Here is a 227,932-nt window from a genome sequence, read left to right as displayed (position 1 = left end):
AGAAAATCAAAGGTGTGACTGCGGTTTCTGCTGACGGCCTGCTGGCTGGCGGTGCTACCAAAGCTGACGGCATCGACAAAACCAAAGGCGCTGCCCACGACGCTAAAGAGACCACCAGCGATACCTGGATCACTACCAAAGTGAAGGCTGACCTGGTCACTGAAAAAGGCATTCCTGGCACCGACATCAAGGTTGAAACCAACAAAGGTGTTGTATCCCTGTCGTCGCCTACCGCTGTGACCGCTTCGCAGAAAGAAACGGCTGTAGCGATCACCAAGAAGATCAAAGGCGTTAAAGCTGTATCGGCCGATGGCCTGAAAGCAGAGTAACGTTGACGTTTCGTCTGGACTGAATAGCGGCGGCTTAGGGTGAGTTAGATATCCACCTGACGCACCTCTGGAGTTCATGCGACCGACCACACGGATGTGGTCATTACAGGCCCCGGCACTTGTGTCGGGGCCTGTTCTATTTCAGGCTGAAACAGAATGATCAGGTCAAAAAAATGTGGGAGCTGGCTTGCCTGCGATGCTGGCACCTCGGTCATTCAGTTGCACCGAGGTGATGCTATCGCAGGCAAGCCAGCTCCCACATTAGGATGGGTAGTGCTTAGAAGTTACTCAGCATCCAGATGCATTGGAGTGATCACCCGGCCATCCTTCTCGGCCTGCCCCAGCTGCGCATCGATGAAGTACACGCGGTCATCTTCCAACTGGCCCTTGTCTACCAGGTAATCCTTGATCGTGCTGGCTCGGTCCTGCCCCAACTGGCGCAGTAGCACGTCACTGCCACTCCAGAACTTGATCACACCGTCCTTGAGCTTCGCCGAGCGCTCATCGCTGCCCAGGTCTTTCCATTCGGCCGGGGGTTGCTGTTTGAGGCGGGTGCGGTAGATGCCTTCCAGCAATGGTGCTTTTTCCTTCTCTGGCACTTCAAGCAGGGAGGCTTGGGCCGGGACCTTGTCGCCACGGCGCTGGAGGATCTTGTAGTAGTTATATTGGTATTCACGCTCCAGTCGCTGTGCGGCCAGGAACGGCCCGTCGCTGCTGGCAGCGGCGGTGCCTTCAATTTCCAGGCGCAGGGCAGGGCGTTCTTTCAGCGCCTTGGCCAGGGTGTTCAGAGCGCCTTCGGCGTCTTTGTTCAGCTCACTGGAGCCTGCGGCGAACGACACATTGCCCAGGTCTTCAGAGCCACCACCGGTGACCAGCCCGCCAATGAACTTGAAGGGCGCGGTTGCCGCGCGTACCACGAGGTTGCGCAGGGTCTGCCACACAATCGGCATCACGCTGAATTGCGGGTTGTTCAGGTCGCCGCTTACTGGCAGTTCGATGGAGATCTTGCCGTCGGAGTCCTTGAGCAGGGCGACAGCCAGGCGAATCGGTAAGTCCACGGCATCGGAGCTGTCGACTTTTTCACCCAACTGCAGTTGCTCGACCACCACTTTGTTTTCAGCCTTCAACTGGCCTTTGGTGATCACGTAGTGCAGATCGAGATTCAGGCGACCCTTGCGGATGCGGAAGCCTGCGAATTTACCTGAGTAAGGTGTCAGGTTGGTCAGCTCGACACGCTTGAAGCTGGTGGCGATGTCCAGCGCGGCCATCGGGTCAAACGGGTTCACGCTGCCTTTGATCGTCACTGGTGCGTATCGGTCCACCTTGCCCTTGATGTCGACGCTGGCCGGTTTGGCCTGGCGACTGTCGATGGTGCCAATCTGGCCGTTGAGCTGTTGAATCGCGGTGGCAAAGTTGGGCGTGAGGCTAAAGTCAGCAAAGTTGGCCGAACCGTCGTTGATCGCGATCTGCCCGATATGAATGCCCAGGGGTTTGTCGTTACTGGCGGCAGGTTTGGCGGCCGACTTGCTGCCACTGTCGGCCGGCTGCGGAATCAGCAGGTCGTCGATGTTGGTGGTGCGATCTTCGTTGATCATGAAGCGCGCATACGGCTGCAACAGGTTGACCTTGTCGATCGACAGGCTTTGGCCGTGCTGGTAGTTCACGCCCTCTAGCACCAGGCGCTGCCACTTGAGGAAGTCGCGGGTCTTCAGGGTGTCCAGGGTATGCAACTGGTCAACCTGGGCGCGGCCGGTGACCTGGAGGGCCAGTGGCTCGGTGCTTTTGAGGTTTACGTCCAGGTTGCTGCCGAGCATGCCGCTGCGCAATTCCAGGCGAATAAACGGGCTGATATAGGCCTGGGCGACCCGCAGGTCGATGTCCTGGGTGTTCACTTTCAGCTTGGCACTGACCGGGTTGAGGTTAACCTCGCCGGTTGCCTGGATCTTGCCTTGCTTACCCAGGCCGGTGTCGACCTTCAAGGCGAAGGGGCTCTGGTTGAGGCTGTCGAAGTTCTGTACGTCGACATTCAACGGGCCCAGTTCCAGCGCGACCGCAGGTTTAGCCTGGCGGTCGGCCAGGTGCACCTGATAGTTACGCAGTTGCACATCCTTGAGCAGCACTTGCCACGGTTTGCTCGGGGCCGCCGGTTGCGCCGACGGCGCGTCGGCAGCGGTTGGTTCCGGTGCCTTGGCCGGTTTGCTCGGTTGGCTGGCGAACAGCTTCTGCCAGTCCAATTGACCATCGGCCTCACGGGCGGCCCAGGTTTCCAGCTTGTTGCTGCGGATCTTGCCGATAATGACCTGCTGCTTGGCCAGGTCTACCGTGGTTTCGCTGACGTCCAGGCGTTCCAGGCGTGCCAGTGGCCGGCCATCGGGGGCCTTTATAGCAAAGGGGGCGATGCTGGCGGCGGTGTTGGTCAGGTTCAGCTCGGTTTCTTTGGCCAGGCTGAATTTGTAGTCAGTGCTGAAGTTGAGCACCCCGTCTTCCAGCACCAGTGGCAGGGCGTCACGTACATACGGCCACCAGGCTTTCATTTTGCCGTCGGTCACCTTCAAGGTGCCTTCGGAGGTGATCGGTACCAGACTGAAGTTGCCTTTCCAGTCGATTTGCCCACCTTCGGGGCCGGCGGCGACCAGGGTCATGTCGGCATTGTCGTCGGGCAAAGTGCTAAGGTTTTTCAGCTCGAAGTCGAGTTCGTCGTAGAGGAATTCGATGGGCTCGCTGGGGCGCAGGTCCTGGAAATGCAGGTTACCACCGGCCAGCTTGATGCTGTCGATACGCAGTGGGAACGGCTTGGCATCAGGATCGGCCGGGGTTGGCTCGCTCGGCGGCAGTTTGAACAACTGCGCCAGGTTCAGTTGGCCGGACTTGTCGAACAGCAGTTCGGTCTTGGGCTTGTCCAGTTGCACATCAGCCAGGTGCAGGGCGCGGGTCCAGAGGCTGTCGATCTGCAGGTTGGCGTAGAGGCGTTCGAAACCTACTTGCTCTTTGCCTGGCTCACCGATCTTCAGGCCCCACAGCGTCAGTTCCAGGCTGAAGGGGTTGAGCTCGATGCGCTCGATTCGCGACGGCACCGTGGCGTAATTGGCCAACTGTTGGTTGGCAATGCGAAGGGCGATGCCGGGTAATATCAGAAAGCCCAGCAAGCTGTACAAAGCAAGGGCGGTCAACAAGGCGCCTACGGCGCGGATCAATCCTTTGGGCATGGGTGAACGCCATCTATGTCGAACGAGAGTGCCTTGGAGTATGGCACGGGAATTCGGTTCCGAAGAACCGTGGGCGCTGGGAAACTTCCTACAAATGCAGGATCAGGGTCTTCAACGGGGGCTGTTGATCCCTGGAAGGAAAGTCGGCCCCAGGTGTCATCACGTGCCACTCGCGTACCGGGCGCCCGGCTTTTTCCGCGCAGCGCAGCACCTGCTCACGCCAGTCCTCCATGCTGACTTTTGCCAGGTTGTTGCAGCAAATCAGTACGCCATTATCGGCGGTGGCCAGCAGTGCGGGTTTGAGCAGGCTTTGATAGTCGCGCAACAAATCGACGGTGCCGAAAGCGCTCTTGGCCCAGGCGGGAGGATCGAGCAGTACCAGGTCGTACTGGCGCTGTTCCAGGCGCGGATAGCTCGGCAGCTTCTGCCCGCGACGCTGGGTGATCGGCAGGCCCGCCAGTTGGCGAATCGCCGGGAAGTAATCGGACTGTACAAACTCCATGCTAGGCAACTGCGGGTTGAGCTGGCCGTTTTCACGCCCCACCGCCAGGTTGCCCTCGGCAAAATCCAGGTTGCACACTTCCCGTGCGCCCCCCGCCGCTGCGCTCAAACCTACCCCACAGGTGTAGGCGAACAGGTTCAGCACGCTTTTGCCGGCGCTGTGGTCCTTGACCCAGCCCCGGGTGTTGCGCAGGTCGAGGAACAGCAGTGGGTCTTGCCCGGCGTGGCGCCCACGCACACGGTAATTGAGGCCCCACTCGTGGCCGACCAGGTCTTCCAATGCGCCAGGCTCGGCGCGGTACACCGTGTCTTCGCGGTCGATGCGCGAGTTGCCGCGGGCACGGTCGTTGTACACCAGCAACAATTCCAGTCCCATGTATTGGTTGATCAGTTGGTGCAGGTCCAGCAGGTCTGCGGTTTCCAGGGACTGGTGGAAGCTTTGTACCAGCAATTGCGGGCCGTAGCGGTCGATGGTCAAGCCCCCGGCGCCTTCCTGGCTGCCGTGAAACAGCCGATAGCAGTCCGTACCCTGGGCGTGCAGCGTGTTGATCAGGTCTTGGCGGTGATCGAGGGCGGCGCGCAGCGCCTGATTCAAGGGAGTCATGGAGCGCGCCTTGCTTGCAGATGAATAAGAAAAAGGGGGCGCGAAGTTTAACAGCTAACCCCGGCCTGCACAGGCCGGGGATTATCCTGGCCCTACCGGTTGAGGCGTTTGTCGATCAAACCGTCCACCACACTGGGGTCGGCCAGGGTCGAGGTGTCGCCCAGGCTGTCCAGTTCGTTACAGGCGATCTTGCGCAAGATGCGTCGCATGATCTTGCCGGAGCGGGTTTTCGGCAGGGCAGGGGCCCATTGGATCAACTCCGGTTTGGCGAAGCTGCCAATCTCCTTGCTGACCAACTCCAGCAGGTGCTTTTTCAACGCGTCGCTGGGTTCGACGCCATTCATGGGGGTGACAAAGGCGTAGATGCCCTGGCCTTTGACGTCGTGGGGGTAGCCCACCACCGCGGCTTCGGCGACCTGATCATGCAGCACCAGCGCATTTTCCACCTCGGCGGTGCCGATGCGATGGCCGGACACGTTGATCACATCGTCGATCCGCCCGGTGATCCAGTAGTCGCCGTCTTCATCGCGCCGTGCGCCATCCCCGGTGAAGTAGTAGCCGGGGTAGGGCTTGAAGTAGGTGTCGATCATGCGCTGCGGGTCGCCGTAGACGCTGCGAATCTGCCCCGGCCAGCTTGATTTGATGGCGAGTACACCGCTGCCGGCGCCGCTGATTTCCTTGCCTTGTTCATCAAGCAACACCGGTTGTACGCCGAACATGGGCTGTGTCGCGCAGCCCGGTTTGATGCGCTGGGCGCTGACCAGCGGGCTGAGCATGATGCCGCCGGTTTCGGTCTGCCACCAGGTATCAACAATCGGGCAGCGCTGTTCGCCGACGGCGTTGAAATACCAGTCCCAGGCTTCCGGGTTGATCGGCTCACCTACGCTGCCCAGCAGGCGCAGGCTGGCGCGCGATGTACTCTGCAGCGGGCCGTGGCCTTCGCGCATCAGGGCGCGCAGGGCGGTGGGCGCTGTGTAGAAGATATTCACCTGGTGTTTATCGATGACCTGCCAGAAGCGCGAACTGTCCGGATAACTCGGCACGCCTTCGAACATCAGCGAGGTGGCGCCATTGGCCAGCGGGCCATAAACGATATAGCTGTGGCCGGTGACCCAGCCCACGTCGGCGGTGCACCAGAACACTTCGCCTTCTTGGTAATCGAGCACGTACTTGAAGGTCATCGCCGCTTGCAGCAGGTAGCCAGCGGTGGTGTGCAACACGCCTTTGGGTTTGCCGGTGCTGCCGGAGGTATACAGGATATACAGCGGGTCTTCGGCGTCCATCGGCTCGGGTGGGCAGTTGTCGCTGGCGGCGTCCAGGGCGGCTTGGTATTTGAGGTCGCGGCCCTCGTGCCAATTCACGCCCGCCCCGGTGCGCTCCACCACCAGTACCGTGCTGACATTCGGGCAACTGGCCAGGGCCTTGTCGACGTTCTGTTTCAGCGCCACGGGCTTGCCACCGCGTATGCCTTCGTCGGCGGTGATCACGGTGCGGCAATCGGCGTCGAGGATGCGGTCGCGCAGGGCGTCAGGAGAGAAACCACCAAACACCACCGAGTGCACTGCGCCAATTCGCGTGCAGGCCAGCATGGCGTACGCCGCCTCGGGGATCATCGGCATATAGATGCACACGCGATCACCTTTGTTCACGCCACGGCTTTTCAACACATTGGCCAGGCGGCTGACGTTTTGGTGCAGTTGACGGTAAGTAATCGTGCAGGATGTTGACGGGTCATCGCCTTCCCAGATGAAAGCCGGCTGATCGGCGCGTTGCGCCAGATGGCGGTCGATGCAGTTGTAGCTGACGTTCAACTGGCCACCGGCAAACCATTGGGCGGCACCGGTGTGGATGTCTGACTGCTGGACGCTGTGCCAGGGTTTTATCCAGTCGAGAAAGCCCTTGGCCTGTTCGGCCCAGAAGGTGTCTGGCTGGTCGATGGATTGGCGATAGAGGCGCTGGTAGTCCTCTTGACTGAGCTGCGCAGCCCGGCGGACGGCATCGGCGGTGGGAAAGGTGCTGATATCGAACATGAGCGCTCCTTATTCTTGTTTTTGCGACAAGCCATAAAGATGCACCCTGGGGCGGGAGGGTTCAAGGCCAACGTCCAAACGGACGTTGGCCTTGAATGAACGGCTTCAGCCGCGGTGGCGACCACGGAAGTAGTTGATCAGGCCCTGGGTCGAAGCATCTTCGGCCAAGGTTTCTTCGGCGCCGGTCAGGCGGTTGTACACGCCTTTGCCCAGCTCCTTGCCCAGTTCAACGCCCCATTGGTCGAAGGCATTGATGCCCCACACCACGCTCTGCACGAACACCTTGTGCTCATACATCGCCACCAGCGCACCCAGGCGGCGTGGGCTGATGCGCTCGACCACCAGGGTGTTGCTCGGACGGTTGCCCGGGATCACCTTGTGCGGTGCCAGCTTCTGTACTTCGGCTTCCGGCAAGCCCTTCTCACGCAGCTCGGCTTCGGCCTCGCTGCGGGTCTTGCCGAGCATCAGCGCCTGGCTCTGGGACAGGCAGTTGGCGTACAGCCACTGGTGATGATCAGAGACCGGGTTGAAGCTGACGATCGGCACGATGAAGTCGGCCGGGATCAGTTGAGTCCCTTGGTGCAGCAACTGGTGGTAAGCGTGCTGGCCGTTGCAGCCTACGCCGCCCCAGATCACCGGGCCGGTATCGGTGGACACTGGCGTGCCATCCTGGCGCACGCTCTTGCCGTTGGATTCCATGTCCAGCTGCTGCAAATGTTTGGTGATATTGCGCAGGTAATGGTCGTACGGCAGGATCGCATGGCTCTGCGCACCCCAGAAGTTGCCGTACCACACCCCCAGCAAGCCCAGCAGCACGGGCATGTTGGCTTCGAACGGCGCGTTCAGGAAGTGCTGGTCCATGGTGTAGGCACCCGACAGCAGTTCCTTGAAGTTGGACATGCCGATAGCCAGGGCAATTGGCAAGCCGATGGCAGACCACAGCGAGTAGCGCCCACCGACCCAGTCCCACATGGGGAAGATGTTTTCTTCGCGGATACCGAAGGCCACGGCTGCGGCATTGTTGCTCGAGACGGCGATGAAGTGGCGATACAGTTCGGCTTCCGAGCCTCCCTGGGCCAGGTACCAGGCGCGGGCGGCCTGGGCGTTTTTCAGGGTTTCCAGGGTGTTGAAGGATTTGGACGAGACGATAAACAGCGTGGTCTCGGCGCGCAGCTTCATGGTCAGTTCGTGGAACTCGCTGCCGTCGATGTTCGCCAGGTAGTGGCAACGCACACCTTTATGGGCGTAGGACAGCAAGGCCTCCGAGACCAATTCCGGGCCGAGGAACGAGCCACCGATGCCGATGTTCACCACGTCGGTGATCGGCTTCTCGGTGTAGCCACGCCACAGGCCGTCGTGGATACGGCCGACCAGGTCAGTGATCTGATTCAGCACCTTGTGCACGTCCGGCATGATGTTCACGCCGTTGACCGACAGCTTATCGCCCACCGGGCGGCGCAGGGCGGTGTGCAGGGCAGGGCGGCCCTCAGAGGAGTTGACCGGTTCGCCAGCGTACTGCGCGTCGATCGCCGCCTTGAGATTGACTTCCTTGGCCAGGCCCACCAACAGGTCGCGGGTTTCGCTGGTGATCAGGTTTTTCGAGTAATCGAGGAAAAGTCCGCAGCTGCTCAAGGTGAACTGGGAAAAACGCTGAGGATCGGCATTGAACGCCTCGCGCATGCTGAAATCCTGCATGGCTTGGCGATGTTGAACAAGCGCTTGCCAGGCGGGCAGCGCGGTAACGTCATGAGGGGTGCGGTAGTACGCCATCGCTGCGGGTTTCCTTTTATTACGGGGACTGCCTTTAGGACACTTCAAAGCCCGGAACATCCAGTCTTATCGCAAGGATTGGGTTCCAGACAGCGCTAACCATAGCGCAGGGCAGTTACATTAAACCTAGCGTGTGGATATGTCTTGGCTTTGTCTGCGCTGTGGCCGGTACTTTTTTATACCGGCACAGCCGTCGGGGCAACAGGTTGAGGGTAAAGCGGGGGTCAGGCGAGGTTCAGGTGCAGGTTATCGATGAGGCGTGTTGCCCCCAGATAGGCGGCGACCAGGATCACCACATCACGATCTTCAGCCGTGGCCGGGCGCAGATGTACGCCTTGGCGCACTTCCAGGTAGTCCATGCGCAGCCCTGCGGCTTCAATCTGCTGAATGTGCTCGGCGCGAAGCCTGGCAAAATCATGATCGCCGCCTTGGATGGCCGTGGCGATCTGGCTGAGCGCGCGGTACAGCACTGGTGCGACCGCACGTTGCTCCTCGGTGAGGTAACCGTTGCGTGATGACAGCGCGAGGCCGTCCTCGGCGCGCACGGTAGGCTCGCCGATGATCTGGATCGGCATGTTCAGGTCGCGGACCATGGCGCGGATCACCGCCAACTGCTGGTAGTCCTTCTGGCCGAATACGGCCATGTCCGGCTGGACCATGTTGAACAGCTTGCTGACCACCGTGGCCACGCCTTCGAAGTGCCCTGGGCGGCTGGCGCCGCACAAGCCTTCGGACAGCTGTGGCACGCTGACTCGGGTCTGGCCGTTCATGCCATCGGGGTACATTTCCTCGACCGTCGGCGCAAACAGCAGGTTGCAGCCCGCCTGCAGAAGTTTTTCCTGGTCGGCGGCCAACGTGCGCGGGTATTTGTCCAGGTCTTCGCCCGCGCCGAATTGCAGCGGGTTGACGAAAATGCTCGCCACTACGAAATCCGCTTGCTGCGTGGCCTTGGTCACCAGGGTGGCGTGGCCGCTGTGCAGGTTACCCATGGTGGGCACAAAGCCGATGCGTTTGCCGGCGCTGCGGGCGTGGGTTACGGCAGCCCGCAGTTCGCGGACGGTTTTAACGGTGTTCATGCCGAGAACCCGTGTTCAATACCTGGGAAAGTTACATTCTTGACTTCGCTGACGTAGGCGCTCAGGGCCGCGTGGATGCTGTCCTGGCCGGCCATGAAGTTCTTCACGAACTTCGGTACGTGGCCAGTGATCGACAGGCCGAGCATGTCGTGCAATACCAGCACTTGGCCGTCGGTGGCGGAACCTGCGCCAATCCCGATCACGGGCACTTTGACGGCCTGGGTGATTTCGGCGGCCAGTTCGCTCGGCACGCACTCCAGCAGAATCATCGCAGCACCGGCTTGTTCCAGTGCAATAGCATCGGCGCGCATCTGGCGGGCCTGGGCTTCATTGCGGCCCTGGACCTTGTAACCACCGAGGATATTGACCGACTGCGGTGTCAGGCCCATGTGCGCGCACACTGGCACGCCGCGCTCGGCCAGCAACCGGATCGACTCGGCCAGCCACACGGCACCTTCGACTTTGATCATATGCGCGCCCGCCTGCATCAGCTTGCCGGCGTTCAGGAAGGTTTGCTCAAGGGTGGCGTAACCCATGAACGGCAGGTCCGCGATGATCAAGGCGCCATCATTGCCACGCTTGACGCTGGCGGTGTGGTAGGCGAGTTCATCGGTGGTCACGGGCAGCGTGCTGTCATTCCCTTGAAGAACCATGCCCAGGGAGTCGCCCACCAGCAGCACTTCGACGCCAGCCTGGCAGCTGGCGTGGGCGAAGGTGGCGTCATAGCAGGTCAGCATGGTGATTTTTTCACCTTTGAGCTTGAGGCTCTGCAAGGTGGTCAGGGTAATGTCTGGCATGAAAGGGTCCTCGTTCAGGCGCTTGGAAACAGCGAGTAACGCGCGTGAGTCTTCGTTTATACAGGCGCACTGTCTTGAAAGCAGTGCTTATAAGGCCTGGATTGCGCCCTGTCGCGCCGGGTTGGCGGCAGCGGGACGCCTATAGTCGTGAGGAGGACACGGGAAGTCAATTGGATGTGTTACCGCATTGTTACGATGGCGGTGTTACCGCTGTTACTGACGCGATTCAGCAAGATGGGCACAGGCTTGGGGCGCACTGAATATCCAATGTGGGAGCTGGCTTGCCTGCGATGGCATCACCTCGGTGTGGCTGATACACCGTGTCGCTTGCATCGCAGGCAAGCCAGCTCCCACATTGACCGGGTCATTCTTGAGGGAGGCGTTCCAGGCCGACGAACGGGCAGGCGGTGAGCAGGTCGCTTAAACGCTGGCCGTCAGGCAGCTGCAGGTCGGCTGGCGCCAACTCAGCCAACGGATACAGTACAAACGCGCGCAGATGCATCTGGTAGTGCGGCACCTTGAGGCGCGGCTCATCGATCAGGCGATCACCGAACAGCAGGATATCCAGGTCCAAGGTGCGCGGGCCCCAGCGTTCCAGGCGTTCGCGGCCCTGATCGTTTTCGATGGCTTGCAGCGCATCGAGCAGGTCCAATGGCGCCAGGTGACTGTCCAGCGCCGCAACGGCGTTGGTGTAGGGCGGCTGGCCGGGCAGCAGTGAATCGCTTTGATAGAAGGCGGACACACCGGCGAGCTGAGTGCCAGGCAATTGCGCCAGCGCCTGGATCGCGCTGCGCAATTGTTCCTCCGGGGTAGCCAGGTTGCTGCCCATGCCGATGTAGATACGTTCCACGTTTATTCGCCCGCAGCGCCCGAGGCATCGGCACTGCTGCGTTTACGCTTGGTGCCGCTGCGGCGACGCTTTTTCGGGCCTTCGCCGGCGCTATCACCTTTGCTGCCCAGTTCACGAATCATTTCGCGGCGCTGGCTGTCATTGGCGTCCTGATAATCGGTCCACCATTCACCCAGGCCATCGGTCTGCTCGCCCGCGCTTTCGCGTAGCAGCAGGAAGTCGTAGCCGGCACGGAAGCGCGGGTTGTCCAGCAACAGATCGGCGCGCTTGCCGCTGCGGCGTGGCAGGCGCTCCTGCATGTCCCAGATTTCGCGGATCGGCATGGTGAAACGTTTGGGGATGGCGATGCGTTGGCACTGTTCGGCGATCAGCTCGTGAGCCGCTTCCTGCATGGCCGGGATCGGCGGCATGCCACGGTCCTGCAGGCGCAGTACGCGTTTGGGCAGGGCCGGCCACAACAAGGCGGCAAACAGGAACGCCGGGGTCACCGGTTTGTTTTGCTTGATGCGCAGGTCGGTGTTGATCAAGGCTTCGCTGATCAAGGTGTGGGTGTACGTCGGGTTGTACTCCAAGGCCTCGGCGCTGGCCGGGAACAGGGGGTCGAACAACTGCAGGTCCACCAGCATTTCAAAGGTGTCGGCGGCGTAGCCCGAAAGGAACAGCTTGAGCACTTCCTCAAACAGGCGTGCCGAGGGGATTTCCCGCAGCATCGGCGCCAGTTCGCGAATCGGTGCGGCGGTGTGTTTTTCGATGCCAAAGTTGAGCTTGGCGGCGAATCGCACGGCACGCAGCATGCGCACCGGGTCTTCCTGGTAGCGCTGCGTCGGGTCGCCGATCAGCCGGATCAGGTTGTTGCGAATGTCGTGTACGCCGTTGGCGTAATCGAGGATGCGCTCGCTGACCGGGTCGTAATACAAGGCGTTGATGGTGAAGTCGCGACGTTGCGCGTCCTCTTCCAGGGTGCCATAGACGTTATCGCGCAGGATGCGCCCGCTCTCGTTGCGGGAAGACTGGTTGGTGTCCTCCTCTTCATCGTTTTGCGGGTGACCGGCGCGGAACGTTGCGACCTCGATGATTTCGCGACCAAAGTGGATATGCACCAGCTTGAAGCGCCGGCCGATGATTCGTGCATTACGAAACTCGGCGCGCACTTGTTCAGGCGTGGCACTGGTGGCGACGTCGAAATCCTTGGGCGTGATGTTGAGCAACATGTCGCGTACGCAGCCACCCACCAGGTAGGCCTGGTAGCCGGCGTTCTGCAAACGTTCGACGATGTTCACTGCATAACGGCTGAATTGAGCGCGCTGCAGCGAATGCTGGCTGCTATTGAGCACTTCAGGCGTGCTGCGTTTGTGTTGCGTTCGACGCAAGGGAGAACGGAATGACTGGAACAACTTCTTCAGCATGGGATGCACTGTTTGAAGGAATGTTCGGCCATAACGAAGAATGACCGCATGATGGGCGGGGATTCTAGCATTTAGTCAGGGGATGGTGTAGGAACAAGCTAAAGGCATTGCGCCATAAGCGTTTGCAGGTCAAATCCCGGAAACTACAAGGGGAGCCGAAGCTCCCCCAGAAGTAGTTGCGTGCTCTATTTTTATTATTGATGTCGGGCTTCTTGTTTTTGTTGATCGCCCTCGCCACGAAGTTTCACCTTCATGACACTCCCAATCGGGAGTCAAGAGCAAACGGATTGCTTTGGTCGCTGTGTTGCTGATCTACGATCCAACCAGTTCAGGCTCTGCCTTAGGGCAGTTTTTGTTGTTCTCGGCCTGGTTGCGGGGCAAGCCCCAAATGCAACGCCTCTCCAAAAGAATCAGTTAGCTGCGCCTCCGCCGTGTTGTTTTTGTTATGCGTGAGTCGATTCGTCTTATTTTTATTGTCTTGTACAAAGCTTGTTATTGTTTTTGTACTGAGCATATAGCAGGGTGCGTGCCAACTTTTGCGCCGTCCAGCAAAACCGGGGGTTTGGGCTGGTTTCGCCAGATTGAGGGCCAAAAAAAAGCCGGGGCTTCGTTACCGTAAGCCCCGGCTTTTGTTACGTGAAAAGTCAGCGGTAACAGTTTTTTCACATCAACAGGTGTTACCTGTGGGGCTGCGCTCTCAGCTTTCGCTGGCCACCCCGGTCTTGCGCCGTGGAATGCCCAGGCGCTGACGCCGTTCCCACAAACACTTGCGACTTACACCCAGTTTGCGGGCCAGTTCGGTCTCGGTCATATGGTCCTGATGCTCGAGCACGAAGTGCTGGAAGTAGTCTTCCAGTGACAAATCTTCCGTCGGCTCATGGCTGGTATTGCTACCGCCGCCCTGCTGCGGGGCCAGGCCGATGAAGTCGTCGTCATCCAGGTCGCTGAGCTCAATGTCGATGCCCAGCAACTCGGCGGAGATCTCCGGGCTCTCCGACAGAATCACGGCGCGCTCGACGGCGTTCTCCAGCTCACGCACGTTCCCAGGCCACGAGTAGTGACGGATCGCCTGCTCGGCGTCCGCGGCAAACTTCAGGTCGGTGCGGTCAATGCGTGCGCCTTGACGCAACAGGAACGCGTTGGCGATTTCGTTGACGTCGGCGCCGCGCTCGCGTAGGGCCGGCAATTTGAGCGCGATGACATGCAGGCGGTAATACAAGTCCTCACGGAACTGGCCGATCTTGGCCAGGCTCTTCAGGTCTCGGTGTGTCGCCGCGATCAATCGAACATCGACCTTCTGCGATTGCACCGAACCCACGCGACGAATTTCGCCTTCCTGCAGCACGCGCAGCAAACGCGCTTGGGCTTCCAGGGGCAGCTCGCCAATTTCATCAAGGAACAAGGTGCCGCCGTCCGCGGCCTCCACCAGGCCCGCACGCCCGGCGCTGGCGCCAGTGAACGCACCTTTCTCGTGGCCGAACAGCTCGGACTCGATCAGGGATTCGGGGATCGCCGCGCAGTTCACCGAGATCATCGGCGCCTTGGCGCGCTTGGACAGGTTGTGCAGGGCGCGGGCCACCAGCTCTTTGCCGGTGCCCGACTCGCCCTGGATCAACACATTGGAGTCAGTCGGCGCCACCTTGCGGATCTTGCTGTACAAGTCCTGCATCGGAGGGCAGGAGCCGATGATGCCGATCTCGCCATTGCTGTTGTTGGCACCTGGTTTTTCGGCGCCGCTGGTCTTGCCGGTGGGGCGTGGCTCGGCAGGCGCACTGCTGGCCGACACACGGTCACGCAGGATGCGGGCCACGGCCTGGAGCATCTCGTCGTGGTCGAAAGGCTTGGCGATGTAGTCCACCGCGCCCATCTTCATCGAGTCCACCGCCGAGCGCAGGCTGGCGTAGCTGGTCATGATCAGCACCGGGGTGCCCTGGCCCAGCTTGATCAGCTCGGTGCCCGGGGCGCCTGGCAGGCGCAGGTCACTGACAATCAGGTCGAACGTGGGAATGCTGAATCGCTCTTGGGCTTCCTGCACCGAGCCGGCTTCGCTGACCTGGTACTGATTACGTTCAAGCAGGCGACGCAAGGCAGAGCGGATAATGGTTTCGTCTTCGACGATCAAAATGTGCGGCATTGATTCAATTCTCTCGACGGTCTCAGTTCACAGCGGACGTCGCTTCGACATGACGCGGCAAGGTCACCCGGATACGGGTGCCGCGTTGGCTTTGTGTGTCAGCCGGGCTGTCGATGGTGATTTGTCCATAATGCTCTTCAACGATGGAATAGACCAGTGCAAGGCCCAGACCGGTACCTTCACCGGGGTCCTTGGTGGTGAAGAAGGGTTCGAACAATCGGTCCATGATGTTCTGTGGAATGCCGCTGCCTTCGTCTTCCACGATCAGGTCGACCGTGTGCTCGAAAGCCTCGCTCTTGACGCGTACAGCACTGCCGGCCGGAGACGCGTCGCGGGCGTTGGACAGCAGGTTGATCAGCACCTGGGCCAGGCGTTGTGAGTCGCCATCGACCCAATGGTCCGGATCGCACAGGTTAAAGAACTGTACTTCGAAATTGCGCCGGTTCAAGGCCAACAGCCCAATGGCATCCTGCGCGACTTCGGCCAGGCACACCGCTTCGTCCTGATTCTGATGGGCGCCGGAGTGGGCAAAGCTCATCAGCGACTGGACGATGCGTGAAACCCGCTTGGTCTGTTCAAGGATCTGCCCGCTGATTTCGGTGATTTCCCCGTCTTCTTCGCGCTCTTCCCGCAGGTTTTGCGCCAGGCAGGCGATACCGGTGATCGGGTTACCGATTTCATGAGCCACGCCGGCCGCCAGGCGCCCAATGCTGGCCAGGCGTTCGGAGTGCACCAGCTTGTCTTCGAGCATCTGTGTATCGGTCAAGTCTTCTACCAGCAGCACCAGGCCGCTGTTACCCGGCGCCAGAGGTTCGTCGATGGCCGCTTTGTGCAAGTTGAGCCAGCGGGTCTGGCCGTCGAGGGCCAAGTGCTGTTTGTGCAAGTGCTCGTCCGGCAGGTTGATGAAACCCTGCAGCAGCTCTTTCCAGGGATCGCCCAGTGTATTGAGGCGCGAACCCACCACCCGCTGGGCGGCGATGCCGGTGAGTTCTTCCATGGCTTTGTTCCACATCAGGATTTCCTGGTCCTTGGCCAGGGAACACACGCCCATCGGCAGTTCCTGCAGGGTCTGGCGGTGGTAACGGCGCAGGGCGTCGAGTTCGGCGGCCAGGCCTGTGAGGCGCGAGTGGTAGTCCTCCAGCCGGCTTTCGATGAAGTGGATGTCTTCGGTGACGTAGTTTTCGCCACCGGCCTTGTAGGGCAAGAAGGTTTCCACCATGTCCTGGGACACGCTCGGCCCCATCAAACCGGACAGGTTGGCTTCGATACGGTCACGCAGGCGGCGCAGGGCATAGGGGCGGCGCTCGTCAAATGGCAGGTAGAGGTCGCGCAGCGCCTGTTCGACTTCCTTTTGTGCGGCCTTGGCGCCCAGGGGCTTGGCCAGTTGCGTGGCGAACTCTTGGGGCGATGCCGCATGCAGTTCGCGGCGTTGCGGGCGGCGTACGTTGTCTACCGCACAGGCTTCTGCGGCGCTGGTTTCTTCGGCGCTGGCGTTAGTGAACAGCGAGATCAGGGTGAACATCAGTACGTTGGCGGCCAGCGAGGCGATGGCCGCCATGTGCCAGCTGGTGTCGTCCAGCACGTAAATCATGTTCAGCAACGGGATATAGAAGCCCTGCAGATTGCCGACCAGCGGTAGCAGCATGGTCACGGTCCACACCAGGATCCCGGCCAGCAGCCCTGCAATAAAGCCACGGCGATTGGCAGTCGGCCAGTACAGCACCGACAACACGCCCGGCAGAAATTGCAAGGTGGCGACAAACGCGACGATGCCGAGGTTGGCCAGGTCTTGCCCGGCGCCCAGCAGCAGATAAAACGCGTAACCGGCCATGATGATCGCGACGATCAGCGCGCGTCGGGTCCATTTCAACCAACGGTAGATATTGCCCTCGGCCGGCGGCTGGTACAGCGGCAGTACCAAGTGGTTGAGCGCCATGCCCGAGAGTGCCAGGGTGGTGACGATGATCAACCCGCTGGCGGCCGACAACCCCCCGACATACGCCAGTAGCGCCAGGGCCGGGCTGTTGGCAGCAATACCGATGCCCAGGGTGAAATACTCGGGGTTGGTGGTGGCCCCCAGTTTCAGGCCAGCCCACAGGATCAGCGGCACCGCCAGGCTCATCAGCAACAGGAACAGCGGCAAGCCCCAGCTGGCGCTGACCAGCGAGCGCGGGTTGAGGTTCTCGGTGAAGGTCATGTGGTACATGTGCGGCATCACGATCGCCGAGGCGAAGAACACCAGCAGCAGCGTACGCCATGGTCCCTCCTGCAAGGGGGTATGCAAGGCGGCGAGGGCGGTCTGGTTTTGCAGCAGCCACAGCTCCAGCTGTTGCGGCCCGTCGAACACGCCGTAAAGCGCATAAAGGCCGACGCCGCCGATGGCGATCAGCTTGATGACCGACTCAAAGGCAATCGCAAACACCAGGCCCTGGTGTTTCTCGCGGGTGGCGATATGGCGAGAGCCAAAGAAGATGGTGAACAAGGTGATCAGCGCGCAAAACGCCAGGGCAACCCGATGTTGCACGGGCTCTCGGGTCAGAATGCTGATGGAGTCGGCCACCGCCTGGATCTGCAGGGCCAGCAACGGCAGCACGCCGATCAACATGAAGATGGTGGTCAGCGCGCCGGCCCAGGTGCTGCGAAAGCGAAAGGCAAACAGGTCCGCCAGGGAAGACAGCTGGTACGTCCGGGTGATTTTCAGGATCGGGTACAGCAGCACCGGCGCCAGCAGGAACGCGCCGGACACCCCCAGGTAACTGGAGAGAAAGCCGTAGCCGTACTGATAGGCCAGCCCCACCGTGCCGTAGAACGCCCAGGCACTGGCGTACACGCCCAGGGACAAGGTGTAGGTCAACGGATGGCGAATGATCGCCCGCGGAATCATTCCGCGCTCACTGATCCAGGCCACGCCGAATAACGCAGCCAGGTAGGCGGCGCTGATCAGCAGCATCTGGGTGAGACTAAAGCTCATCGGCATCTTTTTGGCTCTGCAGGATGAAGGTCACGACGATCAGGATCAGCCATAGCAGATAAGGGCGATACCAGGCGCCCGTGGCGTCGATCCACCAATCCATGATGGCGGGGGAGAACAGGTAGATCCCGACGACCAGCAGCAGGACCAAACGATAGATGTACATGTTGGCCTCTGATTAAAAATCTGCCGCGATGTTAACGGATGGCTGGCAACCTGCAAGCGCCTTCAACTCAATTGCGCTTCGGCCAGGGTCAGCGTGCGCGGGATGCGGGTGGCGTCCCAGTGTGCAATGCCCCAATCCAGCAGTTCTCGTGGGCTGGCGTACAGCAGTTGCGCGTCGGGCTGTTGGCCAAGGGCGCGCAGTGCTCTGAGCAGCAAAGGCGTGGCCTGGTCGGCTGTCAACGGTGGAGAGCGGTAGGACTTGCCCAGCTTGTTGCCGTCTGGCTGCACGATCAGCGGTACATGCAAGTAACGTGGCTGGCGCAGGCCAAGCAGCTCTTGCAGGTACAGCTGGCGCGGTGTGGAGTCGAGCAGGTCGGCGCCGCGCACGATATCGGTTATCCCTTGCCAGGCGTCGTCGAGCACCACCGCCAGTTGGTAGGCGTAGAGGCCGTCGCGGCGACGGATGATGAAGTCGCCGGCATCGCGGCCCAGATGCTGCCGGAACTCGCCCTGCACACGGTCGGTAAAGTGGTATTCCAGCTCGGGCACGCGCAGGCGGATGGCGGCGTCTTGCTGGTCGTGGCCGGCATTGCGGCACAAGCCTGGGTAAACCCCGTTGTAGGGCTCCAACTGCTTGCGCGAGCAGGTGCAGGCGTAGGCCAGGCCGTGGTTGAACATATCGTTCAGTACTTTGGCGTAGGCATCATGCCGCTCGCTCTGGCGAACCAGTGCGCCATCCCATTCAAAGCCGTAGCTTTCCAGCGCATGCAGAATCGCCGCCTGGGCGCCGGGCTCTTCACGCGGAGGGTCAAGGTCTTCCATGCGCATCAACCAACGGCCCTGGTGGGCGCGCGCATCGAGGTAGGAGGCAAGGGCGGCAACCAGGGAGCCGAAGTGCAAATGGCCGCTGGGTGTGGGGGCGAAACGCCCAATATAGGTAGAGGCTGTCATGGCCCGGATACTACTGCATAACCGATAAACGCCAGAAACAAAAATGGAGCGTTCGCACGCTCCATTCGTTCAACTCGGCAACGTTACTTGCCGACCTGTTTTTCCTTGATTTCAGCCAAGGTCTTGCAGTCTACGCACAGGTCTGCGGTTGGGCGGGCTTCCAGTCGGCGAATACCGATTTCGACGCCGCAGGATTCGCACCAGCCGTATTCTTCGTCTTTGATCAGTTGCAGGGTCTTGTCGATCTTCTTGATCAACTTGCGCTCGCGATCGCGGGCGCGCAGTTCGAGGGCGAACTCTTCTTCCTGGCTGGCACGATCGGCCGGGTCAGGGAAGTTGGCCGCTTCATCCTTCATATGGTCAACCGTACGGTCGACTTCCTGCATCAAGTCCTGTTTCCACTTGTTGAGGATCTTGGTGAAGTGCTCGCGCATGGGCTCGCCCATGTACTCCTCGCCCTTTTTTTCGACATAGGGTTCGAAGCCGCCGAGGCCTTGAGTCTGCTGTTGCTTTGCTTGGGTGGACATGAATAGACCGCCTCTCACTCTTCTAATCCATTGCGCAGGATTGCAACGTCACCGACACCTGCCGGCCCTGCGGCTGCAAGCGGGCGAACTTACCAGATAGATTCAGGGTGCGCTACTCCCGGTTGTCGAGGCCCAGGGCAAAGGGGTTGCAAACCGCAGCAGCCCGCCATGACTGGGTATGTATCGCCTCGAATATTGATTTTAGCTGTTTTACGAGCGTGCGCAGGGTGCACTTGCAGCCCCAATCAGGCAATAGAGCATGTTTTACCGTGAGGGTTCGGTAGAATCCAGATTTTGTCCTCACCGTCTAAGGAAGGCTAATGGCTCAGCCCTACAGTGCGCGTAGTCGCGCCATCGAACCCTTTCATGTCATGGCGTTACTGGCGCGTGCCAATGAGCTGCAGGCCGCCGGTCACGACGTGATCCACCTGGAAATCGGCGAGCCGGATTTCACCACCGCCGAGCCGATCATCCAGGCCGGCCAAGCCGCGTTGGCAAACGGTAAGACGCGCTACACCGCCGCCCGCGGCTTGCCCGAATTGCGCGAAGCCATCAGTGGTTTCTACCAGCAACGCTACGGTTTGAGCATCGACCCGCAACGCATTCTGATCACCCCCGGTGGCTCCGGCGCATTGTTGCTGGCCAGCAGTTTGCTGGTGGATCCGGGTAAACATTGGCTGCTGGCGGACCCAGGCTACCCCTGCAACCGACACTTCCTGCGCCTTGTGGAAGGCGCGGCGCAGTTGGTGCCGGTCGGCCCAGACGTACGCTACCAGTTGACCGCCGATCTGGTGGCCAGGCATTGGGACCAGGACAGTGTCGGCGCACTGGTGGCATCGCCCGCCAACCCCACCGGCACGATCCTCACCCGGGACGAGCTGGCTGGGCTGTCGGGCGCCATCAAGGCGCGCAACGGTCATTTGGTGGTCGACGAGATTTATCACGGCCTCACCTACGGCACCGACGCGGCCAGCGTGCTGGAAGTCGATGATGACGCCTTTGTTCTGAATAGTTTTTCGAAGTATTTCGGCATGACCGGCTGGCGCCTCGGTTGGCTGGTGGCGCCCCCTGAAGCGGTGGGTGAACTGGAGAAATTGGCGCAGAACCTCTACATCAGTGCGCCAAGCATGGCTCAGCATGCCGCGTTAGCCTGTTTCACCCCGCAAACCCTGGAGATTCTGGAGCAGCGCCGTGCCGAATTTGGCCGCCGCCGTGACTTCCTGCTGCCGGCCCTGCGTGAGCTGGGGTTCGGTATCGCCGTGGAGCCCGAAGGTGCTTTTTATCTGTATGCCGATATCAGCGCGTTCGGCGGCGATGCCTTCGCGTTTTGCCGGCATTTCCTCGAAACCGAACATGTGGCCTTTACGCCCGGGTTGGATTTCGGTCGCTACCAGGCGGGGCACCATGTGCGTTTTGCCTACACGCAAAACCTTGATCGGCTGCAAGAAGCGGTGGAGCGGATTGCCCGTGGTTTGCGGAGTTGGCAAGGCTGATGCGTTTTAATCCTCCTCTTGAAGAAGGGCGGCTGATCCGCCGCTACAAGCGCTTTCTCACCGATATCGAAACCGTTACCGGCGAGTTGCTCACCATTCACTGCCCTAACACCGGTTCGATGCTCAACTGCATGGTCGAAGGTGGCCAGGTCTGGTTCAGCCGTTCTACGGATCCCAAGCGCAAGCTGCCGGGCACGTGGGAAATTGCCGAAACGCCCCAGGGCCGGCTGGCGTGCGTCAACACCGCGCGTGCCAATCAATTGGTGGAAGAAGCCCTGCTGGCCGGTGTAATCACTGAACTCAACGGCTTTACCGCGTTGAAGCGTGAGGTGCCTTATGGCCAGGAGAAAAGCCGCATCGACTTTCGCCTGGATTACCCCCAGGGCGCTGCGTTTGTCGAGGTCAAAAGCGTCACCCTGGGCTTTGATGGCAGCTCAGTGGCGGCTTTCCCCGATGCGGTGACGCAGCGCGGTGCCAAGCACTTGCGTGAGCTGGCCCACCTGGCGCGCGACGGTATACGGGCGGTGCAGTTGTATTGCGTGAACCTGTCGGGGATCGACGCGGTGCGCCCGGCTGTGGAAATCGACGCCGGTTATGCGGCGGCGCTACGTGAGGCCAAGGCTGCAGGTGTGGAGGTGCTCGCCTACGGCGTACGGGTCACGCCGCAGGAGATTTACGTCGAGCGTCGGTTGAAGGTGCTGCTGGGCGACTAGAGATCGACCCACAATCCCTGTTCGTCTTCGCGACCGGGCAGGGCAGTGAGGTGTTGGCCTGCGCAGGGCCCGGCGATGCACTCGCCGCTTTCAATCAGGAACAACGCGCCATGGGTGGCGCATTGGATCAGGCTGGCGCTGTCGTCGAGGAAGCGATCAGGTTGCCATTCCAGTGGGATCCCACGATGGGGGCAGCGGTTGAGATAGAAGTACGCAGTGCCGTCCCGACGCACCGCCAACAGCCTGTGGCCATCGATATCAAAACCGCGGCTGCTGTTGGGGGTGAGGTCGCCTGAGGCGCAGAGAAACTTCATTTCAATCCTTAAGTGCCTTGACGTTCAAATGCAAACAATTATCAAATGCCTGCTTCGCCCGTCAGCTGACTGGGTGCTCAATACGATGCCTGGCAGGGGTTATCTGTCACATCAATGAGTGCTTGAGTGGCCCTGCCCTAGGAAGGAAACCCTGTTATGCGCCTGAGTACCAGCGCTATTGCGCTTGTTGCTTCACTGCTGGTCAACCCTGGGGTGCACGCCTCTGAACTGCCGCAACGCTGGGTCAGTGCTGGCGGGGCGCTGTCGGAGTGGGTGACGGCTCTGGGCGGTGAATCGAAGTTGGTGGGAGTGGATACCACCAGTCAGCATCCCGCCTCGCTCAAGGCCTTGCCAAGCATTGGTTATCAGCGACAGTTGTCAGCCGAAGGCATTCTCAGCCTGCGCCCGCAAATCCTTGTGGGCACGGAGGAAATGGGACCACCGCCGGTGCTGGCACAGATTCGCAGTGCCGGGGTGCAGGTGGATATGTTCTCGGCCCAGCCGGATTTGCCCACGCTCAAAGGCAACCTCGAACACTTGGGGAAACTGCTCGGCAGTAAGGCCCAGGCTGATGCCCTGTTTGCCGGGTATGAGCAGGCGCTGGCACAGCAAAAAAATTGGGTGGTCAAGGCCCAGGCCACGCAAAAAGCTCCAGGCGTGCTGTTGCTGCTCGGCCATGCCGGTGGCAAGCCGCTGATCGCGGGCAAGGACACGGCCGCTGATTGGATGTTGCAGCAGGCTGGAGGGCGTAATCTGGCCACGCACACCGGCTATAAACCGTTTTCCGTCGAGTCGCTGGCGGGGTTGAGCCCTGAGGTGCTGGTGTTTGCCGATCGCGCCCTGACCGGTGACGCGGCACGTGCTGCCTTGTTCAAGGAAAATCCGATCCTTGCCTCTACGCCGGCAGCCAAGAACGGCCGCGTCTTTGAGCTGGATCCGACCTTGCTGGTAGGTGGCCTTGGGCCCCGATTGCCGCAAAGCCTGGAGAAACTGTCTGCCGGTTTTTATCCGTCCCAGCCTAAGCCTGCTCCATGACCACTCTGGTTAAGCCAAAAACGCTGTTTATTGGGCTGTCGCTGCTGTGTGTATTGGCGATCTGGCTTTCATTGGCACTGGGGCCGGTCAGCCTGCCGTTAGTGGACACGCTCAGGGCTGCGCTAAAACTGATGGGCGTACCGATAGAGGCCCAGGGGTTGGAGCAGGCCGAGTTGATCCTGGGGCAGATTCGCCTGCCGCGGACCCTGTTGGGGCTGGCGGTCGGCGGTGTGCTGGCATTGTCGGGCGTGGCGATGCAGGGGTTGTTCCGCAACCCGCTGGCCGATCCTGGCTTGGTCGGCGTGTCCAGCGGGGCAGCGCTGGGAGCGGCGGTGGCGATTGTCGGTGGCTCGCTATTTGGCGGGCTGCCGGATGCTTTCGGGCCGTACCTGTTGTCGCTGTGCGCCTTCCTCGGTGGCCTGGGCGTCACGGCACTGGTCTATCGCCTGGGGCGTCGCAATGGCCAGACCAATGTCGCGACGATGTTGCTTGCCGGTATTGCGCTGACGGCCCTGGCCAGTTCGACCGTGGGCCTGTTTACCTATCTGGCAGACGATGCCACCTTGCGCACCCTGACGTTCTGGAACCTGGGCAGCCTCAATGGTGCAAGTTATTCGCGGTTGTGGCCCTTGTTGCTGGTGAGTGCGGGCGTGGCGCTATGGTTGCCGCGCCGGGCCAAGGCGCTGAACGCGCTGTTGCTGGGTGAGTCCGAGGCCAAGCATCTGGGTGTTGATGTCGAGGGGCTCAAGCGCGAGTTGGTGTTCTGCACGGCCTTGGGCGTTGGCGCCGCAGTGGCAGCGGCGGGCATGATTGGTTTTGTCGGGTTGGTGGTACCGCATCTGGTGCGGCTGCTGGCTGGGCCGGATCATCGGGTGTTGTTACCGGCCTCGGTGTTGGCGGGTGCGAGCCTGCTGCTGTTTGCGGACCTGGTGGCGCGCCTGGCGTTAGCGCCGGCGGAACTGCCGATCGGTATTGTCACCGCGTTTATCGGTGCGCCGTTTTTCCTCTATTTATTGTTACGAGGGCGCGCCTGATGTTGCGGGTAGAAGCGTTGCAGATCCGGCGCGGTGGTAAGACCGTGCTCGCCGATATCACCTTGGACCTATTGCCGGGCGAAGTGCTGGGCGTTCTGGGCCCCAATGGCGCCGGCAAAAGTACCTTGCTTGGAGCGCTGTGCGGGGAGTTGCAGCCGGATCAGGGCAAGGTGTGGCTGGATCAGCAGGCGCTCAAGCACATGACAGGTGTGCAGCGTGCCCAGCGCCTGGCGGTGCTGCCACAATCCTCCACCCTGGACTTTGCCTTTCGTGTCGAAGAGGTGGTGGGCATGGGCCGCTTGCCTCATCAGACCGGGCGAGTGCGCGACGACGAAATCATCAACGCCGCGCTGCAGGCTGCTGATGTAGGCCACCTGAGTGGCCGCAGTTACCTAGCCTTGTCGGGCGGCGAGCGGCAGCGTGTGCACCTGGCACGGGTATTGGCGCAGTTATGGCCGGGTGAGGCAGGGCAGACGTTGTTGCTGGATGAGCCCACATCGATGCTCGACCCTCTGCACCAACACACCACCTTGCAAGCTATCCGGCATTTTGCCGACAGAGGCGCTGCGGTGCTGGTCATCCTGCATGACTTGAACCTGGCGGCGCGTTACTGCGACCGGATCCTGTTGCTGGAAAACGGCCGCCCCCACGCGCTGGATACGCCCTCTAACGTCCTGCAACCAGAGCCGCTCAAGGCTGTATTCGGTCTGGATGTATTGGTACAGCCGCATCCGGAGCGTGGGCATCCGTTGATCATTGCGCGCTGAGGCCGGTTAATTCGCGGGATCGAGTAGGAGGCGGATTCACATCCGCCGTCCTCTCACACCACCGTACGTACGGTTCCGTATACGGCGGTTCAGGTTATACGGTTAAGTCGGTTTATCGTATCCAGTATCGAGACCAGCCCGAGGCGGTCCCACAGCTTCTTCGGCAACGCCTGATTCATATGGGGCGCTCCCGAGTTCCACCATGGGCCTCGGCCATTGACTGCCGATTTCCACGCCCGCGCCGCATTAAGTCCCAAGCGTATCAAGTTGCGCGCCCTCGTAGAGGGCCGCTTCCATTGACGCCAGACGATACAGCGAAGCTTGTGACGCACCCAGCCGTCCAATTCCTCAAGTGGCCGTCTGCTCTGGCTCAGCTTGAAGTAGCCCGCCCATCCGCGCAGCACGGGGTTTATCCGCTCGATGACAGTCGCCACCTTGTGGCCCCGCGCTTTACGTAGCAGCTCTCTGAGCCGGTCGCGCAAGCGACCCAGGCTCATCGTCGCCACTCTCAGTCTCGGTTGCTGATGCCAGCTCATCCCGTAACCCAAGTAATCACACATCCAAGACCCGGCTACTCGGCTCTTATCCCGATTCAGCGTTAGTTTCAGGCGCTGATTCAGGAAGCGCTCAACACTGGCCATCACTCGTTCGCCAGCACGAGGGCTGCGCACATAGATGTTCGCATCGTCGGCATAACGCACGAAGCGATGACCCCGCCGTTCCAGCTCGCGGTCGAGTTCGTTGAGCAGGATGTTCGACAGCAACGGCGAGAGCGGGCCGCCTTGCGGCGTCCCTTCCTGCCGTCGGCTGGCGATCCCACCCGACATCTCACCGGCTTGGAGGTACCGCCGGATCAGTCTGAGCACGCGTTTATCTACGATTTGGCGCGCCACGTACGCCATCAGGAGATCGTGGTTGACCCGGTCAAAGAATTTCTCAAGATCGAGTTCCACGCACCAGCGATGCCCTGCCGCCACATGGGCGCGGGCTGTCTCGATGGCTTGGTGGGCGCTTCTGCCCGGACGGAAGCCGTAGCTGTAATCCGAAAACAGCGGGTCGAAGATCGGCGTGAGCTGTTGCAGCAGTGCCTGTTGGATCAGGCGATCCACGACGCAGGGAATGCCCAGTTGTCGGGTGCCGCCTTTGGGTTTGGGGATGTCGACGGCGCGTACACCTTGCGGGTGGTATTCGCCGGCCAGCAACCTCCTCTGGAGGATCGGCCAATACTGATTCACGTAGTCCGCCAAGTCGTCGACCGTCATGCCATCGGCACCCGGCGCGCCCTTGTTGCTGACCACGCGCTGATACGCACGTCTGAGGTTGGCCGGTGCAAGCACCCGCGCCATCAGCGTGTCCGGCTCCGCGTTCGTCCACGTCACAGATGCCGTCGATACCTTTGCGCTGTCAGCCGTCATCCTCGGATTCTGTCCGGGACTCGGAGTCACAGTCTTCTCTTGGAGAAATTTCTGCATTTCGGTATTCAACGAGACTCTGACGCCTACTGGCGGCATAACCTGTTCGGCCCTTGGTGGCGCGGTTATTCGCCACTTACTACGGCTTCGGCTGACTTCTGCACGCTCATCCCATCGCCTCTCGACGCTCGGTAGCACACTGGCAAACGTGCAGATCTCCCAGGGTAATTCGCGCGACCTTCCTGCTTATGCCTGTCGGATCTACGTCACAGCGTTCCGTGCAAGTATTGGGCTTTGAAGATTTTGGCCTTCTTACCCCGCTGCGCCGCCTCTATCCGCTTCCTGTTCGTCAGGCCAGCATTTTGCCTCGGGCTTCCTTCAGATTCGCAGTCACCCGCGACACCCTTGCCTCTGGCTAACACTTCCCCTTGCCGGGTGTGTAGAGGACTTTCACCTCCCAGTCACCAGCGTGGCCACCACAGCCAAGCTGGTTGCGCTTGCGCGCAACGCGCCATGCCTGGCGCACCAAAAAAAGACCCGGCAAGAGCCGGGTCAAATAACCGTGATTAGCCTGATGAGGAGATAATCTGAGAGTCCGAACCAATGGTCTTTCAGTTATCGGCTGATCTCGCGACCAGTTGTGATAATCATAACGATTCTCATTTGAGAGTCAACATCTGTTTTTCTGCTTCATCCATTTTTCTCAAACGCTCGTTTGTAATGCCCGTAAACACTGGGTTTGAGTGCCACTCTAGTTCTTCTGATGCACTGAGATCGCTTCAAGCTGACGGTTCAAGGCCTCCTTGCGCTCGGTGGGTATGTCGTTCCAGTGCACATCCATCAATGCCCCTTCAATGGCATACAGCAGAACCTTCGACGCTCGAAACCCGCGCGTGCGCACGGCTCGGTAAGCGTCGACCGCCCCCAGGCGACGCAAGTCGGACGCGCTGTGGATGCCCACCGCATGCAGCCACTGCGCTGACGTCTTGCCAAGGTTTTTCAGGTGTTGCAGCTCATCGTTCATCAAGCCTCCTTGCGTTGGCCGAATGGTGCGGTGGGTGTCGTGACCAGGCAGCCTGAAAATGAGTGTAGCGTTGAGTAGGAAAAGCGTGGTTCTTTGGTCAGAAAGGGCTGAAAAGATTATAAGGATGGCGCGACGGCGCTTACTCGCAGGCAGGCGCAAAGTGCCCGGCAGGCAGGGGATGTGGCAGGAACTCGGTGTGTGGCGTTACTTGGTGCGGTAGCGCAGGCGAGTACCGAAATTGACCGACATGAGTATTTCGTCAGCCGTGAGTTCGGGCGGGAAATAAGCCCCCGATATCTGCGCATGGGCCAGGCTGGCGCCTTCCAGTGAGCAGCCACGCAAGTCCAGGCCGCGCAGGTCGGCAGAGCGAAAATAGGCGTCGGTGAAGTCAATACCGGTGGCGTTCAGGTCGCGCAGGTCCAGCCCTCGAAAGTCGCCACCGCGCATGTCGATGGGGCCATTTTCAGGGCGCTCCTGGTTGAAGCCGCGGATGTCGTCCTTGTGCAGGAGGGCGTAGAGCGGGGTATCAAGAAGCTTTGGCTGACTCATGATCGCGACTCTGGCTGGCGTTATGGAGCCAGTATAGTGCCACTATCGCTGGGTCGCGCGCCGAAGACGACGACGCGACCAAGAAATATTTCTTACAGGCCCGGCAGGTGTTGACGGATATGCCCGACCAACGCGTCGAGCGTCCCGCTTTCATTGGTCTCCACACGCTTGCTGAGCAGCAGTTCCTCGGCAGTCAGCGGGTCACGACTGGCTTGTTGCTCTTCGATAACGGCCAGTGTGGCGTCAGACGGATCGTTTTTATCCGCCTGGCGTTGTGCCAGCCAACTGGTGATAACGGCTTGCGGGGCGTTGCAGTCGAGGATCAGGAACGGCGCGCCAGTGGCTTCGGCAACCTGGGCGGCGGCGTCACGCTGCGCGCGTTTCAAGAACGTGGCGTCCAGCACCACCGGGTAGCCGGCGCGCAGCACGGTGTCGGCAATCTCGTTCAGGCGTGCGTAGGTGGCAGCGCTGGCGTCCTGATTGTAGATACCGGCCTGCAGGGTGTTCTCTACCTGTTGTTCGCCAAACAGGCGCTTGCGCTCTACGTCCGAACGCAGGCGTACCGCGCCCAGGGCTTCGACCAGGCGCATGGCCACGTGGCTCTTGCCCACGGCTGAAACGCCATGGGTGATTGCCAGGAAGCGCGAAGGGATAGTGCTGTAGCTTTCCGCCAGGTTGGCGTAGTTGCGGTACTGGCGCAGGGTGGTAGCGCGTTGCACCGGGTTGGCTTCGCTGGGCATGCTGAACAGCGCAACCTTGGCGCGTACCAATGCACGGTAGGCTTTATAGAAGTTCAGAAGCTCCAGGCCCTGGTAGTCGCCGGTCAGCTCCAGGTACTGGCTTATGAAGCGCCGTGCCAGGCATTTCAGGCCGCGATCTTCCAGGTCCATCGCCAAAAAAGCGGTGTCGGCGTACACGTCGGTAAAGCGGAAAGGCTCGTTGAACTCGATGCAGTCGAAGATCACCACGCGGCCATCGATCAGCGTGGCGTTGCCCAGGTGGATATCGCCGTGGCATTCACGGGTATAACCCTCGAGCTTGCGCTGCGCAAGCAGAGGCTTGAGGCGTTCGAAGCTGCTTTCAGCCCAGGCTTGCAGAGCCTCCAGCTGAGTCAGGTCGGCCTTGTCGCTGAGGAATGGGCGGATTTGGTCGAAGTTCTGGCGTACCGGAGCCATCACCTCTTCCGGCGTGCCGGCGGGGTGATCTTGCGGGACTTTGGGGGCGCTGAGGTGGAATTGCGCAATCTGCTTGGCCATCTCATCGATGTGCGCGCTGGTCAGTTCGCCGTTGGCTTGCAGGGTGCTGAGCATCTGGCTTTGCGGGAACTGGCGCATTTTCAGCGCGTACTCGATGGCTGGGCCGTCGCCACCCAGTTGCGGCGCCTCGGCAGTGCCGGTAATCGGCAACACTTCAAGATACAAATCTTCGGTCAGGCGCTGGTTGAGGCGCAGTTCCTCGCGGCAGAAATGCCCGCGGTCGTCCAGATTGGTGAAGTCCAGGAAGCCGAAGTTCATCGGTTTCTTCAGCTTATATGCATAGGGGCCCGTCAGTATCACCCAGGAAATATGGGTCTCGATGACTTGAAACGCGTCAACCGGATGAGGGTACAAGGCCGGGTTTTGCAGGGCAGCGATCAGGGTCTGGCTCACGGGCGATCCTTCAAAGTCGGGGGAAAATCATGGGGGGCATTATGGCTGCTGATGCCAGTCGTGCAAACCGCTGTCCGGCTCATGTTGATCATCAATAAAGTGCGTATAATCCGCCGCCATGACTCGAACCCGATCTCCCCGTTCCCGTAAAAAACCTCCTTCCCGCGGCCCGCGCCCTTGGCTGGGCTGGGTGATCAAGCTTGGCCTGGTGGGCCTTGTGGCGGTCGCCGGCCTTGCGGTGTACCTCGATGCCGTGGTGCAGGAAAAATTCTCCGGCAAGCGCTGGACGATTCCGGCCAAGGTGTATGCACGCCCGCTGGAGCTGTTCTCTGGCCAGAAGCTGAGCAAGGAAGACTTCCTTACCGAGCTCGATGCGCTGGGCTACCGCCGCGAACCCGTGAGCAATGGCCCTGGCGCTGCGGCGGTCAGCGGTAATACCGTCGACCTGAACACCCGTGGCTTCCAGTTCTACGAAGGCCTGGAAAAAGCCCAGCCGGTGCGCGTGCGTTTCTCTGGCGATTATGTGGCTGAGCTGTCCTCGCTCAATGGCTCCAAGCTGCCGGTGGTGCGTCTCGAACCGTTGCTGATCGGCGGTATTTACCCGAAGAACCTTGAAGATCGCATCCTGATCAAGCTCGATCAGGTACCACCGTATCTGCTGGAAACCCTGGTCGCTGTCGAAGACCGCGATTTCTATAGCCACTGGGGTGTTTCTCCGAAGTCGATTGCCCGCGCTATCTGGGTCAACACTTCCGGCGGCAAGATGACTCAGGGCGGCAGTACGCTGACGCAGCAACTGGTCAAGAACTTCTACCTGACCAACGAGCGCAGCCTGACCCGTAAACTCACCGAAGCCATGATGGCGATGTTGCTGGAGCTGCATTACAGCAAGCAGGAAATCCTTGAGGCTTACCTCAACGAGGTATTCGTCGGGCAGGATGGCCAGCGCGCCGTGCACGGTTTTGGCCTGGCCAGCCAGTTCTTCTTCGGGCAGCCGTTGTCCGAATTGAAATTGCATCAGGTCGCGTTGCTGGTGGGGATGGTCAAGGGGCCGTCCTATTACAACCCGCGCCGCAACCCGGAGCGTGCGCTTGAACGTCGCAACCTGGTGCTCGATGTACTGGAGCAGCAGGGTGTGGCCACCGCTGAACAAGTGGCCGCTGCGAAAAAAATGCCACTGGGTGTGACAACCCGCGGCAAGCTGGCGGATAGCTCATTCCCTGGCTTTATCGACCTGGTCAAGCGCCAACTGCGCGAAGACTACCGCGACGAAGACTTGACCGAAGAGGGGCTGCGGATCTTCACCAGCTTCGACCCCATCCTGCAGATGAAGGCCGAAGCATCGGTCAACGACACCTTCAAGCGCCTGACTGGCCGTAAAGGCTCGGATGAAGTCGAAGCCGCCATGGTCGTGACCAACCCGGAAACCGGCGAGGTTCAGGCCATGATCGGCAGCCGCCAGGCCAGTTTTGCAGGCTTCAACCGCGCACTGGATGCCGTGCGGCCGATTGGCTCGCTGGTCAAGCCCGCGGTCTATCTCACGGCACTGGAAAAACCCAGCAAGTACACGCTGACCAGTTGGCTGTCCGATGACCCGCTGTCGATCAAAGGTGCGGATGGCCAGGTATGGACGCCCAAGAACTTCGACCGCCGCTCTCATGGCACGGTGTTCCTGTATCAAGGATTGGCGCATTCCTACAACATCTCGACCTCGCGCCTGGGGCTTGAAGTCGGTGTGCCGAATGTGCTGAAGACCCTGGCGCGACTGGGGATCGAACGTGAGTTCCCGGCGTTCCCGTCCATGCTTCTGGGCGCTGCGGCCATGACGCCGATGGAAGTGACCACCATGTACCAGACCCTGGCCAATGGTGGCTTCAATACGCCGATGCGCGGTATTCGCAGTGTGCTGACCGCCGATGGCGAACCGCTCAAGCGCTACCCGTTCCAGATTCAGCAGCGCTTCGACGCCGGCTCCATCTACCTGATCCAGAACGCCATGCAGCGTGTGATGCGCGAGGGTACAGGGCGTTCGGTCTATAGCGTGCTGCCGTCGAACCTGACCCTGGCGGGCAAGACCGGTACCAGTAACGACTCTCGCGACAGCTGGTTCGCGGGTTTCGGCCAGGATGTACTGGCCGTTGTATGGCTGGGGCGCGACGACAATGGCAAGACGCCGTTCACCGGTGCGACAGGCGCGTTGCAGGTATGGACCAGTTTCATGCGCAAGGCCGACCCGTTGCCGCTCAACATGCCGCAGCCGGACAATATCGTGCAGGCCTGGATTGATCCGCACACCGGCCAAGGCTCCGATGCCAACTGTCCGGGCGCGGTGCAGATGCCGTATATTCGCGGCAGCGAACCACCACCCGGCGCCGCGTGCAGTGGCAGTGCCCCTGCTGACGCGGATTCGGTGATGGATTGGGTCAAGGGCTGGATGAATTAAGCAAAGAGGGTTTCAAGTGAACAAGTTGTGGATTCCAGCCATTACGGCTCTGGCTTTGCTCGGCGGTTGCTCCAGCGTGCAGCGCGGCTCTATCCCTGTGGTGGACTCAAGCACGTCCGTCTCCAATAACGACCGCATTTCGGCCAATGGTGGCTTCCGTCAGACCGTGGTCAAACGGCCTGCCCAAGCTGCAACCCAGGCAATTCCACAGGATTCCGGCGTCGTAGTGATGGTGCCCGGCAGTGGGGCTGCAACCTCGGCGCCTATCAGTGCCGAACCATGGACCCCAGGCCCGAGCACTTCCGGGCCGGTGAACTCCACGCCGATTCAAACCGCGCCGGTCAACCAGGGCACCTACAACATGCCTTCTACGCCGAGCGGTATTCCGTCATCGTCCAATGCGGGCGGGTTGTCGGCTGACGAACAACTCGATGGCCCGGTGCTGGCGTTGCTCACAACCGCACAGCAGCAGCAGGCGGGTGGCGATTTGAATGGCGCCTCGTCGAGCCTTGAACGTGCCCAGCGCGTGGCGCCGCGTGAGCCACAAGTGCTCTATCGCCTGGCCCAGGTGCGCATGGCCCAGGGCGATGCGCCCCAGGCGGAGCAGTTCGCTCGCCGTGGCCTGAGCCTGGCCAATGGGCGCCCAGACCTGCAAGCCAGCCTGTGGGCCTTGATCGGGGATGCGCGTGCAGCCCAAGGCGATGCAGCGGGTGCTGCGCAGGCACGGCAAAAAGCCAAGGTCAGCCTCTGATGGATGCGCGTTTTCCCGCGATTGCCGAGCAGTTATTGCTGATCGAGCGCGAACTGCGCGTTCAGGGCTGGTGGGATGAAGTCTCCCCCAGTGCTGAAGCGCTCAGCAGTGTCGAGCCCTTTTCCGTCGATACCCTGGACTTCCACCAGTGGCTGCAGTGGATCTTCCTTGCGCGTATGAAGCAGATCCTGGAACAGGACCTGCCCTTGCCGAATGCGTCGGGGATCCTGGAAATGGCCGAGATGGTCTACGCCGACCGGCCGCGGGAGAGCCTCGGCTTGCGTAACGCGCTGAAAAAGTTCGATCAATTGATCGTCGACGCTCGTTAATTGCCTGACTGCCGGTTTTTCCGGCAGTCTTGCGCACATTTCTACCGCTTGACGACATTCAGGCGAGTTTTATCCCTCCTCAAAGCCCTTTCTTCTGCGTTCTCATGCGCTTAGTTGGAAAAAAGCGCAATTATTGCTTGACTTGAAGGGCGTGAAACAGAAGAATCCAAAGTCCGCTGTATCGGGACTGCCAGAAGCAGGCCCGCTCAGCAGATCATGAGGCGCACATCCGCGCCGACCTGTAACACCCGCAACGCGTTACCTCGCGCTGGGTGGGAAAAGCCCGCAACACTTGGGACGATCCCAATACTTGCTCAGTCAGTGCTGACGTAGTCGGCGACCACCGTCGCTCATGCTCTGTTGAGAAGTAAACCTATTAAGACCCGTCGGTTTTTTAACGGACGGTATTCTGGCGTTTTAGAGGTGAACAACGTGGAGCTTTTATCTGGCGGTGAGATGCTCGTCCGCTTTTTGCGTGACGAAGGCGTCGACTATATCTACGGGTACCCAGGTGGTGCTCTGCTGCATGTCTACGACGCACTGTTCAAGGAACCGGCTGTTACCCACATCCTGGTTCGCCACGAACAGGCCGCGACCCATATGGCTGACGGTTACGCCCGTGCCACCGGTAAAGCCGGCGTGGTACTGGTAACATCCGGCCCAGGCGCAACCAATGCCATTACCGGCATCGCGACTGCCTATATGGACTCCATCCCGATGGTGATCATCTCTGGCCAGGTGCCTAGCACCATGGTCGGCACCGATGCATTCCAGGAAACCGACATGATCGGTATTTCCCGCCCGATCGTGAAACACAGCTTCATGATCAAGCACGCGTCGGAAATCCCGGAAGTCATGAAAAAGGCGTTCTACCTCGCCCAGTCCGGTCGCCCGGGCCCTGTAGTGGTCGATATCCCGAAAGACATGACCAACCCGGCCGAAAAATTCGAATACGTTTTTCCCAAGAAAGCCAAGCTGCGTTCCTACAGCCCGGCCGTCCGCGGGCACTCGGGGCAAATCCGCAAGGCGGCAGAAATGCTCCTGGCGGCAAAGCGCCCCGTGTTGTACTCCGGCGGTGGCGTGATTCTGGGCGGCGGTTCCGCTCCGTTGACCGAACTGGCCAAGTTGCTCAACCTGCCGGTGACCAACACCCTGATGGGCCTCGGCGCATTCCCGGGTTCGGACCGTCAGTTCGTCGGCATGCTCGGTATGCACGGCAGCTACACCGCCAACCTCACCATGCACCACGCCGATGTGATCCTGGCCGTGGGCGCGCGGTTCGATGACCGAGTGATCAACGGCGCGAGCAAATTCTGCCCGAATGCCAAGATCATTCACATCGACATCGACCCTGCGTCCATCTCCAAGACCATCAAGGCCGATGTGCCAATCGTGGGTCCTGTAGAGAGCGTATTGACCGAAATGGTCGCTGCGCTCAAGGACATCGGCGAAACGCCGAACAAGGAATCCGTTGCCAGCTGGTGGAAGCAGATCGACGAATGGCGCGGTGATCGCGGTCTGTTCCCTTATGACAAGGGTGACGGCAGCATCATCAAGCCACAAACCGTGATCGAAACCCTGTGCGAAGTGACCAAGGGCGACGCCTTTGTGACCTCCGACGTGGGCCAGCACCAGATGTTCGCGGCGCAGTACTACAAGTTCGACAAGCCTAACCGCTGGATCAACTCCGGTGGCCTGGGCACGATGGGCTTTGGTTTCCCTGCGGCCATGGGTGTGAAACTGAGCTTCCCGGATGCCGACGTTGCCTGCGTCACCGGCGAAGGCAGCATCCAGATGAACATCCAGGAACTGTCGACGTGCCTGCAATACGGTCTTCCGGTGAAGATCGTCTGCTTGAACAACGGCGTGCTCGGCATGGTTCGTCAATGGCAGGACATGAGCTACGGTAGCCGTCACTCCCATTCCTACATGGAATCGTTGCCGGACTTCATCAAGTTGGTTGAAGCCTATGGCCACGTCGGCATTCGCATCACTGATTTGAAAGATCTGAAGCCGAAGATGGAAGAAGCGTTTGCCATGAAGGACCGTCTGGTGTTCATCGATATTCAGGTCGATACCAGCGAGCACGTCTATCCGATGCAAATCAAAGACGGCTCTATGCGCGACATGTGGCTGAACAAGACGGAGCGTACTTAATCATGCGGCATATTATCTCCCTGCTTCTGGAGAACGAACCCGGCGCCTTGTCCCGTGTTGTCGGCCTGTTTTCGCAACGCAACTACAACATTGAAAGCCTGACCGTGGCCCCGACCGAAGACCCGACCCTGTCGCGCCTGACGTTGACTACTGTGGGCCACGATGAGGTGATCGAGCAGATCACCAAGAACCTCAACAAGCTGATCGAAGTGGTCAAGCTGGTCGACCTGTCGGAAAGCGCCCACATCGAGCGCGAACTGATGCTGGTCAAGGTCAAGGCCACGGGTGCCCAACGTGCCGAGATCAAGCGCACTACCGATATTTATCGCGGGCAGATCGTCGATGTGAGCGCCAGCGTTTATACCGTTCAACTGACCGGTACAAGCGACAAGCTGGACAGCTTCATCCAGTCGATCGGGACGGCCTCGATTCTGGAAACCGTACGCAGTGGTGTCACCGGGATTGCCCGTGGCGACAAAGTACTCAGCATCTAACCCAAATTAGCGAATGGCCTCACGGCCTGGATATATAGAGGAACCTCATGAAAGTTTATTACGATAAAGATTGTGACCTGTCGATCATCCAGGGCAAGAAAGTCGCCATCATCGGCTACGGTTCCCAGGGCCACGCCCAAGCGTGCAACCTGAAAGACTCCGGCGTTGACGTCACCGTTGGCCTGCGCAAAGGTTCGGCCACCGTAGCCAAGGCTGAAGCCCATGGCCTGAAAGTGACCGACGTTGCTTCTGCTGTCGCGGCTGCCGACCTGGTCATGATTCTGACCCCGGACGAGTTCCAGTCCTCGCTGTACAAGAACGAAATCGAGCCGAACATCAAGAAGGGCGCTACCCTGGCCTTCTCCCACGGCTTCGCGATTCACTACAACCAGGTTGTGCCGCGTGCTGACCTCGACGTGATCATGATCGCGCCGAAAGCACCGGGCCACACCGTGCGTTCCGAGTTCGTCAAAGGCGGCGGTATCCCCGACCTGATCGCGATCTACCAGGATGCGTCGGGCAACGCCAAGAACGTTGCACTGTCCTACGCTGCTGGCGTGGGTGGCGGTCGTACCGGCATCATCGAAACCACGTTCAAGGACGAGACCGAAACCGACCTGTTCGGCGAACAAGCCGTTCTGTGCGGCGGTACCGTTGAGCTGGTAAAAGCCGGTTTCGAAACCCTGGTTGAAGCTGGCTACGCGCCGGAAATGGCCTACTTCGAATGCCTGCACGAACTCAAGCTGATCGTTGACCTCATGTACGAAGGCGGCATCGCCAACATGAACTACTCGATCTCCAACAACGCCGAATACGGCGAGTACGTGACGGGCCCTGAAGTGATCAACGCCGAGTCCCGCCAGGCCATGCGCAACGCCCTGAAACGTATTCAGGACGGCGAATACGCCAAAATGTTCATCAGCGAAGGCGCTACCGGCTACCCTTCGATGACCGCCAAGCGTCGTAACAACGCCGCTCACGGTATCGAAGTCATCGGCGAGCAACTGCGCTCCATGATGCCGTGGATCGGTGCCAACAAGATCGTCGACAAAGCCAAGAACTAAGTCGTACGCATCAAGGGAAAACGCGGCTTAGGCCGCGTTTTTTCGTTTGAGGGGTTGGTTCTGGTATAAAGCTGCATCGTTTGCAGGCGAACACTCGCTGCAAGTATCTGTCGAATTTTTTCACACCGTTGCAAGGTAAAGTCCATGAGCGAACGTCCCGAAGAGCCAAACCAGGCTTCCGACGCCGAAAGCATGCTGCCGATCGATGAACATGTCGAAGAAGGGCATGACGCCGAAGGCCGCAAGGTCCGGCATCGTGGCATCTATCTGCTGCCCAACCTATTCACCACGGCGAACCTGTTCGCCGGCTTCTACTCCATCATCAACTCCATGAGTGCCCAGAGCGCGCTGGCGGCGGGTGATGCGGCGAGTGCCAGCAAATACTTTGGCTTTGCTGCTATCGCAATTTTCGTGGCCATGGTGCTCGACGGCCTGGATGGTCGCGTGGCGCGCATGACCAATACTCAAAGCGCTTTTGGCGCCGAGTACGACTCGCTGTCGGACATGGTCGCCTTCGGTGTTGCCCCCGCATTGCTGGCATTTGCCTGGGCATTGGGTGACATGGGCAAGGTTGGCTGGATGGTTGCCTTCATCTATGTCGCGGGTGCCGCTTTGCGCCTGGCGCGCTTCAACACCCAGGTGGGGACTGCCGACAAGCGCTACTTCATCGGCCTTGCCAGCCCGGCAGCGGCGGGTGTTGTCGCGGGGATTGTCTGGGCGTTCAGTGATTACGGGATTCAGGGATCGAAGATGTCGTTCCTGGTTGCCCTGATGGTGGCAGCGGCCGGCATGCTGATGGTCAGCAACATCAAGTACAACAGCTTCAAGGAATTTGACCTCAAAGGGCGCGTGCCTTTCGTGGCCATCCTTGTGGTGGTGCTGGTGTTCGCGGTCGTGTTCAGTGATCCACCGCGTATCCTGCTGCTGGCGTTCCTGGCCTACGCCGCTTCGGGTCCGATTCAGTACTTGTTGCGTCTGCGTCGGGACAAAACATTGTCTTAATGTAATTTCCCCCATACTCCGCAGTCTATTGGTGCATCAGTTCTCCAACGCTGCGGAGTTACCATGTTAATCAAATTACCCAAAGCGTCCGATTGTCACGAATCGGACGTCACGCCTGAATCCTTCTATCTCTCTCGCCGCAGCCTGCTCGGTGGTGCGCTTGCTGGTATTGCCGCCAGCAGCTTGCCGCGTTGGGCCAGTGCGAGCGATGCTTCGCGGTATGCCGACGTCGAGCCGGGCAGCGCGCCCAACTGGTTTACGGAAAAACTTCCGAACACGAAGTGGCAATCGGTGACGGTCAAAGATGAGGCCATCACGCCATTCAAGGATGCAACTCACTACAACAACTTCTATGAGTTCGGGACAGGCAAGGGCGACCCGGCAACGAATGCGGGCTCGCTCAAGACGCAGCCCTGGAGTGTGGTGATTGATGGTGAAGTCGCAAAACCTGGGCGCTATGCCCTGGAGGACTTCATGAAACCCTATGCGCTGGAAGAGCGCATCTACCGTCTGCGTTGCGTCGAGGCATGGTCCATGGTGATTCCGTGGATAGGCTTTCCCATCTCGGCGTTGCTCAAGCAGGTCGAGCCAACCTCCAAAGCCAAGTACATCCGTTTTGAAACCCTCCAGGATCCCAAGAGCATGCCTGGGCAACGCTCAAGTTTCGGCTTGATCGACTGGCCTTATGTGGAAGGGCTGCGCCTGGATGAGGCGATGAATCCTTTGGCGATCCTCGCTGTGGGCATGTATGGGCGGGAGTTGCCTAACCAGAACGGCGCGCCGTTGCGCTTGGTGGTGCCGTGGAAGTATGGCTTCAAGAGTGTGAAGTCCATCGTACGTATCAGTCTGGTCAGTGAGCAGCCGAAAACGACCTGGCAAAGTATTGCTGCCGATGAGTATGGGTTTTATGCGAATGTGAATCCTACGGTCGATCATCCGCGCTGGACCCAGGCGCGGGAGCGCCGCCTGCCGAGCGGCCTGTTCAGTCCGAATGTGCGCCAGACGCAGATGTTCAATGGCTATTCGGATGAGGTCGCTTCTTTATATGCAGGCCTCGATCTGCGGAAGAACTACTGATGCGCTATCCCATCTGGCGCATCGGCGTGTTTGTAGCCGCAGCAGTGTGGCCATTGCTCTGGCTGTATGAAGCGTGGAGCTCTGCGCTGGGGCCTGATCCAGGCAAGGTGCTCGTTGATCGCCTGGGTTTGGGGACGCTCATTTTATTGCTGATCACGCTTGCTATGACGCCGCTGCAGAAATTGAGCGGTTGGGCGGGGTGGATAGCGGTGCGGCGACAGTTGGGGCTGTGGTGCTTTGCTTATGTTGTGCTGCACCTGGCGGCCTATTGTGTGTTTGTCCTGGGGCTGGATTGGTCGCAGCTCGGCGTAGAGTTGAGCAAGCGGCCCTACATCATTGTGGGGGCGCTGGGGTTTGTTGCTCTCCTTATCTTGGCCGTCACGTCGAACCGCTATAGCCAGCGTCGGTTGGGGAGTCGATGGAAGAAACTGCATCGTCTGGTCTATGTGATTCTTGGGCTCGGTTTGCTGCACATGCTATGGATAGTGCGGGCGGACCTGAAGGAGTGGGCCATCTACGCGTCTATAGGTGCGCTACTTCTGTTGATGCGGGTGCCGCCGGTAATGCGTCGAATCCCTCGCCTTATTGCTAAAAAAGCGCCTTCTGCCACAAAAGCGTAATTAAGCCTTGACGGCAGATTCTGGAAGCCTATAATTCGCCCCACTTCCGGCGCAGTCGAAACGGAAAACTCCTTGGTAAACAATGAGTTACGCAGTTCTCGACAGCAAGTTGCTTCAGTTCATCGAAGCCAAAAGGAAGTTGAAAAAGAGGTGTTGACAGCAGCGTGTAACGCTGTAGAATTCGCCTCCCGCTTACGAGAGATCGCAAGCGCAAGTGGTTGAAGTTGTTGAAGAAATCTTCGAAAACTTCTGAAAATAACCACTTGACAGCAAATGAGGCTGCTGTAGAATGCGCGCCTCGGTTGAGACGAAAGATCTTAACCAACCGCTCTTTAACAACTGAATCAAGCAATTCGTGTGGGTGCTTGTGGAGTCAGACTGATAGTCAACAAGATTATCAGCATCACAAGTTACTCCGCGAGAAATCAAAGATGTAACCAACGATTGCTGAGCCAAGTTTAGGGTTTCTTAAAAACCCAAAGATGTTTGAACTGAAGAGTTTGATCATGGCTCAGATTGAACGCTGGCGGCAGGCCTAACACATGCAAGTCGAGCGGTAGAGAGAAGCTTGCTTCTCTTGAGAGCGGCGGACGGGTGAGTAATGCCTAGGAATCTGCCTGGTAGTGGGGGATAACGTTCGGAAACGGACGCTAATACCGCATACGTCCTACGGGAGAAAGCAGGGGACCTTCGGGCCTTGCGCTATCAGATGAGCCTAGGTCGGATTAGCTAGTTGGTGAGGTAATGGCTCACCAAGGCGACGATCCGTAACTGGTCTGAGAGGATGATCAGTCACACTGGAACTGAGACACGGTCCAGACTCCTACGGGAGGCAGCAGTGGGGAATATTGGACAATGGGCGAAAGCCTGATCCAGCCATGCCGCGTGTGTGAAGAAGGTCTTCGGATTGTAAAGCACTTTAAGTTGGGAGGAAGGGTTGTAGATTAATACTCTGCAATTTTGACGTTACCGACAGAATAAGCACCGGCTAACTCTGTGCCAGCAGCCGCGGTAATACAGAGGGTGCAAGCGTTAATCGGAATTACTGGGCGTAAAGCGCGCGTAGGTGGTTTGTTAAGTTGGATGTGAAATCCCCGGGCTCAACCTGGGAACTGCATTCAAAACTGACTGACTAGAGTATGGTAGAGGGTGGTGGAATTTCCTGTGTAGCGGTGAAATGCGTAGATATAGGAAGGAACACCAGTGGCGAAGGCGACCACCTGGACTAATACTGACACTGAGGTGCGAAAGCGTGGGGAGCAAACAGGATTAGATACCCTGGTAGTCCACGCCGTAAACGATGTCAACTAGCCGTTGGAAGCCTTGAGCTTTTAGTGGCGCAGCTAACGCATTAAGTTGACCGCCTGGGGAGTACGGCCGCAAGGTTAAAACTCAAATGAATTGACGGGGGCCCGCACAAGCGGTGGAGCATGTGGTTTAATTCGAAGCAACGCGAAGAACCTTACCAGGCCTTGACATCCAATGAACTTTCTAGAGATAGATTGGTGCCTTCGGGAACATTGAGACAGGTGCTGCATGGCTGTCGTCAGCTCGTGTCGTGAGATGTTGGGTTAAGTCCCGTAACGAGCGCAACCCTTGTCCTTAGTTACCAGCACGTTATGGTGGGCACTCTAAGGAGACTGCCGGTGACAAACCGGAGGAAGGTGGGGATGACGTCAAGTCATCATGGCCCTTACGGCCTGGGCTACACACGTGCTACAATGGTCGGTACAGAGGGTTGCCAAGCCGCGAGGTGGAGCTAATCCCATAAAACCGATCGTAGTCCGGATCGCAGTCTGCAACTCGACTGCGTGAAGTCGGAATCGCTAGTAATCGCGAATCAGAATGTCGCGGTGAATACGTTCCCGGGCCTTGTACACACCGCCCGTCACACCATGGGAGTGGGTTGCACCAGAAGTAGCTAGTCTAACCTTCGGGAGGACGGTTACCACGGTGTGATTCATGACTGGGGTGAAGTCGTAACAAGGTAGCCGTAGGGGAACCTGCGGCTGGATCACCTCCTTAATCGACGACATCAGCTGCTCCATAAGTTCCCACACGAATTGCTTGATTCATTGAAGAAGACGAAAGAAGCAGCCCGAAATTGGGTCTGTAGCTCAGTTGGTTAGAGCGCACCCCTGATAAGGGTGAGGTCGGCAGTTCGAATCTGCCCAGACCCACCAATTTTGTGTGGGAAACGCCTGTAGAAATACGGGGCCATAGCTCAGCTGGGAGAGCGCCTGCCTTGCACGCAGGAGGTCAACGGTTCGATCCCGTTTGGCTCCACCACTACTGCTTCTGTTTGTATAAAGCTTAGAAATGAGCATTCCATCGTTGTGATGGTGAATGTTGATTTCTAGTCTTTGACTAGTTCGTTCTTTAAAAATTTGGGTATGTGATAGAAAGATAGACTGAACGTTACTTTCACTGGTAACGGATCAGGCTAAGGTAAAATTTGTGAGTTCTCTTAACTGAGAAATTCGAATTTTCGGCGAATGTCGTCTTCACAGTATAACCAGATTGCTTGGGGTTATATGGTCAAGTGAAGAAGCGCATACGGTGGATGCCTTGGCAGTCAGAGGCGATGAAAGACGTGGTAGCCTGCGAAAAGCTTCGGGGAGTCGGCAAACAGACTTTGATCCGGAGATGTCTGAATGGGGGAACCCAGCCATCATAAGATGGTTATCTTGTACTGAATACATAGGTGCAAGAGGCGAACCAGGGGAACTGAAACATCTAAGTACCCTGAGGAAAAGAAATCAACCGAGATTCCCTTAGTAGTGGCGAGCGAACGGGGACTAGCCCTTAAGTGGCTTTGAGATTAGCGGAACGCTCTGGAAAGTGCGGCCATAGTGGGTGATAGCCCTGTACGCGAAAATCTCTTAGCCATGAAATCGAGTAGGACGGAGCACGAGAAACTTTGTCTGAATATGGGGGGACCATCCTCCAAGGCTAAATACTACTGACTGACCGATAGTGAACTAGTACCGTGAGGGAAAGGCGAAAAGAACCCCGGAGAGGGGAGTGAAATAGATCCTGAAACCGTATGCGTACAAGCAGTGGGAGCCCACTTTGTTGGGTGACTGCGTACCTTTTGTATAATGGGTCAGCGACTTATTTTCAGTGGCGAGCTTAACCGAATAGGGGAGGCGTAGCGAAAGCGAGTCTTAATAGGGCGTCTAGTCGCTGGGAATAGACCCGAAACCGGGCGATCTATCCATGGGCAGGTTGAAGGTTGGGTAACACTAACTGGAGGACCGAACCGACTACCGTTGAAAAGTTAGCGGATGACCTGTGGATCGGAGTGAAAGGCTAATCAAGCTCGGAGATAGCTGGTTCTCCTCGAAAGCTATTTAGGTAGCGCCTCATGTATCACTGTAGGGGGTAGAGCACTGTTTCGGCTAGGGGGTCATCCCGACTTACCAAACCGATGCAAACTCCGAATACCTACAAGTGCCGAGCATGGGAGACACACGGCGGGTGCTAACGTCCGTCGTGAAAAGGGAAACAACCCAGACCGTCAGCTAAGGTCCCAAAGTTATGGTTAAGTGGGAAACGATGTGGGAAGGCTTAGACAGCTAGGAGGTTGGCTTAGAAGCAGCCACCCTTTAAAGAAAGCGTAATAGCTCACTAGTCGAGTCGGCCTGCGCGGAAGATGTAACGGGGCTCAAACCATACACCGAAGCTACGGGTATCACGTAAGTGATGCGGTAGAGGAGCGTTCTGTAAGCCTGTGAAGGTGAGTTGAGAAGCTTGCTGGAGGTATCAGAAGTGCGAATGCTGACATGAGTAACGATAATGGGTGTGAAAAACACCCACGCCGAAAGACCAAGGTTTCCTGCGCAACGTTAATCGACGCAGGGTTAGTCGGTCCCTAAGGCGAGGCTGAAAAGCGTAGTCGATGGAAAACAGGTTAATATTCCTGTACTTCTGGTTATTGCGATGGAGGGACGGAGAAGGCTAGGCCAGCTTGGCGTTGGTTGTCCAAGTTTAAGGTGGTAGGCTGGAATCTTAGGTAAATCCGGGATTCTAAGGCCGAGAGCTGATGACGAGTTACCTTTCAGGTAACGAAGTGGTTGATGCCATGCTTCCAAGAAAAGCTTCTAAGCTTCAGGTAACCAGGAACCGTACCCCAAACCGACACAGGTGGTTGGGTAGAGAATACCAAGGCGCTTGAGAGAACTCGGGTGAAGGAACTAGGCAAAATGGCACCGTAACTTCGGGAGAAGGTGCGCCGGTGAGGGTGAAGGACTTGCTCCGTAAGCTCATGCCGGTCGAAGATACCAGGCCGCTGCGACTGTTTATTAAAAACACAGCACTCTGCAAACACGAAAGTGGACGTATAGGGTGTGACGCCTGCCCGGTGCCGGAAGGTTAATTGATGGGGTTAGCTAACGCGAAGCTCTTGATCGAAGCCCCGGTAAACGGCGGCCGTAACTATAACGGTCCTAAGGTAGCGAAATTCCTTGTCGGGTAAGTTCCGACCTGCACGAATGGCGTAACGATGGCGGCGCTGTCTCCACCCGAGACTCAGTGAAATTGAAATCGCTGTGAAGATGCAGTGTATCCGCGGCTAGACGGAAAGACCCCGTGAACCTTTACTATAGCTTTGCACTGGACTTTGAATTTGCTTGTGTAGGATAGGTGGGAGGCTTTGAAGCGTGGACGCCAGTCTGCGTGGAGCCATCCTTGAAATACCACCCTGGCAACTTTGAGGTTCTAACTCAGGTCCGTTATCCGGATCGAGGACAGTGTATGGTGGGTAGTTTGACTGGGGCGGTCTCCTCCTAAAGAGTAACGGAGGAGTACGAAGGTGCGCTCAGACCGGTCGGAAATCGGTCGTAGAGTATAAAGGCAAAAGCGCGCTTGACTGCGAGACAGACACGTCGAGCAGGTACGAAAGTAGGTCTTAGTGATCCGGTGGTTCTGTATGGAAGGGCCATCGCTCAACGGATAAAAGGTACTCCGGGGATAACAGGCTGATACCGCCCAAGAGTTCATATCGACGGCGGTGTTTGGCACCTCGATGTCGGCTCATCACATCCTGGGGCTGAAGCCGGTCCCAAGGGTATGGCTGTTCGCCATTTAAAGTGGTACGCGAGCTGGGTTTAGAACGTCGTGAGACAGTTCGGTCCCTATCTGCCGTGGACGTTTGAGATTTGAGAGGGGCTGCTCCTAGTACGAGAGGACCGGAGTGGACGAACCTCTGGTGTTCCGGTTGTCACGCCAGTGGCATTGCCGGGTAGCTATGTTCGGAATAGATAACCGCTGAAAGCATCTAAGCGGGAAACTAGCCTCAAGATGAGATCTCACTGGAACCTTGAGTTCCCTGAAGGGCCGTCGAAGACTACGACGTTGATAGGTTGGGTGTGTAAGCGCTGTGAGGCGTTGAGCTAACCAATACTAATTGCCCGTGAGGCTTGACCATATAACACCCAAGCAATTTGAGTCGAAAGGCCAGATTGCGGTGTGTGAAGACGAAGATGAACCGAAAGTTCGACGCTCACAAAACACCGAAACTATCACATACCCAATTTGCTGAAGCGAGGCCAGCTGGCCACGACTCAGTACCCGAATTTCTTGACGACCATAGAGCATTGGAACCACCTGATCCCATCCCGAACTCAGCAGTGAAACGATGCATCGCCGATGGTAGTGTGGGGTTTCCCCATGTGAGAGTAGGTCATCGTCAAGATTAAATTCCGAAACCCCAATTGCGAAAGCAGTTGGGGTTTTGTTTTGGGCGCTCGAAAAGTGTCCGCCTTGTCCCCGCACGCCTGTCAGGCTGTGCCCGCCCCGTGCGCCACAGTGCTAAAGTCCACCCCTCGATTTTGCTTTTCCCAAGGAAGCCGTTATGCCGGACGCGACGTCCCTCAGCCCTGGATTCATGGTGGTTCACGGCAACCGCCTGGACGAACTGCGCAGCCTGGTGGTCAGTTGGATGCGCCGTTACCCACTGGCGCCTTTGGAAAACGAAATCGCCCTGGTACAAAGTAACGGCATCGCCCAGTGGCTGAAGCTGGCCTTGGCTGAAGATCCGCAAGAAGATGATATGGGCGGCTGTGGCATTGCCGCAGCCATCGACGTACAACTGCCTGGCAGCTTTATGTGGCAGCTCTATCGCATGGTCCTGGGCCGCGACGAAATCCCGCCCAAGTCCCTGCTTGATAAAGCCCCGCTGACCTGGCGCCTCATGCGTCTGTTACCCGAGCTGATCGACCAACCGCACTTCGAACCTCTGCAACGCTTCCTGACGCAAGACACCGACCTGCGCAAACGCTACCAACTCGCCGAGCGCCTGGCTGACCTCTTCGACCAATACCAAGTCTACCGTGCCGACTGGTTGGAAGATTGGGCCGCAGGTCGGCACCAACTGCGCAATGGTCGAGGTGAGTCCAAACCGCTCAACCCAGCCAACTGCTGGCAAGCCGAGCTGTGGCGCGCGCTGCTGCTGGATGTGGGTGAAGCAGGCATGGCCGAAAGTCGGGCCGGTGTACATCAGCGTTTCATCGAGCGCATCAACAGCCTTGAACAAGCACCGCCCGGCTTGCCTCCCCGGGTGATCGTCTTCGGCATCTCATCGCTGCCGGCCCAGGCGCTGGAAGCCTTGGCGGGTCTGGCCCGTTTCAGCCAGGTCCTGCTCTGCGTGCATAACCCCTGCCGCCATCATTGGTCGGACATCGTCGCTGACAAGGACTTGCTGCGTAACGAATACAAACGCCAGGCGCGCAAAGCGGGCATGCCCGTCACTATCGACCCACAAACTTTGCACCAGCACGCCCATCCGCTGCTCGCTGCCTGGGGCAAGCAGGGCCGTGATTACATCAGTCTGCTGGACAGCTACGATGATCCCAACAGCTACCGCGCCGCATTTCGCGACGGTCGTATCGACCTGTTCAGCGACAGCGAACCCACCACGCTGCTCAACCAACTCCAGGACGATATCCTTGAACTGCGCCCGTTGAATGAAACCCGTGAACGGTGGCCCGCTGTCGACTTGCAACGCGATACTTCGATCCGTTTCCATATCGCCCACAGCGCCCAGCGCGAAGTAGAAATCCTCCACGACCAATTACTTCATCGCTTCAGCGCCGACCCCACCTTGCGCCCTCGGGATATCATCGTCATGGTCCCCGACGTCGACAGCTACGCACCGCATATTCGCGCGGTCTTCGGCCAGCTCGAACGCCATGACCCACGCTTTATCCCCTTCACCCTCACAGACCAAGGTCAACGTGGCCGCGACCCGCTGTTGATTGCTGTGGAGCACCTGCTCAAACTCCCCGACAGCCGCTTCCCCGTCAGCGAAATCCTCGACCTGCTCGACGTCCCGGCCCTGCGCGAACGCTTCGCCATCAAAGAGCGTGACCTGCCCACCTTGCATCGCTGGATCGAAGGGGCCGGCATCCGCTGGGGCCTGAATGCCGAGCAACGCGCCGGTTTGGGCCTGCCCGCGGAACTGGAGCAGAACAGCTGGCGATTCGGCCTGCGCCGTATGCTGCTGGGCTATGCCGTCGGCACCGGCACGGCCTGCGACGGTATTGAACCTTATGACGAAATCGGTGGCCTCGATGCGGCCTTGATCGGCCCGCTGGTCGGCTTGCTCGACGCCTTGCACGATGCCCATCAAGCGCTATCAGAACCCGCCGCGCCACAGGCCTGGGGCGAGCGTCTACAACGGTTGATGCAGCTGTTTTTCCTGCCCAGCAGCGAGCACGATGACTACCTGCTGGGCCAGCTCGAACAGCTAAGAGAAACCTGGCTGGAAACCTGCGAATCCGTCGGCTTGCAAGACGAGTTACCTCTTACGGTAGTACGTGAGGCATGGCTTGCCGGATTGGATCAGGGGCGCCTGTCCCAGCGCTTCCTGGCGGGAGCGGTCAATTTCTGTACGCTTATGCCCATGCGTGCGATCCCGTTCAAGCTGGTCTGCCTGCTCGGCATGAACGACGGCGATTACCCGCGGGCCCAGCCACCCCTGGATTTTGACCTGATGGGCAGCGATTACCGCCCCGGCGACCGTTCTCGCCGTGAAGACGACCGCTACTTACTGCTCGAAGCGCTGCTGTCAGCCCGTGACCAGCTGTATATCAGCTGGGTAGGCCGCAGCATCCGTGACAACAGTGATCGCCCGGCCTCGGTACTGATCGGCCAACTGCGCGACCACTTGGCCAGCGGCTGGCAGCACGCCAACAATGATCAGCCGCTGCTCGACGCAATGACCCAAGAGCACCCGCTGCAACCCTTCAGCGCACGCTACTTCCACGAAGGCGATTCGCTGTTCAGCTATGCCCGCGAATGGCAATTGCTGCATCAGGCACCGGCGGTCATCACCCAAGAGCAAGGCTTGACCCCTCACCAACAGGAAGAACCCCTGAGCCTTGGCCAGTTACAGGACTTCCTGCGCAATCCGGTCAAACACTTCTTCAGCCAGCGCCTGAAAGTATTCTTCGAAGCCGCTGAAGTGCCCCTGGCTGATGAAGAACCCTTCGTGCTGGACGCATTGCAACGCTACAGCTTAAGCGACAGCCTGCTGAACGCGGCACTCACCCAACCCGACCAACTCGATCAGGCGCTCAACGCCCAGGCCCTGCGCCTGCAAGGCAGCGGCCTGCTGCCGATGGTCGGTTTCGGTGAATGCCTGCGTAACGAGTTGATCGAGCCGTTGCCGGACCTGGTGCAACGCTATCAACACCTTCTAGCGCTGTGGCCCACCCCGCATACTGGCGCTGAACCGATCAGCTTTGCGTACCAAGGTATCCAGCTGGAAGGTTGGATCAGCGGTCTGCACCGACGCAGTGATGGCGGATTGTTAAGCGTCACCACCATCCCCAACAGTATTGGCTCGATCAAGACACGCAAGTGGCACCGCCTCATCCGCCCTTGGGTCAATCACGTGGTGGCCTGCGCCTGTGGCCTGCCCTTGAGCACCGGCCTGGTAGCCAGTGACGACACCTTGTTGTTGGCCCCACTGGACAAGGCCGGCGCCGAGGACATCCTCGGTAACCTGCTGTTGGCCTGGCACACGGGAATGAGCGCGCCGCTACCGGTCGCAGTGAAAACCGCGTTCGCCTGGCTCGGCCAGACTGACCCCGCCAAGGCCCAAGCGGCAGCGAGCAAAGCCTATGAAGGCGATGGCATCACCACAGACGGCGAACGCCGCGAAACGCCTGCCCTTACGCGGCAATTTCCCGACTACGCGGCCCTGGTCGCCAGTGAAGAGTTCGAAGGCTGGTGCGAAACCCTGTATCGCCCGCTGATCAACGCCCCCTGGCGATCGCTTTCCAGCACGGAGGCTGACGCATGATCGGCAAACCCTTGGCCCTGGCGTTCCCGCTCAAAGGCAGCCAGTTGATTGAAGCCAGTGCCGGCACCGGCAAGACCTTCACCATCTCCGCCTTGTACCTGCGCTTGGTGCTCGGCCACGGCGGTGGTGAGTCCGGTTTCGGCCGCGAACTGCTGCCACCGCAAATCCTCGTGGTGACGTTCACCGACGCCGCCACCAAGGAGCTGCGTGAACGCATCCGCATCCGCCTGGCCGAAGCCGCGCGCTTTTTCCGTGACGAAATCGAGCAGCCTGATGCGCTGATTGCCGACCTGCGTGAGCAATATGAACCGCAGCAATGGCCCGCCTGCGCCAATCGGCTGGACATCGCCGCCCAATGGATGGATGAAGCCGCCGTCTCGACGATCCACAGTTGGTGCCAGCGCATGCTGCGCGAACATGCGTTCGACAGCGGCAGCCTGTTCACCCAGACCCTGGAAACTGACCATAGCGACCTGCTGGGCGAAGTGCTGCGCGACTACTGGCGATTGTTCTGCTACCCAATGCACGACGATGCCCTCAACTGGGTGCGCAACCATTGGGGCGGCCCCGCGGCGCTGATGCCACGGGTGCGTGCGTTGTTCGGCAGCGAGCGGCCCACCGACGAAACCCGCGAGCCAGCCGAACTGATCACCGCCTGCCTGCAAGAACGTCGTGCCGCGCTGGTTGCTCTCAAGGCACCCTGGCAACAATGGGCCGCCGAGCTGCGGGATATCTGCCTGCAAGCCGTGGCCGCCAAGGCGGTCGATGGGCGCAAGATGCAAGCGCGCTACTTCGAGCCCTGGTTCGAAAAGATCAGCGCCTGGGCCGCTGACGAAACCCTGGAACAACTGGACATCGGCACCGGCTTCACCCGCCTGACGCCTGACGGCATGGCCGAAGCGTGGAAAGGCGAGCCGCCGCAGCACCCTGGCATCGAGGCCATGGCCAGCCTCAAAGCCAGCCTCGACGCCTTGCCAACGCCCGACGCGGCGGTGCTGCAACACGCTGCCGGCTGGGTCGGCAAACGCTTCGAGGAAGAGAAACGTCGCCGCGCCGAGATGGGGTTTGACGACATGCTGATCCGCCTCAACGCCGCCCTCCAGGCAGACGGTGGCGAGCGCCTGGCCAGCGTGATCCGCGAGCAATTCCCGGTGGCCCTGATCGATGAATTCCAGGACACCGACCCGGTGCAATACAGCATCTTCGACAGCATCTACCGCATCGAAGAAAACCACCTCGACAGCGGCCTGTTCCTGATCGGCGACCCCAAGCAGGCGATCTACGCCTTTCGCGGCGCCGACATCTACACCTACCTGCGCGCCCGGCAATCTACCACCGGCCGTCATCACACCCTGGGCACCAACTTCCGCTCCAGCCATGCGATGGTCGAGGCGGTGAATCACGTGTTCCAGCGTGCGGAAACCGGTCGTGGTGCGTTCCTGTTCCGTGAGCCCAATGGGGATAACCCGGTGCCGTTTCACCCGGTGCTGTCCCAAGGCCGCAGCGAACACCTGCAGGTCGACGGCCAACCAATGCCGGCCATGAACCTTTGGCACCTGCCCACCGACCAGCCGATTTCCAACGTGGTTTACCGTCAACACCTGGCCGCCGCCTGCGCCACGCAAATCGTTGCGCTGCTCAACGGTGGGCAGCAAGGCACGGCGGGCTTTGTAATAGAGGGTAACCTCAAGGGCGTGTTGCCGTCAGACATCGCCATCCTCGTGCGCGATGGCAAGGAAGCCCAGGCCGTGCGTGCCGAACTGGCCAGCCGTGGCGTGCGCAGTGTGTACCTGTCGGATAAAGACTCGGTGTTTGCCGCCCAGGAAGCCCATGACCTGTTGGCCTGGTTGAAGGCTTGCGCCGAACCCGATGTCGAACGCCCGCTGCGTGCCGCCCTGGCCTGCGTCACCCTGAACCTGTCCCTATCGGAGCTGGAGCGTCTGAATCAGGACGAACTGGCGTGGGAATCACGGGTGATGCAGTTCCGTGGCTACCGTGCCATCTGGCGTACCCAAGGCGTGTTGCCGATGCTGCGTCGCCTGCTCCACGACTTCAAGCTGCCGCAAACCCTCATCGCCCGCAGTGATGGCGAGCGGGTGCTGACCAACCTGTTGCACCTCAGTGAATTGTTGCAACAGGCCGCCTCGGAACTGGATGGCGAGCAGGCGTTGATCCGTCATTTGGCCGAGCATCTGGCGCTGTCGGGACAGGCCGGTGAAGAGCAGATCCTGCGCCTGGAAAGCGACGAGCAACTGGTCAAAGTGGTGACCATCCACAAATCCAAGGGCCTGGAATACGACCTGGTGTTCTTGCCGTTCATCTGTTCGGCCAAGCCTGTGGACGGCAGTCGCTTGCCGCTGCATTACCACGATGGACAGGGCAAGTCCCACGTCAGCCTGCGACCCACGGCCGAGCTGATCGCCCAAGCCGACGATGAGCGCCTGGCCGAAGACCTGCGTTTGTTCTATGTGGCCTTGACCCGCGCCAAACACGCCTGCTGGCTAGGCATCGCCGACCTCAAGCGCGGCAATAACAGCAGCTCGGTCTTGCACCTGTCGGCGTTGGGCTATTTGCTTGGTGCTGGCGCGTCGTTGGGCGAATCAGCGGGTCTGGCGCGCTGGTTGCTGGACTTGCAGCAAGGCTGCGCGGCCATCGGTTATGACCATGTGCCGGACGCCCAAGACATCCTGTTCCACCCGCCGCGCAATCAAGCGACCCTGCTCGCACCATTGCTGCCTGAACGTAAGGCCACGGAAAACTGGTGGATTGCTTCCTACAGTGCCTTGCGCATTGGCGACAGCATGAGCGCCGCCAGTCTTGAAGCACCGGAAAGCCCCCAGGCCCAGAAACTGTTCGATGACGAACGCCTCGACCCCGATGCGCCACGGGAAGTGGTGGCGTCCGGCGGTGATATTCATCGTTTCCCACGCGGTCCTAATCCAGGCACCTTCCTCCACGGCTTGTTGGAGTGGGCCGGTGAAGAGGGTTTCAACGTGACGCCCGAGGCCATCGAAAAAGCCGTGGGCGCACGTTGTAACCGCCGCAACTGGGAAGGCTGGATCGTCACCCTCAGCGGCTGGCTGGGTCATCTGTTGCAAACGCCGTTGCCGCTGTACAACGACCACGTGACCTTAAGCGGCCTTCAGCAGTACCAGATCGAAATGGAGTTCTGGTTCGCCAGTCACACAGTCGATGTGCTGGCCCTCGACAAACTGGTGTGCCTGCACACCCACGGCGGTGTTTCCCGTGTGGCCGCTGAGCCGGTGCTGCTCAACGGCATGTTCAAGGGGTTTATCGACCTGACGTTCGAACACGATGGCCGCTACTACGTGGCGGACTACAAATCCAATTGGCTCGGCCCCGACGATTCGGCCTACACCCAGCAAGCCATGGAGCACTCGATTCTTGAGCATCGGTACGACCTGCAATACGTACTTTACCTGCTGGCCCTGCACCGCCAGCTCAAGGCGCGCCTGCCTGATTATGACTACGACCAGCACGTCGGCGGCGCCCTGTACCTGTTTCTGCGTGGCACCCAGTCGGTGAGCCAGGGGGCGTATTTTACCCGGCCGCCCCGCGAGCTGATCGAAAGTCTGGATCTGCTGTTCCAGGGCAAGCCTATCCCGCCCAAGGTCGAGCCCGTCTGGGAACAAGGAGTGTTGCTATGAGCCTGTCGCCGTTACCGCTAGAGGAGCTGGCACCGCTGAGTCGCGCCACCGACCTGGTGCAGTTGCTTGAGCGTTGGGTCGAGCGTGGCTGGTTGCGGGCCCTGGACAAAGCCTTCGTCGGCTTCCTGCATGAGCTTGACGCCCAGGCCGACCCCTTGGTCTTGTTGGCGGCCGCCTTGACCAGCCATCAACTGGGCCATGGTCACGTCTGCCTTGACCTGTTCGAAACCCTCAAGGCGCCGGACTTCGCCCTGTCATTGCCGCCCGAAGGCGACCTGCACACTGGCGCCATGCTGCTGCCGTCGCAATTGCTGCACGACCTGGACGTTGCCCATTGGTGCCATGCCCTGGCGTGCAGCCCATTGGTAGCGCTGGCGGTCGATGGCAGCGACGCGGCCCAGAGTCGTCCGTTGGTGTTGTCTGGCAAGCGCCTGTACCTGCGCCGCTACTGGACCTACGAGCGACGTATCGACCGCGCCCTGCGCCTGCGCCTTGCGAACGTGGAGCCCGCAGCTGCCGATTTGCCACAACGCCTCAACCGCCTGTTCGACCAACCGGCGCCCGACGGTGTAATTGACTGGCAAAAGCTTGCCTGTGCCCTGGCAACCCGCGGCGCCTTCAGTATCGTCACCGGCGGCCCCGGCACCGGCAAGACCACCACCGTGGTGCGCCTGCTCGCGTTGTTGCAGGCACCCGCTGTGGAGTCCGGCAGCCCGTTGCGTATTCGCCTGGCTGCGCCCACCGGTAAAGCCGCTGCGCGCCTGACCGAATCCATCAGCCAGCAAGTGCTGTCACTGACAGTGCCCGACGACGTGCGGGAAAAAATCCCGACCCAGGTCACCACGGTTCATCGCCTGTTGGGCAGCCGTCCGGGCACCCGCCACTTCCGGCATCACTTGGGTAATCCATTGCCGCTGGACGTGCTGGTGGTGGATGAAGCCTCGATGATTGACCTGGAAATGATGGCCAACCTGCTCGATGCCTTGCCGCCCCATGCGCGTCTGGTATTGCTGGGCGACAAGGACCAGTTGGCGTCGGTGGAGGCCGGTGCGGTACTCGGCGATTTGTGCCGTGACGCCGAAGCCGGCTGGTACAGTCCGCAGACTCTGCAATGGCTGCAAGCGGTCAGCGGCGAAGACCTCAGTGCCAGCGGCCTGCAAGAAGACCTCGATGCCCGTCATCCCCTGGCCCAGCAGGTGGTGATGCTGCGCTATTCGCGTCGTTTCGGCGAAGGCAGCGGCATCGGCCAGCTGGCGCGCTGGGTCAACCAGCAAAATGCCGAAGAGGCACGTCAGTTGCTGGCCGCGCGCCGTCATGACGACCTGTTTTGCCTAAGCCTCAAGGGCGAGCATGACCACGGCTTTGAGCGCTTGGTGCTGGACGGGCAGGGCGACGGCGCCCAGGGTTATCGCTACTACCTGAACCTGCTGCAATCGGCACGTCCACCTCTGGATACGCCGCGCGATGACCCGGCCTGGACCTATTGGGCGCAACAATTGTTGCAAGCCTTTGATGCGTTCCAATTGCTCTGTGCCGTGCGCAAAGGGCCCTGGGGGGTTGAAGGGCTGAACCAGCGCATCACCGCGGCCCTGCGCAAAGTCCGCCTGATCGAAGGCGACGAGCAGTGGTACGAGGGCCGTCCGGTCTTGATGACCCGTAACGACTATGGCTTGGGCCTGATGAACGGGGACATCGGCATCGCGCTGAAACTGCCCGAAAGCGATGGCGGCCCCCACGTGCTACGCGTGGCCTTCCCACGTAACGATGGCCAGGGTGGCGTACGTTTCGTGCTGCCCAGCCGCTTGAATGATGTCGAAACCGTGTATGCGATGACCGTACACAAATCCCAGGGCTCGGAGTTCATCCATACGGCGCTGATCCTGCCGGATGCTTTGAACCCGGTGCTGACCAAAGAATTGATCTATACCGGTATTACCCGCGCCAAGCGCTGGTTCAGCTTGATCGAGCCCCGGGGTGGCGTGTTTGAAGAGGCGGTACGGCGCAAGGTCAAGCGTTTGAGCGGGTTGATGCTGGAGTTGGACGCCGCACCGGAAAAACTGACTGATAGGTCATGAAATATTTCTGATTCAGATGTCTGATTTTTCTGAAAAAATAGTAGGCCCCGTGCCAGCCGTGCTGCGCGGGGGTTCCCGCCGCTGTGCTATCGTTGCGGCATCACCCTGGAAAATACCTGAGAGAAGTGCTGCATGAACGTGGCTGTCTCGCCCACAGAGCGCAGTTTGAGCTGGAGACGCATGTTGCGGGTGGCGGTTCTGTGCCTGCTCGCGCCGCAGGTATGGGCGCAGACGCCCAGCCTCGCCGAGCAGCGCGCCCAGGCGGTCACCCAGGTCGTGCTGGGTATTCTCAGCTACGCGCGGTGGCCGGTGGAGCCTGCGCAATTGCGGCTGTGCATTGTCGGGCCGACTCAGTACACCGATGACCTGGTCAAAGGCACTACCCAGGCCACCGGTCGTCCGGTGCGGGTGCGGCGCCTGCTGGTCGATCATCCGGATATCGTCAATGCCTGCGACGCCATCTACATCGGCAAAATCACGCCTGACGAACGCAACCGCCTGTTTACTTCGTTGATTGGCCACCCTGTGCTCAGCATCAGCGAAGGGGGCGACCAATGCACGGTGGGCAGCCTGTTCTGCCTGCGGGTCAGCGATGAGCAGGTGTCATTCGAGGTCAATCTGGATTCCGTCGCCCGCAGCGGCGTGCGTATCCATCCCAGTGTGTTGCAGTTGTCTCGCCGTCGAGCGCCTGGCTCATGAGCCGCGATAAAGTGCGGCCGACCCTGCGTTCGGTGATTGCCCGCGGGCATATGATCCTGGCGCTGGTAGCGGTGACCCTGGCCAGTGTTTCCCTGACCCTGCTCGGCGTGCTGGCCCTGCGGGTTTACGCCGAGCACAACCTGCACCTGATCGCCCGCTCCATCAACTACACCGTGGAAGCGGCCGTGGTGTTCAACGATAGCGCGGCGGCCACCGAAGCCCTGAGCCTGATTGCCTCCACCGAAGAAGTGGCCCAGGCAGAAGTATTTGATATCAACGGCAAGCTGCTGGCGCGCTGGGTTCGCCCGGAAACCGGCATGTTGTCACGGGTCGAGCTGCAAATAGCGCACGCCCTGCTCGAACAGCCCATCAGCCAGCCGATTCTGCGCCAGGGGCAAACTGTCGGCAGCATCCACCTGGTCGGCCACGGTGGCAGCCTGTTGCGCTTTTTGCTCAGCGGTCTGGTCGGGATTTTGATCTGCACAGCGCTCAGCGCCTGGGTGGCATTGCACCTGTCGCGGCGTCTATTGAATGGCATCACCGTGCCATTGCAACGCTTGGCCGCCGTCGCCCACGCCGCCCGCAGCGAACGAGACTTCGACCGCCGCGTACCCTCGGCGCAGATCGCCGAGCTCGACAGCCTGGGCAGCGACTTCAATGCCCTGCTCGGTGAGATGGAGGCTTGGCAAAGCCACCTGCAAAGCGAAAACGAAACCCTGGCCCACCAGGCCAGCCACGACAGCCTCACCGGCCTGCCCAACCGCGCGTTCTTCGAAGGCCGGCTGATCCGCGCCTTGCGCAGCGCCGCCAAGGTCAACGAGCGGGTGGCGGTGTTGTTCCTCGACAGCGACCGCTTCAAAGACATCAACGACAGCTTCGGTCACGCCGCTGGCGATGCCGTGCTGGTGGCCGTTGCCGACCGCGTGCGGGCGCAACTGCGCGAGGACGACCTGGTGGCGCGCCTGGGCGGTGATGAATTCGCGGTATTACTGGCGCCCCTGCACAAGGCCGAAGACGCCCATCGCATCGCCGACAAAATCATTGCCAGCATGGACATGCCGATTCCACTGCCTGGAGACACCCAGGTGTTGACCTCCCTCAGTATCGGTATTGCCATTTATCCCGAGCATGGCGCCACTCCCGGCACCTTGCTCAACGCCGCCGACGCGGCGATGTACCAGGCCAAACGATTGTCCTCGGGCGGCCAGCAAACGGCGGAGTCGGAGCATCCCGTCGTCAACGTTCAACACAGGAGTTGATTCCCTTGTTCGCTAACACACGCATTTTATTTGTTTCTTTACTCGTCGCTTTCCTGGCCCTCAGCGGCTGCCAGACGCCACCCAAAGGCCTGACCCCGGCGCAAGTCGCCGTGCTCAAACAACAAGGCTTCGAGCTGACCGATGAAGGCTGGGCCTTCGGCCTGTCCGGCAAAGTGCTGTTTGGCAGTGACGTCGAAACCCTCAACAAACCCAGCACCGACATCGTCGAACGCATCGGCCAGGCCCTGGTAGGCGCGGGTATCGAGCGTGTGCGTGTCGACGGCCACACCGACGCCTCCGGCAAAGAACCCTACAACGTGGCACTGTCCCTGCGCCGCGCCAAAAGCGTGGGCAAGGTGCTGACCCGCGTGGGCATGAAAGAAGAAAACATCCAACTGCGCGGCCTGGGCAGCAGCGAGCCGGTGGCGCCGAATACGACCACAGCAGGCCGCACCGAGAATCGCCGGGTGTCAATTGTAGTAATCGCGGACTAAGGCAATTCGCCCGCCTCAACCCGAAACGCAATCTATTGTGGGAGGAGGCCCCCGATAGCCGTGTGTCAGCCAATACAACTGGTGACTGACACACCTATATCGGGAGCAAGCCCCCTCCCACATTTGTTCTGCGGTGTGCTCGCGAGATTGTTCGCTCAACGGCTCGGTGTCATCGCCTGCGGCAAGTCATCCACCACGGCTTTGCCCCTCTCATACAGATAATGCGCGGCCCATGCGTATTGGTCGCCGCGAAAACCTACCAACGACCATTAGGAGTTTTCTCTGTAGGAAAAACCTGTCATGACGAATTTTAATGGCTGGGCTGATGAAGTTTCGCTTTTTCGCAAATGGTGGGCTTAGTTAAATGGACGCTATGAGTAACTACCGTACAGGATTGCGATGAATATGAATGTCAGTCATTTTCGCCAGGGAGGATCTAAAGTCAGGCTTTCAAAAGATGCATTTTCTGAGCTATTGACGGTAAGGGAGTTATTCGAGACTGTAAGTCAAGGTGTTAGATTCGATACCAAGGTCGCTTACATTAATCCTTTACAGTCAAGCGTGCTGAGAGAGGAGCTGAATAGAATACGAAATATGATCGATCATGAAAGTCATGTCTTGATTCTCGATGGCTTTAAGGTGGATAAACTTTCAACGTTCAAATCTCTGGTGTGGACATTCAGTTCCTTACTCGGTGTCCCAATGGTACAGAATCATCTTGGTCATAAAGTGATTGAGGTTTATGACCGAGGTGGCAAAAGCATTGAGGCAGGTGCGAGATACCATCAGACCCGTCAAGGCGCCTATATACATAACGATGGTGTGAGCGACCCGCTGCCTATCGATTACTTGATCCTGGCCTGTGGACAGAAAGCACTTTTAGGAGGTGAGAGCATTCTCATCGATGCAAGCGCGGTATACGCGGAGTTGATGGCGTTCCCAGACGTATTGGAAGAGCTCAAATGCGACTTCTTTTTTGAGAATCGCGGCATGTCAGAGGATGAGCAACTGTTTAAAGCCCCCATCCTCTACTTTTCCAGTGAAGGTATTCCACTGATCAGATACTTTCGAGTCTACATTGAGTCAGCTCACCTTAAGGCAGGAGTGCCTTTAACAGCAGCTCAAACCCAGGCACTGGACTTTCTGGATACTGTTCTCGATCAGTCATCGGTTCAGCATCGAGTACTGCTGGAGCCAGGGCAAGTGCTTATTTCAGCCGATAACAAGTTTCTGCATACGCGTACGAACTTCATTGAAATGAACGCTCCTCGTTCCGAGATCAATGATGCTGAGCCTTTGAGTGATCTGAATCGTTATATGCTACGGCTGTGGTTACGCAAACAATGATGCTTCGGTATTCATAACGTAAGTCCTCCCATATCCGCCATAAGCCGAGCCCCATGGACACCTCCGATATTGCGATCACGTTGGTCTTGGTCTCTGCCTTTATGCACGCCACTTGGAATGCCGTAGTTCGCGCCGGTAGCAGTCGCTTCATGACCTTGGCCATGGTCGACGGCACCGCGCTAGTGATATGCCTGCTGGCGTTGCCGTTTGTCAGTGTGCCTAGCCTGGAGGTATGGGGCTATATACTCGTCTCTGTGGTGCTCAATACGGTCTACCGGCTATTTTTGATTAAAGCGTACGAAACGGGTGACTTCGGTCAGGTTTACCCGGTGATGCGTGGGGTGCCGCCCGTATTGGTCGTGCTGTTTTCTTACTTTCTGCTGCATGAACAGTTGTCCTCCCAGGCGTTGACGGGAGTGTTGCTGATTTGTGTGGGGATTATCAGCTTGACCTTTGTGCGCAGGATGACGGCGCAGATATTCAAGCCGATCCTGATGGCGGTGTGCGCCGGTGCGTTTATTGCGTCTTACACGGTGGTGGATGCTAAAGGTGTAAGAGCCAGTGAGACGGTGCTGCAGTACATTATTTACCTGACAGTATTCCAAAGTATCCCGATCCCGATGCTGGCGTTTTCCAAAGAGCGTTCAACCTTGGCTCGTGCGATACGTGGGCACTGGCGAGTTGGGCTATTAGGCGGTGTTTTTTACCTGGCGTCTTACGGATTGGTGTTGTTTGCCTTGTCGCTGGACGCGGTGGCCAAGGTCTCAGCTCTGCGGGAAACCAGTGTTATTATCGGCGCCATTATTGCCGCGCTGTTCTTTCATGAACGGTTCGGTTGGCGACGGATGCTTTCGGCGTTCGTCATTGTTTGCGGGATCATCTTGATCAAAGTGAGCACCTGATGGCCCAGCGTCCGCCACCCACTCCTATGCTTCAAGCGTTCGTCAGCGCTGCGCAAACCGGTAGCTTTGCGCGTGCAGCGTCTGAGCTTAACCTCACCGCCAGTGCCATTAGCCATCAAATTGCGGGCTTGGAGGAGTGGTGGGGCGTGTCGTTGTTTGAGCGGCACTCGCGTGGCGTCAAACTGACGGTGGCAGGGCAGGCTTTGTTGCCGGTTACCGATGGTTTCTTCAAATCGCTGGATGGGGTGCTGCATTCGCTCAACCCCGGTAAATCCCAACCGCTGTACCTCTCATGCACGTCTTCTCTCTGTTCGACATGGCTGATCCCCAGGATGCACGGTTCTCACACTGAGGCCTCATTCAATCTAGATCTGGTGTTGACCAGCGCCGACATGAACCGCGCCAGCCTGGAGGCTCATCAATATGATGTCGCGGTGGTGATGGGGTACGGCGACTACCCGGATCATCATGTCGAATTACTGATGCGCGATGCGGTGTTCCCCGTTTGTTCGCCGGAGTTTCTGCGGTTGAAGGGTGATATCGCGCTGGAGGATGTCGCCCGCAATCCGCTGATTCATCGGGTGGACGATCAGGTGTGTCCGGGATGGGAAAGTTGGTTTGCGTTTCAGGGGCTGGCGGCGCCGCCTTATCACCATGGGCCGAGATTTCCGGATTCGAGCTTGGCGATCAGCCTGGCGGTGAAGGGCGGAGGGATTGCGCTGGGCAGGACTGCGTTGGTGTATGACCAACTGGAAGACGGTGCGTTAGTTGCGTTGAATAGCCCTGTGATGATGTCCCCTGCGGCCTACTACGTCATTTGTCGAAACGGGCGTCAGTCGGAGCCGGATATTGCTCGGCTGATTGAATGGCTCAAGAACAGCGCGGGTGAGTTTCTGCGCGAAGTTCAGGCTCGGTATCCGCAAATTGCCGGGGCTGGCGCGGTTTAAATGTGGGAAGGAGCAAGGCTCCTCCCGCATTCAAACGGTATTCGCTTAACGGCCCGGCGTCATCGCCTGCGTTAAGTCATCCACCACGGCCTTGCCCATCTCACACAGATAATGCGCAGCCCATGCATATTGCTCACCGCGCACATCCATGGCGGCTTCCATCGCGAGTTTCTTGGAGTAAAAAAGTAGGGTGGAGGCGTGTTCCAATGCTTCCTCAATCGGCATGCCGGAATTAACGCGGAACAGTGGTTTTTGGTTTTCGCCGTAGTCGCCGAAGGTGACTACGCCGAGGGTGATGATGGAGGAAAGCGGTGGATCGGGAACGATCTTGGACATGGTTTTTCCTTAGGTTAATAAGTAGAAACCGCCACGGCATGTCGCTAAACATGGAAAGGTGGCAGCTGTGCGCGGGTTAGCGAACCGGTAACCTAGGAACCCGGTAGACCCGAAGGTCTCCCGCGCACAGCCGCCATAACACGATAAGGCGAGCAAAATGGCTAGCCAGGGTGATTTAGGGCGTTGAACCTACGTTTCTCGGGTCGCTAAACCCAGCCGCTGTTTTGCAGCGACCCGAGGAGGCTAGACACTCAAATCCTATGGCGCAATAGGCCAGGGATTCTCTAGGAAACGTCCTGCAATTTAAAGCGAATCGTCGTTGATGGCGCTTTAATCCGCAAACCTGATCTCCCGCGTCTCCCCCATCAACAACCCCTGATTCTGCTCCGTCACTTCCCGGATGTAATCCCACAACAACGTAATCCGCTTCAACTTCCTCAAATCCTCCCGGCAATACATCCAGAACTGTCGCGTAATCGCGATCTGCTCCCCCAGCACCGGCAACAACCGCGGGTCCTGCGCTGCCAGAAAGCACGGCAATATCGCCATCGACCGGCCTTGCTGCGCCGCCACGTACTGCGCGATCACGCTGGTGCTGCGCAAACTCGCGCTGGCGCCGGGCACGACGTTGGCCAGGTACAGCAGCTCCGAGCTGAACGCCAGGTCATCCACGTAGCTGATAAATGGATGCTCGGCCAAGTCCGCAGGTGTGCGGATCGGCGGGTGTTGGTCGAGGTAGTCCTGGGTGGCGTACAGCTGCAGTTTGTAGTCGCACAGTTTGCAGCACACATACGGTCCGTGTTCCGGGCGTTCCAGGGCGATGACGATGTCGGCTTCGCGCTTGGACAGGCTGATGAAGTGGGGCAGGGGCAGGATGTCCACCGAGATCGCGGGATAAGTGTCGACGAAATGGCTCAGTTGCGGGGTGACGAAAAAGCTGCCGAAGCCTTCGGTGCAACCCATGCGCACATGGCCGGACAGTGCCACACCGGACCCGGACACCTGTTCGCAGGCCATGTGCAGTGTGCTTTCGATGGATTCGGCATAACCCAGCAACCGCTGGCCTTCGCTGGTGAGCACGAAGCCGTTGGTCCGGGATTTTTCGAACAGCAGCGTGCCGAGGGACACTTCCAGTGAACTGATGCGTCGCGACACGGTGGTGTAGTCCACCGCCAGGCGCTTGGCGGCCACGCTGGCCTTGCGGGTGCGCGCCACTTCGAGGAAAAACTTCAGGTCATCCCAGTTCAGGGCGCCCAGGGAGGTGATGTTTTTTTGCATATTGGACCGGCTTTTATGTACGTTCTTATTAGAGATTTGCACATCTATACTCCAAAAACAGTCCGAACGCCTCATTCTTCAAGGCGATTCAACGCCTTGGTTCTCTGCATAACGACAAGATTCTGGAGACCATATGAACGCATCTGCCGATATTTCCGTGCAACAGGTCAAGTTGCTGATCAACGGCGAGTGGGTCGAGTCCAAAACCACCGAGTGGCAAGACATCGTCAACCCGGCCACTCAGCAAGTGCTGGCCAAAGTCCCGTTCGCCACTGCCGATGAAGTCAACGCCGCCATTGACGCTGCCCATCGCGCTTTCCAGACCTGGAAGCTGACACCGATCGGCGCGCGCATGCGCATCATGCTCAAGCTGCAAGCCTTGATCCGCGAACATTCCAAGCGCATTGCTGTAGTCCTCAGCGCCGAGCAGGGCAAGACCATTGCCGATGCCGAGGGCGATATTTTCCGTGGACTGGAAGTGGTCGAACACGCCTGTTCCATCGGCACCCTGCAAATGGGCGAGTTCGCCGAGAACGTGGCCGGCGGCGTGGATACCTACACCCTGCGCCAGCCTATCGGCGTATGCGCCGGCATCACCCCGTTCAACTTCCCGGCGATGATTCCGCTGTGGATGTTCCCGATGGCGATTGCCTGCGGTAACACCTTCGTACTCAAGCCTTCCGAGCAAGACCCGTTGTCGACCATGCTCCTGGTGGAGCTGGCGCTGGAAGCCGGCGTACCGGCGGGCGTGCTCAACGTGGTGCACGGCGGCAAGAGCGTGGTGGATGCACTGTGCACCCACAAAGACATCAAGGCGGTGTCCTTCGTCGGCTCGACGGCCGTCGGCACCCATGTCTATGACCTGGCAGGCAAGCACGGCAAACGCGTCCAATCGATGATGGGCGCCAAGAACCACGCGGTGGTGCTGCCGGATGCCAACCGCGAGCACACCCTCAACGCCCTGGTCGGCGCCGGTTTCGGCGCGGCGGGCCAGCGTTGCATGGCCACCTCGGTGGTGGTGCTGGTGGGTGCGGCCAAGCAGTGGCTGCCAGATCTCAAGGCGTTGGCACAAAAGCTCAAGGTCAATGCAGGCAGCGAAGCCGGCACGGATGTCGGCCCGGTGATTTCCAAGCGCGCCAAGGCACGCATCCTTGAACTGATCGAAAGCGGCGTGAAAGAAGGCGCCAAGCTGGAGCTGGATGGCCGCGATATCAAGGTGCCGGGCTTCGAACAAGGTAACTTTGTCGGCCCGACTCTTTTTTCGGGCGTGACCACCGACATGCGCATCTACACCGAGGAAATCTTCGGCCCGGTGCTGGTGGTGCTGGAAGTCGACACCCTCGATCAAGCCATCGCCCTGGTCAACGCCAACCCGTTCGGCAACGGCACAGGTCTGTTCACCCAGAGCGGTGCGGCGGCGCGTAAATTCCAGAGCGAAATCGATGTGGGCCAGGTCGGCATCAACATCCCCATCCCGGTGCCAGTGCCGTTCTTCAGCTTCACCGGCTCCCGCGGTTCCAAGCTCGGCGACCTGGGCCCTTACGGCAAGCAAGTGGTGCAGTTCTACACTCAGACCAAAACCGTCACCAGCCGCTGGTTCGACGATGACACGGTCAACGATGGCGTCAACACCACCATTAACCTGCGCTGAACCTGGGAGACGATCATGAAGATTGCATTTATCGGCCTGGGCAACATGGGTGCGCCCATGGCCCGCAACCTGATCAAGGCTGGGCACGCGCTTAACCTGTTCGACCTGAACCAGGCGGTACTCAAGGAACTCGCCGAACTGGGCGGCACCATCAGCAGCTCGCCGCGTGATGCGGCCCAGGGCGCCGAACTGGTGATTACCATGCTGCCGGCCGCCGCCCACGTGCGCAGCGTGTGGCTGAATGAAGACGGTGTACTCGCCGGCATCGGCAAAGGCATCCCCGCCGTGGATTGCAGCACCATTGACCCGCAAACCATCCGTGAAGTAGCGGCTGCGGCAGCCAAACAAGGTGTGGCCGTGGCCGATGCGCCGGTCTCCGGTGGCACCGGCGGTGCCCAGGCCGGGACGCTGACCTTCATGGTCGGCGCCAACCCGGAACTGTTCGCCACCCTGCAACCGGTGCTGGCGCAGATGGGCCGCAATATCGTGCACTGCGGCGATGTCGGCACTGGGCAAATCGCCAAGATCTGCAACAACCTGCTGCTGGGTATCAGCATGGTCGGCGTCAGTGAAGCCATGGCCCTGGGCGATGCACTTGGCATTGATACACAAGTGCTGGCCGGCATCATCAACAGCTCCACGGGGCGCTGCTGGAGTTCCGATACCTACAATCCTTGGCCAGGCGTGATCGAGACCGCGCCATCATCGCGTGGCTATACCGGTGGTTTTGGTGCCGACCTGATGCTCAAGGATTTAGGCCTGGCCACCGAAGCTGCACGCCAGGTGCACCAGCCGGTGATCCTCGGCGCAGTGGCCCAGCAGCTGTATCAATCGATGAGCCAGCGTGGGGAAGGGGGCAAGGACTTCTCGGCGATCATCAACAGCTATCGCAAGCCCAAATAAAAACCTGTGGCGAGGGAGCAAGCTCCCTCGCCACAGGTTTTGCTGGGTCAGGCAAACACAAAATACTTACGCACCGTCTCGACCACTTCCCACGTTCCTTTCATCCCCGGTTCCACCACAAAGATATCCCCAGCCCGCAAGTGGATCGGCTCCATGCCTTCAGGCGTGATCACGCAGTAGCCTTCCTGGAAATGGCAGTATTCCCACTTCACGTATTCCACGTACCACTTGCCCGGCGTGCAGATCCAGGTGCCCATGATCTTGCTGCCGTCTTCGCTGGTGTAGGCGTTGAGGTTGACGGTGTGCGGGTCGCCTTCAAGCTTTTCCCATTTGCAGGCATCCAGGACCGGCAGTGGGTGGGTGTCGCGTAGTACGGTGATGGGCTTGGTCATGATGACTCCGAGGCAGGGAAGGGAAAGCTCAACCCTAAGGCCTCGGGCGTTGCGCCAGTGGTCTGAACTCGACATTGGGATGCCCAGAAGCGCAGTCACCTGAACACCGCAGTCCCCTGTGGGAGCCGGGCTTGCCCGCGATGACGCTGGCACAACAAGCATCTCCATTGCCTGACACTCCGCTATCGCGGGCAAGCCCGGCTCCCACAGGAGGTCTTGGTGTATCTGAGCGACAGATCTGTGCATCAAACCGCTGTTTCCTCGCAGTAACTGCGAAATATTTCCCGTGGCGCGCCAGAATTCGCAAGAAAATTCAGAGCTGGCCCTCGTATCATTCACCCCAGTACCCCGTGAGAGCCTTGCAATGAAACCAATAAAAACGTGGTGGGATATCAGCCCGCCCTTGAGCACGGCCACCCCGACCTGGCCGGGCGATACACCGTTCCAGGAAGAGCGCGTGTGGCAGTTCGGCCCGGAGTGTCCGGTAAATGTGGGGCGCGTCACCCTGTCGCCGCACACCGGTGCCCATGTGGATGCGCCGCTGCATTACAGCGCCGATGGGGCGCCGATTGGCGAGGTATCGCTGGATGTGTACATGGGCCCGTGCCGGGTATTGCATTGCCTGGGCAGCGGCGCTCTGGTGCAGCCCCATCAGTTGCAAGGGCGTGTGGATAACCTGCCGGAGCGCGTGCTGCTGCGCACTTATCCACAAGCGCCACTCACCGACTGGGATTCGAACTTCACCGCCATCGCCCCCCAGACCATTGAGTTGCTGGCCAGCCTGGGGGTGCGCCTGATCGGTATCGATACGCCGTCCCTGGACCCGCAGCAATCCAAGACCATGGATTCGCACAACGCCGTGGCGCGCCATGGCATGGCGATCCTCGAAGGCATCGTGCTCGATGACGTACCGGAGGGCGACTATGAACTGATCGCGCTGCCGCTGCGCTTCGCCAACCTGGACGCGAGCCCCGTGCGCGCCATTCTCCGCCCGCTCAAGGAGCCCACGCGATGAGCCAATGTCCTTTCTCAGCTGATTACCAACCGCCGGAAGAATGGCATAACGCCGAACTGAATTTTTCCGAGTCCATGAGCTATGGCGATTACCTGGACCTGGGCAAAGTCCTCAGCGCCCAGCACCCGCTGTCGCCGGATCACAACGAAATGCTCTTCATCATCCAGCACCAGACCTCGGAGCTGTGGATGAAATTGATGCTGCACGAACTCAAGGCCGCCCGCGAACATGTGCGCCTGGGTGAGCTGCCACCGGCGTTCAAGATGCTGGCGCGGGTGTCGCGGATCTTCGATCAACTGGTGCACGCCTGGGCGGTGCTGGCGACCATGACCCCGTCGGAATACAAGGCGATTCGCCCGTTCCTGGGGCAGTCGTCGGGGTTCCAGTCGTTTCAGTACCGCGAGATCGAATTCATCCTCGGCAACAAAAGCCCGGCGCTGCTGCGGCCCCATGCCCATCGCCCGGAGTTGCTGCAGCAATTGCAGGTGGCGATTGCCACGCCGTCGTTGTATGACGAGGCCGTAAACCTGATGGTCAAGGCGGGGTTGGCGATTGATCCCAAACGCGCCGAGCGCGACCCGACCGCCGCCACGGTGCACGATGACTCGGTGGAAGCTGCCTGGCGCGAGGTATATCGCGACCCGAGCCGTTACTGGGATTTGTATCAGTTGGCCGAGAAGTTTATCGACCTGGAAGATTCGTTCCGCCAATGGCGCTTCCGGCATGTCACCACGGTGGAGCGCATCATCGGCTTTCAGCCGGGTACTGGTGGTACTGAAGGCGTGGGGTACCTGCGCAAGATGCTCGACACGGTACTGTTCCCTGAACTCTGGCGAGTACGTTCCACGCTCTAATAAAAAAGCCCCGGATTACCGGGGCTTTTTTCTAGGTGAAATACAGTCAATTGTGGGAGCTGGCTTGTCGGGTCGCCGCATCGCTGCGATGGCGGTGTATCAGTCGGCTCATCCATTGGCTGACACGCCGCAATCGCGGGCAAGCCCGCTCCCACAGGGGTTACTGCGCCACGGCAACCTTCCCGTTTCTGATCCGAAACCGATAGGCGATGTAGATAATCCCTACCCACACCGGCATCGCATACACCGACTCGCGAATCCCCGGAATCGCCAGCATCACGCCAATGATCATCACCATGAACGCCAGGCACAGGTAGTTGCTGAACGGGAACCAGAAGGTCTTGAACGACGGCGTCACGCCTTGCTCGCCCATGGCCTTGCGGAACTTGATATGGGTCAGGCTGATCAATGCCCAGTTGATCATCAACGAAGCAACCACCAGCGCGAACAGCAACTCCAGTGCACTGTGCGGCGCCACGTAGTTGACCACCACGCACAGCATGGTCACCAGCGCCGAAATCGCCAGGGCCCGCAGCGGCACGCCTTGTTTGTTGAGCTTCATCAGCGCCTTGGGCGCGTCACCTTGCTCGGCCAGGCCGAACAGCATGCGGCTGTTGCAGTACACGCCGCTGTTGTACACCGACAACGCCGCGGTCAGCACCACGAAGTTGAGGATGTGGGCGGCGGTGTCGTTGCCGATCAGCGAGAAGATCTGCACAAACGGGCTGCCACTGTAGGCATCGCCCGACGCGCCGAGGGTTTGCAGCAGTTGATCCCACGGGTACAGCGACAACAGCACGGTCAGCGCACCGACGTAGAAAATCAGAATGCGGTACACCACCTGGTTGATCGCTTTGGGGATCACCTTGCGTGGTTCGCTGGCTTCGGCGGCGGTGATGCCGACCAATTCCAGGCCACCGAACGAGAACATGATAAAGGCCATCGACATCAACAGCCCCATGCCGCCATTGGGGAAGAACCCACCGTGGCTCCACAGGTTGCTGACCGAGGCTTGCGGGCCGCCGGTGCCGCTGAACAGCAGGTAGCAGCCGAGCACGATCATGCCGACAATCGCCACCACCTTGATGATCGCAAACCAGAATTCGGCTTCACCGAAGAACTTCACGTTCAGAGTGTTGATCAGGTTCACCGCGACGAAGAACACCAGCGCGCTGACCCAGGTTGGAATCTCCGGCCACCAGAACTGGATGTACTTGCCGACGGCCGTCAGTTCGGCCATGCCCACCAGCACGTAGAGCACCCAATAGTTCCAGCCCGCCAGGAAGCCCGCGTAACCGCCCCAGTATTTATGTGCGAAGTGGCTGAAGGACCCGGCCACCGGCTCTTCGACGATCATCTCGCCGAGCTGGCGCATGATCAGGAACGCGATAAACCCGGCTACCGCATAACCCAGGATCATCGACGGCCCCGCCGACTTGAGCACCCCGGCCGAGCCGAGGAACAAGCCTGTACCAATCGCACCTCCCAAGGCGATCAGCTGAATGTGCCGGTTCTTCAGGCCTCGCTTGAGGCCCACCGGGTTAACCATGTCATCCGCCATTAACATTCCCTTCTACTTGTTTTTCTCAAGGGTGATTGCACGCCGCATCGGCCCCTCAGAACTGCTGAGGGTCAGATATTACTCTGCGTAAACTTTTCGTAATACAACTGAACGCCATCAAGTGTCTGATCCGCCAGCCATTGTTGGATGGATTCGACCATTGGAGGGGGGCCGCACACGTACATATCCGCCGATCTGTCCCGCAATTCGGCCAGGTCGAAATGTTCGGTCAGGTAGCCGCGTTTGCCCGTCCACTCGACTGAGGCGTCGCTCAGCACTTCGGTGTAGCGAAAGTTCGGGATTTTCGTCGCGTAGGCGTGGATACGTGCCGCTTCACATAAGTCTTCGGCGCCGCGCACGCCGTAGTACAGGTGCACAGGTTGTGTGCAGCCGTTGACGACCAGCTCATCGAGCATGCCCAACAACGCCGACAACCCGGTGCCGCCCGCCACCAGTACCAGCGGTTGGGTGACGTGCCGCAGATAAAACGCACCCAAGGGCGCCTCCATCAGCATTTCATTACCTACCTGGCAGCGTTCACGCAGGTAGTTGCTCATGACTCCGTCGGGCAGCAGGCGTACCAGGAACTGCAACTGATTACCCGGCCGGTTGGCGAAGGAGTAGGAGCGCCAGCTATCGGTGCCGGGCACTGACAGACGCGCATATTGGCCCGGCAAAAAATCCAGTGGCTGGTCCAGTTGCACCTGCAAGATGGCGGTGCTGGTCGAGACCTGCTGCACCGCGCTCACCGTGCCGCGTACCTGCACGGGCCCGGGGGCGTTGCACAGGCTCGAATCAAAGTCGAAATAAAAGGTGGCGTCGGACTTCACCCGAGTCTGGCAACTGAGCATCTTGCGCTGTTGCAGGTCGAGGCTGGAGAGCGCTTCCTCGTCGACGTAGTCCTGGGTGTACTCACCGGATTCGCAACGCCCCTGGCAGGTGCCGCACACACCTTCGCGGCAATCGAGCGGGATCTTGATGCCGTTGCGCAGGGCCGCGTCCAACAGGATTTCATGGGCGCCCACCGGGAAGAACAGGGTCTTGCCATCGGCAAAGCTGAAGGCCACTTTGTGATTCATTGATGAACTCCACGCGTGCCCCTGTGGCGAGGGAGCTTGCTCCCGCTGGGCTGCGAAGCTGCCCCAAAAAACTGGGAGCGCTGCGCACTCCAGCGGGAGCAAGCTCCCTCGCCACAGGGGGGGCTGGTTTTAAAGGTGATAGAAATCCAGCACCGAGTTGATGGTGTCGTTGAGCAGCAGGGCGTGCTTGCGCGTGATCAGCCAGCTTTCGCCCTCGGGCTTGAGGCGATAGGTTGCGTGCCCATAGAACTGCTCGGAAGTAGCCAGCCGATAAAACAGCGTGTGCCAGTTCAAGCGCACCTCCAAGGTGCCGTCACTTTGTTCGGCAATGCGTACGTTATTGATCAGGTGCAAGGTGCGCGGCATCGGCGTGGCAGAGGCGGCTTTGCCGGTGCGCAGGCGGAACACACGGTCCTCCAGGCCCGAGCGGTTGGCGTAGTAGATCAACGACATCTCGCGCTTGGGGTCTTGGGTGTAGACGTGTTCGGAATCCCATTGCGGCAGGTGAAACTCACTCTGCGGGTCGAACAACTGCACGTAGGCATCCCAGTCCTGGGCGTCGCACAGTTCGGATTTGCGGTAGAAAAACTGCTCGATCTGGTACTGCAATTGCGCATTCATCACTTCACCTCCCGCAGTGTCAGCGCTTGTCGCTCCAGGCCCTGGAGCAGGAACTGCTGCCAGTTGCGATGCTGGTTGACGTACAAACCTTCGTGGGTGAACTCGGTGCCGGTCATGGCTGGTTGGATGCCAATGGCTTCGCTGTTGGGCGTCGGCCCAGTCTCCCAGCGATGGCTGCCTCGTGAGATATCGCTCCAGCGCTCCAGGCGGCCCTGGAAACCGCGCTGGGCTTCGCGAAACTCCACCAGGTCATCCGGCGTGCCCATGCCCGAGACGTTGAAGAAGTCCTCGAACTGGCGAATCCGGTTTTCGCGGTCGGCGTCGGACTCACCCTTGACCCCCAGGCACTGGCTGATGATCTCGGTCTTGTTCCAGGCCACCGGGCGGATGATGCGCAACTGCGAGCTGATCTGGTCGAGAAAGAACAGGCTGGGGTAGATATTCAGGTTGCGCAGGCGGTGCATCATCCACTCGGCCTTCTGCTGGCCGTGTTCTTCTACCAGGCGCGGCATGATGGTGGCGTACCCGGAGCGTACGCTGGGGTTGGGCATGTCGCTGAACAACACACTGTGGCCATTGTTGAAGGCGAACCAGCCGTCGTCGGTATTTGCGTCGCCGGCGCCGAGCTTGCTGTAGTCCAGCGTCGTGCTGGAACCTGCGCCGTTCTCGGTGTTGACCTGCTGGCGATGCTGCACGGTGGCCACGTAGTTGTAGTGCACGGTGCTGACGTGATAACCGTCCAGGCCGTTTTCGTTTTGCAGCTTCCAGTTGCCGTCATAGGTGTAGGCGGACTTGCCCGGCAGCACCTCCAACTCTCCGGTGGCCGATTGCGCCACCATCATGTCGAAGAACACTTTGGCGTCGCCGAGGAAATCTTCCAGGCTGTCGGTGCCGTTCACGTCCAGGCTGATAAACACAAAGCCCTTGTAGCTGTCGATGCGCGCTTTTTTCAGGCCGCGGGTGGCCTTGTCGAAACCTTCCGGGTATTCCCCCGGCGCCTTGACCTTCACCAGTCGGCCATCGCTCTTGTAGCACCAGGCGTGGAACGGGCAGGTGAAGGTGGACTGGTTGCCCTTGCCCACGCGGGTGAGGGTGGTGCCGCGATGCTGGCAGGCGTTGATCAGCGCGTTGAGCCGGCCTTCGCCGTCGCGGGTGATGATCATCGGCTGGCGCCCGGCGCGCATCGTCACGAAGTCGTGGTTATGGGCCAGTTCGCTTTCGTGGCAGGCGTAGATCCAGTTCTTCTCGAAGATCAGTTCCATCTCCAGGTCGAACAGCTCGGGCTCGGTGAACATGTCGCGGGCGATGCGGAACACTTCATCCGCCGGGCGAAAGTCCAGGCAACTTTCGATAAAGGATTTCCACTGCTCGACGGTTCTTGCACCACTCATGGGAGGCACCTTTTGATCATGGCTAAACGGTGAGCCATTAAGCGGCTGCGATGCGGTGGCGGGCTATCCGCTTAATGGGGGAACGCAGGCCGCAAAGTTGGGCAGCAAATACCCATGGCGGTGCGCGCAGGTGACGGCATGCGCTACTGTGATGGTGGGCGATGGTCGTAAAGCCCTGGGATTTATCCACATAGTCGACCGTTACTATCCACCCAGTGGCCACGCTGCTGGCGTGGCCTGGAACTTGCTGTCGAGGTTCAACGACGCGCCGCCAGAGCGCGCAAATGCCTAACCGCCGTGGGTGCACCCTGATGAGTAGCCAGACACGCGATATTCATATTCAACGCTTCGACCTGGAAGGCGCGCGCAGCTGGATGTCCGGCATCTGCGGGCCCCATCGCCTGGCGACGGCCACCCCCGAGCGCCTGCGCTTTCACCACAGCGCCAACGTGTTCAAGTCCCGCGCCACCACCCTGGGCGTGATCGAATACGGTACCGATGTGACCATCGACATCGAAGACGCCGAGCACTTTCGCAGCTACAGCTTGAGCCTGCCGCTGGTGGGCGAGCAGGAGCTGAGCAAGAACGGTGAGCGCCTCAGTTCCAACCGCGACCAGGGCGTGATCATTTCACCCAATGAGCATCAGGTGCTGGCGATTTCCGGTGACTGCCGCAAGTTGCAGGTGGTGATCACCCGCGCGGCGATGAGCGAGTCACTGGAAGGTTTGCTGCAACGGCCCATCGATGCACCGCTGCGGTTTGAGTCGGTGATGGATGCTGTGGACGGAGCACCGGCCTCGTGGTGGCGCATGGCGCGATACTTCATCGCCGAACTGGAATGCAGCAGTGAGTTGTACGAGCAGGCGGCGTTTACCCGTGACCTGGAAAGCTCGCTGATCAAGGGGCTGATCCTGGCCCAACCGAATAACTACTCTGAAGAGTTGCGCGAGGTGTTGGGGGTAAAACTGCCGCACTACTTGATCCGTGCGCGGCAATTCATCCACGACAACGCCCGTGAAGTGCTGCACCTGGAAGACCTGGAAGCGGCAGCGGGCGTGTCGCGGTTCAAACTGTTCGATGCGTTTCGCAAGTACTTCGCACTGTCGCCCATGGCGTATCTGAAGAAGCATCGGCTGGGGGCGGTGCGCCAGGAAATTCTGGAGCAGGGCTCAATGCGCACTATTTCTGAAATCGCCCTGGGCTGGGGGTTTACGCACCTGGGGCGGTTTTCGGCGGAATACCGCAAGCTGTTCGATGAGTCGCCCAGCCAGACATTGCAACGCAAGCGCCTGCGCATTACTTGAACTCGGGTGAGGATCAACAGGTGGGAGCTGGCTTGCCTGCGATAGCGGCCGGCCGATCAACACGATGCCAACTGATCCGCCGCCATCGCAGGCAAGCCAGCTCCCACATGGAGTATGGGGTGCCTGGAGGATCTCAGATCAACTCCTCAACCAGTTGCAAGCAATGAGTCAGCCCCGGCGACCGGTCATTCACCCGCCGGCTGAGGATGATCGGCGAACTCGCCGTCGCCTCCACCACCGGCGTATAGCCAATATCCGCCCGATGCAGCACCTGCACCGACGCCGGCACCAGCGTCACGCCCATACCGGCGCCCACCAGGCCGATAGCGGTCTGCAATTCGTTGGTCCACTGCGCCACCTTCACGCTCAAGCCATGGGCGTCGAACAGCGCGATCACATGGTCGGCATAGCTGGGGCGCGGGTTGCCGGGGTAGAGCACGAAGGGTTCGGCAGCCAACTGGGCGAGGGTGGCCGGAGCGCCCAGCAACGGGTGACCGCTGGGCAGCACCGCCACCAGGCGGTCTTCCACCAGTACGCGCTGGACAATGGCCGGGTCGTCGATGCGAATACGCCCGAAGCCCACGTCAATGCGGCCAGCCTTGAGAGCTTCGACCTGCTGCAAGGTGGTCATCTCCGACAAACCCAGCTCCAGCTCCAGGGCCTCGTGAGTGCGCAGGCGCCGAATCAGCTCCGGCAGCACGCCATACAAGGTCGACGGCGCAAAGCCGATGCCCAGCCAGGTTTTCTCGCCTTGGCCGATGCGCCGAGTGGTGTCGCAGACCTTGTCCAGTTGTTCGAGCAGTACATTGGCGTGCTCATAGAAAAAACGCCCGGCTTCGGTCAGGCGCAAAGGCCGACTGCGCTCCAGCAGCACCACCCCCAGTTCATCCTCCAACTGCTGGATCTGCCGGCTCAAGGGCGGCTGGGCGATGTGCAGGCGTTCGGCAGCCCGGGTGAAGTTAAAGGTTTCGCCCAGCACCTGGAAATAGCGCAAGTGACGCAGTTCCATATCGACTCCTTTCATACCTTGAGGGTATCGCACCAGACCAATTCTATATTGGAACCCCAAAAAAATGCGGCACAGAATCGACGCAAATCTATAAAGAACCCAACGGGTATTGCCATGCCGATTTGCGCCATCGAATCGATCGACACGCTTATTGTTGATCTGCCCACCATTCGCCCGCACAAGCTGGCGATGCACACCATGCAAAACCAGACCCTGGTGATCATCCGCCTGCGTTGTGCCGACGGCATTGAGGGCATCGGCGAAGCCACCACCATTGGCGGCCTGAGCTACGGCAATGAAAGCCCCGACAGCATCAAAATCAATATCGACCGCCACTTTGCGCCGCTATTGATCGGTCAGGACGCGAGCAACGTCAATGCGGCCATGTTGCGCCTGGAACGCAGTATTCGTGGCAACACCTTTGCCAAGTCCGGTATCGAAAGCGCCTTGCTCGACGCGCTCGGCAAACGCCTCGGGCTGCCGGTCAGCGAGCTGCTGGGCGGGCGTGTGCGTGATGCGTTGCCGGTGGCCTGGACCCTGGCCAGCGGTAATACCGAACAGGACATCAACGAGGCCGAGAAAATGCTCGACCTGCGCCGTCACCGCCTCTTCAAATTGAAGATTGGCGCCGGTGAAGTCAGCCGCGACCTGGCCCATGTGATCGCAATCAAGAAAGCCCTGGGCGAGCGCGCCAGTGTGCGCGTCGACGTCAACCAGGCCTGGGATGAGGCCGTGGCCCTGCGGGCATGCAAGGTGCTCGGCGACCACGGTATCGATCTGATCGAACAACCGATCTCGCGCAACAACCGTGGCGGCATGGCCCGGCTCAACCTGTCGAGCCCGGTGCCGATCATGGCCGATGAATCTATCGAATGTGTGGAAGACGCCTTTAACCTGGCCCGTGAAGGCGCGGCCACGGTGTTCGCCCTCAAGATCGCCAAGAACGGTGGCCCTCGCGCTGTATTGCGCACGGCGGCGATTGCCGAAGCGGCTGGCATCGGCCTGTACGGCGGCACCATGCTCGAAGGCGGCATTGGCACCCTGGCCTCGGCCCATGCCTTTCTCACGCTGAACACCCTGGCGTGGGGCACCGAATTGTTCGGCCCGCTGTTGCTCACCGAAGACATCCTCACCGAGCCACCGGTGTACCGCGATTTCCAGCTGCATGTGTCCACTGCGCCGGGCCTGGGTCTGACGCTCGATGAAGAGCGCCTGGCGTTCTTTCGCCGTGACAAACACTAAGAGGCCTCTGCCATGTTGTTCCACGTAAAAATGACCGTGAACCTGCCCCTCGATATGCACCCCGAGCGTGCCGCCAGCCTCAAGGCCGAGGAGAAAGCCTTGGCGCAGCGCCTGCAACAAGAGGGCAAATGGCGCCACCTGTGGCGCATCGCCGGGCATTACGCCAACTACAGCGTGTTCGATCTCGACAGCGTCCAGGACCTGCACGACCTGCTGATGCAACTGCCATTGTTCCCCTACATGGCCATCGAAGTGAATGCGCTGTGCCGCCATCCGTCGTCGATCCATGCGGACGACCGCTGAGCCGGCTTGCACCTATAACTACAAGATGAGGAATGCACCATGTCCATCCGCCTGTCCCAGACTGCCCACGCCCAACAGTTTCTCGAAGAAGCCAGCGGCAACCTCAATGACGCGGGCAACCCACGTACCAAGGCGCTGATTTACCGGATCCTGCGCGACACCGTGAACATCATCGAAGACCTGGAAGTGACCCCGGAAGAATTCTGGAAGGCGGTCAACTACCTCAATGAACTGGGCAAAAACCAGGAGGCCGGTCTACTCGCTGCCGGCCTGGGCCTGGAGCATTATCTGGACCTGTTGATGGACGCCGCCGATGAGCAGGCAGGCAAGTCCGGCGGTACACCGCGCACCATCGAAGGCCCGTTGTATGTGGCCGGCGCGCCGCTGTCCCAATACGAAGCACGGCTGGATGATGGTCAGGACGACGCGGTGCCGTTGTTCATGCGCGGGCAAGTGCGCGATACCGCAGGCAAGCCATTGGCGGGGGCGATTGTCGATGTGTGGCAGGCCAATACCGGCGGCACTTACTCGTGGTTCGACCCGAATCAATCTGAATTCAACCTGCGTCGCCGTATCGAGACCGACGCCCAGGGCAACTACCGTTTTCGCAGCATCGTACCTTCGGGCTACGGTTGCCCGCCGAGCGGGCCGACGCAACAGTTGCTCGACCAATTGGGGCGCCACGGGCAACGGCCGGCGCATATCCACTTCTTCATCTCGGCGCCTGGGCACCGGCACCTGACCACGCAGATCAACCTGTCGGATGACCCGTACCTGCACGATGACTTCGCCTATGCCACCCGCGATGAACTGATTGCCGAGATCCGCTTCAGCGACGATCCGCAACTGGCGCGGGAATTTGGCGTGCAAGGACGGTTTGCGCAGATTGATTTTGACTTTGAGTTGCAGGTGGCGGATGCGCCAATAGAACAGCAGCGCATGCAACGAGTGCGTGCTCTGGAAGACTGATCAACTCGGTCAACTGTGGGAGCTCGCTTGCCTGCGATAGCGGTGGAACATTCACTACCGCTATCGCAGGCAAGCCAGCTCCCACATTGGTTTTGGGGTGTTTGTGTTATTTGCGCACGACCAGGTCCAACACCTCATCCCGGTCCTTGATCTTCTGCAGCACGATCTCCGAACGGATATCCATCACCCCCGCCGTGCGGTTCAGGTGGTTCACGATAAAGTCCGAAAAGTGCTTGAGGTTACGCGCCTGCACCCGCAGCACATAGTTGCTGGCGCCGGTGATCACATAGGCGCTCGCCACCTCTGGCCAGCCTTGCACCTTCTTGATGAACGTCTCATGCCAGTCCTCCACATCCTGGCGCAACGACAGGTGCACGATGGCTTCCAGCTCGATCCCCAACTGCTCGGCGTTCAATACCGCGCGGTAGCCGCTGATGATTCCCTCGCTCTCCAGCAGGCGCAAACGGCGCAGGCATGCGGACGGCGACAACGCGACTTTTTCCGCCAGTTCCTGGTTGCTGATGCGGCCATCCTGTTGCAGAAAATGCAGGAGGCGCAGGTCGGTGGCGTCGAGAATCATGCTTGGAAGATATCCGCGTATTTTGAGATTAAATTCGAATTTCCTACAGCTTAAATAGCCGTTTACCCACCACTTTGCACGAAAATTCTCTAAAAGTTCGTTCATTATTTGGTCCATCCTCACCTATAAAAACCAGGACGACCCATGACCACTCGAAGCCATTGCCGCGCCCTCGACGCGCAGGACCCGCTAGCACCCCTGCGTGCCCAATTCGCCTTGCCCGAGGGCGTGATCTACCTCGACGGCAACTCCCTCGGCGCCCGCCCGGTGGCGGCGCTGGAACGAGCACAACAGGTGATCGCCGAGGAGTGGGGCAACGGCTTGATTCGTAGCTGGAACAGCGCTGGCTGGGCGCAGTTGTCCCAGCGCCTGGGCAATCGCCTGGCGCCATTGATTGGTGCGCGTGACGGCGAGGTAGTGATCACCGACACCACCTCGATCAACCTGTTCAAAGTGCTCAGCGCCGCCTTGAGTGTGCAGCGCCAACGTACACCTGCGCGCAAGGTCATCGTCAGCGAAGCGAGCAACTTTCCCACCGACTTGTACATCGCCGAAGGCTTGGCCGAATTGCTGCAACAAGGCTATTCCCTGCGCCTGGTGAACAGCCCGGCGGAACTTCCCCAGGCTATCGATGCGGACGTGGCGGTGGTGATGCTCACCCACGTCAACTACAAGACCGGCTATATGTACGACATGGCGGCCCTGACCGCGCTGAGCCACGAGTGCGGCGCGCTGAGCATCTGGGACCTGGCGCATTCGGCGGGCGCGGTGCCTGTCGACCTGCATCAGGCCAATGCGGATTATGCGATTGGCTGCACCTACAAATACCTCAACGGCGGACCGGGCTCCCAGGCGTTTGTGTGGGTCAACCCGGCGTTGGTGGATGTGGTGCGCCAGCCGTTGTCCGGGTGGTTCGGGCATACCCGCCAGTTCGCCATGGATTCCACCTACGCCCCCAGCGCCGGCATTGCCCGCTACCTCTGCGGTACGCAGCCGATTACCTCGTTGGCCATGGTGGAATGCGGCCTGGAGATTTTCGCCCAGACCGACATGGCCAGCCTGCGCCGCAAATCCCTGGCCTTGACCGACCTGTTTATTGCGTTGGTCGAAAGCCGTTGCGCCGCCCACGGCCTGGAGCTGATCACCCCGCGTGAACACGCCCGGCGCGGCAGCCACGTCAGCTTTGAACACCCCGAAGGTTACGCCGTGATCCAGGCCTTGATCGCCCGAGGCGTGATCGGCGATTACCGTGAACCGCGGATCATGCGCTTTGGTTTCACGCCGCTGTACACCAGCTTTACCGAGGTGTGGGACGCCGTGGAAATTCTCGGTGAAATTCTCGACAACGCCACCTGGGACCAGCCGCAATTCAAAGTCCGCAACAGCGTTACTTAAGGGCAACACAGATCAAATGTGGGAGCTGGCTTGCCTGCGATAGCGTCGGTGCATTCACTACCGTTATCGCAGGCAAGCCAGCTCCAACAGGTTCATCGTCAGCCACCATCACAATAATAAAGGGGCACACCCGTGACCACGCCAGACAACGGCTTTGCAGAGATTACCCACCGTGAACTGGGCCTGAGGCGCCAGCTCACTTCCGGCCAGATGAGCATGATCGCCATCGGTGGCGCCATCGGCACCGGGCTGTTCATGGGCAGCGCCTACGCCATCGGTTATGCCGGGCCGAGCGTGCTGGTGAGCTACGCCATCGGCGCGTTGATTACCTTGCTGCTGATGGGCTGCCTGGCGGAGATGACGGTGGCCCATTCCACCTCCGGCTCCTTTGGCGCCTATGCCGAGTTCTACATCAGCCCGTTGGCCGGGTTCCTGGTGCGGTATGCCTACTGGGCGGCGATTGTGCTGGCGGTGGGGGCCGAGGTCACGGCGGTGGCGATGTACATGAAGTACTGGTTTGCCAACGTGCCGGAGTGGGTGTGGATCGTGTCGTTTTCCAGTGTGCTGATCCTGCTCAACGCGATCAGCGTGAAGACCTTCGGCAACTTCGAATACTGGTTCTCGACGATCAAGATCAGCGCTATTGTCGGTTTCATCATACTGGCGGTGTATGTGGTGTTCGGCTCTGGTAACCCCGACTACGGCGTGCAGAACTACACGGCCCACGACGGCTTTTTCCCCCATGGCTTGAGTGGCATGTGGATCGCGGTGATCGTGTCGATCTTCAGCTACCTCAGTGTCGAGATGATCGCCGTGGCCGCCGGTGAAGCCGCCGACCCGGAGCAGGCGGTGAAGAAAGCCTTCCGCGCTACCATCGTGCGGCTGGTGGTGTTCTATCTGCTGACCCTGGCGCTGATGCTCGCCATCGTACCGTGGAACCAGGCCGGCCAGGCCCAGAGCCCGTTTGTCACAGTGATGCAGACCATCGGCATTCCCGGCGCCACTGGAGTGATGAATTTCGTGATCCTGATCGCAGCGCTGTCGGCCATGAACAGCCAGCTCTACATCACCACGCGCATGATGTTCAGCCTGTCCCGCGCCGGCTTTGCGCCCAAGTCCATGGGCGCGTTGAGCAAGAACGGCATTCCGCTCAACGCTTTGCTGCTGTCCAGTTCGGGTATTGCCCTGGCGACGTTGCTCAACGTGGTGTACCCGGAAAGTTCGTTCACCCTGATGATGGCGATCTCGATGTTTGGCGCGATCTTCACCTGGTTCATGATCTTCCTCACTCACCTGTTTTTCCGCCGCTATCGCAAGCGTCATGGCGGGGCGAAGTTGTCGTTCCAGTTGCGCCTGTTTCCCTACAGCACGTTGCTGGGGTTGGTGCTGATGGGGGCGGTGATGATCACCACCTACTTCACCGACGCCTTCAAGATGACACTGGTGTTTGGCGTGCCGTTCCTGCTGATTCTGTCGGCTGTGTATTACGGGTTCTTCCGCAAGGGCAGGGCCAAGGCGTCGAACAAAGCCCTGGCATAACCCGGCAGTTGCTCGAACGAGCGTGCGCATAACAGCAGTTTGCGGCAGGCCCACTCCTCTTGCAGGGGGTGGGCCTTGAAACGACGTTCTGATGGCCAGCGCGCCAAGGCGGCCTGAGGCACGATGCCCAGGCCCGCGCCGCCGGCGACCATGCGAATCACCCCATCAAAACCGTCGGCGCGAATGCGCGTCTGCAAGCGAAAGCCAGCGTGCAGTGCCTGTTCTTCCAGGTAAACCGCCAACGCGCTGTTGGCCCCCAGGCCCACGTAGTCGTATTGCAAGCTCTCGATAAAACTCGCGCTGGTCAACGGGTGGTCCAGGGGCATGATCAGCACCAGCGGGTCGTCGCGAAACGCCAGGGTCTGCAAGCCGTGGGTGTCTACTGCATCGGAAATAATCCCCAGCTCGGCGGTGCCCTGGCGCAAGGCGTGGGTGATGCGCAGGCTGGGCAACTCTTGCAGGTCGATATCGAGGTTGGGGTGCTCGCGCAAAAACTGCGCGAGCAGTTCAGGCAGGTACTCGCTGAGGGCGGTGGTATTGCACAGCAGGCGTACCTGGCCTTTGACGCCATTGGCGTATTCGGCCAGGTCTTGCTGCAGATGGTCGGCCTGCTGCAACAGCAGGCGGGCATGCCGGGCCAGGGCTTTGCCCGCGGGTGTTGGGGTCACGCCACGGCGGCCGCGCTCGAGAAACGCAATGCTCAGTGAAGACTCCATGGCTCGGATGCGTGCGCTGGCGGCAGCCAGGGACAGGTGGCTGCGGGCCGCGCCGGCGGTGATATTGCCGCTGTCCAGGATGTGCAGGTAGAGGCGCAGGTCGATGAGGTCAAAGTGCATGAAGTTTCCCTGTGACTGGAAGGGCCTCATCGCAGGCATGCCAGCTCCCACACTTGAATGTATTCACAATTCCAAATGTGGGAGCTGGCTTGCCTGCGATAGCGTCATCAGCCTCACGCAAAACAAGAGGCTGGCTCAGTATATGGCGAATTTTCAGCCACTCTCCAGCCCTGCACAATCGATGCATGAATACCTTCCTCTCCTTCTACCAAAACCTCGGTCCCGCACTGACAGCGCTGGTCATCACTACCTTCCTGCTGGCCGGTACGGTGAAGGGCGTCATCGGCCTGGGCTTGCCCACTGTAGCCATGGGCATGCTTGGCCTGGCTATGCTGCCGGCGCAGGCTGCGGTATTGCTGATCATTCCTTCGACGGTAACCAACCTCTGGCAACTGTCCTTTGGCGGGCACTTGGGTGCCTTGCTCAAACGCCTGTGGCCGATGCTGTTGCTGATTTTCCTCGGCACCGGGCTGGGCACCTTGTGGCTAGGCATGGGTAGCGGACCTTGGGTGGTGCGTGCCCTGGGCGCGGCTTTACTGGTGTATGCGCTGAGCGGGTTATTCCTGCCGACCTTCAAGGTCGCGCCCCGAACCGAGCGCTGGCTGGGCCCCATGTGCGGGGTGATCACCGGCATCATTACCTCGGCCACCGGTGTCTTCGTGATCCCTGCGGTGCCGTACCTGCAGGCGCTGGGCTTGAGCCGTGACCAGTTGGTGCAGGCGCTGGGGCTGTCGTTCACCGTATCGACGTTGGCACTTGCCGCCGGGCTGGCTTGGCGCGGTGTGCTGGGCGGGGGTGAAATGGGGGCGTCGGTGTTGGCGCTGGTGCCGGCCTTGCTGGGGATGTGGCTGGGCCAGGTGGTGCGTCGGCGTATCAGTGCCGTGTGGTTCAAACGTGGATTTTTTACCGGCATGGCGTTGTTGGGAGGCCATTTGTTGCTGGCTGGTTAATAATGAGCGGGCATTTTTCAGCCGTTAATGAAGGACTGCCCGTGAAAGCCCGTTCCGATGAGCTACAGATCTTCGTCAGCGTGATTGAATGCGGCTCGATTTCTGCCGCCGCCGAAAAGGTCGGGCAAACGCCGTCTGCGGTCAGCCGCACGCTGTCGCGCCTGGAAGCCAAGCTCGATACCACGCTGATCAACCGCACCACGCGACGCATGGACTTGACCGAGGAGGGCAAGTACTTCTTCGAGCAGGCCAAGCTGATCCTGGCGCAGATGGATGAGCTGGAAGAGCGCCTGTCCTCGCGCCAGAAAAAGCCGGCCGGGCGCCTGCGTATCAACGCCGCCGTGCCGTTCATGCTGCATGGGATCGTGCCGTACATCGCTGAATTTCGCAGCCTCTACCCGGATATCCAGTTGGAGCTCAACAGCGATGATTTGATCATCGACCTGCTGGAGCAAAGCACCGACATCGCCATTCGCATCGGCGCCCTTGCCGACTCGACCCTGCATGCGCGGTTCCTGGGCAGCACGCCGCTGCATGTCCTGGGCAGCCCCGACTACCTCAAGCAGTACGGCACGCCGACGACCGTTGCCGAGTTGGCTGATCACACCTTGCTGGGCTTCACCCACACTGAGACCCTCAACCACTGGCCGCTGCGTCACGGCGAAGGTGACCGCTGGCTGATCCAGCCCAGTGTGAGCGCGTCCAGTGGCGAAACCCTGCGCCAGTTGGCGCTGCAGGGGCAGGGTATTTGTTGCCTGTCGAATTTCATGACCGTCGCTGACATCGACGCCGGCCGCCTGGTGCCCATGCTGGAGGCGTCCAACAGCGGTTATCGCCAGCCGATCCACGCGGTGTTCTATCGCAACTCGCAATTGGCACTACGCATCCAGTGCTTCCTGGACTTTATTCAGGCCAAGCTGGCGCGGTATGCGCGCTGATTCGTGACCTGAGCGCAAGAGTGAATTGGGCCGCACGGGCTTATTCGGCAGCAGTGGGAGCTGGATACTGGGCGCATCACTTACCCAGTCAGGAGCAACCTCCATGAATGTATTCGTTACCGGTGCAGCAGGGTTTATTGGCGGTTCCATCGCTACCGGCCTGGTCAACGCTGGCCATGACGTCACCGGCTTGGTGCGCAGCGCCGAACAAGCCGCCGAAATGACCGCCCTGGGCATTACGCCGGTGATCGGCACCCTCGACGACGCAGCCGTATTGACCGAGCAGGCACAGAAGGCCGATGCGGTGATCAACGCCGCCAGCAGCGACCATCGCGCCGCTGTGGAAACCTTGCTGGCCGCCTTGAAAGGCTCGAACAAGCCGTTCCTGCATACCAGCGGGTCGAGCATTGTCGGTGATGCGTCGGGCGGCAAGGCCAGTGAGGTCATCTACTTCGAAAGCAATCTGCCTGAGCCGACCGTCGACAAGGCTGCCCGCGTGGCTATCGACAACCTGATCCTCGCGGCGGCCACTGACGGCATCAATTCGGCGGTGATCTGCAACACCCTGATCTACGGCCACAGCCTGGGCGTGAAGCGTGACAGCGTGCAATTGCCGCGCTTGCTCAAGCAGGCGCGCAAAAGCGGAGTAGTGCGCCATGTGGGCAGCGGGCAGAACATCTGGTCCAACGTGCATATTGAAGACGTGGTCGCCCTGTATCTGCTGGCGCTGACCAAAAACGTCCCGGGTACTTTCTACTTCGTGGAAAGCAGCGAAGCAGCATTCATCGACATGACCACGGCGATTGCCCAAGCGCTGAACCTAGGCAAACCACAGGATTGGCCATTGGCCGAGGCTGAGGCCGAGTGGGGGTATGAAATGGCCAATTACGGGTTGGGCTCCAACAGCCGCGTGCGCGGTAAACACGCTCGTGAACTGTTGGGCTGGGCGCCGAAGCGTACGTCGGTGGTGGAGTGGATTCGCAACGAGATGATTTGATGTTCGCTTAGCACCGCGGCGTGGCCATCGCGGGCAAGCCCGGCTCCCACCTTTTTAAGGTGTGACCCCTATCAAATGTGGGAGCTGGCTTGCCTGCGAAAGAGGCGACTCGGTACCTCGGAGCTGACACTTCACTAGCCCCACCCGACGCAATTCCGTACCATTCCCCGCCTTATCCCCCGCAACTCCCTGGTACTCCATGAACCTCACCCGTCTGCGCGCCGACGCCCTGGCCGGCCTCACCACGTCTTTCGCCTTGCTGCCCGAATGTATCGCCTTTGCCTTGGTGGCTCATCTCAACCCGCTGATGGGCCTCTACGGTGCTTTCATCATTTGCACCCTCACCGCGTTGTTCGGCGGCCGGCCAGGCATGGTCTCGGGCGCCGCCGGTTCGATGGCGGTGGTGATCGTCGCGCTGGTGGTGCAACACGGTGTGGAGTATTTGCTGGCGACGGTATTGTTGGGCGGGTTGATCATGGTCGCTTTCGGCCTGTTGCGCCTGGGCAAGCTGGTGCGCATGGTGCCGCATTCGGTAATGCTCGGCTTCGTCAACGGCCTGGCGATCATCATTGCGCTGGCGCAATTGGAGCATTTCAAGAGCGGCGAAACCTGGCTCAGCGGCACGCCGCTGTACGTGATGGCCGGGCTGGTGGCAGTCACCATGGCCATTGTGTACCTGCTGCCGCGCCTGACCCGTGCCGTGCCGCCCGCGCTGGTGGCGATTCTGGGTGTGGGCCTGGCGGTGTACCTGCTCGGTTTGCCGACCCGTACCTTGGGGGATATGGCGCACATCGCCGGTGGCTTGCCGACCTTCGCGCTGCCGCAGATTCCCTGGACCCTGGAAACCCTCGGCATCATCGCGCCCTACGCGTTTTTGATGGCGATGGTTGGCCTGTTGGAAACCTTGCTGACCCTCAACCTCACCGACGAAATCACTGAGACCCGTGGTTATCCTGACCGCGAAAGCGTGGCCCTGGGCGCGGCGAATATGGTCTCGGGTCTGTTTGGCGGCATGGGTGGTTGCGCGATGATCGGGCAAACCGTGATCAACCTCAGCTCGGGCGGGCGTGGGCGTTTCTCCGGGGCGTTTGCCGGGGTGATGATTCTGTTGTTCATTCTGTTTCTGTCGCCACTGATCGAGCGGATCCCGCTGGCGGCGTTGGTGGGCGTGATGTTCGTGGTGTCGCAACAGACCTTCGCCTGGGCGTCGCTACGGGTGATCAACAAGGTGCCGCTCAATGATGTGCTTGTGATCATGGCGGTGACGATCATTACGGTGTTCACTGACCTGGCCACCGCTGTGCTGTGCGGTATCGTCATCGCCGCGCTGAACTTCGCCTGGCAGCAGGCGCGGGAACTGTACGCCGATGAACACCTGGAGGCCGATGGCAGCAAGCTCTATCGGCTGCACGGCACGTTGTTCTTTGCCTCAACCACGCCGTTTTTGAATCAGTTCGATCCGGCCAACGACCCTGCTCAGGTCACGCTGGATTGCCGTCACCTGAGCTTTGTCGACTATTCGGCGATTGCCGCCCTGATGACCCTGCGCGAGCGCTACACCAAGGCTGGCAAGCACCTGCGGGTACTGCATTTATCCGAGCGCTGCAAAAAACTGCTCAAGCGCGCCAAGGTTCATCACGACTGACGCCTTCTTCTGTAGGAGCGAGGTTGTTATTACGGCCCGACCAGGTCTTCCAGCTCCTGGGCGCGGGTCTGGGTCATGTCCAGCACGCAGCCTGAGCCGTTTACCTGATCAATCGTGCCGCCGGTGGCGCTGCCTGCGTAGGCGCAATTGGCGTCGCGGTATTTGATCCACAGGCGCTGCACGTCTTGCAGTTGCTGTTTGCGCGGGCCTTCCTGGGCGGCGAGGGCGGTTTTGTAGGCACGGTTCAGGCGGTCGTCCTGCACCTTGGTTTGCCTGGCGTTGCAATTGACCATGTCGGCGGTGGTATTGGCGCTGTCCATGCATTTTTTCAAGGCAGGGTTGTCGGCGGCATAAGCGCTGCTGCACAAGAGCAGGACGCTGGCGGCAATTGTGGTGCGAATCATGAGCGGGTTCCTGAGCAATGGATGCGCAGTCTATGACTCAAGGGCGGCGTTTGAGTTTCCGCCTTCTCTGATCTTCATGTAAGAACACCCTCCGGATTTTCATCCACCCACGTCGGGCATATCCCCAAGCGACAACGCTTATCCGTGGGCGAAAATTACTTTCATAAAAATTGAAAATGCTCCTCGGGAATGATTTATGAGTTTCACAACCAATTCGACGTGACCCTTTCCGAGGAGTACCGCATGGCCGCATCACCGGGCTTCGGGCTGTTGGCATACGCTGCCATCGCCATCATTGCATTGATCGTGCTGATCGCACGCTACCGACTTAACCCCTTTATCGTGATTACCCTGGTGTCCATCGGCCTGGCGCTGATGGCCGGAATGCCGGCGGACACCATCATGGGTTCGTACGAGGCGGGTGTCGGCAAGACCCTGGGGCATATCGCCCTGGTGGTGGCGCTGGGCACCATGCTCGGCAAGATGATGGCCGAGTCCGGTGGCGCCGAGCAGGTGGCGCGCACGCTGATCAACCGCTTCGGTGAGCGCAATGCCCACTGGGCGATGGTGTGTATTGCGTTTCTGGTGGGGCTGCCGCTGTTTTTCGAGGTCGGCTTTGTACTGCTGGTGCCGATTGCCTTTACCGTGGCGCGGCGCGTGGGCGTGTCGATCCTGATGGTCGGGCTGCCGATGGTCGCCGGCCTGTCGGTGGTGCATGCGTTGGTGCCGCCGCACCCGGCGGCGATGATGGCGGTGCTGGCCTATAACGCCTCGGTCGGGCAGACGGTGCTGTATGCGATTTTGATTGGCATCCCCACGGCGATCATTGCCGGGCCCGTCTACGCCAAGTTCATCGTGCCGCACATTCAGTTGCCAGCGGAAAACCCGCTGGAGCGCCAGTTCATCGAGCGTGAACCGCGTACACGCCTGCCCAGCTTTGCGCTGACCATGGGCACCATCCTGTTGCCGGTGGTGTTGATGATGATCGGCGGCTGGGCCAACGTGATTTCTACGCCGGGCAGCGGTTTCAACCAGTTCCTGTTGTTTATCGGCAACTCGGTGATCGCCCTGTTGGTGGCGACCCTGGTGAGTTTCTGGACCTTGGGCCTGGCCCAGGGCTTCAACCGCGAGTCGATCCTCAAGTTCACCAACGAATGCCTGGCGCCGACCGCCAGCATTACCTTGCTGGTGGGCGCGGGCGGTGGGTTGAATCGCATCCTGGTGGACGCTGGTGTTACTCATGAAATCCTTGGCCTGGCTCATGCGTTCCAGTTGTCGCCGCTGGTGATGGGCTGGCTGTTCGCCGCGTTGATGCGCGTCGCCACCGGCTCGGCCACGGTGGCCATGACCACCGCGTCCGGGGTGGTCGCGCCGGTCGCCTTGGGCCTGGGTTATCCACACCCTGAATTGCTGGTGCTGGCGACTGGTGCGGGCTCGGTGATCTTTTCCCACGTTAACGACGGCGGCTTCTGGCTGATCAAGGAATACTTCAATATGACGGTCATCCAGACCTTCAAGACCTGGACCGTACTGGAGACCCTGATTTCGCTGGTCGCCTTCGGTCTGACCTACGGCTTGTCCCTGGTGTTATGAGCCTGATTCTATAACCGGAGCCTGCATGGACATCCTCTACCAGATCCGCGCCCGCCAGGACTCGTTCAGCGCCGGCGAAGGGCGTATCGCCAAGTTGATGCTTGAAGATGTGGGCTTTGCCGCCTCGGCCAGCCTGGAGGCGTTGTCCCAGCGGGCCGAGGTCAGCACCGCGACCTTGTCGCGTTTTGCCCGCAGCGTTGGCTGCCGTGACTTGCGCGATTTGCGCCTGCAACTGGCCCAGGCCAGTGGTGTGGGCAGCCGCTTCCTGGACCCGGCGGGGTTGCCGGAACAGTCGGCCTTTCATCGGCAAATTCTGGGCGATATCGAAGCGACGCTGCGCCAGCATTTGTCAGGTTTTAACCAGCACAGCTTTGTCGATGCGGTCAGTTTGCTGGGCAAGGCGCGGATGATTCATGCGTTCGGCATGGGCGGCCCCTCCAGCCTGTGCAGCGATGAATTGCAGGTGCGCCTGGTGCGTCTGGGCTACCCGATTGCGGCCTGCCATGACCCGGTGATGATGCGCGTCACGGCCGCGACCCTGGGCCCGCAACATGCCTTGATTGTCTGTTCCCTCACCGGCCGCACACCTGAATTACTGGATGTGGTGAAACTGGCGCGCAACTACGACGCACGGATCATTGCCATCACCCTCGCGGACTCTCCCCTGGCCGAATTGGCGGATGTCCTGCTGCCGCTGCAACCGGCGGAAACCAGTTTTATCTACAAACCCACCGCCGCCCGCTACGGCATGCTGCTGGCCATCGACCTGCTCGCCACCGAGCTGGCGCTGGCCCTGCCGGACGACAACCAGGAACGCCTGCGCCGGATCAAGCTGGCCCTGGATGATTACCGCGGCGGCCCTGACAGCCTGCCGCTTGGAGACTGATATGACGTACGACACGCTGATTCGCCAGGCGCTGATCATCGATGGCAGTAACACCCCAGGGTATGTCGCCGATGTGGGCGTGCACGCAGGGCGCATCCGCACGATTGGCGACTTGTCCACAGCCCGGGCCGAGCAAGTCATCGACGCCCATGGCCGCGTATTGGCGCCGGGTTTTATCGACGTGCACACCCACGATGACACGGTGGTGATCCGACAGCCGCAGATGCTGCCCAAGCTCAGCCAAGGCGTGACCACGGTGATTGTCGGCAACTGTGGCATCAGCGCCTCGCCGGTGAGTTTGCGCAGCGACCCGCCGGACCCAATGAACTTATTGGGCAAGCGTGAGCAGTTCTGTTATCCGCGGTTCAGCGATTATCGCAACGCAGTGCAAGGCGCCGATCCGGCAGTGAACGTTGCCGCCCTGATCGGCCACACGGCGCTGCGCAGCAACCATATGGATGACCTGCATCGCACCGCCACGCCCTATGAAATCGCGGCCATGCGCGTGCAGTTGCAAGAGAGCCTGGAGGCCGGCGCCCTTGGGTTATCCACAGGCCTGGCCTACGCCAGCGCATTCAACGCCGAGACTGATGAGGTGTTGCAGCTTGTTGAAGAACTGACGGCCTACGGTGCGGTGTACACCACGCATTTGCGCAGCGAGTTCGAGCCGGTACTGGAGGCAATGGATGAGGCGTTTCTGATCGGCCGACATGCCAGGGTGCCGGTGATTATTTCCCACCTTAAATGCGCGGGTGCCGGTAATTGGGGGCGCAGTCCGCAGTTGTTGGCGGCTCTGCAAGCTGCAGCGGAAAATCATCCGGTGGGCTGTGATTGCTATCCCTATGCTGCCAGTTCCTCGACCCTGGACCTCAAACAGGTCACCGACGCGTTTCGCATCACCATCACCTGGTCAACACCGCACCCGCACATGGGCGGGCGCGATTTGCAGGACATCGCTGGCGAGTGGAACGTTTCGCTGTTGGAGGCCGCTCGCCGTTTACAGCCGGCAGGGGCGGTGTATTACGGGATGGATGAAGCCGACGTTCGGCGCATCCTTGCGCATCCGTTGTCGATGGTGGGCTCGGACGGCTTGCCTGAAGACCCGTTTCCTCATCCCCGCTTGTGGGGGGCCTTCCCACGTGTACTCGGGCATTTCAGTCGGGATGTCGGCTTGTTCCCTTTGCACACGGCGGTGCACAAGATGACCGGCTTGTCGGCGGCGCGCTTCGGGCTGGCTGAGCGTGGCGAGATCCGTGAAGGCTACTGGGCTGACCTGGTATTGTTCGACCCCCTGCGGGTGCGGGATGTGGCGGATTTCACCGCACCGCAGCGCGCAGCTGAAGGGATTGATGGCGTGTGGGTCAATGGCGTATTGAGCTATCGCGATGGGCAGGCGAACGGCGCGAGAGCAGGCCGGTTCCTGGCGCGTAGCGGGGATTTGCGTGGTGGGTTTACGGCTCTATAGTGGGGCTTCTTTTATACGGAGCTGTCGCCATGCACTTAGGAAAAGTCGTCCCCATTCTGCGGATTTTTGACGAGGTCAAAGCCTTGGAATTCTACGTCGACTTCCTGGGGTTCAAGGTCGATTGGCAGCATCGTTTCGAGGCGAATTTCCCGTTGTACCTTCAGGTCTCGCTGGGGGAGTGCGTGCTGCATTTGTCCGAGCATCATGGTGATGCTTCGCCGGGGGCGGCGGTGCGAATTCTGGCCCACGGGGTCGATGCGTATCAGCAGCAGTTGCTGGGCAAAGAGTACCGATATGCCAAGCCTGGGGTTGAGGACACGCCCTGGGGTTCGCGGGAGATGAGTATCCGTGACCCGTTTGGGAATCGGCTGGTGTTTGTCGAGGACAGCGAGGTCTGAAGGGTAAATGGCAGGCAAAAAAAAACCGCCTTAGTAGGGCGGTTTTTTATTGCAAACCCAGTGAGTGGCTGGGGTTTGCTATCTCAAAGGACGCATTGACCCGCAGGTGGATACTAACTGCCGGTCACGTCGTCACGCAAGACGGAACGATGGCCGGCATGGATCCTTTAGGCATCTTCTCTTGCCTGATTTTGACTGCAAAAGCTTGCAATGAATCTATCGGCGATACTGGATATTTGACCACTGTTAGACACACCTTAGACGGGAATGTTGGTTAGGATCTTCCCCGTTCTGCGTTTGTCGCTTTTGGGGGGCCGGGTACGCGCGCGAATTCTGGACTGACCGCCACGGGCTAGTAATCCGTGCCGGATTGATACGGAAGGCCCACTAGCCCGGCCACCTCAAAGGACGCATTGACCCGCGTCCAAAGGCTCACGTGTTCCGGTAAGTGCGCTGGAGGTAAGGCCCAACTCTAGGAGGGCCGAGTATGTCTAAGTTTGCACGACGTACGTGGAACCTCGTAGTGAATGCTTTACGTGTTTATCACGTGTGGACATTCCTGCGGGACAGCTTTGATGACCAATAAGGTCTGAGAAGTGGAGCCGCCTCGGCTTAAATTGAGGCGGCTTTTTTTGGTTTTTTAAACCCGGAAATGACTGACCATCTGCTGTAACTGGCTACCCAATCGAGCCAGTTCCACACTCGACTTGGCCGTCTCATCACTGGCAGTCGCGGTCTGCTCGGACACATCCCGCACATTCACGATACTGCGGCTGATCTCTTCCGCCACGGCGCTTTGCTGTTCGGCGGCCGCTGCAATCTGCTGGTTCATCGACTGGATATTCGACACGGTGCGGGTGATGTTTTCCAAGGATACCCCGGCCTTGCGCGTCAGCTCGACACTGCTGTCGGTGAGGCTGCGGCTGTTGTTCATCACGCTGGCGACTTGTTGGGTGCCGTTCTGCAAGCCGGCCACCAGGCCTTCGATTTCCTCGGTGGATTTCTGTGTACGCTGGGCCAGGCCGCGTACTTCGTCGGCGACCACCGCGAAGCCACGCCCGGCCTCACCGGCACGCGCGGCTTCAATCGCGGCGTTCAGGGCCAGCAGGTTGGTCTGTTCGGCCACCGCCTTGATTACGTCCATCACGCTGCCGATCTTGTTGCTCTCTTGTTGCAGGTGCGTCATGGCGTCGGTAGAGCGGGCGACTTCAGCCGCCAGGCGTTCGATCTGGGCGATGGCTTCGGCCACCACCTTGTCGCCTTCGCGGGCCTGGCCGTCGGCGTCGGAGGCGGCTTGGGACGCCTGCTCGGCATTGCGCGCAACTTCCTGCACGGTGGCGGTCATTTCATGCATGGCGGTGGCGACCTGATCGGTCTCGATCTTCTGGCTGTTTACCCCGGCGCTGGTTTGCTCGGTTACGGCCGATAGCTCTTCAGCGGCGCTGGCGATCTGGGTCACGCCATCGCGGATGCCGCTGATCAACTCGCGCAGGGTCGTGCCCATGCGCTGGATGCCTTGTTGCAGCACGCCCAGCTCATCACGGCGGGTTACCTGGATGTTGTGGCTCAAGTCACCCGAAGCGATGCGCTCTACCACCGCCAGGGTGTCCTGGATCGGGCGGGTGATCTGACGGGTGATGACCCAGGCGGCAATTACGCCAACCAGCAAAGCCAGCAAGGTGCTGATCAATTGCAGGCTGCGGGCCTGGGTGCTTTCAGCGTCGCGACGTTCCAGTTGGATGTCGTACAGCTTGTCGCTGATCGTCACGATATCGGCGCCCTGGGTGGTCATTTCGGCGCGGGCGGTGACGATGTTGGCGTTGGCTGCCTTGTAGCTCTGCACGGCGCTGCGGTAGGCACCGAGGGCGGTTTCCAGGGCCGACAATGCGCTTTGCTGACCGGTACCGAACGCCGCGCTGAGGTCCTTCAAACCGGCGACGGCTTTTTCCAGTTGCGCCGCAGCGCGGGCTTCGGTTTCTGCGTTGGGACTATTGGTATAGCCGCGCACTTCGTAGCGAGCTTGCTGGAACTCATTCTTGGCTTGGGTCACGGCCAGAAATTGCGTGAAGCGTTCCGGGCTATCCGGCGCCTGTTGCACACTGGTTTGCAGCGCATTGATTTGCGCGTTGGCGACATCGGCCTTGGCGCCCATGACGTCGCGCGCAGCGTTGCCATTGCGGTAGGCCTCGCGCATTTTGTTCAAGGACTGGCGGTAGGCGGTAATGACGGCTTTCTGGTCATTGAGCAGCTTGAGGTTTTCCGGGCTCTTGAAGCTATCCAGCAGCTTCTGTTGCTGAGCGGCGAAGGCATCGAGGCTGGTCTGTACGTTCTGCGCCACGGCTTCGTCGCCATTGGCCAGCATGTATTGCAAGCGCACGATGCGCAGCTTGGTCAGCGAGGCGTTGAGCTGGGTGATATCGCTCATCCAATTGCTACGGTCGATCAAGCCGCCGAGGCTGGTCCAGCCCGTGAGCGCCAGGACTGAAGTGAGGACCAACACCAGGCCGAAGCCCAGGCCGAGTTTGAGATTGACGCTGATGTTACCGAACCAGCTGTTCATCGAAAGCTCCTTGAAGAGTGATGTCTGTCTGCTGGACGGTGTGTTGTTGTTTGAGCCAGCCAAGATGTGTAGGGCTGTATCGGCGGCAAGGGACAATTCTGAAATACTTTTATTGCCGGGCGACGAAGGGTCATCGGCACGCTAAGGCGATGCCGGGGTGGGGCTGATCATGGGCCGCTCTTGTGTGCTAGTCTGCGGGCCCTTTTAGTTCTGGGCAGCGCGGGAAACCGTGGTGTCCTACAGCGGAGCCTCTTCATGTCCGAAGTTAATCTGTCCACCGACGAAACCCGCGTCAGCTACGGTATCGGCCGTCAGTTGGGCGACCAACTGCGCGACAACCCGCCACCGGGCGTGAGCCTGGACGCAATCCTGGCCGGTCTGACCGACGCGTTTGCAGGCCAGCCAAGCCGTGTTGACCAAGAGCAAATGGCAGCCAGCTTCAAAGTGATCCGCGAAATCATGCAAGCCGAAGCCGCTGCCAAGGCTGAAGCTGCTGCGGGCGCTGGCCTGGCTTTCCTGGCAGAAAACGCCAAGCGTGATGGCATCACCACCCTGGCTTCCGGCCTGCAATTTGAAGTGCTGACCGCCGGTACCGGCGCGAAGCCGACCCGTGAAGACCAAGTGCGCACCCACTACCACGGTACCCTGATCGACGGCACTGTGTTCGACAGCTCCTACGAGCGCGGCCAACCTGCGGAATTCCCGGTGGGTGGCGTGATCGCCGGCTGGACCGAAGCCCTGCAACTGATGAATGCCGGCAGCAAATGGCGCCTGTACGTGCCGAGCGAACTGGCTTACGGCGCTCAAGGCGTTGGCAGCATCCCGCCGCACAGCGTTCTGGTATTCGACGTCGAGCTGCTCGACGTTCTGTAAGACCTGCTGATTACCTGTTGGGACGAACGCGTTCGCCCCAACAGGCATTTGCCAGTTTCTTCATGGATGGAACTTGCCATTCAAGTCGGTCGCCGGGCGCAACGCTCGTGCATAGCAGAACAGAAACAGATTCCTTACCACCTCCTTCAGCACCCCAGGCTCACTGGAACTCAGGCCATTCACGTCCAGATCGCCTTGGTCCTGTAGCTCGTTCAGCGCTTCTTCCTCAAGCACCGCACAGACTTCACCGGTTTCCCGATGCAGGATTCGCAGGTAAGGGTGGGGGCGATCCAGCCAGGCATCTATCAAATAAGTCATGGTCGTTCTCCTTGATGGGTTTCAATGAGAATAATTCTTATTCGTAGAATAGCAAGCGTCTATTGGCAGTTTCTGGGTTTTTCTGTGTGGGTATTGCGTTCGATCAACGCAGAGGGCGAAACGCCATCCCGCGGCGGGCGCGGGATGGAATGCAGCAGGATCAGACTTTGCGTACGAACTCGGACTTGAGTTTCATCGGGCCGATCCCGTCGATCTTGCAGTCGATATCGTGGTCGCCGTCGCACAGGCGGATGTTCTTGACCTTGGTGCCGACCTTGACCACCAGGGAAGTGCCCTTGACCTTGAGGTCCTTGATCACGGTGATGGTGTCGCCGTCCTGCAGGACATTGCCCACAGCGTCTTTCTTCACGGTTTCATCACCAGCCACTTCGGCCTCGCCAGTGGCGGACCATTCATGGGCGCATTCCGGGCAGATCAGCTGGGCGCCGTCTTCGTAGGTGTATTCGGAATTGCATTTCGGGCAGGGAGGCAACGTGCTCACTAAAGCTCCTAGAAAGTCAGGGATGGCTAAAAGTCGCACATTATATAGGGTTTTAAACGCGGATGGGGTTGGACTCGTCCTAATGTGGGAGCTGGCTTGCCTGCGATAGCGGCAGTGAGTTCACTCCAGTCATCGCAGGCAAGCCAGCTCCCACATTAAACAGCGCGGAATCAGTGAGTACGGGCGACCGCAAACTCACTCAGCTCAACCAGGGCATCCCGGTATTCACTGGCCGGCAGCGCTTGCAGGCATGTGATCGCCCGCGCCACGTAGTCACGCGCCAGTTGCGCGGTGTACTCCAGGGAACCCGAAGCTTCTACAGCGGCACGGATGGCTTCCAGGTCTTCGATCCCGCCTTTCTGGATCGCCTTGCGCACCAAGGCGGCCTGTTCCGGCGTGCCTTCGCGCATGGTGTAGATCAGCGGCAAGGTCGGCTTGCCCTCGGCCAGGTCGTCACCGACGTTCTTGCCCAGGGTTTCGGCGTCGCCCTTGTAGTCGAGCAGGTCATCCACCAGTTGGAACGCCACGCCCAGATGATCACCAAAGGTACGCAGGGCTTCGGCCTGTTCGGCGGTGGCGCCACACAGCGCGGCAGCACTGTGGGTAGAGGCTTCGAAGAGCATCGCGGTTTTGCCGCGAATTACTTCCATATAGGTTTCTTCGGTGGTGCTGGCGTCGCGCACCTTGGACAGCTGCAACACTTCGCCTTCGGCGATGATGCGCGTGGCCTGTGAAAGAATCTTCATCACCGGCATCGAGCCCAGCTCGACCATCATTTCGAACGAGCGCGAATACAGGAAGTCGCCCACCAACACGCTGGGCGCATTGCCCCACATCGCGTTTGCAGTCTCGCGACCACGGCGCATGCCGGACATGTCGACCACGTCATCATGCAGCAAGGTGGCGGTGTGCAGGAATTCGATCGTGGCGGCCAGCAGGCGCAGGTCATCGCCTTGGCGGCCCAGGGCCTTGCCGCACAGCAACACTAATAAAGGACGCAGGCGTTTGCCGCCCGCCGACGTAATATAGTCGCCAATTTTGGAGACCAGCGGCACTTTAGACGTCAGCTGCTGTTTGATGATGCCGTCGACGGCGCTAAAATCGTCCGCGACCGCGCGGTAGAAAGCTTGGGGTTGCATCAGCGACAGTCGCTCCAGAAGGGTTGCGCGGCATGCTAGGACCCTGACCCCCGGGTGTCAAGGCGCGATAGACGGCCCCTTGCAAGCCTCCCATAGCTTGCGTACAATCGCGCACCCTGAACTTCCTGGGCAGCACCTGCCTTACGCAATTGCATTCGGGACGTCCATCCCATGCAGCCATGCCAGCCAATACCTCTTCTTATAAAGCGCTGGGTGAGCAGGATTATCGGAGAAATACCATGTCGTACGCAGTAATTGTTACTGGTGGCAAGCAATACAAAGTCGCCCCAGGTGAATACCTGAAGATCGAGAAATTGGAAGTCGCTACTGGCGAATCCGTTACTTTTGATCGCGTTCTGTTGGTCGCCAATGGCGATGACGTGAACATCGGCGCTCCAGTTGTTGCTGGCGCTACCGTTGTGGCTGAAGTGATCTCCCAAGGTCGTCACGATAAAGTCCGCATCATCAAGTTCCGTCGTCGTAAGCACCACATGAAGCGTATGGGCCACCGCCAGTGGTACACCGAGATCAAAATCACCGGTATTCAGGCTTAATTTCAGCCTAATTCCTCACTAGGAGAATTGACTCATGGCACACAAAAAAGCTGGTGGTAGTACCCGTAACGGTCGCGACTCAGAAGCCAAACGCCTTGGCGTGAAGATGTATGGCGGCCAGAAAATCATTCCGGGCAACATCATCGTGCGTCAGCGCGGCACCCAATTCCACGCCGGTTACGGTGTTGGCATGGGTAAAGATCACACCCTCTTCGCTAAAATCGAAGGCGTGATCAAGTTCGAAGTAAAGGGCGCGTTCAACCGCCGTTACGTGAGCGTTGTCGCAGCTTAATTGCGAGATCGCTGGAAAAGCCCTGTCTTGCGACGGGGCTTTTTCGTTTGTGGAGTGAGTCTCTTGCAAAGCTGTCTGTGATGAGCTCAGGCGCTGGTTTGCGGTCGCTGATTGAGGTCGCTGCGCTCATTTTTGCAAGAGTCTTATGTCTTGGTTTCTTAAGCTCGTCCATGCGGCGAGAGGCGTTTTGTTATGAAGTTCGTTGATGAAGTTTCCATCCGAGTAAAAGCAGGCGACGGCGGTAACGGTTGCATGAGTTTCCGTCGCGAAAAATTCATCGAAAACGGTGGCCCGAACGGCGGTGACGGCGGTGACGGCGGTTCCATCTACATGATGGCCGACGAAAACCTCAACACCCTGGTCGACTACCGTTACACCCGGCACTTCGATGCCGAGCGTGGCTCCAACGGCGGCAGCACCGACTGCACCGGTAAAAAAGGTGAAGACCTGGTACTGCGCGTACCGGTCGGCACCACGATCATCGACTCCGCGACCCAGGAAGTGATTGGCGACCTGACCAAGGCCGGCCAGAAACTGATGGTTGTGCAGGGCGGCTGGCACGGTTTGGGTAACACCCGATTCAAGTCCAGTACCAACCGTGCACCACGCCAGACCACGCCGGGCAAGCCGGGCGAGCAGCGCGACCTGAAGCTGGAAATGAAAGTACTGGCGGACGTGGGCCTGCTGGGCCTGCCGAACGCGGGTAAAAGTACCTTCATTCGTTCGGTATCGGCCGCCAAGCCGAAAGTGGCCGACTACCCGTTCACGACCCTGGTGCCAAACCTGGGCGTGGTCAGCGTAGACCGCTGGAAAAGCTTCGTAGTCGCCGACATTCCTGGCTTGATCGAAGGCGCTTCCGACGGCGCGGGTCTGGGTATTCGCTTCCTCAAGCACTTGTCCCGTACCCGTTTGCTGCTGCACCTCGTCGACATGGCACCGCTGGATGACACCAGTGCCGCCGATGCCGCCGAAGTCATCGTCAGCGAACTGACCAAGTTCAGCCCGGCCCTGGCCGAGCGCGATCGCTGGTTGGTACTGAACAAGTGCGACCAGATCCTTGAAGAAGAGCACGAAGAGCGCGTCAAGGAGATCGTTGATCGCCTGGAGTGGGAAGGCCCGGTCTACGTCATCTCGGCCATCGCCAAAGAAGGCACCGAGCGCCTGACCCGCGACATCATGCGTTACCTGGAAGACCGTGCCGACCGCCTGGCGGCCGACCCGGTGTACAAGGCCGAACTCGCCGAACTCGACCAGCAGATCGAAGACGAAGCCCGTGCCCAGTTGCAGGCCCTGGACGACCAGCGCGCCCTGCGCCGCAGCGGCGTGAAGTCAGTCCACGACATCGGCGACGATGATTGGGACGAAGAAGACGTGGATGATGAAGATGGCCCGGAAATCATTTACGTGCGTGACTGATCCGTTGCGATAAACTTGAACGCCGCTCCCTGGAGCGGCGTTTTGGTATCCGGGTATAACGTTATGGGCAGCGCTGGGTCGCGCGGCCCTCACTCTAAGGTTGAAGATGATGCGGAGCAAAGTGACAGGTGCGCAGCGCTGGGTCGTGAAAATCGGCAGTGCGCTGTTGACGGCGGATGGCAAGGGTCTGGACCGCGCAGCCATGAGCGTCTGGGTCGAGCAGATGGTGGCCTTGCATGAGGCAGGCGTTGAGTTGGTATTGGTGTCGTCCGGAGCGGTTGCCGCCGGGATGAGCCGTCTCGGCTGGACCGCGCGACCCAGCGCGATGCACGAACTGCAAGCCGCTGCCGCCATCGGCCAGATGGGCCTGGTGCAAGCCTGGGAGTCCAGCTTTGCCGAGCACGGTCGCCACACGGCGCAGGTGCTGCTGACCCACGACGACCTGTCCGACCGCAAGCGCTACCTCAACGCCCGCAGCACCTTGCGCGCGCTGGTGGAACTCAAGGTCATCCCGGTCATCAACGAGAACGACACCGTGGTCACCGACGAAATCCGCTTCGGTGACAACGACACCCTGGCCGCCCTGGTGGCTAACCTGGTAGAGGCCGACCTGTTGGTGATCCTCACCGACCGCGATGGCATGTTCGACGCCGACCCGCGTAACAACCCCGATGCCCAGCTTATCTACGAAGCCCGCGCCGACGACCCGGCGCTGGATGCGGTCGCCGGCAGTGTCGGCGGTGCCCTGGGCCGCGGTGGCATGCAGACCAAACTGCGCGCCGCTCGCCTGGCCGCGCGTTCCGGTGCCCACACCATCATCGTCGGCGGGCGCCTGGAGCGCGTGCTGGATCGCCTCAAGGCCGGTGAGCGCATTGGTACGCTGCTGTCGCCGGAACGCGGCATGTTGGCCGCGCGCAAGCAGTGGCTGGCCGGTCACCTGCAAACCCGTGGCACCTTGGTGTTGGACGCGGGAGCCGTATCGGCCTTGTCCCAGGGCAACAAGAGCCTGCTGCCGGTGGGTGTGAAGTTGGTACAGGGCAGCTTCCGCCGTGGCGAGATGGTGGTGTGCGTTGCGCCAGACGGTCGCGAGATCGCGCGCGGCCTGGCCAACTACAGCGCTCTGGAAGCACAGAAGATTATTGGACAATCCTCCGACGCCATTGTCGGACTCTTGGGTTATATGGCGGAACCGGAACTGGTTCACCGCGACAACCTGATCCTGGTTTAACCATAGGAAATACACGATGCGCGTGATAAAGGGATTGCTCGGCCTGCTGTTGGCCATGCCGCTGCTGGCTTCGGCCGAAGAAGTCGGCCAGGTGTCGACAGTGTTCAAGTTCGTCGGCCCCAACGACCGGATTGTGGTTGAAGCGTTTGACGACCCCAAGGTCGATGGCGTGACGTGCTACTTGTCCCGCGCCAAGACCGGCGGGGTAAAGGGCGGGCTGGGTCTGGCCGAAGACCGTGCCGAGGCCTCGATCGCTTGCCGCCAGGTGGGCCCGATCCACTTCAAGGGTGAACTCAAAGACGGCGACGAAGTGTTCAAGGAGCGCACCTCGCTGGTGTTCAAGACCATGCAGGTGGTGCGTTTCCTCGACAAGAAGCGCAACACCCTGGTGTATCTGGTCTACAGCGACCGCTTGATCGAAGGCAGCCCGCAGAATGCGGTGACGGCGATCCCGATTTTGCCCTGGCCGACCGCTCAGTAACCTGCAGGCGAGTTTCGTCACCGGCGTCTATGATTGCAGCCTTTCGGGTTGTAAGCTCCGAAGGGCTGCAATGCAAAGAACATGGGATATCTGGAGTTCGTCATGAGTGCTTTCCACGATCTGAAACTCAAAGCCTTGGACGGACAAGCGCTACCGCTGGCGCCTTTCAAGGGCCAAGTCGTGCTGGTGGTGAATGTGGCGTCCAAATGTGGTTTGACCCCGCAATACGCGGCGCTGGAAAACCTCTACCAGCAGTACAGGGGCCAAGGGTTCACAGTGCTCGGCTTGCCATGCAACCAGTTTGCAGGCCAGGAGCCCGGCACCGAGCAGGAGATTCAGCAGTTCTGCAGCCTGAACTACGGCGTGACCTTTCCACTGGGCAGCAAGATCGAGGTCAACGGCCCTGATCGGCACCAGCTGTACCGCTTGCTGGCGGGCGAGGGCGCTGAGTTTCCTGGGGATATCACCTGGAACTTCGAGAAATTCCTGTTGGGTAAGGATGGCCGGGTACTTGCGCGTTTCTCGCCCCGTACGCCCCCAGAAGATCCCTCCATCATCCAGGCCATCGAAAAAGCCCTGAGTTGACGCCTACAGGTATTCGGGCGCTTCTATACCTTAATCATTTAGATCAATAGTGCTTTGAGAGACGCTCTGCTCTCCATATTATCCACGTCATAAATTTCTTAGCCGTGGAGCGCTCCATGCCCGTCCAAGCCTTGTTCAAACCCTTCCAGCTCGGTGCATTGCAATTGTCGACCCGCGTGGTCATGGCGCCCATGACCCGCTCGTTCTCCCCAGGTGGCGTACCCAACTCGAAAGTCATTGAGTACTACCGTCGCCGTGCCGCTGCCGGTGTGGGCTTGATCATCACTGAAGGCACCGTGGTCGGGCACCCAGCCTCCAACGGCTACCCCAACGTGCCGCATTTTTACGGTGAAGCCGCCTTGGCCGGCTGGAAGAAAGTGGTCGATGCAGTCCACGCCGAAGGCGGCAAGATTGTCCCGCAACTGTGGCATGTGGGCAGTGTGCGCCGTATCGGCACTGAACCTGACGCCAGCGTGCCGGCTTATGGCCCGATGGAAAAGCTCAAGGACGGCAATGTCGTTGTGCACGGCATGACCAAACAGGACATCACGCAGGTGATCAACGCCTTCGCCCAAGCGGCCAAGGATGCCCAGGCGATCGGCATGGACGGCGTGGAAATCCACGGTGCCCACGGCTACCTCGTCGACCAGTTTTTCTGGGAAGGCAGCAACCAGCGCACTGACGAATACGGTGGCAGCCTGGCCAACCGCTCGCGCTTTGCCATCGAACTGATCCAGGCGACCCGCGCCGCTGTCGGCCCGGATTTTCCGATCATCTTGCGTTTCTCCCAGTGGAAGCAGCAGGACTACACCGCGCGCCTGGTACAAAGCCCTGAAGCGTTGGGTGAGTTCCTCAAGCCATTGTCTGACGCTGGCGTGGATATTTTCCACTGTTCCACCCGTCGTTTCTGGGAGCCGGAATTTGAAGGCTCGGACCTCAACCTGGCCGGCTGGACGCGTCAGCTCACCGGCAAGCCAACCATCACGGTGGGCAGCGTGGGCCTGGATGGCGAGTTCCTGCAGTTCATGGTCAACACCGACAAAGTCGCCCAGCCTGCCAGCCTGGAGAAACTGCTGGAGCGCCTGAACAACGATGAGTTCGACCTCGTGGCAGTGGGCCGTGCATTGCTGGTGGACCCGGATTGGGCGGTGAAGGTGCGCGAAGGGCGTGAAGGCGACATCCTGCCCTTCAGTCGTGAGGCGTTGACGACCTTAGTGTAAGGACTCGGACTCCCTGTGATGGGGCACAGGGAGTTCTGTTGCTTTAGTGATTAATACTCTGGCCGCTTATTCAGCTCTTTGTGATGATCAGTCTTGAGCCCATCTTTGTGCCCAGGCTGGCCGTAGGTTGGCGGTTCTGCACGGGATTGATCCAGCCATTGTTGCTGGCGTGTCCACTCCGCGGTTGGCATGTTGACGCCATTGCGTACACCCATTCCATAAATTGGCATTGTTCATTATCTCCATATTCAAAGGGCCTGCTTGATCGGCAGGTCTCTATGATTGGCGTTACGCAACCGTTGGTTCCCGGTTTAAATACCAGGCAAAACTTGAGTGGCCGGTAGCAGGCTCGCCATGCGTTTGATCATTGACCGATTGTTCAGCGCACGTAAGGTTGCGTTGGAAGGTCAAAACTCTCCCCGCACACCCCACGTAACTGATGCTCGAATTGCTCGACAATCGCTGGCCAGCCTTGGCGGCTTGCGTGTTGACGGGCATTGAGGCGCATACGGCGTAAACCTTCTGCGTCCTCCAGCAGCCAATTGGCGGCATCGCAAAACGCATTTTCATCCCCCGGCATCGCCAGCACCCCGTTATAGCCATGACGAATATGCTGGGTGGCGGCTGCCTGGTCGTAGGCCACAACTCCCAGTCCTGAAGCCATGGCCTCCAAAACCACATTACCGAATGTTTCGGTCAGGCTGGGGAACAGGAACACATCGCCGGATGCGTAATGACGAGCCAGTTCTTCACCGCGCAAGGCACCGCAGAAAATGGCGTCGGGAAGGTCTTTCTCCAGCATGGCTCGTTGCGGCCCATCACCAACGATGATCAGTTTCATCTGACGCAGTGGGTATCTGTCTTGCAAGGTCTCGAAACAGCGCTTGAGCAGTCCCAGGTTCTTTTCCTGAGCCAGTCGTCCTACATGCAGTACTGCGATTTGCTCATTATTCAATGCCCAGCGTTCGCGCAGAGTGCTGTCGCGTTTGGCGGGGTGGAACAGTTGGCTGTCGACGCCTCTGGCCAACATCCCCAAGCGCTCAAAATGCCGACGCTCCAGTTCCAGACGCTGACTGGCGCTCGGTACCAGGGTCAGGCTCGAGCGGTTGTGAAACCAGCGCAGGTAATGGGTGACCACGCGACTGAGCAGGCTCAAGCCGTACTGGTTCGAATACTGCTGAAAGTTGGTATGAAAGCCGCTGACGACGCTGATTCCCAACCGCCGCGCCGCCCGCAAAGCGGACAATCCCAGCGGCCCTTCGGTGGCGATATACAACACATCCGGGCGCTGCCGGCTCCAGCGTCGGAGCAGTTTTCGCATCGACGATTGGCCCCATTGCAGCCCTGGGTAACCGGGTAATGGCCAGCCGCGGCACAGCAGCAGTTGATCGTCACTTGATCGGCTCTTATCGGTGTTCTGACGTGGGCGCACCAGTTCGACCTGATGGCCGCGTGAGCGCAAACCCTCGCACAGGCGGCCAAGGGTATTGGCCACCCCGTTGATTTCCGGCGGGAAGGTTTCGGTAATGAGGGTGATGTGAAGCGAGGCTGTCGTCATGACCCACAGTGTCGGCGTGGGCCATGTCGCCATTGTGTCAGTGCGATGATGGATTTATGACTTGGCCACCGCTTGCTGCGCCATCGCCTCGGCGCCTTGTTCACGCACCCAGAACAACGTTGCGCCGGCCACCGCCGCTGGCATCATCAACAGGTTGACCACCGGCACCAGCAGTACCAGGTAGACAATGCCGCCAAAACTCATGCTCTGCCAGCGTTTCTGGCGCAGCCATGCGAGCATCTCGTTCCAGCCCAGCTTATGGTTATCGGCCGGGTAGTCGATGTACTGGATCGCCATCATCCAGACGCCAAACAGCAGCCACAACGGCGCCGCGATCAGGTTGACCACCGGGATGAACGACAGGATAAACAGGCCGATGGCACGTGGCAGGAAGTAACCCAGCTTGCGCATCTCCCGCGCCAGGGTGCGTGGGACCATGGCGGCCAGTTCGGTCCAACTGAACGGCGGGAAGTCGTCGGTGCCACGTACCACGACCTCGACCTTCTCGGCGAGAAACCCGTTGAACGGCGCGGCGATGATATTGGCGAGCATGGTGAACGTGAAAAACACCATCAGCACCACCAGCACAACAAACAGCGGCCACAACAGGTAATTCAAAAAGCCTAGCCAGTGGGGCAGCGTCGGCATCAAGCTATCGACCCACAGGCTGAACTGATGGCCGGCGAAATAGATCAACCCGACGAACAGCACCAGGTTGATCGCCAACGGCAGCAACACGAACAGGCGCAGGCCAGGGCTCAACACCAGTTTGAGGCCTTCACGCAGGTATTGCGGGCCGGAAAGAGCAGGGGCGGGCATGGAATACTCCGAGCAAAATGGCGAACGCGCCGACCTTACCGGCTTTGCACCTGTTGTGAAAGCGCGGGCAGGTAGGCGACATCCAGGGTTACAAAGGTGTCGATTAACTTAATTGCGCACATAGAGAACACCTATGAGCTGGATTGTTAATGCGTATTTCCTTAATCTTGCCCCCCTCGATACGCTGCACCCATTATTTTCAGGACCTGGCGAGTCAAAGCCTTCCCCAAGTGCTTCGCGGTCCTTTTTTATTCCCGCCGCCCTGTGGTTTGGGCGGTCGGTAGGAGTGAGTCATGTCTGATACCCGTCATTCCCGAGTGATTATTCTCGGTTCCGGCCCTGCCGGTTACAGCGCCGCTGTCTACGCTGCCCGGGCCAATCTCAAGCCGCTGCTGATCACCGGCATGCAGGCGGGCGGTCAGTTGACCACCACTACTGAAGTCGACAACTGGCCTGGCGATGTCCACGGCTTGACCGGCCCGGTGCTGATGGAGCGGATGAAAGAGCACGCCGAGCGCTTTGAAACCGAGATTGTCTTCGACCATATCAACAAGGTCGACTTCTCGAAAAAGCCTTACAGCCTGACCGGTGACAGCGGTGTGTATACCTGCGACGCGCTGATCATCGCCACCGGCGCCAGTGCGCGTTACCTGGGCCTGCCTTCGGAAGAAGCGTTCATGGGCAAGGGCGTTTCGGCCTGCGCCACTTGCGATGGTTTCTTCTACCGCAACAAGCCGGTTGCCGTGGTCGGCGGTGGCAACACTGCTGTGGAAGAGGCGCTGTACCTGGCCAACATCGCCAGCACCGTGACCCTGGTTCACCGCCGCGAGACCTTCCGCGCCGAGAAGATCCTGATCGACAAGCTGCACGCCCGTGTCGCCGAAGGCAAGATCATCCTCAAGCTCAACGCCACCCTGGATGAAGTCCTGGGCGACAACATGGGTGTGACCGGTGCCCGTCTGAAAAACAACGACGGCAGCTTCGACGAGCTGAAAGTCGACGGTGTGTTCATCGCCATCGGCCACACCCCGAACACCTCGCTGTTCGAAGGCGTGCTGGAAGCCAAAGACGGGTACCTGGTGGTGCAAGGTGGCCGTGAAGGCAATGCGACCGCGACCAACATCGAAGGTATCTTCGCTGCCGGCGACGTGGCAGACCACGTCTACCGCCAGGCCATCACCTCGGCCGGCGCCGGTTGCATGGCGGCCCTGGATGCCGAGCGTTACCTCGACGGTTTGAAGGACGCTTCGTTCTAAACCTGTGAAATTGAAAAAACCGGCGAAAGCCGGTTTTTTTATGCCTGCGATCTAGCCGAGACACCGCAAAACAAATGTGGGAGCTGGCTTGCCTGCGATAGCGGTGTGATAGTCACCACCGCCCTCGCGGGCAAGCCCGGTTCCTACATTGAGCGGGGTTGATTATTAAATCAGCGGCGAGTCAGAGGCTGTTCAGCAAACTTCACTGCGGCCAGCCCATGGGCAATCAACGCTCGGATATTGCCATGGTCACTGCCCTCAGGCGTCGCCACCACCGACCGATAATGCTCACCAAACGCTAGCAGTGCTTCCTTATCACTCAACCCTTCCAGCAGCGCCAAACCCAGGGTCTTGCACGAACCTTCGTTCTGTCCGGCAGCGTTTTCCACACCGCCGTTGGTGAAAGCTTGCGGCTGGTAGTTGTAACCGGCCGCGACGAACGCCAGGGTGTCGGCAAAGAGGTGTTCGCCACTGTTGAGGCTGGCGCGCAGGGTGTTCAAATCAGTCATGAGGCTTTCCTTTGGCAAACGCGGCCTGTTGGTCGGCGTTGGCTTCTTGCTGGTATTGGGCTTTCCACTCGGCGTACGGCATGCCGTACACCACTTCACGGGCCTCATCGAGGCTGACCTCGATCTGGCGTTCGTCGGCCTCGGCCTTGTACCACTTGGACAGGCAGTTGCGGCAGAAGCCGGCGAGGTTCATCAGGTCGATATTCTGCACATCCTTGCGGCTGTCCAGGTGGGCCACCAATCGGCGAAAGGCGGCGGCTTCGAGTTCGAGGCGTTGTTGGTCGTTCATAGGGCTCACTTAGTATCAGCGGCTGGCGGCCAGAGTGATCGAAACCGACTCGGCAAAGCGCAGCGCGTGGGGCTTGTCCACTTCGACTTCGGCGTACAGCACCGATTCGTTGCTCATCACCAGGTCCAGCAGTTCCTGGGTCAGGCGCTCCAGCAGGGCAAAGCGATTGCCTTCGACGTGAGCGATGATGGCCTTGGTGATGGTGCGGTAGTTCAGGGCGTGGTCGATGTCGTTGTCACGCACGGCTTCCTGGGCGGCATACAGGATGGTCAGGTTGATCAGCACATCCTGTTTGTTGAGGATTTCGTCCTCGTTGATGCCGATAAAGGTGCGCAGGCACAGGTCCTTGACCCGGATACGCGCCATGCCTGGTTGAAGTTGTGGCATTGCTACTTGCTCCGTCCAATCAGTTGCAGGAACTCCATGCGGGTGGTGTTCGACTCGCGAAAGGCGCCGAGCATCACCGAGGTGTTCATGGTTGAATTCTGTTTCTCCACGCCGCGCATCATCATGCACATGTGCTTGGCTTCGATCACCACCGCCACGCCGGCGGCCTGGGTCACGTCCTGGATGGCGTCGGCGATTTGCCGCGTGAGGTTTTCCTGGATCTGCAGGCGCCGGGCGAACATGTCGACAATGCGCGCCAGTTTTGACAGGCCCAGCACCTTGCCGGTCGGAATATAGGCCACATGGGCCTTGCCGATGAAGGGCAGCAGGTGATGCTCGCACAACGAATACAACTCGATGTCCTTGAGGATCACCATCTCGTCATTGTCGGACGCGAACAGTGCGCCGTTGACGATTTCTTCCAGGTTCTGCTCATAGCCATGACACAGGTACTGCATGGCCTTGGCGGCACGCTTGGGCGTGTCGAGCAGGCCCTCGCGCTGCGGGTCTTCGCCCAGGCCCTTGAGGATCTCGCGGTAGTGGTGGGGCAGGGATAAGGTCATACAACATCCTCGCAAACGGCTTACTTGATATGCCGCCCGCCGTTGACGGTCAGGGTGGTACCGGTGACATAGGGATTGTCCAGCAGGTAACGCACGCTCTGGTAGATCACCTCGGGTCCGGGCTCGATGCCCAGGGCCGACTTGGCCAGGACTTTGGCGCGATAGGCCGCGTCATCGCCTTCGTTGAACATCACCATCGCCGGTGCGATGCCGTTGACCTTGATCAGCGGCGCGAACTGTGCGGCAAACGATAACGTGAGGCTGTCCAGCCCGGCCTTGGTGGCGCCATAGGCGATGTGCTGCCGGCTGCCCTTGCGCACCACGTCGTCGCTGATATGCACGATATCGGCGGGTGTCGAGCGTTGCAGCAAAGGTGAACAATGCAGGTTGATCAGGTACGGCGCAAGCATGTGCACGCTGAACATGTCGATAAAGGCACGGCTTTCGTCGCCCGGGGTTTCGGCGACCCAGGCTGAAGCGTTGTGGATGATTGCTCGCAGGCTTTGAGTATGGGTTTTCACTGCGCCAATGAAAGCCAGCACTCCGGCTTCGCTGGAGAAATCGGCAAACACGCCGATGGCACCGCGCTCACGCAGCGCCTGCACGCCGGGGCGTTCGCTGCGGTAGCTGAAAATCACGGCTTGGCCTTCATCCAACAGGCGCTCGGCGCAATGCAGGCCGACACGCTGGCCGGCACCGGTGATCAGGATCGGAGCGTTGGTTGCATTCATGGGAGGCTCAAGTCGCTGGCAGGCTCAAACTATACCAGCGCCCCGGCCTCCCTGTACTCAAGCGGCTGCTTCGGTGACCTTGCGAGGGGGCGAAGGGTGCAGCCAGTTCGCCAGCAGATGGGTCGACAGCGGTATAAAGAGGTAAACCATCAACGGGGTCAGGGCAGCGGTGCTGACCAGTACGCGGCTGAACAGGTCTAACTCGCTGAGCAGCGAGCCCAGGCCGAAGTTGAACAGCAGCGATACCGGGAAAAAAGCCAACCAGATGGCCACCGCCTGTTTCCAGCGTGGCGGGCGGGCACCCACTGCGCCAAACCAGCCATCGATACCGCTGACGCGGTGTTCCGACGGGTCGGCAAACAGCTCGCTGCCTCGGCTCAGCCACGCGCTGCGCGACGCGGAGAATTCCCAGGCATGCAGGGTTTTTTCATCGGCAAAGCGGAAGATGATCTGGAACTCATCATCATGGGGTGGCGGGGCCAGCACGCCGGAACCCAGGTAACCGGGGAAGTCAGTCGCCAATTGCTCGCCTTCACGCAGCCAGGCCATCAGTTCTTCGTAGCGACCTTTGGCCACGCGGCGCGCAACCATCAAGGTGACGGGTGAGGTAGACATCGTATATCTCCAAATCAGCAAGTGCGCCGAGCCGGGTAGGCTGTGCACGAACGAGGCTGCGGGGTGGTGCAGCGACGCAAAAGAACAGGCAAGGATTATTCCGGATTTGCCCAAATACGCCAGAAACTTCGGATGGATCGCCGTAGATCTTGAATCATGCAGTTCAATCGGCGTTAAATGGTGTTCAAATTCATACAAGTTTTTTGACCGCTGATGCCCGAAATCACTGCGCCTCTTCGCGAAACGACAGCCGACAGCCACTCTGACTGCGAGGGGCTGTTTCCGATTCGTGAAGTGGCAAGACTCACAGGTGTAAACCCGGTGACGTTGCGTGCGTGGGAGCGTCGCTACGGTTTGATCCAGCCTGTACGCACCGAAAGTGGGCACAGGCTTTACTCACGCACCGATATTGAAACCGTGCACCGCATCCTCGACTGGATCGAGCGGGGCGTGGCGGTGAGCAAAGTCGGCAAGCTTTTGGCGCGCGACCCACAGCCCAACGAGCCGGCTACCGCGTCACGCAGCGATACCGAACTGGAGTGGCGCCAATGGCAGGCGCAACTGCGGCAGGCCATCAGTGCTTTTGATGATCGTGAGCTCGACCGGTTGTACGGCCAGATCTTCAGCGTCTATTCGACAACCGTGGTGTTCCAAGACATTTTGGTCCCGCTGTGGCAGCAGTTGTTACGTCACCAAGGCCGCTTTGGCCAAGCCAGCGAGTGGCTGTTCTTCGATAATTTCCTGCGCTCGCGTGTCGCACGGTGCCTGCAAATGGCCTGTGCCTCGCCAGCGCCCAGGGTATTGCTGTCAGCCATTGCCGGAGAGTGCCGTGAGCTGGAGTTGCTGGTGGCGGGCTTGTTGATGTCGAGCGAGAAACTGGCGGTCAAGGTCCTGGGCGTTGGCCAGCCACTGGATGAGTTGACGCTGATCTGTGAGCGCACTCGGCCGCAAGCCCTGGTGCTGTTTTCCAACCATGCCCCTGGCGCAGAGCTGGCGTCGCGGCTCAATCGCCTGGCCTTCACCCTCGACTGCCCGTTGCTGCTGGCTGGAGAGGCGTCAGAGCTGGCAGAACACAGCCTGGAGGGGGCATCGATTGGTTGTCTGGGCAATGACGGGCGCTTGATGCCGCGCCGCTTGCAGCAACTGCTCAGCGGCCATCTGGAGTCTCAGGCATGAACGTGAGGATGAACCAGGCGATGCTGGTGCAGGATGAACTGGCGTAACCGTTCGATCTCATCGGCATCGCTCTGGCTGAGGCGATAAGCGAACAGGCCGCGGGCGGTTTCCCGCTCCAGCGTACCGCGCAGGGCGATGCGTTCGTAGCCGGAAGGGCTGAACCACAGGGAAAACGTCTTTGGCGGTTTGACCCGGCCACGCACTCCTACCAGCACCCCTTTGAATGACACTTCGTGCACCCACAGCGCGCTGGAGTAGCCCTTGATGTTTTCCAGCGCCACCGGCGTTTCAAGCGCCAGGCGCCACGGGCGGATCATCGGCCCATCTTCAAAAATGCTCGGTACGCCCAGGCGCAAATGCACGGCATGAAACTCATCTTCCACCAGGTGCAACGGGAAGGTGAGTTGCTGGTTGTCGAACTGCGCCTGGATGGTGACCTGGTCGTGAGCCGCTAGCCGCGTGAGCAAATCGCGAATCTGTGCGCCGCCATTAACCGTCAGGCTCGACCATGCATCCCGCAGGTTGAGCTGCGGGTTGTGCTGCATGTCCTGGATAAAATCCAGCTCGTCCTGCGTCAATAGCGTGTCGCGTTGCATTGATCTAGCTCAAGGCTGAGGCATTAAAAAGCCATTATCGCTCTAAAGACCGCGTTTTTTACAGTTTGTTAATTCCACTCGTCGCCTTGAGTGCCGCGAGCTCACTTTTGAGCTCGGCTAACTGGGCTTCCAGCTGGGCGACGCGCTGTTGGGCTTTGACTTGAGTGGTGACGTCTTTTTGCACGCCGACGAAATACGTTTGCTTGTCGACCTCGTTGTACACGGTCGAAAGCGACAGTTCGTTCCAGAAAGGCGTGCCGTCTTTGCGAAAGTTGCGCAGGATCTCCCGGCAGGCGCCGCCGCTGTCGAGCGCGTCACGGATGGCGATCAAGGCCGGTTGGTCGCGGTCGCCCGACTGCAGGAAGCGGCAGTCCTGATACAGGATCTCGTCGAGGGTATAGCCGGTCAGCCGTTCGAAGGCCGGGTTGACGTAGATCAGCGGTTTGTCGTTGCCTTCGCGCTCGGCAACAACGATTCCGTCGTTGGACGCATTGACGACCATTTGCAACAGTTTGGCGTTAATCATAGAGCGGTCCATGGCCTGGTTTTGACCTTGCCAGTTTATGGCAAGTCTGGAATGTTGCACGGTGCGCACTGAAATATTGGCACAGGCTGCTAATATCCCACGCTTTCACTCAACCACAGGATCAGATTGATGAAAGTCGCCATCCTCTCCGGCTCGGTCTACGGTACGGCTGAAGAAGTCGCTCGCCACGCGGAAGAAATCCTCAAGGACGCAGGTTTCAACGCCTGGCACAACGCACGTGCCACGCTGGCAGACGTGCAGGCCTTTGCTCCCGATGCATTCCTGGCAGTGACCTCGACCACCGGCATGGGCGAGTTGCCCGACAATCTGCAGCCTCTGTACTCAACCATCCGCGACCAACTGCCCGCCGCCTGGCGCGGCCTGCCGGGAGCGGTCATCGGCCTGGGCGACGCCAGCTATGGCGATACTTTCTGTGGCGGCGGTGAACAAATGCGCGAATTGTTCGCCGAACTGGGCATCCGCGAAGTGCAGCCGATGCTGCGCCTGGACGCCAGCGAAAGCGTCACCCCGGAAGCTGACGCCGAGCCTTGGCTGGCCGATTTGATCACCGCGCTGCGCGGTTGAGCCCCAGGGAGCGCCGTTATTGACGGCGCTTGTTTGACACGTATTTGTACTATTCTCTTGACTGACTCGCTCAGTCATCAAGCTGGCTGCCAAGGAAACTCCTTGCGCCTCGGCGTCTGACTAGACTGGCTCTCACTTTAGACACCATAAGAAGTGCGCCAAGGAGGTCATTGCCATGAGCCTAGCCCCTGCTCCATCGCCACAAAACGTCAAAGCCCAGGTCAGCGCCGCCGAATGGCAAACCCGCGTGGACCTTGCGGCCTGCTATCGCCTGGTGGCCATGCACGGTTGGGATGACCTGATCTTCACGCATATTTCGGCCAAGGTGCCGGGTACTGAAGATTTCCTGATCAACCCCTATGGGCTGATGTTCCATGAGATCACCGCGTCGAGCCTGGTCAAGGTTGACCAGGCCGGCAATAAGCAAATGGAGAGCCCCTACGAGATCAACCCTGCGGGCTACACCATCCACAGCGCCATCCACGAAGTGCGCCACGACGTGACCTGCGTGCTGCACACTCACACTGCTGCGGGCGTGGCGGTGTGTGCGCAAAAGCAGGGTGTATTGCCCATCAGCCAGCAATCGCTGTTTGTACTGTCCAGCCTGGGCTATCACGCCTATGAGGGCGTGGCGCTCAATCACGAGGAAAAGGCCCGCCTGCAAGCGGATTTGGGCCAGAACAATTTCCTGATGCTGCATAACCACGGCCTGCTGACCTGCGCCGGCACCATCGCCGATACCTTCCTGATGATGTTCACCTTCCAGCGCGCCTGCGAGATCCAGGTGCTGGCCCAGAGCGGCGGCACCGAGTTGATCGCCATCGAGCCGCAGATTCTCGCCGGTGCCAAGGCGATGGTGGCAGCTGTCACAAAAAGCGCCCAAGGTATGGGTGGTGCGCTGGCCTGGCCGGCGCTGCTACGCAAATTGGACCACCAGGACCCCGGGTATAAAAGCTGATGCCACTCGCCGAGATACCGCTCAGAGCCTGGCGCAAGCGCGGCCAGGACTTCGTCTTTCGTGGCCACACCGTGCGGTATTGGGTGGCCGGGCAGGGCGAGCCGTTGCTGCTGATTCATGGTTTCCCCACGGCCAGTTGGGACTGGCACTACCTGTGGCAACCCCTGGCCCAGCGCAATCTGGTGATTGCCTGCGACATGCTCGGCTTTGGCGACTCGGCCAAACCCTTGGACCACGACTATTGCCTGTTGGAACAGGCCGATCTGCAACAGGCGCTGCTTGAGCACCTGCGCGTAGAGCAGCCGGTGCATGTGTTGGCTCATGACTACGGCGACAGTGTCGCCCAGGAATTATTGGCTCGGCATTACGAGGGCCGGTTCCCGATGGCGAGTTGTGTATTTCTCAACGGCGGACTGTTTCCGGAAACCCATCGGCCGGCGCTGGTGCAAAAGCTGCTGCTCAGCCCGTTGGGCTGGATGATCGGTCGGGCCTTTGGGCGCAATGCCTTGGCCAGCAGTTTCAACCAGATCTTCGGCCCCCAGACGCGGCCCAGTGAAAGCGTGCTGGATGATTTCTGGAGTTTGATCAGTTGCAACGACGGCCCGCGTATCCTGCACAAACTCATCGCCTACATCCCCCAGCGCCGTCGTCTGCGCGAGCGCTGGCTCACGGCCATGCAGCGAGGTGAAGTGCCGCTGCGGGTGATCGACGGCGAAGTAGACCCGATTTCCGGGGCTCATATGGTCGAGCGCTATCGCCAACTGGTGCCCGCGCCCGACACGATAAGGCTGGCCAATATCGGCCACTACCCGCAGATCGAGGCGCCGGTCCAGGTGCTCAAGCATTACCAGGCGTTTCGTGAGCGCATCAGCCAGCCTTCACCGCGCGCGGCCTATTCCTGATTCCGCGCATCATCCCGCTGCCTTATCAAGCACCATTCAGCCCCGGCCGTCTTTATTGTGACCAAAGGCTGCGTGCGTGACACTCTGCCTATCCCATTGTCGCCAGCGGAGTTCGGTATGAGTGAGTCAGTGCAGTTCCAGGATAAGGTCGTGATCGTCACCGGCGCCGGTGGTGGCTTGGGCCAGGCCCATGCGCTGCTGTTCGCCAAGCACGGGGCCAAAGTGCTGGTCAACGACCTCGGTGGCTCAACCCAAGGCGAGGGCGCCAACGCCTCGGCGGCCGACCGGGTGGTGGCGCAGATCCGCGCGGCAGGCGGTATTGCCGAGGCCAACCATGACTCCGTCACCGACGGCGACAAGATCGTACAGAACGCCCTGGATGTTTTCGGCCGGGTCGACGTGGTGGTCAACAACGCCGGCATCCTGCGCGACAAGACCTTTCACAAAATGGACGACAACGACTGGGACCTGGTTTACCGGGTGCATGTCGAAGGCGCCTACAAAGTCACCCGCGCCGCCTGGCCGCATTTGCGCGAGCAGGGTTATGGCCGGGTGATCTTCACGGCGTCGACGTCAGGCATTTACGGCAACTTCGGCCAGTCCAACTACGGCATGGCCAAGTTGGGCCTGTATGGCTTGACCCGCACCTTGGCGCTGGAAGGGCGCAAGAACAACATTCTGGTCAACGCGATTGCCCCCACCGGTGGCACACGCATGACCGAAGGGCTGATCCCGCCGCAGGTGTTCGAGCGCCTCAAGCCGGAACTGGTCAGCCCGCTGGTGGTGTACCTGGGCAGTGACGCCTGTGAAGAAACCGCAGGCTTGTTTGAAGTGGGTGGCGGCTGGATCGGCAAGACCCGTTGGGAGCGCAGCCTGGGTGTGGGTTTTGATCCCGAGGCCGGTTTTTCGCCGGAGGACGTGGCCGCGCACTGGCAGCAGATCTGCGATTTCGAAGGGGCTGCGCACCCCAAGGACAATATCGAGGCACTGAAGGAAATGATGGCCAACTTGCAGAAGTTCAGCCTCTGATCATTGCCGGTAAATCAATGAATCCCACGGGGCGTCGATGACGCCCCGTTTTATTGGTGCGCCAGGCATGGCGCGTTGCGCGCAAGCGCAACCAGCTTGGCTGTGGTGGCCACGCTGGTGACTGGGAGGTGAAAGTCCTCTACACACCCGGCAAGGGGAAGTGTTAGCCAGAGGCAAGGGTGTCGCGGGTGACTGCGAATCTGAAGGAAGCCCGAGGCAAAATGCTGGCCTGACGAACAGGAAGCGGATAGAGGCGGCGCAGCGGGGTAAGAAGGCCAAAATCTTCAAAGCCCAATACTTGCACGGAACGCTGTGACGTAGATCCGACAGGCATAAGCAGGAAGGTCGCGCGAATTACCCTGGGAGATCTGCACGTTTGCCAGTGTGCTACCGAGCGTCGAGAGGCGATGGGATGAGCGTGCAGAAGTCAGCCGAAGCCGTAGTAAGTGGCGAATAACCGCGCCACCAAGGGCCGAACAGGTTATGCCGCCAGTAGGCGTCAGAGTCTCGTTGAATACCGAAATGCAGAAATTTCTCCAAGAGAAGACTGTGACTCCGAGTCCCGGACAGAATCCGAGGATGACGGCTGACAGCGCAAAGGTATCGACGGCATCTGTGACGTGGACGAACGCGGAGCCGGACACGCTGATGGCGCGGGTGCTTGCACCGGCCAACCTCAGACGTGCGTATCAGCGCGTGGTCAGCAACAAGGGCGCGCCGGGTGCCGATGGCATGACGGTCGACGACTTGGCGGACTACGTGAATCAGTATTGGCCGATCCTCCAGAGGAGGTTGCTGGCCGGCGAATACCACCCGCAAGGTGTACGCGCCGTCGACATCCCCAAACCCAAAGGCGGCACCCGACAACTGGGCATTCCCTGCGTCGTGGATCGCCTGATCCAACAGGCACTGCTGCAACAGCTCACGCCGATCTTCGACCCGCTGTTTTCGGATTACAGCTACGGCTTCCGTCCGGGCAGAAGCGCCCACCAAGCCATCGAGACAGCCCGCGCCCATGTGGCGGCAGGGCATCGCTGGTGCGTGGAACTCGATCTTGAGAAATTCTTTGACCGGGTCAACCACGATCTCCTGATGGCGTACGTGGCGCGCCAAATCGTAGATAAACGCGTGCTCAGACTGATCCGGCGGTACCTCCAAGCCGGTGAGATGTCGGGTGGGATCGCCAGCCGACGGCAGGAAGGGACGCCGCAAGGCGGCCCGCTCTCGCCGTTGCTGTCGAACATCCTGCTCAACGAACTCGACCGCGAGCTGGAACGGCGGGGTCATCGCTTCGTGCGTTATGCCGACGATGCGAACATCTATGTGCGCAGCCCTCGTGCTGGCGAACGAGTGATGGCCAGTGTTGAGCGCTTCCTGAATCAGCGCCTGAAACTAACGCTGAATCGGGATAAGAGCCGAGTAGCCGGGTCTTGGATGTGTGATTACTTGGGTTACGGGATGAGCTGGCATCAGCAACCGAGACTGAGAGTGGCGACGATGAGCCTGGGTCGCTTGCGCGACCGGCTCAGAGAGCTGCTACGTAAAGCGCGGGGCCACAAGGTGGCGACTGTCATCGAGCGGATAAACCCCGTGCTGCGCGGATGGGCGGGCTACTTCAAGCTGAGCCAGAGCAGACGGCCACTTGAGGAATTGGACGGCTGGGTGCGTCACAAGCTTCGCTGTATCGTCTGGCGTCAATGGAAGCGGCCCTCTACGAGGGCGCGCAACTTGATACGCTTGGGACTTAATGCGGCGCGGGCGTGGAAATCGGCAGTCAATGGCCGAGGCCCATGGTGGAACTCGGGAGCGCCCCATATGAATCAGGCGTTGCCGAAGAAGCTGTGGGACCGCCTCGGGCTGGTCTCGATACTGGATACGATAAACCGACTTAACCGTATAACCTGAACCGCCGTATACGGAACCGTACGTACGGTGGTGTGAGAGGACGGCGGATGTGAATCCGCCTCCTACTCGATCAGGCATAAAAAAGGCCGCTGCATAGGCAGCGGCCGAAGTAAGACGTTGGATCAAGGAGCGACAAATCAACGTCAGTGAACACCGGGAACAGACTGATTACGGGATCAATCCGTTATAAATCAGCTTTTCTCCCCAATGCGGGAGCGGGCTGTTTGCCCTGAAAGCCAGGCAAGAATAGTCGGTTGTAACAAAATGAGTAATAGCGAATCAGGACAAGGACTATTACCAGATCGGCAATAATTACAGGGCGCCATCGATCCTTCTGATAACCCTTCATCCATCGCATGCATGTCACCAAGCCAACGCCCGGCCAGAGAACCCCGTCATCCTTTCGAGCGACAACACGAATACCTCCTTGGTGCGCTTATCGCTCCTCAAGGGCGGCAGTAGGGTGGGGCCTTCTGTCACTCACCGGGGAAGACGCATGACAAAAACAATAATGCGCGCCATCTTCACGCCACAGGCGCTGGCCACTGCGGTTGCGCTGGGCTGCTGTGCCCAGGCGCAGGCTGTTTCGTTCAACATCGGCGAGATCGAAGGGCAATTCGACTCCTCGCTGTCGGTCGGCGCCAGTTGGGGCATGCGCGATGCCGATAAAAGCCTGGTCGGCACGGTCAATGGCGGGACGGGCCAGGCGTCCACCGGGGATGACGGGCGCCTCAACTTCAAGAAGGGCGAGACCTTCTCCAAGATCTTCAAGGGCCTGCACGACCTTGAGTTGAAGTACGGCGACACCGGCGTATTCGTGCGTGGCAAGTATTGGTACGACTTCGAGCTCAAGGACGAAGACCGCGAGTTCAAGCCCATCAGCGATCACAACCGCAAGGAAGGCGCCAAGTCCAGCGGTGCGCAGATCCTCGATGCCTTCGTCTACCACAACTACTCCCTGGGCGACCTGCCCGGCACCGTGCGCGCCGGCAAGCAGGTGGTCAGTTGGGGCGAAAGTACCTTCATCGGTAACTCCATCAACAGCATCAACCCGATCGACGTGTCGGCGTTTCGCAGGCCCGGTGCCGAGATCAAGGAAGGCTTGATCCCGGTGAACATGCTGTTTGCCTCCCAGAGCCTGACCAATCAACTGACAGTGGAAGGTTTCTACCAACTGGAATGGGACCAGACGGTGCTCGACAACTGCGGCACCTTCTTCGGTGGGGACGTGGCGGCGGACGGCTGCACCAATAACTACACCGTGGGCAGCCCGGCGATCCGACCGCTGCAACCGGTGGCCGCTGCCTTTGGTCAAGGGTTTGGCGTGACCAATGAAGGCGTGATCGTGCGGCGTGCCGGTGACCGCGATGCGCGTGACTCCGGCCAGTTCGGCGCGGCCCTGCGCTGGCTGGGCGATGACACTGAATACGGCCTGTATTTCATGAACTACCACAGCCGTACACCGACCGTCGGCACCCTGACCGCCAATACCAACCTGGCCACAATCGGGCGCATCATCAACACCGCCAACGCCCTAGCACCCGGTTCCGGGGGCGGTTTGGCGCAAAGCACCATGCTTGGCCGCGGCCAGTACTACCTGGATTACCCGGAAGACATCCGCCTGTTCGGCGCCAGTTTCTCCACCACCTTGCCCACGGGCACGGCGTGGACCGGCGAAATCAGCTATCGGCCCAATGCGCCGGTGCAGCTCAACACCACTGACCTGACCCTGGCCCTGGTCAATCCCATTGCGGGCCAACTCGCCTCACCCATCCGCAGCAATTTCGGCGATGACAACAAAGGCTATCGCCGCAAGGAAATCACCCAGATCCAGAGCACCATGACCCAGTTCTTCGACCAGGTACTGGGCGCCGAGCGCCTGACCCTGGTGGGCGAAGCGGCGGTGGTGCACGTCGCCGGCCTGGAAGACAAAACCAAACTGCGTTACGGCCGAGACTCGGTGTACGGCGCCTACGGTTTTCAAGGTGACACCGACGGTTTTGTCACCTCCACCTCGTGGGGCTACCGGGCGCGGGCGATCCTTGACTACAACAACGCCATTGCCGGTGTGAACCTCAAGCCCAACCTGTCCTGGTCCCACGACGTGGCGGGCTACGGCCCCAACGGCCTGTTCAACAAAGGCGCCAAGGCCATCAGCGTCGGCGTGGATGCGGACTATCGCAGCACCTACACCGCAAGCCTGAGCTACACCGACTTTTTTGGCGGTGACTACAACACCCTGACCGACCGCGACTTCCTCGCCCTCAGCTTCGGCGTGAACTTCTGATCTGGCTTAAAAGAAGGACAAGACCCTATGCGTAAGATGATTGCAATGTTGGCCCTGAGCGTATTGGCCGCCAACGTAATGGCGGCGGTATCGCCCGAAGAAGCAGCCAAGCTCGGCACTTCCCTGACCCCGGTCGGCGCGGAAAAAGCCGGCAACGCCGATGGCTCGATTCCGGCCTGGACCGGCGGCATCCCCAAGAATGCAGGCGCGGTGGACAGCAAGGGGTTTCTCGCCGACCCCTTCGCCAGTGAAAAACCACTGTTCGTGATCACCGCTGCCACGGTGGACAAGTACAAGGACAAGCTCTCCGACGGCCAGGTAGCGATGTTCAAGCGCTATCCCGAGACCTACAAGATCCCGGTGTACCCCAGCCACCGTACGGTCAACTTGCCGGCGGACATTTACGAGTCGATCAAGCGCAGCGCCTTGAATGTGAAGGCGATCAACGATGGCAACGGCCTGGAGAACTTCACCGGCAACCGTTACTACGCGTTCCCTATCCCTAAAAATGGCGTCGAGGTGCTGTGGAATCACATCACCCGTTACCACGGCGGCAACCTGCGGCGCATCATCACTCAGGCCACGCCCCAGACCAATGGCAGCTACACGCCGATCCGTTTCGAAGAAGAAGTAGCGGTGCCGCAAGCCATTCCGGATATCGACCCGGCCAAGGCCGCCAACGTGCTCAGCTATTTCAAGCAATCGGTCACCGCCCCGGCGCGGCTGGCGGGCAACGTACTGCTGGTGCATGAAACCCTCGACCAGGTGAAGGAACCGCGCCTGGCCTGGATCTACAACGCCGGCCAGCGCCGGGTGCGGCGCGCGCCGCAGGTGTCCTACGACGGCCCAGGCACCGCCTCCGACGGCCTGCGCACCACCGACAACTTCGACATGTTCTCCGGCGCGCCCGACCGTTATGACTGGAAACTGGTGGGCAAGAAGGAGATGTACATTCCCTACAACAGCTACAAGCTCGATTCGCCAAGCCTCAAGTACGACGACATCATCAAGGCCGGGCATATCAACCAGGACCTGACCCGTTACGAGTTGCACCGCGTGTGGGAAGTGGTCGGCACCGTCAAGCCCAGCGAGCGGCACATCTATGCCAAACGCCATATGTTCATCGACGAAGACAGCTGGCAAGTCGCCCTGGTGGACCACTACGACGGCCGCGGCCAACTGTGGCGCGTTGCCGAAGGCCATGCGCAGTTCTACTACGACCACCAGGTGCCGGCCTACACCGTGGAAACCCTGTACGACCTGATTGCCGGACGCTACATCGCGCTGGGCATGAAGAACGAGGAGAAAAGCAGTTTCGTGTTCGGTTTCGCAGCCAAGGCGGCGGACTACACCCCGGCCGCACTGAGGTCGGCGGGCGTTCGCTGATTCCACACTGAAATGAGGTTGAAAATGTGGGAGCTGGCTTGCCTGCGATAGCGGTGGGCCAGGCCGCTCATCGATTGCTGTTGCACCGCCATCGCAGGCAAGCCAGCTCCCACACTGAAGGACGTATACCTTGGTTTTTATGGTCTTCAATCAACCCGCTGAATACTTCTTCAACAACCGCCAACCACAGGTCTAGGGTGACGCAACAATAAAAACAGCAGGATGCAGCAATGACCGCCATGACCCGCTGCCTGGACCGTTCTGGATTTATGCCACGGCTGTCCGCCCACCATGTGTTGCGTGCGCGGCTGACTGTGCCGCTGCTGACGGCGCAGGCGCGGGTAAGGTTGCTGTGCGCGCCGGGTGGCAGTGGCAAGAGCGCGTTGCTCGCCGAGTGTGCGTTGCAGGCGCCGAAGGGGTGTCAGGTGGTGTGGATGCCACTCAACGGTGCCGCGCTCAGCCCCTTGGAATTCTGCGCACGGCTGGCGCAGCAGCTTGGCTTGCCGTTTGTGGATGAAGCCACGTTATTGCTCGACTTGGGCCGTTGGCCACACACCACGTGGTTGTTTCTGGATGATTTCTGTCGCTCACCTGCGCCTGAGCTGGATGCGCTGCTGGACCGTTTGCTCGCCGCTGGCAGCCCGCAGTTGACCTGGTGGCTGGGCGCGCGACGGCGCCCGTTGTGCAATTGGCCACGCCTGTTGCTCGACGATGAGTTGCTGGAGTGCAGCGAGTTGTTTTTCAGCGCCGAGGAAGTCGAGCAACTGCTCGCCCCGGGGCATACCGTCGACAGCCTGATGCAGTTCAGCGCCGGTTGGTGCGCCGGTGTGCGTATCGCCTTGTTGGGCGACGGCCACCCCGACAAAACCCTGTTCGATTACCTGCAGCATGAGCTATTCAACACCTTGTCGGCGCCATTGGCTGAGGCCTGGCGGGTGTTGGCCCATCTGCCGCGTTTCAACCTGAACCTGTGTGAGTACTTGTTCGGTGGTGGTGACGGCGCTGAGCATTTGCGCGAATTGCAGGCACTGGGTGCGTTTATCCAGCCCTGGGAAGACACCAGCGACTGGCTCCACATTTTCCCACCGTTGGCGCGACTGCTGCGCGATGAGCCCTGGCCGGCCAAACGCTCCTGGCACCGACGCGCGTGCCAATGGTTCAGCGCCGAGGGTGACTGGCAGGCCGCGTTCGAGCAGGCGTTGCTGGCGCAGGAATATGAAGTGGCGGTGAGCCTGTTGCAGCACTTCAGTTTCGAGGATTTGTTTCGCCAGCAGAACGCCGTGCTGCTGTTGCGCCTGCATGAACAGCAGGGCGATGAATTGATGTTGGGGTCGGCGCAACTGGTGGGGCTGCTCACGGCCGCGTTGTTGTTTGCCGGGCGCTTCGAACAGGCGGCCTTGTGTATCGACCAACTGGCCCGGTTCGCCCCGCAACCGACGCCCGCCGCGCAGCGCTATCTGCTGGCGCGCTGGCAGGCGCAGTGGGGTTGGTTGCTGCATTTGAGCGGTGATGCCGAGCGTTCCCGCGAACACTTGCTCGAAGCGCTGCAAGCCTTGCCTGACAGCGCCTGGACCTCACGCCTGATGTGCCTGTCGGGCCTGACCCAGCAAGCCCTGCTGCGCGGTGAGTTGGATGTCGCCCAGAGCTTGAGCCGCGAAGCATTGTGCCTGGCACGTGCTCACGGTTCGCTGGTGCTCGAATCCCTGCTGGAATTGGACCACGCCCAGTTACTGGAGCAGCGCGGCGCGCCGTATCGGGCGCAGAGCCTGCTGGAAACGGTGCAGGCGATGCTGGCTCGCCAGCGGCTCAGGGCCGGGCCATTGGTGGGGCGCATCGTCCTGCGCCGTGGGCACCTGGCCTTGCGGCAAGGCCAGGACGCCCTGGCGTGCGAATGCTTTGAGACCGGCTTGACGCTGTGCCTGCAGAGCCAGGACAAGCGCGTGCTATATGGCTATCTCGGCCTGGCGCTGCTGGCGGCCAACCGTGGCGACTACGCCCAGGCGTTCATTCAATTGCGCGACGCCGAGCGCCTGATGCAGCAGCGCCATGTCCCGGAGACGGTGTATCGCGCGGTGTTGTTGTTGGTCAGCGGACACCTGTGGCTACAACAGGGCCGGGCTGAATTGACGGTACAAGCGGTGCGCCGGGTGTTGCGCCATTTCCGTGGGCCCAGTGCCAAGCAGGCACCGCCGGCGACCCTGGAACTGATCCCGCGTCTGGAGTATTTGCTGGTGCTGGCCGAGGTCAGGCTGGGCTGTGCCGAGCAACCTATCGCACGGCTCAATGCCTTGCTCGAAACCTCCCGGCAGCGCGGCATGCTGTGTCTGGAAACCGAACTGCACCTGGTGTTGGGTGAGGTGACCTGGCAACTCGGTGACCCGGCGTTGGCCCGTCGTGCATTGCAGGCCGGGCTGGCGCTGGCGGCTCGTTGCCAGGTACAGCAGGCGATTCGCGAACTGCGCTTGCGTGCACCCGGGCTATTGAGTGAGCTGGGCCTGGAGCCTCAGGTCACGCCTGCCGGTGCGACGCAAAACCCTCTGAGCCAGCGCGAACTCGAAGTGTTGCAGTTGATCGCCCTGGGCAACTCCAATCTGGAAATCGCCGACCGCCTGTATATCTCCTTGCACACCGTCAAGACCCATGCACGGCGCATCCACAGCAAACTCGGGGTGGAGCGCCGCACTCAGGCGGTGGCCAAGGCCAAGACGCTGGGCTTGATGGCCTAGGCGCGCAGTGCCTGGCGATATTCACCCGGGGTGGCGCCCATGGCTTGGCGAAAGCGTTGGTTGAAATGGCTGGCGCTGGAAAAACCGCACCTCAAGGCGACCTCACCCAAGGGCAACGAGCTGTTGCGCAGCAAAGTTTGCGCGCGTGCCAGGCGGCGTGCCAGCAGGTATTGATGGGGCGGCACGCCGAAGCTCTGACGGAACATCCGGGCGAAATGGTATTCCGACAGCGCGCACATCGACGCCAACTGGCCGAGGCTGATGGGATCTTCAACATGGTGGTCGATGTACTCCACCAAACGCCGCCGTTGGTGCGCCGCCAACCCGCCTTTGAGGCGCAGGCCGTCGCGCACGCCGACCTGGTTGAGCAGGGTGTGGCTGAGCAGTTCATGGGCCAGGCTGCTGGTCAGCAGGCGCTCGCCGGGTTCGAGCCAGTTGAGGCTAATCAACTGGTGAAAGCGTCGGGCCTGACGGGCGTCCTCAAGGAAGGTCGTCTCACGCAACTGCAACTCCCGCGGCTCGCGGTCCAGCAAGGTGACGCAGCCGAGGGCAAATTGCTCCGGGCTGAAATACACATGGGCCAGGCGTATCTCGCCATTGATCACCCACGCCGACTGGTGCTCGGCCGGCAGTATGCACAATTTGTCGGGGCCGCCCTTGGTGCCTGGCCGGTCACGGCGAAAGGTGCCCGTGCCGCCGCCGATATAACAGGACAAAGTGTGATGGCTGGGCGCCTGGTAGTCCTGGGCATCGTGGTGGTTGCTCCACACGGCCGCAGACAAACCGTCACCGAGCTCGGCGCAGGCTTCCAAGCGTGCGTGAGGCGAGCGGTTGAGGGATTGAAAGACGTGCAGCGATTCCAGCTCTGGCATGGTGTGTTCTCCGACGTCTTGCATCCTACTCCCGGCGGCGGGCGCTGTGAGCCCATCGCCCGACAAAAGCGCAAGAATGTGCAAGAACCTCAGGGTGGTTGAAGGCAACACTGTGGCTCAAACGACGGAGCCTGCTATGAACCTCTTCCTGTATTTACTCACGGTGCTGATTTGGGGCACCACCTGGATTGCGCTCAAGTGGCAGCTGGGCGTGGTGGCGATTCCCGTGTCGATTGTCTATCGCTTCGGCCTGGCGGCGCTGGTGCTGTTTGCGCTGTTGCTGCTCAGCCGCAAGTTGCAGGTGATGAACCGGCGCGGGCACCTGATCTGCCTGGCCCAAGGGCTGTGCCTGTTCTGCGTCAACTTCATGTGCTTTCTCACTGCCAGCCAGTGGATCCCCAGTGGCCTGGTGGCCGTGGTGTTCTCCACGGCGACCTTGTGGAACGCGCTCAATGCCCGGGTGTTTTTCGGCCAGCGGGTGGCGCGTAACGTGTTGATGGGCGGGGCGCTTGGGTTGCTGGGGCTGGGCTTTTTATTCTGGCCGGAGCTGGTTGGGCATACCGCTAGCCCGCAAACCCTGTTGGGCCTGGGCTTGGCCCTGCTGGGCACCCTGTGCTTCTCGGCGGGCAACCTGTTGTCCAGCCTGCAACAGAAGGCTGGGCTCAAGCCGTTGACCACCAATGCCTGGGGCATGGCCTATGGGGCGGCGATGCTGGCGACCTATTGCGCGGTGCGTGGCATTCCCTTCGAGATGGACTGGAGTGCGCGGTATATCGGTGCGCTGTGGTACCTGGTGATCCCGGGTTCGGTGATTGGTTTTACCGCTTACCTCACCCTGGTGGGCCGCATGGGCCCGGAGAAGGCGGCGTATTGCACGGTGCTGTTTCCGGTGGTGGCGCTGAATGTGTCGGCCGTGGCCGAGGGCTACCAGTGGACGGCGCCGGCGTTGATGGGGCTGGTGCTGGTGATGCTGGGGAATGTGCTGGTGTTTGGTAAACCCCGGTCCATCTTGGCGGGCCTCAAGGCTAGCCAAGCCTGAATGTGGGAGCTGGCTTGCCGATAGAAGCAGCACCTGCCACGAATCCCCTGTGGGAGCGGGCTTGCCCGCGAAGGCGGTGTGCCAGTCAATGTGTCTTTAACTGACCCACCGCTTTCGCAGGCAAGCCAGCTCCCACATTGGACTGAGGTGCCTGCTTTATTTGAGGCCTAGCCGCTTGGCCATGCGCCCCAGGTTGGCGCGGTCCAGGCCCAGTTCGCGGGCGGCGCTGGCCCAGTTGCGCTGATGGCGTTCCAGGCAGGCGCTGATGAGTTGGCGCTGGTAGTGCTCGGTGGCCTGGCGCAGGTCGCCGCTGACCATGGGCAAGGCTTGGGCCGGTGCTTGTTCGGCCACCGCCGTACTCACGTCGGGCAAGTCCAGGTCCAGGGCGCTCAGGCTGAGAATTTTCGGGCGCTCGCGGCAGTTGCCCAGGGCTTTCAACGCGCTGCGGCCGATCAAGTGCTCCAGCTCGCGCACATTGCCGGGCCAGTTGTAGGCCAGCAACGCCGCCTGGGCATCGCCGGTCAGGCGCAGGCTGCCCAGGCCCATGCGCGAACGGTTCTGTTCAAGGAAGAAGCCAGCCAACAGCAGCACATCACGCCCGCGTTCACGCAGTGCCGGCACTTGCAGCGGGTACACGCTCAGGCGGTGGTAAAAATCGGCACGGTAGCGGCCATTGCGCACTTCTTCGGCAAGGTCGCGGTTGGTGGCGGCAATCAGGCGCACGTCCACCTGGTGTTCCTTGTCCGAACCCAGGCGCTGCAACTGGCCGCTTTGCAGCACGCGCAGCAGCTTGGCCTGTACGCTCAACGACAGTTCACCGACTTCGTCCAGGAACAACGTGCCGCCGTTGGCCAGTTCAAACTTGCCTCGGCGCTCAGTCAGCGCTCCGGTGAAAGCGCCGCGTACATGGCCGAACAGCTCGCTTTCTACCAGGGTTTCCGGCAGTGCGGCGCAATTGAGGCTGATCATCGGCTTGTCGGCACGCGATGACGCGGCATGGATCGCCTGGGCCACCAGCTCCTTGCCGACCCCGGTTTCGCCGGTGATTAGCACGGTCAGGTCGCTGCCGCCTACCAGCTTGATTTCCTCGACCAGCCGTTTATGCGCCTTGCTCTGGCCGATCATTTCCTTGTGCTGCTGGCCGCTGGCTTGGCGATAGATTTCGGCGCGCTGGTGCTCGTCTTCGGCCCGCAGCGCCAGGCGCTCGATGCGTTCAGCCACGTTGACGGTGGCCGCGGCGAGGCTGGCGAAGGCTTGCAGGGCGTCCAGTTCGACCCGTTCAAAGCGCTCGTTGTCGAGAGCGTCAAGGGTCAGCAGGCCCCACGGCTGGTCGTCGATAAACAGCGGGCAGCCCATGCAGTCGTGGACTTCGAGGTGGCCGTGTAAACCGGCGACCAGGCCGTCATAGGGGTCGGGCAATTGGCTGTCGCTGTCGAAGCGGGTAGGGCCGGGGCTGCTCAGCAGTATTTCAAAGCGCGGGTGTTCGCTGATCTTGAAACGTCGGCCCAATGTGTCAGGGCTCAAGCCATCCACCGCCAGCGGCACCAGCCACTCGCCATCCAGCCGCAGCAGCGCGGCGGCATCGCAGGGCAACAGGGCGCGCATGGTTTGCAGCAGGCGGCGGTAGCGCTCGCCTTCGGGCAGTTCCCGGGACAGATCGGCGACCAGCGGCAGCAGGGCGGTGAGCAGCGGTTTTGCAGTCATAATGACTCCTTGTAGTCGATATGACTATAAAGCGTAGGAGGTCATACTGACTACATAATGTTTAAGCTATTGAAAAACATGGGTTTATTAGTTGGCACGAATACTGACTACCTAAGGGTAATGAGTAAAAAGACCGAGGAGTCTCCCATGCTGAGTGCCCAAGACCGTGCCATTGTTAAATCCACTGTGCCCCTGCTGGAAAGCGGCGGTGAAGCACTGATCACCCATTTTTACCGCATGATGCTGTCCGAGTATCCCGAAGTCCGTCCGCTGTTCAACCAGGCCCACCAAGCCAGTGGTGACCAGCCTCGCGCCCTGGCCAATGGCGTGCTGATGTACGCGCGGCATATCGACCAGTTGGACCAACTGGGCGATCTGGTGGCCAAGATCATCAACAAGCACGTGGCCTTGCAGATTCTGCCGGAGCATTACCCCATCGTTGGGGCCTGCCTGCTGCGGGCTATTTCCGAAGTGCTGGGCAGCGAGATTGCCACCCCCGAGGTCATGAGTGCCTGGGGCGCGGCCTACGGCCAGTTGGCGGACATTCTGATCGGCGCCGAAGCGGCCATCTACGACGAAAAAGCCCAGGCGCCCGGCGGCTGGCGGGGTGCGCGGGCGTTCCTGCTGGTCAAGCGCGTGGAGGAGAGCGACGAGATCATCTCCTTCTACTTCGCCCCGGTGGACAACGGCCCGATCCTGGCCGCAGCCCCCGGCCAGTACATCGGCCTGAAACTGGTGCTCGATGGCGAAGAAGTGCGCCGCAACTATTCCCTGTCGGCCCTCACCGACACCGGGCTGTACCGCATCAGCGTCAAGCGCGAAGTGGGCGGGCGGGTCTCCAATTACCTGCACGACCAGATGCACGTCGGCGCGACCATTGACCTGTTCCCGCCGTCGGGTGAGTTCACCCTGGCCGCCAGTGATAAACCGCTGGTGTTGATCAGCGGCGGGGTAGGCATTACGCCCACACTGCCGATGCTCGAAGCCGCCCTGGCAACCGAACGCCCGGTGCACTTCATCCATTGCGCCCGTAACGGCGGGGTGCATGCGTTCCGTGATTGGGTGGATACGCTGGCGGCCCAGCATCCGCAGCTCAAGCGTTTCTACTGCTATGCCGAGGATGACGGTATCAGCCCGGCGGCAGACCAGGTCGGGATGCTCAACCAGGAGCAACTGGCAGCCTGGTTGCCTGAGCAGCGTGATATTGATGCCTACTTCTTGGGCCCCAAGGGTTTCATGGCGGCGGTCAAGCGCCATCTCAAGGCGCTGGGTGTGCCGGAGAAGCAGGCGCGCTATGAGTTCTTTGGCCCGGCGGCGGCGTTGGAATAGAATTTGGCCAATTGACCGTATCGGCATCATCGCGGGCAAGCCCGGCTCCCACAGAGGATTGCATTCCAATGTGGGAGCCGGGCTTGCCCGCGATGGCGTCCGCACGATCATTACATTTGCCACGATTAATCCGCTGTTAACCCCCCTCTGTTTTAACCACTGCCTGTGTGTAAACTCGTTGCCATCAGGCACAACCATAATCAGAGAAAGGGAAAGACGGGGATGATTGACGACATGCGTTTAGGCAGGGAGCGGCGCTTTCTGGTGTTGCTGGGCATCATCTGCCTGGCGCTGATTGGCGGGGCGCTGTACATGCAAGTGGTGCTGGGCGAAGCGCCGTGCCCGCTGTGCATTCTGCAGCGCTACGCCTTGCTGCTGATTGCGCTCTTCGCGTTCATCGGCGCCGCCATGCGCACCAAGGGCGCGCTGACGTTCTTTGAAGGGTGGGTGGTGCTCAGCGCCTTGGGTGGCGTGGCTGCGGCCGGCCACCATGTGTACACCCAGTTTTTCCCCCAGGTCAGCTGCGGCATCGATGTGTTGCAGCCGATCGTCGACGACCTGCCCCTGGCCAAGGTGTTTCCCCTGGGCTTCCAGGTCGACGGCTTCTGCAGCACCCCCTACCCACCGATCCTCGGCCTGTCCCTGGCCCAATGGGCACTGGTGGCATTCGTGCTGACGGCGATCCTGGTGCCCCTGTGCATCTATCGCAACCGTCACCCCAAAGCCTGAGTCGCCGCGGCTGCCAAACGCTCCGTTCCTTCTGAATGAAGGCCGGAGCGTTTTTGTTTGTAGGGATTTGTGAAAGCACCGTGACGAGGGGCAACGGAAGGTGCGCGCAGCGTGCGACATGTTGTCACACGGACGCTGTCGCAGGACGTTTCTGACCCGCCAAATCGGCCCTTTAATTTGCACCCGGCGCACAAATTGTGCTGTCAGTTCGTGGTTCGTGCAGTGGCCCGATTTGTGTGCGGCTCCAACCCCTGCTGCCTCTATGAATGCCTTGTTTTATGGGGACTTGGACGGCATCCGCATGCCCTTACAAGCCGTAAGGGAAGTGGCACTGTGCCCAATAACACGGCAATTTTTGTGGTTTTTGTTGAGAATCGAACACGATAAGATCGCGAATCTTTGCAACTTTGGTGAAGGATTGTTGCTGGAATCGATAAAAATTATTTCTTTATAAGACATGGTTTATACATCGCTAGCTAACTACAATCGCCCGCACTGAATGTCCGGTGCTGTTCAATATTTGAGCATTGGAGCGGTCGAGGAGCAGATGGAAGGCTCAATGCGACCCCAGGTTCCGGCAGCCTTTCAACTATCCGCACCAAATGGAATTGGTCTGTAACAAGGCCTTTAGCCACGAAATCGAATAAGAACTCACTGCAGGTCCGTGAAACGTACAGTCATGACGTGTCGGGCAGGCTCTTATTCAATCGAAGAGAAATGCCAACCCTTGGCAGGGTGAAGTGTTGGCGATCAAAACCCAACTGCATTGCGCAAGCTGCTTTAGAGGTCGTGAGATGAGTAAAAACAGGTACCCCCGATTACTAGGCTTTTTGCCGCTGCTTGGCATGATGTTAATGCTGGGAGGCTGCAAGTGGACCTTGCTCGACCCAAAAGGACAGGTCGGTCTGGATGAACGAAACCTGATCATCACCGCTACCCTGCTGATGCTGCTGGTTGTGGTGCCTGTGATCGTGATGACCTTCGCCTTCGCCTGGAAATACCGCGCGTCCAACACCAGCGCTACCTACGCGCCGAAGTGGTCGCACTCCACCAAGATCGAGATCGCGGTGTGGCTGGTTCCGATCCTCATCATCATCGCCCTGGGTTACATCACCTATAAGTCGACCCACGCGCTGGACCCGTACCGTCCGCTGGAGTCCGACGTCAAGCCTGTGAACATCCAAGTGGTCGCGCTGGATTGGAAGTGGCTGTTCATCTACCCGGACCTGGGTATCGCCACTGTCAACGAGATCCGCTTCCCGGAGCACACCCCGCTTAATTTCCGGATCACCTCCGACGCCGTGATGAACTCGTTCTTCATCCCAGCACTGGGTGGCCAGATCTACGCGATGGCAGGCATGCAGACCCGCCTGCACCTGATCGCCAACCAGAAAGCTGAAATGGAAGGCATCTCCGCCAACTACAGCGGCGCTGGCTTCACCGGCATGAAATTCAAAGCGATCTCGACAAGCCAGGAAGATTTCGACGCCTGGGTAGCTGCAGTCAAGGCCGCACCTAAACAGCTTGATCAAGCTGAATACGACGCTCTGACCAAACCGAGCCAGAACAACCCTGTCGCCTTGTACTCCGCGTATGAGCCGGACCTGTTTCAGAAAATCGTCGACAAGTACGAAGGTATGAAGCCAGGCAAGCCGGTCAAGCACGAGAAGAAAGAAGTGGCCGTGGTTGAAGGTTCTGATACGGGCGCGCATTCAACTGCTGGGGCAGAGGAGTAAACGATGTTTGGTAAATTAAGTTGGGACGCGGTCCCATTCCACGAGCCGATCGTAATGGTGACTATCGCCATGATCGCGCTGGGTGGTTTGGCGCTGGTTGCGGGTATCACCTATTTCAAGAAGTGGTCCTACTTGTGGACCGAGTGGTTGACCTCGGTCGACCACAAGAAAATCGGCGTCATGTACGTCATCGTTGCCATGGTCATGCTGCTGCGTGGTTTTGCCGACGCCATCATGATGCGTACCCAGTTGGCCATGGCCACCGAGGGTTCGCCTGGCTACCTGCCACCTGAACACTATGACCAGATCTTCACCGCTCACGGTGTGATCATGATCATCTTCATGGCGATGCCATTCTTCACCGGCTTGATGAACCTTGCCTTGCCGCTGCAGATTGGTGCGCGTGACGTTGCCTACCCGTTCCTGAACTCCCTGAGCTTCTGGCTGCTGGTTTCCGGCGTGGTGCTGATCAACGTTTCCCTGGGCGTCGGCGAATTCGCCAAGACCGGCTGGGTTGCGTATCCGCCATTGTCGGGCTTGCAATACAGTCCGGGCGTGGGTGTGGACTACTACATCTGGGCGCTACAGTTATCAGGGCTCGGGACGACATTGACGGGGGTCAACTTCCTGGCCACCGTCCTGAAAATGCGCGCCCCTGGCATGAAACTGATGGACATGCCGATCTTCACCTGGACCTGCACCTGGGCAAACGTGCTGATCGTGGCTTCGTTCCCGATCCTGGCCGCTACCATGGCGCTGCTGTCGCTTGACCGTTACCTGGATTTCCACATTTTCACCAATGAACTTGGTGGCAATCCAATGATGTACGTGAACCTGTTCTGGGCATGGGGTCACCCTGAGGTGTACATCCTGATCCTGCCGGCGTTCGGTATCTTCTCCGAAGTGATCTCGACCTTTACCGGCAAGCGCCTGTTCGGTCACCACTCGATGGTCTACGCCTCGGGCGCAATCTCCGTACTGGGCTTCATGGTATGGCTGCACCACTTCTTCACCATGGGTTCGGGGGCCAGCGTCAACGCCTTCTTCGGCCTGGCGACGATGCTGATTTCCATCCCGACGGGGGTGAAGCTATTCAACTGGCTGTTCACCATCTACCACGGTCGTCTGCGCATGACCAGCCAGGTTCTGTGGACCCTGGGCTTCATGGTGACCTTCGCTATCGGCGGCATGACCGGCGTACTGCTGGCCATCCCGGGTGCTGACTTCGTGCTGCACAACAGCCTGTTCGTGATCGCTCACTTCCACAACGTGATCATCGGTGGTGCGGTATTCGGCTACATCGCTGGTTTCAGCTTCTACTTCCCGAAAGCGTTCGGCTTCAAGCTGCACGAAGGTTGGGGCAAGGCTGCGTTCTGGTTCTGGATCTCGGGCTTCTTCGTCGCGTTCATGCCGCTCTATGCACTGGGCTTCATGGGCATGACCCGTCGTCTGAACGCCACCACCAACCCTGAGTGGGTACCGTACCTGTACGTTGCCATGTTCGGTGCGGTGATGATCGCTGTGGGCATCGCCTGCCAGCTGATCCAGCTGTATGTCAGCGTGCGTGATCGCAAGAAGAACATGTGCGAGTCCGGCGATCCATGGAACGGCCATACCCTGGAATGGTCGACCTCGTCGCCACCACCGTTCTACAACTTCGCTGTGATCCCGACTGCGAACACCATTGATGCGTTCACCGAAGCCAAGGAAGACGGTACTGCGTACCAGAAGCCCAAGCACTACGAGCCGATCCACATGCCAAACAACACCGCCACCGGCGTGGTGATGGGTGCGCTGTTGACCGTGTTCGGTTTCGCGATGATCTGGCACATCTGGTGGCTGGCAATCGCGAGCCTGGTGGGCACTATCGGTTACTTCATCATTCACGCTGCCCGTGATGATCAAGGCTACATGGTGCCGGTCGAAACGATCGAACGCATCGAAGCCGAGCAGCACGCTCGCCTGGTAGCCGAGAAGAAGATCCCGGCCAACCGTGTAGAAACCTCGTTGGAACAGGCTTAAACCATGTCGAACTTAGTGACCAATGCTGGACACGCCCATGTCGATGACCATGGGCACGATGACCACCACCACGACTCGGGGCCAATAACCGTCTACGGTTTCTGGCTCTACCTGATGACCGACTGCATCTTGTTTGCGTCGATCTTCGCGGTGTACGCGGTACTGGTAAACAACGTAGCGGGTGGCCCGTCGGGCCACGACATCTTCGAACTGCCTTACGTGCTCGGCGAAACCGCCTTGCTGTTGTTCAGTTCGATCACCTACGGCTTCGCCATGTTGGCCTTCTACAAGGGCAACAAGAAGGGCGTACTGAGCTGGCTGGGCCTGACCTTCCTGTTCGGCCTGGGCTTTATCGGCATGGAGATCAACGAGTTCCACCTGCTGATCTCCGAAGGCTACGGCCCGCACCGTTCCGGTTTCCTGTCGGCGTTCTTCACGCTGGTCGGCACCCACGGTCTGCACGTATCCGCTGGCCTGCTGTGGATGGCAGTGATGATGTATCAGGTCAATAAGCACGGCCTGACCAATACCAACAAGACCCGCCTGAGCTGCCTGAGCCTGTTCTGGCACTTCCTGGACGTGGTCTGGATCTGCGTATTCACCGTCGTTTACTTGATGGGGACTCTGTAATGGCTAATGCACACTCCCATGACAGCCACGATTCAAGCCACGGCAGCGTAAAGTCTTACGCCATCGGCTTCATCCTGTCGGTCATCCTGACCCTGATCCCGTTCGGCCTGGTGATGTACCCAACCTTGCCGAAGTCGATCACCTTGATGATCGTCCTGGCGTTCGCGGTGATTCAGGTTCTGGTTCACCTGGTGTACTTCCTGCACCTGGACCGCTCCAAAGAGCAGCGCGAGAACGTGATCGCGTTTGTGTTCGCAGGCCTGGTGATCGTTCTGCTGGTTGGTCTGTCGCTGTGGATCATGTTCAGCATCCACACCTACATGATGGCGAAGTGAGGTAAGACCCGATGTCGCTTAAGCACTTTATCCAAATCACCAAACCGGGGATCATTTTCGGTAACGTGCTTTCTGTGGCGGGCGGTTTCTTCCTGGCCTCCAAGGGACATGTCGATCTGGCCATCTTCCTGGCTGCAATGATCGGTACGTCCCTGGTGGTTGCTTCCGGTTGCGTATTCAACAACTGCATCGACCGTGACATCGACATCAAGATGGAGCGCACCAAGAATCGCGTGCTGGTCCAGGGCCTCATCTCCCTGAAGCTGGCACTGATCTATGCGACCGTCCTGGGTGTTGCCGGTGTGGCCCTGTTGTACAAGGTGGCCAACCCGTTGGCGGCGCTGTTTGCCGTGATCGGTTTTGTCATCTACGTCGGCCTCTACAGCCTGTACCTCAAGCGCAAGTCGGTTCACGGCACGCTGGTGGGCAGTCTGTCGGGGGCGATGCCGCCGGTGATTGGTTATGTGGCTGTGACCAATAGCTTCGACATGGCCGCGCTGGTGCTGCTGGTGATGTTCAGCCTGTGGCAGATGCCGCACTCCTACGCCATCGCGATTTTCCGCTTCAATGACTACCTGGCTGCGTCGATTCCGGTATTGCCGGTCAAGCGTGGCATCCAGGTGGCCAAGAAACATATTCTGCTCTACATCCTGGCCTTCCTCGTGGCGACCTTGATGTTGACCTTCAGTGGCTACGCCGGCATGAGCTACCTCGCCGTCGCCGCCGCCATGGGCATGTACTGGTTGTACATGGCCTGGACCGGCTACAAGGCGGTGGATGACACCGTCTGGGCGCGCAAGCTGTTCGTGTTCTCGATTTTCACCATCACCGCGCTCAGCGTGATGATGTCCCTGGATTTCCAAGTGCCGAAAGAGCTGTTGCTGACCTACGCCCACTGAGTGGTCTTGCAGTAAAAAAGCCCCGCCTTCGAAAGTCGTGCGGGGTTTTTTATTGAGCGCTGCGCTAAACCGGATACGCTGCGTTATCGTTGACGTTTTTCGCGAGCGAGCGCACTCCTACATCCCAATTCTACAAATGCAGGAAGCAATGCAATGAGTAAAAAAGCCGTGATGGTCTTCAGTGGCGGGCAGGATTCGACCACCTGTCTGATCCAGGCCCTGCCGCTGTATGACGAAGTGCACTGCATTACCTTTGATTACGGCCAGCGCCATGTGGCAGAAATCGAAGTGGCCCAGAAGCTGGCCAAGCAGTTGGGGGCCACTGTGCACAAAGTGATGGATGTGTCCCTGCTCAATGAGCTGGCGATCAGCAGCCTGACGCGCGACAACATCCCGGTACCGACCGTGAACAGCTCGGGTGAAAGCCTGCCGAGTACCTTTGTGCCGGGGCGCAACATCCTGTTCCTGACCCTGGCTGCGATCTACGCCTATCAAGTGAAGGCCGAGACCGTCATCACCGGTGTGTGCGAAACCGACTTCTCAGGCTACCCCGATTGCCGGGATGAGTTTGTCAAAGCACTCAACCAGGCCCTCAAGCTGGGCATGGAATACGACGTGCGCCTCGACACCCCGTTGATGTGGCTGAACAAGGCCGAAACCTGGGCCCTGGCCGACTATCACGGGCAACTGGAGCTGGTGCGCGAGCAGACGCTGACTTGCTACAACGGCATCATCGGTACCGGCTGTGGCGAGTGTGACGCGTGCAATCTGCGCGCTCGGGGCTTGAATGACTACCTGCAGAACAAGACAACTGTCATGCAGAGCCTCAAGCACAAGTTGCAGCTGAAATAACCCTTGTAGGAGCGAGCTTGCTCGCGAAGAACGTCAACGATAACGCAGCGCATCGGGTTGAACGCGGCCCGCTCGGGTTCTTCGCGAGCAAGCTCGCTCTTACAGGATTATTGATAGCGCTTGAACAATGAACGTGCCCCGTAGGCAGGCAGGATGTTGAAGAACGCAAAGCCGACTTTGATCGCGATCTGTACATAGATCATGCTGAGTATGTCGCTGGTCTGCATCGCCCCGTAGAAGGCGATAAAGCAGAACAGGAAGCTGTCGATAATCACTGCAAAGAACGTACTGAGGAATATCCGCAGGTATAGGTACCTGGAGTTGGTCAGCTCCTTGATCTTGCACAGCAAATAGGAATTTATATTCTCCGACACCAGGAACGACACCGAAGAGGCCACCAGCACCGACGACACTTGCAGGATCACGTCGGTATAAGGCCCATCCAGCTTCCAGCCCGGTAGCCCCGGCAGGAACGTGGAGCCATACAGCAGGATGATGATCATCGCGTTGCTGGCAAACGCAAACAGAATGGCTCGCCTGGCCAGGCGCAAGCCAAAATTCTCGTTGAGCAAGTCCACGATCAAGAAGGTCAGTGGGTACAGGAACGTGCCCGGCGTGACGATGATGCCCAACGACTCCAGGTAAATCGGTTTGGTCGCGGCAATGCTGGTGAAGATATAGAAGGTGAACAGCAGCAAGTTCAGGATGATGTAAATCATCCAGGAGTTTTCATTGCGGTCGTTTATATCGTAGGCGGTCAGTGTCCCGCCTTGGGAGTAGAATTTTTTGTACAGATTCTTGATTTCCATCTTGTTGAAGTTGTCCATCATTTCACTGCTGAGCACTTCACTCAGCTTGATCTTGAGGACCTTGCCCGTGGCGATCACCATGATCACCGCCAGGCGTTTGTCGTTTTCAAAGCCCAGTAACTTGTATTTGCTGTTTTCCACGGCGCCCTCAGACGTTGTCATTGAAGCGCTCCTCAAGGATGTCGCCGATGACACACAAACGCTCTGAGTTCCCGCAGGGTTCGAGGGTGATGAACAGCTTCTTGGTGGCGCGGTCGTACACCAGCTTTTCTTTATCGTCGCTCGACGAGCCTTTCTGCACGATCAGCAAGTCCCCCGGTTCATTGAGGCCCGGAATCCCGTGCTCCAGGCGCACGCCGATCAAGTTGCAGGCGCTGCCGAAGTAGTACGTCAGCGGATGAAGCGTGGCCAGTTCACCGATGCGCTTGCCCAGGTTCTGCATGAGCAGGCTTTCCTTGAGCACAGGCACTGCCGCCGGGTTCTTGTTACCCAGTGGGGAAACATTGCTCTCGATGACTTCCTTGGCCTCAAAACTGATGGTCTCGATTTCTTCGTAGGAGACGCCGAAGAAGTCCGAGATTTTGCGAATGGTCGACTGCTGTACGTTAACGACCTTGCCTTCCAGGATGTTGTAGATGGTGGTCCTGGTCAGGCCGGCGGCACTGCTTAACGAAAGCTGGGTTTCGCCACGACTCTTGATCAAGTACTTGATGTTGCTCTTCAAGTGCTCGGTTTTTTCCCGTCTGTGTATCAAGTGCTCACCACTTCCATTTAGTCATCAGTCCATGCCGGCAGAACCCGTTCTTGAAGGTTCGCGGCAGTGAAAGTGTTGCATGCGCCCGCTATAACAATAAAGTGCTGAGTGCAGGGATACGCCTTGGTGGTAAATCAGGCAACGGCTTTCTCGTCATAGTCTTCTATACGGCCTGCGCGAATCCCTCGCGCCTCTACAAGGAGTAGTCACCATGGTGCGTGTCAGTCGTCGATCCCTTCTCGCGCTGGGCGCGGCCCTGCCTGTGATGGGGCAGCTCAAATGGGCCCTCGCCAGCCCAGCGCCGACAAAATCTGACCAGGTGCTGCTCAATTACAACGAAAGCCCCTACGGCCCTTCAGACGCGGCTCGCCAGGCAATGCAGCGCGCGATTGCAGCGTCCGGACGTTACCCTTACCCCGATATGTACGCATTGGCCGCGCTGTTCGCCCAACAACAGGGTATAGCCGAAGACAACGTCGGGGTGTTTGCCGGCTCGATGGCTGCCTTGCGTTACGCAGTGCTGGCGTTTGCCAGCCAGACCCGCGGCCTGGTGATGGCCACGCCGTCCTACGAAGTCCCGCGCCAGGCGGCCGAGTCGATCAAGGCGCCGGTGCATGAAGTGAACCTGGATGCCCAGCATGCCCATGATGTGCCCGCCATGCTCGCGGCTGACCCACAGGCCGGCATGTTGTACCTGTGTAACCCCAACAACCCGACCGGCACCCTGACCTCGACCGATGCCATCCGGCGGGCCCTGGCGCACAAACCCAAGGGCAGCGTGCTGGTGGTGGACGAGGCTTATATCGAATTCTGCGATACCCCCAGTTGCGTGAGTTGGGTCAACGACCACGACGACCTGCTGGTGCTGCGCACCTTCTCCAAGATCTACGGTATGGCCGGTGCGCGCCTGGGCCTGGCGATCGGCCACCCGGCGTTGCTGGAGCGGTTGGCGGTGTTTGGCGGCGACAACGTCCCGGCCGGCGCCAGCTTGCTGGCCGCCCGTGCCAGCCTGGAAGACGCGCAACTGGTGGGCCAACGCAAAGCGCTCAATGCCAGGTTGCGCGATGAAACAATCGCGTGGCTCAAGGGCCGGGGCTTTAGCTGCACCGTCTCCCACAGCAACTGCTTCATGATCGACGTGAAGCGGCCGGCAGAGCAGGTGATTGAGCAGTTGGCGGCGCAGAATGTGTTGGTTGGGCGGGTATGGAAGGACTGGCCGCATTGGGTGCGGGTGACGGTGGGCAACTCGCGGGAGATGGAGCGTTTTCGCGAGGCCTTTGCGACGCAGGTGGTCTGATCAGGCGGCGCTATAGCTGCTCACGGTCGGTTCGCCATCGGAAGCACTGGACAAGGCCGTCAGGCGTGTTTCATTCTTTCCCCTGTTTAGAGAAATTTCCTACGGAGTGGGTCGGCTCTGATCAGAAGCTTCCGGATTGAAGCACTTCCGTCAGATCGCTAGCTTCACCCCGTTGTCACTCATCAGGGATGATATTCATGCGAAGCGATGGTCAAGCCAATAACAACACGCTCATTCAGCCCGCTGATGTGCGTCAATTGCTCGATGCCGAGCTGAGTCGACGTGGCCTCGGGCATTTCGAGGTTTATCAATGCGGGCCGACGCTGGACGAAGCGGAAATCATCACCAATTACCCCGATGCGCTGGACCGCGGTGACGCGGCGGATGATTTTTACCAACGCGGTCATTTGTTGTCCTTGTCCAAGCGCCGCATAAAACCGTTTTTCTGGAGCGATGAAAACATCCTGGCCCCTGCGGCAGAAGCGGTGCCGGTGCCGGGGCCGTGTGCGCCTGTGGGCGAGGGCGCCAGTTTTATTGTGCATGGCAACCAGGGTTTTTATTCCATTCTCAACCTGTGCAGTTTCGGAGAGCATCAACAGTTTCGCGAAAGAGTGCTGGCCAACAAAAGCGAACTGCAGATGCTGCTGGTCTCGGTTTACGACGAGGCGCTGGAAAGTGGTGCAACCTCGCTTGCCCCTGTTGTACGGGAAACCGTGCTGACGCCTCGCGAAACAGAGGTATTGTCCTGGACCAGCCTGGGCAAGACCTATAACGAAATAGCGCTCTTGGTCTCCATGAGCCCGCGTACGGTAAAGTTTCATATGAAGAATATCTTCAGCAAGTTGAATGTCACCAACGGCAAGTCCGCAATCCGTAAAGCCTTGCAACTGGGCTACATCCGCGAACAGGCCTGATTGGCAGGCCCCCCTCGTAAAAATACCGCGCTCGCCGATGATTTTTCATCGGCGAGCGCGCGCGTGCGCGCGTGATTTGGCGCTACCTGTCTAAAAGGGCAGCTTGTTCACTGTTAAGCGGTGCTTTAGTTTTTTTGCAGCCGATGAGTCTAGCTCAGGCAAAAAAAACAATAGGCGCAGCACTCAAAAAATCATCTTCGCCCTGCGCGGATCGAGTGCTGCAGCGCGCCGCTTAATTATGGAGTGATTATGCTGGTCGATAAAAACAAAGAACCTGCTAGCGAATACGCTGCCGGTATTTCCCGGGAAACATTCGGGATGCTTAAACACTTGTGTAAAAAAGATAACTATCACTGGGCCATCGCACTGGGTAAGGACTATGCAATTATTGCGTTTGCCATTTACCTGTCGTTGGGCGTCAGCTATTGGTTCTACCCGGTTTCGCTGTTTCTAATCGGCACCACCCAACGTGCTTTGACTAACGTACTACATGAGTCAACCCACAAGGTGTTGGCAAAAAACCGTGCGATCAACTGGTTTGCCGGTACGTTTCTTTCTGGGTATCTGGTCTTCCACTTGTACCAGTCCTACAGCACTTCGCACATCAAAAACCACCACGTGCACTTGGGGCATCCAGAAAAAGACCCTGACTACAATTTCCATCTCAAGTGCGGCCTGTATGACCTTCAACAAAGCGAGCGCGAGTTCTTCTTGAAGAACGTCGTGATGGCGCTATCCGGCTACAGAACCCTTCAGTACATCAAGTATGTGGTCAAGGACCGTGTCCAGGGGCAAGACCCGCGCATCCGCAAGGAACGCATGATGATGTGGGCTTATTGGGCGGTAATTTTTGCTGTGGTCGCCTGGTTTGGGGTGGTCGCTGAATGGGTGTTGTTCTGGCTGGTGCCGCTGTTTACCACCGCCGTGGCCGTAGGCTGGATCATCGAGTTGGCCGAGCATTATCCGATGCCGGCGGTTGAGACCGACAAGTTGTTGCTGACCCGCAACCGTAAAGGCAATGTTTTGGAGAACTTCTTTTTCGGTCGCCACGACGACAATTACCACCTCGTGCACCACCTACATCCGTCCATTCCCCACTGGAATATGCGCAAGGCTCATAAGCTGCTGATGACTCACCCTGAGTACGCGCGCTGGGACAACCTGTGGGCCGGAATCTTTACCCGTGATCGGCAGAGCCGCCACAAGGAAACGTTGCTCAGTTACGCGTCCAAGTTCCGCGCTCACAAGATTGCCAACCACACCGACGATTCGAGTTTCGCACGTCGTATGCTCAACCAGTCCTACGGGGTTTAATGCCATGAACACGACCGACAACAGCCTGCTGGCAACCCTGGCCCTGAAGAAACTGGCGGCGAACAAAACCTATCGCGATTTGTTCCTGCAGAGCGAGACGCTGCGCGATTTCCTGCGGCCCGCCGCTCTTCGTTACATCATCTCCGAAGATCGCCTGGAGATGCTTGATAAGCTTGGGGCCCTGCTGGAGAAAGGCTATCGCACCGGTGTCGAGTTCGTTGGCGAGGAAGCGACGACATTAGCCGAGGTCACCGCGGCTACCGATGAGTACCTGAAACTCATCGACTTGATTGCACAGCATCCCAAGCTTGAAGAACCCCCGCAGTTGGGGTTCGACCTGTCCAACGTCGGCACCATCATTTCCCGCGAACTGGCGATTGAGAACTGCTCGAAGATCCTCACCCATGCAGCCGATAAGGATATCGGTGTGATCATCAGTATGGAGCGTTCTCAATGGACGGATTCGATCCTCGATATCTTCCTGCAACTGAGCGGGCGCTTTCCCAACGTGGGTATCACCTTGCAGGCGCAATTGAATCGAACCCCGGATGACCTCGGGGCGGTCCTGGAAACTGGCTGCAAAGTACGCTTGGTCAAAGGCGTCTATGCTGAGCCTGCCGCGATTGCTTTACCGCGTGGCAATGCGCTCAACGAGCGTTACCTGGGGTTGCTGGACCGAATCAATGGCGGCCGTGGCCCGTTCGCTTTCGCGACCCAGGACCCACAGCTGGTTGAAGAAATCCTCACCAGCCGCATCGCCGACCGAGGCGAGCTGGAGATGCTTCACGGTGTGCGCCCTGAATTGATTCAGAAGGTGAAAAACCAGGGTCAGGTCAAGGCCCGCGTGTCGGCGGTGTATGGCATCAATTGGTACCTGCACCTGTTGCACCGTGTGGCTGAGTTTCCGCAGAACATTTTCCTGGCGCTGGATGACGTGGCTTCGCCACGGGCCTCTGAAACCGCCACTCATTACTGAAAAAGGACATTCTTATGAAGCAGTACGTCGCATTGGTGGATGTCTACTCGAGCGGTAATTTCCTGCCGCAATATTTTCGGGATGCGGGCTTCAGCCTGATCCATGTACAGAGTACCCCAGAGTTGATGCCGAGCATGCTCGGGCCGAATCTGTCGGAGTTCGAACACAATTTGGCGTTCAACGACAACGCTGAAGAGATCGTGCAACGCCTGCGCGAATTCAACGTAGTCGCCGTCATTGCTGGCCAGGAGCCAGGCGTGCCATTTGCCGACTACTTGAGCGAACAACTGCAGTTGTCCACTTCCAACGGCAGCGCGGGGTCACGTGCGCGCCGCGACAAGTTTGAGATGATCAATAAAGTCGCGGCCGCGGGCCTGTTGACCGCCCGCCAGATCAAATCCTCGGACCCCCAGCAACTGCTGGCTTGGGTAGAGGCCGGCCATGTGTTTCCGTGCGTGATCAAACCGCTGAGCTCGGCTTCGACAGACGGCGTCTCGATCTGCCACAACGTCGAGGACGTCAAGCGCGCCTGTGAGGAAGTCATATCCAACCTGGATATCTTCGGCCTGGCCAACACCGAAATTCTTTGCCAGTCCTACCTCAAGGGCCCGGAGTATATCGTCGATACCGTCAGCCGTGATGGGCAGGCCTACGTCTGTGGGATCTGGCGTTATGTGAAGCGTGAAATCAGTGGCGGCAAGAACATCTATGACCGTGACGTTCTGATTGCGCCGGACAGTGCCGAGGCCAACGTACTGGTCGATTACATCGTGCAGGCGCTCAAGGCGTTGGGTATCAATAACGGCCCAGCCCATTCGGAAGTGATCCTCACTGAAGCCGGCCCTGCGCTGGTAGAAGTCGGTGCTCGCTTGAACGGCAACATGGAGCCCCGATTCCACGACATCAGCCTGGGCGGCAACCAGGCGCAGCTCACCTATCTGGCGTACTGCGATGGTGAGGCGTTCAAGGCAAACTATGCCGGCAAGCGCTATCAAAAGCTCAAGGAAGCCTGTGTCATCAACACCGATACCACGCTGCAAGGTGAGGTCACTGGCTTCAACGACTCAGCTATCCAACTGATCGAGGCGCTGCCCTCGGTGCATAAGCTGAGCGTCAAATACAAGGCCGGCAAGTTGATGAAAAAGACCGTGGACCTGCTCAGCAGCCCTCTGCGGGTGTTTCTGGTATCGGAGAGCCAGCGCAGTATCGACGAGGATTACGAGCAGATTCGCCAGAACAAAGACCACGTCTATGTGATCCGCTGATGATGGGCACCTATCGCGCTTTACGTGGGCTCAATGCCCGCTTGCAGTTGCTGTTCCTGATCACCTTGGTGTTCCGCATGGGCACCATGGCGTTCCCTTTCTATGCGGCGTACCTGATTCATCAGCACGCCGTATCGGCGGGCACCGCAGGTTTGCTGGTGGGCGTGTATGGCGCGGGTGCGTTGTTTGTGGACTTGATCATCGGCGGGGTGATCAAGCGTTTTTCTGCCAATCGGGTGATCCTCGGTTCGTTACTGCTCAATGCGGTGCTGCTGCTGATCATTCCGTCGGTGGATAACACCGTGGTGTTGTTTGTGCTGTCGTTTCTATGGGGAGGCTGCTACGAAGCATTCACCCCCGCCACGTTCTCCGAAACAGTGGCTCACAGCAGTAGCGAATCGCGCAAAGTGGCGTTCTCCTGCAACCGCCTGGCGATCAACATCGGCATGGCAATCGGGCCGCTCTTGGGCAGCCTGATTTTCCTGAGTAACGCCGATGCGGTGTTCTACCTCAACGCGGCGTTGTCCCTTGTCGCCTTTATCGCCTGCCTGTGGTTTGGGCGTACGGTGCCGGTGACACAAGGGGCTGGCGTTGCCAGTAAAGGCAATGGGCTGCCGGAAAGCGCAATGCACGAGCGTTCGCGCTTGCTGGTGATTCTGCTGGCAGCGTTGCCGGTGCACATCGCCTATGCGCTGCCGCCAACGTTTCTGTCGGCCTACATCATCAACTACACCGAGTTGCCGGCCTACTACGTCGGCATCATCTTTTTTATCAATGCACTGCTGGTGATTCTATTCGAAGTACCGATTAACCAACGCATGTCGCACCTGTCGAGCAGTCGCTCACTGGTGGCGGGTTTCCTGATGGCCGGCGTAGGGTTTTTCCTGATGGGCTTCAGCCATATCGGTGCATTGTTGCTGGCCGCCACCGTGCTCTGGAGCCTGGGGGAGATGGTTGTGTTCCCCGGTATCACCCACTACGTCAGCAGTATCTCCAGCCGTCACACCGTTGACCGCAACCTCGGCTATTACTCGGCGGGGGTGAATATCGGCGTGATGATCACACCGCCGCTGGCGTTCATGCTGATGTCACAGCCATCCCTGCCTTCGCCGTGGCTGCTGGCGGGTACGGTATTGCTGTTGTTCGCAGTGGCAGTGGGCGTGATGAAAGGATCGGCTGTTTTGTGGAACAAGGAAGCATGAAATGAATAGGGTGCATTTGAACACCGCCGGTGCGGGCCTGATGTCGTCGGCCACGCTCAATGCTATACAGCGTTTTACCTCCATTGAAGCGCAGATAGGCAGCTATGAAGCCGAGCTTGCCTATGAAGAGTTGCTCAACGTCGACTTGTACCGAGTGATGGCCGGTCTGTTGAATGCTCAGCCTTCACAGATTGGTTTTTTCAGCAGTGCCACCGAAGCCTGGACCAGCATCCTCGGCAAACTGCAATTTCCCCGGGGTAAGCGGGTCTGGGTGTCAACTTCTGAGTACGCGGCCAACCTGATCTTTTTCAACTACCTCAAGTTATCGAGTGACATTCGCGTCGAAGTGATCCCCACCACGGCCACCAGCCCGCTGGATCTGGAGTGGGTGCGGCGTCATTTGGACGATGATGTGTTCCTGGTCAGTGTGTCGCACCTGCCTTCGTGCTGTGGGGTGATCAATCCGGTGGAAGCGCTGGGCGCGTTGCTCAAGGACGCGAATGCGTTGTATGTGGTGGATGCCTGCCAGTCGTTGGGGCAGTTACCGCTGGATGTGCGGGATATCCATTGTGATTTGTTGACAGGTGCGGGCCGCAAGTTTCTCTGCGGGCCCCGTGGCAGTGGGGTTGCTTACGTGTCGCCACGCTTGCTTGGCCAATTGCAGCTCAATTTTGCCGACTTGCACGCCGCCAGCACCGATGGCCAGGTCAACCGGCTGGACGTGGCCAGTGCGCGGGTGCTGGAAATTGCTGAAAAAAGCCTCTCGGCTCAGGTGGGCATGCATACGGCGCTGCAGGAGTATGTGCAGGTCGGCGGCGGGCAGGTGATTACAGAGCCCTATGCGCTGCTGGCGAAGGAATTGCGGCGCCTGCCGCAGTTGACGCTAATGTGCGACCAGTTCGAGCAGACTGGAATTGTCTCGTTTGTGCCGCACAACCTGCCGGCCAAGGCATTTGTCGGCCAAGCCCGCGAGCTGGGGCTCAACTTGTGGGCAGGCACCACCGCTCACACTCCGTTGTTGCTTAAGGACCTGGGCGTCACACACTTTGTGCGTGCCTCGGTGGGCCGGCATATCACTCTCGCCCAGGTCGAGCAGGCTCTTTTGACCCTGCGAAGTTTGTAGTGTTGGGCACTTACTGGGCGGCGATGGCGTAGCCGTCAAAGGCGCTTTGCTGTTGCAGCGCGGTCACGATGCTCTTGCGCGTGACCGGCTGCTCGGCGCCGCTGTTGTCGATGAAGGTTTCGCTCGCAAGCTCCGCCTCGCTGCCTTCGCCTACAAAGGTGAAGCCCAGGAACTCCAGTGCTTCGCGGTCCACATTGAGCTTGGAGCGCGGCGTGCGCAGCGGCAGGGTGACGCTGATGCCATCTTTGCTGATCACAAACACTTCGGTGTCTTTCTTGGCGCGTGCAGCTTTGCCCTTGCCGGCGCTCGGGTTGCTGATGGCCTGGTGCGACTGGTTAAGCACCTTCAGGGCCAGGCCATAGACCAGTTCCTGGAACTCGGGATCGTCCTTGAAGCTGGACAGGATGCGGCTGATCGAGAACTGACTGCTCAGGTGTTCCAGGGCGGCGTTGTCTGCGGCTTCGGCGTCTTTCAATTGCTTGAGCTGGCCCATCAGCTCATAGGCTTTGTCATCATCGAAGGCATCGTGGGCCTGGCGGATGGCAACGCGCAGCTCGCGGATCTGGTCGCTTTCCTTGGAGGTGTGAAACGCGTCCAGCACCATCTCGCTGATGATCTTGGCGGCTGGCACATGCTGTGAAAGATTGATGGCGTTTTCGTATTCGGCTTTGGCGTGCAGGGCGACTACGGATTCTTCGGCGGATTTTTCGGTGTAGGAATCAGACATTAAAATTTCACTGCGTAGTATGCGGAGAGACAAAAAACGTCGGGCATTTTCAGCGGGTGGGGGGATCAGGTCAAGGTGGCTGGGGCGTCAGAATAATTTCAGTAGTGGTAGCGGCACATCAATATTTGTACTTCATCATCCTCGATGCCATAAACCAAACGATGCTCCGCGGTGATTCGTCGAGACCAGAAACCACTCAGGTTATGTTTGAGGGGTTCAGGCTTCCCCACGCCGCCGAACGGGTCTCTTTGTATGGCCTTGATCAAGAGATTGATGCGCTTGAGCCCGGCTTTGTCGTTCTGTTGAAACCAGAGGTAGTCGTCCCAGCCTTCAGGGGTAAAGAGTATTTTCATTCTTCAATCAACCGCCTTGGCTTGGCTTTGCCTGCTCGTAAGCTGTTGACTGAGTTAATGAGACGTTCGGCATTTTTAGGCGAGCGCAGCAGGTAAGCCGTCTCTTCCAGAGCATTGAACTCTGATAACGAGATCATCACCACGGGCTCGCCTTTTTGTCGAGTCAGTAGAAGTGGGACGTGATCATCGTTGACGCGGTCCATCGTTTCGGACAGATGGGCTCGGGCGTTGGTGTAGTTGATAGTTTCCATGGGGACTCCTTGTTGGGTGGGTTTAACGTACAGAAATACGTACATATCCACAACGGGAATCTTATCAACGGTCATCCACCTCGCCCGGACTTCACGAACAAGCTCAACGACTGAGTGGAGCAGCGTCAAACCTGTTGATACATGTTACTCGTCCAGTTCTTCGAGGCACGCTTGGAGAATATCCAGACCTTCCTCCAACACCTCAGGCTCAATGGTCAGCGGGGCCAGCAAGCGCACGATGTGCCGCGACTTGCCGCTGGGCATCAGCAACAAGCCAGCCTCTCGCGCCAGCTCCAGCAGTTGCGCCAGTTGCTTGGGGGCGGGTGTGCCGTCGGCATGGGCCAGTTCAATGCCCCGCATCGCGCCGACACCGGTGAGGCGGCCCAGGTAGGGCGACAGTTGCTGTGCGCGCCAGGCTTCATAGCGGCCCACAATCGCGGCCGCCTGCGCGACGCCCCAGGCGTGCAGGTTTGTGTCGCTCATCACCTCAAGGGTCGCCAGCGCCGCCCCACAGGCGATGGGATTACCCGAGTAGGTACCGCCCAGGCCGCCTTTGGGCAGGTTGTCCATCAGCGCCTTGCGCCCGACCACCGCCCCCAGCGGCATGCCGCCGGCGATGCTTTTGCCGAGCAGCAGCAGGTCCGGCTCGATGCCCAGGCGCGAGAAGGCGAAACGCTGGCCGGTGCGACCAAAACCCGACTGGATTTCATCAATGATCAGCAGGATGTTGTGCTGGTCGCAGAAGCGCCGCAGCGCCTGGGCGAACTCAGTGTCCAGGGCGAGAAAACCGCCTTCGCCCTGTACCGGCTCGATGATGAAGCAGGCCACATCGGTTACGTCGATCTCCACGCTGAACAGACGCTCCATGGCCTTCAGCGCTTCGGCGCAGGACACGCCGTTATCGGTACTGGGGTAGGGCAGGTGATACACAGGGCCGGGCAGTACACCGACCTTCTGCTTGTAGGGCGCGACCTTGCCGTTGAGGTTGAGGGTCGCCAGGGTGCGCCCGTGGAAGGCGCCGTCAAAGGCGATCACCGCCGTGCGCCCGGTGGCACCACGGGCGATCTTCAGGGCGTTTTCCGCCGCCTCGGCACCGCTATTGGTGAGCATGCCGCTGACGGGGTAGCTCACCGGGATAAAGGCGCAGAGGCGTTGCATCAAATCGATGTAGGGCGTATGCGGTGCGGCGTTGAACGCGTAATGGGTTAGCCGGGTGGCTTGCTCGCAAATGGCCGCCACCACGGCCGGGTGGCAATGGCCCAGGTTGAGTACGCCGATACCGCCGACAAAGTCGATGTAACGCTTGCCCGCCGTGTCCCAGACTTCGGCGTTTTTACCGTGGCTCAGGCTGATGGGGTGAACGATGGAAATCGACTGGCTGATGCTAGCGTGGCTCATGACTCGGGGACTCGGCAGTGGTGGGCGCAGCGCTATCTAAGCCGCGCGCCTGGCCTTGCCGCAAACGAAATAAAGTTGCCGGGTCATTCCACCTTGGAAGGAGCTGCGGCCTATTCCGACACCCCATCCTTGCCCGCCGCCTTGGATCGGTACAAGGCTTGATCGGCCCGCGCCATCAGCGCCGCCGGCGATTCCCCCATGCGCCGCTCTACTACGCCCAGGCTCAGGGTAACGTTCAACGCGCCCAAGGGGGCCGCCGCCTTGATTTTATGGCGAATCCTTTCGGCCAACTCTTTGGCCGTGTCCAGGCTGCTTTTGGGCAGCACCACCATAAACTCGTCGCCGCCCCAACGCGCCAGCAAGTCGCTTTTACGTACGCAGGCTTCCAGGTGTTCCACTACCCGTATCAGCGTCTGGTCGCCGACGCCGTGGCCGTATTGGTCATTGATCGGCTTGAAGTCATCGACATCCATGGCCACCAGTGCCAAGGGCAGGCGGAAGCGCTCGGCGCGGTCGCATTCCTCCAGCAGCACCTTTTCCAGGCGGTACCGATTGGCGATGCGCGTCAGGGCGTCCCGCTCGGCCAAAGAGCGGTTTTCGTCCAGTTGCAATTGCAGTTGCTGGTTGACGCGCGACAACTCGAGGGTGCGCTCCGCGACCAGCGCTTCCAGAGACTGGTTGCGCTTTTGCAACTGTTCGATGGAGCATTTGCGCGTATGGATATCGCGGTGTGCGCCGACCATGCGCGCCACGGAACCGTCGGGGTTGCGGGCAATGACGTAGCCGCGGTCCTCGATCCAGAGGTACGTACCGTCTTCTTTTCGGCAACGGTATTCGGCCCGGTAATGAGCGGCGCGTTGGCTGATGTAGTCATCGAACACCGCCATCACGCGAGGGTAATCCTCGGGGTGGATCACGTTCTCCCAGGTGAAGACGCTGTTTTCCAGGGAGTGGTGGGAGTAGCCAAGCATTTCGTACCAGCCGGGATTGCGGTAGACGAAGCCGGTATTGGCGTTCCAGTCCCAGATGCCATCACTGACCAGTTCCATGATGGCGTGCAACAGGTCGACGTTAAGGTCGGACACTTCATTGCGTAGCGGTTCTTTGCCGGATGTATCGTCCATCTGCGCGCTTCCTGCGGAGGGCTGGCGCCCAAGGCCAGTCATGGTTGACGCCGATACTCCGTGGCTGGCGCTACTGTACATCGGCGCTTGCGCGCTTTGAATAGGGCAGGTGTGCTGCTTATGACGAGTGGCGAAACGCTATTTTTCTGGCGCCATCATCTTTGTCCGAGGCCTTCCATCCGCGTTGTGCTGGTAAATGGCCTGCGGTTGGCCCTGCTCATTGAAAAACACCTGGCCAATGCCCGCCGAGTTCCACAAACGCTCACCCGCTTCGGCATGCTCTGGGATATAAGGCATCACCTGCATGGTGCGGCGGCGGGTAAACCAGTTGAGGGGCGAGCGCGGGGAGTAGAGCCAGCGGTTGAGGCGATCGAACCATTCCAGCAGGCGCGGCGGGAACTCGTTCTTGATGCCACTGCTGGTGATTTGCCAGATCTTGGGGCCGCCGTTGCGGTGGCGGATCAGCACTTGGTAGACAAACGAGTAATGCACGTCACCGGAAAGGATCACGTAGTTACCTGGCGTGCGTGAGTGGCGGAAGATATTCAAAATCACTTGGGCGGCGCCGCGGTGGGCCATCCAGTTCTCGGCGTCCACCAGCAGGGGAAAACCGCACCAGCTGAAGACCTTTTGCACCGTCTCTATCAGCTTGACGCCAAAGACCGGCGCGGGCGAGACGATGATGGCGGATGGATGGTCCAGCAGCGCTTGTTGCAGTTCGCTCAAGGCTTCCCAGTCCAGCAGGCCGGAAGGTTGCTTGAGGGTGAACTCGCTGCGCCAGCGTCGGGTGCGGGTGTCGAGTACCACCAGCGCCGGGGTGGTGGGCAATACGTAGTGCCACTGCTGGAATTTCAGCAAGGCCTCCAGCAACGCGTCTTGCGCCGTCGCCTCGAGATGATTGGCCTGTACCCGGCCGGTCAGTGCCTGGGTCTGGTCCAGCAGTTCGCCAAACACCTGGGGCTGGTTGCCCCAGCCCTGGCATAACAGATACGCCAGCAAGGCATTGCCGATGATGCGCTTGGAGAAGGGGTGGCCGTAGGCGGTTTCTTCCCACTGGGCGCTGAGGTTCCAATCGTCAGTGATGTCGTGATCGTCGAACATCATCAGCGTCGACAGGTGCGCGAACACCCGCGCTACCCCAGGCAGGCCGTCGCGGAACTGATCGATATGAACCTGTTCGCGGGCATAGCGTTGTTGTTCTTGCGCACTCAGCGGCGGCGGTTCTGGTGCGATCAGCGTCCAGGGTACCGGCGACCAGGCCAGCAGGTACATGGCGATCACTTCGGCAAAGGTCACCAGGTGATTATCGGCGGTGCTGCTGGTGAAGATGGGTTTCTTCACACCGCCGAAAAAGCGTTCGCGCAAGGTCTCGTTACTGTCCAGCGCAGGGAGCAGGTCGGCCCGGTGGTAATAGCTGGCGCGATGCCCATAAAGGCTGGCGCTGTCGCTCACCACCGCACCCTCTAGAAACTCATCGAACAGGCCCAGGCGCGCAATCAGCCCGTGAATGGCTCGCAGCATGGGCCCTGCGACGTCGTCGGCGTAGATCTGGTCGCCATTCATCATCAGCAAGGCTGGGCGTTCGAGCGGTGTGCGGGCGTCCCCCAACAGACGGTCGACACACAGCAAGCCTTCGTCGGCACGATGGTGGGGTTTGCGGCACGAGCCATGCACCAAGTGATGGATGCGGCTATGCAGCACGAAGCTTGGCGTAGTCGCGTCGCCATACAGCAAGTGCGGTGCCCATTGTGCAATGCCGAGGCCGTCGATCAACAGGTCGTAACCGATGATTTCATCCTGTGGCAGGGCGTGGCTCAGGGCTATGTCGATCAGGTGGATAACGGCATGGCGGCCGACGGGCACGACTTGGCAGTGCGTTGCATCGAGCGGGATATCCAGCGCCTCGCCCGAGGGTAATTGCAGCCGCAAGCACAGGGGCAGGGCACGACTGCCCACCAACCAGATAACCAGGCGCTGTGGTTCCAGGCGTCTTAGCAAGGGGCCGGCGATCACGGCAGGCAGGATTTCAGGTTGACCCATGAAGAATGCAGCTCATACCAAGTGGGACTGGAAAGGATAACGCAGAGGATGTCAGTGTTTTGTTAACGCAAGTGCAGCGCGTTGCGTTGCACTCGTTGCCGGTGACTCCTAACGGTTTAAAGCAGTTTGCCTCCTCCGAGAGAGGTCATACCCGAATCTTTGGGTTTTGGTCGCGTGTCCTGCCCCTGTGGGGGGCTGCCAATCGGCGAAGAGGTGGGGGCGGGATTGGCTGAAGGCTGGTTAGCTTTCATGCCTTGCTGGATGTTATAGCTCAAGCTGTCAAACGAATTGCCAATGATCATCGGTAAACCCCTTACTCAATTGGAGGACTGTTGTCGCACCAATACTCCCTTTGAGTGCGCACCGTTTCAGTGGCATTGGCCGGGTTGTTCGTTCCCGGCCAAAGGTATCCGCATGTTGGGTTTAGAAAATGGGCGCGTTTCAGGCAGGCTTTGGCACCGTAAACCTGAACTCACTACCGCACCCCAACTCACTTTCGGCCTCGATGCGCCCACCATGAGCCTGGACAATCCCCTGGGTGATATACAGCCCCAACCCGCTGCCGGTGGGGTTGTTTTCAGTCTGGGTCCAATAGCGATCGAACACATGGGGCAAATCGTCCGGTGCAATGCCTTCACCGGAGTCTCGCACCGAAAATACAATCTCCTCACCGTTGCTCATGGCGCTGATGCCGATGTTGCCTTGGCGTGGGGTGAACTTGATCGCATTGCCGATCAGGTTCGACAGCACCTGGAACAAGCGCTCCGGGTCGGCCTTGATCTGCAGGCCGGGCTCGACATTGAACGACAGGTCGATGCCTTTTTCCGAGGCCAGGGGGGCCAGCAACGAATACGCTTCTTCAAAGATCTGGCTGACGTCCAGCGCCACCGGCTTGACCACATAGCGCCCGGCCTCGATCTTCGAGGTGTCGAGCAAATCTTCCAGCAACACATTCATGCGCCCGGCGGCCTGTTGCATGGTGTCGATCGCGGAAGAGATACGGCGTGAGGTGTGTGGACCATCGGAGCTGAAGGCTTTTTGCATCATGCCGCAGAGCATGGAGATGACGGTCATGGGGTTGCGCAGGTCGTGGGAAACCACCGCGACCAGCTCGTCCCGCGCACGCACCGCTTGTTGCTCGCGCAGCACTTGGCGGGACAGGTCGTTCTCCAGGGCCGAGCGGCGCAAATCGTTGGCGGCAAACAGGTCGCCATGGCTCCATTTGGTGGAGATGCCGGCCATCTCCACCTTCCAGATTTCAAACGAGGTGCGTGGGCGAAGGCGCATGCCCGCGTCGCAGGTTTCCAGATTCAGCGGCTTCTGCGGGTCGCCACTCCAGTGGATGTTCTCTTTGACTTCCGGGCGAAACCACAACACACCGTTATCCACAGGCTTGGGCAAGCTCATGGCGAGCACGCCGCTGGCCACGCTCTGGAACTCAGCGGCAGGCGGGTAAACCGAGGCCAGGTTATGGCTGGAAAATACCGGTTCACCGTTGGCCTGCAACCACTTGTGCAGCGCGCGTATCTGCGCCGGTTCCGGGCAATTGCCGTAGCGGTGCAGTTGTTTATCTTCGATGATCGCCACGCCGCCGGAGAGGGTCAGGTCCATCAGCATTCGGCCTTGTTGGGCCAGGCCGTCGAAGACGTTATTGGCAGAGGCTTTCATCGCCAGGTCCAGCAGCGCCAGCGCTTGGACTTTCTCGTCGCGCTGGCGGGTCAGCTCCAGGGCCTCCATGGCACTGATCTGCAATGACAGCACCTGGCCGATGGTCTGGCAGGCCATGCGCAGGTCATTAGGTACCAGCAGCGGCTCACGGTTGCCGCAGCTGATCAGGCCCCAGAGTTTGTCGCCCTTCATCAACGAAATACTCATGGACGACAACACGCCCATGTTCTGCATGTACTGGCAGTGAATCGGCGACACGCTGCGCAGGGTGGCGAAGCTCAGGTCCAGGGGCTGCCCGGTGTCCGGGCGCAATTTGGGCACCAGCGGTACCGGTTCGTAGGACGCATTCGGGATGATCCGTAGCCAGTTGGTGCGATACAGCTCCCGAGCCTGCTCGGGGATGTCGGACGCGGGGAAGAACAGCCCGTTGAACAATTCCATTGACGGCGCCGAGGCCTCCGCGATCACCTGGCCATGGCCTTCCTCTTCGAAGCGATAGATGAGCACCCGGTCATAACCGGTCATGGCCTGGATTTCGTTGACGGTGATGGCGTAGAGCGCCTCCAAGGTCTTTGCCGATTGCAGGCGGTGCAGCATCTTGCCCAGATCGCTGGTGCGGCCATTGTGCGCTCGGGGTTTGAAATCCTTGAGCCGTGGTTCGAATTCCAGCACTAACACGCCCTGGTGGCGATGCAACAGGCCTTCGAACTGCTCACCCTTGAAGGTGATCAGCAGGGGCGGCGAGTCCAGGAATGCGCTGTCCTCGGCCATGGTTCGCACGGCCTGGGCGTACTCCTCGCCAATCAATCTGTGCAACGGTTGATCCAACAGCGCCTCGGGGGCGTGGCCGAACAACGTACCGACGTTGGCACTTACCTGAATAATGTTCAGGCCAGGTTCCGACAAAGTCAGCAGCACGCCGTGGGGCTGGATGGCCCCCGGAAAACGAATGGGTTCGTCGGCGCAGTTGGCAAGCAGCTCTTCAAAATCTTCGGGTTTCATAGCAATACCTCCTGGCTGTCGAGCCATTGCTCAAAGCCGCTGAATGTCGAACGGGCCGCCATCACCGCGCGCGCGGCGGCATCTGTATCCAGTGGCTGGCGGCTCAGATAATCGAGGAAATCTTTCCAGCGCCGTCCGGTCTCGGCGCCGTATACATTGAGAAAGGCACCGCCGTTGTCGGCGTTCACATCCAGGCGCAGGGCCATTTCCCGGCGCAGCACTTGGCCACCCAGGGTGGCGCCTTCCAGCACATACAGGGCGCCGAGACACGCAGCCGGCGTGTCTAATACGGGGAGTTGGGCACAGCGAGGCAGGGCATGGATGGCGTGGTCAGTCAGGCCGAGTGCGTCCAGGTCATGGACCAGTGTTGGCGTTTTCACACGCAACACAGGCTCATATCCATCGGGAATCAAACCGCTGTCATACAGCGCCGCTTCCATCGGCTGATAAAAGCCGTAGTACGCTTGCAGCAGGCGCCGATACCACTGGGCATCCAGGCGCTCGGAAAAAAACGGCAGGCGCTGTTCCAACGCCACATGCAGCAGGCCCGTGCCCGTGCGCAACGTTTCCAACAAGGAGGGCGCACTAACGTCATGGGCCTGTGAATGCATTCAATGAGCTCGAACTGTGGGCCTGTCGGCCATGAATGACGCGTGAAAATGGGCGACGATTCTACACAACTCATTGTCGTCAGCTGAACGCAGAAGCGAAAAGGCTGACCAGTGGATCAGAAAAGTCGCTCCCTGCACCTTACATGACCGCAGAACTGGCCCTCAAGTTCGGTTGAAATGATATCGCGCTGCTATCAACGCAGGGGCAGGCCCTAGTGCGTCAATGCTGTCTGCACGCACTCAAGCAAGTGGTCGGTACTCCAGGGCTTGGGCAGAAACCGCACGGAACTGCCCAACTCGGCGGCGATTTTCGTATTACCTGAGGTCAGCACTACTTGTACTTCAGGCCAGCGGTGGGCGACCACACGGCTCAAGTCATAACCATTGAGCAAGCCGGGCATTTGAATATCACTGACAATCAAATCCACCGGGTCATCGCCGCGCTCCAGGTAAATCATCCCTTCGTCTGCCGATGCAAACGATGTCACCACCGCACCAAAGTCTTCCAGCACATCTACCATCAACGCCCGAATGATCTCGTCGTCTTCCAATACCAAAATCGATGGCTGAGCCATGATCCTTACTCCACCATCAGGGGGTTCAGTAAGGTGGAGTGGAAGGTGGCCGGATAGGTTCGATTGGATGTTTTTTAATCGATGGGTGGTCGTTTGACTGCTTGTGAGCCATGGGCACGACAATCCGTTAAGGTGAACGCCACCCCGCCGTCCCAAGGAATGCCATGTTTAACCGTAACCCGCTCGTGCCGGAACTGATCGTCACTCGCCTCAGTGTCAGCCTGGTGTTCTGGGTAGAACAGTTAGGCTTCACCATCGCCTACCAGCGCGCTGAAGAAGGCTTTGCCTACCTCGACCTGCACGGCGCGCAAATCATGCTCGAACAATACGACCCCGACGCCGGCCAGTGGCTGACCGCACCGTTGCAGCCACCGTTCGGGCGCGGCATCAACCTGCAAATCGATGTGCCCGCCGTGGCGCCTATCCTGCAACGGTTGGCGCACATTGGCTGGCCATTGTTCCGCGATGTTGAAGATGCCTGGTACCGAGCCGGTGACGTGGAGGCCGGGCAGCGCCAGTTCATCGTGCAAGACCCGGACGGTTATCTGGTGCGTCTGGTGCAGCGGCTGGGAGAAAGGCCGGTCGAACAGGCATAATCCACGGCAACAGCCGATAGGGATACGTGAATGAAGTATGTGTTATTGACCCTCGTCCTGACCGTTATCGCCGCACCAGCGTTCGCTGCGGGCGACGCCGACGCGGGCGGCAAACTCTTCACCAAGACCTGCGGTGGCTGCCACAGCATTGGTGAAGGCGCGCGGGGTGGTTTTGGCCCGGAACTGAACGGCATCATTGGCCGGCCTGCCGGTACTACCACGGACTATCAGTATTCGGATGCGATGAAGAACTCAGGCGTGGTGTGGACACGGGAAAAACTGGCGGCCTACATTGAAGATCCGAAGTCGGTGGTGAGTGGCACGCGGATGATCTTCTGGGGGATCAGTGACCAAGAGAAGATTGAAAATATCCTGGCGTACTTAGCGACATTCCAGCCCAAGTGAGGCGCCCAGGCTGACGGGCATCAGTAGCGAACCCGCGACGCAAGGTCCGGGTAATGGGTCGCGAGCTCAGCCAAGCACTGCCGCAGCATCTTGGCATCGTGAGGTAGGCACTCTGAAAAAATATCCCAACCAGAAAACTCAAGCGTCTCGGGCATTTCTACCAAGCCGGTGATGGCGTCCCAAAAAGCATCCCAGTTCTGGCCATACCAGGTGGGGAAGTTGAGTGAAGTGCCCAGCGTGGCGTGAAGCTCTTTGGGGTTCTGAATGCGGGTCAGGTCTATTTTGATGATGGATGTTCGGGTCACTTGTGCACCATTTGCTTTTTCATCTACTACAGCTCAGGCTGAATTCTTTGAGTCTGCATTACTCGTTTGCAACTTCGTAATCAAATGCGATGAAGTAGTCACTTTCTGAAAGAGCAATTTCATGAAAAAAGTGTGGCTGTATCACTGATAGCCATTCCCTGCGCAATTCAAACATGCCGTTATTGACGTCCGCTGCGCTCAACAACCCGAGTGTGGAAATCACTGAGTAGTCATCTCCGCAGTCCGCTGAACTCTCGGTTCCGTTTAGCCTCTCTGTAGTTCTGTCAAACCATTCCAACCTTATTTTTAGTCCCATGTAGCCCTCACAGATATTTTTTGATGTTTCGTTTTCTGATTGGCCCTTTTAGCTGCTCGCCGCTTATGTGGTTGAACGCACCTATATGGCTCCCATCACTCGCTAGATAAACCTCCAGCTCTCCGTGCTGAGAGTCCCATTCATAGATCTTCCGACCTTTTTCCTCAATCCAGCGTTCTCTCAGCCCGGCCCCTCCTTGTCTGGGAGTTTTGGGTTTTGCTTTTATCAGTTTTTCAAAGCCAGTTATTTGTTCAGTGTCAGGCGCTTTGTGGTACTTGTGATCCCCAGACTTGGCACCTACCACCACATACAGCGGCCGAACCCCCGACCCCGCCGGAAACACCAGAATAAAATCCCGATAGGCCGGTGGGTAAATAGGGTTAACCAGAATCTGCGCCGCCGTCTCAGTCGGTGGGTAGATCCAGATCACGGGTGCTTGCGGCGCAGCCTCCAATGCCGGAACACCTAAGGTGTCATTTGGATCAACGGAGGGCGTCCAGATCAGCTCTACGCCATTATTCAAATCTGCTATTAACTGGCCGCTGCGGTTTTGAAACTGCACCACGTCAATCATCTGCCAATCGGCATTGTTACCTGTGTAAAACCCATACCCCTTAAGCGTGCCGTCGTCGCGTTGCTCGATATGCAGCCGCATTTGCGAACGCGCTCGTTGCAGCGAACGCAACTGTTCCTCGTTGTAGAGCGCGCTATCATTTAGATCCGACGGCCAAGCCAGCGCTACCAACCCTGTCAACAGGCTACCAGCGACGGATGCGCTGACTGTCGCCGCCGACTCCAAAAACGCTGAACGCAATGCCAACTGCCCTAAGCCGGCTGGCAGTGCGCTGCCACTGATCTTGCGCAAGGCAACCGCGCCCCGGGCGTCCACTTCGCGCCCGCCCAACAGACTTACATGGCCGTACTCCTTGATCAGTTCCAGTGGGACAAAACCGGTGGGGCTCGAGTAATGAGCGATACCGTCAGGCAGTTGGCATGGTTTTATGAAAACGCAGCTTGGAGGTTGGGCTGGTGTAGGTGGCTGGGCAGGGGACGGCTCGAAAAAATCGATAGTAGGCGAATACGGCACACGCGACGGTTGCCGGGTGAGGATTCGTCGCTTGAGTAACGCTTGTTCGGTGGGTGGATAAAAGCGTTCTGACATGACCGATTCACTTCCTTGTGCGAGGGAGTGAGCCTATGAGGGGGAGTCAGAAACCGATATCAGCCCTGAATTCATAGAATAAGCGCAACGCTTGAAACGAGAGGCAGAGAGCCAGCCACCGGTAGAATCCAGGCTCTCACACCGAAGGATTCAAGCGCAGATGACTACGCATTACCGGCAGCTGACTCAGGGACAACGTTACCAGATTGAGGCTGGCTTGAGCGCCGCAGAGAGCCAGGCGAGCATTGCAAAGCGGGTCGGCGTGCATCCCTCGACGATCAGTCGCGAGGTTCGCCGCAACAGCACCCAGAATATCTACAAGGCTGTTTCTGCGGCCCATGAAAGTGATGCTCGTCGAGCGGGTGCGCGCAAGTTTTGCAAGCCGGCGACATGGCTCAGCCATCATCTCCCGGTGTGGCTCAAGCATGGCATGAGTCCGGAGCAGATCGCCCAGCGGTTGAAGCAGGAGCAGCCAAGCCGGGCGGTCAGCCATGAGTGGATTTATCGGTTCATTGCCGCCGAACAGCGCGCCGGTGGTGAGCTTTATACCTATCTGCGACATCGCCGAAAGCGCTACCGGAAACGCTATGGAAGCCACGATCGGCGCGGGCAGCTGCGTAATCGCGTGTCAATCAGTGAACGCCCAGCCGAGGTCGAAAGCCGCGAGCGCCTGGGGGACTGGGAGGGCGATACGGTACATGGACTGGGCGGTAACCTGGTGACCCTGGTTGATCGCAAAAGCGGCTATCTGAGCGCCTATCCGGTCAAGCGCAGAACGCGCCGGCAGGTAACGCGGGCGATCAATCTGATGCTTCAGGGCCATGCCGCTCACACGCTGACGCTGGATAACGGAAGGGAGTTTGCCGGGCATGAACGCATCGCGCTACGGAGCCAGTGCCAGGTCTTTTTTGCAGACCCCTATTCATCCTGGCAACGTGGCACCAATGAAAACACCAACGGTCTGCTCCGCCAGTATTTCCCCAAGGGCAGCGACTTCAGCAAGCTGACCGTCGAAGCCGTCAATCGGACAGTAGCGAGGATCAATCTACGCCCGCGCAAGCGCTTGGGCTGGAAGACGCCGTACGAAGTGCATACAGGGGTGAGCGTTGCACTTATGTGTTGAATTCAGGAGCTCAATTTGTCAGTTGATGTGGGAAAAGTTGACTGGTACGTGAGTCGCCAGCATTGTTTCGAATATTGCGATTTTCGTTTGTTTCGTTTAGCGTTGACCTCAACTGAATTGCGTAAGGCCGGAGTTGCATCATGACCATCAACAATCTTCCCAAAACGATCCTTCCGCTGGAAAAAGAAGTCGAGGCGGCAGTGCAAGGTCAGCGTGAATTAGCGTCCCTATTGTCGACCAAATTTGAAACCCAGCGCATCGATATCTTCGACAAAGAAGACAAGCCACACAGGCTTGTCCTACCAACCTCCGCACTGCGTCTGCTGGTCGATATTCTGGGCGAATTGGCGCTGGGCAATGCCGTCAAGGTAGTGCCGGTTCATGCCGAGTTGACCTCGCAGGAGGCTGCCGACCTGCTTAATGTGTCACGCCCGCATTTGGTCAAGATGCTGGAGGAAGGAGCCATCCCCTTTACAAAAACGGGCCGACATCGGCGAGTCCGTTTTTCGGATTTGATGGCGTTCAAGCAACGGCGTGACGAGCAAAGCCAAGAGGCAATGGAAGCGCTGGTTCAACAGGCCCAAGAGTTGGGAATGGGGTATGACGGATGAGGTGTTCGCCCTTTACTGCGGTGTACGATGCTTGTGTTCTCTATCCTGCGGCACTTAGGGACTTACTCATGTGGCTTGGTTTGTCTGGTTTGTATCGAGCGCGATGGACTGGCCAGATTCAGGATGAGTGGAAGCGCAACGTACTTAAGAACCGACCCGATCTTACGGCGGCTCAGGTGGACTGCACGTCGGCGCTAATGGACATTGCTATACCTGACGCGTTGGTGACGGGATATGAGGATCTGTGTTCGAGTTTGGATTTACCAGACCCGGATGACCGGCATGTGTTGGCGGCGGCAATTCGGAGTAAAGCTGAGGTCATCGTGACCTTCAATTTGAAAGACTTTCCACCTCATATATTGGCTGCCTATGACATTGAACCGATGCATCCGGATGACTTTATTTCGGATCTCTGGGATTTGAATCAGGCGGCAGTGTTGGGAGCGGCGCAGAAGCAGAGGAGGGCGTTGAAGAAGCCCGCGATGGAGGCGGGAAGTTATCTTGAGATGTTGATGCGGCAGGGCTTGGTGCAGACTAGCAAGGCAATGGGACCCTATGAAATGATGCTGTGAGCAGGATGAGTCCGGTGTACGTCAGCTGAGCCGCAATAAAAAAGACCTTGAAACACCAAGGTTTTTTGGGTGCCTGCGGATCAACTCAGCAGATGCTTGGAAATCAGCCGGGAGATTTCCACGATCGAGGTCTTGCCAGTGAACTCGAATTTCACCTTCCCCAACGACGAAAAATAAATCTCCAACTCCGAATCCAAGTCAAACGTCCCGGACGTTTCCACCGAGTACGCCACGATGTTCTTGTACGGCAATGAGGTGAAGTCCTTCTTGCTGCCGGTAATCCCTTGCACGTTCACCGCGATGATGCGTTTGGTGGTGAACACGACGCCGTCGCGCATGGCCTTGTAGGCGTCGACCACTTCTTCGCCGTCCAGCAGCAGGGCCGCTACGCGTTCGGCGTATTCGTTGTTTTGCTTGAGCTTGAAGAAACCTTTGTTGTTGAAGTCGATCATGTGCCTGTCCTGGGTAAGTGGTGCCGTCGGTGTATGACGTTTTGCCTGCGGATCTGTATCTAACGCCCTGGCCTGCAAGCCCCTAGCATGACGCTCAACACGACCGCGTCGGCGAAGGATTTCACGCTGGCAGCCTAAAAAACCAGGAGCCAATCCATGCCTGATATGTCCAGCTTGCTCGCCTACGGCCTGATTTCACTCGGCATGGTACTGACTCCCGGGCCGAACATGATCTACCTGATTTCCCGCTCCATCTGCCAGGGGCGCACGGCCGGGTTGATTTCCCTGGGCGGGGTGGCGCTGGGGTTTGTGGTGTACATGGTGTGCGCGGCGCTGGGTATCACGGCGTTGGTGATGGCTGTGCCGTTTGCCTACGACGCGCTGCGGCTCGGCGGGGCGTTGTATCTGGTGTATCTGGCCTGGCAGGCGGTCAAGCCGGGTGGGCGCTCGCCATTCCAGGTGCGCGACTTGCCCAAGGACAGCCCGCGCAAGTTGGTGGCCATGGGCTTGGTCACCAACTTGCTCAATCCCAAAGTGGCGGTGATGTATTTGTCGTTGCTGCCCCAGTTCATCGACCCTAATGGTCATGGCAGTGTGCTGATGCAATCCCTGGCGCTGGGCTCCCTGCAGATTGTTATCAGCGTGAGCGTCAACGCGGTGATTGCCTGCATGGCGGGTTCCATCGCGGTGTTTTTTGTCACCCGGCCAGGTTGGCAGGTGCTGCAGCGCTGGCTGATGGGGTCGGTGTTGATGGGTTTGGCGGTGCGGATGGCGGTAGAGGGGCGCAAGTAAGGCTGCTTTCAGCGCGCCATGACGTTGACAATCACATGCAGGATGAATGCTGGCCCGTAGCAAGGCTGCCCATGTTCATCTTCGATACGCCAGATTGAGGTGACGGTACTGGTCTCCCTCGGGGCTCCGAACTCCACGGTGATATGCACTGGCTGGCCGGGCAAAGTATCTGCTATCGGAATATCGTTATTCAGGCTTCGCAGATGGCTATCCATCACCACTTCCAATGGCTCCCCCGAAGCGGTTCGACGGGCGATCACGTACTCACCGTCCACTCTCACCAATCGCCGCCCGCGCCAGGGGCGAATCCCGAGGTTCTGGATCTCCCAGGTTTTCTGAAAGGTTTCACCGGGCAGCACTACGGTCTGGTCAGGCGTGGTCACGTCTGCATTGAATACGGCAATGTCAGATGGGTCGTGCAAGCCAATGGCCCGGTTGGTGATAGCCATTGAGTAAGCATCAGTTGGAGCACCGGTCAGGTCGGCAAAGTAGCGAAACAGCAGCAGCGGGGAGACACGTAGCGCTTTGGCTAATTTGATCAGGGTACGTACGGACGGATCTTTTGAAGCACCGTCCGCCAATGCATAAAGGTAGGTTCTGGAGATGCCAGCCTCCTTAGCCAGGTTAGTCAGGGGTTTTCCCAGTTCTCGGCTGCGTCGTACAACAAGCGCTCGAAGAGTATCGCCAGTTTTGATGCTCATATTTTGCAAACCCGTTTCCAGTGGAAGTCGTCATCTTGTAAGCCAAAAAGGACAACCTGCCCGCCGTCACGGTTACAGAGCGATTCAGACTTTGGTCTTGCTGGCGACGTTGTGAAAGACATGGATAGGTCCCGGTTTGGTTGGCATATCCAGTGTCGCGGTTTCTCACATGCTTGCGAACCTTGTGTGTGTTGCATTCCTTTACATCTATCTGTGGATATAGCTATGAGTCCAATGAAAGCGTGCTGTGAATCCATTGCCCGATCAGGCTTTGGCATCCTGCAAATTCCTGATGCGATGTTGCAGGACTACAAAAAGATCATTGATGGCTATTCGGCCATTCCCCAGGCCATCAAGGATGAGTTTTCCTTTGCTCAGGACACGGATGGTTTTTTCCCTTTTGGCGCCGAGTACTCCCTTGCCGAGGATCACCCGGACCTGTGCGAGCGGTTTTGTTACTGGCCCGCGCACGCTTCAAAAAGAACCGCTTTCGAATTCACCCGAAGTACTTTCGTTGTCGCAGTCGGCAGTTTTGAACGACAGATGAGCGAGTTGGCCCAGGGAGTTATGGGTGGCATTTGCGAGGAATTTGGCGTTGCCCCCTTGGCCCCCTTTCGCGCGGCATCGTACATCCAGCTGTGTGTCTATGGTCCACAGGCGAAAGACCATTCTCGTCAATATGCCCAGGATCCTCATGAAGACGGGCATATGCTTTCGCGAAGGGCTGGTTTTGATGAAAGGACGATCGTTGGAGCCGGTACGCCTTCTGGAGAACGAGGTCGCGGTGCTGGCGGGTTCCTTGCTGACAGAGCTCTCCGATCATGCCGTGCCTGCCGCCTACCATGCTGTACTTGCGCCCAGCAAACCGGTCGCCAGAAGCTCATTGATCTACTTTGCAAATCCCAATCCGGATCAGTTGCTGACGACCTTTTACCGCCAGAAATCCATTGACCTGGGCAGTACTGTGAATGCTCGTCATACCGGTTTCGGTAATCAACCGATTCAACTGCGCTAAATAGTCCTGGAGGGCTCGAACAGTCCATGTTTCCTCACTTCAATGCCCTTTACATCGAAGGTTTGCTCTTGGGTATCGGACTGTTCGCCGCCCCTGGCCCGAAAGACACCTTGGTGATCCGCCAAGGTGTCGGTCGCGGGCCGATCTGGGGCGTTGTCGCTATTTGCGTAATGGCCGATATTTTCCTGATCGCTTTCGGGGTCACGGGTTTAGGTTCGTTGTTGGGAAGCCGGCCTGAGGTGATGGCACTATTGCTGTTGTCCGGCGCTGCGTATCTGCTTTGGTTTGGTGGCCAACGTCTGTTGGCCTGCATCCGGGATCAGTCCATGCCGGACGCTCAAGGCGGCAACTCGCAAAGAGGGCTGTTGCGCTCGGCGGTCATACTCGGCTTTGCCAACCCTTACGCCTGGCTCGATACCGTGGTGTTGATTGGTTCCATCGGTGCCACGAAACCTGCGGGCCAACAGGCGCTGTTCGCGACAGGCGCCATGACGGCATCACTCGTGTGGTTCGTGGTGTTGGCGCTGTGCTGTCAGCGATTGACGGTATTGTTTCGCAAGCCTGCGGTCTGGCGCTGGCTGGATGCAGGGGTGGCGGTGTTGATGGTTTACCTGGCCGTTACCCTGATTACCGATTCATTGCACATCTTTCAGATAGCTCTTTAGTACGGTCAGCGGGCAGGTCAACTCATCAAGACGAGCGATGTTTTGCACATCGGTGGATAGCCTTTGCAATTCACGCCCGAGAACGCTGTCCGCTCCACCCAATGCAATCAACGCCTGGGTGATGCACTCATCGAGCTTCAACTGGATCTCGGCCAGGTTTCCCTGGCGCACCAACAACCCAAACACCTCGCGATCATAGCCCTCCATCACGGGATCATCGCGCAGCAACGGGCTACCGTCGTCAGTCTCATGCACCAGCTTCAACGCGAACAACGCAACCGCTTCAAGCGTCAACTCCATGGTCCCGCTGTTGGCGCTGATTGAAAACTGACCCACCCTGCCGATTGAAAATTGACCCAGGACGGATTGCTGATTTCTGTCCCAGCAATTGTGGATAAGCTTAGCAGCAGTGGGCCGATTCAAGACGCATCAACCCCCACCGCATGTAGGCATGCAGCAGGGTATTTATGGTGCGGATCAAAATGGCTCATCGTCCTCGACATCATCTCCGTCCTTGCGCTTTCGTTCCCGTGACTTGATCTTTGTCTGGGCGGCCAAGGTGCTGTGTTGTAGGCGGTAGGACTCGTTGCCCGTTTCGACGATGTGGCAGTGATGTGTCAGCCGATCCAACAACGCGGTGGTCATCTTGGCGTCGCCAAACACACTCGACCATTCCGAGAAGCTGAGGTTGGTGGTGATGACCACGCTGGTGTGTTCGTACAGTTTGGACAGCAGGTGAAATAACAGGGCACCGCCGCTTTGGCTAAAGGGCAAATATCCCAGCTCATCCAGTATCACCAGGTCTGTGCGAAGCAGTCCCTGGGCGATTCGCCCTGCCTTGCCATCGTACTTCTCACGCTCCAGCAGATTCACCAGATCCACCGTGGAAAAGAAGCGCACGCGTTTGTTGTGGGCCGTGATTCCGGATACAGCCAAGGCACTGGCCAGGTGTGTTTTCCCGGTTCCAGGGCCGCCAATGAACACGACATTCTGCGCCGTTTCAGTGAACGCTAAGCTGGATAGATCGCTGACCAGCCGGGCATCAGCGCTGGAAGCGCTGAAGTCAAAGCCAGCTAAGTCACGGTGCATGGGGAGTTTTGCCATGTTCATCTGATGATTCACCGAGCGCACCGCGCGATCCGCATGTTCCTGCTGAAGCAGATGTTCCAGCAGCCATTTCGATGAAGCCGTCGACGCTGTTCCTTGAGAGACCAGTTCTTCCCAAGCACTGGCCATGCCGTGCAGGCGAAGTTCTTTGAGTTCAGTCATTAGGTCACGCATTGCGATTCTCCTCATCGGTCGCACGGAGCCGGTCGTAGCGTGCTGTATTGGCAACAGGCGCGACCTTGAGTTGCAGGCTGGTTTCTACACTGGGAGGTAGTGCGGTGGAGGTCAGGCGGGCAAGGACATTGAGGATGTGATCGGCGCTCAGACTTCCCGATTCAAGTACCAGCTCCACCGCCACCAGCACAGGTTCGAGCCCCGCAATTGGCACAGCAGCCAGTACCTGCATCATGATTCGATCACCGTTGGTGTGACGCCTCAGTCCTCGTTTGAGAAGCCGTAACGGTTTTGGCAGATCAGCAAATGGCGCACCGTTGCGCAATGCACCAGGCTTGCGTTCGATGAGTGGGATGTAGTGCTGCCAGTCAAAACTGACCTGATCTCGATCAAAGAGGCGCTCGTGACTGGCGATCACCGTTTCGTCAGCAATGACCACGATCCGCGAAGGGTACAAACGGCTACTGACCCACTGGCCGACGCGCTCACATGGCACTGAATAGCGATTTCGCGCCACGCTGATCAGGCAGGTGCTGGAGACCCGCACGGTACGCTCGACGTAGCCATCAAATGCCGTCGGCATTGGCATCATTTCGACCTGCTCCAGCTCTAAGACCTCGGCCACCGTCAGCCCGTTGTACTGCGGATGCACCAGTTCGCTCCAGAGCGACCGACAACGTTGGCCGAGCCAGACATTCAGTTCCTCGAAGGTGTGAAACATACAGTTTTGAGCATCGAGCCAGATTCGCCTCCGGCTGTCCTGAACGTTCTTTTCGACGATGCCTTTTTCCCAGCCAGAGGCCACGTTGCAGAAGTCCGGATCGAACAGATAGTGCGCGCACATCACGGAAAACCGGGCGTTGACCGTGCGCCCTTTGCCTTTGTTGACCTTGTCGACAGCCGTTTTCATGTTGTCGTAGATGCCGCGACGCGGCACACCACCCAACGCTCCAAACGAACGGGTGTGGGCATCAAACAGCATCTCGTGGCCTTGGCTGGGGTACGCAACTAACCAGAATGCGCGGCTGGCACACAGCTTCATGTGGGAGACCTGGATACGTCGAAAAAGACCACCGATCAGCAGACCTTCTTCGCTCCAGTCAAATTGAAAGGCCTCACCGAGCGCAAACGTCAGCGGTACAAAAGCGCGTAAAGACTTGCCTTGCTCGCCTCGCCAAGAGCGCACAAACGCCGTGAGCTGGCTGTAACCGCCGTCATAACCCTCGGCTTTGATCTGCTCAAAAAGTGCTTTGGCGCTCCTGCGGTTGTGTTTTGGCCGGAACGAATCGGCCTTGAGCGCCTGCTCCAGGGTCTCGTGAAAAGGGCTGAGCTTATTGAAGGTTGCGCACCGTTGGTACGCTGGCTGAATGGCTTCGGGCGCTCTGACCCATTTTCGGATGGTGTTTCTCGACAGCCCGGTACGCTTGGCTATCTGATGCAGCGAGAGCTTGTCGCGGAAGTACATCCGCCGGATTTTTCCCAACATTTCCATGCTGATCACCCTGTGTTCTCCTGCTCGAAAAGTGAGCAGAAGCAGTTGAACACCTGGGTCAGTTTTCAGTCGGCAGAAGAGCCTCTACTGGGTCAGTTTTCGGTCAGCGGCAACACTCAACAAGGCCGATGACGTATCGACACTCGAAATTCTTCCTCGACTGCCACGACTGCCACTCATCAAAGTCACCAGCCAGGTACACGTCCATTGGGTGTTCGATACCGTTGTGCTGTGCCAAATGGATCTTGGTGTTATCGGGTGTCAGGGTTGGCAAGAGGCTGGACAAGAACTGCATGAGCATGATGGTGGAAATCCTCGGGCGATTCGAGAATCTAGCATTTGATGCATTCCGCTGCGCGGGAAGGTTTGCCTTCAGGGACTGCTTGGGTCGGGGGGCTTTGGTAAAGCGGAAAAAGGCATTTTCAGCCTGATCATTTTGAGGGGAGGGGCTTGGATCAGAGGAACCCATGCAGGCTGTGGCTTTGAGCGATTTTTGAGCAATAAAAAACCCGGCGCGTAGGCCGGGTTCTTTGATTTGGAAGTTCCAAAAACACTTCCAAAAATTACTTCCAAAACTTTAAAACCGTAAGCTGGTAAGTGCTTGATTTTAAAGGAAAATCTTGGTGCCCCGAGGGAGACTCGAACTCCCTCAAAAACATCATAAGACCCAGCAATGCCGCGAGTTTAAAGGCTTTCAGTGGCTTTGGGTAGAAATTTTGGGTAGAATTTTGGGTAGAAATGACTAGCGAAGGCTTTTGCTATGACCGATTTTTTAGTCCTGAAATCCGGCACCTACTACGTCCGTCTGGACGTTCCAGAAGACGCACGGGAAGCCTTTTCCGGGCGTAAGGTTTTGACTAAAAGCCTCAAAACTGGCAATCGTTCGGAAGCCCATATTTTCAAACTACGATGGTTGCAGCAGTGGAAAACCGAAATCGAAAAAGCCCGTAGGGGTGAAATCGGCAATTTCCGTGATGATGTTCTTCAAATAGTTGAAAAGCATCAAAGGGCCATAAACCAAGATAAAATTAAGGGGAAACCCGCAAACAATGAAACAAAAATGGGTTTTGAAGTAATCCAATATACACAAGATAAGAAGTTAAGCATCGACCTTGTTAATGAAGCAATTGATATTGCAGCAGGTCGTTCGGACTACTCACCAAAAACCCCATTTTTCAAAAGTCGCCTTGATGGTTTCTATAACTATGAATTAAATCAACGAAAAGTAGACTTGAATACAGTTGATAGACATATAAAGAGAATTAAAGCACTTGATGCCTTTTTGAAAGCTGAGGACTTATTGCTGGATTATGAGGCAGTTGCTTCATTCTTGATTTCAAAAAATCTGGAATCGAAGACAAAGAAACAATATTTGTTTTCGTTTAATGCCTTCTATAATTTCTTGATTAAAAAAGAACCACCATTCAAAGAACGTTATCCAATCAATCCTTTCAAAAGTCATGAATTGAGCCAAGTTAGACGTGGAACACTCAAAAAAGATGAAAGACGTGCTTTTACGGCGGAAGAGGTTGAAACCTTGCATAGTAAAGCAGTTGAAAAAGGAAAGCGTCAATTAGCCGATTTGATTAAGATAGCGGCCTATACGGGAGCACGCATTGAAGAAATATGCCGTTTAAAAACATCGTCAGTTGTTAAAGAGGATGGTGTGGATTGTTTTCATATTACAGAAGGTAAAACACAAGCATCCGTTCGTTTTGTGCCAATTCATCCGGTTCTCATGGAAACGGTCAAACGGCTTGTTAGTTCATCGGACGATGGGTATTTGTTGAAGACAAGCAAAGGTGGGAAGTATGAAACCAAATCGAAAGGTTTAGGTAATCAATTTTCAATCTTCAAGACAGATTTAGGTTTTGATAAAAAATGTGTTTTCCATAGCATTCGCAAAACTGTAATCACTACATTAGAGCGTGCTGATGTTAAGAACCTTGTCATCATTTCGTTGGTTGGCCACAAAGCTGATGGACTGCTAAGAATGACTTTCGATAGATATTCGGAAGGCCCAACCCCAGCATCTAAAATGGATGCTGTTAAACACCTACAATATAAATTCTCAGTATAATTTTTTATTGTTGTCATCATTCATGAGGCTACCTAATTAGGTGGCCTTTTTAATGCCTGCTATACGTTGCTATACGTTGCTATACACTTTCATTCTTTGTTATCTGGCTTATTGAAAGCTATACAACTTGAAAACATTTTAATATATGTTAACTTGATATTAGTAGTTCGAAAACATTACAGGCGAGCAATGTAAATGTATAGCAAGTTCACTTCGTTCACTTACTAACATTTACGCTCGATTTTTCGCACTACGTTTGAAAAATGTATAGCAATCAATATGGAGGATTGTATGAGTGATAAAGAAAGAAAAAGTAATCAGTTAAATTTTAGACTTCCAAAAGATGATATTCAGCTACTCGAAACACAAAGAGCAGCATTAAAGATGACACAGGTAAAATTTATTTCCCATATTATAAATAATGGAATAAATGAAGTCATAGAAGTATGTAGTCCAAAGTTAAGAGAGGATATAGTCACCATTGAAAAAATATTCAGTCAGATTGGCAATAACCTTAATCAAATAGCAGCAGCGTTGAATTCAGGGAAGCAGCCAAACCAAGACATTTTAGATGTTCTGAGCAAATTAGATAAGAACATGGGCGTATTGACAAATAGACTTGAAAGTTTGAAAAAGGAGAAAATAACAATCAAAGGCGATATATGATAAGGAAAAGATTGAGCACCCAGAAAAGCAGGTCAGGAGTATATAAGGCTTCTAAATACTTTCACAAAGATGAGGGATGTGTATTGTTCGAAAGCAACATCTACACACCTATGAACTCATCCAAAAGACAAATTGCGAATGCTATTGCAACATCCATCGAAAATGATGTTGCTGTTAGAACAAAGGGCAGAAAGCAATCAGTTAGAAGTCAGCACGATATGGTCAGCTTTCATACCAATGATAACGTTACCCCTGAACAAGCGAAGCAGATAGTAAAAGAACTCTATGAACAAACGCACAACCTTTCAAATAGAAAGTATGCGTTGGGTGTTCACATTGATACAGATGAGGTTCATGTTCATATTGTGTGGGCTTTAAAAGATTTTAATGGCAAGTGTTACAACGTCAGCAATGACTACCGTGTTATTGAAAGAGAATGTGAAAAGCTTGAACAAAAATACAATCTAATAGTTCCCGAAAATCGAATTTCAAGAGACATGGATGAACTCGACAAAATAAAAGAGCTAACACTGCAAGATAAGAAAGACATTATCAACAAGAAATACAAAGACAAGCATCCATCAACAAAAGAAAGAATGCTTGACGTTCGTGGCGTTATTTCTAACAAGAAACAAATGAAAGACGCTTTGAGTGATTTCCTTAACAATGCTTCCAGCCCATCCGACTTCATCAACCAGATAACCGAGAATGGTTTCAATGTCATTCACAATGGCAAATCATCTTTCTCCATTCAACATGAAGACCAGATATTCAAAGCATCCGAGCTTGGCCTATCTTACAAAACACTTAAAGCGAAACTAGGTGATGACACTGGCTTTGAGCAGACTTTAAAAAATAAGCACAACGTAAAGGAATACGAAAATTGTTCAATCGCTTCAACCGAAGCAGAACCCGACTACATGAAAAAGATTAAACCAAACTCAGTGCTTGCTACTAAGTTCAAGTTTATTCAGCATAGTGACAAGGTTGAATATTTCTATAATTCAGCCAGTAGCAAGAAATCATTCGAGTATTACAAAGACCCATCAAAAGTTTCATTCCATGATTTATCAAGACAGTCAGCAAAGGCTGGCATTCAAAGACTTGTTGCCGACGCCAAACCACCACAATCATTTACAGTGAATGGCCCTGATTACTTCAAGAAGAATGTATGGCTCGAATTTCAGCTAATGGGATTGGAAGCCAAAGGCTTCAAGCTTGAAGGCTACAAACCTACCCCAGCAGATTTAGACGAATTGAAGAAAATTCAGGAGCAATATGCTTCGATGAATAAGAAGGCCGATCCTAAACCGCAACCAGCACCAGAAGCCCCTACGGTGGCCGTAGAAGCACCTAAACCAGTTGAGCCTGTCATGCCTATACCTCTTCAAAAAGCTCCTGAGAAGCCACCAGAGCCTACAAAGCAGGTTGAACAAGAACAGGTAGCACCTACCAACGATGACTTGATTGATGACTTGATGAAAGAGTTTGAGCCATCCAACCCTACACCTGTCGCAGAAGCTCCTACAAAGGCCTTAGAGACACCTACACCAGTAGAGCCTGCCGTAGATGACATTTACGCACCGATGACACCGGAGCCGATTCCAGAGCCTGAAAACCATAAGATTGATGGCGACTATTCAACATATTCGAATGATGAAATTGTTGAAGAATTTGAATGGTTGCAACCGAGACTAACGAAAAGTTTATTTCCGGGCAACAGCACACGAGACATCGCGGGGCATAGAGAAATGGACAACATTCCAGACAATCGTAATGGCATAAAAACTGGAGAGGTTAAGCGTCAATATGAATTAAGACAGAAATTATATAATCTATTTGATGAAATTAAAGAAAGAGACCCGTCAGCCGCAAAACAGCTTGAACAAGCTTTTAAAGCACAGATGGCAAACAAAAGAGCGGTTACGTTTGACTTAAAACCACAGTTAACAAAATAGCCCTATCAGGGCTTTTTATTTGTCTTGGATTTGAAAGTTTCTAATTCCAACTTGTAGCGTTACATCTTTGTTGAACCCGTTAACTTTGCTTACATTTAAGTATTCTTTCATACAATCATTTATAAAGCGTGACAACGGAAATTTGTGAGTATTGGCAATTTCTCTAAATTGATTATGTGTTTCAGCGTCGAGTGTGATGGTGCAAACTTTAAGATTTGCTTTTGCTTTTGGTTTTTTCATTAGTGTCCCTTTCTTATTTATATATATTTATTAGAGCACAAATAAAAGCAAAGTCAAATAAATACATATTTTTCTTGACAAAATTCAGGCACAAAAAAACCAGCATTAGCTGGCTTTGTTATAAGTCCCTTATACATTCGTCTTGATATTCGTAAGGAACTCTACTTTGGTCTACCAGCACCTTGAATGTGTAATCTAATGGGTCAAAAATCAAATGACAAACACTTTTGTCATGTGCATTCTTAACATCTTTATATAAACCATAAAGACCTAGTTTTTTTGTATATTTTAAGATTTCTTTTCTTTTGCTAGTTACCCTTATTAGTTGCATGCTCATAATCTCCTGTTCTTGATAACAATATAACATGCGATTATAAATAATCAATAGATAAGTATTTATTTATTGCAACTCGGCAGCATCAAGCAATGCAGTATCAACAATTTTGTAATTTGCTTTTATATCAATCATTTCTTTTGTGCTCAAATCAATTATGTATTTACCTATTAGTCTTTTTCCGAAAACATCACCGAGCAGGTCATTCTTAAATACTTGTATTTTGCTGTATAGCCTCATTATTTTTAGGTTTCCATTTACAAATATAGAGAACCCAATGAAATCGTTCTTGTCCACAAATGCGAACGCCTTATCAATAACGTCATTCTTGCCTTTCAAGAATGATTTTCTTTTCAGCTCTCTCCACAATGAAAGCGTATTCTTAACGCCGAACATTGCATATCTACGCACAGACCACAGTGCTTGAACTGCTCTAACTTTTTTGTGATTTGAGATTTCCAACTTATCTACATTTAGGACGCCGCCTTTTAACTCGAATTCCAAATTGAATGACTTAGTTAGATACTTCATCACGTATGATGTTGCCTTGCTTTTCTTTGCGTCAATTTCTTCAATTCTTACGGCGTTTTCCGAGTGTCTAAAATGCTTGTTAATCAAGATTACTAATTCGTCATAATGTTTCTTATTAACATACATTAAAGCGTGCTTATGAAAGCACTGGTCTTTGTGAGGTTCGACTGCCCAGAAACCATTCATCTCAATCTTATGTCTATGGATGTCTTTTCTAAAAGCATTCCATAAGCCTTTCAAGTAATCATTGCTATCCTTTGGGGTTGAACCGTCCCAAGAACTAACGCCTTTCGACGGCTTTGGATGAAATCTTGCCGGAGCGGTAAAAGTTATGAAAAGAGGCTTATAGTTAAGTTGTTTGGCATAGGCGTCCAACGATGAGACTTGGATAAATATCTCAGCAAATCTTTGCTTTTCAGTGCTTGCTACTTTCCATAGTGGGATTTTCTTGTTGTTTTCATTAACAAGAGATTTCTTCATTATGTAATCAAGCTGGCTGGCTTCGTCAGCTTCTCTATTGCGAACAACTTCATCACTACAAATCTCAAATGCTCGACCGGAACCAATCAAACCTGAGTGCAGCTTTAAAAGTTCGCTTCTTTGTTTTTGTATTCTTTTTATTTGTGATTTAAGTCTTTTCTCATCAGCAATGTTGATGAGCTTGTCTTTTATAGTTGACCCTTTAATGTCCTTTATTTTGATACCATAACCGATATCCCAATCATTCTTTATGCGTGAAAAAATACTCTCGCCGGAGTCATCGTTGTCGAGGTTTCTCTGCTTTATTATTAGTTGCTCTTGAATTCTCTCGAAAACAAACGTGATATTTTTGACGATTTCGTCCAAATCGCCAGCTAGAATGTATTTATGTCGTATCTTCCAGCATCTATATTCACTGCAAGTGGCAACCCAAGTGAATTTATTTTTGAGGTTTCTTATTTCTTTGGCTATGTTTTCACGCTTTCTTTTTGATGAGTTATTTAACTTATTTTCAAGACATTCCTTTGCAATCATCTTTTTTTCGATGGCTCGCTCAAAAAAATACTGCCTTTCACATTCTGCAAAGAAAAATTCAGGAGTAAGATTTTTAAGGATTATGCGTTGTGGAATAAATATCATGAAAGTTATTATTGTTCGTTACTAATACAAATACCATGCCGTGCATGGTTGTCAAATAAATAAATATTTTTACTTTCTAACCTGTAAAAAAGCTGATTTTTTTAAAAATCAAAAACGGTCAAAAAAACCTATAAAATCAACTTGCGACACTTATTTAAGAGTTATCCAAGAAGAGCAAAAGCAAAAGCCCGCCCTAACAGGCGAAAAGCATCTGGGTATTGCGAACAAAGTTCGCATATCAAAATCAAAAGCGTAGAACTCAAATTTTTATATTCAATAAATTTTGAGTAGCAAAACTTTCAAAAATCAAAACCTTTGAAATTGCCGTTTTTAGACGATTTACCATCTTGTGCGTATGGTAATACCGGGAATTAAAACACGCCGTTTTTAGCTTGTTTCTGTTGACGCACTAGAAAAGTGCATTGAGTTTTTTCTACGTTTTTTGTCGGTTTTTTGAGTTTCAATTTTCTTGGATAGTCGTTTTTTGGCTTAAAATCAATGAAAAACGTTGTCAATAGAAAACCGAAAATATATTTAAGGTGGGACCTTAATTATCAAATAGAGGTCAACCATATTCTTTAAATTTCACAGAATATGAAATGACCATCCACCGCGTTCATCTGGTAATTTTTCAAGCTTGAACAACTTCAACCGCTAAAAACGACCTAGCAGGCCAATATGTTGTATTCAGTCTTTGGTAGGCAGAACATAACTTGATAGCCCTGTATTCACGTAATTCCAGATTTTTTTTGATATTAAGCCGCGATCTAAAAAATACTCAGCAGCAAATAGAACTCTTGGAGCTAATTGTTTTGCATCTTGTATATGGCCATTGGCTGCCAAGTTAACACAATATCTGGTCACAACTTTTAATGCGACCTCTTCATCATTTATCTCATCACGAACAGCTTCATCAACTATGCTTTTATAATCGGATAGCGAAATAAAATTTGGATTCAACTCGTTATCAACTTTATAGTCTTGCCATAATATCTGTTTGACTATTTCGTAATGCTTCTGTCTATTTTTATAGTGCCCAAACATATTAGTTACCTACACCGATGAACCCAGCGAAATAACACAAACACTAACCCATGGCGTGTCATTTTGCCATCATGCTTTTTGTCGCTTTTTATGTAGAGGTTTTTGCAGAGCTTAGTGGCAATCTAAATAGTAAATGGTCTGATAATCATTCTTAGGCTAATCCTCACCTGAGTATGAGACACATTCGATCCATGGTTGACCCTTTCCCGCACTGCTGCAGAGCCGCAGCACGTCAAACGGTCTGGATAAGAAGGATAGCTTCAATACACCGTTTCAGGTGTGCAGAGCGAAGCCGAAGCGGACGCCACCGGGAGGCGGTTTTTCCCAAGAAAAGGGTATGAGAAGGGTAGATTTTTTGGATAGAAAAAGGGGTAGAAATTTCTTTCTACCCCTTTTCTAAGTCCTTGATTTACAAGGAAAATTATGGTGCCCCGAGGGAGACTCGAACTCCCACTCCTTTCGAAAACGGATTTTGAATCCGCCGCGTCTACCAATTCCGCCATCAGGGCTCAATGGCGGCGAAGTATAGAGATGAGATTACCGTTGGTCAATCACGTTTCATGGTCTATTTTCACTATTTCCGCTAGACTTCCCGGCCCTGCTAGACGAACCCCATCATGCGCGTTGCTGACTTTACTTTTGAGCTCCCTGATTCGCTGATCGCTCGCCACCCTTTGGCCGAGCGTCGCGCCAGTCGACTGCTGACCCTGGACGGGCCCAGCGGTGCCCTCGCACACCGTCAATTCACTGATTTGCTTGAGCATTTGCGCCCAGGCGATCTGATGGTTTTCAACAACACCCGGGTGATCCCGGCGCGGCTGTTTGGCCAGAAAGCGTCCGGCGGCAAGCTGGAAATCCTGGTGGAGCGGGTGCTGGACAGCCATCGCGTGCTGGCCCATGTGCGCTCCAGCAAGTCGCCCAAACCGGGGTCGAGCATCTTGATCGAGGGCGGTGGCGAAGCCGAGATGGTGGCGCGCCACGATGCCTTGTTCGAGCTCAAGTTTGCCGAAGAAGTGTTGCCGCTGTTGGAGCGCGTCGGCCATATGCCGTTGCCTCCTTATATAGACCGCCCCGACGAAGACGCGGACCGCGAGCGCTATCAGACCGTGTACTCACAGCGCCTCGGCGCCGTCGCCGCACCGACTGCCGGGCTGCATTTCGACCAGCCACTGCTGGATGCGATTGCTGCCAAGGGCGTCGAAACCGCCTATGTGACCCTGCACGTGGGGGCCGGGACGTTTCAGCCGGTGCGTGTGGATAACATCGAAGACCACCATATGCACAGCGAATGGCTGGAGGTCAGCCAGGACGTGGTGGATGCGGTGGCGGCGTGCAAGGCGCGTGGCGGTCGAGTGGTTGCCGTGGGCACCACCAGTGTGCGTTCGCTGGAGAGTGCAGCGCGTGATGGCGTGCTCAAGCCGTTCAGTGGCGACACCGATATCTTTATTTTCCCAGGGCGGCCATTTCATGTGGTCGACTGCCTGGTCACCAATTTCCATTTGCCGGAATCCACGCTATTGATGCTGGTGTCGGCCTTTGCCGGTTACCCGCAAACCATGGCTGCCTACCAGGCCGCCATCGCTAACGAGTACCGTTTTTTCAGCTACGGTGATGCGATGTTTATCACCCGTAACCCGGCGCCGCGCGGCCCTGAGGACAACTTATGAGTCGTATGTCGTTTGAATTGCTCGCTACGGACGGCAAAGCCCGTCGTGGTCGCCTGACCTTCCCGCGTGGCACTGTGGAGACCCCGGCCTTCATGCCGGTCGGCACCTACGGCACCGTCAAAGGCATGTTGCCCCGCGACATCGTCGCCACCGGTGCCGAGATTATCCTCGGCAATACCTTCCACCTGTGGCTGCGCCCGGGCACGGAAGTGATCAAGAAGCACGGCGACCTGCATGACTTCATGAAGTGGCAAGGGCCGATCCTTACCGACTCCGGTGGTTTCCAGGTGTTCAGCTTGGGCGCCATGCGCAAGATCAAGGAAGAGGGCGTGACCTTTGCCTCGCCGGTCGACGGCGCCAAGGTGTTCATGGGCCCGGAAGAGTCGATGCAGGTACAGCGCGATCTGGGTTCGGACATCGTGATGATTTTCGACGAGTGCACGCCGTACCCGGCCGATGAAGACGTGGCGCGTATCTCCATGGAGTTGTCGCTGCGTTGGGCCCAGCGTTCGAAGAATGCCCATGGCGATAACACAGCGGCGCTGTTCGGTATTGTTCAGGGCGGCATGCATGAAAACCTGCGCAAACGCTCGCTGGAAGGCCTCGACAAGATCGGCTTCGACGGCCTGGCCATCGGCGGTTTGTCGGTGGGCGAGCCCAAGCATGAAATGATCAAGGTGCTGGATTACCTGCCGGGCCTGATGCCCGCAGACAAACCTCGTTACCTTATGGGCGTTGGCAAACCGGAAGATCTCGTAGAGGGTGTGCGCCGCGGTGTGGACATGTTCGATTGCGTGATGCCAACCCGTAATGCCCGCAATGGGCATCTGTTCATCGATACAGGCGTGCTGAAGATCCGTAACGCGTTCCATCGCCATGATGATTCGCCGCTGGATCCTACCTGTGACTGCTACACCTGCCAGAACTTCTCCCGTGCTTATCTGCACCATCTGGACAAGTGCGGGGAAATGCTGGGTAGCATGTTGAATACCATCCACAATTTGCGTCACTACCAAGTCCTGATGGCTGGTTTGCGCGAGGCTATTCAACAGGGTACATTGGCCGCCTTCGTCGATGCCTTCTATGCCAAGCGTGGCCTCCCTGTGCCGCCCTTGGACTGAGTTTTCCGACCCTAAGATTCACTATTTGCAACTGGAGTGCTAAATGAGCTTTTTTATCTCTAACGCCATGGCTGACGCCGCTGCGCCTGCTGCTGCCGGCCCTATGGGCGGTGGTTTCGAGTGGATTTTCCTGGTCGGCTTCCTGGTCATCTTCTACCTGATGATCTGGCGTCCACAGGCCAAGCGCGCCAAAGAGCAGAAAAACCTGCTGGGCAGCCTGCAAAAAGGCGACGAAGTCGTGACCACTGGCGGTATCGCCGGCAAGATCACCAAGGTCTCCGATGCTTTCGTGGTACTGGAGGTCTCCGACACCGTGGAAATGAAGTTCCAGAAGGGCGCCATCGCCGCCACGCTGCCTAAAGGCACGCTCAAAGCGATCTGAGTAACAACCTTTACCAATCGACGGGGCGCGCAAGGCGCCCCGCGTTATAAGCGGGCGGCGTGATGCTGAACAAATACCCTCTGTGGAAATACGTACTGATCCTGGCGGTGCTGGCGATCGGTTTTATTTATTCCGCTCCCAATCTCTATCCTGATGACCCGGCGATCCAGATCTCTGGCGCCAGCACTTCGCTGCAGGTCAATCAGGCTGACCTGGACCGTGCGAGCAAAGCGCTCACCGACGCGGGTATCCAGGTTAAAGCGGCAACCTTGGCGGCTGGTTCCAAAGGCGGCTTGTTGCGCCTGACCAAGCAAGAAGACCAATTGCCGGCCAAGGATGTCGTACGCAAGGCCATGGGTGACGACTACGTTGTCGCGCTCAACCTGGCCCAGACCACGCCACAATGGCTGCGCAGCATTGGCGCGCACCCGATGAAGCTGGGTCTGGACTTGTCCGGTGGTGTGCACTTCCTGCTGGAAGTCGACATGGACAAGGCCCTGGACGCACGTCTGAAGGTCTACGAAGGTGACGTGAAGAGCCTGCTGCGCAAAGAGAAGCTGCGTTATCGCAGCCTGCCGCAGCTCAACGGCGCCATCCAGCTGGGCTTTGCTGACGAAGCATCCCGCGAACAGGCCCGTGCGCTGATCCGCAAGAACTTCAATGACTTCGACATCGTACCGGCCGACCTCAATGGTCAAGCGGTGCTGCGTCTGGCGATGAGCCCGGCCAAGATCGCTGAAATCCGCGAATACTCCATCAAGCAGAACCTGACCACGGTCCGTAACCGCGTCAACGAGCTGGGTGTAGCCGAGCCGATCGTGCAGCGCCAGGGCGCCAACCGCATCGTGGTTGAGCTGCCAGGCGTACAGGACACCGCTGAAGCCAAGCGTATCCTCGGCAAGACCGCCAACCTGGAGTTCCGTCTCGCGGCAGACCCAGGCGCTACGCGTGCCACTTCCGAAGAATTCGAATTCCGTGAAGGCAACCGTCCTCCAGCGCTGATCGAGCGTGGCTTGATCATCACCGGTGACCAGGTGACCGACGCCAAGGCCGGTTTCGGCGAGCACGGCACGCCTGAAGTGAACATCCGTCTGGATGGCCATGGCGGCGAACTGATGAGCCGCGCCACGCGCAGCAACGTTGGTCGCAGCATGGCGGTGATCTTCATCGAGCAGCGCCCGGTGACCACCTACACCAAGCAGATGGTCAACGGTGTCGAGAAAGACGTGCCGGTGCAGACCTTCAAGGAAGAGAAGAAGATCATCAGCCTGGCGACCATCCAGTCGCCGCTGGGTGCTCAGTTCCGTATCACTGGCCTGAACGGCCAGGGCGAGTCTTCCGAGTTGGCGTTGCTGCTGCGTGCCGGTGGCCTGGCGGCACCGATGTACTTCGCTGAAGAACGTACCATCGGCCCGAGCCTGGGTGCCGACAACATCACCAAAGGTGTCGATGCGGCGCTGTGGGGTATGTTGTTCGTGTCGCTGTTCATCATCGCCATCTACCGCTTCTTTGGTGTGATCGCCACTGTCGCCCTGGCGGGCAACATGGTGATGCTGCTGGCGTTGATGTCGTTGCTGGGCGCCACACTGACCCTGCCAGGTATCGCCGGTATCGTACTCACCATGGGTATGGCGGTGGACGCCAACGTGCTGATCTTCTCGCGGATTCGTGAAGAGATCGCCGCCGGTATGACCGTGCAGCGTGCAATCAACGAAGGCTTCGGCCGGGCATTTACCGCGATCCTCGACTCCAACCTGACCACACTGTTGGTCGGCGGGATTCTCTTCGCCATGGGCACAGGCCCGGTGAAAGGTTTTGCGGTGACCATGTCCCTCGGGATCTTTACCTCGATGTTCACGGCCATCATGGTGACCCGCGCAATGGTCAACCTGATCTTTGGCGGGCGTGACTTCAAGAAGTTGTGGATTTAAGGGGCTGCCATGTTACGTACAATCAACTTCATGGGCGTTCGCAATATTGCGTTCGGCGTCACCGTGCTCCTTACCGTTCTGGCGTTGTTCAGCTGGTTCCATAAGGGCCTGAACTACGGCCTGGACTTCACCGGCGGTACGCTCATCGAGCTGACCTACGAGAAGCCGGCCGACGTTACCCTGGTGCGCAGCGAGCTGGTCAAGGCCGGCTATCACGAAGCCGTGGTGCAGAGCTTTGGTGCCACCACCGACCTGCTGGTGCGCATGCCTGGCGAAGACCCGCAACTGGGTCACCAGGTAGCCGAGGCCTTGCAGAAGGTGGGCGGCGATAACCCGGCGTCGGTCAAGCGCGTCGAGTTCGTCGGCCCGCAAGTGGGTGAAGAACTGCGCGATCAGGGCGGCCTCGGCATGCTGATGGCGCTGGTCGGCATCATGATCTACCTGGCATTCCGCTTTCAGTGGAAGTTCGGTGTCGGCGCCATTGTGTCGCTGATCCACGACGTGATCGTGACCGTGGGTATCCTGGCCTACTTCCAGATCACCTTCGATCTGACCGTATTGGCAGCTGTGCTGGCGATCATTGGTTATTCGCTCAACGACACCATCGTGGTCTTCGACCGGGTTCGTGAGAACTTCCGGGTGCTGCGCAAGGCGACGTTGATCGAGAACATCAACATCTCCACCACGCAGACCCTGCTGCGGACCATGGCGACGTCGATCTCCACCTTGCTGGCGATTGCTGCGCTGATGATCTTCGGTGGCGACAACCTGTGGGGCTTCTCCCTGGCGCTGTTTATCGGCGTTCTGGCGGGTACCTACTCGTCGATCTACATCGCCAACGTGGTGCTGATCTGGCTGAACCTCAACAGCGAAGACTTGATCCCTCCTGCCGCTACCGACAAGGAGGTCGACGACCGTCCTTGATGGGCGTTTGTTGATCCGCTGTTACAAGAAAGGCGCGAGTATTGAACTCGCGCCTTTTTTTTTGCTCCAAGGCTGGGTATAGCGCGGATCTTTCGGTCCGCTTGTGATGGTCAGGAGGTTCATGTGAACAAGTCGTTGCTGGTTGGTGCGGTATTGGGTGCTGTCGGTGTGACTGCCGGAGGCGCTGTTGCCACCTACAGCCTGGTAAAAAGCGGCCCTGAGTATGCGCAAGTACTGGCGGTACAGCCGGTGAAAACCCAGATCAAAACCCCGCGTGAGGTCTGCAAGGACGTCACCGTGACCCGACAGCGTCCGGTGCAGGACCAACATCAAATCGCCGGTACCGTGGTGGGCGCCCTTGCGGGTGGCCTGCTGGGCAACCAGATTGGTGGCGGTAACGGTAAGAAGCTGGCCACCGTGGCCGGTGCTGTCGGTGGCGGTTATGCCGGTAACAAGGTTCAGGAAGGCATGCAGAACCGCGATACCTACACCACCACACAAACTCGCTGTAACACCGTTAACGACATCAGCGACAAGGTGGTCGGTTATGACGTGCGTTACAACCTGGATGGCAAGGAAGGTACCGTGCGTATGGAGCGTGACCCTGGCAGCCAGATTCCGGTGGATAAGGAAGGTCGTTTGATCCTAGGTCAGAACCAGCAGTAATCCCAAGCCTTGCAAGGTTCAAGTGTGGGAGCTGGCTTGCCTGCGATGGCGGTGGGTCAGTAACCCGTGAGTTGGCTGGCAGGCTGTTATCGCAGGCAAGCCAGCTCCCACATTGGCTTGTATTGAGTCAGTTGGAATTGGTTTTTTGCTAAATCCCAGGCATAAAAAAAGCACCCCGAGGGGTGCTTTTTTTGTGCTCGCTCGCTTAGCGCTTCAGCGAAGCCGGCAGGTGCGGCTGGATCGCCGTCAGTACTGCCTTGAAGCATTTGGTGTTGCCAGCCACGACGTGGCCTTTCTCCAGGAAGTCATGACCACCGGTGAAGTCGCTCACCAGGCCGCCTGCTTCCTGAATCAGCAGGGCGCCTGCTGCCATGTCCCACTCGGACAGGCCCGACTCCCAGAACGCATCAAAGCGACCGGCGGCTACATACGCCAGGTCCAGGCTGGCTGCACCGGCGCGGCGGATGCCGGCGGTCTGGCCAACCAGGGCGCGGAACATGCCCAGGTAGTTTTCCAGATTGTCCATCTGGTCGTCACGGAATGGGAAGCCGGTACCCAGCAGAGCGCCTTCCAGGCTAGTGCGGCCGCTGACACGCAGGCGACGACCGTTCAGTTGGGCGCCACGACCACGGCTGGCGGTGAATTCTTCCTGGCGAACCGGGTCCAGCACAACGGCGTGTTCCAGGCGGCCACGGTATTTGCAGGCGATGCTCACGGCAAAGTGCGGGATGCCGCGCAGGAAGTTGGTGGTGCCATCCAGTGGGTCGATGATCCACAGGTAGTCTTCGCCTTCGCCACTGCCTTTGTGCAGGCCGGTTTCTTCACCGAGGATGCCGTGGGTAGGGTAGGCCTTGCGCAGGGCGTCGATGATTTTCTGTTCGGCGGCGCGATCCACCTCGGATACATAATCCTTGGCGTCTTTTTCGTCGACCTTGATGGTATCCAGGCGCTCGATGGAGCGGAAGATCAATTCACTGGCGCTGCGGGCGGCGCGCAGCGCGATATTCAGCATGGGCTGCATGGATAGGTCACCTAAGGTTGTTAAAGAAAGCCGAGCATTCTAGCAGAAACTTTCCTCAGGTGAAGGACGACGTTCGCTTTCATGGCATAACCTTAGGCGGTTCTGTAAGATTTGCTCCCCTTTCCTGTGTCCGCGAGCGCCTCCCTTGCTGCAAAACATTCGTGTCGTCTTGGTCAATACCAGTCATCCCGGCAACATCGGCGGGGTGGCGCGAGCCATGAAAAACATGGGGCTGACGCGCCTGGTGCTGGTCGAACCGCGGGTATTCCCGCACCACGAGGCGGATGCCCGTGCGTCCGGCGCCAATGACTTGCTTGAAAATGCCCAGGTGGTCGCCACCTTGGAGGACGCCTTGGTCGGCTGCAATCTGGTGCTCGGCACCAGCGCCCGTGACCGTCGTATCCCTTGGCCGCTGCTGGATCCGCGCGAATGCGGCACTAAAGTGGTGGAGGAGGCTGCTGGCGGTGCTGAAATCGCCTTGGTATTCGGCCGTGAGGACTCCGGCCTGACCAACGAAGAGCTGCAGCGATGTCATTACCACGTGCATATCCCATCAGACCCTGAGTTCAGCTCGCTGAACCTCGGGGCTGCGGTGCAGGTGCTGACTTACGAAGTGCGCATGGCCTGGCTGGCCGCTGCCGGCCAGCCGAGCAAGGTGGAAAAGGAAGAGGTTGCATCGACCAAAAGTGGCGAGTTGGCCACCATGGACGAGCTGGAACGGTTCTATGAGCACCTGGAGCAAACCCTGGTTGCCATCGAATTCCTCGACCCTGAAAAGCCACGGCACTTGATGGCGCGCCTGCGTCGTTTGTACGGCCGCAGCTCGGTGAGCCGGGCTGAAATGAACATATTGCGTGGCATCCTCACGGAAACCCAGAAAGCGGCCCGTGGTGAGCTTCTTAAGCGGAAGGATTAAAAATGTTCGAGCGTTTGCGAGAAGATATCCAGAGTGTTTTCCACCGTGACCCGGCGGCGCGCAATGCCTTTGAAGTGCTGACCTGCTACCCGGGCATGCACGCGATCTGGATCCACCGCCTGTCCGGCGCCCTGTGGGGCATGGGCTGGAAATGGCTGGCGCGGCTGGTATCGAACTTCGGGCGCTGGTTGACCGGTATCGAGATCCACCCGGGTGCCAAGGTGGGCCGTCGGTTCTTTATCGATCACGGCATGGGCATCGTGATTGGCGAGACAGCCGAGATCGGCGATGACGTCACCCTCTATCAAGGCGTGACCCTGGGCGGCACCACCTGGAATAAGGGTAAGCGCCACCCAACGCTGGGCGATGGCGTGGTAGTAGGGGCGGGCGCCAAGGTGCTCGGGCCGTTTACCGTGGGTGCCGGCGCCAAGGTTGGCTCCAACGCGGTAGTGACCAAGGCTGTGCCGCCGGGTGCCACGGTTGTGGGTATTCCAGGCCGCATCATCGTCAAGCCGCAAGACGGTGATGAGCAAGAGGCCAAGCGCAAGGCGATGGCCGAGAAGATTGGTTTCGATGCCTATGGCGTCAGTGAAGATATGCCCGACCCGGTGGCTCGTGCGATTGGTCAATTGCTTGATCATTTGCAGGCGGTGGACGGCAAGCTGGAGGGTATGTGCGGGGCGCTGAAGGAGTTGGGCAGCCCGTACTGTGCCAAAGACTTGCCTGAACTGCGTGAGGAGGATTTTGCTGAAATCAAGGACGAAGCCGCTACCACCAAGGCGGGCTGAGCGCGGTCTCTTGTGGGAGCTGGCTTGCCTGCGATTGCGGTGGGCCAGCAACCGATAAGCAAGCTGATAGACAGCTATCGCAAGCAAGTCAGCCCCCACATTTGATCTCCATTGGCTCGGTGGTCTTGCAGCAGGCCTGGTTGCGCTGTTCGATCCCACCCCATCCTGCTATGATTCGCGCGCCCTTTTTACGGGTATTCCTGACTAAAGTACTAGGTCTTATAGTTGACTTAAATACTCGGGAATCGCATACTTGCTCCCATTCTGAAACACCTTGGTACTTGTCCATGAGACTGACTACAAAAGGCCGATACGCGGTGACCGCCATGCTCGACTTGGCCTTGCACGCGCAAACTGGGCCGGTGTCCCTGGCCGATATCTCCGAGCGCCAAGGCATTTCCCTGTCCTATCTCGAGCAGTTGTTCGCCAAATTGCGCCGTAGCAATCTGGTTTCCAGCGTTCGCGGTCCGGGTGGTGGCTATCAGTTGTCCCGCGACATGCAGGGCATTCAGGTGGCCCAGGTGATCGACGCGGTCAACGAATCCGTCGATGCCACCAAATGCCAGGGTTTGGGTGACTGCCATGCCGGTGACACCTGCCTGACGCACCACTTGTGGTGTGACTTGAGCCTGCAGATCCATGAGTTTTTGAGTGGTATCAGCTTGGCTGATCTTGTGACTCGCCGTGAGGTGCAAGAAGTAGCCCAGCGTCAGGACCAGCGCCGTTGCAACACCAAGGCGCCGCGTCTGGACAAGATTGAAGCGTCCGCCGTCGAGTGACAGCCGAAGAGCTAACGGCACGCCAGCCAGCCTGATTTAGGAGAAAGTCCATGAAATTGCCGATTTACCTTGATTACTCAGCGACCACCCCGGTTGATCCGCGTGTCGCGCAAAAAATGAGCGAATGCCTGCTGGTCGACGGAAACTTCGGCAACCCGGCCTCCCGCTCCCACGTATTCGGCTGGAAAGCCGAGGAAGCGGTCGAGAACGCTCGTCGCCAAGTCGCTGACCTGGTCAATGCCGACCCGCGCGAAATCGTCTGGACCTCTGGTGCCACCGAGTCCGACAACCTGGCTATCAAGGGCGCGGCGCATTTCTACGCGACCAAAGGCAAGCACCTGATCACCACCAAGATTGAGCACAAGGCTGTCCTGGACACCATGCGCCAACTGGAGCGTGAAGGTTTCGAGGTTACCTACCTTGAGCCAACCACCGACGGTATCGTCACCCCGGCCATGATCGAAGCCGCGATGCGTGAAGACACCATCCTGGTTTCGGTGATCCACGTGAACAACGAAATCGGCACTATCAACGACATCGCCGCCATCGGCGAGCTGACTCGCTCCAAGGGCGTGTTGCTCCACGTCGACGCTGCTCAGTCCACTGGCAAGGTCGATATCGACCTGTCCAAGCTGAAAGTCGACCTGATGTCGTTCTCGGCCCACAAGACTTACGGCCCTAAAGGCATCGGTGCTCTCTACGTAAGCCGCAAGCCGCGCGTACGTATCGAGGCCACCATGCATGGCGGCGGTCACGAGCGCGGCATGCGTTCGGGCACCCTGGCGACCCACCAGATCGTCGGCATGGGCGAAGCTTTCCGTGTGGCCAAGGAAGACATGGCTGCCGAAAACGTGCGCATCAAGGCCCTGAGCGATCGCTTCTACAAACAGGTCGAAAACCTTGAAGAGCTGTACATCAACGGCAGCATGACCGCTCGTGTACCGCACAACCTGAATTTGAGCTTCAACTACGTCGAAGGCGAGTCGCTGATCATGGCGCTCAAGGACCTGGCGGTATCGTCCGGTTCGGCCTGCACCTCGGCGTCCCTTGAGCCTTCGTACGTACTGCGCGCCCTGGGCCGCAACGACGAACTGGCCCACAGCTCGATCCGCTTTACGTTCGGCCGCTTCACCACCGAAGAGCAAGTCGACTACGCCGCGCAGAAGGTCTGCGAAGCCGTCAACAAGCTGCGCGTTCTGTCGCCACTGTGGGACATGTACAAAGACGGTGTCGATATTTCCAAGATCGAGTGGGCGGCACACTAACTATAGAAGCCGCCACCCAAGCTCTGTAGGAACGTGGCGGAAAACGCAGGCGTTTCTACAGGGTTCCAGAGCGGCCCTGATGAGTGAGGATTCAGTACCATGGCTTACAGCGAAAAGGTCATCGACCACTACGAAAACCCGCGCAACGTCGGCAAGATGAACGCGGAAGATCCAGATGTCGGCACCGGCATGGTCGGCGCCCCGGCGTGCGGCGATGTAATGCGCCTGCAGATCAAGGTCAATGATGCTGGCGTTATCGAAGACGCCAAATTCAAGACTTACGGCTGCGGTTCGGCCATCGCCTCCAGCTCCCTGGCGACCGAATGGATGAAAGGCAAGACCCTGGATGAGGCTGTCACCATCAGCAACACCCAGCTGGCCGAAGAACTGGCGTTGCCGCCAGTGAAAATCCACTGCTCCGTACTCGCTGAAGATGCCATCAAGGCAGCTGTTCGCGACTACAAGCAGAAGAAAGGCTTGATCTAAGCATTTGGCGACGAGTAAGGAGTCAACGATGGCTATCAGCATGACAGAAGCGGCTGCGCAGCACATTCGCCGCTCCCTGAATGGGCGCGGTAAAGGTGAGGGGATTCGTCTGGGTGTACGCACCACGGGCTGTTCCGGCCTTGCCTACGTGCTGGAGTTTGTCGACGAGGTGGTTGAAGAGGATCAAGTGTTCGAAAGTCACGGCGAGAAAGTGATCATCGACCCCAAGAGCCTGACCTACCTGGACGGCACCGAACTCGATTTCGTCAAGGAAGGGTTGAACGAAGGTTTCAAGTTCAACAACCCTAACGTGCGCGGTGAATGTGGCTGCGGCGAAAGCTTCAACATCTGAGGCTACTCGTGGGTACTCCTTGTCATTTCGCTTTATTCGAGCTGCAGCCGAGCTTTCGGCTGGACCTTGAGCAGCTCGCCACGCGCTACCGTGAATTGGCGCGTGGGGTGCATCCGGACCGCTTCGCTGACGCTTCCGAGCGTGAGCAGCGCTTGGCCCTTGAGCAATCGGCCAGCCTCAACGAAGCCTATCAGACGCTCAAAAGCCCCCCCAAACGCGCGCGCTATTTGCTGGCGATGAAGGGCGGTGAGTTGCCGATGGAGGTCACCGTGCATGATCCGGACTTCCTGATGCAGCAGATGCAATGGCGTGAAGAACTCGAAGAACTGCAGGACGAAGCCGATGTGGCGGGTGTCGCGGTCTTCAAGCGTCGTCTGAAAACCGCCCAGGATGAGCTCAACGAAAGCTTCGCAGCCTGTTGGGATGATGCGGCGCAACGCGAACAGGCCGAGCGCCTGATGCGGCGCATGCAGTTTCTCGACAAGCTCACCTACGAAGTGCGCCAGCTAGAAGAGCGCCTCGACGATTAACCCAGTGCTGCCCGTGATGCACGCCTGATAGACAGATAAGACCTGATTACCATGGCTCTACTGCAAATCGCCGAACCCGGCCAAAGCCCTCAACCGCACCAGCGTCGCCTGGCGGTCGGGATTGACCTGGGCACCACCAATTCCCTGGTTGCTGCCTTGCGCAGCGGCCTGTCCGAGCCACTGCCTGACGCCGATGGGCAGGTGATCCTGCCGTCCGCTGTGCGTTATCACGCAGATCGCACTGAAGTGGGCGAGTCGGCCAAGCTCGCCGCGTCCGCAGACCCCTTGAACACGGTGTTGTCGGTCAAGCGCTTGATGGGTCGTGGGTTGTCCGACGTCAAGCAATTGGGTGACCAACTGCCGTACCGCTTTGTCGGCGGCGAGTCCCATATGCCGTTCATCGACACCGTCCAGGGGCCCAAGAGCCCGGTCGAAGTGTCGGCCGATATCCTCAAGGTGCTGCGCCAGCGTGCGGAAAATACCTTGGGTGGTGAGCTGGTAGGGGCGGTTATCACCGTTCCGGCGTATTTCGATGACGCCCAGCGTCAAGCCACCAAGGACGCGGCGAAACTTGCCGGCCTGAACGTGCTGCGCTTGCTCAACGAGCCGACTGCGGCAGCTGTGGCTTACGGCCTCGATCAGCACGCTGAAGGCCTGGTCGCTATTTATGACCTGGGCGGCGGTACCTTCGATATTTCGATCCTGCGCCTGACCGGCGGTGTGTTCGAAGTGCTCGCGACCGGCGGCGACAGTGCCCTGGGTGGCGATGATTTTGATCACGCCATTGCTGGCTGGATCATCAGCAGTGCCGGCTTGTCGGCTGATCTGGACCCAGGCGCGCAACGCAACCTGCTGCAAACTGCCTGCGCGGCCAAAGAGGCGCTGACTGACGCTGCTTCTGTTGACGTTTGCTACGGTAATTGGTCGGCCCCACTGACTCGCGAAGCCTTTGATGCGCTGATCGAGCCGATGGTCGCCCGCAGCCTCAAGGCCTGCCGTCGTGCTGTGCGTGATTCCGGTATCGAGTTGGAGGACGTTGGCGCAGTGGTCATGGTGGGCGGTTCCACCCGCGTTCCGCGCGTGCGTGAAGCGGTAGCCGAAGCCTTTGGGCGCCAACCACTGACCGAAATCGACCCGGATCAAGTCGTCGCCATCGGCGCTGCCATCCAGGCCGATACCCTGGCTGGTAACAAGCGTGATGGCGGCGAATTGCTGTTGCTCGACGTGATTCCGCTGTCGCTAGGCCTGGAAACCATGGGCGGCCTGATGGAGAAGGTGATTCCGCGTAACACCACCATCCCCGTCGCGCGCGCCCAGGACTTCACCACCTACAAAGACGGTCAGACAGCCATGATGATTCATGTGCTGCAAGGTGAGCGCGAGCTGATCAGCGACTGCCGTTCCCTGGCGCGCTTTGAATTGCGTGGCATTCCGGCGATGGTCGCGGGCGCGGCGAAAATTCGCGTGACCTTCCAGGTCGATGCCGATGGCCTGCTCAGTGTCGCTGCGCGCGAACTGGCGTCTGGCGTTGAAGCCAGCATCCAGGTCAAGCCGTCCTACGGCCTCACCGATGGCGAAATCGCCAAGATGCTCAAGGATTCATTCCAGTATGCCGGTGACGACAAGGTCGCCCGCGTATTGCGCGAGCAACAAGTGGATGCCCAGCGCCTGCTCGAAGCGGTGCAGGGCGCCCTTGAAGCCGACGGCGAGCGCTTGCTGGGTGCCGAAGAGCGCATGGTCATTGACCTGCAGATGCAGGAACTGGCCGAACTGATGAAAGGCAACGATGGTTACGCCATCGAGCAACAGACCAAGCGCCTGTCGCAAGTCACTGATGCCTTTGCTGCCCGCCGTATGGATCAGACGGTTAAAGCCGCGCTGGCGGGCCGCAACCTGAATGAAATTGAGGAATAACTGATGCCGCAGGTCACTTTTCTACCGCACGCCGAACATTGCCCTGACGGCATGGTCGTGGAGGCTGAGACCGGCAAGTCCCTGCTTGACGTCGCCCATGACAACCACATCGAGATCGAAAGTGCTTGTGGCGGCGTGAATGCCTGCACCACGTGTCACTGCATCATTCGTAAAGGTTTCGACAGCCTCAATGAGGCTGACGACCTGGAAGAAGACTATCTTGATCGGGCGTGGGGCCTGGAGCCGACGTCGCGCCTGAGTTGTCAGGCGAAAGTGGGGACTGAAGACCTCACCGTCGAAATCCCGAAATATTCGCTCAACCATGCAGCCGAAGCGCCGCATTGATTCAAGGAAATGTCATGAGCCTGAAATGGGTTGATGTACAAGAAATCGCTATACAACTTGCGCAAGCTCATCCTGAGGTCAATCCTCTTACCGTGAACTTCGTCAAGCTGCGCGACCTCGTAATGGCACTGCCGGATTTTGACGACATCCCTGACCGGGGTGGCGAAAAGGTCCTTGAGGCGATTCAAGGCCTGTGGATCGAAGAAGCAGACTGAGCCGCCTTTTTACGCAGTTAGGCAATACCCAATAACCCGCGTATAATTCGCGGGTTTAATTTTTCGTAAATTACCGTTTCTGGAGTTACACCATGGCTGTTCAACGTACTTTCTCCATCATCAAGCCTGACGCTGTTGCAAAAAACGTCATCGGCGAGATCACCACTCGTTTCGAAAAAGCCGGCCTGAAGGTTGTAGCTTCGAAACTCAAGCAACTGTCCAAGGCTGAAGCTGAAGGCTTCTACGCTGAGCACAGCGCTCGTGGCTTCTTCGGCGACCTGGTTGCCTTCATGATCTCCGGTCCTGTTGTTGTTCAGGTTCTGGAAGGCGAAAACGCTATCGCTCTGAACCGTGAGCTGATGGGCGCTACCAACCCTAAAGAAGCAGCTGCCGGCACCATCCGTGCTGACTTCGCTGAGTCCATCGACGCCAACGCTGTACACGGCTCGGACTCCGAAGCTGCCGCTGCTCGCGAAATCTCGTACTTTTTCGCTGCTACTGAAGTAACCGCTCGCTAAGCATCGGCTTAAAGAGTGAGGGTGAATCCATGACTACATCGACTGTTAAAACCAACCTGCTGGGTCTGACTCAGCCGGAAATGGAGAAATTCTTCGACTCAATCGGGGAGAAGCGTTTCCGTGCCGGTCAGGTAATGAAGTGGATTCACCACTTTGGCGTCGACGATTTCGACGCCATGACGAACGTCAGCAAGGCCCTGCGCGACAAGCTCAAGGCCATTGCCGAGGTGCGTGGTCCCGAAGTGGTCAGCGAGGACATTTCCAGCGACGGTACCCGTAAATGGGTGGTGCGCGTGGCGTCCGGTAGCTGTGTCGAGACCGTGTACATTCCCCAGGGCAAGCGCGGCACATTGTGCGTTTCGTCCCAGGCAGGCTGTGCCCTGGACTGCAGTTTCTGCTCCACCGGCAAGCAAGGCTTCAATAGCAACCTCACCGCCGCCGAAGTCATCGGCCAAGTGTGGATTGCCAACAAATCCTTTGGCAGCGTCCCGGCGACCGTCGACCGTGCCATCACCAACGTGGTGATGATGGGCATGGGTGAGCCGCTGCTGAATTTCGACAACGTGATTGCGGCCATGCATTTGATGATGGACGACCTGGGCTACGGCATCTCCAAGCGCCGTGTGACCCTGTCGACCTCCGGCGTGGTACCGATGATCGATGAGCTGGCCAAGCACATCGACGTCTCCCTCGCGTTGTCGTTGCACGCACCTAATGACGCATTGCGTAACCAATTGGTGCCGATCAACAAGAAGTATCCGCTTAAGATGCTGCTCGAATCGTGCCAGCGTTATATGGCGACCCTGGGTGAGAAGCGTGTGCTGACCATTGAGTACACCATGCTCAAGGACGTCAACGACAAGCTGGAGCACGCGGTCGAGATGATCGAATTGCTCAAGGACACCCCGTGCAAGATCAACTTGATCCCGTTCAACCCGTTTCCTCATTCTGGTTACGAACGGCCGAGCAACAACGCCATCCGTCGTTTCCAGGATCAACTGCACCAGGCCGGCTATAACGTCACTGTGCGAACCACTCGTGGTGAAGACATCGATGCCGCCTGTGGCCAATTGGTAGGGCAGGTGATGGACCGCACCCGCCGCAGTGAACGTTATATCGCCGTGCGCGAACTTAACGCCGCTGAAGATTTGCCGCAAATCGCTGTGAATCGAATCTGAGAGGATCTCTATGCCCTTGCGCCTTGCGCTGCTTTTACTGTTTACCGGCCTCGTGGCCGGTTGCGTTTCATCGGGCCATGACAGCCCGTTGCGCACTGATAAAGGCCGTGATGAGGCGCGGGTTGCCTATGTGCAACTGGGTTTGGGGTACCTGCGCCAAGGCATGAGCGAGCAGGCCAAGGTGCCGTTGAAAAAGGCCCTTGAGCTGGACGCTGATGATGCCGATGCCAACGCCGCGCTGGCCCTGGTGTTTCAGGCTCAGGCTGAGTCCGAGCTGGCCGACCGCTATTTTCACAAGGCCCTGGCCTCCCGCCCTGCCGATCCGCGGCTGCTGAATAACTACGGCAGTTTTCTGTTCGAGCAGAAACGGTATGACCTGGCGTCACGTTATTTCCAGCAAGCCGCCACCGATACTCTCTACCCGCAGCGTTCGCGGGTGTTCGAGAACCTTGGTGTGACCTCGATGCGCCTCGGCCAGCGCGACAGCGCCCGCCAGCAACTGGAAAAAGCCCTGCACCTGAACAGTCGCCAGCCACGGGCATTGCTCGAAATGGCTGAGTTGTCTTACGAAGACAGGCATTATGTGCCGGCACGTGACTATTACGAGCGTTTTAGCCTGCTCAGCGGGCAAAATGCACGTAGTCTATTGCTCGGTGTGCGCCTGGCGACGGTTCATGAAGAACACGACACGGCCGCACGTTTTGGCCAGCAACTCGAACGACTCTATCCCGGTACGCCGGAATATCAGCAATACCTGTCGGAGCAATGATGAAAGCCGCGCACCCGGAAGATGTAGCAGCTAATCGCGTCAACCCAGGCGAAACCTTGCGCCAGGCCCGCGAAAGCAATGGTTGGTCGCTGGCGGAAGTGGCCCTCAAGCTCAATTTGACCAGCACCTCCCTGGCCAACCTGGAAGCCGGCGCGTTCGATAAGCTGCCTGGGCATACCTTTGCCCGCGGCTATATCCGCGCCTACGCCAAATTGTTGGGTATCGACCAGGCCGTACTGGTGCAGGAATTCGACCAGTTCACCGGTACCGATGCACAGGGCAGTAATGTCCATGGCCTTGGGCGCATCGAAGAGCCAACGCGGGTTTCCCACACGATTTTGCGGATTGTCAGCCTGTTGTTGCTGGTTGCCGTGGTCGGCGGCGGTTTCGTCTGGTGGCAAGACCAAGCCTCCCTGCGCAGCAAAGACCTGACCAGCAACGCCATGGAGCACGTCGAAGTCGAAAGCGCCGATGGCACCACCCAGATTCATCCGCTGGACGAGCCGGAAGACCAGGCCGTGGTAGAAGGGCAAGCCGCGCCGCAAGCACCGGCCACTGCCGAACAGTCCACGCCAGATGCTGGCGTGGACCCTGCTGCGGTGCCGGCTCCGGTTGTTCCGACCGCTCCCGCAGCACCCGTGGCACAGGCTCCGGCGGTTCCTGCACCTGCGACCCCTGCGCCAGCCGCACCCGCAGCGCCGGCGATATCGCCTCCCACCACTCCGGCGTTGATCGCCGGTGACGGGCGCGTACAAATTACCTTCATCGCTGACTGCTGGACGCAAGTTACCGATGGCAACGGCAAAGTGCTGTTCAGCGGTTTGAAGCGTAAGGGCGATACGCTTGACCAGGGCGGCAAGCCTCCTTTGACGCTGCGTCTGGGCTTCGCCCGTGGCGCGCAAGTGGCCTACAACGGCCAGCCTGTAGACGTGGCGCCGTTCACCAGTGGCGAGACTGCTCGCCTCAAGTTGGGACAATAGTCATGCACGGCGAATCTCCAATCAAACGTCGCGTATCGCGCAAGATATGGGTCGGCTCGGTGCCGGTGGGTGGCGATGCCCCTATCGCAGTGCAGAGCATGACCAACAGCGACACCAACGATGTGGCGGCCACCGTGGCCCAGATCAACCGTCTGGAAGCGGCCGGTGTGGACATCGTGCGAGTTTCCGTACCAGACATGGACGCAGCCGAGGCCTTTGGTCGTATCAAGCAGTTGGTCAAGGTACCGCTGGTTGCCGACATTCACTTCGACTACAAGATCGCGTTGCGCGTGGCCGAACTGGGTGTGGACTGTCTGCGTATCAACCCCGGCAACATCGGGCGTGAAGACCGCGTGCGTGCTGTGGTGGACGCTGCCCGTGATCGCGGTATTCCGATCCGCATCGGCGTCAACGCCGGCTCCCTGGAAAAAGACCTGCAAAAGAAATACGGCGAGCCCACTCCGGCAGCGCTGGTCGAGTCGGCCCTGCGCCACGTTGAACACCTTGAACGTCTGAATTTCCAGGACTTCAAGGTCAGCGTAAAAGCTTCCGACGTGTTTATGGCGGTAGAAGCCTATCGCCTGCTGGCCAAGGAAATCGTGCAGCCGCTGCACTTGGGTATCACCGAAGCTGGCGGTTTGCGCTCAGGCACAGTGAAATCTGCGGTGGGTCTCGGTATGCTGCTCGCCGAAGGGATTGGCGATACTATCCGCATCTCCCTGGCGGCAGACCCCGTTGAGGAAGTGAAGGTCGGTTACGACATTCTAAAATCCCTGCGTTTGCGTTCCCGTGGTATCAACTTCATTGCCTGCCCGAGCTGCTCGCGGCAGAACTTCGACGTGGTGAAAACCATGAACGACCTGGAGTTGCGCCTCGAAGACCTGCTGGTGCCGCTGGATGTCGCAGTGATTGGTTGTGTGGTCAATGGGCCGGGCGAGGCCAAAGAGGCTCATGTGGGCCTGACCGGTGGTACACCAAACCTGATTTACATCGACGGCAAGCCGTCGCAGAAGCTAACGAATGACAATCTGGTGGACGAGCTGGAAAAGCTGATCCGCGAGAAAGCGGCCGAGAAGGTCGCCGCTGACGCAGCGCTGATCGCTCGCGGCTGATTGAACGAATTTAAGGATCTGATGTGAGCAAGTCTCTGCAAGCCATTCGTGGCATGAACGACATCCTGCCGGAGCAGACGCCACTGTGGCGCTACTTCGAGAGCACTGTCGCGCGCCTGCTGGATAACTACGGTTACAAGCAGATCCGTATGCCGATCGTCGAGTTCACCGAGCTGTTCAAACGCTCCATCGGTGAAGTGACCGACATCGTCGAAAAAGAGATGTACACCTTCGAAGACCGCAACGGCGACTCCCTGACCCTGCGTCCGGAAGGCACGGCCGCGTGCGTGCGTGCCGTACTGGAACATGGCATCACCGGTGGTGGCCAGACCCAGAAGCTCTGGTACATCGGCCCGATGTTCCGCCACGAGCGCCCGCAGAAAGGCCGTTACCGCCAGTTCCACCAGATCGGTTGCGAAGTTTTCAACCTGGACGGCCCGGACATCGACGCCGAGCTGATCGTGCTGACCTGGCGCCTATGGGGCCAACTGGGCATCCGCGATGCGGTCAAGCTTGAACTCAACAGCCTGGGCACCAGCGAGTCCCGGGGTCGCTATCGCGAAGCCCTGGTCGAGTACCTGTCGGCCCACCTGGACAAACTGGACGAAGACAGCCAACGCCGTCTGAAGACCAACCCGTTGCGCGTGCTGGATACCAAGAACGCCGACACCCAGGCCGTGCTGGTCGATGCGCCGAAAATGGCTGATTACCTGGACGACGAGTCCCGCGTGCATTTCGAGGGCCTCAAGGCTCGTCTGGATGCAGCCGGTATTCCCTACGTGATCAACCCCAAGCTGGTGCGTGGCCTCGACTACTACAGCAAGACCGTGTTCGAGTGGGTCACCGACAAGCTCGGCGCCCAGGGCACCGTGTGTGCCGGTGGTCGCTACGACGGCCTGGTCGAGCAAATGGGCGGCAAGCCGACCCCCGGCGTAGGCTTTGCCATGGGCATCGAGCGGCTGATCCTGCTGCTGGAAACTCTGGAGCAGGTTCCGGAAGAGATTTCCCGTCAGGTGGACGTGTACCTGTGCGCTTTCGGCGAGGCTGCCGAACTGGCGGCCCTGGCTTTGAGCGAAAAAGTACGTGACCAACTGCCCAACCTGCGCCTGCAGATCAATGCCGGCGCTGGTAGCTTCAAGAGCCAGTTCAAGAAGGCCGACAAGAGCGGTGCGCTTTACGCACTGATCCTCGGCGATGACGAGCTGGCCCAGCAAGTGATAGGTTTCAAACCCCTGCGTGGCCAGGGTGAACAACAGAACATTGCCTTTGATGCGCTCGCTGCGCACTTGGCCACCTGCATCGTGCAGGGTTGAAGCTGTCGAACAGCCGAATTTAGCGATTAAGGAGTATTGGGGTGTCGAGTACTGATGATGAGCAACTGGCCGAGTTCAAGGACTGGTGGCAGCGTAACGGCAAGCCCCTGGTCACAGGCGGCCTGCTGGCGCTAGTGGTGGTGTTCGGCTGGCAAGCCTGGACCAAGTATCAGGCCAACCAGTCCCAAGGTGCCTCGATCGTTTATCAGCAACTGCTGGAAACTACCCTGACCCCGGACGGCAAGCCTGACCCTGCGCAGGTGGCGGATCTGGCCGGCAAGCTGAAGAACGAATTCGGCGGTAGCACCTACGCCCAGTACGGCAGCCTGTTCGTCGCGAAAGTCGCGGTCGATACCGGCAAGCTGGATGACGCCGTCACCGAGCTGAAGGCCATTGCCGACAAGCCGACCAACCCGACCCTGGGTGAAATCGCACGTCAGCGCCTGGCACAGGTATTGGCGGCACAGAACAAGGCTGACGAAGCACTCAAACTGCTCGACGGCGATGCTGACAAGGCATTCGTGGCCACTCGCGAAGAGCTCAAGGGCGACCTGTTGGTCCAATTGGGTCGTACCGACGAAGCCCATGCTGCGTACCAAAAAGCCAAGGCGGCGCTGTCTGATGAAGCGGCGGTCGGTGGCTTACAAATCAAGCTCGACGACTTGGCCAAAGGGGATGCGTGACGTGATCCGTTGGAAACATGCAGCATTGCTGGCTCTGGCCGTTTTGGCCGCGGGTTGCAGCAGCAACAGCAAAAAAGAACTGCCTCCTGCCGAGCTGACCAGCTTCAAGGAAGAAGTAGTCCTGCAAAAACAATGGAGCCAATCCATTGGTGATGGGCAGGGCGACCTCTACAACCTGTTGCAGCCGGCGATTGACGGCGACAACATCGTGGCTACTGATTCCACTGGTGTCGTGGTTGCCATGGATCGCATGAGCGGCGACGTCAAGTGGAAGAAAGACCTCGAACTGCCGGTTTCCGGCGGTGTGGGCGTCGGCTACGGCATGGTGCTGATCGGTACCCTCAAGGGTGACGTGGTCGCGCTGGACTCCAGCACCGGTGAAGAGAAATGGCGCGCTCGCGTGACCAGTGAAGTGCTCTCGGCACCGGCGACCAACGGCGATATCGTCGTGGTGCAAACCCAGGATGACCGCGTGATCGGCCTGGATGCCTCCACCGGCGACCAACGCTGGTTGTACGACAGCACCCCAGCGGTATTGACCCTGCGCGGTACCAGTGGTCCGATTGTGACCAACAACCTGGCCGTTGCTGGCCTGTCGACCGGTAAAGTGGTTGCCCTGAATACCCAGAACGGCGTGCCGGCCTGGGAAACCCGTGTGGCCATCCCACAAGGTCGTTCCGAACTGGATCGCGTGGTCGACATCGACGGCGGCTTGCTGCTGTCGGGTGAAACCCTCTACGTCGCCACCTACCAGGGTCGTGTTGCCGCGCTGGACCTGCAAAGCGGTCGCATCAACTGGCAGCGTGATGCTTCCAGCTATGCGGGTGTCGCCCAAGGGTTTGGCAGCGTCTATGTGAGCCTGGCATCCGGCACCGTTGAGAGTGTGGATGAGCGTTCCACCACTGCACTGTGGAGCAATGACTCCCTGGCTCGCCGTCAATTGTCGGCACCGGAAGTCTTTTCCAGCTACGTCGCGGTGGGTGACTTCGAAGGCTACCTGCACCTGCTGAGCCAGGTGGACGGTCGTTTTGTCGGTCGCCAGCGTATCGACAGCGACGGCCTGCGTGCGCGTCCGCTGGTGGTGGGTAACATGCTTTATGTGTATGGCAACGGCGGCAAGCTGGAAGCCCTGACCATCAAGTAAAGGTTTGACTATGCTTGGGGTAACCCCCAGGCGGCCCTGCTTCGGCGGGGCATACGGCATCTGACGATGCTGCCCCGAGCACCAGCCGCTGCCCTGCAGCGGCTTTTGTATTTTCTGAAATAACGAAGTGGAGAGCCGCATGGTTCCCGTAATCGCCCTGGTGGGCCGACCTAACGTCGGCAAGTCCACCCTGTTCAACCGCCTGACCAGGACTCGCGACGCCATTGTCGGCGACTTGTCCGGTCTGACCCGTGATCGCCAATACGGTGAGGCAAAGTGGCAAGGGCGCTCCTACATTATTGTCGACACCGGTGGTATCTCCGGTGACGAGCATGGCATGGACGAAAAAATGGCCGAGCAGTCACTGCTGGCCATTGAAGAAGCCGATGTCGTGTTGTTCCTGGTGGACGCCCGCGCGGGCTATACCGCTGCCGACCAGATGATTGGCGAGCACCTGCGCAAGCGCAACAAGCGCTCCTATCTGGTCGCCAACAAGATCGACAACATCGATCCTGAGGCAGCCCGTGCCGAATTCAGCCCGATGGGCCTGGGCGATGCGATCCCGGTCGCCGGTGCCCACGGTCGCGGCATCACCCAGATGCTGGAAATCGCCCTGCGCGACTTCCCCAAGGATGACGTCGAGGAAGAAGAGGGCGAGGAAGAGATCGTCGCTGAAGGTGAGGAAGCCAAGCGCATTCCTGGCCCGAGCGAAAAAGACGGTATCAAGATCGCTATCATCGGCCGCCCGAACGTCGGCAAGTCGACCCTGGTCAACCGTATGCTCGGTGAAGACCGCGTTATCGTCTATGACCAACCCGGCACCACGCGCGACAGTATTTACATCCCGTTTGAGCGTAACGACGAGAAGTACACGCTGATCGACACCGCCGGTGTGCGCAAGCGCGGCAAGATCCACGAAGAAGTTGAAAAGTTCTCCGTGGTCAAAACCCTGCAAGCGATCAAAGACGCCAACGTGGTGATCTTCGTAATGGACGCCCGCGAAGGCGTGGTGGACCACGACCTCAACTTGCTGGGCTTTGCCCTGGAAGCCGGTCGCGCCCTTGTGATCGCGATCAACAAGTGGGACGGCATGACGCCGAGCGAGCGCGATTTCGTCAAAATCGAGCTGCAGCGTCGGTTGTTCTTCGTCGAGTTCGCCGATATCCACTTTATCTCGGCACTGCACGGCACCGGCGTGGGCAACCTCTACGCGTCCGTACAGAACTCGTTCAAGTCCGCGGTTACCCGCTGGCCGACCAACCGCCTGACCCAGATCCTGGAAGACGCGGTGGGCGAGCACGCGCCGCCGATGGTCAACAACCGCCGGATCAAACTGCGTTACGCCCACTTGGGTGGTGCCAACCCGCCGATTATCGTGATCCACGGTAACCAGATCGAGAAGGTGCCCAAGTCCTACGTGCGTTACCTGGAAAACACTTACCGTCGAGTCTTGAAACTGGTCGGTACGCCGATCCGTATCGAATTCAAGGGTGGCGAGAACCCATACGAAGGCAACAAGAACACACTGACTGACCGTCAGGTGAACAAGAAGCGTCGTTTGATGACTCACCACAAGAAAGCCGACAAGAAGCGCCGTGACAAGAAATAACGGCAGCTTTGCGTTGTAAGCGACACGCTGCAAGAGAGGGCTCCTTTGGAGCCCTTTTTTATGCGCGACCGTTTGTGCCTTGACCCGATGCAGTGGGCAGCTTAAAACTTGGGGTTCACCTGCAGGGGCTTCCGATGATCACCAGCAAGCTGCCGAATGTCGGCACGACCATTTTCACCACCATGTCGCAACTCGCCGCTGAAACCGGCGCGCTCAACCTGTCCCAGGGCTTCCCCGATTTCAATGGCCCGCAAGGTTTACTCGATGCCGTGGGCAAGCATATCGCCCTCGGCCATAACCAATATGCACCGATGACCGGCCTGCCCGTGTTGCGTCAGCAAGTGGCGGCCAAGATCGCCCGCAGTTATGGCGTCACAGTGGATGTCGACAGCGAAGTGACCATCACCCCAGGCGCCACCGAGGCGATCTTTTGCGCGATCCAGGCGGTCATCCGCAACGGCGATGAAGTCATCGTGTTCGACCCCAGCTACGACAGCTACGAGCCGTCGGTCGAGCTGGCCGGTGGTCGCTGCGTGCATGTGCAATTGAGCCTGCAAGGCTTCGCCCTCGACTTTGACAAGATCAAGGCCGCGCTCTCACCGCGCACGCGCATGATCATCATCAACTCGCCACATAACCCCACCGGCGCGCTGATCAGCCGCGCCGAGCTGGACCAGTTGGCCGAACTGATCCGCGACCGTGATATTTATCTGGTCAGCGATGAGGTCTACGAACACCTGGTATTCGACGGTGTGCCCCACGTCAGCATATTGGCCCATCAGGAACTGTATCAGCGCGCCTTTGTGGTCAGCTCCTTCGGCAAGACCTATCACGTGACCGGCTGGAAAACCGGTTACGTGGTCGCGCCGCCGGCCCTGACAGCTGAACTGCGCAAGGTGCATCAATATGTCAACTTTTGCGGCGTGACCCCTTTGCAGTACGCTTTGGCAGACTTCATGGCCGAACATCCGGAGCATGTCGACGAACTGCCGGCTTTTTACCAGGCCAAACGTGACCTGTTCTGCGACCTGCTGGCGCCATCGCGCTTGAGCTTTACCCGGGTGACCGGCACTTACTTCCAACTGGTGGATTACTCGCAGATTCGCCCAGACCTGGATGACGTCGCCATGTCCCTGTGGATGACCCGCGAACATGGCGTGGCGACCATTCCGGTTTCGGTGTTCTACCAGCACCCACCCCAAGGCCAGCGCCTGGTGCGCCTGTGCTTTGCCAAACGCGAGGAGACGTTGCGACAAGCGGCGGAAAAACTATGCGCGATCTGAGTGCACTGCCCAATCTGAACATTGCCCTGGTGCAGACGAGCCTGGCCTGGCATGACCGCCAGGCCAACTTCGAACACTTCGAGTTGCTGCTGGAGCAGGCCAAAGGCGCCGACTTGATTGTGCTGCCAGAGATGTTCACCACCGGTTTTTCCATGGAATCAGAAGCCCTCGCCGAGCCGGAAAGCGGCCCCACCCATCATTGGCTCCAGGCCCAGGCGGCAAAGTATCAGGCCGTGATTACCGGCAGTGTGATCATCCAGGCCGCCGATGGCAGCCACCGCAACCGTCTGCTGTGGGCGCGGCCGGATGGCGAGGTGTTGCATTACGACAAGCGCCACCTGTTCCGCATGGCCGGTGAACATGACCATTACACCCCAGGTGAACGCCAGGTGCAGTTCGAGCTGAAGGGTTGGCGCATTCGCCCGCTGATCTGTTATGACCTGCGCTTCCCGGTGTGGAGCCGCGACGCCCAGGATACGGACCTGCTGCTGTACACCGCCAACTGGCCGGGCGCTCGGCGTCAGCATTGGAATCGGCTGTTGCCGGCACGGGCCATTGAGAACCTGTGTTACGTGGCGGCGGTGAACCGGGTGGGCACCGACGGCAAGGGGTTTGCCTACACCGGCGATAGCCAGGTGTTGGATTTCCAGGGTGAGACTTTGCTGAGTGCAGGGGAGGCGGATGGGGTGTTCCAGGTGATCCTGGATGCGGCGGAGCTGGCGGCTTACCGTACACGATTCCCGGCGAATCTAGATGCCGATAGCTTTCAGTTTGTCTGAGGCTCTGAGATTGCTCCCACGCTCTGCGTGGGAACGCCTCTTGGGACGCTCTGCGTACTGCTTCTAAGGGCGGACGCAGAGCGTCCAGGGCTGCATTCCCACGCAGAGCGTGGGAACGATCAGGCCCCTGGATTCTCACCCAGGGGCCTTTTGCATTACGGCAATGCTTACGCCGCTTTGGCTTCCAACTGGCTCAACGAGCGGTTCAGCGCACTGAACAGCGCCTTGAAGCTGGCGGTAGTGATGTTTTCATCGATCCCCACCCCATGCACCGGGCGTTCGCCGTTCACGCGCAGTTCAATGTAAGCCGCCGCCTTGGCATTGGTACCCGCACCAATCGCATGCTCGTTGTAGTCCATGATTTCAACGCCAATCGGCAAGCCGGCCACCAAGGCTTCCAGCGCGCCGTTGCCTTTGCCTTTCCAGTGCAAGTTGGTTTCGCCCTGGCCTTTGCCGGAGACTTCCACCTCGACAAAGCTGTTGCCGTTCTCTTCCTGCAGGCGGTGGCTGACCAGCGCGTACGGCGTGTTGGCTTGCAAGTACTCACGCTGCAGCAAGGCGTAGATCTGTGGCGCGGTCATCTCCAGGCCCACGCGATCGGTTTCGGCCTGTACCACCTGGCTGAACTCGATCTGCATGCGACGGGGCAAACTGATGTCGTATTCCTGCTCCAGCAGGTAGGCGATGCCGCCCTTGCCTGACTGGCTGTTCACACGGATCACGGCCTCGTAGCTGCGGCCAATGTCCGCAGGATCGATCGGCAAGTACGGCACTTCCCACAGCGCATCGTCTTTCTGCTGGGAGAAGCCTTTGCGGATCGCGTCCTGGTGCGAGCCGGAGAACGCGGTATGTACCAGATCGCCGACATACGGGTGACGTGGGTGCACCTGGATCTGGTTGCATTCCTCGACCACTTTGCGCACGCCGTCAATGTCCGAGAAGTCCAACTGCGGGTCCAGGCCCTGGGTGTACATGTTCAGCGCCACGGTGACCAAATCGACGTTCCCGGTGCGCTCGCCGTTGCCAAAAAGGCAGCCTTCCACACGATCAGCGCCGGCCATCAGGCCCAACTCGGTGGCCGCCACGCCAGTGCCACGGTCGTTGTGGGTGTGCAGGCTGATGATCACGCTGTCACGACGGTTGATATGGCGACCGAACCACTCGATCTGGTCGGCATAGATGTTAGGGGTGGCGCATTCAACCGTGGCGGGCAGGTTGAGGATCATCTTGTGCTCAGGCGTGGGGTTCCACACCTCGATCACCGCGTCGCAGACTTCCTTGGCGAACTCCAGCTCAGTGGCGCTGAAGGTCTCTGGGGAATATTCGAAGGTCCACTGGGTTTCCGGCTGCTGGGCGGCGTATTTGACGAACAGCTTGGCGGCGTTGACCGCGATGGCCTTGATGCCGTCCTTGTCCTGGTTGAACACGATGCGGCGGAACGACGGCGAGGTGGCATTGTACAAGTGCACAATGGCTTTCTTCGCGCCGCGCAGAGATTCGAAGGTGCGTGCGATCAAGTCTTCACGACCCTGGGTCAGCACTTGGATGGTGGTGTCCTCGGGGATGTGGTTGTCTTCGATCAGGGTGCGCACGAAGTCGAAGTCGGTTTGCGACGCGGCAGGGAACGAGGCTTCGATTTCCTTTACGCCAACGGCCACCAGGGTCTTCCAGAAGCGCAGCTTTTTCACCGCGTCCATTGGCTCGATCAGCGACTGGTTGCCATCACGCAGGTCGGAGCTGCACCAGATCGGCGCTTGGGTGATGGTCTTCGACGGCCAGGTACGGTCCGGGATGTCGATGGTCGGGAACGCGCGGTATTTCGAAGACGGGTCTTTGAGCATGCTCATCGGAAAATCCTTGGTTGTAGGGGCCGAAAAAAGGCGGCCTGCCGTAGAACTGTTATTGGGGATAAAACTTTAGGACGAGGCAGATCGATTCAGCCTGGCAGTCGTGCGCTGACAAGGCACAGGCTGCGGTGCTGGCGGAGCTGAATGAGGGTGTGAGAGGTTTTCATAAGCTCAACCCTAACCGCCGGGGTGAAAGATGGCAAGCAGTCGAGAAAAATTGAGATAAGTTCTTTTGCTGTCTCGAAAATCGAGATTTTATTGCCGTAATTTCGCGTGGTGTGTGTTTTTGTTGCTGTGGGTTTGTCAGGTGCGCAATTGAGGCGACGGCTTGCACCATCGCAGGAAAGCCAGCTCCCACACTGGGCAGCCTTCCAATGGAGGAGCCGGGCTTGCCCGCGATGAGGCCCGTAGTTTCACATTTGATATCAGGGTTGGAACGCGCCGATAAAGATCGCTGGATCTACACGTGCATCGTTCAGGCTGACGTTCCAGTGCATGTGCGGGCCAGTCGCCCGGCCAGTCGCACCCACCTTGCCCACCACCGCGCCGCGCACCAGTTGCTGGCCCACCTTCACGTCGATTTTGGACATATGGCAGAACATGCTGATAAAACCCTGGCCATGGTCGACGAACACCGTGTTGCCATTGAAGAAGTAATTGCCCACCAGAATGACCTTGCCGTTGGCGGGCGTCTTGATCGGCGTACCGGCCGGCACGGCGAAGTCCAGGCCCGAGTGCGGGTTGCGCTCTTCGCCGTTGAAGAAGCGTCGCACGCCGAACTTGCTCGACAACGGCCCGCTCACCGGTTTATCCAGCACCAGGTTGCTCGGCAGGTTCGGGCTGAAACTGCGGTAAGCCTTGAGCTGCACAGCCAGTTCGCCTTCGATGCGCTTGAGCTGGGCCGGGTCAGGGTTGACCTGGCTCTTGTTCTTCAAAGTGATGCGCTGTTCCGGATACTTCTTGTAGCCGACGATAAACGGCAGGTTGCGCCCACCGCTGCTGATGCGCTCGTTGCCGGGCTTGACCGTCAACGGGATGCCGACAATGGCCAGCCAGTTGTCCTGCTCCTTGACCACCAGCACCGGCTTGCCCTGGTAAGTGGCTTTCGGCGCCGTGGCCGAAGGGCCCAGCTCGACGACGGCCACGCCGCCAGGCACCGGTTTGTTCAGGGTTCGCGTGATGTAGCTGTCGGCGTGGGCATTAAACGTGAGGCACAACAGCATCAACAGGCTCAGTAGGCGTGGCATCGATCAATCCAATAATGAAAGGGTGACGGGTGTCAGGTGGTTGTCTTCCACCCGCACTTGCAATTGGCCTTCACCCAGGCGCGCGGTGAGGCGCTGGCCGGTGTGGGTTTGCGCGGCATTGCGAATCGCCTGGCCGCGCTCGTCCAACAGGATGCTGTAGCCGCGGCCCAGGGTCGCCAGCGGGCTGACCACCTGCAATGTCTGCACTTGGCTCTGCAGTTGCAGACGCCGAGCCTTGAGACCTTCGCGCATGGCGCGGGGCAGGCGTTCGGCGAGGCTGTCCAGGCGCTGGCGCAAGAGTGCCAGTTGACGGCCCGGGTGCTGGCCGGCGAGGCGGGTCTCCAGGCGGATCAAGCGCTCGCGACGGGTATTGAGGCTGCGCTCAAAGGCACGGCGCAAGCGCATGTCCAGGTCATCCAGACGCTGGGCCTGCTGGCGCAAGCGCTCGCCCGGATGACGCAGGCGCCGGGCCATGCCTTCCAGGCGCAGGCGGCTGTGGCTCAGGCGGTTGCGCATCAGCATCACCAGGCGGCGCTGCAGGTTTTCTACCTGGCGCACCAGATGGCTGGCGTCGGGGGCCAACAACTCGGCGGCGGCGGAGGGAGTAGGGGCGCGGACGTCCGCCACGAAGTCGCTGATGGACACATCGGTTTCATGACCAACGGCGCTGACGATAGGGGTAACACAGGCATCAACTGCACGGGCCACCGCCTCTTCGTTGAAGCACCACAAGTCTTCAAGGGAGCCACCGCCACGGGCCAGGATCAGCGCGTCGAAACCACGAGCGTCGGCGAGTTTCAGCGCCCGCACGATCTGCGGGATTGCTTCGCGGCCTTGCACGGCGGTAGGGATCAGGGTCAGTTCAATGTTCGGCGCGCGGCGGCGGAACACGCTGATAATGTCGCGAATCACCGCGCCGGTGGGCGAGCTGATAATGCCGATGCGCCGAGGATGCACCGGCAGCGCCACCTTGCGTTCGGCACTGAACAGGCCTTCGGCGCTCAGCTTTTCCTTCAGTGCATCAAAGGCCAGGCGCAGCGCACCGTCACCGGCTGGCTCCACGGTATCGAGGATCAGTTGGTAATCACCACGGCCCTCGAACAACGAGACCTTGCCGCGCACCTTCACCGCCAGCCCGTCCCTCAACGCCTGGCGTACGCGTGCAGCGTTGTTGCGAAACAGCGCACAACGCACTTGGGCCCCGCTGTCCTTGAGCGTGAAATACACATGGCCGGAGGCTGGGCGAGCGAGGTTGGAGATCTCGCCTTCCACCCAGATATTGGTGAACACGTCTTCCAGCAACACCCGCGCACGGCCGTTGAGCTGGCTGACAGTCAGGACTTCGCGGTCCAGGCCCAAACGGGCAAAAGGATCTTTAATCATGGGCGGCAGTTTATAGGCATTCGTGCAGGGTTTGACAGAATTGCTCCACCAGCGGGCTCTGCACTTGCGCGCAGGCCAGGGCCACGGTGCTGTGGCAGTCCGGGTCGGCCAGGGGTAAAAAGTGCAGGTTGGCGGGGGCGATGTCCTGCATGGATTTTGGTAACAAGGCAATACCGAAACCGGCCTGGATCAATTGCAACTGCGTGGTCTTGCGCGACATCACCCGTGCGGCCTTGGGGAAAAAACCTGCACGCATGCACAATTCGGCCGACAGATAACTCAGCCCGCCGCGTTGGGGATGGGGGATCGAGATAAACGCTTGGTCCTTTAGCTGTGCCAACTCCACCGGCGCGTCGCTGCGTGCCAACGGATGATTCGGCGGCACCGCCAGCACCAACGGCTCCGTGTACAACGGCAGCACACGCACGCCGTCGCGCTGGCGCAGTACGGGCAAGCGTAGCAGGCCGACGTCCAGGCGACCCTCGGCGATATCCTCCAACTGAGCTTCGGAGGAGAGCTTGGCAATATCCACCGACACGCCCGGACAGCGCTCTAGCCAGTTGCTGATGCCGTGCAATAACGCGCCGCTCATCGGCACGGTGCTCGAGTGACTCAGGCGCAGCGTGCCAAGCTGGCCATTGCCTACGAGGGTCGCCACTTCGCTGGCCTTGAGCAACTCACTCAACAAATTGCGCGCCCGTGGGTAGAACGCTTCACCGGCCGCTGTGAGCCGCGGTTGGCGTGCGGTGCGTTCGAACAATGGGGTTTGAAGTTGATTTTCCAGTTCCTTGATCTGCCGGCTCAAGGCCGACTGCGCCACAAACAGGCGTTCGGCCGCGGCACTGAAGCTGCCGCTCTCGGCGATTTCGACGAAGTAACGCAGTTGCCGCGTGGAGATCACGAGTCATGCCTTTTTGAGATGAGTGGCTGGCTTTGAAGATATTAGTCGCAACAGTAGACAATGGCTAAAGTGAAGGCCATGTCCAACAAGGAATAACCCATGAGCCTGGTTGAGTTGATGAGTCAGTGGTCGTTCGGGGCTGTGGATTGGCTGGTGATCGGCCTGGGTGTGGTGCTGGCCTATGTGGTGTTTGGCATTGCCGGGTTCGGGACGGCCTTGGTCGCCGGGCCAATCCTGATTCTATTCATGCCGCTGTCGAAGATCATCCCGTTGCTGGTGCTGCTGGATTTTGTCGCGGCGTTTGGCGGCCTGCTGCAAGCGCGGCACGATGTGAACAAGCCGGAACTGTTGCGGTTGCTGCCCTGCATGGCCATCGGCTGCAGCCTGGGCGTGGGGTTTTTGCTCAACTTGCATTCGGACTCGTTGCTGTTGTTGATGGGGCTGTTTATCAGTGCCTACGCGATTTACAGCCTGGCGGTGAAAGCACGGCCGACTCAATTGGCGGCGGGCTGGTCGATTCCCATGGGCACTGTGGGTGGCCTGTTTGGTGCGCTATTTGGTAGTGGCGGCTTTTTATATGCGATTTACCTTAACAGCCGTTTACCCAAAGACGAGGCGCGGGCCACGCAAAGCGCGCTGATCAGTTGCAGCACGGTCGTGCGTTTGAGTTTGTTCCTGATTGCCGGGGTGTATGCAGATTTGCCGTTATTGATGTTGGCGGTTTGTCTGTTGCCGGCGATGGCCCTGGGGCTGTGGTGTGGGCGCAGGCTGACGATGCGGCTGTCCCGGGAGGCGTTCGTGCGGTTGGTGACCTGGTTGGTATTGGCCAGTGGTATTGCGTTGATCGGGCGGTATGTGAGTACTTGACCTGATTTTTTCAGGGATTAAGCTGCCGTCCTCCCGGGCGTCATCGCGGGCAAGCCCGGCTCCCACATTGGAATGCGATCAACTGTGGGAGCCGGGCTTGCCCGCGATGGCGCCAATAGCCACACCGCAGGACTCCCATGAACTCCCAAAGCATCCTTGTCCCGAAAATCTCCACCTTGCCCGTCCACGAACCCCGCGCCCGGGCGATTGTGCGCTGGCTGGTGCGCAAGAACATCATCAAGGAAGAACTCACCACTTGCGGGCGTACCGGCAACCGCATGGGCTACGCCCTGGCCGATGGCGCCCGCGCCGTGGTGCTGCACCCCGAGGCGCTGCCGTTCAACGAGCCGGTCAATGGCCTGGAGATCATCTACAAGCGTTGCATCTATACCCCGGCCAAGGGGTTTCTTGAAGAAGCCGGTTGCCCGGAATGCCTGAAGGAAGTTGGTGAGGCGCTGTTCGAAAGCCTGGAAGACTGGATGCCTGGCCACACCGACAACTTCACCTGCCCGCTGTGTGGGCATGAAGATGACATCAACGGTTTTCTGTTCCTGCAGGAATGCGGGTTTTCCAACCTGGGGTTCATCTTCAACAACTGGGCGGAGGCGGGGTTCAAGCAGAGCTTTATCGACGAATTTGCCGATTGGTTGGACCAGAAAATGAGCTGGGTCAAAGTCGAGCTTTAATCCATCTATCAGTATTACCAAGTTTGTCAGAGTTTTACATTGAGCCGGGCAGGGTGCATGTATATAATGGCGCGCTTCCATTTTCCCGCTCGGGAGCCCCCGCGATGCTGCGTATCAGCCAAGAAGCTCTGACATTCGACGACATTCTCCTAGTGCCCGGTTATTCCGAGGTGCTTCCTAACGAAGTCAGTCTCAAGACCCGCCTAACCCGTGGCATCGAGCTGAATATTCCCCTGGTTTCCGCTGCCATGGACACCGTCACCGAAGCCCGTCTGGCCATTGCCATGGCTCAGGAAGGCGGCATCGGCATCATCCACAAGAACATGACCATCGAGCAGCAAGCTGCCGAAGTGCGCAAGGTCAAGCGTTACGAAGCCGGCGTGGTGAAAGATCCGATCACCATCGAAGCTGACGCCACCGTGCGTGACCTGTTCGAACTCACGCGTATGCACAACATCTCCGGCGTCCCGGTGCTGCACGATGGCGACCTGGTCGGCATCGTCACTTCCCGTGACGTGCGTTTCGAGAACCGCCTTGAAGTCACCGTCCGTGAAGTGATGACGCCTAAAGAGCGCCTCGTCACCGTCAAGGAAGGCGCCGACAAGAACGATGTGCGCGAACTGCTGCACAAGCACCGCATCGAGCGCGTGCTGATCGTCGACGACAAATTCGCCCTCAAAGGCATGATGACCGTCAACGACATCGAAAAAGCCAAGGCTTACCCGCTGGCCAGCAAGGATGACCAAGGTCGTCTGCGTGTTGGCGCTGCCGTCGGTACCGGTAAAGACACTGGTGATCGGGTCTCGGCCCTGGTCGCCGCCGGTGTTGACGTGGTAGTGGTCGACACCGCCCACGGCCACTCCAAAGGCGTGATTGACCGCGTGCGTTGGGTCAAGCAGAACTTCCCTGACGTGCAGGTGATCGGCGGCAACATCGCCACCGGCGCTGCCGCCAAGGCCCTGGCCGAAGCGGGCGCCGACGCAGTCAAGGTCGGTATCGGCCCAGGTTCCATCTGCACCACGCGCATCGTTGCCGGTGTGGGCGTGCCGCAGATCAGCGCCATCGCCAACGTCGCCGCCGCCCTTGAAGGCACGGGCGTACCCTTGATCGCCGACGGTGGCATCCGGTTCTCCGGTGACCTGTCCAAGGCCATCGTCGCCGGTGCCTCCTGCGTGATGATGGGCTCGATGTTCGCAGGTACCGAAGAAGCGCCGGGCGAGATCGAACTGTTCCAGGGTCGTTCGTACAAGGCTTACCGTGGCATGGGTTCGCTGGGCGCCATGTCCCAGGCGCAAGGTTCTTCCGACCGTTACTTCCAGGACTCCTCGGCAGGCGCCGAGAAGCTCGTACCGGAAGGCATCGAAGGCCGTGTGCCGTACAAAGGCACCCTGAGCGCGATCATCCATCAACTGATGGGCGGCCTGCGTTCCTCGATGGGCTACACCGGCAGTGCCGACATCGAAGAAATGCGCACCAAGCCAGAGTTCGTGCGGATCACCGGCGCCGGCATGGCTGAATCCCATGTCCACGACGTGCAGATCACCAAGGAAGCGCCAAACTACCGTGTAGGTTGAGCCTTCCAGCAAAATGTTAAGTAACCGGGGCTGTTCTTCAGCCCCGAGTTGTTTCTGATTCATTAGACGAGACTGACTTCATGGCCCTCGACATTCACGCCCACCGCATCCTGATCCTCGACTTCGGTTCCCAGTACACCCAACTGATCGCCCGCCGCGTGCGTGAAATCGGCGTGTACTGCGAACTGCACCCGTTCGACATGGACGATGAAGCGATCCGCGAATTCGCACCCAAAGGCGTCATTCTCGCCGGTGGCCCCGAGTCCGTTCACGAAGCCAACAGCCCGCGCTGCCCGCAGGCGGTATTCGACCTGGGCGTGCCGGTGTTCGGCATCTGCTACGGCATGCAGACCATGGCCGAGCAACTGGGCGGCAAGGTTGAAGGTTCCGAGTTGCGTGAATTCGGTTATGCCCGTGTAGACGTGGTCGGCAAGAGCCGCCTGCTGGACGGCATCGAAGACCACATCGACGCCGACGGCCTGTTCGGCCTCGACGTGTGGATGAGCCACGGTGACAAGGTCACCAAAATGCCGGAAGATTTCCACATCCTGGCCAGCACCCCGAGCTGCCCGATTGCCGGCATGTTCAGCGACGAGCGTCGCTACTACGGCGTGCAATTCCACCCGGAAGTGACCCACACCAAGCAAGGCGGGCGCATCCTGTCGCGTTTCATCCTCGACATCTGCGAGTGTGAAGCCCTGTGGACCCCGTCGAAAATTGCTGAAGATGCCATCGCCCAAGTGCGCGCCCAGGTCGGCACTGACAACGTATTGCTTGGCCTGTCCGGCGGCGTTGACTCCTCGGTTGTAGCGGCACTGCTGCACAAGGCCATCGGCGACCAACTGACCTGCGTGTTTGTCGACAACGGCCTGCTGCGCCTGCACGAAGGTGAGCAAGTGATGGCCATGTTCGCCGAGAACATGGGCGTCAAGGTGATCCGCGCCAACGCTGAGGACCAGTTCCTCAACAACCTGGCCGGCGAGTCCGACCCGGAGAAGAAGCGCAAGATCATCGGCCGCACCTTCATCGACGTGTTCGATGCCGAGTCCAACAAACTGGACAACATCAAGTACCTCGCCCAGGGCACCATCTACCCCGACGTGATCGAATCGGCCGGCGCCAAAAGCGGCAAGGCCCACGTGATCAAGTCCCACCACAACGTGGGTGGCCTGCCTGAGGAAATGAACCTCAAGCTGGTAGAACCGCTGCGCGAACTGTTCAAGGACGAAGTCCGCCGTCTGGGCCTGGAACTGGGCCTGCCGTACGACATGGTCTACCGCCACCCATTCCCAGGCCCGGGCCTGGGTGTGCGTATCCTGGGTGAAGTGAAGAAGGAATACGCCGACCTGCTGCGTCGTGCCGACCACATCTTCATCGAAGAACTGCGCAAGGCCGACTGGTACCACAAGGTCAGCCAGGCGTTCGTGGTGTTCCAGCCGGTGAAATCGGTTGGCGTTGTAGGCGATGGCCGTCGTTACGCATGGGTTGTTGCGCTGCGCGCCGTAGAGACCATCGACTTCATGACAGCGCGTTGGGCACACCTGCCTTACGAACTGCTGGAGACGGTCAGCGGCCGTATCATCAATGAGATCGAAGGTATCTCCCGCGTGACGTATGACGTGTCGAGCAAGCCGCCGGCGACGATTGAGTGGGAGTGATGGGACGTCCGGCATTGCCGGGCCCCCACTAGAAAGAAATACCCTGGAGCCCGCGTAATTGCGGGCTTTTGGCTTTTTGGGTCTGGCAAATTCTGGCAGCCTTGTGCATCGCCAAGTACCTTGTGTCTTTTCGCTGACGGATTACCGGCGGCCTTCGCAAACGGGTGATTCGCCGATGCGGCCTTCCTTGCAAAGGTCAATGTTATCTGTGCGCTTGAAACCTGCGTCTTTCATGCAATAAAACCGCGTGAGCACCTGGTCAATCGGGGTTCTGTCGCCCGTCCCTATCAGGTTGGTATAGCCGCATGCGGTCATGGCGTGTTTGACGTCCTCTTCAGACACCCCGATCTTCTTCCAATTGGTAAATTCCGGCGGCGGTGGTTGAAAGCCTCTGCCGGTGCAGCCGATCAATAGCAACGCGTACATACTCGACACCAGGCTCTTCCTGAACATCGTATTCTCTCCCTTGGTTTGACTCGAATAATGTGTACGGCGTCTGCGCAACAGTTAATGCAGTCACTACGAAGAAGGTTTTTCGTGAAGGGTATTTTTCGTGGTGTCAGTGGGTTTCACGGCTTACGCTTACCGCCGCGCTATATCCGAAAAATAAAACTTATCCAACGTATGCCGCGACTCGGTGTACTCGAACTGCGTTCCATCCTGCAAGAACGTCTGGTTACTCACCACAATCACATGGCTTTGCCCATCCAGATCCAGATGCGCCTGGTCGTCCTTGCTGCGCGGCAGGGCTTCGATGGTGCGCTGTGCATAGCTGATCTGCAGCTCCAGCGTTTGCTCTATAAACGCGTAGATGGACTGCTCGGCAATCGAGCGGTCCAGGCCGGGGAGCAGGTCGGCGACGAAGTGGTTGATGTCGAGAATCACCCGCTTGCCGCCGATACGGCGTACCCGTTTGATGCGGGTGATCAGTGTGCCCGGCTCGGCTTCGATGTGTTGTAGCAGAGAACCTTCCAGCGGGAATTGGGTGAACTCGACGACGTCAGTACGTACGTCATCGCCCAGGTCGGCGTGGGTTTCGTGGAAGCTGACGATGCCGCCCAGTTGGAACTCGATCGGGTTGGGCGATAACACAAAGGTGCCCTTGCCGTGGATCTTTTGCGCAAAGCCACGTTCCTGCAACTGCTCGATGGCGCGCCGTACGGTGCCACGGCTGGCCTGGTAGGCGTCCATCAGTTCGGTTTCGGAGGGAAGGCGCGTACCGCGTTGCAGGCGCTCGGTGGTGATGCTGGCAAGCAGATCCGTATAGATCTGGTTGTATTTGCTCATGGGATGGCTCTTGCCCGGCGTTATGAAGGTGGACTGCGCGTTCAAGGCAGGAACCATAGTGGCAGAGGTGGGGTTTGTCCATTGGACAGCGGTGCGAGCCGGGGAAAAATCTGACAGAAAGCTCGCAGGCATAAACAAAAGTGTAACTCGTACAGACGAGTTGTTGATTTAACTCGTACAGACGAGTACTTTTCCCTCCTCGGCGTGCTGCCAACGACTGCCACCCATAAAAACAATCACAGTGGAAAACGAGCATGAGCCACGACTATTCAACGATTGCCCGCGAGATTCTCGACAACCTCGGGGGCCGCGAAAACCTTGAGCAGGCCGCCCATTGCGTGACCCGCCTGCGCCTGGCGCTCAAGGACCCCAGCCTGGTCAACAGCAGTGCCCTGAACCAGGTCGATCTGGTCAAGGGCTCGTTCTTTACCGGTGGCCTGTTCCAGGTGGTGATCGGCCCCGGCGAAGTGGAAAAGGTCTACGCCGCCCTGCGCGAGCTGACCGGCCTGGCCGCGTCGACCATTGCCGACGTCAAGAAAGCCGGCGGCGACAAGACCAACCCCATGCAGCGTCTGGTGCGGGTGTTCTCCGATGTGTTCATGCCGATCCTGCCCGCGCTGATCATTGCCGGCCTGTTGATGGGCGTGAACAACCTGATGGGCGCCAAGGGCATGTTCATCGAAGGCAAGACGCTGCTGGAGGCCTACCCGAACCTGGATGGTCTGTGGAGCCTGATCAACCTGATGGCCAACACCTCCTTCGTGTTCCTACCGGCACTGGTGGGCTGGTCGGCGGCCAAGCGGTTCGGCGGCAGTGAAATCCTCGGCATCGTGCTGGGCCTGATGCTGGTGCACCCGGACCTGCTCAACGCCTGGAACTACGGCAAGGCGGTTGCCGGCCTCGACGGCCAGAGCCTGCCGTACTTCGATATCTTCGGCTGGTTCCAGATCGAGAAAGTCGGTTACCAGGGGCAGATCCTGCCGATCCTGATGGCGGCCTTTGTCATGAGCGTGATCGAAAAGTGGCTGCGGGCGCGGGTGCCGAATGCCATTCAACTGCTGGTGGTGCCGATCACCACTATCGTCGTCACCGGCGTGCTGGCCCTGGCGATTATCGGCCCGGTGACCCGTCACCTTGGCATCCTGATCACCGAAGGTTTGGTGACCCTGTTCGAGATCGCCCCGATGATCGGCGGCGCGATTTTCGGCCTGCTCTATGCGCCGCTGGTGATCACCGGCATGCACCACATGTTCCTCGCCGTCGACCTGCAGTTGATCTCCACTCAGGGCGGCACCTTTATCTGGCCGATGATCGTCATGTCCAACCTGGCCCAGGGCAGCGCCGCCCTCGGGGTGTTCTACATGACCCGCAACGCGCGGGACAAAAGCATGGCCTCGACCTCGGCGATTTCCGCTTACTTCGGCATCACGGAGCCGGCGATGTTCGGCGTGAACCTGCGCTTCAAATTTCCGTTCTATGCCGCGCTGCTGGGCTCGGCGCTGGGCAGCATTTTTCTGTCGTTGAACAAGGTGCAGGCCTCGGCCATCGGCGTCGGTGGGTTGCCCGGGTTTATCTCGATCGTGCCGAGCGCGATTCCGATGTTCGTGATCGGCATGGTCGTGGCGATGGTCGTGCCGTTTGCGCTGACGTGCATGTTGAGCATGAAGATCGTTCGGCCTGGTTATCGGGTCGCCTGAAGATCGCTATCGCAGGCAAGCCAGCTCCCACAGTGATTTGTGAACACATTCAAGTGTGGGAGCTGGCTTGCCTGCGATGAGGCCAGAAGGGCCAGCACCCAACTCTACTGAAGGAACCCACCATGCAAACCTGGCAACACTCGGTGATCTACCAGATCTACCCCAAAAGCTTCCACAGCCACGCGGGTAACGCCACCGGTGACCTGTTGGGCATCGTGGACAAACTCGACTACCTCAAATGGCTGGGCGTGGATTGCCTGTGGGTCACCCCGTTCCTGCGTTCGCCCCAGCGCGACAACGGCTACGACATCAGCGACTACTACGCCATCGACCCCAGCTACGGCACTATGGCCGACTGCGACCTGCTGATCAGCGAAGCCGCCAAGCGTGGTATCAAGCTGATGCTCGATATCGTGGTCAACCACACCTCCATCGAACACGAATGGTTCCAGCAGGCGCGCAGCAGCCTCGACAATCCCTATCGTGACTTCTACATCTGGCGCGACCAGCCGAACAACTGGGAATCCAAGTTCGGCGGCTCGGCCTGGGAGTACGAAGCGCAGACTGGCCAGTACTACCTGCATCTGTTCGACCATACACAGGCCGACCTCAATTGGGACAACCCCCAGGTGCGCGCCGAAGTGTTCAAGATGATGCGCTTCTGGCGCGACAAAGGCGTGGGCGGCTTCCGCCTGGATGTGATCAACCTGATCTCCAAGCCCGCCGACTTCCCCGAGGACAACAGCGACGGCCGCCGCTTCTACACCGACGGCCCGAACGTGCACCAATACTTGCAGCAAATGCACCGTGAAGTCTTTGAAGGCCATGACCTTATCAACGTGGGCGAGATGTCATCCACCCGCCTGGAACACTGCATTCGCTACTCGAATCCAGCGTCTAAAGAACTGTCGATGACCTTCAACTTCCACCACCTGAAAGTCGATTACCCCAACCTGCAAAAGTGGGTGAAGGCTGACTTCGACTTCCTGCAACTCAAGCAGATTTTCTCCGACTGGCAGATGGGCATGCAGGCCGGCGGCGGCTGGAACGCGTTGTTCTGGTGTAACCACGACCAGCCACGGGTGGTCTCGCGCTTTGGTGACGACGGCCAATACCGCGTGGTCTCGGCCAAGATGCTCGCCACGGCGCTGCACTTTCTGCAGGGCACGCCGTATGTGTATCAGGGCGAAGAGTTGGGTATGACCAATCCAGGCTTCGACAGCATCTCGCAATACCGCGATGTGGAAACCCTGAACATCTTCCGGCTCAAGCGCGACGCGGGAGAGTCCGAAGCCTCGAGCATGGCGGCGATCATGCAGAAGTCCCGCGATAACGGGCGTACGCCCATGCAGTGGAGCACCGAAGCGAACGCGGGGTTCAGCCGCGGTGAACCCTGGATCGGCATTCCCGCGAATGCTGCGCAGATCAACGTCGCAAGCCAGGTGGATGACACGGATTCGGTGCTGCATCACTACCGCAGGCTGATCGATCTGCGCCGTCGCGAACCGCTGATACAGCAAGGCGTTTACCGCCCGATGCTGCAAGACCATCGCCAGGTATGGGCGTACCTGCGTGAAGGCCACGGCGAGCGCCTTTTGGTACTCAACAACTTCTATGGATCGCCATGCGAGATCCAGCTGCCAGAAGGCGTGATCAACGCCGAGAGCGAGCAACGCCTGTTGATCAGCAACTACCCCGACTGCCCCCTGCGCACGAGCACTGTGCTGTTACGTCCTTATGAATCCTTCGTGCTGCACCTGACTGATTGAAACACCCCCTGTAGGAGCGAGCTTGCTCGCGAAGATCGTCAACGAAAACGCGCCCCTCCAGGTGTTGCGTGGAGGCAGGAAGTTTTTCGCGAGCAAGCTCGCTCCTACAGGGATCGCGTCATGCAAGACAGTAAGAAAAAACAATAAAAATAAAAGGAGCGTTTCATGAAAACAACAATAAAGCTGGGCCTTATTGCCTCCTGCCTCACGGTGCCTTTTGGCGCGCAAGCCCTGGAGTTTGCCGGGTATTTGCGCAGCGGCGTGGGCACGTCAACGGGCAGCGGCAAGCAGCAATGTTTCCAACTGCCGGGTGCGCAAACCAAATACCGCCTGGGTAACGAATGCGAGCAGTACGCCGAGCTGGAACTGCGTCAGGATTTGCTGACCCTCGACGACGGTTCTGTGTTCAGCGTCGATGCCATGGCGTCCCTCTACAACCGGTACGACCGCGCCCTGAAGTTCCAGGGTGAAAACAACGGCTCGGCGCGCATGCCGCAGATGTATGCGCAATGGTCCAACCTGCCCAGTCTCAATGGCGGTTCGCTGTGGGCCGGGCGGCGTTACTACAAACGTAACGACATCCATATTTCCGACTTCTACTACTGGAACCAGAGCGCCACCGGTGGTGGGATCGAGGACGTGTTGATCGGCGGCTTGAAATACAGCTACGCCCTGTCGCGCAAGGACAACCTGTACCAGAAGGAATACGCCACCCGTCACGACTTCAACGTCGCAGGTTTCAAGACCAACCCCGGTGGCGAACTGGAACTTGGCTTGAGCTACATCGCCAAGGCCGGTGGGCGTGACACCAACAGTGGCTGGGCGCTGACGGCGCAGCATGTACAAGCGGCTTTCCTGGGAGGCAAGAACAAGTTTGCCCTGCAGTACGGCGAAGGCCCTGGCACCGGCCTGGGTTACACCGGCAATACCACGTTGGACAAAAGCAGCAAAAGTTACCGCGCCGTGGAGTTCTTTGATTGGCAAGTGACTCCGCGTTTCGGCGGGCAAGTCGAGGCGGTGTACCAGAAAGATGTGCGCCCTGGGCGTCAGGATCAGAACTGGATGTCCCTGGGTGTACGCCCGGCGTATGCGCTCAGCGAGCAATTCAAACTGGTCACTGAGCTGGGGCACGATCAGGTCGAGGCCACCGGCGGTACGCGCAAATTGAGCAAATTTACCTTCGCCCCGACCTGGTCGCCCAAAGGCCCTGAGTTCTGGGCGCGGCCGGAAGTACGGCTGTATTACACCTATGCGTCCTGGAATAAAGCGGCCAAGCGTGCGGCCAATGAGCTGGCGGCGGGCTCGGCTTTGTCCGACACCGGCGCCTATGGCACGGCGCGGCATGGGTCGAACGTCGGTGTGCAGGTCGAATATTGGTGGAAGTAATCCGCGCTTGTGTGGGAGCGGGCTTGCTCGCGAATGCAGTAGGTCAGTCAATGAATGTGTCGCCTGATACACCGCTTTTCGCGAGCAAGCCCGCTCCCACCTTTGATCTTCGTCATCCTCAACCTTGCATCGACTCAATGATTTTTAAAGAACAACACAAACAGGTGAAGTCATGACCACATCTCAACCCCTGGAACTGCTGGCACCCTTGTCCGGGGTTTTGCTGGCGCTGGATCAGGTCCCCGACCCGGTATTTTCCGGCCGCGTGATTGGCGATGGCCTGTGCATCGACCCCACTTCGCAGACCCTCTGCGCGCCGTTGGCCGGGGTGGTCAGCAACATTCAGGACAGCGGCCACGCCGTCAGCGTCACCGCCGATAACGGTGTGCAGATATTGCTGCATATTGGCCTGGACACGGTGAACCTGGCGGGCCAGGGCTTCACCCGGCTGGTCGAGGAGGGCCAGCGGGTGGAGGCCGGGCAGCCGCTGATCGAATTCGATGCCGACTATGTGGCGCTCAATGCACGTAGCCTGCTGACGTTGATGCTCATTGTAAGCGGCGAGCCGTTTGTGCCGTTGGTGGCCGGTCAGGCGCTGGTCGAGTCCGGCCAGCCACTGTTGCAGGTCTCACCGGGGCAGATACCCGCAGAGGTGGACGAGGAGGAGGGCAATGCGCTGTTCTCCAAGCCAGTAACCCTGCCCAACGCCAGCGGCTTGCACGCCCGCCCTGCGGCGGTGTTTGCTCAGGCGGCGAAGGGGTTCAGTTCAAGCATATTTCTGCACAAGCAAACCCTGAGCGCGAATGCCAAGTCGCTTGTGGCGATCATGGCGCTGCAGACCTCCCAGGGCGACAGCGTGCAAGTGAGCGCGGCGGGGGAAGATGCCGAGGCGGCGATCCAGGCGCTGGTGGCGTTGTTGCTCGACGGCTGTGGCGAGACGCTGCCGGTAGCCGTCGAGAAAATCAGCAAGCCCGCTGCGTCGGCGTCTTCGGCGTCCGTGTTGCGAGGCGTCTGTGCGTCGCCGGGCTCGGCGTTCGGCCAGGTGGTCCAGGTGGCTGAACCGACGCTCGACATTCCCGAAGCCGGTGCGGGAGAAACCTTCGAACGTACCGCATTGGCCCGTGGCCTGCGGGCGGCAAACGAGGCGCTGCAAGCGTTGCAGGCCAAGGCGGCCGGCAGCGCCCAGGCCGAGATTTTCCGCGCCCACCAGGAACTGCTCGAAGACCCGACCCTGCTTGAACAAGCTCATAGCCTGCTGGCCGAAGGCAAGAGCGCGGCCTTTGCCTGGAATACGGCCACGGTGGCGACCGCCAGGCTCTTCGAAGGCTTGGGTAAAACGCTGCTGGCTGAGCGTGCGGCGGATTTGGCCGACGTCGGCCAGCGCGTGCTCAAGTTGATCCTGGGGGTGCCGGAGCGTTCCATGGAGCTGCCGGAGTGCGCCATTCTGGTCGCCGAACAACTGACCCCCTCACAAACCGCCGGCCTGGATACCAGCAAAGTGCTGGGCTTCGTCACGGTCGCCGGTGGGGCTACCAGCCACGTGGCCATCCTCGCCCGGGCCCTCGGCCTGCCATCCCTTTGCGGTGTACCCAGTCAAGTATTGGCCTTGGCCAACGGCAAGCGGGTACTGCTCAATGCCGATAAAGGCGAGCTGCAGCTGGAGCCGAATCTGGCTGAAATCGAGCAACTGCAGGCGGTTCGTCAACAGCAAAAGCTACGGCTGCAGCGTGAAGTGGCACAGGCCTCACAGGCGGCGGTCACCCGCGACGGTCACCACATCGAGGTCACAGCCAACGTCGCCTCATTGCAGGAAGTGGAACAGTCACTGACCCTGGGCGCTGAAGGCGTGGGGCTGCTGCGTTCGGAGTTCCTCTACCTGGAACGCAACCGTGCCCCGAGCGCAGAGGAGCAGGCCGACACCTACAGCGCCATCGCCCGCGCCCTCGGCACCGAGCGCAATCTGGTGGTGCGTACCCTGGATGTGGGCGGCGATAAACCCTTGGCCTATGTACCGATGGAAAGCGAGACCAACCCATTCCTTGGCCTGCGCGGGATCCGCCTGTGCCTGGAACGTCCCGAACTGTTGCGTGAACAGTTGCGTGCGATTCTTGCCAGTGCAGGTTTGGCGCGGCTGCATATCATGTTGCCGATGGTCAGCCTGCTGTCGGAGCTGCATCTGGCGCGCAAAATGCTTGATGAGGAAGCGCAGACGCTTGGCCTGAGTGAACTCCCCAAGCTGGGCATCATGATCGAAGTGCCGAGTGCGGCGTTGATGGCGGATGTGTTTGCGCCCCATGTGGATTTCTTCTCCATCGGCACCAACGACCTCACCCAATACACCCTGGCCATGGACCGCGATCACCCGCGCCTGGCCAGCCAGGCCGACAGTTTTCATCCGGCGGTGCTGCGGCTGATCGACATGACCGTCAAGGCGGCCCATGCCCACGGCAAGTGGGTGGGCGTATGTGGTGCGCTGGCGTCCGAAACCCTGGCGGTGCCGGTGTTGATCGGCCTGGGCGTGGATGAGCTGTCGGTCAGCGTGCCGCTGATCCCCACCATCAAGGCCACCGTGCGCGAGTTGGACCTGCACGACTGCCAGATCATTGCCCGCCAAGTGCTGGGCCTGGAAGAAGCCGACCAAGTGCGCGAGGCCCTGCGCCTGTACCACGCGGCCACCGTTGAAACCTCACCTGTCATGGAGCACTGAGCATGTTCGAGAAATTGCAGCGGGCGTTCTGGAAAGCCCTGACGCCTGATTTGGTGGCCGAGACGGTCACGCCGACGACGCCGAGCCTGTTGTCGGCCGATGTGGTGAGTGCATTGGGCGGGGAGGGGAACGTCACGTCACAGCAGCGCGTGGCACTCACGCGGGTGCGCGTGCAATTGCGCGAGGCGGGGCGTTTGGATGAGTCGGCGTTGAAGGCCGCGGGTATACCCGCCGTGATGGTACTGCCGGGCGGCGTGCTCCACCTGCTCACCAGCCTATAAGGCGACGATGATCAAATGTGGGAGCCGGGCTTGCCCGCGATAGCGGTGTGTCAGGCGCCGAATACCTTGACTGTCAGGCCGCCATCGCGGGCAAGCCCGGCTCCCACAGAGATTTGCTGTGTGCGGGCTGTCGTGATCAGAGTTGCGGGGTGTCTTGCGGTGGCTTGGTCTTGTCCACGCCCGGCACATGCAGGTTGCCTTCCACCACCTGGTTACCCTCCAGCTGCGGCTGGGTCACCCAGGTGAGGATGTCGTAGTAACGCCGGATGTTCGCCACAAAATGCACCGGCTCGCCGCCGCGGGCGTAGCCGTAGCGGGTCTTGCTGTACCACTGCTTCTGCGACAGGCGTGGCAGCATCTTCTTCACGTCCAGCCACTTGTTCGGGTTCAGGCCTTCTTTTTTCGCCAGGAGGCGTGCGTCGTCCAGGTGGCCGGTGCCCACGTTATAGGCGGCGAGGGCGAACCAGGTGCGGTCGGGCTCGGCGATCTTGTCGTCCAGCTCATCCTTGATTCTGGCCAGGTACTTGGCGCCGCCCATGATGCTCTGCTTGGGGTCCAGGCGGTTGGACACGCCCATGGCTTGCGCGGTGTTCTGGGTCAGCATCATCAGGCCGCGCACGCCGGTCTTGGAGGTGACCGTGGGTTGCCACAGCGATTCCTGATAACCAATGGCTGCCAGCAGCCGCCAATCGACTTTCTCGGCCTTGGCATACGCACGAAAGTGTTTCTCATACTTGGGCAGGCGTTGTTGCAGGTGCTGGGCAAAGGTATAGGCGCCGACATAGCCGAGTACATCGACGTGCCCGTAGTAGCGGTCCTTCAGGCGTTGCAAGGTGCCATTCTTCTCGACCTTGTCCAGGTAACTGTTGATCTCGTTGAGCAGGCTGTTGTCGTCGCCTGCTGCCACGGCCCAGCTTTGATTGCTGGCATTGCCGAGGTCGAAGGCCACGCGCACGTTGGGGAAGTACACCTGGTTCATGGCCACTTCGTTGGAGTCCACCAGGGTCAGGTCGATTTGCCCTTCGTCGACCATGCGCAGCAAATCCACCACCTCAACGGCATCGGATTCTTCGTATTCAATCGCCGGGTTCTGTTTTTTCAGCGCCGCCAGTTGTTCAGCGTGGGTGCTGCCCTTGAGCACCATGATCTTCTTGCCCACCAGGTCGGCGGCATTGGTGGGACGCGATTGGCCGTTGCGGTAGATAATCTGTGGGGTGACTTCAAGGTACGGGTGGGAGAAGCGCACCTGCTGCTGGCGCTGGTCGCTGCTCACCAGGCCGGCGGCGGCGAGTACCGGGCCATTGGGTTTTCCCAGCCGGCTGAACAGGTCGTCGAGGTTGTCGGCCGTCTCGATTTCCAACTTCACCCCCAGGTCGTCGGCAAAGCGCTTGACCAGTTCGTATTCGAAGCCGGTCTCACCGTTGCGATCCTGGAAATACGTAGCGGGACTGTTGCGAGTGACCACCCGCAATACGCCATCCTCCTTGATTCGCTCCAGTGTGCTGGGTTTATCAACACAGGCACTGAGCATCAGGAAGAGCAAGGTGGCGATGAGCCATTTGACGCATCGCAGGCGCGAAACAGTTGGGAAGAACATCTGCGCAGTATACGCAAACGGCTCACGGCGCCATATCTCGACAGCGGCGCACTTGTCTGCTAGCCAGCGTAAAACTGTGCTGCAGCCCGCAGAAACGGGGCTTGGCGAGCGATTGTGACGGTTAAAATAACTGCGCCCAATGCCCTGCATCACGCCGTGATCGCAGGCAAAGCGTGCCAACTGACGTTCGGCGGCGGCCACCGGTAGCGTTTCGGGTGCCGTTGGCGAAGGTTTACGCTAGAATGCACGGCCTCAAAGCACACCCCTTCCCGAGGCTGTCCCGAAGATGTTGATCCTGCGCGGCGCTCCTGCCCTTTCTGCCTTTCGCCACAGCAAACTCCTTGAGCAACTGAGCCAGAAGGTTCCAGCTGTTACAGGCCTGTACGCTGAATTTGCTCACTTCGCCGACGTAACCGGCGTCTTGACCGCCGACGAACAGCAAGTGCTGGCACGCCTTCTGAAGTACGGCCCAAGCGTTCCCGTTCAAGAGCCGACTGGCCGCTTGTTCCTGGTTCTGCCACGGTTCGGCACCATCTCGCCCTGGTCGAGCAAGGCCAGCGACATCGCCCGCAACTGCGGCCTGGACAAAATCCAGCGCCTGGAGCGTGGGATCGCCTTCTACGTCGCCGGGCAGTTCAGCGACGCCGAGGCCGAGCTGATCGCCAGCAGCCTGCACGACCGCATGACCCAGATCATCGTCGGCCAGCTGGAACAGGCTGCCGGCCTGTTCAGCCATGCCGAACCCAAGCCGCTCACCGCGATTGACGTGCTCGGCGGTGGCCGCGCCGCCCTCGAGAAGGCCAACACCGAACTGGGCCTGGCCCTGGCCGAAGACGAGATCGACTATCTGGTCAACGCCTTCACCGGCTTGAAGCGCAACCCCCACGACATCGAACTGATGATGTTCGCCCAGGCCAACTCCGAGCACTGCCGTCACAAGATCTTCAACGCCAGTTGGGACATCGACGGCCAAAGCCAGGAAAAAAGCCTGTTCGGCATGATCAAGAATACCTACGTGATGCACAGCGAAGGCGTTCTGTCGGCTTATAAGGACAACGCCTCGGTCATCGTCGGCTCCGTCGCCGGTCGCTTCTTCCCGGATCCGGAAACCCGCCAGTACGGCGCGGTGCAGGAGCCGGTGCACATCCTGATGAAGGTTGAAACCCACAACCACCCGACCGCGATTGCCCCGTTCCCGGGTGCAGCCACCGGTTCAGGTGGCGAAATCCGTGACGAAGGCGCCACCGGCCGTGGCGCCAAGCCCAAGGCGGGCCTCACCGGTTTCACCGTGTCCAACCTGCAGATCCCGGGCTTCGAACAGCCGTGGGAAGTGCCGTACGGCAAGCCTGAGCGCATCGTCACCGCGCTGGACATCATGATCGAAGGCCCGCTGGGCGGCGCCGCGTTCAACAACGAATTCGGGCGCCCGGCGCTCACCGGTTACTTCCGGACCTTCGAGCAGTCCATCACCACCCCGCGTGGCGATGAAGTGCGCGGCTACCACAAGCCGATCATGTTGGCCGGCGGCATGGGCAACATCCGTGAAGAACACGTCAAGAAAGGCGAGATTCTGGTCGGCTCCAAGCTGATCGTGCTCGGCGGCCCGGCGATGCTGATCGGCCTGGGCGGCGGTGCGGCCTCTTCCATGGCCACCGGCACCAGCTCGGCAGATCTGGACTTTGCTTCCGTACAGCGCGAAAACCCTGAGATGGAACGCCGTTGCCAGGAAGTCATCGACCGTTGCTGGCAGTTGGGTGACAAGAACCCGATCAGCTTCATCCACGACGTCGGCGCTGGCGGTTTGTCCAACGCCTTCCCGGAACTGGTCAACGATGGCGACCGTGGTGGCCGTTTCGAGCTGCGCAACATTCCAAACGACGAGCCGGGCATGGCCCCGCACGAAATCTGGAGTAACGAATCCCAGGAACGCTACGTACTGGCCGTCGGTCCTGAAGACTTCGCACGCTTCCAGGCCATCTGCGAACGCGAGCGTTGCCCGTTTGCCGTGGTCGGCGAAGCCACTGCCGAGCCGCAACTGACCGTCACCGACAGCCACTTCGGCAACAGCCCCGTGGACATGCCGTTGGAAGTGCTGCTGGGCAAGGCCCCGCGCATGCACCGTTCGGCCAACCGTGAAGCTGAACTGGGCGATGATTTCGACCCAAGCACGCTGGACCTGGCCAACAGCATCGAACGCGTGCTGCACCATCCGGCTGTGGCGAGCAAAAGCTTCCTGATCACCATCGGCGACCGCACCATCACCGGCCTGGTTGCCCGTGACCAAATGGTCGGCCCATGGCAGGTGCCGGTGGCCGACGTTGCCGTCACCGCCACCAGCTTCGACGTGTACACCGGTGAAGCCATGGCCATGGGCGAGCGCACGCCGCTGGCCCTGCTGGACGCTCCGGCGTCGGGCCGCATGGCCATTGGTGAAACCCTCACCAACATCGCTGCCTCGCGTATCGGCAAGCTGTCCGACATCAAACTGTCGGCCAACTGGATGTCCGCTGCCGGCCACCCGGGTGAAGATGCGCGCCTGTACGACACGGTTAAAGCCGTCGGCATGGAGCTGTGCCCGGAACTGGGTATCACCATTCCGGTGGGCAAGGACTCCATGTCCATGGCCACCCGTTGGAACGAAGACGGCACCGACAAGAGCGTCACGTCGCCGCTGTCGTTGATCGTTACCGGTTTCGCGCCGGTCACCGACATCCGCCAGACCCTGACCCCGCAACTGCGCATGGACAAGGGCACCACCGACCTGATCCTGATCGACCTGGGCCGTGGCCAGAACCGCATGGGCGCCTCGATCCTGGCGCAAACCCACGGCAAGCTCGGCAAGCAGGCCCCGGACGTCGACGACGCCGAAGACCTCAAGGCCTTCTTCGCCGTGATCCAGGGCCTGAACGCCGACGGCCACCTGTTGGCTTACCACGACCGTTCCGACGGTGGTTTGCTGACCAGCGTTGTCGAAATGGCCTTCGCCGGTCACTGCGGCTTGAACATCGTGCTCGACAGCGTTGCCGAGGATGCTGCCGAAATCAACGGCATCCTGTTCAACGAAGAGTTGGGTGCGGTGATCCAGGTGCGCCAGGACGCTACCCCAGACGTGCTCGCGCAGTTCAGCGCCGCTGGCCTGGCCGAGTGCGTGGCGGTGATTGGCCAGCCGATCAACAACGGCGAAGTCAATATCTCCTTCAACGGCGACACGGTCTTTACCGGTCAGCGTCGTTTGCTGCAACGCCAGTGGGCCGAGACCAGCTATCAGATCCAGCGTCTGCGCGACAACGCCGACTGCGCCGAGCAGGAATTCGACGTGATCCTGGAAGAAGACAACCCGGGCCTGAGCACCATGCTCAGCTTCGACGTCAACCAGGACATCGCAGCGCCTTACATCAAGAAGGGCATTCGCCCACAGGTTGCCGTACTGCGTGAGCAAGGCGTCAACGGTCAGGTGGAAATGGCGGCGGCGTTCGACCGCGCCGGCTTCAATGCGATCGACGTGCACATGAGCGATATCCTCGCTGGTCGCGTTGACCTCAATGAGTTCAAAGGCCTGGTGGCCTGCGGTGGTTTCTCCTACGGCGACGTGCTGGGTGCCGGTGAAGGCTGGGCCAAGTCGGCCCTGTTCAACAGCCGTGCCCGCGACGCGTTCCAGGGCTTCTTCGAACGCAACGACAGCTTCACCCTGGGTGTGTGCAACGGTTGCCAGATGATGTCCAACCTCAGCGAACTGATCCCGGGCAGCGAGTTCTGGCCGCACTTTGTGCGTAACCGTTCCGAGCAGTTCGAAGCCCGTGTCGCCATGGTGCAGGTGCAGGAGTCCAACTCGATCTTCCTGCAGGGCATGGCCGGTTCGCGTATGCCAATCGCCATCGCCCACGGTGAAGGCCACGCCGAATTCAGCAGCGAAGAAGCGCTGCTTGAAGCCGACCTGTCCGGCACCGTGGCCCTGCGTTTCGTCGACAACCACGGCAAGGTCACCGAGAGCTACCCGGCCAACCCGAACGGCTCGCCGCGCGGGATCACCGGCCTTACCAGCCGCGACGGCCGCGTGACCATCATGATGCCGCACCCGGAGCGCGTGTTCCGCGCCGTGCAAAACTCGTGGCGCCCGGAAGAGTGGAACGAAGACGGCGCCTGGATGCGCATGTTCCGCAACGCTCGCGTGTGGGTGAACTAAGGCCGTGTACAAGCTCGCCTTCTTCGTACCCGACAGCCATGTGGAGACGGTAAAAACCGCCGTCTTCGCAGCCGGCGGCGGGCGCATCGGCGACTACGACAGCTGCGCCTGGCAAGTGCTGGGCCAGGGCCAATTCCGCGCGTTGGACGGCAGCCAGCCGTTTATCGGGCAGGTCGGCCAGGTTGAAGTGGTTGAAGAGTGGAAGGTTGAGCTGGTGGTGGCGGATGAGTTGATTGCGGCTGTCGTGGCTGCTTTGAAACTCAGTCACCCGTATGAGACACCGGCGTATGAGGTGTGGCAGTTGGCGGATTTTTGATCGGCTGGCTGCATAAACAAGAAACCCGCTGGGCCAGTTTGGTCAGCGGGTTTTTTGTTGGCTGTGAAGGCCTCATCGCGGGCAAGCCCGGCTCCCACAGTTTGATCGTGTTGTCCTGTCATGCATCAACCCACTGTGGGAGCTGGCTTGCCTGCGATGGCGCCGGTGCAGGCGCCTCAGAACTTTCCGACAAGCCTTTCAGGTTGTCCCTCGGAACGGGTACCACTAACCTTCGTCAGTCGCTGCCAATTCAGCGACCGGGACTGCAAGCCCGCCGAAACCTCACCCGTTAGTCACAAGCGCCTTTATAATTGCGGCGCTTTTTCATGGTCGCCATTTATGGCAGCTGTGTGCGGGAGACCTTCGGGTCTACCGAGACTTGCTGGTGATTCTCGGTCTTGCAGGCCCGCACACAGCTGCCACCCATCATCTGCAAGTGATGCTGGTAGTTCTTACTTCACACCAGAGGTTTACCATGATCAAAGACAGCCCAAATCCCCCATCTGATTCCCAGCCCACCGACCAAATCTTCACCATCCTAACCAACCTGAACAGCGAAACCCTGCTCGCCAACGCCTCCCAAGACCTGGCATCCGTGCAGGCACTCGGGTCAACTGGCTTTTGATGTCGACGGCCCCCTGCGTGATGCAGTGCTGGGGATTCATCGGATGGTGGAAGGGATCCAGTTGATGGTGGATCGGGTGCTGGATCTTCACGAAGTGTCAGCAGCCACGGCTAACTGATCGTTCCCACGCTCCGCGTGGGAATGCATCCTGTGACGCTCAGCGTCACCCTTGCGCAGGGCGGGACGCAGAGCGTCCGAGGCGGCATTCCCACGCAGAGCGTGGGAACGATCGGTCAAGACCTGGCATCCGTGCAGGCACTGGCGGGTCAACTGGCTTTTGATGTCGACGGCTCCCTGCGTGATGCAGTGCTGGGGATTCATCGGATGGTGGAAGGGATCCAGTTGATGGTGGATCGGGTGCTGGATCTTCACGAAGTGTCAGCAGCCACGGCTAACTGATCGTTCCCACGCTCCGCGTGGGAATGCATCCTGTGACGCTCAGCGTCACCCTTGCGCAGGGCGGGACGCAGAGCGTCCGGGGCGGCATTCCCACGCAGAGCGTGGGAACGATCGGTCAGGCGTTGATAGGGCGGGTAACCAACCGCTCCAAAGCCTCACCCAAATCTAAAGCCTTGTCACCAATCAACAAGTGCCAAACCCCGCTATCCAGCTGGCTCACACCCTTGCAACCCAGCGCAGTGAGGTCCGCTTCAGACAGCACCGAATCATCCCCCAACTCCACCCGCAACCGGGTCATCGCTACCGCTTCCAGTTGGCGCACATTCTCTCGGCCACCCAGGGCATTCAGCCACTTTTCGGCCTCGTGTACATTCACCGCCACCGGCTTATCCACAGGCGCAACCGCTACAGGCGTTGCGGCAACAAACCCCGGCATCGCCAAGCGAATCTCATCGGCAATGCTATCGGCCATCGGCCCAACCACCACCTGCAAACTGCCGCCGTTACCCGGGCGCACGACAGCCATGGCACCCAGCGCTTTCAGTTCAGCATCCACCGCCTTGTTGCGATCCACCATGTCCAAGCGCAGGCGCGTAGTGCAAGCGCCGACACTGAGCAGGTTCTGCGCACCACCCAACGCCTGGATATAAGCCGTCGCACGCTGGTTGTCACTCATCGCTTCGGCCTGCACCACCTGGATATCTTCACGCCCCGGTGTCTTCAGGTTGAAGCGGCGGATGCAGTAGCTGAACACCGTGTAGTAGATCACCGAGTAGGCCAGGCCCACCGGTACCACCAGCCAGCCATTGGTGGACTTGCCCCAGCCCAGCACCATGTCGATAAAACCACCGGAGAAGGTAAAGCCGAGGTGGATATTCAGCATATTGGTCACGGCCATCGACAGGCCGGTCAGCAGCGCATGCAGCAAGTAGAGGAACGGTGCGAGGAACATGAAGGCGAATTCAATCGGCTCGGTCACCCCGGTCAGGAACGAGGTCAGCGCCATCGAGAGGAAGATCCCGCCCATGACCTTGCGCCGCTCCGGCAACGCGTTGCGGTACATCGCCAGGCACGCCGCCGGCAGGCCGAACAGCATCACCGGGAACATACCGGTCATGAACTGGCCGCCTTTCGGGTCGCCGGCGAAGTAGCGGGTCAGGTCGCCGGTCACCACCGCGCCGGTTGTCGGGTCGGTAAACGTGCCGAACACGAACCACGCCATATTGTTGAGGATGTGGTGCAAACCAGTGACGATCAGCAGGCGGTTGAATACGCCGAATACGAACGCACCCAGACTGCCGCTTTCCATCAGCAATACGCCGAAGCTGTTGATGCCGTGCTGGATCGGCGGCCAGATCAGGCCAAAGATTACGCCCAGGCCCACCGCCGAAAAGCCGGTGACAATCGGTACAAAGCGTCGTCCGCCAAAGAACGCCAGGTACTCCGGCAGCTTGATGTCTTTGAAGCGGTTATACAGCGCGCCCGCCATCAGGCCGCTGGCGATACCGGCGAGCATGCCCATGTTGATGGACGTGTCCATCACCTTGAGTGTGGAGATCATCACCAGGTAGCCAATCGCCCCGGCCAGGCCGGCGGTGCCGTTGTTGTCGCGAGCAAAACCCACGGCAATGCCGATGGCGAAGATCAGCGCCAGGTTGGCGAAGATCGCCTGCCCGGCATCGTGCATCACCGCGATGTTGAGCAAGTCGGTGTCGCCCAGGCGCAGCAGCAAGCCGGCGATTGGCAGGATCGCAATCGGCAGCATCAGTGCGCGGCCCAGGCGTTGCAGGCCTTCGATAAAGTGTTGGTACATGGCGTGTCTCCCTATTCTTGTTGTTTTCAGCTCAGCGGCCAGTGGTGTTGACAGGCTTGGCGAACGGCCTTGGCGCTGCTCAGGTCGAGCAGCTCAAGGCTCCGTTGCCGACATTGCGCCGCGTCCAGGTGGCGGACGCGGTCCTTGATTTCGCCGATCTGCGGCGGGCTTACCGACAGCTCGGTGACTCCCAGGCCAACCAGTACTGGCGTGGCCAGCGGGTCCGACGCCAGGGCACCGCACACGCCGACCCAACGGCCGTGTTTCGCCGCACCGGCGCAGGTCTGGGCGATCAGCCGCAGCAGCGCCGGGTGCAGCGCGTCAACACGGGCGGCCAAGCCTGCGTGGTCGCGGTCCATGGCCAGGGTGTACTGGGACAGGTCATTGGTGCCGATGGACAAAAAGTCCGCGTGTTCAGCCAACTGTTCAGCCATCAGCGCGGCGGCGGGCACTTCAATCATCACGCCCAGTTCGGGGCGTTGCGTCAGCTCCAACTCCGCGCACAGTTCATCCAGGCGCTGGCGGATCTGCAGCAGTTCATCCACCTCGCTGACCATCGGCAGCAGGATGCGGCAACGCGCC

The 227,932-nt window shown here is 58.8% G+C and carries 203 protein-coding genes, 3 tRNA genes, 3 rRNA genes and 4 pseudogenes (2 of these 213 running past the window's edge); 132 read left to right on the top strand and 81 right to left on the bottom strand.

Translation table 11 applies throughout. From position 1 onward, the window contains the following. A protein-coding gene (locus tag RHM69_RS16000) for a BON domain-containing protein (protein WP_014719949.1) crosses the window boundary here: on the top strand, positions 1 to 329 show its 3' portion. It extends 292 nt beyond the left edge of the window; 329 of the gene's 621 nt are visible here — the last part of the coding sequence; its start codon lies beyond the left edge, outside the window; its stop codon occupies positions 327 to 329. Between the two features lie 284 nt (positions 330 to 613). On the opposite strand, the gene RHM69_RS15995 is transcribed toward RHM69_RS16000, so the two are convergent. The 13 genes from RHM69_RS15995 to dksA form a co-directional block, all read right to left on the bottom strand. Next, positions 614 to 3,535 carry a DUF748 domain-containing protein gene (locus RHM69_RS15995; protein WP_020301773.1) on the bottom strand — a complete coding sequence of 974 codons (2,922 nt, stop codon included), beginning with the start codon at positions 3,533 to 3,535 and terminating at the stop codon, positions 614 to 616. A gap of 88 nt (positions 3,536 to 3,623) precedes the next feature. Then, complete coding sequence (locus RHM69_RS15990) at positions 3,624 to 4,640, bottom strand: class I SAM-dependent rRNA methyltransferase (protein ID WP_198833218.1); 1,017 nt, start codon at positions 4,638 to 4,640, stop codon at positions 3,624 to 3,626. A gap of 92 nt (positions 4,641 to 4,732) precedes the next feature. Beyond that, positions 4,733 to 6,670: an acetate--CoA ligase gene (gene acs, locus RHM69_RS15985; RefSeq protein WP_200600371.1), complete on the bottom strand. Its 1,938-nt coding sequence runs from the start codon at positions 6,668 to 6,670 to the stop codon at positions 4,733 to 4,735. 105 nt (positions 6,671 to 6,775) lie between these two features. Next, the gene (gene pgi / locus RHM69_RS15980) at positions 6,776 to 8,440 is read right to left on the bottom strand and encodes a glucose-6-phosphate isomerase (protein WP_003194166.1); all 1,665 of its coding nucleotides are present in this window, start codon (positions 8,438 to 8,440) and stop codon (positions 6,776 to 6,778) included. Between the two features lie 224 nt (positions 8,441 to 8,664). Beyond that, positions 8,665 to 9,516 (bottom strand): pantoate--beta-alanine ligase, encoded by an 852-nt coding sequence (panC, locus tag RHM69_RS15975; RefSeq protein WP_200600369.1) that lies wholly within the window; start codon positions 9,514 to 9,516, stop codon positions 8,665 to 8,667. Beyond that, a complete protein-coding gene (panB, locus tag RHM69_RS15970) occupies positions 9,513 to 10,313 on the bottom strand; it encodes a 3-methyl-2-oxobutanoate hydroxymethyltransferase (protein WP_014719944.1) in 801 nt (266 codons plus the stop codon). The genes panC and panB overlap by 4 nt, the downstream gene beginning before the upstream one ends. Positions 10,314 to 10,677: 364 nt before the next feature. Beyond that, positions 10,678 to 11,163: a 2-amino-4-hydroxy-6-hydroxymethyldihydropteridine diphosphokinase gene (gene folK, locus RHM69_RS15965; protein WP_038451493.1), complete on the bottom strand. Its 486-nt coding sequence runs from the start codon at positions 11,161 to 11,163 to the stop codon at positions 10,678 to 10,680. Between the two features lie 2 nt (positions 11,164 to 11,165). Further along, the gene (locus RHM69_RS15960) at positions 11,166 to 12,569 is read right to left on the bottom strand and encodes a polynucleotide adenylyltransferase PcnB (RefSeq protein ID WP_003194157.1); all 1,404 of its coding nucleotides are present in this window, start codon (positions 12,567 to 12,569) and stop codon (positions 11,166 to 11,168) included. A gap of 697 nt (positions 12,570 to 13,266) precedes the next feature. Beyond that, a complete protein-coding gene (locus RHM69_RS15955) occupies positions 13,267 to 14,703 on the bottom strand; it encodes a sigma-54-dependent transcriptional regulator (RefSeq protein WP_014719942.1) in 1,437 nt (478 codons plus the stop codon). 22 nt (positions 14,704 to 14,725) lie between these two features. Continuing rightward, positions 14,726 to 17,680 carry a sensor histidine kinase gene (locus tag RHM69_RS15950; protein WP_003194154.1) on the bottom strand — a complete coding sequence of 985 codons (2,955 nt, stop codon included), beginning with the start codon at positions 17,678 to 17,680 and terminating at the stop codon, positions 14,726 to 14,728. Next, the gene (locus RHM69_RS15945) at positions 17,664 to 17,840 is read right to left on the bottom strand and encodes a hypothetical protein (RefSeq protein ID WP_003176118.1); all 177 of its coding nucleotides are present in this window, start codon (positions 17,838 to 17,840) and stop codon (positions 17,664 to 17,666) included. Before RHM69_RS15945 ends, RHM69_RS15950 begins: the two co-directional genes overlap by 17 nt. Before the next feature lie 62 nt (positions 17,841 to 17,902). Continuing rightward, entirely contained in the window at positions 17,903 to 18,790 is an 888-nt protein-coding gene (gene gluQRS, locus RHM69_RS15940; protein ID WP_014719941.1) for a tRNA glutamyl-Q(34) synthetase GluQRS, read from the bottom strand. 83 nt (positions 18,791 to 18,873) lie between these two features. Next, complete coding sequence (gene dksA, locus RHM69_RS15935; RefSeq protein WP_003194150.1) at positions 18,874 to 19,317, bottom strand: RNA polymerase-binding protein DksA; 444 nt, start codon at positions 19,315 to 19,317, stop codon at positions 18,874 to 18,876. Positions 19,318 to 19,637: 320 nt separating this feature from the next. On the opposite strand from dksA, the gene RHM69_RS15930 reads away from it, so the two are divergent. Both RHM69_RS15930 and sfsA read left to right on the top strand, forming a co-directional pair. Further along, a complete protein-coding gene (locus tag RHM69_RS15930) occupies positions 19,638 to 20,810 on the top strand; it encodes a pyridoxal phosphate-dependent aminotransferase (RefSeq protein ID WP_014719940.1) in 1,173 nt (390 codons plus the stop codon). Then, complete coding sequence (gene sfsA / locus RHM69_RS15925; protein ID WP_014719939.1) at positions 20,810 to 21,523, top strand: DNA/RNA nuclease SfsA; 714 nt, start codon at positions 20,810 to 20,812, stop codon at positions 21,521 to 21,523. Before RHM69_RS15930 ends, sfsA begins: the two co-directional genes overlap by 1 nt. On the opposite strand, the gene RHM69_RS15920 is transcribed toward sfsA, so the two are convergent. Beyond that, positions 21,520 to 21,837 carry a Rieske (2Fe-2S) protein gene (locus RHM69_RS15920; RefSeq protein WP_014719938.1) on the bottom strand — a complete coding sequence of 106 codons (318 nt, stop codon included), beginning with the start codon at positions 21,835 to 21,837 and terminating at the stop codon, positions 21,520 to 21,522. The two genes, sfsA and RHM69_RS15920, sit on opposite strands and share 4 nt — an antisense overlap. Positions 21,838 to 21,993: 156 nt before the next feature. Between RHM69_RS15920 and RHM69_RS15915 the strand changes: the two genes are divergently transcribed. From RHM69_RS15915 to RHM69_RS15905, 3 genes are read left to right on the top strand one after another with little or no spacing between them, the layout of a single operon-like run. Then, the gene (locus tag RHM69_RS15915; RefSeq protein WP_322255292.1) at positions 21,994 to 22,872 is read left to right on the top strand and encodes a heme/hemin ABC transporter substrate-binding protein; all 879 of its coding nucleotides are present in this window, start codon (positions 21,994 to 21,996) and stop codon (positions 22,870 to 22,872) included. Beyond that, the gene (locus RHM69_RS15910) at positions 22,869 to 23,906 is read left to right on the top strand and encodes a FecCD family ABC transporter permease (RefSeq protein WP_014719936.1); all 1,038 of its coding nucleotides are present in this window, start codon (positions 22,869 to 22,871) and stop codon (positions 23,904 to 23,906) included. Before RHM69_RS15915 ends, RHM69_RS15910 begins: the two co-directional genes overlap by 4 nt. After that, positions 23,906 to 24,673: a heme ABC transporter ATP-binding protein gene (locus RHM69_RS15905; RefSeq protein ID WP_014719935.1), complete on the top strand. Its 768-nt coding sequence runs from the start codon at positions 23,906 to 23,908 to the stop codon at positions 24,671 to 24,673. Before RHM69_RS15910 ends, RHM69_RS15905 begins: the two co-directional genes overlap by 1 nt. Before the next feature lie 89 nt (positions 24,674 to 24,762). On the opposite strand, the gene ltrA (RHM69_RS15900) is transcribed toward RHM69_RS15905, so the two are convergent. From ltrA (RHM69_RS15900) to RHM69_RS15885, 4 genes are all read right to left on the bottom strand, one after another. Then, on the bottom strand, positions 24,763 to 26,184 hold the full coding sequence (ltrA, locus tag RHM69_RS15900; RefSeq protein ID WP_011805433.1) for a group II intron reverse transcriptase/maturase: 1,422 nt from the start codon (positions 26,182 to 26,184) through the stop codon (positions 24,763 to 24,765). 652 nt (positions 26,185 to 26,836) lie between these two features. Then, positions 26,837 to 27,109, bottom strand: a complete 273-nt coding sequence (locus tag RHM69_RS15895) for a TfoX/Sxy family protein (RefSeq protein ID WP_003194139.1) — start codon at positions 27,107 to 27,109, stop codon at positions 26,837 to 26,839. A gap of 204 nt (positions 27,110 to 27,313) precedes the next feature. Then, on the bottom strand, positions 27,314 to 27,658 hold the full coding sequence (locus tag RHM69_RS15890) for a pentapeptide repeat-containing protein (protein WP_014719933.1): 345 nt from the start codon (positions 27,656 to 27,658) through the stop codon (positions 27,314 to 27,316). A gap of 92 nt (positions 27,659 to 27,750) precedes the next feature. Continuing rightward, positions 27,751 to 29,307, bottom strand: coding sequence for an AAA family ATPase (locus tag RHM69_RS15885; protein WP_200600365.1), 1,557 nt, complete (start codon positions 29,305 to 29,307; stop codon positions 27,751 to 27,753). A 118-nt stretch (positions 29,308 to 29,425) separates the two neighbouring features. Between RHM69_RS15885 and mrcB the strand changes: the two genes are divergently transcribed. The 20 genes from mrcB (at position 29,426) to RHM69_RS15785 (ending at position 56,746) form a co-directional block, all read left to right on the top strand. Beyond that, the gene (gene mrcB, locus RHM69_RS15880; protein ID WP_014719931.1) at positions 29,426 to 31,750 is read left to right on the top strand and encodes a penicillin-binding protein 1B; all 2,325 of its coding nucleotides are present in this window, start codon (positions 29,426 to 29,428) and stop codon (positions 31,748 to 31,750) included. 16 nt (positions 31,751 to 31,766) lie between these two features. Next, complete coding sequence (locus tag RHM69_RS15875; protein WP_032902681.1) at positions 31,767 to 32,501, top strand: tetratricopeptide repeat protein; 735 nt, start codon at positions 31,767 to 31,769, stop codon at positions 32,499 to 32,501. Continuing rightward, entirely contained in the window at positions 32,501 to 32,830 is a 330-nt protein-coding gene (locus RHM69_RS15870) for a YqcC family protein (protein WP_014719929.1), read from the top strand. The genes RHM69_RS15875 and RHM69_RS15870 overlap by 1 nt, the downstream gene beginning before the upstream one ends. Before the next feature lie 432 nt (positions 32,831 to 33,262). Beyond that, the gene (locus RHM69_RS15865) at positions 33,263 to 34,987 is read left to right on the top strand and encodes an acetolactate synthase 3 large subunit (protein WP_014719928.1); all 1,725 of its coding nucleotides are present in this window, start codon (positions 33,263 to 33,265) and stop codon (positions 34,985 to 34,987) included. Between the two features lie 2 nt (positions 34,988 to 34,989). Next, positions 34,990 to 35,481 (top strand): acetolactate synthase small subunit, encoded by a 492-nt coding sequence (gene ilvN, locus RHM69_RS15860; RefSeq protein ID WP_003176102.1) that lies wholly within the window; start codon positions 34,990 to 34,992, stop codon positions 35,479 to 35,481. 47 nt (positions 35,482 to 35,528) lie between these two features. Next, positions 35,529 to 36,545 (top strand): ketol-acid reductoisomerase, encoded by a 1,017-nt coding sequence (ilvC, locus tag RHM69_RS15855; RefSeq protein WP_003194132.1) that lies wholly within the window; start codon positions 35,529 to 35,531, stop codon positions 36,543 to 36,545. A gap of 144 nt (positions 36,546 to 36,689) precedes the next feature. Further along, positions 36,690 to 37,547 (top strand): CDP-diacylglycerol--serine O-phosphatidyltransferase, encoded by an 858-nt coding sequence (gene pssA / locus RHM69_RS15850; protein WP_014719927.1) that lies wholly within the window; start codon positions 36,690 to 36,692, stop codon positions 37,545 to 37,547. A 63-nt stretch (positions 37,548 to 37,610) separates the two neighbouring features. Further along, positions 37,611 to 38,624 carry a protein-methionine-sulfoxide reductase catalytic subunit MsrP gene (gene msrP / locus RHM69_RS15845; protein WP_032902680.1) on the top strand — a complete coding sequence of 338 codons (1,014 nt, stop codon included), beginning with the start codon at positions 37,611 to 37,613 and terminating at the stop codon, positions 38,622 to 38,624. Then, positions 38,624 to 39,244: a protein-methionine-sulfoxide reductase heme-binding subunit MsrQ gene (gene msrQ / locus RHM69_RS15840; RefSeq protein WP_020301783.1), complete on the top strand. Its 621-nt coding sequence runs from the start codon at positions 38,624 to 38,626 to the stop codon at positions 39,242 to 39,244. Before msrP ends, msrQ begins: the two co-directional genes overlap by 1 nt. 488 nt (positions 39,245 to 39,732) lie before the next feature. Beyond that, positions 39,733 to 41,269 (top strand): 16S ribosomal RNA (locus RHM69_RS15835). Between the two features lie 81 nt (positions 41,270 to 41,350). Next, positions 41,351 to 41,427, top strand: a tRNA-Ile gene (locus tag RHM69_RS15830). A gap of 30 nt (positions 41,428 to 41,457) precedes the next feature. Then, a tRNA-Ala gene (locus RHM69_RS15825) sits at positions 41,458 to 41,533 on the top strand. Between the two features lie 247 nt (positions 41,534 to 41,780). After that, positions 41,781 to 44,672, top strand: a 23S ribosomal RNA gene (locus tag RHM69_RS15820). A gap of 151 nt (positions 44,673 to 44,823) precedes the next feature. Next, positions 44,824 to 44,939 (top strand): 5S ribosomal RNA (rrf, locus tag RHM69_RS15815). Together the 16S, 23S and 5S rRNA genes with 2 tRNA genes alongside form the textbook arrangement of a ribosomal RNA operon. Before the next feature lie 159 nt (positions 44,940 to 45,098). After that, on the top strand, positions 45,099 to 48,551 hold the full coding sequence (gene recC, locus RHM69_RS15810) for an exodeoxyribonuclease V subunit gamma (protein ID WP_020302528.1): 3,453 nt from the start codon (positions 45,099 to 45,101) through the stop codon (positions 48,549 to 48,551). Then, positions 48,548 to 52,219: an exodeoxyribonuclease V subunit beta gene (gene recB / locus RHM69_RS15805; RefSeq protein ID WP_200600176.1), complete on the top strand. Its 3,672-nt coding sequence runs from the start codon at positions 48,548 to 48,550 to the stop codon at positions 52,217 to 52,219. The genes recC and recB overlap by 4 nt, the downstream gene beginning before the upstream one ends. Further along, a complete protein-coding gene (gene recD / locus RHM69_RS15800) occupies positions 52,216 to 54,294 on the top strand; it encodes an exodeoxyribonuclease V subunit alpha (RefSeq protein WP_200600175.1) in 2,079 nt (692 codons plus the stop codon). Before recB ends, recD begins: the two co-directional genes overlap by 4 nt. Before the next feature lie 132 nt (positions 54,295 to 54,426). Further along, entirely contained in the window at positions 54,427 to 54,993 is a 567-nt protein-coding gene (locus RHM69_RS15795; protein WP_014719921.1) for a YfiR family protein, read from the top strand. Then, positions 54,990 to 56,252 carry a diguanylate cyclase domain-containing protein gene (locus RHM69_RS15790; RefSeq protein ID WP_020302524.1) on the top strand — a complete coding sequence of 421 codons (1,263 nt, stop codon included), beginning with the start codon at positions 54,990 to 54,992 and terminating at the stop codon, positions 56,250 to 56,252. Before RHM69_RS15795 ends, RHM69_RS15790 begins: the two co-directional genes overlap by 4 nt. 5 nt (positions 56,253 to 56,257) lie before the next feature. Then, positions 56,258 to 56,746 carry an OmpA family protein gene (locus tag RHM69_RS15785; RefSeq protein WP_014719919.1) on the top strand — a complete coding sequence of 163 codons (489 nt, stop codon included), beginning with the start codon at positions 56,258 to 56,260 and terminating at the stop codon, positions 56,744 to 56,746. Positions 56,747 to 56,901: 155 nt separating this feature from the next. Here RHM69_RS15785 and RHM69_RS15780 read toward each other — a convergent pair. Continuing rightward, positions 56,902 to 56,997, bottom strand: a pseudogene (locus RHM69_RS15780) (DUF3077 domain-containing protein); the annotation flags it as partial. A gap of 148 nt (positions 56,998 to 57,145) precedes the next feature. On the opposite strand from RHM69_RS15780, the gene RHM69_RS15775 reads away from it, so the two are divergent. Genes RHM69_RS15775 through RHM69_RS15765 form a run of 3 tightly spaced genes read left to right on the top strand, consistent with a single transcriptional unit; the run spans position 57,146 to position 59,942 of the window. After that, on the top strand, positions 57,146 to 58,093 hold the full coding sequence (locus RHM69_RS15775) for a TauD/TfdA family dioxygenase (protein WP_200600172.1): 948 nt from the start codon (positions 57,146 to 57,148) through the stop codon (positions 58,091 to 58,093). A gap of 53 nt (positions 58,094 to 58,146) precedes the next feature. Continuing rightward, entirely contained in the window at positions 58,147 to 58,995 is an 849-nt protein-coding gene (locus RHM69_RS15770) for an EamA family transporter (RefSeq protein WP_003194121.1), read from the top strand. After that, positions 58,995 to 59,942 (top strand): LysR substrate-binding domain-containing protein, encoded by a 948-nt coding sequence (locus RHM69_RS15765; RefSeq protein WP_137271368.1) that lies wholly within the window; start codon positions 58,995 to 58,997, stop codon positions 59,940 to 59,942. Before RHM69_RS15770 ends, RHM69_RS15765 begins: the two co-directional genes overlap by 1 nt. 45 nt (positions 59,943 to 59,987) lie before the next feature. Here the strand turns inward: RHM69_RS15765 and RHM69_RS15760 are convergent, their stop codons facing one another. Beyond that, the gene (locus tag RHM69_RS15760) at positions 59,988 to 60,278 is read right to left on the bottom strand and encodes a DUF3077 domain-containing protein (RefSeq protein WP_034133670.1); all 291 of its coding nucleotides are present in this window, start codon (positions 60,276 to 60,278) and stop codon (positions 59,988 to 59,990) included. A 330-nt stretch (positions 60,279 to 60,608) separates the two neighbouring features. After that, complete coding sequence (locus tag RHM69_RS15755; protein ID WP_014719918.1) at positions 60,609 to 61,556, bottom strand: LysR family transcriptional regulator; 948 nt, start codon at positions 61,554 to 61,556, stop codon at positions 60,609 to 60,611. Positions 61,557 to 61,689: 133 nt separating this feature from the next. Between RHM69_RS15755 and RHM69_RS15750 the strand changes: the two genes are divergently transcribed. Then, the gene (locus tag RHM69_RS15750) at positions 61,690 to 63,207 is read left to right on the top strand and encodes a CoA-acylating methylmalonate-semialdehyde dehydrogenase (RefSeq protein WP_014719917.1); all 1,518 of its coding nucleotides are present in this window, start codon (positions 61,690 to 61,692) and stop codon (positions 63,205 to 63,207) included. A 15-nt stretch (positions 63,208 to 63,222) separates the two neighbouring features. Then, the gene (gene mmsB, locus RHM69_RS15745) at positions 63,223 to 64,110 is read left to right on the top strand and encodes a 3-hydroxyisobutyrate dehydrogenase (RefSeq protein WP_103452051.1); all 888 of its coding nucleotides are present in this window, start codon (positions 63,223 to 63,225) and stop codon (positions 64,108 to 64,110) included. Positions 64,111 to 64,157: 47 nt separating this feature from the next. Here mmsB and RHM69_RS15740 read toward each other — a convergent pair whose 3' ends face one another. Continuing rightward, positions 64,158 to 64,502 carry a cupin domain-containing protein gene (locus RHM69_RS15740; RefSeq protein WP_019817873.1) on the bottom strand — a complete coding sequence of 115 codons (345 nt, stop codon included), beginning with the start codon at positions 64,500 to 64,502 and terminating at the stop codon, positions 64,158 to 64,160. Between the two features lie 364 nt (positions 64,503 to 64,866). Here RHM69_RS15740 and kynB point away from each other — a divergent pair, with 364 nt between their 5' ends. Continuing rightward, positions 64,867 to 65,517: an arylformamidase gene (gene kynB, locus RHM69_RS15735; RefSeq protein WP_020302521.1), complete on the top strand. Its 651-nt coding sequence runs from the start codon at positions 64,867 to 64,869 to the stop codon at positions 65,515 to 65,517. Next, positions 65,514 to 66,371 (top strand): tryptophan 2,3-dioxygenase, encoded by an 858-nt coding sequence (gene kynA, locus RHM69_RS15730; RefSeq protein WP_014719914.1) that lies wholly within the window; start codon positions 65,514 to 65,516, stop codon positions 66,369 to 66,371. The genes kynB and kynA overlap by 4 nt, the downstream gene beginning before the upstream one ends. A gap of 160 nt (positions 66,372 to 66,531) precedes the next feature. On the opposite strand, the gene RHM69_RS15725 is transcribed toward kynA, so the two are convergent. The 4 genes from RHM69_RS15725 to antA form a co-directional block, all read right to left on the bottom strand. Next, a complete protein-coding gene (locus RHM69_RS15725) occupies positions 66,532 to 67,932 on the bottom strand; it encodes an amino acid permease (RefSeq protein WP_044274391.1) in 1,401 nt (466 codons plus the stop codon). A 71-nt stretch (positions 67,933 to 68,003) separates the two neighbouring features. After that, positions 68,004 to 69,011 (bottom strand): anthranilate 1,2-dioxygenase electron transfer component AntC, encoded by a 1,008-nt coding sequence (gene antC / locus RHM69_RS15720; RefSeq protein WP_200600164.1) that lies wholly within the window; start codon positions 69,009 to 69,011, stop codon positions 68,004 to 68,006. Positions 69,012 to 69,140: 129 nt separating this feature from the next. Continuing rightward, positions 69,141 to 69,632 carry an anthranilate 1,2-dioxygenase small subunit gene (gene antB / locus RHM69_RS15715; RefSeq protein WP_032902508.1) on the bottom strand — a complete coding sequence of 164 codons (492 nt, stop codon included), beginning with the start codon at positions 69,630 to 69,632 and terminating at the stop codon, positions 69,141 to 69,143. Then, positions 69,632 to 71,023, bottom strand: a complete 1,392-nt coding sequence (gene antA / locus RHM69_RS15710; protein ID WP_014719910.1) for an anthranilate 1,2-dioxygenase large subunit — start codon at positions 71,021 to 71,023, stop codon at positions 69,632 to 69,634. The genes antB and antA overlap by 1 nt, the downstream gene beginning before the upstream one ends. Positions 71,024 to 71,334: 311 nt before the next feature. On the opposite strand from antA, the gene RHM69_RS15705 reads away from it, so the two are divergent. Next, positions 71,335 to 72,327: an AraC family transcriptional regulator gene (locus tag RHM69_RS15705; RefSeq protein ID WP_014719909.1), complete on the top strand. Its 993-nt coding sequence runs from the start codon at positions 71,335 to 71,337 to the stop codon at positions 72,325 to 72,327. A 133-nt stretch (positions 72,328 to 72,460) separates the two neighbouring features. Here the strand turns inward: RHM69_RS15705 and RHM69_RS15700 are convergent, their stop codons facing one another. Continuing rightward, complete coding sequence (locus RHM69_RS15700; RefSeq protein WP_200600162.1) at positions 72,461 to 73,336, bottom strand: LysR family transcriptional regulator; 876 nt, start codon at positions 73,334 to 73,336, stop codon at positions 72,461 to 72,463. A gap of 114 nt (positions 73,337 to 73,450) precedes the next feature. On the opposite strand from RHM69_RS15700, the gene RHM69_RS15695 reads away from it, so the two are divergent. The 3 genes from RHM69_RS15695 to catA are packed head-to-tail and all read left to right on the top strand — an operon-like array spanning position 73,451 to position 75,850. Then, complete coding sequence (locus RHM69_RS15695; protein WP_020302515.1) at positions 73,451 to 74,578, top strand: muconate cycloisomerase family protein; 1,128 nt, start codon at positions 73,451 to 73,453, stop codon at positions 74,576 to 74,578. 12 nt (positions 74,579 to 74,590) lie between these two features. After that, the gene (catC, locus tag RHM69_RS15690) at positions 74,591 to 74,881 is read left to right on the top strand and encodes a muconolactone Delta-isomerase (RefSeq protein ID WP_200600160.1); all 291 of its coding nucleotides are present in this window, start codon (positions 74,591 to 74,593) and stop codon (positions 74,879 to 74,881) included. A gap of 39 nt (positions 74,882 to 74,920) precedes the next feature. Continuing rightward, positions 74,921 to 75,850, top strand: a complete 930-nt coding sequence (gene catA, locus RHM69_RS15685) for a catechol 1,2-dioxygenase (RefSeq protein ID WP_020302514.1) — start codon at positions 74,921 to 74,923, stop codon at positions 75,848 to 75,850. A 106-nt stretch (positions 75,851 to 75,956) separates the two neighbouring features. Here catA and RHM69_RS15680 read toward each other — a convergent pair whose 3' ends face one another. Then, complete coding sequence (locus RHM69_RS15680; RefSeq protein ID WP_003176072.1) at positions 75,957 to 76,430, bottom strand: Lrp/AsnC family transcriptional regulator; 474 nt, start codon at positions 76,428 to 76,430, stop codon at positions 75,957 to 75,959. 144 nt (positions 76,431 to 76,574) lie between these two features. On the opposite strand from RHM69_RS15680, the gene kynU reads away from it, so the two are divergent. Both kynU and RHM69_RS15670 read left to right on the top strand, forming a co-directional pair. Then, complete coding sequence (kynU, locus tag RHM69_RS15675) at positions 76,575 to 77,825, top strand: kynureninase (protein ID WP_200600158.1); 1,251 nt, start codon at positions 76,575 to 76,577, stop codon at positions 77,823 to 77,825. Positions 77,826 to 77,957: 132 nt separating this feature from the next. Next, positions 77,958 to 79,364 (top strand): amino acid permease, encoded by a 1,407-nt coding sequence (locus RHM69_RS15670; protein WP_014719903.1) that lies wholly within the window; start codon positions 77,958 to 77,960, stop codon positions 79,362 to 79,364. Here the strand turns inward: RHM69_RS15670 and RHM69_RS15665 are convergent. Then, positions 79,310 to 80,200: a LysR substrate-binding domain-containing protein gene (locus RHM69_RS15665; protein ID WP_197883523.1), complete on the bottom strand. Its 891-nt coding sequence runs from the start codon at positions 80,198 to 80,200 to the stop codon at positions 79,310 to 79,312. The genes RHM69_RS15670 and RHM69_RS15665 overlap by 55 nt on opposite strands. A 185-nt stretch (positions 80,201 to 80,385) precedes the next feature. On the opposite strand from RHM69_RS15665, the gene RHM69_RS15660 reads away from it, so the two are divergent. From RHM69_RS15660 to RHM69_RS15645, 4 genes are all read left to right on the top strand, one after another. Continuing rightward, positions 80,386 to 81,150, top strand: a complete 765-nt coding sequence (locus tag RHM69_RS15660; RefSeq protein ID WP_014719902.1) for a sulfite exporter TauE/SafE family protein — start codon at positions 80,386 to 80,388, stop codon at positions 81,148 to 81,150. 41 nt (positions 81,151 to 81,191) lie between these two features. Continuing rightward, on the top strand, positions 81,192 to 82,088 hold the full coding sequence (locus RHM69_RS15655) for a LysR family transcriptional regulator (protein WP_200600156.1): 897 nt from the start codon (positions 81,192 to 81,194) through the stop codon (positions 82,086 to 82,088). 103 nt (positions 82,089 to 82,191) lie between these two features. Further along, positions 82,192 to 83,085, top strand: coding sequence for an NAD-dependent epimerase/dehydratase family protein (locus tag RHM69_RS15650; RefSeq protein ID WP_032902517.1), 894 nt, complete (start codon positions 82,192 to 82,194; stop codon positions 83,083 to 83,085). Positions 83,086 to 83,284: 199 nt separating this feature from the next. Then, positions 83,285 to 84,730 carry a SulP family inorganic anion transporter gene (locus RHM69_RS15645; protein ID WP_032902518.1) on the top strand — a complete coding sequence of 482 codons (1,446 nt, stop codon included), beginning with the start codon at positions 83,285 to 83,287 and terminating at the stop codon, positions 84,728 to 84,730. A 29-nt stretch (positions 84,731 to 84,759) separates the two neighbouring features. On the opposite strand, the gene RHM69_RS15640 is transcribed toward RHM69_RS15645, so the two are convergent. Next, positions 84,760 to 85,134, bottom strand: coding sequence for a lysozyme inhibitor LprI family protein (locus RHM69_RS15640; protein ID WP_032902520.1), 375 nt, complete (start codon positions 85,132 to 85,134; stop codon positions 84,760 to 84,762). Between the two features lie 189 nt (positions 85,135 to 85,323). Here RHM69_RS15640 and RHM69_RS15635 point away from each other — a divergent pair, with 189 nt between their 5' ends. The 4 genes from RHM69_RS15635 to RHM69_RS15620 are packed head-to-tail and all read left to right on the top strand — an operon-like array spanning position 85,324 to position 89,476. Continuing rightward, positions 85,324 to 86,727, top strand: coding sequence for a gluconate:H+ symporter (locus tag RHM69_RS15635; protein ID WP_200600154.1), 1,404 nt, complete (start codon positions 85,324 to 85,326; stop codon positions 86,725 to 86,727). A gap of 25 nt (positions 86,728 to 86,752) precedes the next feature. Beyond that, complete coding sequence (locus tag RHM69_RS15630) at positions 86,753 to 87,613, top strand: MurR/RpiR family transcriptional regulator (protein WP_014719896.1); 861 nt, start codon at positions 86,753 to 86,755, stop codon at positions 87,611 to 87,613. A gap of 1 nt (position 87,614) precedes the next feature. After that, positions 87,615 to 89,078, top strand: coding sequence for an N-acyl-D-amino-acid deacylase family protein (locus RHM69_RS15625; protein WP_020302506.1), 1,464 nt, complete (start codon positions 87,615 to 87,617; stop codon positions 89,076 to 89,078). Positions 89,079 to 89,107: 29 nt separating this feature from the next. Then, complete coding sequence (locus tag RHM69_RS15620) at positions 89,108 to 89,476, top strand: glyoxalase superfamily protein (protein WP_200600146.1); 369 nt, start codon at positions 89,108 to 89,110, stop codon at positions 89,474 to 89,476. Between the two features lie 640 nt (positions 89,477 to 90,116). Here RHM69_RS15620 and RHM69_RS31115 read toward each other — a convergent pair. Continuing rightward, positions 90,117 to 90,713 (bottom strand): annotated as a pseudogene (locus tag RHM69_RS31115) (methyl-accepting chemotaxis protein); the annotation flags it as partial. 306 nt (positions 90,714 to 91,019) lie between these two features. After that, a pseudogene (locus RHM69_RS31110) lies at positions 91,020 to 92,036 on the bottom strand (methyl-accepting chemotaxis protein); the annotation flags it as partial. A gap of 255 nt (positions 92,037 to 92,291) precedes the next feature. Between RHM69_RS31110 and RHM69_RS15610 the strand changes: the two are divergent. Further along, positions 92,292 to 92,909 carry an FKBP-type peptidyl-prolyl cis-trans isomerase gene (locus RHM69_RS15610; RefSeq protein WP_014719893.1) on the top strand — a complete coding sequence of 206 codons (618 nt, stop codon included), beginning with the start codon at positions 92,292 to 92,294 and terminating at the stop codon, positions 92,907 to 92,909. Between the two features lie 60 nt (positions 92,910 to 92,969). Here the strand turns inward: RHM69_RS15610 and RHM69_RS15605 are convergent, their stop codons facing one another. The 3 genes from RHM69_RS15605 to RHM69_RS15595 form a co-directional block, all read right to left on the bottom strand. Then, a complete protein-coding gene (locus RHM69_RS15605; RefSeq protein ID WP_005791321.1) occupies positions 92,970 to 93,227 on the bottom strand; it encodes a hypothetical protein in 258 nt (85 codons plus the stop codon). Between the two features lie 160 nt (positions 93,228 to 93,387). Then, positions 93,388 to 93,729, bottom strand: a complete 342-nt coding sequence (locus tag RHM69_RS15600) for a zinc ribbon domain-containing protein YjdM (protein WP_014719892.1) — start codon at positions 93,727 to 93,729, stop codon at positions 93,388 to 93,390. 170 nt (positions 93,730 to 93,899) lie between these two features. Continuing rightward, positions 93,900 to 94,868, bottom strand: a complete 969-nt coding sequence (locus RHM69_RS15595) for a polyprenyl synthetase family protein (protein ID WP_014719891.1) — start codon at positions 94,866 to 94,868, stop codon at positions 93,900 to 93,902. A 239-nt stretch (positions 94,869 to 95,107) separates the two neighbouring features. Here RHM69_RS15595 and rplU point away from each other — a divergent pair, with 239 nt between their 5' ends. The 7 genes from rplU to RHM69_RS15560 all read left to right on the top strand — a co-directional run bounded on the left by rplU (position 95,108) and on the right by RHM69_RS15560 (position 100,644). Beyond that, entirely contained in the window at positions 95,108 to 95,422 is a 315-nt protein-coding gene (rplU, locus tag RHM69_RS15590) for a 50S ribosomal protein L21 (RefSeq protein WP_007950961.1), read from the top strand. A 34-nt stretch (positions 95,423 to 95,456) separates the two neighbouring features. Beyond that, entirely contained in the window at positions 95,457 to 95,714 is a 258-nt protein-coding gene (gene rpmA / locus RHM69_RS15585; RefSeq protein ID WP_003176049.1) for a 50S ribosomal protein L27, read from the top strand. A gap of 192 nt (positions 95,715 to 95,906) precedes the next feature. Continuing rightward, positions 95,907 to 97,130 carry an Obg family GTPase CgtA gene (cgtA, locus tag RHM69_RS15580; RefSeq protein WP_003194084.1) on the top strand — a complete coding sequence of 408 codons (1,224 nt, stop codon included), beginning with the start codon at positions 95,907 to 95,909 and terminating at the stop codon, positions 97,128 to 97,130. A 109-nt stretch (positions 97,131 to 97,239) separates the two neighbouring features. After that, positions 97,240 to 98,358, top strand: a complete 1,119-nt coding sequence (gene proB / locus RHM69_RS15575) for a glutamate 5-kinase (protein ID WP_019817476.1) — start codon at positions 97,240 to 97,242, stop codon at positions 98,356 to 98,358. 16 nt (positions 98,359 to 98,374) lie between these two features. After that, positions 98,375 to 98,839: a CreA family protein gene (locus tag RHM69_RS15570; RefSeq protein ID WP_014719889.1), complete on the top strand. Its 465-nt coding sequence runs from the start codon at positions 98,375 to 98,377 to the stop codon at positions 98,837 to 98,839. Positions 98,840 to 98,941: 102 nt separating this feature from the next. After that, entirely contained in the window at positions 98,942 to 99,424 is a 483-nt protein-coding gene (locus RHM69_RS15565) for a glutathione peroxidase (RefSeq protein WP_058410972.1), read from the top strand. Between the two features lie 116 nt (positions 99,425 to 99,540). Next, positions 99,541 to 100,644: an NADH:flavin oxidoreductase gene (locus RHM69_RS15560; RefSeq protein WP_014719887.1), complete on the top strand. Its 1,104-nt coding sequence runs from the start codon at positions 99,541 to 99,543 to the stop codon at positions 100,642 to 100,644. 379 nt (positions 100,645 to 101,023) lie between these two features. Here the strand turns inward: RHM69_RS15560 and RHM69_RS15555 are convergent, their stop codons facing one another. Both RHM69_RS15555 and cysZ read right to left on the bottom strand, forming a co-directional pair. Beyond that, a complete protein-coding gene (locus tag RHM69_RS15555; protein ID WP_019817477.1) occupies positions 101,024 to 102,202 on the bottom strand; it encodes a glycosyltransferase family 4 protein in 1,179 nt (392 codons plus the stop codon). A 54-nt stretch (positions 102,203 to 102,256) separates the two neighbouring features. Further along, positions 102,257 to 103,021, bottom strand: coding sequence for a sulfate transporter CysZ (gene cysZ / locus RHM69_RS15550; RefSeq protein WP_014719884.1), 765 nt, complete (start codon positions 103,019 to 103,021; stop codon positions 102,257 to 102,259). Positions 103,022 to 103,314: 293 nt separating this feature from the next. Between cysZ and trxB the strand changes: the two genes are divergently transcribed. Further along, positions 103,315 to 104,277 (top strand): thioredoxin-disulfide reductase, encoded by a 963-nt coding sequence (gene trxB / locus RHM69_RS15545; RefSeq protein WP_003194076.1) that lies wholly within the window; start codon positions 103,315 to 103,317, stop codon positions 104,275 to 104,277. Positions 104,278 to 104,447: 170 nt separating this feature from the next. Here the strand turns inward: trxB and RHM69_RS15540 are convergent, their stop codons facing one another. From RHM69_RS15540 to RHM69_RS15515, 6 genes are read right to left on the bottom strand one after another with little or no spacing between them, the layout of a single operon-like run. After that, positions 104,448 to 104,786, bottom strand: a complete 339-nt coding sequence (locus RHM69_RS15540) for a HopJ type III effector protein (RefSeq protein WP_014719883.1) — start codon at positions 104,784 to 104,786, stop codon at positions 104,448 to 104,450. Beyond that, positions 104,779 to 105,075 (bottom strand): DUF1244 domain-containing protein, encoded by a 297-nt coding sequence (locus tag RHM69_RS15535; RefSeq protein WP_014719882.1) that lies wholly within the window; start codon positions 105,073 to 105,075, stop codon positions 104,779 to 104,781. Before RHM69_RS15535 ends, RHM69_RS15540 begins: the two co-directional genes overlap by 8 nt. 15 nt (positions 105,076 to 105,090) lie before the next feature. Continuing rightward, positions 105,091 to 105,462: a dihydroneopterin triphosphate 2'-epimerase gene (folX, locus tag RHM69_RS15530; protein ID WP_003194073.1), complete on the bottom strand. Its 372-nt coding sequence runs from the start codon at positions 105,460 to 105,462 to the stop codon at positions 105,091 to 105,093. Positions 105,463 to 105,464: 2 nt separating this feature from the next. Further along, positions 105,465 to 106,025, bottom strand: a complete 561-nt coding sequence (folE, locus tag RHM69_RS15525) for a GTP cyclohydrolase I FolE (RefSeq protein ID WP_003194072.1) — start codon at positions 106,023 to 106,025, stop codon at positions 105,465 to 105,467. A 20-nt stretch (positions 106,026 to 106,045) separates the two neighbouring features. Beyond that, positions 106,046 to 106,756, bottom strand: a complete 711-nt coding sequence (folM, locus tag RHM69_RS15520; protein ID WP_014719881.1) for a dihydromonapterin reductase — start codon at positions 106,754 to 106,756, stop codon at positions 106,046 to 106,048. A 57-nt stretch (positions 106,757 to 106,813) separates the two neighbouring features. Then, positions 106,814 to 107,371: an antibiotic biosynthesis monooxygenase gene (locus RHM69_RS15515; RefSeq protein WP_014719880.1), complete on the bottom strand. Its 558-nt coding sequence runs from the start codon at positions 107,369 to 107,371 to the stop codon at positions 106,814 to 106,816. A gap of 213 nt (positions 107,372 to 107,584) precedes the next feature. On the opposite strand from RHM69_RS15515, the gene RHM69_RS15510 reads away from it, so the two are divergent. Continuing rightward, on the top strand, positions 107,585 to 108,547 hold the full coding sequence (locus RHM69_RS15510) for a MerR family transcriptional regulator (RefSeq protein ID WP_014719879.1): 963 nt from the start codon (positions 107,585 to 107,587) through the stop codon (positions 108,545 to 108,547). Here the strand turns inward: RHM69_RS15510 and RHM69_RS15505 are convergent. Both RHM69_RS15505 and RHM69_RS15500 read right to left on the bottom strand, forming a co-directional pair. After that, positions 108,538 to 109,143, bottom strand: a complete 606-nt coding sequence (locus RHM69_RS15505; RefSeq protein ID WP_014719878.1) for a hypothetical protein — start codon at positions 109,141 to 109,143, stop codon at positions 108,538 to 108,540. The two genes, RHM69_RS15510 and RHM69_RS15505, sit on opposite strands and share 10 nt — an antisense overlap. 58 nt (positions 109,144 to 109,201) lie before the next feature. Then, the gene (locus tag RHM69_RS15500) at positions 109,202 to 109,669 is read right to left on the bottom strand and encodes a PAS domain-containing protein (protein WP_014719877.1); all 468 of its coding nucleotides are present in this window, start codon (positions 109,667 to 109,669) and stop codon (positions 109,202 to 109,204) included. Between the two features lie 129 nt (positions 109,670 to 109,798). On the opposite strand from RHM69_RS15500, the gene RHM69_RS15495 reads away from it, so the two are divergent. From RHM69_RS15495 to RHM69_RS15460, 8 genes are all read left to right on the top strand, one after another. Further along, positions 109,799 to 110,254 (top strand): flavodoxin, encoded by a 456-nt coding sequence (locus RHM69_RS15495; protein WP_014719876.1) that lies wholly within the window; start codon positions 109,799 to 109,801, stop codon positions 110,252 to 110,254. A 175-nt stretch (positions 110,255 to 110,429) separates the two neighbouring features. Then, positions 110,430 to 111,212 (top strand): class II aldolase/adducin family protein, encoded by a 783-nt coding sequence (locus tag RHM69_RS15490; RefSeq protein WP_014719875.1) that lies wholly within the window; start codon positions 110,430 to 110,432, stop codon positions 111,210 to 111,212. Further along, a complete protein-coding gene (locus tag RHM69_RS15485; RefSeq protein ID WP_014719874.1) occupies positions 111,212 to 112,114 on the top strand; it encodes an alpha/beta fold hydrolase in 903 nt (300 codons plus the stop codon). The genes RHM69_RS15490 and RHM69_RS15485 overlap by 1 nt, the downstream gene beginning before the upstream one ends. A gap of 117 nt (positions 112,115 to 112,231) precedes the next feature. Then, a complete protein-coding gene (locus RHM69_RS15480; protein ID WP_014719873.1) occupies positions 112,232 to 113,143 on the top strand; it encodes an SDR family oxidoreductase in 912 nt (303 codons plus the stop codon). A gap of 483 nt (positions 113,144 to 113,626) precedes the next feature. Continuing rightward, positions 113,627 to 115,048 carry a group II intron reverse transcriptase/maturase gene (gene ltrA, locus RHM69_RS15475; RefSeq protein WP_011805433.1) on the top strand — a complete coding sequence of 474 codons (1,422 nt, stop codon included), beginning with the start codon at positions 113,627 to 113,629 and terminating at the stop codon, positions 115,046 to 115,048. A gap of 496 nt (positions 115,049 to 115,544) precedes the next feature. Then, the gene (locus tag RHM69_RS15470; protein ID WP_014719872.1) at positions 115,545 to 117,335 is read left to right on the top strand and encodes a DUF1302 domain-containing protein; all 1,791 of its coding nucleotides are present in this window, start codon (positions 115,545 to 115,547) and stop codon (positions 117,333 to 117,335) included. A 27-nt stretch (positions 117,336 to 117,362) separates the two neighbouring features. After that, positions 117,363 to 118,721 carry a DUF1329 domain-containing protein gene (locus tag RHM69_RS15465; RefSeq protein ID WP_014719871.1) on the top strand — a complete coding sequence of 453 codons (1,359 nt, stop codon included), beginning with the start codon at positions 117,363 to 117,365 and terminating at the stop codon, positions 118,719 to 118,721. A gap of 230 nt (positions 118,722 to 118,951) precedes the next feature. Then, entirely contained in the window at positions 118,952 to 121,447 is a 2,496-nt protein-coding gene (locus RHM69_RS15460) for a helix-turn-helix transcriptional regulator (RefSeq protein ID WP_019817481.1), read from the top strand. On the opposite strand, the gene RHM69_RS15455 is transcribed toward RHM69_RS15460, so the two are convergent. Continuing rightward, complete coding sequence (locus RHM69_RS15455) at positions 121,444 to 122,319, bottom strand: helix-turn-helix domain-containing protein (protein WP_020302019.1); 876 nt, start codon at positions 122,317 to 122,319, stop codon at positions 121,444 to 121,446. The genes RHM69_RS15460 and RHM69_RS15455 overlap by 4 nt on opposite strands. A gap of 136 nt (positions 122,320 to 122,455) precedes the next feature. On the opposite strand from RHM69_RS15455, the gene RHM69_RS15450 reads away from it, so the two are divergent. Beyond that, a complete protein-coding gene (locus RHM69_RS15450; RefSeq protein ID WP_014719868.1) occupies positions 122,456 to 123,358 on the top strand; it encodes a DMT family transporter in 903 nt (300 codons plus the stop codon). 156 nt (positions 123,359 to 123,514) lie between these two features. Here RHM69_RS15450 and norR read toward each other — a convergent pair whose 3' ends face one another. Next, positions 123,515 to 125,062 (bottom strand): nitric oxide reductase transcriptional regulator NorR, encoded by a 1,548-nt coding sequence (gene norR, locus RHM69_RS15445; protein WP_200645908.1) that lies wholly within the window; start codon positions 125,060 to 125,062, stop codon positions 123,515 to 123,517. 147 nt (positions 125,063 to 125,209) lie between these two features. Between norR and hmpA the strand changes: the two genes are divergently transcribed. The 8 genes from hmpA to queC all read left to right on the top strand — a co-directional run bounded on the left by hmpA (position 125,210) and on the right by queC (position 133,594). Then, on the top strand, positions 125,210 to 126,391 hold the full coding sequence (hmpA, locus tag RHM69_RS15440; protein ID WP_014719866.1) for an NO-inducible flavohemoprotein: 1,182 nt from the start codon (positions 125,210 to 125,212) through the stop codon (positions 126,389 to 126,391). A gap of 222 nt (positions 126,392 to 126,613) precedes the next feature. Next, positions 126,614 to 127,120, top strand: coding sequence for a disulfide bond formation protein B (locus RHM69_RS15435; RefSeq protein WP_014719865.1), 507 nt, complete (start codon positions 126,614 to 126,616; stop codon positions 127,118 to 127,120). A 794-nt stretch (positions 127,121 to 127,914) separates the two neighbouring features. Then, positions 127,915 to 128,856, top strand: coding sequence for a ubiquinol oxidase subunit II (cyoA, locus tag RHM69_RS15430; protein WP_003194054.1), 942 nt, complete (start codon positions 127,915 to 127,917; stop codon positions 128,854 to 128,856). 3 nt (positions 128,857 to 128,859) lie between these two features. Further along, on the top strand, positions 128,860 to 130,878 hold the full coding sequence (cyoB, locus tag RHM69_RS15425; RefSeq protein ID WP_005791254.1) for a cytochrome o ubiquinol oxidase subunit I: 2,019 nt from the start codon (positions 128,860 to 128,862) through the stop codon (positions 130,876 to 130,878). Positions 130,879 to 130,881: 3 nt separating this feature from the next. After that, positions 130,882 to 131,508, top strand: a complete 627-nt coding sequence (locus tag RHM69_RS15420; RefSeq protein WP_003194052.1) for a cytochrome o ubiquinol oxidase subunit III — start codon at positions 130,882 to 130,884, stop codon at positions 131,506 to 131,508. Further along, a complete protein-coding gene (gene cyoD / locus RHM69_RS15415; RefSeq protein WP_003194051.1) occupies positions 131,508 to 131,843 on the top strand; it encodes a cytochrome o ubiquinol oxidase subunit IV in 336 nt (111 codons plus the stop codon). Before RHM69_RS15420 ends, cyoD begins: the two co-directional genes overlap by 1 nt. Positions 131,844 to 131,854: 11 nt before the next feature. Next, positions 131,855 to 132,742 carry a heme o synthase gene (gene cyoE, locus RHM69_RS15410; protein WP_014719864.1) on the top strand — a complete coding sequence of 296 codons (888 nt, stop codon included), beginning with the start codon at positions 131,855 to 131,857 and terminating at the stop codon, positions 132,740 to 132,742. 153 nt (positions 132,743 to 132,895) lie between these two features. After that, positions 132,896 to 133,594 (top strand): 7-cyano-7-deazaguanine synthase QueC, encoded by a 699-nt coding sequence (queC, locus tag RHM69_RS15405; protein ID WP_014719863.1) that lies wholly within the window; start codon positions 132,896 to 132,898, stop codon positions 133,592 to 133,594. A gap of 107 nt (positions 133,595 to 133,701) precedes the next feature. On the opposite strand, the gene RHM69_RS15400 is transcribed toward queC, so the two are convergent. Then, on the bottom strand, positions 133,702 to 134,565 hold the full coding sequence (locus RHM69_RS15400; protein WP_014719862.1) for a queuosine precursor transporter: 864 nt from the start codon (positions 134,563 to 134,565) through the stop codon (positions 133,702 to 133,704). Next, positions 134,552 to 135,157 carry a helix-turn-helix transcriptional regulator gene (locus RHM69_RS15395; protein ID WP_003194047.1) on the bottom strand — a complete coding sequence of 202 codons (606 nt, stop codon included), beginning with the start codon at positions 135,155 to 135,157 and terminating at the stop codon, positions 134,552 to 134,554. The genes RHM69_RS15400 and RHM69_RS15395 overlap by 14 nt, the downstream gene beginning before the upstream one ends. A gap of 211 nt (positions 135,158 to 135,368) precedes the next feature. On the opposite strand from RHM69_RS15395, the gene RHM69_RS15390 reads away from it, so the two are divergent. The 7 genes from RHM69_RS15390 to RHM69_RS15360 all read left to right on the top strand — a co-directional run bounded on the left by RHM69_RS15390 (position 135,369) and on the right by RHM69_RS15360 (position 143,248). After that, positions 135,369 to 136,454, top strand: a complete 1,086-nt coding sequence (locus RHM69_RS15390; RefSeq protein ID WP_014719861.1) for a pyridoxal phosphate-dependent aminotransferase — start codon at positions 135,369 to 135,371, stop codon at positions 136,452 to 136,454. Positions 136,455 to 136,651: 197 nt separating this feature from the next. Then, positions 136,652 to 137,368 (top strand): helix-turn-helix transcriptional regulator, encoded by a 717-nt coding sequence (locus RHM69_RS15385; RefSeq protein WP_020302014.1) that lies wholly within the window; start codon positions 136,652 to 136,654, stop codon positions 137,366 to 137,368. A gap of 249 nt (positions 137,369 to 137,617) precedes the next feature. Continuing rightward, positions 137,618 to 138,682, top strand: a complete 1,065-nt coding sequence (locus RHM69_RS15380; RefSeq protein WP_020302013.1) for a fatty acid desaturase family protein — start codon at positions 137,618 to 137,620, stop codon at positions 138,680 to 138,682. A gap of 4 nt (positions 138,683 to 138,686) precedes the next feature. Next, entirely contained in the window at positions 138,687 to 139,658 is a 972-nt protein-coding gene (locus RHM69_RS15375; RefSeq protein WP_020302012.1) for a proline dehydrogenase family protein, read from the top strand. Between the two features lie 14 nt (positions 139,659 to 139,672). After that, positions 139,673 to 140,923, top strand: coding sequence for an ATP-grasp domain-containing protein (locus RHM69_RS15370; protein WP_014719857.1), 1,251 nt, complete (start codon positions 139,673 to 139,675; stop codon positions 140,921 to 140,923). Next, a complete protein-coding gene (locus RHM69_RS15365; RefSeq protein ID WP_019817486.1) occupies positions 140,923 to 142,125 on the top strand; it encodes an MFS transporter in 1,203 nt (400 codons plus the stop codon). The genes RHM69_RS15370 and RHM69_RS15365 overlap by 1 nt, the downstream gene beginning before the upstream one ends. Before the next feature lies 1 nt (position 142,126). Continuing rightward, on the top strand, positions 142,127 to 143,248 hold the full coding sequence (locus RHM69_RS15360) for an aminotransferase class V-fold PLP-dependent enzyme (RefSeq protein WP_200600141.1): 1,122 nt from the start codon (positions 142,127 to 142,129) through the stop codon (positions 143,246 to 143,248). Between the two features lie 10 nt (positions 143,249 to 143,258). On the opposite strand, the gene RHM69_RS15355 is transcribed toward RHM69_RS15360, so the two are convergent. The 9 genes from RHM69_RS15355 to RHM69_RS15315 form a co-directional block, all read right to left on the bottom strand. Continuing rightward, a complete protein-coding gene (locus tag RHM69_RS15355; protein ID WP_020302011.1) occupies positions 143,259 to 143,975 on the bottom strand; it encodes a hypothetical protein in 717 nt (238 codons plus the stop codon). A 98-nt stretch (positions 143,976 to 144,073) separates the two neighbouring features. Further along, complete coding sequence (locus RHM69_RS15350; RefSeq protein WP_014719853.1) at positions 144,074 to 144,328, bottom strand: Txe/YoeB family addiction module toxin; 255 nt, start codon at positions 144,326 to 144,328, stop codon at positions 144,074 to 144,076. Further along, positions 144,325 to 144,579, bottom strand: a complete 255-nt coding sequence (locus tag RHM69_RS15345) for a type II toxin-antitoxin system Phd/YefM family antitoxin (protein WP_003194039.1) — start codon at positions 144,577 to 144,579, stop codon at positions 144,325 to 144,327. Before RHM69_RS15345 ends, RHM69_RS15350 begins: the two co-directional genes overlap by 4 nt. Before the next feature lie 144 nt (positions 144,580 to 144,723). Continuing rightward, the gene (locus RHM69_RS15340; protein WP_019817487.1) at positions 144,724 to 145,977 is read right to left on the bottom strand and encodes an aspartate aminotransferase family protein; all 1,254 of its coding nucleotides are present in this window, start codon (positions 145,975 to 145,977) and stop codon (positions 144,724 to 144,726) included. Between the two features lie 110 nt (positions 145,978 to 146,087). Beyond that, positions 146,088 to 147,101 carry a sensor domain-containing diguanylate cyclase gene (locus RHM69_RS15335; RefSeq protein ID WP_019817488.1) on the bottom strand — a complete coding sequence of 338 codons (1,014 nt, stop codon included), beginning with the start codon at positions 147,099 to 147,101 and terminating at the stop codon, positions 146,088 to 146,090. Between the two features lie 138 nt (positions 147,102 to 147,239). Beyond that, positions 147,240 to 149,141: an alkaline phosphatase D family protein gene (locus tag RHM69_RS15330; RefSeq protein ID WP_014719850.1), complete on the bottom strand. Its 1,902-nt coding sequence runs from the start codon at positions 149,139 to 149,141 to the stop codon at positions 147,240 to 147,242. A 441-nt stretch (positions 149,142 to 149,582) separates the two neighbouring features. Continuing rightward, positions 149,583 to 151,811 (bottom strand): ATP-binding protein, encoded by a 2,229-nt coding sequence (locus RHM69_RS15325; RefSeq protein WP_014719849.1) that lies wholly within the window; start codon positions 151,809 to 151,811, stop codon positions 149,583 to 149,585. Beyond that, complete coding sequence (locus tag RHM69_RS15320) at positions 151,808 to 152,422, bottom strand: biliverdin-producing heme oxygenase (protein WP_106110944.1); 615 nt, start codon at positions 152,420 to 152,422, stop codon at positions 151,808 to 151,810. Before RHM69_RS15320 ends, RHM69_RS15325 begins: the two co-directional genes overlap by 4 nt. A gap of 212 nt (positions 152,423 to 152,634) precedes the next feature. Next, the gene (locus RHM69_RS15315) at positions 152,635 to 152,997 is read right to left on the bottom strand and encodes a response regulator (RefSeq protein WP_003194033.1); all 363 of its coding nucleotides are present in this window, start codon (positions 152,995 to 152,997) and stop codon (positions 152,635 to 152,637) included. 164 nt (positions 152,998 to 153,161) lie between these two features. Here RHM69_RS15315 and RHM69_RS15310 point away from each other — a divergent pair, with 164 nt between their 5' ends. Then, complete coding sequence (locus RHM69_RS15310; RefSeq protein WP_200600140.1) at positions 153,162 to 153,593, top strand: bleomycin resistance protein; 432 nt, start codon at positions 153,162 to 153,164, stop codon at positions 153,591 to 153,593. Between the two features lie 30 nt (positions 153,594 to 153,623). Next, positions 153,624 to 153,998 carry a c-type cytochrome gene (locus tag RHM69_RS15305; protein WP_019817492.1) on the top strand — a complete coding sequence of 125 codons (375 nt, stop codon included), beginning with the start codon at positions 153,624 to 153,626 and terminating at the stop codon, positions 153,996 to 153,998. 20 nt (positions 153,999 to 154,018) lie between these two features. Here RHM69_RS15305 and RHM69_RS15300 read toward each other — a convergent pair whose 3' ends face one another. From RHM69_RS15300 to RHM69_RS15290, 3 genes are read right to left on the bottom strand one after another with little or no spacing between them, the layout of a single operon-like run. Then, a complete protein-coding gene (locus RHM69_RS15300) occupies positions 154,019 to 154,303 on the bottom strand; it encodes a barstar family protein (protein ID WP_019817493.1) in 285 nt (94 codons plus the stop codon). 58 nt (positions 154,304 to 154,361) lie between these two features. Then, positions 154,362 to 154,619 (bottom strand): colicin E3-like toxin immunity protein, encoded by a 258-nt coding sequence (locus RHM69_RS15295; protein WP_200645907.1) that lies wholly within the window; start codon positions 154,617 to 154,619, stop codon positions 154,362 to 154,364. Positions 154,620 to 154,626: 7 nt separating this feature from the next. Continuing rightward, complete coding sequence (locus RHM69_RS15290) at positions 154,627 to 155,781, bottom strand: S-type pyocin domain-containing protein (protein ID WP_032872684.1); 1,155 nt, start codon at positions 155,779 to 155,781, stop codon at positions 154,627 to 154,629. A gap of 160 nt (positions 155,782 to 155,941) precedes the next feature. Here RHM69_RS15290 and RHM69_RS15285 point away from each other — a divergent pair, with 160 nt between their 5' ends. The 3 genes from RHM69_RS15285 to RHM69_RS15275 all read left to right on the top strand — a co-directional run bounded on the left by RHM69_RS15285 (position 155,942) and on the right by RHM69_RS15275 (position 158,087). After that, positions 155,942 to 156,904 carry an IS30-like element ISPpu17 family transposase gene (locus tag RHM69_RS15285; protein WP_004577240.1) on the top strand — a complete coding sequence of 321 codons (963 nt, stop codon included), beginning with the start codon at positions 155,942 to 155,944 and terminating at the stop codon, positions 156,902 to 156,904. Between the two features lie 140 nt (positions 156,905 to 157,044). Further along, positions 157,045 to 157,515 carry a helix-turn-helix domain-containing protein gene (locus RHM69_RS15280; RefSeq protein WP_014719842.1) on the top strand — a complete coding sequence of 157 codons (471 nt, stop codon included), beginning with the start codon at positions 157,045 to 157,047 and terminating at the stop codon, positions 157,513 to 157,515. Beyond that, positions 157,512 to 158,087 (top strand): PIN domain-containing protein, encoded by a 576-nt coding sequence (locus RHM69_RS15275; protein ID WP_168224013.1) that lies wholly within the window; start codon positions 157,512 to 157,514, stop codon positions 158,085 to 158,087. Before RHM69_RS15280 ends, RHM69_RS15275 begins: the two co-directional genes overlap by 4 nt. Positions 158,088 to 158,167: 80 nt before the next feature. On the opposite strand, the gene RHM69_RS15270 is transcribed toward RHM69_RS15275, so the two are convergent. After that, positions 158,168 to 158,539, bottom strand: a complete 372-nt coding sequence (locus RHM69_RS15270) for a PH domain-containing protein (protein WP_014719840.1) — start codon at positions 158,537 to 158,539, stop codon at positions 158,168 to 158,170. Between the two features lie 156 nt (positions 158,540 to 158,695). On the opposite strand from RHM69_RS15270, the gene RHM69_RS15265 reads away from it, so the two are divergent. Continuing rightward, positions 158,696 to 159,331: a LysE family translocator gene (locus RHM69_RS15265; RefSeq protein ID WP_200645906.1), complete on the top strand. Its 636-nt coding sequence runs from the start codon at positions 158,696 to 158,698 to the stop codon at positions 159,329 to 159,331. 8 nt (positions 159,332 to 159,339) lie between these two features. Here RHM69_RS15265 and RHM69_RS15260 read toward each other — a convergent pair whose 3' ends face one another. Then, complete coding sequence (locus tag RHM69_RS15260; RefSeq protein ID WP_020302004.1) at positions 159,340 to 160,032, bottom strand: NBR1-Ig-like domain-containing protein; 693 nt, start codon at positions 160,030 to 160,032, stop codon at positions 159,340 to 159,342. A 225-nt stretch (positions 160,033 to 160,257) separates the two neighbouring features. Between RHM69_RS15260 and RHM69_RS15255 the strand changes: the two genes are divergently transcribed. After that, positions 160,258 to 160,983 carry a hypothetical protein gene (locus RHM69_RS15255; RefSeq protein ID WP_234452035.1) on the top strand — a complete coding sequence of 242 codons (726 nt, stop codon included), beginning with the start codon at positions 160,258 to 160,260 and terminating at the stop codon, positions 160,981 to 160,983. A 90-nt stretch (positions 160,984 to 161,073) separates the two neighbouring features. Then, entirely contained in the window at positions 161,074 to 161,712 is a 639-nt protein-coding gene (locus RHM69_RS15250) for a LysE/ArgO family amino acid transporter (RefSeq protein WP_020302002.1), read from the top strand. Here RHM69_RS15250 and RHM69_RS15245 read toward each other — a convergent pair. The 4 genes from RHM69_RS15245 to RHM69_RS15230 all read right to left on the bottom strand — a co-directional run bounded on the left by RHM69_RS15245 (position 161,683) and on the right by RHM69_RS15230 (position 164,786). Beyond that, entirely contained in the window at positions 161,683 to 162,012 is a 330-nt protein-coding gene (locus RHM69_RS15245) for a hypothetical protein (RefSeq protein ID WP_038451449.1), read from the bottom strand. The genes RHM69_RS15250 and RHM69_RS15245 overlap by 30 nt on opposite strands. Positions 162,013 to 162,189: 177 nt before the next feature. Then, a complete protein-coding gene (gene istB, locus RHM69_RS15240; RefSeq protein WP_029241171.1) occupies positions 162,190 to 162,993 on the bottom strand; it encodes an IS21-like element ISPsy20 family helper ATPase IstB in 804 nt (267 codons plus the stop codon). After that, the gene (gene istA, locus RHM69_RS15235; RefSeq protein ID WP_102619021.1) at positions 162,986 to 164,485 is read right to left on the bottom strand and encodes an IS21 family transposase; all 1,500 of its coding nucleotides are present in this window, start codon (positions 164,483 to 164,485) and stop codon (positions 162,986 to 162,988) included. Before istA ends, istB begins: the two co-directional genes overlap by 8 nt. A gap of 103 nt (positions 164,486 to 164,588) precedes the next feature. After that, positions 164,589 to 164,786: a hypothetical protein gene (locus tag RHM69_RS15230; protein WP_322255291.1), complete on the bottom strand. Its 198-nt coding sequence runs from the start codon at positions 164,784 to 164,786 to the stop codon at positions 164,589 to 164,591. A 459-nt stretch (positions 164,787 to 165,245) separates the two neighbouring features. On the opposite strand from RHM69_RS15230, the gene RHM69_RS15225 reads away from it, so the two are divergent. The 3 genes from RHM69_RS15225 (at position 165,246) to RHM69_RS15215 (ending at position 169,189) form a co-directional block, all read left to right on the top strand. After that, positions 165,246 to 166,565: a DUF6538 domain-containing protein gene (locus RHM69_RS15225; protein ID WP_028624202.1), complete on the top strand. Its 1,320-nt coding sequence runs from the start codon at positions 165,246 to 165,248 to the stop codon at positions 166,563 to 166,565. Between the two features lie 291 nt (positions 166,566 to 166,856). After that, the gene (gene mobC / locus RHM69_RS15220) at positions 166,857 to 167,231 is read left to right on the top strand and encodes a plasmid mobilization relaxosome protein MobC (protein WP_033050921.1); all 375 of its coding nucleotides are present in this window, start codon (positions 166,857 to 166,859) and stop codon (positions 167,229 to 167,231) included. A gap of 11 nt (positions 167,232 to 167,242) precedes the next feature. Next, positions 167,243 to 169,189, top strand: coding sequence for a relaxase/mobilization nuclease domain-containing protein (locus RHM69_RS15215; RefSeq protein ID WP_161781308.1), 1,947 nt, complete (start codon positions 167,243 to 167,245; stop codon positions 169,187 to 169,189). A 15-nt stretch (positions 169,190 to 169,204) separates the two neighbouring features. Here RHM69_RS15215 and RHM69_RS15210 read toward each other — a convergent pair whose 3' ends face one another. From RHM69_RS15210 to RHM69_RS15195, 4 genes are all read right to left on the bottom strand, one after another. After that, positions 169,205 to 169,429, bottom strand: a complete 225-nt coding sequence (locus RHM69_RS15210; protein WP_143129380.1) for a hypothetical protein — start codon at positions 169,427 to 169,429, stop codon at positions 169,205 to 169,207. 400 nt (positions 169,430 to 169,829) lie between these two features. After that, a complete protein-coding gene (locus RHM69_RS15205; protein WP_028624199.1) occupies positions 169,830 to 171,413 on the bottom strand; it encodes a replication endonuclease in 1,584 nt (527 codons plus the stop codon). 687 nt (positions 171,414 to 172,100) lie between these two features. Beyond that, the gene (locus tag RHM69_RS15200; protein WP_143129379.1) at positions 172,101 to 172,457 is read right to left on the bottom strand and encodes a hypothetical protein; all 357 of its coding nucleotides are present in this window, start codon (positions 172,455 to 172,457) and stop codon (positions 172,101 to 172,103) included. Between the two features lie 424 nt (positions 172,458 to 172,881). Beyond that, positions 172,882 to 172,966: transfer RNA gene (locus RHM69_RS15195), tRNA-Leu, on the bottom strand. Positions 172,967 to 173,074: 108 nt separating this feature from the next. On the opposite strand from RHM69_RS15195, the gene queA reads away from it, so the two are divergent. The 6 genes from queA to RHM69_RS15165 all read left to right on the top strand — a co-directional run bounded on the left by queA (position 173,075) and on the right by RHM69_RS15165 (position 179,148). Continuing rightward, the gene (queA, locus tag RHM69_RS15190; protein ID WP_019817221.1) at positions 173,075 to 174,124 is read left to right on the top strand and encodes a tRNA preQ1(34) S-adenosylmethionine ribosyltransferase-isomerase QueA; all 1,050 of its coding nucleotides are present in this window, start codon (positions 173,075 to 173,077) and stop codon (positions 174,122 to 174,124) included. A 5-nt stretch (positions 174,125 to 174,129) separates the two neighbouring features. After that, positions 174,130 to 175,245 (top strand): tRNA guanosine(34) transglycosylase Tgt, encoded by a 1,116-nt coding sequence (gene tgt, locus RHM69_RS15185; RefSeq protein WP_161937012.1) that lies wholly within the window; start codon positions 174,130 to 174,132, stop codon positions 175,243 to 175,245. A gap of 43 nt (positions 175,246 to 175,288) precedes the next feature. Beyond that, positions 175,289 to 175,627 (top strand): preprotein translocase subunit YajC, encoded by a 339-nt coding sequence (yajC, locus tag RHM69_RS15180; RefSeq protein ID WP_003175975.1) that lies wholly within the window; start codon positions 175,289 to 175,291, stop codon positions 175,625 to 175,627. A gap of 62 nt (positions 175,628 to 175,689) precedes the next feature. After that, complete coding sequence (secD, locus tag RHM69_RS15175; protein ID WP_014719826.1) at positions 175,690 to 177,558, top strand: protein translocase subunit SecD; 1,869 nt, start codon at positions 175,690 to 175,692, stop codon at positions 177,556 to 177,558. A gap of 9 nt (positions 177,559 to 177,567) precedes the next feature. After that, a complete protein-coding gene (gene secF, locus RHM69_RS15170; protein ID WP_014719825.1) occupies positions 177,568 to 178,482 on the top strand; it encodes a protein translocase subunit SecF in 915 nt (304 codons plus the stop codon). Between the two features lie 123 nt (positions 178,483 to 178,605). Beyond that, positions 178,606 to 179,148 (top strand): glycine zipper 2TM domain-containing protein, encoded by a 543-nt coding sequence (locus tag RHM69_RS15165; protein WP_003194023.1) that lies wholly within the window; start codon positions 178,606 to 178,608, stop codon positions 179,146 to 179,148. Positions 179,149 to 179,353: 205 nt separating this feature from the next. Here the strand turns inward: RHM69_RS15165 and suhB are convergent, their stop codons facing one another. Further along, a complete protein-coding gene (suhB, locus tag RHM69_RS15160; protein WP_005791195.1) occupies positions 179,354 to 180,169 on the bottom strand; it encodes an inositol-phosphate phosphatase in 816 nt (271 codons plus the stop codon). 145 nt (positions 180,170 to 180,314) lie between these two features. Here suhB and trmJ point away from each other — a divergent pair, with 145 nt between their 5' ends. The 21 genes from trmJ to RHM69_RS15055 all read left to right on the top strand — a co-directional run bounded on the left by trmJ (position 180,315) and on the right by RHM69_RS15055 (position 199,127). Next, complete coding sequence (gene trmJ / locus RHM69_RS15155; protein ID WP_014719824.1) at positions 180,315 to 181,085, top strand: tRNA (cytosine(32)/uridine(32)-2'-O)-methyltransferase TrmJ; 771 nt, start codon at positions 180,315 to 180,317, stop codon at positions 181,083 to 181,085. 2 nt (positions 181,086 to 181,087) lie between these two features. Next, on the top strand, positions 181,088 to 181,873 hold the full coding sequence (gene cysE / locus RHM69_RS15150; RefSeq protein ID WP_014719823.1) for a serine O-acetyltransferase: 786 nt from the start codon (positions 181,088 to 181,090) through the stop codon (positions 181,871 to 181,873). 287 nt (positions 181,874 to 182,160) lie between these two features. Further along, positions 182,161 to 182,652: a Fe-S cluster assembly transcriptional regulator IscR gene (gene iscR, locus RHM69_RS15145; protein ID WP_003194020.1), complete on the top strand. Its 492-nt coding sequence runs from the start codon at positions 182,161 to 182,163 to the stop codon at positions 182,650 to 182,652. Between the two features lie 50 nt (positions 182,653 to 182,702). After that, positions 182,703 to 183,917 carry an IscS subfamily cysteine desulfurase gene (locus RHM69_RS15140; RefSeq protein ID WP_003194019.1) on the top strand — a complete coding sequence of 405 codons (1,215 nt, stop codon included), beginning with the start codon at positions 182,703 to 182,705 and terminating at the stop codon, positions 183,915 to 183,917. A gap of 99 nt (positions 183,918 to 184,016) precedes the next feature. Continuing rightward, positions 184,017 to 184,403 carry a Fe-S cluster assembly scaffold IscU gene (gene iscU / locus RHM69_RS15135; protein ID WP_003175965.1) on the top strand — a complete coding sequence of 129 codons (387 nt, stop codon included), beginning with the start codon at positions 184,017 to 184,019 and terminating at the stop codon, positions 184,401 to 184,403. Between the two features lie 28 nt (positions 184,404 to 184,431). Further along, the gene (gene iscA, locus RHM69_RS15130; protein WP_003209680.1) at positions 184,432 to 184,755 is read left to right on the top strand and encodes an iron-sulfur cluster assembly protein IscA; all 324 of its coding nucleotides are present in this window, start codon (positions 184,432 to 184,434) and stop codon (positions 184,753 to 184,755) included. An 8-nt stretch (positions 184,756 to 184,763) separates the two neighbouring features. After that, positions 184,764 to 185,285 (top strand): co-chaperone HscB, encoded by a 522-nt coding sequence (gene hscB / locus RHM69_RS15125; protein WP_014719822.1) that lies wholly within the window; start codon positions 184,764 to 184,766, stop codon positions 185,283 to 185,285. Positions 185,286 to 185,336: 51 nt separating this feature from the next. After that, a complete protein-coding gene (hscA, locus tag RHM69_RS15120; protein WP_200600749.1) occupies positions 185,337 to 187,199 on the top strand; it encodes a Fe-S protein assembly chaperone HscA in 1,863 nt (620 codons plus the stop codon). Positions 187,200 to 187,202: 3 nt separating this feature from the next. Beyond that, on the top strand, positions 187,203 to 187,544 hold the full coding sequence (gene fdx, locus RHM69_RS15115) for an ISC system 2Fe-2S type ferredoxin (RefSeq protein ID WP_005791182.1): 342 nt from the start codon (positions 187,203 to 187,205) through the stop codon (positions 187,542 to 187,544). A gap of 14 nt (positions 187,545 to 187,558) precedes the next feature. After that, a complete protein-coding gene (iscX, locus tag RHM69_RS15110) occupies positions 187,559 to 187,759 on the top strand; it encodes a Fe-S cluster assembly protein IscX (protein WP_014719820.1) in 201 nt (66 codons plus the stop codon). Positions 187,760 to 187,851: 92 nt separating this feature from the next. Next, positions 187,852 to 188,277 carry a nucleoside-diphosphate kinase gene (gene ndk / locus RHM69_RS15105; RefSeq protein ID WP_003175956.1) on the top strand — a complete coding sequence of 142 codons (426 nt, stop codon included), beginning with the start codon at positions 187,852 to 187,854 and terminating at the stop codon, positions 188,275 to 188,277. A 29-nt stretch (positions 188,278 to 188,306) separates the two neighbouring features. After that, positions 188,307 to 189,455 carry a 23S rRNA (adenine(2503)-C(2))-methyltransferase RlmN gene (gene rlmN / locus RHM69_RS15100; RefSeq protein WP_003194014.1) on the top strand — a complete coding sequence of 383 codons (1,149 nt, stop codon included), beginning with the start codon at positions 188,307 to 188,309 and terminating at the stop codon, positions 189,453 to 189,455. A gap of 10 nt (positions 189,456 to 189,465) precedes the next feature. After that, a complete protein-coding gene (gene pilW, locus RHM69_RS15095; protein WP_322255504.1) occupies positions 189,466 to 190,224 on the top strand; it encodes a type IV pilus biogenesis/stability protein PilW in 759 nt (252 codons plus the stop codon). Further along, a complete protein-coding gene (locus RHM69_RS15090) occupies positions 190,224 to 191,204 on the top strand; it encodes a RodZ domain-containing protein (RefSeq protein ID WP_060768044.1) in 981 nt (326 codons plus the stop codon). The genes pilW and RHM69_RS15090 overlap by 1 nt, the downstream gene beginning before the upstream one ends. Before the next feature lie 2 nt (positions 191,205 to 191,206). Further along, positions 191,207 to 192,316 (top strand): flavodoxin-dependent (E)-4-hydroxy-3-methylbut-2-enyl-diphosphate synthase, encoded by a 1,110-nt coding sequence (ispG, locus tag RHM69_RS15085; RefSeq protein ID WP_003175952.1) that lies wholly within the window; start codon positions 191,207 to 191,209, stop codon positions 192,314 to 192,316. Positions 192,317 to 192,339: 23 nt separating this feature from the next. Next, on the top strand, positions 192,340 to 193,629 hold the full coding sequence (hisS, locus tag RHM69_RS15080) for a histidine--tRNA ligase (RefSeq protein WP_019817223.1): 1,290 nt from the start codon (positions 192,340 to 192,342) through the stop codon (positions 193,627 to 193,629). A gap of 41 nt (positions 193,630 to 193,670) precedes the next feature. Next, a complete protein-coding gene (locus tag RHM69_RS15075; RefSeq protein ID WP_014719816.1) occupies positions 193,671 to 194,312 on the top strand; it encodes a YfgM family protein in 642 nt (213 codons plus the stop codon). After that, positions 194,305 to 195,456, top strand: coding sequence for an outer membrane protein assembly factor BamB (gene bamB, locus RHM69_RS15070; protein WP_014719815.1), 1,152 nt, complete (start codon positions 194,305 to 194,307; stop codon positions 195,454 to 195,456). The genes RHM69_RS15075 and bamB overlap by 8 nt, the downstream gene beginning before the upstream one ends. A 139-nt stretch (positions 195,457 to 195,595) precedes the next feature. Continuing rightward, positions 195,596 to 197,065, top strand: coding sequence for a ribosome biogenesis GTPase Der (der, locus tag RHM69_RS15065; protein WP_005791167.1), 1,470 nt, complete (start codon positions 195,596 to 195,598; stop codon positions 197,063 to 197,065). Between the two features lie 134 nt (positions 197,066 to 197,199). Continuing rightward, positions 197,200 to 198,348, top strand: coding sequence for a pyridoxal phosphate-dependent aminotransferase (locus tag RHM69_RS15060; protein WP_019817224.1), 1,149 nt, complete (start codon positions 197,200 to 197,202; stop codon positions 198,346 to 198,348). Continuing rightward, positions 198,336 to 199,127, top strand: a complete 792-nt coding sequence (locus RHM69_RS15055; RefSeq protein WP_014719813.1) for an amidohydrolase — start codon at positions 198,336 to 198,338, stop codon at positions 199,125 to 199,127. The genes RHM69_RS15060 and RHM69_RS15055 overlap by 13 nt, the downstream gene beginning before the upstream one ends. A 167-nt stretch (positions 199,128 to 199,294) precedes the next feature. On the opposite strand, the gene leuA is transcribed toward RHM69_RS15055, so the two are convergent. The 4 genes from leuA to RHM69_RS15035 all read right to left on the bottom strand — a co-directional run bounded on the left by leuA (position 199,295) and on the right by RHM69_RS15035 (position 204,505). Further along, on the bottom strand, positions 199,295 to 200,974 hold the full coding sequence (leuA, locus tag RHM69_RS15050) for a 2-isopropylmalate synthase (RefSeq protein ID WP_014719812.1): 1,680 nt from the start codon (positions 200,972 to 200,974) through the stop codon (positions 199,295 to 199,297). A gap of 425 nt (positions 200,975 to 201,399) precedes the next feature. Next, entirely contained in the window at positions 201,400 to 202,221 is an 822-nt protein-coding gene (locus RHM69_RS15045) for a M23 family metallopeptidase (protein ID WP_014719811.1), read from the bottom strand. A 3-nt stretch (positions 202,222 to 202,224) separates the two neighbouring features. Then, positions 202,225 to 203,604, bottom strand: a complete 1,380-nt coding sequence (xseA, locus tag RHM69_RS15040) for an exodeoxyribonuclease VII large subunit (protein ID WP_014719810.1) — start codon at positions 203,602 to 203,604, stop codon at positions 202,225 to 202,227. 10 nt (positions 203,605 to 203,614) lie between these two features. After that, positions 203,615 to 204,505 carry a LysR family transcriptional regulator gene (locus RHM69_RS15035; RefSeq protein WP_020301375.1) on the bottom strand — a complete coding sequence of 297 codons (891 nt, stop codon included), beginning with the start codon at positions 204,503 to 204,505 and terminating at the stop codon, positions 203,615 to 203,617. 99 nt (positions 204,506 to 204,604) lie between these two features. Here RHM69_RS15035 and RHM69_RS15030 point away from each other — a divergent pair, with 99 nt between their 5' ends. From RHM69_RS15030 to guaA, 4 genes are all read left to right on the top strand, one after another. Next, complete coding sequence (locus tag RHM69_RS15030; protein WP_200600751.1) at positions 204,605 to 205,372, top strand: sulfite exporter TauE/SafE family protein; 768 nt, start codon at positions 204,605 to 204,607, stop codon at positions 205,370 to 205,372. Positions 205,373 to 205,509: 137 nt separating this feature from the next. Further along, a complete protein-coding gene (locus tag RHM69_RS15025; protein WP_005791157.1) occupies positions 205,510 to 206,058 on the top strand; it encodes a hypothetical protein in 549 nt (182 codons plus the stop codon). A gap of 104 nt (positions 206,059 to 206,162) precedes the next feature. Further along, a complete protein-coding gene (gene guaB, locus RHM69_RS15020; RefSeq protein ID WP_014719807.1) occupies positions 206,163 to 207,632 on the top strand; it encodes an IMP dehydrogenase in 1,470 nt (489 codons plus the stop codon). A gap of 80 nt (positions 207,633 to 207,712) precedes the next feature. Beyond that, on the top strand, positions 207,713 to 209,290 hold the full coding sequence (gene guaA, locus RHM69_RS15015) for a glutamine-hydrolyzing GMP synthase (protein ID WP_014719806.1): 1,578 nt from the start codon (positions 207,713 to 207,715) through the stop codon (positions 209,288 to 209,290). 141 nt (positions 209,291 to 209,431) lie between these two features. On the opposite strand, the gene RHM69_RS15010 is transcribed toward guaA, so the two are convergent. Both RHM69_RS15010 and treR read right to left on the bottom strand, forming a co-directional pair. Next, the gene (locus RHM69_RS15010) at positions 209,432 to 209,743 is read right to left on the bottom strand and encodes a hypothetical protein (RefSeq protein ID WP_014719805.1); all 312 of its coding nucleotides are present in this window, start codon (positions 209,741 to 209,743) and stop codon (positions 209,432 to 209,434) included. A 129-nt stretch (positions 209,744 to 209,872) separates the two neighbouring features. Then, positions 209,873 to 210,577 (bottom strand): trehalose operon repressor, encoded by a 705-nt coding sequence (gene treR, locus RHM69_RS15005; RefSeq protein ID WP_014719804.1) that lies wholly within the window; start codon positions 210,575 to 210,577, stop codon positions 209,873 to 209,875. Between the two features lie 254 nt (positions 210,578 to 210,831). Here treR and treP point away from each other — a divergent pair, with 254 nt between their 5' ends. The 5 genes from treP (at position 210,832) to RHM69_RS14980 (ending at position 218,417) form a co-directional block, all read left to right on the top strand. Further along, complete coding sequence (treP, locus tag RHM69_RS15000) at positions 210,832 to 212,274, top strand: PTS system trehalose-specific EIIBC component (RefSeq protein ID WP_014719803.1); 1,443 nt, start codon at positions 210,832 to 210,834, stop codon at positions 212,272 to 212,274. A 122-nt stretch (positions 212,275 to 212,396) separates the two neighbouring features. Beyond that, on the top strand, positions 212,397 to 214,043 hold the full coding sequence (gene treC, locus RHM69_RS14995; RefSeq protein WP_019817229.1) for an alpha,alpha-phosphotrehalase: 1,647 nt from the start codon (positions 212,397 to 212,399) through the stop codon (positions 214,041 to 214,043). 165 nt (positions 214,044 to 214,208) lie between these two features. Next, a complete protein-coding gene (locus RHM69_RS14990) occupies positions 214,209 to 215,429 on the top strand; it encodes a maltoporin (RefSeq protein ID WP_019817230.1) in 1,221 nt (406 codons plus the stop codon). A gap of 172 nt (positions 215,430 to 215,601) precedes the next feature. After that, positions 215,602 to 218,136, top strand: coding sequence for a phosphoenolpyruvate--protein phosphotransferase (gene ptsP, locus RHM69_RS14985; protein WP_019817231.1), 2,535 nt, complete (start codon positions 215,602 to 215,604; stop codon positions 218,134 to 218,136). 2 nt (positions 218,137 to 218,138) lie between these two features. Next, entirely contained in the window at positions 218,139 to 218,417 is a 279-nt protein-coding gene (locus tag RHM69_RS14980) for a PTS transporter subunit EIIB (RefSeq protein WP_019817232.1), read from the top strand. A gap of 136 nt (positions 218,418 to 218,553) precedes the next feature. On the opposite strand, the gene mltF is transcribed toward RHM69_RS14980, so the two are convergent. Further along, positions 218,554 to 220,014 (bottom strand): membrane-bound lytic murein transglycosylase MltF, encoded by a 1,461-nt coding sequence (gene mltF / locus RHM69_RS14975; RefSeq protein ID WP_014719798.1) that lies wholly within the window; start codon positions 220,012 to 220,014, stop codon positions 218,554 to 218,556. 286 nt (positions 220,015 to 220,300) lie between these two features. On the opposite strand from mltF, the gene purL reads away from it, so the two are divergent. The 4 genes and pseudogenes from purL (at position 220,301) to RHM69_RS14955 (ending at position 225,537) form a co-directional block, all read left to right on the top strand. Further along, positions 220,301 to 224,197 (top strand): phosphoribosylformylglycinamidine synthase, encoded by a 3,897-nt coding sequence (gene purL, locus RHM69_RS14970; RefSeq protein WP_020301368.1) that lies wholly within the window; start codon positions 220,301 to 220,303, stop codon positions 224,195 to 224,197. A gap of 4 nt (positions 224,198 to 224,201) precedes the next feature. Continuing rightward, positions 224,202 to 224,513 carry an NIF3 1 gene (locus RHM69_RS14965; protein ID WP_014719796.1) on the top strand — a complete coding sequence of 104 codons (312 nt, stop codon included), beginning with the start codon at positions 224,202 to 224,204 and terminating at the stop codon, positions 224,511 to 224,513. A 475-nt stretch (positions 224,514 to 224,988) separates the two neighbouring features. Continuing rightward, positions 224,989 to 225,256 (top strand): annotated as a pseudogene (locus tag RHM69_RS14960) (DUF6124 family protein). A gap of 86 nt (positions 225,257 to 225,342) precedes the next feature. Further along, the gene (locus tag RHM69_RS14955; RefSeq protein ID WP_235986465.1) at positions 225,343 to 225,537 is read left to right on the top strand and encodes a DUF6124 family protein; all 195 of its coding nucleotides are present in this window, start codon (positions 225,343 to 225,345) and stop codon (positions 225,535 to 225,537) included. Between the two features lie 115 nt (positions 225,538 to 225,652). Here RHM69_RS14955 and nagE read toward each other — a convergent pair whose 3' ends face one another. Next, positions 225,653 to 227,350 (bottom strand): N-acetylglucosamine-specific PTS transporter subunit IIBC, encoded by a 1,698-nt coding sequence (gene nagE, locus RHM69_RS14950; protein ID WP_200600579.1) that lies wholly within the window; start codon positions 227,348 to 227,350, stop codon positions 225,653 to 225,655. A 26-nt stretch (positions 227,351 to 227,376) separates the two neighbouring features. Beyond that, on the bottom strand, positions 227,377 to 227,932 hold the 3' end of the coding sequence (gene ptsP / locus RHM69_RS14945; RefSeq protein ID WP_200600597.1) for a phosphoenolpyruvate--protein phosphotransferase. 1,955 nt of this gene lie beyond the right edge of the window; only the last 556 of its 2,511 coding nucleotides appear in the window; the start codon falls outside the window, past its right edge — the gene reads right to left on this strand; it ends in the stop codon at positions 227,377 to 227,379.

This window comes from Pseudomonas sp. CCI1.1 (assembly GCF_034348165.1).
Taxonomy (GTDB): domain Bacteria; phylum Pseudomonadota; class Gammaproteobacteria; order Pseudomonadales; family Pseudomonadaceae; genus Aquipseudomonas; species Aquipseudomonas paracarnis.
The sequence above is the reverse complement of the archived record's forward strand: the minus strand, read 5'-3'. Positions and strand labels throughout refer to the sequence as shown.

What these genes read in the sequence shown, in the direction of transcription:
- RHM69_RS15995 (WP_020301773.1), bottom strand. Translation starts at nt 3,535, where the DNA reads ATGCCCAAAGGATTGATCCGCGCCGTAGGCGCCTTGTTGACCGCCCTT.
- RHM69_RS15990 (WP_198833218.1), bottom strand. Translation starts at nt 4,640, where the DNA reads ATGACTCCCTTGAATCAGGCGCTGCGCGCCGCCCTCGATCACCGCCAA.
- acs (WP_200600371.1), bottom strand. Translation starts at nt 6,670, where the DNA reads ATGTTCGATATCAGCACCTTTCCCACCGCCGATGCCGTCCGCCGGGCT.
- pgi (WP_003194166.1), bottom strand. Translation starts at nt 8,440, where the DNA reads ATGGCGTACTACCGCACCCCTCATGACGTTACCGCGCTGCCCGCCTGG.
- panC (WP_200600369.1), bottom strand. Translation starts at nt 9,516, where the DNA reads ATGAACACCGTTAAAACCGTCCGCGAACTGCGGGCTGCCGTAACCCAC.
- panB (WP_014719944.1), bottom strand. Translation starts at nt 10,313, where the DNA reads ATGCCAGACATTACCCTGACCACCTTGCAGAGCCTCAAGCTCAAAGGT.
- RHM69_RS15960 (WP_003194157.1), bottom strand. Translation starts at nt 12,569, where the DNA reads ATGCTGAAGAAGTTGTTCCAGTCATTCCGTTCTCCCTTGCGTCGAACG.
- RHM69_RS15955 (WP_014719942.1), bottom strand. Translation starts at nt 14,703, where the DNA reads ATGCCGCACATTTTGATCGTCGAAGACGAAACCATTATCCGCTCTGCC.
- RHM69_RS15950 (WP_003194154.1), bottom strand. Translation starts at nt 17,680, where the DNA reads ATGCCGATGAGCTTTAGTCTCACCCAGATGCTGCTGATCAGCGCCGCC.
- RHM69_RS15945 (WP_003176118.1), bottom strand. Translation starts at nt 17,840, where the DNA reads ATGTACATCTATCGTTTGGTCCTGCTGCTGGTCGTCGGGATCTACCTG.
- gluQRS (WP_014719941.1), bottom strand. Translation starts at nt 18,790, where the DNA reads ATGACAGCCTCTACCTATATTGGGCGTTTCGCCCCCACACCCAGCGGC.
- dksA (WP_003194150.1), bottom strand. Translation starts at nt 19,317, where the DNA reads ATGTCCACCCAAGCAAAGCAACAGCAGACTCAAGGCCTCGGCGGCTTC.
- RHM69_RS15930 (WP_014719940.1), top strand. Translation starts at nt 19,638, where the DNA reads ATGGCTCAGCCCTACAGTGCGCGTAGTCGCGCCATCGAACCCTTTCAT.
- sfsA (WP_014719939.1), top strand. Translation starts at nt 20,810, where the DNA reads ATGCGTTTTAATCCTCCTCTTGAAGAAGGGCGGCTGATCCGCCGCTAC.
- RHM69_RS15920 (WP_014719938.1), bottom strand. Translation starts at nt 21,837, where the DNA reads ATGAAGTTTCTCTGCGCCTCAGGCGACCTCACCCCCAACAGCAGCCGC.
- RHM69_RS15915 (WP_322255292.1), top strand. Translation starts at nt 21,994, where the DNA reads ATGCGCCTGAGTACCAGCGCTATTGCGCTTGTTGCTTCACTGCTGGTC.
- RHM69_RS15910 (WP_014719936.1), top strand. Translation starts at nt 22,869, where the DNA reads ATGACCACTCTGGTTAAGCCAAAAACGCTGTTTATTGGGCTGTCGCTG.
- RHM69_RS15905 (WP_014719935.1), top strand. Translation starts at nt 23,906, where the DNA reads ATGTTGCGGGTAGAAGCGTTGCAGATCCGGCGCGGTGGTAAGACCGTG.
- ltrA (WP_011805433.1), bottom strand. Translation starts at nt 26,184, where the DNA reads ATGCCGCCAGTAGGCGTCAGAGTCTCGTTGAATACCGAAATGCAGAAA.
- RHM69_RS15895 (WP_003194139.1), bottom strand. Translation starts at nt 27,109, where the DNA reads ATGAACGATGAGCTGCAACACCTGAAAAACCTTGGCAAGACGTCAGCG.
- RHM69_RS15890 (WP_014719933.1), bottom strand. Translation starts at nt 27,658, where the DNA reads ATGAGTCAGCCAAAGCTTCTTGATACCCCGCTCTACGCCCTCCTGCAC.
- mrcB (WP_014719931.1), top strand. Translation starts at nt 29,426, where the DNA reads ATGACTCGAACCCGATCTCCCCGTTCCCGTAAAAAACCTCCTTCCCGC.
- RHM69_RS15870 (WP_014719929.1), top strand. Translation starts at nt 32,501, where the DNA reads ATGGATGCGCGTTTTCCCGCGATTGCCGAGCAGTTATTGCTGATCGAG.
- ilvN (WP_003176102.1), top strand. Translation starts at nt 34,990, where the DNA reads ATGCGGCATATTATCTCCCTGCTTCTGGAGAACGAACCCGGCGCCTTG.
- ilvC (WP_003194132.1), top strand. Translation starts at nt 35,529, where the DNA reads ATGAAAGTTTATTACGATAAAGATTGTGACCTGTCGATCATCCAGGGC.
- pssA (WP_014719927.1), top strand. Translation starts at nt 36,690, where the DNA reads ATGAGCGAACGTCCCGAAGAGCCAAACCAGGCTTCCGACGCCGAAAGC.
- msrP (WP_032902680.1), top strand. Translation starts at nt 37,611, where the DNA reads ATGTTAATCAAATTACCCAAAGCGTCCGATTGTCACGAATCGGACGTC.
- msrQ (WP_020301783.1), top strand. Translation starts at nt 38,624, where the DNA reads ATGCGCTATCCCATCTGGCGCATCGGCGTGTTTGTAGCCGCAGCAGTG.
- recC (WP_020302528.1), top strand. Translation starts at nt 45,099, where the DNA reads ATGCCGGACGCGACGTCCCTCAGCCCTGGATTCATGGTGGTTCACGGC.
- recB (WP_200600176.1), top strand. Translation starts at nt 48,548, where the DNA reads ATGATCGGCAAACCCTTGGCCCTGGCGTTCCCGCTCAAAGGCAGCCAG.
- recD (WP_200600175.1), top strand. Translation starts at nt 52,216, where the DNA reads ATGAGCCTGTCGCCGTTACCGCTAGAGGAGCTGGCACCGCTGAGTCGC.
- RHM69_RS15795 (WP_014719921.1), top strand. Translation starts at nt 54,427, where the DNA reads ATGAACGTGGCTGTCTCGCCCACAGAGCGCAGTTTGAGCTGGAGACGC.
- RHM69_RS15790 (WP_020302524.1), top strand. Translation starts at nt 54,990, where the DNA reads ATGAGCCGCGATAAAGTGCGGCCGACCCTGCGTTCGGTGATTGCCCGC.
- RHM69_RS15775 (WP_200600172.1), top strand. Translation starts at nt 57,146, where the DNA reads ATGAATATGAATGTCAGTCATTTTCGCCAGGGAGGATCTAAAGTCAGG.
- RHM69_RS15770 (WP_003194121.1), top strand. Translation starts at nt 58,147, where the DNA reads ATGGACACCTCCGATATTGCGATCACGTTGGTCTTGGTCTCTGCCTTT.
- RHM69_RS15765 (WP_137271368.1), top strand. Translation starts at nt 58,995, where the DNA reads ATGGCCCAGCGTCCGCCACCCACTCCTATGCTTCAAGCGTTCGTCAGC.
- RHM69_RS15760 (WP_034133670.1), bottom strand. Translation starts at nt 60,278, where the DNA reads ATGTCCAAGATCGTTCCCGATCCACCGCTTTCCTCCATCATCACCCTC.
- RHM69_RS15755 (WP_014719918.1), bottom strand. Translation starts at nt 61,556, where the DNA reads ATGCAAAAAAACATCACCTCCCTGGGCGCCCTGAACTGGGATGACCTG.
- RHM69_RS15750 (WP_014719917.1), top strand. Translation starts at nt 61,690, where the DNA reads ATGAACGCATCTGCCGATATTTCCGTGCAACAGGTCAAGTTGCTGATC.
- mmsB (WP_103452051.1), top strand. Translation starts at nt 63,223, where the DNA reads ATGAAGATTGCATTTATCGGCCTGGGCAACATGGGTGCGCCCATGGCC.
- RHM69_RS15740 (WP_019817873.1), bottom strand. Translation starts at nt 64,502, where the DNA reads ATGACCAAGCCCATCACCGTACTACGCGACACCCACCCACTGCCGGTC.
- kynB (WP_020302521.1), top strand. Translation starts at nt 64,867, where the DNA reads ATGAAACCAATAAAAACGTGGTGGGATATCAGCCCGCCCTTGAGCACG.
- kynA (WP_014719914.1), top strand. Translation starts at nt 65,514, where the DNA reads ATGAGCCAATGTCCTTTCTCAGCTGATTACCAACCGCCGGAAGAATGG.
- RHM69_RS15725 (WP_044274391.1), bottom strand. Translation starts at nt 67,932, where the DNA reads ATGGCGGATGACATGGTTAACCCGGTGGGCCTCAAGCGAGGCCTGAAG.
- antC (WP_200600164.1), bottom strand. Translation starts at nt 69,011, where the DNA reads ATGAATCACAAAGTGGCCTTCAGCTTTGCCGATGGCAAGACCCTGTTC.
- antB (WP_032902508.1), bottom strand. Translation starts at nt 69,632, where the DNA reads ATGAATGCGCAATTGCAGTACCAGATCGAGCAGTTTTTCTACCGCAAA.
- antA (WP_014719910.1), bottom strand. Translation starts at nt 71,023, where the DNA reads ATGAGTGGTGCAAGAACCGTCGAGCAGTGGAAATCCTTTATCGAAAGT.
- RHM69_RS15705 (WP_014719909.1), top strand. Translation starts at nt 71,335, where the DNA reads ATGAGTAGCCAGACACGCGATATTCATATTCAACGCTTCGACCTGGAA.
- RHM69_RS15700 (WP_200600162.1), bottom strand. Translation starts at nt 73,336, where the DNA reads ATGGAACTGCGTCACTTGCGCTATTTCCAGGTGCTGGGCGAAACCTTT.
- RHM69_RS15695 (WP_020302515.1), top strand. Translation starts at nt 73,451, where the DNA reads ATGCCGATTTGCGCCATCGAATCGATCGACACGCTTATTGTTGATCTG.
- catC (WP_200600160.1), top strand. Translation starts at nt 74,591, where the DNA reads ATGTTGTTCCACGTAAAAATGACCGTGAACCTGCCCCTCGATATGCAC.
- catA (WP_020302514.1), top strand. Translation starts at nt 74,921, where the DNA reads ATGTCCATCCGCCTGTCCCAGACTGCCCACGCCCAACAGTTTCTCGAA.
- RHM69_RS15680 (WP_003176072.1), bottom strand. Translation starts at nt 76,430, where the DNA reads ATGATTCTCGACGCCACCGACCTGCGCCTCCTGCATTTTCTGCAACAG.
- kynU (WP_200600158.1), top strand. Translation starts at nt 76,575, where the DNA reads ATGACCACTCGAAGCCATTGCCGCGCCCTCGACGCGCAGGACCCGCTA.
- RHM69_RS15665 (WP_197883523.1), bottom strand. Translation starts at nt 80,200, where the DNA reads ATGCACTTTGACCTCATCGACCTGCGCCTCTACCTGCACATCCTGGAC.
- RHM69_RS15660 (WP_014719902.1), top strand. Translation starts at nt 80,386, where the DNA reads ATGAATACCTTCCTCTCCTTCTACCAAAACCTCGGTCCCGCACTGACA.
- RHM69_RS15650 (WP_032902517.1), top strand. Translation starts at nt 82,192, where the DNA reads ATGAATGTATTCGTTACCGGTGCAGCAGGGTTTATTGGCGGTTCCATC.
- RHM69_RS15645 (WP_032902518.1), top strand. Translation starts at nt 83,285, where the DNA reads ATGAACCTCACCCGTCTGCGCGCCGACGCCCTGGCCGGCCTCACCACG.
- RHM69_RS15640 (WP_032902520.1), bottom strand. Translation starts at nt 85,134, where the DNA reads ATGATTCGCACCACAATTGCCGCCAGCGTCCTGCTCTTGTGCAGCAGC.
- RHM69_RS15635 (WP_200600154.1), top strand. Translation starts at nt 85,324, where the DNA reads ATGATTTATGAGTTTCACAACCAATTCGACGTGACCCTTTCCGAGGAG.
- RHM69_RS15630 (WP_014719896.1), top strand. Translation starts at nt 86,753, where the DNA reads ATGGACATCCTCTACCAGATCCGCGCCCGCCAGGACTCGTTCAGCGCC.
- RHM69_RS15625 (WP_020302506.1), top strand. Translation starts at nt 87,615, where the DNA reads ATGACGTACGACACGCTGATTCGCCAGGCGCTGATCATCGATGGCAGT.
- RHM69_RS15620 (WP_200600146.1), top strand. Translation starts at nt 89,108, where the DNA reads ATGCACTTAGGAAAAGTCGTCCCCATTCTGCGGATTTTTGACGAGGTC.
- RHM69_RS15610 (WP_014719893.1), top strand. Translation starts at nt 92,292, where the DNA reads ATGTCCGAAGTTAATCTGTCCACCGACGAAACCCGCGTCAGCTACGGT.
- RHM69_RS15605 (WP_005791321.1), bottom strand. Translation starts at nt 93,227, where the DNA reads ATGACTTATTTGATAGATGCCTGGCTGGATCGCCCCCACCCTTACCTG.
- RHM69_RS15595 (WP_014719891.1), bottom strand. Translation starts at nt 94,868, where the DNA reads ATGCAACCCCAAGCTTTCTACCGCGCGGTCGCGGACGATTTTAGCGCC.
- rplU (WP_007950961.1), top strand. Translation starts at nt 95,108, where the DNA reads ATGTCGTACGCAGTAATTGTTACTGGTGGCAAGCAATACAAAGTCGCC.
- rpmA (WP_003176049.1), top strand. Translation starts at nt 95,457, where the DNA reads ATGGCACACAAAAAAGCTGGTGGTAGTACCCGTAACGGTCGCGACTCA.
- cgtA (WP_003194084.1), top strand. Translation starts at nt 95,907, where the DNA reads ATGAAGTTCGTTGATGAAGTTTCCATCCGAGTAAAAGCAGGCGACGGC.
- proB (WP_019817476.1), top strand. Translation starts at nt 97,240, where the DNA reads ATGCGGAGCAAAGTGACAGGTGCGCAGCGCTGGGTCGTGAAAATCGGC.
- RHM69_RS15570 (WP_014719889.1), top strand. Translation starts at nt 98,375, where the DNA reads ATGCGCGTGATAAAGGGATTGCTCGGCCTGCTGTTGGCCATGCCGCTG.
- RHM69_RS15565 (WP_058410972.1), top strand. Translation starts at nt 98,942, where the DNA reads ATGAGTGCTTTCCACGATCTGAAACTCAAAGCCTTGGACGGACAAGCG.
- RHM69_RS15560 (WP_014719887.1), top strand. Translation starts at nt 99,541, where the DNA reads ATGCCCGTCCAAGCCTTGTTCAAACCCTTCCAGCTCGGTGCATTGCAA.
- RHM69_RS15555 (WP_019817477.1), bottom strand. Translation starts at nt 102,202, where the DNA reads ATGACGACAGCCTCGCTTCACATCACCCTCATTACCGAAACCTTCCCG.
- cysZ (WP_014719884.1), bottom strand. Translation starts at nt 103,021, where the DNA reads ATGCCCGCCCCTGCTCTTTCCGGCCCGCAATACCTGCGTGAAGGCCTC.
- trxB (WP_003194076.1), top strand. Translation starts at nt 103,315, where the DNA reads ATGTCTGATACCCGTCATTCCCGAGTGATTATTCTCGGTTCCGGCCCT.
- RHM69_RS15540 (WP_014719883.1), bottom strand. Translation starts at nt 104,786, where the DNA reads ATGACTGATTTGAACACCCTGCGCGCCAGCCTCAACAGTGGCGAACAC.
- RHM69_RS15535 (WP_014719882.1), bottom strand. Translation starts at nt 105,075, where the DNA reads ATGAACGACCAACAACGCCTCGAACTCGAAGCCGCCGCCTTTCGCCGA.
- folX (WP_003194073.1), bottom strand. Translation starts at nt 105,462, where the DNA reads ATGCCACAACTTCAACCAGGCATGGCGCGTATCCGGGTCAAGGACCTG.
- folE (WP_003194072.1), bottom strand. Translation starts at nt 106,025, where the DNA reads ATGACCTTATCCCTGCCCCACCACTACCGCGAGATCCTCAAGGGCCTG.
- folM (WP_014719881.1), bottom strand. Translation starts at nt 106,756, where the DNA reads ATGAATGCAACCAACGCTCCGATCCTGATCACCGGTGCCGGCCAGCGT.
- RHM69_RS15515 (WP_014719880.1), bottom strand. Translation starts at nt 107,371, where the DNA reads ATGTCTACCTCACCCGTCACCTTGATGGTTGCGCGCCGCGTGGCCAAA.
- RHM69_RS15510 (WP_014719879.1), top strand. Translation starts at nt 107,585, where the DNA reads ATGCCCGAAATCACTGCGCCTCTTCGCGAAACGACAGCCGACAGCCAC.
- RHM69_RS15505 (WP_014719878.1), bottom strand. Translation starts at nt 109,143, where the DNA reads ATGCAACGCGACACGCTATTGACGCAGGACGAGCTGGATTTTATCCAG.
- RHM69_RS15500 (WP_014719877.1), bottom strand. Translation starts at nt 109,669, where the DNA reads ATGATTAACGCCAAACTGTTGCAAATGGTCGTCAATGCGTCCAACGAC.
- RHM69_RS15495 (WP_014719876.1), top strand. Translation starts at nt 109,799, where the DNA reads ATGAAAGTCGCCATCCTCTCCGGCTCGGTCTACGGTACGGCTGAAGAA.
- RHM69_RS15490 (WP_014719875.1), top strand. Translation starts at nt 110,430, where the DNA reads ATGAGCCTAGCCCCTGCTCCATCGCCACAAAACGTCAAAGCCCAGGTC.
- RHM69_RS15485 (WP_014719874.1), top strand. Translation starts at nt 111,212, where the DNA reads ATGCCACTCGCCGAGATACCGCTCAGAGCCTGGCGCAAGCGCGGCCAG.
- RHM69_RS15480 (WP_014719873.1), top strand. Translation starts at nt 112,232, where the DNA reads ATGAGTGAGTCAGTGCAGTTCCAGGATAAGGTCGTGATCGTCACCGGC.
- ltrA (WP_011805433.1), top strand. Translation starts at nt 113,627, where the DNA reads ATGCCGCCAGTAGGCGTCAGAGTCTCGTTGAATACCGAAATGCAGAAA.
- RHM69_RS15470 (WP_014719872.1), top strand. Translation starts at nt 115,545, where the DNA reads ATGACAAAAACAATAATGCGCGCCATCTTCACGCCACAGGCGCTGGCC.
- RHM69_RS15465 (WP_014719871.1), top strand. Translation starts at nt 117,363, where the DNA reads ATGCGTAAGATGATTGCAATGTTGGCCCTGAGCGTATTGGCCGCCAAC.
- RHM69_RS15460 (WP_019817481.1), top strand. Translation starts at nt 118,952, where the DNA reads ATGACCGCCATGACCCGCTGCCTGGACCGTTCTGGATTTATGCCACGG.
- RHM69_RS15455 (WP_020302019.1), bottom strand. Translation starts at nt 122,319, where the DNA reads ATGCCAGAGCTGGAATCGCTGCACGTCTTTCAATCCCTCAACCGCTCG.
- RHM69_RS15450 (WP_014719868.1), top strand. Translation starts at nt 122,456, where the DNA reads ATGAACCTCTTCCTGTATTTACTCACGGTGCTGATTTGGGGCACCACC.
- norR (WP_200645908.1), bottom strand. Translation starts at nt 125,062, where the DNA reads ATGACTGCAAAACCGCTGCTCACCGCCCTGCTGCCGCTGGTCGCCGAT.
- hmpA (WP_014719866.1), top strand. Translation starts at nt 125,210, where the DNA reads ATGCTGAGTGCCCAAGACCGTGCCATTGTTAAATCCACTGTGCCCCTG.
- RHM69_RS15435 (WP_014719865.1), top strand. Translation starts at nt 126,614, where the DNA reads ATGATTGACGACATGCGTTTAGGCAGGGAGCGGCGCTTTCTGGTGTTG.
- cyoA (WP_003194054.1), top strand. Translation starts at nt 127,915, where the DNA reads ATGAGTAAAAACAGGTACCCCCGATTACTAGGCTTTTTGCCGCTGCTT.
- cyoB (WP_005791254.1), top strand. Translation starts at nt 128,860, where the DNA reads ATGTTTGGTAAATTAAGTTGGGACGCGGTCCCATTCCACGAGCCGATC.
- RHM69_RS15420 (WP_003194052.1), top strand. Translation starts at nt 130,882, where the DNA reads ATGTCGAACTTAGTGACCAATGCTGGACACGCCCATGTCGATGACCAT.
- cyoD (WP_003194051.1), top strand. Translation starts at nt 131,508, where the DNA reads ATGGCTAATGCACACTCCCATGACAGCCACGATTCAAGCCACGGCAGC.
- cyoE (WP_014719864.1), top strand. Translation starts at nt 131,855, where the DNA reads ATGTCGCTTAAGCACTTTATCCAAATCACCAAACCGGGGATCATTTTC.
- queC (WP_014719863.1), top strand. Translation starts at nt 132,896, where the DNA reads ATGAGTAAAAAAGCCGTGATGGTCTTCAGTGGCGGGCAGGATTCGACC.
- RHM69_RS15400 (WP_014719862.1), bottom strand. Translation starts at nt 134,565, where the DNA reads ATGACAACGTCTGAGGGCGCCGTGGAAAACAGCAAATACAAGTTACTG.
- RHM69_RS15390 (WP_014719861.1), top strand. Translation starts at nt 135,369, where the DNA reads ATGGTGCGTGTCAGTCGTCGATCCCTTCTCGCGCTGGGCGCGGCCCTG.
- RHM69_RS15385 (WP_020302014.1), top strand. Translation starts at nt 136,652, where the DNA reads ATGCGAAGCGATGGTCAAGCCAATAACAACACGCTCATTCAGCCCGCT.
- RHM69_RS15380 (WP_020302013.1), top strand. Translation starts at nt 137,618, where the DNA reads ATGCTGGTCGATAAAAACAAAGAACCTGCTAGCGAATACGCTGCCGGT.
- RHM69_RS15375 (WP_020302012.1), top strand. Translation starts at nt 138,687, where the DNA reads ATGAACACGACCGACAACAGCCTGCTGGCAACCCTGGCCCTGAAGAAA.
- RHM69_RS15370 (WP_014719857.1), top strand. Translation starts at nt 139,673, where the DNA reads ATGAAGCAGTACGTCGCATTGGTGGATGTCTACTCGAGCGGTAATTTC.
- RHM69_RS15365 (WP_019817486.1), top strand. Translation starts at nt 140,923, where the DNA reads ATGATGGGCACCTATCGCGCTTTACGTGGGCTCAATGCCCGCTTGCAG.
- RHM69_RS15360 (WP_200600141.1), top strand. Translation starts at nt 142,127, where the DNA reads ATGAATAGGGTGCATTTGAACACCGCCGGTGCGGGCCTGATGTCGTCG.
- RHM69_RS15355 (WP_020302011.1), bottom strand. Translation starts at nt 143,975, where the DNA reads ATGTCTGATTCCTACACCGAAAAATCCGCCGAAGAATCCGTAGTCGCC.
- RHM69_RS15350 (WP_014719853.1), bottom strand. Translation starts at nt 144,328, where the DNA reads ATGAAAATACTCTTTACCCCTGAAGGCTGGGACGACTACCTCTGGTTT.
- RHM69_RS15345 (WP_003194039.1), bottom strand. Translation starts at nt 144,579, where the DNA reads ATGGAAACTATCAACTACACCAACGCCCGAGCCCATCTGTCCGAAACG.
- RHM69_RS15340 (WP_019817487.1), bottom strand. Translation starts at nt 145,977, where the DNA reads ATGAGCCACGCTAGCATCAGCCAGTCGATTTCCATCGTTCACCCCATC.
- RHM69_RS15335 (WP_019817488.1), bottom strand. Translation starts at nt 147,101, where the DNA reads ATGGACGATACATCCGGCAAAGAACCGCTACGCAATGAAGTGTCCGAC.
- RHM69_RS15330 (WP_014719850.1), bottom strand. Translation starts at nt 149,141, where the DNA reads ATGGGTCAACCTGAAATCCTGCCTGCCGTGATCGCCGGCCCCTTGCTA.
- RHM69_RS15325 (WP_014719849.1), bottom strand. Translation starts at nt 151,811, where the DNA reads ATGAAACCCGAAGATTTTGAAGAGCTGCTTGCCAACTGCGCCGACGAA.
- RHM69_RS15320 (WP_106110944.1), bottom strand. Translation starts at nt 152,422, where the DNA reads ATGCATTCACAGGCCCATGACGTTAGTGCGCCCTCCTTGTTGGAAACG.
- RHM69_RS15315 (WP_003194033.1), bottom strand. Translation starts at nt 152,997, where the DNA reads ATGGCTCAGCCATCGATTTTGGTATTGGAAGACGACGAGATCATTCGG.
- RHM69_RS15310 (WP_200600140.1), top strand. Translation starts at nt 153,162, where the DNA reads ATGTTTAACCGTAACCCGCTCGTGCCGGAACTGATCGTCACTCGCCTC.
- RHM69_RS15305 (WP_019817492.1), top strand. Translation starts at nt 153,624, where the DNA reads ATGAAGTATGTGTTATTGACCCTCGTCCTGACCGTTATCGCCGCACCA.
- RHM69_RS15295 (WP_200645907.1), bottom strand. Translation starts at nt 154,619, where the DNA reads ATGGGACTAAAAATAAGGTTGGAATGGTTTGACAGAACTACAGAGAGG.
- RHM69_RS15290 (WP_032872684.1), bottom strand. Translation starts at nt 155,781, where the DNA reads ATGTCAGAACGCTTTTATCCACCCACCGAACAAGCGTTACTCAAGCGA.
- RHM69_RS15285 (WP_004577240.1), top strand. Translation starts at nt 155,942, where the DNA reads ATGACTACGCATTACCGGCAGCTGACTCAGGGACAACGTTACCAGATT.
- RHM69_RS15280 (WP_014719842.1), top strand. Translation starts at nt 157,045, where the DNA reads ATGACCATCAACAATCTTCCCAAAACGATCCTTCCGCTGGAAAAAGAA.
- RHM69_RS15275 (WP_168224013.1), top strand. Translation starts at nt 157,512, where the DNA reads ATGAGGTGTTCGCCCTTTACTGCGGTGTACGATGCTTGTGTTCTCTAT.
- RHM69_RS15270 (WP_014719840.1), bottom strand. Translation starts at nt 158,539, where the DNA reads ATGATCGACTTCAACAACAAAGGTTTCTTCAAGCTCAAGCAAAACAAC.
- RHM69_RS15265 (WP_200645906.1), top strand. Translation starts at nt 158,696, where the DNA reads ATGCCTGATATGTCCAGCTTGCTCGCCTACGGCCTGATTTCACTCGGC.
- RHM69_RS15260 (WP_020302004.1), bottom strand. Translation starts at nt 160,032, where the DNA reads ATGAGCATCAAAACTGGCGATACTCTTCGAGCGCTTGTTGTACGACGC.
- RHM69_RS15255 (WP_234452035.1), top strand. Translation starts at nt 160,258, where the DNA reads ATGAGTCCAATGAAAGCGTGCTGTGAATCCATTGCCCGATCAGGCTTT.
- RHM69_RS15250 (WP_020302002.1), top strand. Translation starts at nt 161,074, where the DNA reads ATGTTTCCTCACTTCAATGCCCTTTACATCGAAGGTTTGCTCTTGGGT.
- RHM69_RS15245 (WP_038451449.1), bottom strand. Translation starts at nt 162,012, where the DNA reads ATGGAGTTGACGCTTGAAGCGGTTGCGTTGTTCGCGTTGAAGCTGGTG.
- istB (WP_029241171.1), bottom strand. Translation starts at nt 162,993, where the DNA reads ATGCGTGACCTAATGACTGAACTCAAAGAACTTCGCCTGCACGGCATG.
- istA (WP_102619021.1), bottom strand. Translation starts at nt 164,485, where the DNA reads ATGGAAATGTTGGGAAAAATCCGGCGGATGTACTTCCGCGACAAGCTC.
- RHM69_RS15230 (WP_322255291.1), bottom strand. Translation starts at nt 164,786, where the DNA reads ATGCTCATGCAGTTCTTGTCCAGCCTCTTGCCAACCCTGACACCCGAT.
- RHM69_RS15225 (WP_028624202.1), top strand. Translation starts at nt 165,246, where the DNA reads ATGACCGATTTTTTAGTCCTGAAATCCGGCACCTACTACGTCCGTCTG.
- mobC (WP_033050921.1), top strand. Translation starts at nt 166,857, where the DNA reads ATGAGTGATAAAGAAAGAAAAAGTAATCAGTTAAATTTTAGACTTCCA.
- RHM69_RS15210 (WP_143129380.1), bottom strand. Translation starts at nt 169,429, where the DNA reads ATGAAAAAACCAAAAGCAAAAGCAAATCTTAAAGTTTGCACCATCACA.
- RHM69_RS15205 (WP_028624199.1), bottom strand. Translation starts at nt 171,413, where the DNA reads ATGATATTTATTCCACAACGCATAATCCTTAAAAATCTTACTCCTGAA.
- RHM69_RS15200 (WP_143129379.1), bottom strand. Translation starts at nt 172,457, where the DNA reads ATGTTTGGGCACTATAAAAATAGACAGAAGCATTACGAAATAGTCAAA.
- queA (WP_019817221.1), top strand. Translation starts at nt 173,075, where the DNA reads ATGCGCGTTGCTGACTTTACTTTTGAGCTCCCTGATTCGCTGATCGCT.
- tgt (WP_161937012.1), top strand. Translation starts at nt 174,130, where the DNA reads ATGTCGTTTGAATTGCTCGCTACGGACGGCAAAGCCCGTCGTGGTCGC.
- yajC (WP_003175975.1), top strand. Translation starts at nt 175,289, where the DNA reads ATGAGCTTTTTTATCTCTAACGCCATGGCTGACGCCGCTGCGCCTGCT.
- secD (WP_014719826.1), top strand. Translation starts at nt 175,690, where the DNA reads ATGCTGAACAAATACCCTCTGTGGAAATACGTACTGATCCTGGCGGTG.
- secF (WP_014719825.1), top strand. Translation starts at nt 177,568, where the DNA reads ATGTTACGTACAATCAACTTCATGGGCGTTCGCAATATTGCGTTCGGC.
- suhB (WP_005791195.1), bottom strand. Translation starts at nt 180,169, where the DNA reads ATGCAGCCCATGCTGAATATCGCGCTGCGCGCCGCCCGCAGCGCCAGT.
- cysE (WP_014719823.1), top strand. Translation starts at nt 181,088, where the DNA reads ATGTTCGAGCGTTTGCGAGAAGATATCCAGAGTGTTTTCCACCGTGAC.
- iscR (WP_003194020.1), top strand. Translation starts at nt 182,161, where the DNA reads ATGAGACTGACTACAAAAGGCCGATACGCGGTGACCGCCATGCTCGAC.
- RHM69_RS15140 (WP_003194019.1), top strand. Translation starts at nt 182,703, where the DNA reads ATGAAATTGCCGATTTACCTTGATTACTCAGCGACCACCCCGGTTGAT.
- iscU (WP_003175965.1), top strand. Translation starts at nt 184,017, where the DNA reads ATGGCTTACAGCGAAAAGGTCATCGACCACTACGAAAACCCGCGCAAC.
- iscA (WP_003209680.1), top strand. Translation starts at nt 184,432, where the DNA reads ATGGCTATCAGCATGACAGAAGCGGCTGCGCAGCACATTCGCCGCTCC.
- hscA (WP_200600749.1), top strand. Translation starts at nt 185,337, where the DNA reads ATGGCTCTACTGCAAATCGCCGAACCCGGCCAAAGCCCTCAACCGCAC.
- fdx (WP_005791182.1), top strand. Translation starts at nt 187,203, where the DNA reads ATGCCGCAGGTCACTTTTCTACCGCACGCCGAACATTGCCCTGACGGC.
- iscX (WP_014719820.1), top strand. Translation starts at nt 187,559, where the DNA reads ATGAGCCTGAAATGGGTTGATGTACAAGAAATCGCTATACAACTTGCG.
- ndk (WP_003175956.1), top strand. Translation starts at nt 187,852, where the DNA reads ATGGCTGTTCAACGTACTTTCTCCATCATCAAGCCTGACGCTGTTGCA.
- rlmN (WP_003194014.1), top strand. Translation starts at nt 188,307, where the DNA reads ATGACTACATCGACTGTTAAAACCAACCTGCTGGGTCTGACTCAGCCG.
- pilW (WP_322255504.1), top strand. Translation starts at nt 189,466, where the DNA reads ATGCCCTTGCGCCTTGCGCTGCTTTTACTGTTTACCGGCCTCGTGGCC.
- RHM69_RS15090 (WP_060768044.1), top strand. Translation starts at nt 190,224, where the DNA reads ATGAAAGCCGCGCACCCGGAAGATGTAGCAGCTAATCGCGTCAACCCA.
- ispG (WP_003175952.1), top strand. Translation starts at nt 191,207, where the DNA reads ATGCACGGCGAATCTCCAATCAAACGTCGCGTATCGCGCAAGATATGG.
- bamB (WP_014719815.1), top strand. Translation starts at nt 194,305, where the DNA reads ATGCGTGACGTGATCCGTTGGAAACATGCAGCATTGCTGGCTCTGGCC.
- der (WP_005791167.1), top strand. Translation starts at nt 195,596, where the DNA reads ATGGTTCCCGTAATCGCCCTGGTGGGCCGACCTAACGTCGGCAAGTCC.
- RHM69_RS15060 (WP_019817224.1), top strand. Translation starts at nt 197,200, where the DNA reads ATGATCACCAGCAAGCTGCCGAATGTCGGCACGACCATTTTCACCACC.
- RHM69_RS15055 (WP_014719813.1), top strand. Translation starts at nt 198,336, where the DNA reads ATGCGCGATCTGAGTGCACTGCCCAATCTGAACATTGCCCTGGTGCAG.
- leuA (WP_014719812.1), bottom strand. Translation starts at nt 200,974, where the DNA reads ATGAGCATGCTCAAAGACCCGTCTTCGAAATACCGCGCGTTCCCGACC.
- RHM69_RS15045 (WP_014719811.1), bottom strand. Translation starts at nt 202,221, where the DNA reads ATGCCACGCCTACTGAGCCTGTTGATGCTGTTGTGCCTCACGTTTAAT.
- xseA (WP_014719810.1), bottom strand. Translation starts at nt 203,604, where the DNA reads ATGATTAAAGATCCTTTTGCCCGTTTGGGCCTGGACCGCGAAGTCCTG.
- RHM69_RS15030 (WP_200600751.1), top strand. Translation starts at nt 204,605, where the DNA reads ATGAGCCTGGTTGAGTTGATGAGTCAGTGGTCGTTCGGGGCTGTGGAT.
- RHM69_RS15025 (WP_005791157.1), top strand. Translation starts at nt 205,510, where the DNA reads ATGAACTCCCAAAGCATCCTTGTCCCGAAAATCTCCACCTTGCCCGTC.
- guaB (WP_014719807.1), top strand. Translation starts at nt 206,163, where the DNA reads ATGCTGCGTATCAGCCAAGAAGCTCTGACATTCGACGACATTCTCCTA.
- guaA (WP_014719806.1), top strand. Translation starts at nt 207,713, where the DNA reads ATGGCCCTCGACATTCACGCCCACCGCATCCTGATCCTCGACTTCGGT.
- RHM69_RS15010 (WP_014719805.1), bottom strand. Translation starts at nt 209,743, where the DNA reads ATGTTCAGGAAGAGCCTGGTGTCGAGTATGTACGCGTTGCTATTGATC.
- treR (WP_014719804.1), bottom strand. Translation starts at nt 210,577, where the DNA reads ATGAGCAAATACAACCAGATCTATACGGATCTGCTTGCCAGCATCACC.
- treP (WP_014719803.1), top strand. Translation starts at nt 210,832, where the DNA reads ATGAGCCACGACTATTCAACGATTGCCCGCGAGATTCTCGACAACCTC.
- treC (WP_019817229.1), top strand. Translation starts at nt 212,397, where the DNA reads ATGCAAACCTGGCAACACTCGGTGATCTACCAGATCTACCCCAAAAGC.
- RHM69_RS14990 (WP_019817230.1), top strand. Translation starts at nt 214,209, where the DNA reads ATGAAAACAACAATAAAGCTGGGCCTTATTGCCTCCTGCCTCACGGTG.
- ptsP (WP_019817231.1), top strand. Translation starts at nt 215,602, where the DNA reads ATGACCACATCTCAACCCCTGGAACTGCTGGCACCCTTGTCCGGGGTT.
- RHM69_RS14980 (WP_019817232.1), top strand. Translation starts at nt 218,139, where the DNA reads ATGTTCGAGAAATTGCAGCGGGCGTTCTGGAAAGCCCTGACGCCTGAT.
- mltF (WP_014719798.1), bottom strand. Translation starts at nt 220,014, where the DNA reads ATGTTCTTCCCAACTGTTTCGCGCCTGCGATGCGTCAAATGGCTCATC.
- purL (WP_020301368.1), top strand. Translation starts at nt 220,301, where the DNA reads ATGTTGATCCTGCGCGGCGCTCCTGCCCTTTCTGCCTTTCGCCACAGC.
- nagE (WP_200600579.1), bottom strand. Translation starts at nt 227,350, where the DNA reads ATGTACCAACACTTTATCGAAGGCCTGCAACGCCTGGGCCGCGCACTG.